This is a genomic window from Cryobacterium sp. TmT2-59 (assembly GCF_004403545.1).
GTDB lineage: Bacteria > Actinomycetota > Actinomycetes > Actinomycetales > Microbacteriaceae > Cryobacterium > Cryobacterium shii.
This window is the reverse complement of the sequence record NZ_SOGM01000100.1, coordinates 1-181,106: the sequence shown is the minus strand read 5'-3', so window position 1 is coordinate 181,106 and position 181,106 is coordinate 1. Positions and strand designations below refer to the sequence as shown.

Here is a 181,106-nt window from a genome sequence, read left to right as displayed (position 1 = left end):
GCGACCGCGACCGCGGCGCCCGCGCCGGAACCGGCCCGGAGCCCGCAGACGGCGACGCCCCCGCAGCGGGACGGCGACGAGGCGGTGGCGCTCGGCGCGCTGCCGGGCGGCTGGAGCGACCCCACCCGGTTCGCCACCGCGGTTCTGCCGCCCTGGTCGCCGTCCGGGCTGTCCTGGTCCCAGGCCGTGCTGCTGTCCCTGGGCTCCCTGATGCTGCTGTACGTTCCCGCCCGCCTGCTGGCCGGGACCCTCTCCCGGTCCCGGGGCGGCCGCCCGGTCTGGCCGGGCACGGCCATCGCGGGCCGGAACCGGGCCCGGCAGGAGTACGAGACCGCGCCCGACGTGGCCGTCAACCGGTGGCTCGTCGCCGGCGCGGCCCTCGCCGCGGCGGCGACCCTGATCATGCTGTCCGGCCCGGTCACCAGCCAGCCGGCCTACCTGCGGCTGCTGCTCGCCGTGATGGTGGCCCTGATCGTGGTGAACGGGGTCGGTGCGCTCGTTCCGCTGTGGTGGAGCTCCCGGATCTGCCGGGTGCCGGCATCCGTCACGTTCCTGCCGCGCTACCTGCTGCTGGTCGCGGTGACCGCCCTCGGTTCCCGCCTCTTCGAGGTGCACCCGGCGCTCGTCTTCGGGCTGCTGGGCTCCGTCGCGGCGACCCCCGGCGCGCTGAACCCCGAGCGCGGGCAGATCGCGGCCGTGCGGGCCGGCAGCCTGATCGGGCTGAGTACGGCCGGCTGGCTGGCGCTCGGCCTCCTGCCGACGGCCGACGGCTTCCTCAGCTCGCTCGGTGCGGAAATCGCCAACAGCGTGGTGCTGACGGCGATCGGCTCGGTCGCGCTCGTGCTGATCCCGATCGGGCGCACGAGCGGGCGCAGCATCCTGGCCTGGTCACCGTCGATCTGGGCGGGACTGACCACGCTCGCGTTCACGATCATGTTCGGGGTGCTGTCCCCGGCCGTCGCGATCTGGAACGGTGACGGCACGGTGACCCTGCTGGGGGTGGCCGCCGGGGTCTTCGCGGCCCTCAGCGTCGGCGCGTGGGCCTGGCAGCGGTTCGTCACCCCGTCCCGGGGCTGACCCCGCGCCGTCCCCGGCCGGTTTCGGGCGGCTACGGGCGGCTACGGGCGGCGAATCAGCCCGGCCTGCCGGGCGGCTACGGGCGGCTACGGGCGGCTACGGGCGGCGAATCAGCCCGGCCTGCCGGGCGGCGGCGACCGCCGCGGTGCGCGAGGACACATCGAGTTTCGGATAGATGTGCGCGAGATGGGATTTCACCGTGGTCTCGCTCAGGTGCAGGTGGCGGGCGACGTCGGTGTTGCTCCGGCCCTCCGCCACGAGGGTGAGCACCTCGAGTTCCCTGGCGCTCAGCGCCCGGGTGGACTGGCGCACGCGGGACAGCAGCCGGCTGGCGACCGCGGGAGCCAGCGCGGACTGGCCGCGGCCGCCGCGGCGGCGACCGCGGCCAGGAGGTCGTCGGGCGGGCTGTCCTTCAGCAGGTAGCCGGCCGCCCCGGCCTCGATCGCGGTGATGATGTCCCCGTCGGTGTCGTGATTGGTGAGGATCAGCACCGCCGGCGGCTCGGGCAGGGCACGGATGCGCCGGGTCGCATCCGCGCCGCGGAACTCGCCCTGGAACTGCAGGTCCATCAGCACCACGTCAGGGCGGAGCCGGGCCGCCTCGGCCACGGCCTCCCCGGGTGTGCCGACGGCCGCGACCACATCGATGGAAGGGTCCGTCTCGAACAGGGCCTGCAGTCCGGTGCGCATGATCGGGTGGTCGTCGGCGATCAGCACGCGCACGCTCATCCGCGCACCTCGAACCCGGCCACGACGCTCGTGCCCTGCCCCGGGGCGCTCTCCACCGTGAGCGAACCGCCCAGTTCCGCGACCCGCTCCCGCATCGCCTGCAGGCCGAACGACGTGCGCGTCGACGTGTCCCCGCGCCGCACCGAGGCCCCCGCGTCGAAACCGACGCCGTCGTCGACGACGTCGAGGATGACCTCGGAGTCCAGCGCGCTCAGGGTCAGGTCGATCCGGGAGGCGTGCGCGTGCTGCACGGCGTTGGCCAGGGCGCCCTGGGCGATCCGCCACAGGGCCGTTTCGACCCGGGTGGGCAGCGGCTCGACGGGGCCGGCGACGGTGACGCCGATCCGGATGCCGCTGGTCGCGCCGGTCTGGGTCGCCAGCCGGTGCAGGGCCTCGACCAGGGTCGAGCCGCGCAGTGCCGGCGGGGACAGCTCGTCGATGAACTGCCGGGTCTCCGCCAGCGTCTGCCCGGCGGCGTCCCGAGCCTGGCGCATCCGTTGCAGCGAGGTCTCGGCGTCGCCGGAGCGCTCGGCGGCGTGGAGGAGCATCACGATGCTCGACAGCGACTGGGACACTGTGTCGTGGATTTCCCGGGCCAGGCGACCCCGTTCGCCCTGCACCCCGGCGGTCCGTTCGGCGGCGGCCAGCTGCCCGCGCGTCTCCCGCAGCTCGCGGATCAGGTCCTCCCGCTCGGCGGCTTCCCGGGCCAGAGAGCGGTAGGCCAGGGCGATTGCGACCGCCAACGCGGCTCCGATCAGCGGCCCGACGGCGCCCGCGGGGCTGAAACCGCGGTGCGCGCCGACCGCGAAGACCGCCGCGACGGTCGCGACGGCGACCGCGACCGGTCCGCACCACCCGGGCAGGAAGTGCAGGAAGAGGAAGAACAGCGGGAAGACGAGGTAGATCGCCTCGGCATTCAGCCCGGCCAGGACGACCCATTCCAGGCTGAGCAGGCCGAGCCGGGCCCCGGCCCATCGGGATGCCGTTCGGCTGCGACCGACCCAGGCGCCCACCGCGTAGGTGCCGAGGAAGAGCGCCGCCAGGCCGGCGATGATCGCGGCCGACGGCGACCCGGCCGCGAGGGAGGAGACGACGCAGAGGGCGACCAGCCCCGCCACGAGGGCGTGCAGGCCGATCCGGAGCCCGACGAAGACGGGGTTGAGGGCGGAGCCAGTGGGCTCGATCACGCGAAGATCACCCTTTCAGGCTACGCGGCCGAGCGCCCCGCGGCATCCTCCGAAAGGTGGAACGGGACCTCCACCTTGAGCCGCCGAAGAACACCCGCATGCACGATGACCGGCCGCGGCCCGGCGGGGAGAGTGAAGAGTGTGCGGGGCAAGCCTGTCGGCCGGCCCCGCACACTCTACCGCTCGATCGATCAAGGAGTTTGACAGTGTTCGTTGCATGGCGCGATCTTAGATTTGCCCGCGGGAGATTCCTGCTGATCGGCACGGTGGTCACCCTGATCACCCTGCTGGTCGGATTCCTCTCCGGCCTGACCGGTGGCCTGGCCGACCAGAACATCTCGGCCATCGCGGGGCTCGACGCCGACCGGATCGTGTTCTCCGCTTCGGCGGACGACGCCCCGCTCAGCTATTCCGATTCCGCCGTGACCGGCGCCGAGGCCGAGGCGTGGGGCGCCCGGCCCGGCGTCGACACGGTGACCCCGCTCGGGATCAGCCGGCTGCGGCTCACCGCCGGGGCGAACCAGACCAGCGTCGCGCTCTTCGGCGCCGAAGCCGGGCTCGGGCCGGTTCCGTCGAGCGCCGGGCGCCTGACCTTGCCGGCCACCGCCGCCGAGGAACTGGACGTGCGGGCCGGCGACAGCATGGAGCTGGCCGGCTCGGCCTTCACCGACGATTCCGTCACGGCCGACACCTGGTACTCGCACACGCCCGTCGTCTGGCTTCCGCTGGCGGATTGGCAGCGGGCGGCCGCCGCCACCGGCACCCCGGATGCCTACGCGACCGTCCTGGCCGTGACCGCGCCCGGGCTGGACTTCGCCGCCGCGGACAGCGCGACCGGCACGTCCTCGGCCGGGGTGCTCCAGTCCCTGACGGCGTTGGAGGCGTTCCGCTCCGAGATCGGTTCGCTGCTGCTGATGGTGGGGATGCTGTTCGGCATTTCCGCGCTGGTCGTCGGCGCGTTCTTCACTGTCTGGAGCATCCAGCGCCAACCCGATGTGGCCGTGCTGAAGGCCCTCGGCGCATCGAACCGCATGCTGATCGGGGATGCGCTCGGCCAGGCATCCGTCGTGCTGATCGTGGGGGTGGGGACCGGCATCGGCCTGACCGCCCTGCTCGGGGCCCTCGCCGGGCCGGTGCTGCCGTTCATCCTCAGCCCGCTGACGACCCTGCTGCCGGGCGCCGCCATGATCGCCCTCGGCCTGGCCGGGGCCGCGTTCGCCCTCCGTTCCGTCACCACCGCCGACCCCCTCACCGCCCTCGGGAGCAACCGATGATCCAGCTCGACCACATCACCCTCACCTACCCGGACGGCGGCAACCGCATCACCGCGGTCGACAACGTCACCCTCACCGTGGCGCCGGGCACCGTCGTCGGGATCACCGGCCCGTCCGGCTCCGGCAAGTCCAGCCTTCTGGCGGTGGCCTCGACCCTGGTCACACCCGACACGGGCTCGGTGCTGATCGGGGGCGTCGACGCGACCGCGCTGACGCTCGCCGAGAAGGCGGATCTCCGGCGGGACCGGCTCGGCATCATCTTCCAGCAGCCGATCCTGCTGCCCGCGCTGACGGCCGCGGAGCAGCTCGTCGTGATGGGCGAGCTCGACGGCCGCCGGGGCGGTGCCCGCGGCCGGGGGCGGGCGCGCATCCGTGCTCTCGAGCTGTTGACTGCCGTCGGCCTGGCCGACCAGGCCGGCAAGCGTCCGGCGCAACTCTCGGGCGGGCAGCGCCAGCGGGTCGAGATCGCCCGGGCGCTGATGAACGAACCGTCCGTGCTGGTCGTCGACGAACCCACGAGCGCGCTCGACCAGGAGCGCGGCTCGGAGATCCTCGCCCTGATCCTGCGGCTCACCGCCGAACACGACACCGCCACGGTGCTGGTCACCCACGACCAGCGTCTGCTCCCGCTGATGAGTGCGGTGCACACCATGGTCGACGGCACCCTGACCCCGAGCTAGCCGATCCCCGCGCCGCCATCCCCCTCCGCGTCCCCCCTCCCGAGCCCCCATCCCGCGCCCGGCGCGAACCAATTCGACGGAGATACTGCTCTAAAAACACGGATGCGGCGTGTTTGTACCCGTTTCCGGCAGAATCTCCGTCGAATTCGTTCAGGGGCGGGGTCGGGTGGCGCGCACACCGGCGCGGCGCACGCTATCGTCAGAGCGTGCGCCTCGGAGTTCTTGACGTCGGTTCGAATACCGTCCACCTGCTGGTCGTCGACGCGCACGAAGGCGCCCCGCCGGTGCCGATGGCGTCCGACAAGGCCGTGCTGCGCCTGATGCGCTACCTCACCCCCGAGGGGGCCATCACTGACGAGGGCTGCACCGCGGTGCTCGACGCCGTGCGGAACGCCGCGGAGGTCGCCCGCCGCCACCACGTCGACGATCTGCTGCCATTCGCCACCTCCGCACTCCGCGAGGCCACGAACGGGCCCGAGCTGCTCGCCCGGGTCGAACGGGAAACCGGGGTCGCCCTCCAGGTGCTGTCCGGCGAAGATGAGGCCCGCCTGACCTTCCTGGCCGTGCGTCGCTGGTACGGCTGGTCGGCCCGGGACATCCTGCTCTTCGACATCGGCGGCGGCTCCCTCGAAATCGCGACCGGCGCGAACGAAATCCCCACGGTCGCGCTCTCGCTCCCGCTGGGGGCCGGCCGTTCCACGGTCGGTTTCCTGCACGACGACCCGCCGCGTCCCGAGCAGGTCTCCGCTCTCCGCGACCACGCGGACGCCGTGCTCGCGGAGGCGCTGGACGCGTTCGCGGGCCGCCGGATCCCGCACCATGTGGTGGGCTCGTCGAAGACCATCCGCTCCCTCGCCAAACTGGCCGGGTCCACGTCCGACGGGGTCGGGTCCGGCGAACGGATGCGGCTGAGCCGGTCGCAACTGGACGACTGGGTGCCGCGACTGGCGCGTATTCCGGCCGAAGCCCGCCCGGCACTGCCCGGGATCACGGCCGACCGCACCTTCCAGATCGTGGCCGGCGGCATCGTGCTCAGCGCGGCGATGGCCGCGTTCCGGGTGGCGGAACTCGAAGTGTCGCCCTGGGCGCTGCGCGAGGGGATCATCCTGCGCTACCTGGACCACCTGGCCTGACGTCGAAGAACGGCGGGACCACGTGGGGTTGCCACGTGGTCCCGCCGGGGGTGGTGCCGGGGTGGTGAGGTGAGCGGCGCTGCCGCTACTTCATCGCCTTGGCCTTGAGCGCCGCGTACTCTTCAGGCGTGATGGTGCCGCTGTCGAGGAGGGCTTTTGCTTTCGCGATCTCGTCGGCCGAAGTCGCCGTCGCCCCGGCGACCGAGCGCACGTAGTCGTCCGTGGCCTGCTGCGCGCGACGCGAATCGCGCATCTGCCGTTCGGCCATGCCCTTGCCGCGTGCGATCAGGTAGACCAACGCGGTCAGGAAGGGCACGAAGACGAGGAACAGGATCCAGGCCGCTTTCGCCCACCCGTTGAGTTCATGATCACGGAAGATGTCTGCGACGATCGAAAACAGCACCATCAGGTAGGCGATGAAGGCGAACGTCCAGAAGAAGAAGAACCAGATGAAGTCCCAGATGTTCGACAAAAAATCCATGATCTGTCTTTTTGGTCAGGGAATTGGATCGCGGTCGGGCTAATCCGACCGCCGAATGGCTGCCGGTGATGCTGCTTTGTCGGTTCGACCCTGAGTCAGGTGCCCGCGGCCCACATTCACTGCCAGATGGTAGCGCGACGGAACCGGCCCGGAAAGGGCCGAAGGGGGCCCGATGGTCAGGGATTTTTCTGGCGGAGCGGAGCCGAAGTCCACGAAGATGTGCCCCCGCTGGGGGTCGAACCCAGACTGTGACGATTTTAAGTCGTCTGCCTCTGCCATTGGGCTACGGGGGCGCGTTCGGGATTTCCCGAACGCTTCAAGCGTAGGTGCTGCCGGAGCCTCCGGTGTTACTTGGCGGCGACGGTCTCCGCGTCGGCGACGGCAGCATCCGTTGCGACGGCGGTCGTCGCCGCCGGCTTCGCCGCGGTCTTCCGCGGCGCGCGGGGAGTCCGCGCGGTCGGCGCGGTCGGCGCGGCCTTGGTCGCCGGCACCGTGGTGCTGGACTTCGCGGCAGCGGCAGCGGAGGCCGGGGCCTTTGCCGGAGCTGCGGCGTCGGAGGCCGGCTTCGGACGGGAGGCGAACTCCTCGAACGCGGCGCGCGGGTGCTCCAGCGCGGCCAGGGAGACGATGTCGCGGCCGAGGAAGAAGTTGTTCACCCAGCCCCAGACGACGCGCAGCTTGCGCTCCCAGCTCGGCATGGCCAGGCCGTGGTAGCCGCGGTGCGCGAACCAGGCCAGCAGACCCGTCATCGCGAACTTGCCGGACTGGAACACGCCGGTGCCGATCCCGAGGCCGGCGACGGCGCCGAGGTTCTTGTGCAGGTATTCCTTGGGGCCTTCGCCTCGCAGCACCGCGACGATGTTCTTCGCGAGGAGCTTGCCCTGGCGGACCGCGTGCTGGGCGTTGGGCACGCAGAAGCCGCCCACTCCCCCGCCGCTGAGGTCGGGCACGGCGGTGATGTCGCCGGCGCCCCAGGCGTCGGCGATGATCTCGTCCTCGGTGCCGACGCGCAGGTCGGGGCGCACCTGCAGGCGGCCGCGCTCCTCGATCGGGAGGTCGGTGTGGCGCACGACGGCCGGGTTGGCCATGACGCCCGCGGTCCAGACGATCAGGTCGGTTTCGAAGCTCTCTCCGGTGGAGAGTTCGATCTTGCCGTCGACCGCGCTGGTCAGCTGCGTGTTGAGGTGGATCTGCGCGCCGCGCTGATCGAGGTCCTTGATCACCCAGAGGCTCGTCTTCAGCGAAACCTCGGGCATGATGCGCCCCATGGCCTCGATCAGGTGGAAGTGGGTGTCGTCGAAACCGATCTGCGGGTACGACTTCAGCAGCGAGGTGGCGAAGGAGCGCAGCTCGGCGAACACCTCGATGCCGGCGAAGCCACCGCCGATGACGACGAAGGTGAGCAGGCGGTCGCGCTCGGGACCGGCGGGAAGCAGTGCTGCCTTGTCGAAGTTGGTGAGCACGCGGTCGCGGATGGCGACGGCTTCCTCGATGGTCTTCAGGCCGATGGCCTGGTCGGCGACGCCCGGGATCGGGAAGGTGCGGGAGACGGCGCCCGCCGTGACGACGACGATGTCATAGACGAATTCCCACGGCTCGCCGATCGGCGGCGTGATGGTCGCCGTCTTCGTGGCGTGGTCGATGTGCGTGACCTTGGCCGTGAGCACGTTCGTCTTTTTGAGGTGGCGGCGGTGCGCCACGACGGCGTGCCGCGCCTCGATGGAACCGGCGGCGACCTCGGGCAGGAACGGCTGGTACGTCATGTACGGGAGGGGGTCGACCATGGTGACCTCGGCCTCGCCGGCGCGCAGCCACTTCTCGAGCTTCCAAGCGGTGTAGAAACCCGCGTAGCCGCCACCGACAATCAAAATTCTGGGCACGATGGAAGTCCTCCTACATTGTTTGGATGCGCGAAAACTTACCGTTTTGATCGTATTCGCTTGATGTGCCGAGTGGCCCCGATGCCGAACAGCGTTACTAGAGTACCAAACCCGACCAGCACCATGAGCGGCACGCTGATATAGGTGACGGTGAGCGGGCTGGGCAGCCACGCGGCGACGACGCTGGCGCCGGGCAGAGCGGGGTCCTCCGCCGGCGCGACGGGCGCCTGCGCGGTGGGCTGCGGCGCGGGCGCCAGCTCGGTGTCCGCGCGGCGGTGCACCCGGATCCATTCCTCCAGCAGGGCCGCCGGTTCCGCCGTCGTCCCGGTCGGCACGGATGCAGTGACGGCCGCCGCGGCGTCGATCAGGCCGTTGCCGTAGATCGGGCTGGGCACCGAGTGCCCGTTCGGGTTCGCCGTGGCGATGACCCGGTTCATGACCCCGGCCGCGTCGAGCCGGGGATAGGCGGCGCGTACGAGCGCAACCAGGCCGGAGACGATGGGAGCGGCCGCGCTGGTGCCGTTCCACTGCACGTACCCTCCACCGGGAACCACCCCGACGAGCTGCTCGCTCGGCGCGGCGACGGAGATGGTGATGCCCTGCGAGGACGCGTCGAAGCTCGCGCCCTTGCTGCGGTCGACGCCCGCGACCGTCAGCACCCCGGGGATCGTCGCGGGGGCGCCGACCTCGGTGGTGCCGCTGCCCCGGTTCCCGGCTGCGGCCACGACGACGACGTCGTGTTCGAAGGCGTAGAGGAACGCGTCATCCCAGCTCGGCGGCCAGTCCAGCGTGTTGCGGGTGAGCGACATATTGATGACGTCGGCCCCGTTGTCGACGGCCCAGCGGATGCCGGCGGCGATCTGGTCGTCGTTGCTGAGGGTCGCTCCGGTGGTGCCGAACGCCACCGAGACGGCGAGGATCGAGGCCTCGGGCGCGACTCCCATGACCCCGGAATTGGCGCCCGTGCCACGGCCGGCCAGCAGGGACGCCACCAGGGTGCCGTGCTCGCTGCCGTCTCCGATCGGAGTCTGACCGTTGGCGGAGCCGAGGCCGGAGACATCCGTGCCGCCGACGACGGCGCCGGCCAGTTCGGCGACGCCGGCGTCGACGCCGGTGTCGATCACGGCCACCTTCACGCCGGCGCCGCGGGTCGTCTTCCAGGCCTCGGTGAACCCGTAGTCGTTCAGCCAGTACTCCAGGTCGCGCACCTGCGTGTTCTCAGCGAAGGCGGGCACCGCCGGGGCCAGGGCCGCCCCGCCCACCGACACGGTGAGGCAGAGGCCGACGGCCAGGCCGATGCGCCGCCAGGCCGCCCTCACTCGTCGGCCGACGAATAGTCCAGGCACTCGCAGACGTCCGGCATCCAGGCCGCCCGGGCCAGGGCCAGGTCACCGATCGGGTTGGTGCCGGGTCCGGCCGCCAGCGCATGGGCGGCCAGCGCGTGCAGGCACTTGACCCGGTCGGGCATGCCGCCGGAGGAGATCCCGGCGATCTCGGGCACCGTGCCGACGGTCTCCCGGTCGGCCAGGAAGCTGTCGTGGGCGCGGCGGTACCGGGCGCGCACTTCGGCGTCGTCGGCCAGCAGCTGGTTGTACTCGTTCATCACCTGGGTGGCCTCGAGGAACGAGAGGGCCGCGGTGGCGGCGGGATGGGTCAGGTAGTACAGGGTCGGGAACGGCGTACCGTCGGCCAGCCGGGGCGCGGTGGCGACGACGGTCGGGGCGCCGCAGACACAGCGCGCGGGGATGCCGATGACGTCGCGGGCGGGCCGGCCCAACTGGGCCGACACAATCATGATGTCGGCGGCGGTGACCGGCGCGAAGGGAGGCCGGGTCACTGTGCGGCCTCGGGTGCCAGGCCGGCCGTCATTGCGGAGGCGAACATGGAGGACAGCCAATCGACGTTGGTGGTTTGGATGGTGGGGCTGGCGACCGGGACGGCCGCCTCGCCGGCGACGGGCAGGGCCAGGTCGTTGATGACGAGGAAGCTGACGTCGCCGGGCAGCACATAGGACAGCCGGTCGCGGGCCTGGGTGGTGACGTAGGTGCGGTCGTTCCACCGCTCGCGTTCGGACTTGAGCTGTTCCACGTCACCCTGCTGCTGGGTGACGGCGGCCGTCAGCCGGTCGATCTGCTGCCTCTGGTCGGCGTAGGTGCGGATGCCCGGCGCGAGCACGATGACGGCCATGATCAGCAGACCCATCATCACGAGCGAGAACCCGGACAGCCGGAGGCCGTGCAGCCAGTTGCCGGCGATGGTGTCTGCGAAGTTGTCCGTGGAGGCGAGCGCGACGGGCCGCCGTTCGGCGCGTTTCCTGGCCATGGCAACTCCTTTCGCTGACTCCGGGTGCGGGGCGGCCCCGCACTGGAACCCTAATTGCAGTGGGACAAAAAAATGGAGCTCTCGAAGCGCGGGGATCAACCCGCGCTTCGAGAGCTCCGGGCAGACTACGCCTTGAACCGCGGGAAAGCGGAACGGCCCGCGTACACTGCGGCCTCGCCCAGCTCTTCTTCAATCCTCAGAAGCTGATTGTACTTTGCGACGCGCTCGCTGCGAGCAGGCGCTCCGGTCTTGATCTGGCCGGCATCCGTCGCGACCGCGAGGTCGGCGATGAAGGTGTCTTCGGTCTCACCGGAGCGGTGGGAGATGACGGTGGTGTAACCGGCACGCTGGGCGAGGGAAACCGCGTCGAGCGTCTCGGTGAGGGTGCCGATCTGGTTGACCTTGACCAGGATCGAGTTCGCCGTGCCGAGGGCCAGGCCCTTGGCCAGACGCACCGGGTTGGTCACGAACAGGTCGTCTCCGACGATCTGGACCTTGTCGCCGAGTTCGGCGGTGAGGTGCACGTAGCCGTCCCAGTCGTCCTCCTCGAGCGGGTCTTCGATCGAGACGAGCGGGTAGGCCGCGACGAGCTCGACGTAGTACGCGGACAGCTCCTGGGCGGTGAGTTCCTTGCCCTCGAAGTGGTAGACGCCGTCCTTGTAGAACTCGGAGGCGGCGCAGTCGAGCGCAAGCCCGATGTCCTTGCCGGGGGTGTAGCCGGCGTTCTGGATGGCTTCGACGATCAGGTCGAGGGCCGCGCGGTTGCTCGGCAGGTTGGGGGCGAAGCCACCCTCGTCGCCGAGGCCGGTGGAGAGGCCCTTGGACTTGAGCAGCGCCTTGAGGGCGTGGTAGGTCTCGGTGCCCCAGCGGAGGCCCTCGGCGAAGGACTCGGCGCCGAGCGGTACGACCATGAATTCCTGGATGTCCACGTCGTTGTCGGCGTGGGAGCCGCCGTTGATGATGTTCATCATCGGGACCGGAAGGGTGTGCGCGTTCGGGCCACCGAGGTAGCGGAACAGGGGCAGGCCGGCCGAGGTGGCGGCGGCCTTGGCGACTGCCAGGCTGACGCCGAGGATGGCGTTGGCGCCGACGCGGTGCTTGTTGTCGGTGCCGTCGGTCTCGTTCAGGACGGCGTCGACGATGCGCTGGTCGCTGGCGTCGAGGTCCTCGACTGCCGGGCCGAGCTCGTCGATGACGGCGTCAACGGCCTTCAGCACGCCCTTGCCCAAATAACGTGACTTGTCGCCGTCGTGCAGCTCGTAAGCCTCGAACGCACCAGTCGATGCGCCGGACGGAACGGCGGCGCGGCTGACCGAACCGTCATCAAGCAATACCTCGACCTCGACGGTCGGGTTGCCTCGGGAGTCAAGAATCTCGCGTGCTACTACTGCCTCAATGAGAGCCACAGCTATCTCCTGTTTCCTATGTTTTTTAATTGTTGGGGTGTTGGTCTGGAGGGATCAGGGAAAACAGCGCCGTATTCCAATCCAATAACAGTCTAGCGACTGGGCTCAGCCGGCGAGTGGACGAAAGTCCAGCGCCGCCACGTCCTCGGTTGCCGCGGCGACGAAGGCGTAACGCCCGTAACCGCCGGCAGCCGCGCGTTCCAGCAGGGCCTTCACGTTCTTCGTGCGCTGTTCCAGGCGCACCCGGAGGCCCTCGGCGACCAGGGTTTGCTTGAGCGCCACCAGCCGGGCCGGGTCTGTTCCCTTGTCGTACACCAGGACGACCGACGTCTCCACGGATGCCGCGTCCGCACCGAGCAGGTCGACGATGCGCTCGAAGCCGATCGAGAAGCCGCAGGCGGGCACATCGGTGCCGAGGAAGCGGCCGATCATGCCGTCGTACCGGCCGCCGCCGCCGAGCGAGTACCCGAGCGTGGGGTGCGAGATCTCGAAGATGGTGCCGGTGTAGTACCCCATCCCGCGCACGAGGGTGGGGTCGAAGTCGAGTCGCACCCCCGGCATCGCGGCACGGAGGGCGAGCAGGTCGCCGTAGGCATCCTGATCGAGCCAGGCCGGGGCGACCGGCTCGGCCGCGTCCCAGCCGGCGTCCCCGAGAGCGGTCAGCGTCTCGGCGATTCCGGCGGTGACAAGGCCCAGGCTGCCCAGTTCGGCGACGACGCCGTCGACGCCGATCTTGTCCAGCTTGTCGATGGTGATCAGGGCGCGCTCGCTCAGGTCCGCCGGAACGTTCCAGTGCGCGAGCAGGGCAGCGAGAATGCGGCGGTCGTTGATGCGGATCGAGCAGCCGGTCAGGCCGAGCGCGTCGAGCGCGGCGCTGGTGGCGGTGATCAGCTCGATCTCGGCGAGCATGCCGGCCTCGCCGATGATGTCGATGTCGCACTGCACGAACTGGCGGTAGCGACCCTTCTGCGGCCGTTCGGCCCGCCAGACCGGCGCGATCTGGATCGAGCGGAACACGGTCGGCAGTTCCGAGCGGTGGGTGGCGTAGAACCGGGCCAGGGGCACGGTGAGGTCGAATCGGAGGCCCAGGTCGGCCAGCGCGAGCAGGTCGCCGGATTCGGCGGCGGCCGCGACATCCGTGGGCTTGAGGCCGCGCTTCATCACCGCGAAGGCGAGTTTCTCGTTGTCGCCGCCGAGGCCGGAGTGCAGCCGGGCGGAGTCCTCCATCACCGGGGTCTCGATCTCGTCGAAGCCGTGCGCGGTGAAGCTGTGCCGGATCACGGCCAGGGCGTGCTCCCGGGAGGCTTTGTCGGCCGGGAGGAAGTCGCGCATGCCGCGGGGTGGGGTCACTGGTGTTGCCATAGCCCCAATTGTGTCAGTTCCGGCCTCGCCGCCCGGGCCCGGCAACGCCTCCTGTGCGCCCACCGTCGCTGTTTCGGCCGAGAATCGCCACCGCACCGGGCCATCTCGGCGCAAGCGAGGACGGTGGACGAAGGCTAGAGCGCGCCGCCCGCCGCGGCGGGGGCGTCGGTGTCGGCCGGAGCGCCGGTCACGGTCTCCCGGGCGATGTGGTCCTCGATGTCGAAGGGGTTGTCGCCGGCCCTCTGGGCGATGGTCAGCAGGGTGGACATCGATGCCACCTCTTCCACCTGTTCCTTGAGGAACCAGAGCATCGCCTGCTCGCCGAGCGCGTCGCCGTCGGCCCGGGCCGCTCGGAACAGGGCCTCGATCTGCGCGGTGACCTGCTTCTCCTGAGCGAGCGCGAGTGCGATCGGCTCGATCACGAGAGTGAAGTCGTTCCGCACGGCGGGAATGCCGGGGATGACGACGCCCAGGCCCCGGTCGAGGCGGTACTGCACGAGCATCATGGCGTGGTTGCGCTCTTCGATCGACCGGGCGTAGAAGTGGGCGGCCAGCCGGGGCAGAGCCTGGTTGTCGAACCACACCGCGATCGCGAGATACTGCTGCGAGGCGGCGAATTCGTTGCCGATCTGGGCGGAGAGAAGCTCGTTGAAAGTGGACTGGATCATGCTCTGACGGTACCCGCGGATCGAGGGATCCGGCAGGTCTGCTCAGTCAGGCGCAGCGGGCAGGCCGATGATTCCGGCGTCGGAGAAATCGGATCCGGACACGTCGGAGCCGGAGCCCGCACCGGCGCTCTCGGCTTCGGCGGCGCGGATCTCGTCCTGCAGCCCCCGGAGGGCGCTGCGCAGGGCACGCTCGGAGTCGAGCCCGTTGGCCTTCGCCGCCGCGACGATCGCGAGCAGGAGCGGCCCGAGTTCGTCCTCGCTTTCCATCGGCAGCGGGAAGGCCGCCTCGCTGCCGAGCAGCCCGATCTTCTGCGCGCGCCCCAGCACCTTGTCCGCGAGCGCGAGCGCGGGCATCCCCTGCGGGATCCCGTCGAGCACGCTGGTGCGGTGCGGTTTCTCTGCGGCCTTGAAGTCGTCCCAGGCGAGGGAGACGTCGGCGGCCGTCTCGAGGGTGGCGTCCCCGAAGACGTGCGGATGGCGCCCCACCATCTTTGCGGTCATGTGCGCCGCGACATCCTGGATGTCGAAGTCTTCGCCGCGCGTGTGCGCCGCGAGGTCGGCGTGGAAGATCACCTGGTACAGCACGTCGCCGAGTTCCTCGAGCAGCTCCTCCCGGGTGCCGGATTCGATCGCCTCGATCAGTTCGTGGCTCTCCTCGATCAGGTACTGCACGAGGGACTCGTGGGTCTGCTCCCCGTCCCAGGGGCAGCCGCCGGGCGCGCGCAGATGGGCGACCACGCGCACGAGCTCGTCCAGGCTCGATGCGCCTTCTGGTCCTGTGGGCATTCCTGAAGGGGTCACGCGACAACTCTAATCGCCTCGACTTGCCGGAACAGAGGCCTGAACCCGCCCGTGTCCCGGCCGGACGCCCCGAACGCCGGACCACGGGCCGCGCTGAACCAATTCGACGGAGAATCTCCGTTAAAACCGCTCTGGGAGAACGTTGAGGGCCGATCCGAGCAATATCTCCGTCGAATTCGTTCGGGCCGGCTCGGCCGGGGTGGGCCACCGGGGCGGGCAGGTGACCTCGGGTTAGGCGACCGTGTCCACGGGGCGGGGGAAGAGCGCGTCCAGCAGCGACCCGGCCCACGCGATCAGCGCGGCGTCGCCCAGCGGTTCGCCGTTGATGCGCGGCATGGGCACCGTCATCGACCCGTTCTGGGTGAAGTAGCGCGAGCCCGGGTACATCCGTTGCAGGCGCACCTGCATCGAGTCGGCGAGGTTCGCCGGCGACACCCGCAGGTTCGACCCCATCGCCACGACCTCGCCCAGGCCGGCCTGCTGGGCCAGCCAGCGCAACCGGGACACCAGGACCAGGTTCTGCACCGGCTGCGGCGGCTCGCCGTAACGGTCGGTGAGCTCGTCCAGCACCAGATCGATCTGGTCCTTCGCGGCCGTGGGGGCGCTGGCCGCCGAGAGCTTCTGGTAGGCCTCCAGGCGCAGCCGCTCGCTGTCGACGTAGTCCTCGGGGATGTGCGCGTCGACGGGCAGCTCCAGCCGCAGCTCGGTCTGCCCCGCGGCGACGTCGCCGCGGAACGTGCTGACGGCTTCCCCGATCATCCGCAGGTAGAGGTCGAAGCCAACGCCGGCGATGTGGCCGGCCTGTTCGCCGCCGAGCAGGTTGCCGGCGCCGCGGATCTCAAGGTCTTTCAGCGCGACCTGCATGCCGGCGCCCAGCTCGTTGTTCGCCGCGATCGTGGCCAGCCGGTCGTGCGCGATCTCGGTCAGGGGCTTGTTCTCGTCGTAGAGGAAGTAGGCGTAGGCGCGCTCGCGGCCGCGGCCGACCCGCCCGCGCAGCTGGTGCAGCTGGCTGAGCCCGAACTTGTCGGCCCGGTCGATGATGATCGTGTTCGCATTGGCGATGTCGAGGCCGGTCTCGATGATCGTGGTCGAGACGAGCAGGTCGAACTTGCGCTCCCAGAAATCCACGACGACCTGCTCGAGCTGGGCCTCCGGCAGCTGGCCGTGGGCGACCGCGATCCGGGCCTCCGGCACCAGCTCGGCCAACTGGGCGGCGACCCTGTTGATGCTCGATACCCGGTTGTGCACGACGAAGATCTGTCCCTCCCGCAGCAGCTCGCGCCGGATGGCCGCGGCCACCTGGCGGTCGGAGTACGGGCCGACGAATGTGAGGATCGGGTGCCGGTCCTCCGGCGGGGTGGCCAGGGTCGACATCTCCCGGATGCCGGTGACCGCCATCTCGAGGGTGCGCGGGATGGGCGTGGCGCTCATCGCGAGGATGTCCACGTTGGTCTTGAGCTTCTTCAGCGCGTCCTTGTGCTCCACTCCGAAGCGCTGCTCCTCGTCGATGATGACGAGGCCGAGGTCCTTGAACACGATGGAGTCGGACAGGAGCCGGTGCGTCCCGATGACCAGGTCGACAGTTCCGTCGAGCATCCCGGCGATGGTCTCCCGGGATTCCTTCTCGGTCTGGAACCGGCTCAGGGCGCGCAGGTGCACCGGGAACCCGGCGAAACGCTCCTGGAACGTCTCCATGTGCTGGCGAACGAGCAGGGTCGTCGGCACGAGCATCACGACCTGCTTGCCGTCCTGGATGGCTTTGAACGCGGCGCGCACGGCCACCTCGGTCTTGCCGAAGCCGACGTCGCCGGAGAGCAGCCGGTCCATCGGGATGGGCCGTTCCATGTCGGCCTTGACCTCGTCGATGGTGGTGAGCTGGTCGGGCGTCTCCGCGAACGGGAACGCCTCCTCCAGCTCGCGCTGCCAGGGGGTGTCCGGTCCGAAAGCGTGACCCTTGCTGGCCATCCGTGCCGAGTAGAGCTTGACCAGCTCCACGGCGATGTCCCGCACGGCACGGCGCGCCTTGGTCTTCGCGGCGGACCAGTCGCTGCCGCCCATCTTGCTCAGCGCGGGCGCCTCGCCGCCGACGTAACGGCTGACCAGGTCGAGCTGGTCGGTGGGCACGAACAGTTTGTCGCCCGGGTGACCGCGCTTGGAGGGGGCGTACTCGAGCACGAGGTATTCGCGCTTGGTCTTCACCGGGTTGCGCCCGCCGCTGGACACCTCGCGCTGGGTGAGTTCGATGAACCGGCCGATACCGTGCGTCTGGTGCACGACGTGGTCCCCGGCCTTCAGCTGCAGCGGGTCGACGACGTTTTTGCGCCGGCTGGCGAGCTTCTTCACCTGACGGGCGTCGTAGCCGACGGTGCGGCCGTAGAACTCGGATTCGCTGACCAGCGCGAATTTGGTCTCCGGCAGTTCGAAACCGTGATCGACGGATGCCTTCAGCAGGTACGCGATGCCGGGTTCGGGGTCGGCGGGCCACTCCGCGACCGACCGGGCCGGGAGTTCGTGTTCGGCCAGGACGTCCGCGGCGCGTTCGACTAGCCCGGCACCCTGGGCGACGATGCCCACGGTCCAGCCCGCCTTCAGCCGTTCGGCGAGGTGGCCGACGGCACCCTCCACGCTGCCTTGGAAGCTCGGAACGGCGTCACCCTCGACCCGCACGGTGAGCAGGTCGTCGATTTCGCGGTGTTCGGGCAGCACCGGGGCATCCGTCGGCGCCGCCTGGAAGGAACTGAGGGTCCACCACACGTGCGCGGAGGCCGGGGCGCCCGGCGCGCTGAACTTCACCGATTCGCGGAGCCGGCCGAGGGTGAGGAAGTCACCCGATTCAAGGTCGATCGGCGCCTCGGCGCCGGCGGTCGCGGCGCTCCAGGCTGCCCCGAGGAACTCCCGGTTGGTCTCGGCCAGGCTGATCGCCCGCGACGCGACCCGCTCGGGCGAGATGACGGCCACGGCCGCCTCCCTGGGGAGGTAGTGGGTGATCGGCACGAGCCGGTCAACCAGGGCCGGGGCGAGGCTCTCCATGCCCTCGACCGGGATGCCCTCCGCGATCTTGGCGAGCAGGCCGGACAGGCTCGGGAACTCGTGCTGCATCTCCCGGGCGCGCTGGCGCACGGCGGGGCTGAGCAGCAGTTCGCGGCTCGGCGGCAGGCTGACCGACGCGACCGGGTCGGGCAGGGAACGCTGGTCGGCCACCGAGAACGCCCGGATCTGTTCGACCTCGTCGCCGAAGAACTCGACCCGGTAGGGGTGCGGGGCCACCGGCGGGAAGACGTCGAGGATGCCGCCGCGCACGGCGAATTCGCCGCGCCGGGTGACCATGTCCACCCGCGCGTAGGCGACGTTGACGAGCTGCAGCGCGATCGCGCTCAGGTCGTGGCCGCGCTGGCCGACGCTCAGGTCGATCGGCTCGTAGTCGGTGAGGTTGTCCGCTACCGGCTGCAGCGCGGCGCGCACCGAAGCGATCACGACCAGGGGGTGCCGGGTGGCCGCGTCGCTCTCCTCCCACTCCCGCATCCGTCGCAGGGCGTGCAGGCGCTTTCCGACGATTTCGGCGCTGGGACTGAGCCGTTCGTGCGGGAGGGTCTCCCAGGCCGGGAAGTCGATGATCTCCGCGTCGGCGGCGAAGCAGGCCAGGTTCTCGTGCAGCGACTCGGACTCACGGCCGGTGGCGGTGATCACGAGCAGGGCAGGCGCCTTGTCCAGCCGCACGCGCTGCTCGAGCAGCGCCGCGACCAGGGGCGCGCGAAGGCCCTCGGTGAGGGAAAAATCAACGTCCCGGTTCGCGAAGGCGAGGGCGTTGTCGAATGTGGAGGCGCGCGAAAGTGTGGCAATTAAGCCCTGAAGAGTCACCAGACGAGTCTACGCAACCCGGCTGAGCGCCGCCCGGGGTATCCGGGCCACCCGGGAGCCGCGGCTGTTCCCGTTCCGGTCGAGAGTGCCCGTTCTGCCGGTCACTCTCGACCGGAACGGGAACTATCCGGGGCCGGTCAGGGCGCGTGCACCTTCTGCTGGGCGGCGACGACGCCCTCCGCGGCGATCAGCTCGATCGCGTCGGCGGCATCCGTGAGCAGGATGGGCAGGTTGGCGCGTTCGGTCGAGGCGAAGTCGTGCAGCACGAAATCGGCCGCGGGCTGCCGGCCGGGAGGACGACCGATGCCGGCCCGGATGCGCACGAAGTCGTTCGTTCCCGTGGCGGCGATGATGTCCCGCAACCCGTTGTGGCCGCCGTGGCCGCCGCCGACCTTGATCTTCAGGGTGTCGAAGGGAAGGTCGAGGTCGTCGTGCACGACGATCAGGTGGGACGGCTGCAGGGAATAGAAGCGCAGCAGCGCCGCGACGGGCCCGCCGGACACGTTCATGAACGTATTCGGTTTGGCGAGCACAAGCTTCGGGCCGCCGGGGAAACTGCGTCCCTCGGCGACGGCCGAATTGGTCTTGTGGCCCCGAAATCTGCTCTGGAGCCGATCGGCAAGCACGTCGACCACCATGTGGCCGACGTTATGCCGGTTTCCGGCGTAGTCGGGCCCGGGGTTACCGAGCCCGACTACGAGCCAGAGATTCTCGTCCAGGGGAATCCTCCGCTTACGACGAAACCAGAAGGGGATGACTACTCGGCGGGAGCGGCCTCGGCTTCGCCCTCGGCGCCCTCGGTACCCTCTTCTTCTTCCTCTTCCTCTTCTTCCTCGAGGACCGGCAGGTGCACGGACACGACGACGGCGTCTTCGTCGGAGATGAGCGTGGCACCCTCGGGGATCTCGACGTCCTTCGCGTGAATCTGCGCGCCGTCCTCGAGGCCCTCGATGGAGAGCGGGAGGTTCTGCGGGATGTTGATGGCCTCGACCTCGAGCAGCAGGGTCTTGGTGTCCAGATCGGCGACCATTCCGGGAGCCGGCTCGCCGGTCACGTGCACGGAAACCTCGACCTGGACCTTCTCACCCTTGCGGATGACGATGAGGTCGAGGTGCTCGATGATCTGCAGGAAGGGATCCTTCTGAACGTCCTTGACCAGGGTCAGGTGGCTCTTGCCGTCGATCTCCAGCTCGAGGACGGCGTTCGCGCGGCGCAGCAGCAGTCCGATCTGGTGCGCGGGGAGCGCGACGTGGACCGGGGTGGTGCCGTGGCCGTACATGACGGCGGGGATCTTGCCCAGCACGCGCAGCTTGCGGGCCGCGCCCTTGCCGAACTTCACGCGCAGGTCGGCGACAATCTTGTTGGTGGCGTCAGCCATGGTGTTTCTCCTTGCGGACCGCTACGGCCCAGATCTGGTTCACGGGCCGGGGCCGGTGAAGAGTGGGGGTGTGATTCAACTCGAACGCGTGTCAGCGTGAGGAAAGGCCGTAAAGCATTCCGCCGCGTCGATAACGGATGCCGCGCAGCCGGTTTCCCGGTCGTGCGGCAGCCCTCGCCGAAGTTCAATTCGTAAGTCTAGCGGAGGCGCGGGAGTCCCGCGAACCCGGCCCGCGGCATCCGTACCGGGGCGCCCCGGTCACTCCCCGCACCGGTTCGCGGCGACCGGCTAACCTTGAAAAAGATTTGAGAACAAGTAGCTGAAGGAGGAAACGTGGCCGAAACCGGCGCAGCACAGGCAAACATTGGCGTAGTAGGACTGGCGGTGATGGGCTCGAACCTCGCCCGCAACCTGGCCAGCCGTGCGGGCAACACGGTCGCGGTGTACAACCGCTCCCCCGAGCGCACCCGCCTCCTCACCACCGAGCACCCCGAGGCCGGTTTCGTGGCCTCGGAGACGATCGAGGATTTCGTCGCCTCGCTGCAGAAGCCGCGCACCGCGATCATCATGGTGCAGGCCGGCACGGGCACGGATGCCGTGATCAGCCAGCTGACCGCCCTGTTCGAACCCGGCGACATCATCGTCGACGGCGGCAACGCCGACTTCCAGGACACGATTCGCCGCGAGAAGGATGTGCGCGCCACCGGCGTGAACTTCGTCGGCGCCGGCATCTCGGGCGGCGAGGAGGGCGCCCTCAAGGGGCCCAGCATCATGCCCGGCGGATCGGTGGAGGCGTACAAGACCCTCGGCCCCATCCTCGAGTCGATCGCGGCCGTCGTCGACGGCGTGCCCTGCGTCACCCACATCGGCACGGATGGCGCCGGTCACTTCGTCAAGATGATCCACAACGGCATCGAATACGCCGATATGCAGCTCATCGCCGAGGCGTACGACCTGCTGCGGAAGGTGACCGGGCACTCCCCCGCCGCCATCGCCGATGTGTTCACCGAGTGGAACCAGGGCGACCTCGAGAGCTACCTGATCGAGATCACCGCCGAGGTGCTGCGCCAGGTGGACGCGAAGACCGGCCTGCCGTTCATCGACATCGTGCTCGACGAGGCCGGTTCCAAGGGCACCGGCGTCTGGACCGTGCAGAACGCGCTCGATTTGGGCGTGCCCGTCGGCGGCATCGCCGAGGCCGTCTTCGCCCGCGCCGTGTCCAGCCACCCGGAGCAGCGCGTCCCCGTGCGCGCCGCCATCACCGCCCGCCCGGAGATCGCCGTCGTCGGCCACACTTTCCAGGACGACGTGCGCCAGGCGCTGTACGCGTCGAAGGTCGTCGCGTACGCGCAGGGCTTCGACGCGATCATCGCCGGTGCGGTCAAGTACGGCTGGACCGTCGACAAGGGCGCCATCGCCACGATCTGGCGCGGCGGCTGCATCATCCGGGCCCAGTTCCTGAACCGCATCGTTGACGCGTACGCCAACGACCCGTCGATCACGTCCCTGCTCGTCGACCCGTACTTCGCCCAGGCCGTCGCCGACGGCGAGTCGGCGTGGCGCCGAGTGGTGTCCACGGCCGCGCTGTCCGGTATCCCGGTTCCCGGGTTCGCCTCGGCGCTCAGCTACTTCGACTCGCTCGCCAGCGAACGGCTTCCCGCCGCCCTCGTGCAGGGCCAGCGTGACTTCTTCGGCGCGCACACCTATAAGCGGGTGGACATGCCGGGCACGTTCCACACGCTGTGGTCGGGCGACCGCACCGAGATCGCGACCGAGGGTTCCTCGCACTAGTCACGACGTCGACTAACGAATTCGACGGAGATTTTGCCGAAAATGGCCACTTTCGCTCCGCAACGCGGGTTTTAGAGCAGAAGCTCCGTCGAATTGGTTCTTCGCGCGATCAGGAGCCGGGTTTGCGATACTGGGAGCCTGATGACGAGCGACGACCACCCCGAACTCTCCGGCTACGAGCCGCAGGATGCCGCGCGGCCCCTGCGCAGCCGGCGCACCATGGCCCTGATGCGCATCGTCGTCGTGCTCGGGCTGGTGGCCCTGATCGTGCCGGGCATCCTGACGACCGTGCAGATCGCGTCGAGAACCGCCGCCAACGCGTGCAGTGTCGCCACGGCCCGCTACTACCCCGTCGCCGTCGGCTCGGACGCGCGCTTCGACCTGACCGGGCCGGGAGGCTTCGGCTGGCAGTGCTACGCGATCGACATCAACGAGCGCGAGACCTACGTCATCCCGCTCGGCATCATCCCGGCGGCACCGCGGGCGCCGGAGACGGTCGTACCGGCCTAGACCCGGTCACGATCGTGCTCCAGCTCGTTCTCTGAGCTCCTGCCCCTGACCGGGCCCGGACAGACCTCTGGCCGGCCGTCGACATCCGTCAACGACCGGCCAGAGTCCACTCAGCGAAAACGGGGCCTACGCGGCGCCCTCAAACATCGACGTGACGGAACCCTCGTCGAACACCTCGTGGATGGCGCGTGCCAGCAGCGGGGCGATCGGCAGGACGGTGAGCGTGGGGAAGCGCTTCTCCTCGGGGATCGGCAGGGTATCGGTGACGACGACCTCGGAGATCGCCGGGTTCTGCAGCAGCTCCAGCGCCGGGTGGCTGAACACGGCATGGGTCGCCGCGACGACGACGCCGATCGCTCCGGCGGCGCGCAGGGCCTCGGCCGCGAGCACGATGGTGCGTCCGGTGTCGATCATGTCGTCGACGATCAGGCAGACGCGGCCCTCGACCTGGCCCACGATCTCGTGCACGGACACCCGGTTGGCGACCTTCGGGTCGCGGCGCTTGTGGATGATGGCCAGCGGCGCGCCGAGCTTGTCGCTCCAGATGTCGGCGACGCGCACGCGCCCCATGTCCGGCGAGACGACCGTGAGGGTGGCCGGGTCGAGCTTCTCCTTGAAGTGCTCGAGCAGCACGGGCATGGCGAAGAGGTGGTCGACGGGGCCGTCGAAGAAGCCCTGGATCTGGGCGGCGTGCAGGTCGACGGCCATGATCCGGTCGGCGCCGGCGACCTTGAACAGGTCCGCGATCAGCCGGGCCGAGATCGGCTCGCGGCCGCGGCCCTTCTTGTCCTGGCGGGCGTAGGGGTAGAACGGTGCAACCACCGTGATGCGCTTGGCGGATGCCCGCTTGAGTGCGTCGACCATGATCAGCTGTTCCATCAGCCACTCGTTGATCGGGTTGGTGTGCGACTGGATCACGAAGGTGTCGGAGCCGCGCACGCTCTCATCGAAGCGGGCGTAGATCTCGCCGTTCGCGAAGGTTCGGGCGTCGGTGTGAACGAGTTCGGTACCAAGTTCCGTGGCGATGTCCAGTGCCAGTTGGGGGTGTGCTCGCCCCGAAACCAATACAAGTCGCTTCTCGCCGCTGGTCTTGATTCCAGACACCTAGTCTCCGCTCTTTGCCGCAGCCGCCGCCGCGTCGGTTCCTGGGCGGTTGGTCTGTACCCAGCCGTCCATATTGCGTTGTGGGGCCACGGTGAGGGCCAAAGCCCCGGCCGGCACGTCCTTGCGGACGATGGTGCCGGCTCCCGTGTATGCTCCGTCCCCAATCCTAATCGGCGCGACGAACACGTTGTGCGACCCGGTGCGCACGTGGGACCCGATCTCACTGTGGTTCTTGTTCACGCCGTCGTAGTTGGCGAAGATCGTGCCGGCCCCGACGTTCGACTGCACGCCGATCGTGGCATCGCCGACATAGCTCAGGTGCGGCACCTTGCTGCCCATGCCTATGGTCGCGTTCTTGGTCTCGACGAACGTGCCGATCTTGCCGTCGGCGCCCAGAATCGTTCCCGGGCGCAGGTACGCGAACGGGCCGACGGATGCGCCCGCGCCGATCACGGCGAGCGTCGCATCCGTGCGCTTGACGACCGCGTTCTCGCCGATTTCACAGTCGACGAGGGTGGTGTCCGGGCCGACCACGGCGCCGGTCTCGATCACGGTGGAGCCGAGAATCTGCGTGCCCGGCCGGATGGTGACATCCGGTGCCAGCTTCGCCTTGAGGTCGATCCAGGTCGTGGCCGGGTCCTGAACGGTCACGCCGGCCAGCTGCCAGCCGTAGACGATGAGGCCGTTGAGCTGGCGCGCCGTCTCGGCGAGCTGGGCGCGGTCGTTGATGCCGGCCACCAGCCAGGCGTCCGCCACGGGCACGGCGCGCACCTCTGAGCCGGACTGGCGCAGCAGGCCGATCACGTCGGTGAGGTACTTCTCACCCTGCGCGTTCTCGGTGGTGACATTGGCGAGCTGGTCGCGCAGTTCCTTCAACCGGAAAACGTAGACCCCGGCGTTGGTCTCGGTGATGGCGCGTTCCTCGCTGGTCGCGTCCTTCTGCTCGACGATGCGGTCGAAAGCGCCTTCCTCCGAGCGCACGATGCGGCCGTAGCCGGCGGCGTCATCCGGGAAGGAGGAGAGCACGGTGGCCGAGACGTCGCGTTCACGGTGCGCGCTGACGAAGCTGGCCAGCGTGGCGGCATTGAGCAGCGGGACGTCGCCGCTGACGACGAGGACGTCGCCGTCGAAGTCCCCCGGGAGGGCGTCCACGGCCTGCTCAACGGCCCGGCCGGTGCCGGGCAGGTCGTCCTGGTCGACGATCAGGCTCTCCGGCAGGTCGGACTGCACGAGAGCGGCCACCTGGTCGCGTTCGTGGCGCACGACCGTGACCACGTGCGCGGCATCCAGCGCCTGGGATGTCGCCAGGACGTGGCTCAGAATGGGGAGCCCGGCGAGCTGGTGCAGCAACTTCGGGGTGCTGGACTTCATTCGGGTGCCCTGGCCGGCGGCCAGCACGACGATGGCGAGTCTGGGGTCAGTCACGTTTTTTCCTCAAGCTTCGGTCTGGCCGGCCGGGGAAGACCGGGGAATGGCGCCGCTTTGTCTGCAGCAATGCTCCGCCGCCAGGACTCGAACCTAGACCTAACAGCTCCAAAGGCTGTCGTGCTGCCATTACACCACGGCGGAATTCGCCGACCGAGGGCCGACCAACGGTGACAAGTCTGCCAGATATCAAGCCGAACACCGCGCCGGGTGCCCGAAGACCCACCGAACATCCCGGTTTGCACGGCCGACCGGGATAATAGACGGATGCCCGTACATGACGAAGTCGACCGAATCGTTGACGCCTGGTTGCGCGAACGGCCCGACCTCGATTTCGCCCCCTTGCAGGTGCTCTCCCGGGTGGGCCGTCTCGCCAAGCATCTGGACCGCGCCCGCCGCACCGCCTTCTCCCGCTCGGAACTGGACTCGTGGGAGTTCGACGTGCTCTCGGCGCTGCGCCGCGCGGGCGAGCCCTACGAACTGAGCCCCAAGGCGCTGCTGCAGCAGACGCTGGTCTCCAGCGGCACGATGACGAACCGGATCGACCGCCTGGTCGAACGCGGACTGGTCACCCGCCGCACGGACCCCAATGACAGGCGGGGCATCTTCGTCGGGATGAACCCGGCCGGCCTCACCCGGGTGGATGCCGCCATCACCCGGCTAGTCGACGCCGAGGCCGAACTGCTCTCCACCCTGACCCCGGCCGATCAGGCGAACCTCGCCTCCCTCCTGCGCAAGCTCAGCCTCGACTTCGACTGAGAATCGAGGCTCAGAAGCCGGTCTCTGAAGGCGCGGGCCGTGACAGAGTCTCCGCCTCGGGCGGCGGCGGTTCCGGCACCACTGCACGGATGCAGGTGGCCGGCTCGGTCACGAATGCGCGCCCGCTCGGCGAGGTCCACCTCAGGGTGCCGGCCTCCAGGTGTTTCACCGTCCACCGGGTCTCGCTTTTCAGCGCGTGGCACGGCGGACACAGGTGAGCGAGGTTGTCCTCGGTGGTCAAACCGTTGAACTGCCAGTCCAGCGAATGGTCAAGGTCGGCATGCGCCGCCGACCGGTTGCAGCCGGGGAGCCGGCAGATCTCGTCCCTCACCCGCAGGTACTTCTTGAGGTCTTTGGGCACCTTGTACCGGTCCCGGCCGACCGAGAGCACCACCCCGGTCTCCGGATGCACCAGAAGCCGGGTGAAGCTCGGCGCCCCAGCCGCGATCCGCCGCGCGGTGTCCGCGTCGATCGGGCCGTAACCCTCCAGATGGGCCGGTTCGTCGTTGAGACCCATCAGACTGAACACCGGGACCGTGATGTTCACCGAACCGCGGATCCCCTTGCCGAGTCCCGACGGCGTCACCCCGTCGAGGATGAGATCCTCGAACACGTCCGCCTTCAACTGGGTCAGGGTTCGTTCCTCCTCCTTGCACTGCAGGCTCAGGGCCATCAGCGTCACCCGTTCGTACGCGGCCTGCGCCTTCTCCGCGCTGGCGTAGAAGGTGAGCGACGCCATCCCGTCCGGCTCGGGCTCGAAGAACACCGCCCGATCCTTCACCGACTTCTGATGCCGGGCCTTGATCGTCTCCGGGTGCCACCGCTCCCGCAGAATCCGGGCGTTGTACTTCAGCTTCGACGCGGTCAGCGTGCCCGCCGATTTCAACACGGCCGCTTCGAATTTCACCCGCCCTTCCGCGGGCACCGACCAGGCCTGATTGACCACCACCTGCGCGTGCCGATAGCTGATCTCGCCCGCCGCCAGCGCCGCCCGGGTCGCCGGGAGTTCCTGGGCCAGGGCCCGGCTCTCGGCGACCAGGTTCTCCGCGGTGCGCTGCGGCACCCGGATCGTGCAGGCCAGCTCGCTCGAGAACTCCCGTTCGGCGACCTCACGTGCGTCTCGCCGCGCACCCGGCACCCGGGCATTGTGGTGGGCGATGGCCTGCCCGAATCGGCGGGCATCCTCGACCCGTTCGGCCCGCCGGGCGAAGGCCGCGGCGATGTCCCGCTCGGCCTCCGCGATCGCGTCGAAATGCCGGCCCATGGCCTCTCGCTCTTCGAACACTGACGGCTTCATGAGGACCACGCTAGAGGCGGCCACCGACACTCCCCCGGCATCCGTGCACACTGTGGATAACCTGATCAAACAGGCATTGTGGAGGAGTGAATCCGCGCCGGGACCGGCTACTTTTTCAGGGAGGCGGAGGGGAAGTCCGCCCAGGAACGGAAGAACCGCGCCTCGGTCGCTGCGGCACCGGTCTGTTCCACGGCGTGCAGCCGCCCATAGGTGAACGCGTTCTCGCTGTGCAGGAATGCGGCCATGCCGAGGTTGAGTAGCACGCCGCGGGCGACGACGCTGTCCTGGTGGTCGCCGAGCGTGTCCTGCACCTGACGTGCGGCGGCCACCAGCCGCGTGGCGCGGCGGCGACGCAGCGGGGCGGCCGTCTCGGCCGCGTACCGCAGCCGCTTGGCCCGCTTCCGCGCCTCGTGCAACGCCGCGTCCCGGGCGGTACCGGCGGGGGTCAGTCGAGCGGTGCGCACGGATGCCCGCAGCCTCTTCCAATCGGCCCGGATCAGCGTGGGGATGACCCGGTCCGCGCGCTTAGCGGCGTCCGGGAGCAGCGGCGGTGACGCCAGCAGCGCGTCCAGGCTGTCGAGCAGCCGGAAGTACCGGTCGGAGTTCAGCGCCGCCAGGGCATCGCCCCGGGCGGCACGAATGACCGTGCCGAAGTGGCCGTCGACGCGCTGTACCACCGGTCCGGCCACGAGGTTCTCCGGCTCCTCGGCCAGCCGGTGCGCAAGGCGCTGCTGGATCACCTGCGCGTCCCTGGCCCCGCCGAGGACCCCGGCGATCCAGCGCAGTTCGACGCGCAGCGGCGCCGTGACATCGGTGTCCAAGAAGTCGCGGTAGGTGGCCAGGGCTGAGCGCAGGCGCCGGGTGGCCACCCGCATCCGGTGCACCGCCTCGACGTCGTTCTCACGCACCCGAGCATCCTGCGCGCTGATGGCTTCGACCTGTTCGTGCAGGTAGGCGAGCAGCACGGTTCGGGTCGAACTCTTGCGGGTCGGCCGGAACGAGACGGGCGCCCCGAGCACGGGGGCCCGGTCGCCCAGGGCCCGGGCGAGCTTGGACGGGCTCGTCGCCGGCTCGACGCCGACCGAAGACAACCGCTCCTGGGCTGCGTCCAACAGCGCCCTCGAGCCGTTGACGAGCTCGACTTCCCACTCGCGCCAGCTCTGCTGGAACGCATCTGCACCACCGGCCCCGGTGCCGAACCGCTCGGCCTCCACTTCGTCGTCACAGACCTCGGCGAGCACCCGCTCGTTCTTGCCGACCAGGAGGTGCACGACGCGGCGGGTGTGCAGGCGCACCACCGGCACCAGCACCCGTCCACGCAAGAAGACCCTGACCAGGTTGAGAATAGGCTCCGGGATTTGCGCCGGGTCGCTGCCCAGCGGCTCACGCATTTCGCGGCGCTCGTCGACGGACACGGGCAACTTGAGGTGCCAGCCGGCGTCGTCTCCCCCGGTGCGACGGCGCAGCGTCATCCGCCGGTTCGCGAGGGCAAGGTCGTCGGTGTCGTAGTACAGGGCGTCGAGGTCATGCTCGACCGGCGGCTCGACGTGGGTGACGCCCGGGAGGTCGTGCAGGGCGGGCAGCACGGTGGCCGCATTGACGTCGAATTTGCGCTCGATCTCGGCAAAGCCATCGGAAGTCATGATCAATTCTAGTGCGCCCACCGGGCCTTGATACCGGACTACCCGAACCGGCCGTTGACGTAATCGGCCGTGCGGCTGTCGATCGGGTTGCCAAACATCGCGTCGGTGGGCCCGTGCTCGACGATCCCGCCGGGAGCCCCCTGGGCAGCGAGGAAAAACGCGCAGTTCTGGGAGACCCGCTGTGCCTGCTGCATGTTGTGGGTCACGATGACGATGGTGACCTCGCGGGCCAGCTCGAGCATCGTCTCCTCAATGACGCGGGTTGAGGTGGGATCGAGGGCCGAGCATGGCTCGTCCATCAGGAGGATCCGCGGGGTGACGGCGAGGGAGCGGGCAATGCAGAGGCGCTGCTGCTGCCCGCCCGAAAGGCCACTGCCCGGGGCGCGCAGCCGGTCGCGCACCTCCTTCCACAGGCCGGCTTTGGTAAGGCAGCTCTCGACGAGGAAGTCCTTCTCGTCAACGGAGGCACGCCGCCCGGTGAGGGTCAGTCCGGCCACGACGTTGTCGTAGATCGACATTGCCGGGAACGGGTTGGGCTTCTGGAACACCATCCCGATGTGCTTGCGGGCGTCAACCAGCTTGCGTTCGGGGTCGTAGATGTCCTCGCCGTCGAGGAGCACCTCGCCGGCCAGGCTCGCCGAGGGCACCAGCTCGTGCATACGGTTCAGGATGCGCAGGAACGTCGATTTGCCGCAGCCGGAGGGGCCGATCAGCGAGGTGATGATTCCGGCGGGCATGGTGAGGCTGACCCGGTCGAGCACCTGGCGTTCGCCGAACCAGGCCGACACATTTCGGCCCTCCAGAGTGGCCAACGGGCCAGGATCCCGCACGGCCGAAGGGCCGGAAGCGTTCAGGGACAGGTCCTTGCCCGCCGGGCGTTTACGCCACGGCACGGACAGGCGACTCGTCCCGGTCGGCGCGGCGTCGGTGGCGGAGCGGGCCGGCGGGCGCAGCCGGCCGTCCCGCTGCCGTGGCGATGTCGGTAGCGGCAGCACCTGCGTGCGGTCATCATTGGTCAGTTCCTCGTTCATGGACTCCATCTTTTCTACAGCAGGTTCGGAAGCAGGCGCACCACCTGGTCGGCCACGAACAGGCCGCCCACGGTGACGACGGGAAGGAAAACCGTCCAGGTCTTGCGGAGGCCGACACGTCGGTAGGCCCACACTGCGGCGAGCTCGACCAGCAGCAGGAACTGCAGGGCGAACACCAGCGCCCAGACCGTTTCGGTGTCGGTGGCGAGCTCCCGGTCGACGGCAGGCAGGGTCACAAACGTGGTCGCTCGCGTGCCGGCGGGTTTCGTCTCCGACACGAGCTCAGCATCCACCCGGGCGATCCCGCTCGGCACAAACGCCGGGCCGCGAGCCGTCTCAAGGACGAGGCGGCTCTTTCCCGCGCCGAGCGGAGCCGGCATCGGGTCGCCCGCATACCGAACGCCGAGCACGGAGAATTTCTGACGGCCCTGGCCGGTGATCACCGTGAACTGCTGCCCCGGTCGCAACTCCTGCAACCGGGCGAAAGGTCCGCCATAGGCGGCTGCGCGGCCCATGATGACGCTGTAGCCCGCCTGGCCCGGCAGTACGGTATCGCGGCGGTGGCCCGGTCCCGCCCGCAGGGTGCCGGAGTCGGTTCCTTCGACGACCACCTCGTGCACCCCGATCGCGGGGATGTCGATCAGCGCCACCGGGGCTCCCGCCGCCAGCAGAACCCGGTCCACGGTACCCTCACTGACCGGCGCCGTGCCCTGCGCGAGTTCGGCCCGCAGGGAGTTCGTCAGCTGCTGCTGGGACACGAAGTGCTGCACCTGCCCGAAAATCGTGAGGTGGGCGAGAAAGCCGAAGATGAGCACGGCAACGATCGTGAGCGCGGTGCGAACGGCCTGGTCTCGGACGCTCAACACCACGGGTGCGCGTGGAGGCAGGGGCATCCGCCGCGGCGGCGTTGGCAGCTTCAGCCGCCGGGGGGCTGTGGTGATCGTCACGATGTGACGGTCCCGTATCCGGGTACGAGTCCGGGCAGCGGTCGTTCCAGCCGGCGCAGCCGAAGCAACTGGCGCACCGCCAGAACGAGGGCGGCCAGGAGCACGAGCACCGCCAGGAGGAACCACGGCAGCAGGAGCGTGAACGAGTCGCGGGTCGAGGGCCACAGGGCCGTGCCGTCAATGTCCGCGGGCGGAGTCATCGTCACATGGCCGCGATAGAAGGTCCACTGGCCGACGCTTTTAAAGTTCGCCGTCACGGTGCGCGTCTCCCCCGGTGCGAGGTTCGCGACCTCGACCTTGTCGAGAGTCTTGATGGGCTGGTTGATCGCGTTGTCGAGCCGGAACTGCACGCTCGAGGTGATCGGGGAAGTGCTGACGTTCTTCATCGTGAACTCCAGGGCCAGGTCCCCGCCGCCCGGCCCGATCGTCGGTTCGGTGAGCACGGTGAGCCCGCTGACGTAGAGGAAGTCGTGGCTGTTGCTCGCGTGCGAATCCGTGGCCGCTTGGGCGCTTGCCGGAAATACGGCCAGCCAAGCCAGCCCGAGGAACAAGGACATTGCAGTCAGGGTCACGGCCGGTAGGCGGCGGGCGGCAGCGGATGTGAGCACAGTCAAGTTAGTCCATTCGAGGTTTCGGAGTGCTGAACGCGAGGCGAACGAAGGGGAAACGCTCCCGTCCCCGCTCGTCTCCCGTGCCGGAAGGCCACGGGACGACATTCGTTCCCGTGGCCTTCCGTGGTACGGAGTGCGGTTTACTTCTTTACGCGGCGGAAACGACGCGCGATGATCACGCCGGCTCCGGCCGCCAGGGCGAGCATGGCCGAGACCAGGAACGGCAGGGTGTTGGCCGTTCCGGTCGACGCGAGCCCCTTGTCAGCATGGTTCGTCGTTGATCCAAGGCGATCCGACGAGCCAGACGTCAGGGTCCCCGACGAGCCAGGCGTGAAGCTGTCCGAGGAGCCTGACGTCACTCCCGGCGTCGGCGTCGCAGTCGGCTTCGGCGTCGCAGTCGGCGTCGGCGTCGCAGTCGGCGTCGCAGTCGGCGTCGCAGTCGGCGTCGCAGTCGGCGTCGCAGTCGGCGTCGCAGTCGGCGTCGCAGTCGGCGTCGCAGTGGGCGTCGGCGTCGGAGCCGCCACAGCGGCCTGCGGCAGGAACGTGAAGGCGCCGGTGACCGGAACGACGCTGATCGAACGGAAGAAAGCGGCTGTCACTGCGACACCGTCAAACTTCGTGCAGGCGAGGCCGAGGCTGTAGTTACCACCGGCGGCCCTGGCCGCGCCCTGGGAGTTGTTGATGAGTGAGAGCGGTGTGAGGAAGGGGTTCAGCACGTTCTTCGTGGCCCCATTGAACCCGAGGCCCGCATAGGCCTTCCAAGTGAGGACAGTCGTCTCGGTGCCGGGGGCGGCGAGGAAGGCGAACACGTTCGTGCTGTCGGCCGGGCAAGTGAACTCGCCATTGATGTCGCCCTGAGTGGACGAACCGATGAGCTCGTCATCCCATGCCCAGACGTGACCATCCGGCACCTGCGCCGCGTTCGTGTCATACATGTAAACGGGAGCGGCAGAACCATTGATCTGCGGCGCGGCGTTCGCCGCGGACGAGGCCCCGGCAACCAGGGCGAGGGAAACGACGCCGGCGGCGGCGTAACGCGTCTTCTTATTGAGCTTCATGTAGTTACAGGTCCTGTTCTTGGAACGTAGGTCACTTGGAGATGCGAACGGCGGTGGTGGTGGAGGGAGCCAGGATGCCGAACTTCTTCTTCAGCGAACCGGCCTTGGCGGCGAAAGTCGTCTGGGAGTTGGTCAGGCTCTGGCCCTTCGTCGGATCGAGCACTGCGGCCAGGGTCGAGTCGTACGCGGCGTTCGACGGGTCGACTCGTGCGTACTGCACGACGAGGTACGTGTCGCGTCCCCACAGGGAGTCGGCGTAGTACGGCGCATTGGGAACCATGGAGGTACCCGTTCCCGTGACGGGGGTGGCCCCGGCGACAAGCGAGCCCAAAACCGTGGTGTCCTTTTTCTTGGGGAAGCTCGCCCCGGTGTTCATGGCGACCCAGCGAGACACCGACATGGGCATGACGGCGTTCAGGCCGAGGTTGGAGGCGTCATGCTCCTGACCCACGGTGACGCAGGAGCCCAGCGTCGAGTCCGTGACGCCGATCTTGGCCATGAAGTCCTTGCGGGTTCCGGAGCCGGCCTGCGGGATGACGGGCGTGACCGTGACACCGCCCAGAGTGGTGACGCTGCAGGTGTACAGGCTCTTCATGGTCGCAGTGTCGATGGTGTTGATGCCGGCCGCCGTCGAACCGCTGTCGTACGCGTAGGCGATCGCGTCTCGACCGAAGGGCACCTGAATCAGGCTGCCTGCCGGATCGACAGTGCCTGATCCGGACGAACGCGCGATGTCGACCTGGCCCGTGATGACGACGCCTGCGGGCCCGCCGACGGTTCCGGAGGTGTACGGGGCGCCGTCAATGGAACGGAGCAGGGCCGTGCGGCCGTCCCCCGAGCCATTCGGCCGGCCGAAACGCACGCCGGAGGTTTTCGCCGTGATGTAGGGGGTTCCGGTCGCGTCGAAGGAGCCGATGGTGTTCCCATTGGCCGTCGTCCGAACGGACGCTCCCGAGAGGGAGGAACCGTTGACCAGGGCGCTGACAACGTCCTCGAGGGTGTCGGAACCGACAATGGAGTAGCTGTTGGAGACGGGCTCGGCGTTGGCCGGGGTCGCGATGACAAGACCGGAGATGGCCACGCCGACAGTCGCGCAGAGCGCAATCATCTTCTTGGTGTTCACTGGGGTGCCTTTCGGGTGTGGTGCAGGAGACGAACCCGGGCGGGTCCCTCTTTCTCGGCGCTTCGCTTCGAGGCGGAAGCCCCGTGTGAACCGTCAAGTCGGGCGCGCATCAGGATCGTCTCCGAACGCGCGAAATCAGGGGGACGCCGCCGGCGGCGAGCAGGCCGGAGAGCAGCCCGGCCGGGACCGCCGCGCGCACCAGCCCGACGACCGGGTCCGCGGGCGTCGGCCTTGCCACCAGGGGGCCGGTGACGGTGCCCGCGGCGTCCGTGGCGCCCGCGCCAGCCGGGTCGACCGCGGCGTCGGCCATCACCAGTGCGCCCTCGGCCTGGGACGCGGCCGTTCCGTCGCTTGACGGGGTCGGGATGTAGGCGTCCGGGGCGGTCTCCGGCACGGTCGTTGGGACGATCGTGCTGCTGCCCTGCTCGATCACGGTCGCGGCGGCGAGCGCCTGGGCCACCCAGCTCTTGGGGAGCGGGGTGTAGCCGTGCGGCAGCTGCCCGATCTCCGTGCCGGGTATCTGGCCGGCCCCGACCGCGTACCGGATCAGGTTGGCGTAGATCGCCCGCTGAGCGGCATCCGTCTGCAGCGGATTCAGAGCGGCATAGACCGGCATCGTCATCGGGTACGCCGTAGCCGCGGCCTTGGCGCTCGGGTTCGCCGGGTCATATTCGAGCACCTTGGGGTTGGCGCTGGTGGGGACCATCGCCGCGGAGGCCGCGAGCATGGAGTCCGCCGTCGGCGCCACGAAGCTGCCCGCGGAGTTCTGCAGTGACGCCGTCACCGTCTGGTACCGTGCGGCCGCGGCCGCGGTGGTGACGCTCAGCACGCGCTGGTTGCCCACCAGGCTTCGCACGCTCTTGCCGAACTTCGGCGGAACGCTTGTGGGGTTCCAGTCCCCGAGCTCCAGCCCGTCGCCGCGCAGGGTGAGATACGCGCCGTTCTCGAAGTCACTGGTGTAGGGGCGCCAGGTGACGAGGTTCACCGCCGTTGTGCCGGCGCCGACAGCGGCGGCGGGCCGCTCCATCGGATCAGCCTTTGGAAAATTCGTGCGCGGAAGGGCCAGGACCGTCCCCGACGGGTTGATGGTGGCGTCGGTGGATGACCAGGGGTTGACTTTCATCCCCCACTCGTCCGGCGTTCCGTTGAGGAATTCGACGGCAGACGGGTCGGAGAGAACGTACCGCCACAGTTGCTCGGCCTCGTCGGATCGTCCGGAAGGGAGGAGCATGTCTCCCAGGGACGGCCCGGTCAGGTCCTGGTACCTCCATTCCTCGTCGTTGACCGCCAGGAAATCGGGGTCGACCGTGAGGTTGCGCGCGTTCGAGCCCGGGTGTGCGGAGTCGGTGTAGCCGAAGAATTTGAGGGAGTCCGATGTGGTCGGCGCTCCGGAAGGCAGGGAGTCCAGATACGAGTTCGTGAGGAGCTTCGCGATCAGGCGCGGGGTCAGGTTCAGTGACGTGAATGCCTCGGTGTTCCGGTCCTTGTATTCCTGAGGAACTTCGCCCACCGGTTTCACGCGGCGGTCGATGGAGAACGAAACCGCGACGCCGCTGAGGGCTATCGGCGCATAGGCGACCGGATCCGTCCCAGCGGTTTGCAGCGGACGCGAAGTGAGGGCCAGCGGGCTCGGCGCCGTCAGGCTTGCCGCGGCCAACGCCTCTTCCTCGTTGCCGGTGCTGAGCACGAACGAGGAGCCGGAGGCACCGGCGCACAGGTTGGGCTGCCACGACCCGATCGCCGCGGCGACGAGTTCGCTCCCGGAGAGCTGCTTCTCGGCCGAGCCGATGGAGCAGCGTTGGCCGATGGGCTTGAAATCAAGCTTGACGGCCACGCTGTGCTTCCAGGAATCCCACAGCAGCCCGGACTTGGTGATGTAGGACTCCCCCGCGTCGTTTTTTCCGCGCGGGATGACCACGAGCCAGCACGATTTGCCGGCGACGGCGCCGTTCGCGGCCGTCACGGGCATACCGCAGCCGAGGCCCGGAGATTGCATGGCGGTCTGCACCTCGAATTTCACGGAGCCGTCGCCACTGTCGCTCGAGCCCGCCCAAGGCACCTCATTCGTCGTGTACTGGGTGTAGAACTCATTGGTGGCCAGGTCCACGCCTGACACGCCGGCGGGCAGGGGCACCCCGGTCGCGGACGGCGATCCATTGGCGTTCTGCACCAGGCCGGTCAGGGGGTCCACGATGTAATGCGTGAGGACGTTGGCCGAGTCCGCGAACACCGAGGCGATGGACCCGCCCGTTGATGCGCGGTAGGGAATGGCGGTGAAGGCGGGAACCGTGAATCCGTTGGCCGGGGACGTGTACTGCGCGTCCTGCGTGGCCACGTTCTCCTGGCTCACGGCGTTGTCGCGGGTGGACGCGACCTTGCCGGGGAATCCTCCGTATTGACACGTCGTGCGATCCGGACGGCTGGAATCCGTCGGGTCGTCTCCCCAGCACTGCGCAATCTGGAGAAAGTCCTCCCCTCCGGAGCTCCCATCTGGTCGCACGGATTTCTTTCCTCCGCTCCAGTTCACGACGATGCCCTGGGAAACGAGATCCTTGGTCTGGGAGACGGTGACCTTGAGATCAGGGAAGGGCGCGGTTGCCAGATCGGGGTCGAAGCCCCTCGACGCGACCGTGACAGCGGTCGATGCGTCAGCGGATGCCGCGGAGGGGGCGAGGGAGCCTAGCGCGGCGACACCGACGCCCACCATCAGGCCGACCACGACTCCGCTGGCGCCGGCCCGTGCCCAGAGTGCGTTTTTCGGGCCGAACGTGAGCCGCTTCACTTGGTGCCGGCTTTCGCGCCGCGGGGCGTGAACCGGCGGGCGAGCACGGGCGGCAGCACAGCGGCGGCCAGCAGCAGGAGGCCGGCGAGCAGCATGACCGACTGCTGAGTGCCCCAGCCGGTCTCGGCCAGGGTGAACGGTGCGGCAACTGCGGTGCCGGCAACGCCGGTTGCAGCGGTGCCGACCGCTGACACGAGGGCGCCGTTCTCGTCGAACACGGGCGCGGCCGCATCGGCGGGGGCGACGGCTGCTATCGCCGTTCCTCCGGTCGCCGCCGCTGCAGTCTTCGCGGAGGCTGAGCCGGCCGCGCCACCACCCGTGCCGCTGCCCGACACGGCAGTGTCGGCCAACGCCCCGGCCGTGCCGGTGGTGCACTGGTTGGCCCCGACCTTGTCGCAGGCGGCTGGTTGGAGGGCGGTGGTGGCCAGCAGGTTGCTCGACGGAGAGTCGCCGGCATTGAACGTCGGGTTGTGGCACTTGTTGATGTCAACGCCGCTGACATCGGCGCCCGGGACTCGCTTGATCTGGTCGAAGCCGGCCAGCACGAGGTTCATCGGCAACGGGGAGTAGCCCAGGGCTGCGGCCTGCTGCTGTCCCTCGCAGAGCATGTAGTTGGCGAAGGCGCCCAGGGTCAAACCCTTCTTCGCGGTGAAGACGCCGCCGACCTCGGTGGGCACGATCATGTAGGAGTAACTCGAGAGCGGGTAGGTGCGAGGGTCGGCGTTGTTGTAAACGCCGTCCAGAATCTGGGTGAGGTAGGTCGGTCCGGGTGTGGTGTTGATGGCGGCTTTCAGGAGCGCCACAGCCACCGAGTTCGCCGTGGGTTCGACGTAGTAGCCGGCCGCGTTGAGCACCTTGGCGACCGGGAAACCGGAGTTCTTGGCATACGAGTACTCGACGTAGGTGATCGCGCCGTCTCCGTAGTCCTGACTCACGTAGCCGGCGACGCCGGAGGATCCGCTCTGTGCCTTGGCGCTGCCGAAGGTGGGGAACTGTGAAGTCAGGCCGCAGTCAGCGGAGCGCCCGACCTTGGTGCAGAACGTTTTCCAGAGGGCCGGGTGCTGTTTGGACATCCAGAGAGTGAATTGCGCCGTGGAGCCGGAACCGTCCGAGCGCACGACCGGGACGATTCCCTTGTCCGGCATGGCCAGCCCAGGGTTGTCGGTCGCGATGGCCGGGTCGTTCCACTTCGTGATGACCCCGGTGAAGATCTTGGTGATGACCTCGCCGCTGAGCCGTAGGTTGGTGACTCGTTTGCCGCCGATTTTCAGGTTGTACATGAAGGCGGTACCACCGGCCACGATGGGCATATAGGCGTACCCGCGAGCGGGCACCTCTGGGGCCGAACCGTCCTCCGGGGCGGTCTGGAACGGGATCTCGCTGACCGCGAAGTCCACGCTGCCCGCGACGAAGTCCCGGCGCCCCGCTGACGAACCGACACCGGAGTAGTTCACGGTCATCGCGTAGTTCGTGGCTACGTTCTTGCGCCACTGATCGAGAGCGTTCTGAGACCACGTCGAACCGGTGCCGGTGATCGGGTCATAGCTCAGGGCCTGCGCCGGCACCGTTGTGGAGACGCTTAGACCAACAACGAGCAGGGCGAATAGGGTTCGGATGGAACGAATCCGTCGGGTGTGCGGCGTCACGAGGACGTCTCCTTCGTGGTCAGGTCGGTGGGTGAACTGGTCGGGAGGGATTCTGGACGGGGACTCGGATCCCCGGCGGCGAGGTCATTCCGCACGTTCATCCGCTGCAGGTCGCGCCCGGAGGCCAACAGGACGCGCTGTTCGTGGCGTGGGGAAAGCTGGCCGGGACCCTTGCCTCCGACAACCCGGGCAAGGGCGAAGAGCGTGAGTACCAGCAGGATCAAGACGGCGGCCGTGCCGAACCCGCGGGCGATCATGGTGGGCTCGGGCGATTTGACGAAGTCGAAGACCTGCAGCGGGAGGGAGATCATCGGGCCGGCGAACGGGTTCAGGTTGGTCACCGCTGTGACGCCGGAGGTGAGCAGCACTGGACTGGTCTCGCCGATGCCGCGTGCGGTGCCCAGGATCACGGCCGTCGCCAGGCCTGGGCGCGCCGTGGGCAACACGACATGCCAGATCGTGGCCCAGCGGGTGGACCCCAGGGCGTAGGCGGCCTCCCGCAGGTTGCCGGCAACCAGGCGCAACACGATGTCCGAGGCGCGGATGACGATCGGGAGCATCATGACTGTGATGGCCATGGCCGCGGCGAAGCCTGACCTCTGGTGCGTGATCAGCACGATGATCGCCGAGTAGACGAACAGGCCGGCCACGATGGACGGCAGCGCGGTCATCGCATCCGAGATGGTGCGCACGAACCGCGCGAACCGGCCGCCGACCTCGTTCAGGAACAGTGCGGTCGTGATGCCGAGAGGAATGGTGATCGCCAGCGCCATCGAGATCTGCATCAGCGTGCCCAGGATCGCGTGCACGATGCCGCCCATGTCGAGGCCGTCGAGGGGTCCGGCCAGTTCCATGCTCTGGGTGAAGAAGTTGGGATGAGGCAGGGCTTCCTGCCCGCGCACCAAAGTGAACGCCACCACGAAGACCAGGGCGCCGAAGAGCAGCACGCCGGCGCTGGAGAGGAGCACGGACATCAGCCGGTCCTTGACCTCCTGTGCGTCGCTCGTGAAGCTCACGAGCAGGGCGTAGAAGCCCAGGAACGCCAGGTATGCCACGAGCACCCAGCCCACACCGCCGGAAAGCGGACTGACCCAGCCGAAGAGGAGCACCGCGACGGCGACCCCGGCGGCGGCGGCGCCGATAACGTTGAACCGATCGTCGAGCCGGGCGCCCCGCACCCGGCGACGCGGCCCGATCGGGGCGCCCTCCGGAGCCGGGATCGTCGTAGCGGGACGGCCGGACATCGCGTACGACCTGGTCGCGGCGGGCGTGATGGTCGTTGCCTGCGTGATTGTCATCAGTCGCTCTCTGCCCCGGAACGGGACCGCGCGACGATGGACGACGCGGTGAAGTTGATGATCAGGGTGATCAGGAAGAGCACGAGGCCTGCGGCCATGAGTGCCGAGAGGCCGAACGAACTCGACTCGCCGTACCGCAGCGCGATCAGGGCGGAGACGGAGTTGGTGCCGGTTTTGAGCACCTGCCAGTTGATCGTGAAAATGGGCGAGATGATCATGTACACGGCGATGGTTTCGCCGAGTGCGCGGCCGAGGCCGAGCATGGTGCCGCCGATGATGCCGCCGCGACCGAAGGGCAGCACGACGCTACGGATCATCCCCCAGCGGGTCGAGCCGAGCGCGAAGGCGGCCTCGCGCTCGCCGATCGGCGCCTGAGAGAAGGCCTCGCGCATGACCGACGTCTGGGTCGGAACCACCATCAAGCCGACCACGATGCCGGCGATGAAGGCCGAGGAGGTGAACGCGCTAGCCTCCGTGAGCGCGTGCCCACTGGCATCCGCGACCCGGAACAGCGGGATCCAACCGAAATACAGGGAGATCCAGGTTGCGACCGGGATCACGTTGGCCTGCAGGAAGAAGACACCCCAGAGGCCGAAGACGACGCTGGGCACGGCGGCCATCAGGTCGACCAGGGTGACCAGGGTGCTCTTCATAAGCCCTTGGGCGATCTCGGAGATTAGGAGCGCCGTTCCGAGCGCCAGCGGGACGGCAACGCACATGGCGATCACGGCGATCGTGATTGTGCCGAAGAGAACGGAAGCAATACCGAACTTCTTGGACTCAGGAGACCAGTCCTGTTCGAAGAGGAAGTTCACTCCGGCCACGCCGAGAGCGTCGGAGGCCCGGATCGACAGGAAGACGCCCACGGCCAGCATGATCGCCACGGTGATGCCGCCGGCGCTGAACGCCACCGAACGGAAGAGCGAGTCGGAACGGGAGGGACGTGAGACCAGGAGCCGGCGCGGTGAGGAGTCCGGGCTGGCCGGGTCCAGAACGGGCGCACCGGTATCGGGCGGCTCGTTCAGCGCGGCGACGAGGCTCGCAAGAGTCATTTTTGTCCTAGGGGAACTGGCTCGGGAAGGGCGGAAGTGCGCGGGAGTCACGCTTCCGAATCACATGCTTGGGACCCCAGGTGAACACTGGGCCAACGTTTGCGAATCGAGATGTGGACGCGACGTGTCGGTTTGGCCGTGGCGGCTGTTCGGGGGTCAGGTGGCAGCAGGTGCCGGGCTCGGTGCAGGCGTCGGCGGCGGTGTCGGCGCCACAACCGAGCCCCGCGTCACGTCCACGGCGGAGAAGACCGAAGCCGAGCCGCCCGTGCCGAGGAGCTCATTCAGCCGGAAGCGGCCCGAGATCAGCCCCGCCGCCCCATCGTCCCCCACGCTCAGTCCACCTGGGCCGCATACGCGTTTGCCCGGCCGGCCACGGCGTCGACATATGACTCCAGGTGGTTGTACGAAAAGATTGCGGACTGCCAGGTCCCGGCGGCCGACAGATCGCCGGAGTAGCAAAGGTAGAGCCCCGTGGCCAGGGCCGCATCGTCGACCTGCTGGGGGTCGTTGATGCCATCGCCGTTGCCGTCGGCGCCCCACCGCTGCCAGGTGCTGGGAATGAACTGCAGCGGGCCGACGGCCCTGTCCCACTGGGCGTTCCCGTCCCACCGGCCGCCATCGGTATCGGCGAACGCGTCCAGGGCGGTGCCGTCCAGAAGCGGACCGTAGATGCCTGGCCGCACCACTCCGTCCGCGTCGACGGATGACCCGGCGTGGGTGCCGTGGCCGGACTCGACGGCACCGAGGGCAGCGAGGGTGGTCCAGCCCAGGTGGCAGGAGGGCTGCCGACTCGCCATCGCGAGCGAGGCGCCCGCGTAACCCAGCAACGCGCGGTAGCCGATGCCGGTGGCCTCTGACGTGGCCTGCGCCCACGGCACCGAGACGAGTGACGCATCATCCGTTGACACGGACGCGACGACGGATGCTGCAGTGGCGCTCCCGGCCAGGGGTGGCTGGGTGGGGGCGGCGGGAGCCACGGTGTCCCCGGCGGCAGCCTCGAGGCGCAGAGAGGGAGCTGCACGGGCCGGCACCGGCGCGTGGCCGTGCGCCAGCCACCCGAACACCAGCCAACCGGCCAGCGCCAGGAAGGCGACGAAGAGCCACCAGCCTCCCAGCCCCCGCATCACCACGACGCGCTCGTCCCGGCGTCCGCCGCGCGGCCTCTCCCCCGGGTCAACCGCACGCCCGGGTCGGCGCTGGGCCGAGGGTCTTCGGTGACTATCGCCGCCGGGAACGCCCCCAGTGCCCCGTTGCACGCCTCGCGGCTCGACGAGGCGGCACCGTACCAGCGTCCGCTGGTCATCACGGGAACATCGCCGACGGTCACGAACCAGCCGTGAGTGCCTGAGGACGGCCCCGTCACACACGTCACGACCATGTCCTCGACGACGGCCTGCAGGGCAAGCACATGGGTGCGTGCCGCCGTGAACGATCCGTAGACGGAAGAACTGCGACCGAGTTCGCGGTTGTTCGGAGCGAGCAGGCGCCAGATGCCGGATTCCCCCGCCAGCGCAGCGCTGGCGGCAGCCCCAGCCGCGCGTGGCAGGCGGGGCTGCATGGTCGCCTCGCGCGCGTCGGCGAGTTCGGCACCGGCCCGGAGGTGCTCCCGCAGGGCGACCCAGCCCTGTAAGCGCGGGTCGCTGAATGAGCGGAACGCCGAAAAGACGAAGATCGGGCTCGCTGACACGCTTACCCCCACCCCCCGAACCATCCATGACCGGGACGCACCGTCGGTGTGACGATCTTCCTCAGCGAGAACGTTCGTGGCCACGGGTGGCCGAGACCTTGCGCCCGGGTGAAGGAGACGTGTACGCGGGGTGACCGGGCGGGTCGGGCTAGCGGCGGAATGCCTTCCGGGCCAACCAGTTTCCGAAGAACTGCACCAGCTGCACGAACACGATGATCAGCAGCACGGCCGCCCACGTGACGACCGGGTTGAACTGGCGGTAACCGTAGAGCAGCGCGAAGTTTCCAAGCCCGCCCCCGCCGACGTAACCGGCCACGGCCGACATGTCCACCAGCGCGACGAAGATGAAGGTATAGCCGAGGATGAGCGGGCCGAGCGCCTCGGGCAGCAGCACGGTGAAGATGATCCGGGCCGGACCGGCGCCCACGCTGCGCGCCGCCTCGATCACGCCGGGCGTCACGGTGAGCAGGTTCTGTTCGACGATGCGCCCCATAGCGAAGGATGCCGCGAGCGAGATGGTGAAGATGATCGCGGCGTTGCCGATGCCGGTGCCCACGACGACCCGGGCGAGCGGCTGGGCGGCGGCGAGGAAGATGATGAACGGGATCGGCCGCACGATGTTCACCAGCAGGTTGAGCACCACGAACACCGGACGGTTGGCGAGGATGCTGCCGGCCCGGGTGAGGTACAAGCCCAGCCCGACGAGGAGGCCACCGATCCCGCCGAAGAAGAGGGTCAGGCCGACGATGTAGAGGGTCTCCCCCGCGGCGATCCAGAGTTCGGGCAGCAGGGTCATCAGGCTGTCCATCTCAGCGCACCTCCGTCACGGTCGTGTGCGTTCGGACTCGGTCGAGGGCGGCGTCGATGGCCGCGTCGCCCGTGGCATCCTGCGCCCCCGGCGCGGCCAGGGCGAGCGTCAGGTGGCCGAACGAGCGGCCCTGGATCTCGTTGATGCCGCCGTAGACGACTTCGAAGGTGACGCCGGCGGCGGCGAACTCGCCGAAGACGCGGGCCTGGTCGACGCTGCTGTCCCGGAACGCGAGCGTGACGAGGCGCCCGGTGTGCCGGCCGCGCAGCACGGCGAGCTCGGCCGGAGACGGCAGTCCCTTGACGACGGTCGACACGAACCGGGCGGATGCCGGCTGCTGCGGGTTCGAGAACACGTCGAACACGTCGCCGCGTTCGATCACCCGGCCCTGGTCCATCACGGCGACCTTGGTCGCGATGGTCTGGATGACGTCCATCTCGTGGGTGATCACGATGATGGTGACCCCGAATTCCTTGTTGACCCGAGCGAGCAGGTCGAGCACCTCATGGGTGGTCTCCGGGTCGAGCGCGCTGGTGGCCTCGTCGGCGAGCAGGATGCCCGGCTGGCTGGCCAGGGCCCGGGCGATGCCCACGCGCTGTTTCTGGCCGCCGGAGAGCTGGTCGGGGTAGGCGCGGGCCTTGTCGCTGAGCCCGACGAAGTCGAGCATCTCGGCGACCCTGGCCCGGCGCGCCGGCTTGGTCTGCCCGGCCACCTCCAACGGGTAGCCGACGTTGCCCGCGACGGTGCGCGAGCCGAGCAGGTTGAACTGTTGGAAGATCATGCCGATCCCCAGCCGCACCGGGCGCAGCTCCCGTTCGGGCAGGCGGGCGATGTCCTGCCCGTTGATGAGGATCTCGCCCGAGGTGGACCGTTCGAGGGCGTTCACGAGCCGGACCAGGGTGCTCTTGCCTGCCCCGGAGTAACCGATGATGCCGTAGACGTCGCCGGCGTCGATCGTGAGGCTGACCTTGTCGATGGCGACGACATCCGTGCCGCCCTTGGCCGTGGCCGGGTACACCTTGCTCACGTCACGCAATTCGACAACGGGGCTGGGGGCAGGCATGGAACGTCCTTACTGACTGACTGACTGGCATGGTGCGGGGTGCCGGGCCGCGACTGCGACTGTGTCCGTTCCGGTCGAGCGCGACCGTTGGAACGGGCACACTCGACCGGAACGGGCACACACGAACGGACCCGGGGCGGGACGGGTGGGGCTACTTCTTTGCCCTGGTGTCCTTCTCGACCTTGGCGAGCGCGGTTTCGAGATCGGCGACGGGGGTGGTGACGAGTTCGGCCGAGCCGCCGGAGACCTCGAGCACGCCGTCCTGCACGGCCTTCGTGGTCTGGTAGATGTCGACCAGCTTCTTGAAGGTGGCGTTGTCCTTGTCCTCGGCCCGGGCGGCGAAGATGTTCACGTACGGCAGCGCGTTGGGGTCGCTGGGGTCGTCCTGGGCGAGGGCGTCTTCGACCTTGAGGCCGGCCTTTTCGACGAAGTCGTTGTTGATGATCGCCCCGGCGACGTCGGGCAGCGAGGTGGCGGTGAGCGACGCCTCGAGTGCGGTCACGGTGACCTTGGACTTGTCCTTGTCGATGTCGGCGAGGGTGGAGTAGATGGTCCCGCCGTCTTTCAGCGTGATCAGCTTCGCCGACTGCAGCACGAGCAGGGCGCGGGCCAGGTTGCTGACGTCGTTCGGCACCGCGATGGTGTCGCCCTTCTTGATCTCGCTGACCTTGCCGTACCGGGTCGAGTAGAGGGCGAGGGGGTAGATCGCGGTGGCGCCGACCGGCACCAGGTCTGCCTTGCTCGCGACGTTGTACTCGGCGAGGTAGACGATGTGCTGGAACTGGTTGAGGTCCAGTTCGCCCGCGGAGAGGGCCGGATTCGGCTGCCCGAACTCGGCGAAGTCGACGATGTCAACCGTGATGCCGGCATCCGCTGCGGCCTTTTCGTAGACGGCCCAGTACGGGTCGCTGGCGCCGACGACGCCGATCTTGACGGTCTTGTCTGACTCGGTGGATCCCGCGGCGCAACCGGCCAGCAGTGCGATCAGTGGTACGACCGCGAGCGCGGCGAGAAGTCTCTTCTTCACGATGTGTTTCCCCTTTGGCTGTGGGTGCCGGCGCAATGCTCGGGCACAGAGGAACCACGCCAGACGAGAAGGGTGGGAGTCTGTGCCGCTGCAGCGCCAGGCACACCCCTAGGTTATCGGCGGATGCTGCGCCTCGTGCGCCCGTACGTCACACGAGGTCACAGCATCTGCGACCCTAGCCCTCGATCAGCTCGGACAGTTCGATCCAGCGGGTTTCGAAACCGGCGATGGCGGACTCGAGCCCCTGCAGTTCGGTGCTCAGCGCGCCCAGACCGTCGTAGTCGGACTGGTCGTGCACGGCCAGGCTCTCGTGCAGGGCGATGATCCGGGCGTTCTGCTTGGCGACCTTGCGGTCGATCGACGCGAGCTCCTTCTGGGCGTTGCGCAGATCGGCGCCGCCGATGGCGAGCTTGCGTGATGCCTTGCCGCCCGACGTGTTCGACTCGTTCGCCGCGGCCGGCTTGTCGTTCCCGTTGATCTGGTTCTTGCGCATCTCGAGGTACTGGTCCACGCCGCCGGGAAGGTGACGGAAGGCGCCTTCGGTGACCGCGTACTGGTTGTCGGTCACGCGCTCGATCAGGTACCGGTCGTGCGAGACGACCAGCAGTGTGCCGGGGAAGGAGTCGAGCAGGTCCTCCATGGCCGCGAGCATGTCGGTGTCCAGGTCGTTGGTGGGCTCGTCGAGGATCAGCACGTTCGGCTCGTCGAGCACGATCAGCAAAAGCTGCAGGCGCCGCTTCTGCCCGCCGGAGAGGTCCTTGACCTGGGTGGTCAGCTGCGCGCTCATGAAGCCCATCCGCTCGAGCATCTGGCCGGGGGTGATTTCCTTGCCGCCGGCGATGTACGACGTCTTCTGGCGGCCGATGACCTCGCTGACGCGGTCGTTCTGGATGCCGTCCAGTTCGAACAGCTGCTGGGTGAGCACGGCGACCTTGATGGTCTTGCCGCGCTTGACGTGCCCGCTGGTGGGCTGAAGCGATCCGGCGACCAGGTTCAGCAGGGTGCTCTTGCCGGCTCCGTTGACGCCCATGATGCCGGTACGCTCTCCGGGCGCGATCCGCCAGGTGATGTCGTTCAGCACGGTCTTGTCGCCGAACTTCACCGAGATGTCGATCAGGTCGACGACATCCTTGCCGAGGCGCTGCATGGCCATCGACTGCATCGAGACGGTGTCGCGGGGCGGCGGCTCGTTCTCGATCAGCACGTTGGCGGCGTCGATGCGGAACTTGGGCTTGGCGGTGCGGGCCGGTGCTCCGCGGCGCAGCCAGGCCAGTTCCTTCTTCATCAGGTTCTGGCGCTTGGCTTCAACCACGGAGCTCATCCGGTCCCGCTCGACGCGCTGCAGGATGTACGCGGCGTAGCCGCCCTCGAAGGGCTCGATCAGGCGGTCGTGCACCTCCCAGGTCATGTTGCAGACCTCGTCCAGGAACCACCGGTCGTGAGTGACGACCACGAGGCCGCCGGAGTTGGGGGCCCAGCGGGTCTTGAGGTGGCCGGCCAGCCAGGAGATGCCCTCCACGTCGAGGTGGTTGGTGGGCTCGTCGAGGAAGATGACGTCGTGGTCGCCGATCAGCACGGCGGCGAGGGCCACCCGGCGGCGCTGGCCACCGGAGAGGTCGTCGACGAGGGCGTCCCAGGGGATGTCCCGCACGAGACCCCCGATGACGTCGCGCACCTTGGCGTCGCCGGCCCAGATGTGCTCGTCGATGCCGCCGACGATGGTGTGGCCGACGGTCTGGCCCGAGGCCAGGTCGTCGGACTGGTCGAGCATGCCGATCGTGACTCCGCGGCGGCGGGTGACGCGGCCCTCGTCGGGCTCCATCCGCCCGGCCAGCAGGCGCATGAGGGTGGACTTGCCGTCGCCGTTGCGGCCGACGACGCCGATGCGGTCGCCTTCGTTCAAGCCGGCGGTGACGCTGTCGAAGATGACGCGGGTGGGAAATTCAAGGTGCAGGGACTCGGCCCCGAGCAAATGTGCCATAGGGTCCTAGTTTACCCGCCCCGCCTGAGAGCCCCGCGCGCCTTCTGTTCGGGGCTAGTCGTGGATGACCCGGGCACCGTGCACCGGGCCGGTGGCCCGCACCACGCGCAGCCGGGAGGCGCTGAGCGCGACCTGCAGTTCGAGGGCGTTGTCGGCATCGGCGACCAGGAACGCGACGGTCGGACCGGAGCCGGAGAGGATGCCGGCGAGCGCCCCGTTCTCTTCGCCGAGTTCGAGCACCTTGCCGAGGCCGGGGGCCAGGTGCAGCGCGGGCGCCTGGAGGTCGTTGTGCAGGGCCTCCGCCAGCATCCGCGGGTCGCCGGCGCGCAGCGCCTGCAGCACGTTCGCATCCACGGTGGGCTGGATCTGGGCCGGGAAGATGTCCTGGGCGTGACGCTCGCGGTGGCGGTCCAGTTCGTTGTAGACAGCCGGCGTGGACAGGCCGAAGTCCGCCAGGGCGAACACCCAATGGAACTGTCCCTTTGCGAGGGCCGGGCTGAGCTGGTCGCCGCGGCCGGTGCCGATCGCGGTGCCGCCGGTGAACGCGAACGGGACGTCGGCGCCCAGGGTCGCGGCGATGGCGAGCAGGTCGTCGCGGGTGGCTTCGGTTCCCCAGAGGGTGTCGCAGGCCAGGAGAGTCGCCGCGGCATCCGCGGACCCGCCGCCCATTCCGCCGGCGATGGGCACGTTCTTCTCGATCTCCAGGCGCACGCCGCCGCGGAAGCCGGACTTGCGGGCCAGCGCCTGAGCGGCCCGGATGGCCAGGTTGCTGCCGTCGACGGCCAGTCCGGAGGTGTCGATGGAGCCGCCGAACGTGACCGAGAAATCGTCGGCCGGGTAGGCGCGCACATCCTCGCTCAGCGACACCGCCTGATAGGCCGTCGCGACCTCGTGGTATCCGTCTTCAAGCACGGCGCCGACTTTGAGGAAGACGTTGATCTTGCCCGGTGCCCTCGCGTGCACCACTGGGGAAGCGGCCGCGTTGGTCATGTGACTAACCTAGCCCAGCCCCACCGGCTCTACTGCCCCGCGGGTCAGTGGTCCCAGGCGCGGGCGATGGCGAGGAAGTCGTCCACGGTGAGCTGCTCGCCGCGTTCGGTCGGGTCGATCCCGGCCTTCGTCAGGATCTCGCTGGCGGTGGCGGAGTCGCCGAGAACGGAGGACAGCGACTGGCGCAGCATCTTGCGACGCTGCTGGAAGGCGCCGTCGACGAGGGCGAACGTGTTCAACCGCAACTCCTCCGACGCGAGCGGTTCGGCCCGGCGCTCGAACGCGATCAGGATCGAGTCCACGTTCGGCACCGGCCAGAACACCTGCCGGCTCACCTTGCCGGCGGTGCGGAACTGGCCGTACCAGGCGGCCTTGACGCTCGGGCTGCCGTAGACCTTGGAGCCGGGCGGCGCGGCGAGGCGCTCGCCGACCTCGGCCTGCACCATCACCACGCCGGCGCGGATCGACTCGAAGTGTTCGAGCAGGTGCAGCAGCACGGGCACCGACACGTTGTACGGCAGGTTGGCCACGAGGCGGGACGGTTCGCCCGGGATCTCGGTGATCTTCAGCGCATCGGCACGGATGACGGTGAGCGGCGCGCCCGGGTGCATGAGTTCGACCGTGATCGGAAGCTGTTCGGCGAGCCGGTCGTCGATCTCGACGGCCACGACGCGAGCACCGGTCTCGAGCAGGCCGAGGGTGAGGGAGCCGAGGCCCGGCCCGACCTCGACCACGGTGTCGGCGGGGGTGATCGTGGCGACCTTGACGATGCGGCGCACCGTGTTGCCGTCGATGACGAAGTTCTGGCCGAGCTTTTTGGTGGGGTTGACGCCCAGCATCTCGGCCAGATCGCGGATCTCGGCGGGACCGAGCAGCGAGCGGCCGGCGGGTGCGGCGGGCGTCGCGGTCGACAGCTCGGTCGATGGCTCGTTCGACAGCTCGGTCGATGGATCCTCGGCGCTCGGTGCGTCGTCGCCGGCGGTCTCGTCGACCGGAGCCACGTGCCGGCCGCGGGCAGGTTCGCCCTCGGAGATCGAGCCGGCCTCCGCGACCGGTCCGGGCATGGGCTCCGCTGCGTCTCCCGGGTCGTAGCCGTGGCGCGGCGGGGTCATGCAAGCCCGCCAGTCGGGCGCGTCCTGGTGTTCGGCAGGCTGTCGGGGGCGGTCACCGGTTCGGCATCCCACCGCCCGTAGACCAGTTCGGTGTTCGAGGAGATCTGGGCGGCGAGCATGGTGACGTCCGTTTCAAGGTGATCGGCCATGGCACGCAACGTGTTCGGCAGCAGGTAGGGCGCGTTCGGGCGACCGCGGAAGGGCGCCGGGGTGAGGAAGGGGGCATCCGTTTCGACCAGAAGCAGGGCGCGCGGCACGGCCGCGAGGGCTTCGCGCAGGTTCCCGGCGTTCTTGAAGGTCACGGTGCCGGCGAAGGAGAGGTACCAGCCGTGGTCGGCGCAGACACGGGCCATATCGACGTCACCGGAGAAACAGTGGAACACCGTGCGTTCGGGGGCTCCCACCCTCAGCAGGGTCTCGATCACGGCCTCGTGGGCGTCGCGGTCGTGGATCTGCAGGGCCAGGCCGTTCCGCTTGGCGATCTCGATGTGCGCTTCGAACGAGCGCAACTGGCTGGCATGGCCCTCGGGCCCGGTGCGGAAGAAGTCCAGCCCTGTCTCCCCCACAGCGACCACGCGGGGCCGGGTCGCCAGCTCGGCGATCTCCGCGATCGCGTCGTCGAGGATTCCGGCCGCCTCGTACACCGGGGCCTCGTTGGGGTGGATGGCGACGGCAGCGAGCATGCGCGGCTCCCGCGCCGCCATCTCGGCCGACCAGCGCGAGGTTTCCAGGTCGCCGCCGACCTGGATGACGCCGCGCACGCCGACGCTCGACGCCCGGTCGAGCTGCTCGGCCACACTCAGGGCCTGCTCGCCGTCGGCGATCTCCAGATGGGTGTGGTTGTCGTACACCGGCACCACCAGGGGTACCGGCAGCGGCGGGTAGCTCAGGTCGCGGCCGGCCCCCGGGTCCCGCTGACGAACGTGACCGGGCTCGTCAGCCAACGGTGGCCTCGATCCGTGGGAAGAGCGCTTCCAGCGGGGACACCTTCGGGCCGCCGGTCCACAGCCAGGCCTGGTCGATGCGCTGGTCGGTGACCAGGCCGGTGCCGCCAAGCGCGGTCCAGAGCTTCGCGGTGGCCTGGGGCACGACCGGCGAGAGCAGCACGGCCAGGGTGCCCAGTCCGCGCACGGCGGTGTGGAGCACTGCCTCCAGCCGTTCCCGGTTGGCCGGGTCCTTGGCGAGAGCCCACGGTTCCTGGCTGGTGATGTACCCGTTCAGTTCGTCGACGAGCTCCCAGACGGCGGCGAGGGCCTCGTGAATGGCGAGGTGGCTGATGGCCAGCGTGGCGGCATCCGTCACCCTCTTCTCGGTGCCGCGGATGAGTTCGTCAGCCTCCTCGAACGTGCCGGCGGCGGGGATCACACCGTCGCAGTAGCGCACGACCATGGCGATCACGCGGGAGGCGAGGTTGCCGAAGCCGTTGGCGAGTTCGGACTGGTACCGGGCCGAGAGGTCCTCCCAGGAGAAGGAACCGTCCTGGCCGAAGCTGATGGCGCGCATGAAGTAGTAGCGGAACGCATCCGAGCCGAACGTGTCGGTGATCTGGCTCGGCGCGATGCCGGTCAGCTTCGACTTGCTCATCTTCTCGCCGCCCACCAGCAGCCAGCCGTGGCCGAAGACCCGGCGGGGCACCTCGATGCCGGCGGCCATCAGCATGGCGGGCCAGATCACGGCGTGGAAGCGCAGGATGTCCTTGCCGACCACGTGGGTCGCGGGCCAGAGCCGGCTGAACTTCTCGTCGTCGTGGCCATAGCCGGCGGCGGTGATGTAGTTCAGGAGCGCGTCGAACCAGACGTAGACGACGTGACTGTCGTCCCACGGAACCTTGATGCCCCAGTCGAAGCTGGAGCGGGAGATCGACAGATCGGACAGGCCCTGCTTGACGAAGGAGATGACCTCGTTGCGCGCCGATTCGGGCTGCACGAAGTTCGGGTTCTCCTCGTAGAGCGCGAGGAGCTTGTCGGCGAAGGTGCTCATCCGGAAGAAATAGTTCTTCTCGTGCAGCAGTTCGCACGGGATGGAGTGGATGGCGCAGACCTGCTGGCCAGCGTACTCCCCGACGCCGTCGATGAGGTCGCTCGGCTGCTTGTACTCCTCACAGCCGACGCAGTAGAAGCCCTCATACTCGCCGGTGTAGATGTGGCCGGCGTCGTAGAGGTGCTGCAGGAACTTCTGCGCGTTCACCTCGTGGCGCTCGTCGGTGGTGCGGATGAAGTCGTCGTTTCGAATGTCGACCGTCTTCAGCAGGGGCTTCCAGGCGGTCTCGACCAGTCGGTCGGCCCACTCCTTCGGCGTGACGCCGTTGGCGGTCGCGGTGCGCAGGATCTTCTGCCCGTGCTCGTCCGTTCCGGTGAGCAGCCAGGCGTCCTCCCCCGACTGGCGGTGCCAGCGCGCGAGCACGTCGGCGGCCACTTCGGTATAGGCGTGCCCGATGTGGGGGACATCATTCACGTAGAAAATGGGCGTGGTGATGTAAAAAGATGAGCCGTCGGACATGGTCACATTCTATTGGGAGCAGCGGATGAAGCTGGCCCCGTTACTCGGCGGGGCTGTTTCTGCGGCCCACGGCCCGGTGGCCCGGCCCGTGCCGCGCGCGACGGCCGGCATCCGTCCTGAGCACGATCATTCCCTCGGCCTCGCCCCGCTCGCGTTCACGGCAGGCATCCTGCGCCTCGTCCAGCGGGTAGATCGAGACGACGGGAACCACGATCCGGTAGCTGGCAACCAGATCGGCCACGGTCGCCACGGTGATCCAGTTGATCCAGGGTTCGCTCGACATCGCCGCGTCGACGACCGGGTCGAGTTCGGCGTCGATCCCATGGGGGGCGACCTGTGCGACACGACCCCCGCGAAGTCGGTGCCCTGCCCGGCGGGGAACCGAGGCGTGGGGTTCAGTCCGGTCGCTTCGACCCTGACCAGGACCTGCCCGGCTTCCGGTACCGGCAGGGGCTCCTCGATGATTTCGAGGAGCGCGAGTCTCCCGTAGTTGGGGAATTTCACGGCCCGGTTCATTGCACACCTTCCGGGGGCTGCCTCTGACGTCGCCTGGTGCCGACACTGGCGCCCCGAACGTCGAGTATCCCTCACTTATCTCCGGATGCTCTGTCAGCTTCGGCGAACTATGTGCCGGGGCGACTCGTCGGTGCAGCGGTTCAGGAGAGCGGAAGTGACTGGAAGTCGTCCTGGGCCGGCGTGCTCTTGCCCGTTTTCTGCTGCAGGGCGGCCTCGTACAGGTCGCGCTTTCCGAGCCCGGACGCGGCGGACACGTCCGCGGCGGCATCCTTGAGGCGAGTGCCGGCCGCGACCAGCGCCAGCACCTCGGCCACACCGGTCTCGAGGTTGAGCACGCGCGCCTCGGCTCCGGCCACGACGATGCAGATCTCGCCCTTGACCCCGGCGGCGGCCCACTCGGCCAGCTCGGCCGCGGTCCCCCGCTTCACTTCCTCGTAGAACTTCGTCAGCTCGCGGCAGACCACGACCCGGCGTTCGGCCCCGAGGACCGCGGCGAGGTCGGTCAGGGATGCCGCCAGGCGGTTGGGGGATTCGAAGAACACCATCGTTCGCCGTTCCGCGGCCACCTCGCGCAGGGCGGAGACGCGGTCGCCGTGCTTGCGGGGCAGGAAGCCTTCGAAGGTGAACCGGTCGGTCGGCAGCCCTGACACGGCGAGCGCCGCCAGCACGGCGGACGGCCCGGGCAGCACCGACACGACGACGCCGGCGGCGACGGCGGCATCCACCAGGTGGAACCCGGGGTCGGAGACGGTGGGCATCCCCGCGTCGCTGAGGACGAGGATGTCGGTGTCGCGCGCCAGTTCCACGAGTTCGGCCGCCTTGCCGCGTTCGTTGTGGTCGTGCAGGCTGATCAGCCGGGGGCGGTTCTCGACGCCGAGCGCCTTGAGCAGGTGCACCGTGACCCGGGTGTCCTCGGCGGCGATGATCGACATCGTCGTCAGGGCCTCAACCAAACGCGCCGACGCGTCGCCCAGGTTTCCGATCGGGGTGGCAGCGAGGATGATCATGCTCCCAGTCTCGCAGCCCCGGCTCACTACGATGGTCAGGTGTTCCTCACTAACCGCGCGTTCCGCTGGGCCGGCCCCCTCGCGGTGACCGTCCTGGCCGCGGTTCTGCGCCTGTGGAACCTCGGCAGCCCGCACTCGCTGGTCTTCGATGAGACCTTCTACGTCAAGGATGCCTGGACACTTTTCAACCACGGCTACGAATCGACCTGGCCCGACCAGGCGGATACCCTCTTCGCGGCCGGCCAGACCCACATCTTCCTCACCGCCCCGTCGTTCGTGGTGCATCCCCCGCTCGGAAAGTGGCTGATCGCGCTGGGGATGGCGGCCTTCGGGCCCGACAGCAGCTGGGGCTGGCGCATCATGACCGCCCTGATCGGCGTGCTGGCGGTCGTGCTGCTGATGCTGATCGCGAAGAGGCTCCTCGGGTCGACCCTGCTGGCCGTGATCGCCGGGTTCCTGTTCGCCATCGACGGCAACGCCATCGTCATGTCCCGGGTGGCCCTGCTCGACAACTACGTGATGTTCTTCGCCCTGCTCGGTTTCGGTGCCGTGCTGCTCGACCGGGACTGGCACGCCGGGCGGCTGGCCGCCCGGGTGGCGCGAGAGCGGGACGCCGGGCGCGACCCCGGCTGGGGCCCGGCCCTCTGGTGGCGGCCCTGGCTGCTCGCCGCGGGGCTGGCGTTCGGCCTCACCAGCAGCGTCAAGTGGTCGGGCTTCTACTTCCTGGCCGCATTCGGCGTCTACCTCGTGGTGGTGGACGCCCTCGCCCGGCGGCGGGCCGGAATCCCGTTCTGGTGGAGCGCCGCGCTGCTGAAGCAGGCACCCGCCACTTTTCTGCTGACCGTCCCGATCGCCGTGGCCACCTACCTCGTCGCCTGGACCGGCTGGTTCGTGACCGCCGGCGGGTACTACCGCGACTGGGCGTCCTCCCCCGGGGCCGCGTGGACGGGCGCCCTCGCCTGGGTGCCGGGCACGGTGCAGAGCTTCTGGCACTACCAGGTGGCCGCGTACACCTACCATGTGGGCCTCAGCACGCCGCATCCGTACCAGGCCAACCCGCTGACCTGGCTGTTCATGATCCGGCCGACCAGCATGTACTACCGCGGCTCCTCGCTGGGCGAGAACGGCTGCGGCACCGGAACCTGCTCCGAAGCGATAACGGGGATCGCCAACCCGCTGATCTGGTGGGCGGCAACGGCCGCGATCTTCTACCTCGTCTACCGTCTGGCCCGGTACCGGGAATGGCGCGTCGGCCTGATCCTGATGGGCCTGGTCGCCGGCTACCTGCCCTGGCTGATGTATCTGAACCGCACGGTGTTCCAGTTCTACACGATCACGTTCGAGCCGTACCTGCTGCTCGGCCTCACCTTCGTGATCGGCGTCATCCTCCGCCTGGCCCCGACGGACGCCGCCCCTGCTGCCGCCTCCGGGGACGTGACGGATGCCGCGGTGACGGATGCCTCGTTGACGGATGCCGCCCCGCCAGGTGCAGCGGCGCCGGATGCCGCGCCAGCCCAGGCCCGCTGGCTCGTGCTGGCATTCCTGATCGCCGCCACCGTCGTCAGCGCCTTCTTCTACCCGCTCTGGACCGGCACCCAGACGTCTCTGCAGTACTGGCAGCTGCACATCTGGCTTCCCGGCTGGCGCTGATTCCCGACCAGATTCGGTGAAACCGCAGCTCCTTCATATGCCGCCGATGGCATATAGCGACTGGGAAACAGGTGTGAAAACACCCCCCGCAAGGGGATTGCGCCCATAGGATACAAATATCTGTTTCGCGAGTATTTGCTCCATCACCGGCTGAGAAGTCCAGACACCAACCAAAGGCCTCATGTCGGAAGCTGCAGCTGCACCCACGGTGCGCATTGTCAAGACTCGCCCGGGTGGCGATTCGAAAAACCCCACTACCGAGTATTCATCGCTGCTGCACACCGTGCGCAATCTTGGCCTGCTGAAGCGGGCCACCGGTTTCTACTGGTTTGTTTTTTCGATGTTGATCCTGGCCACCGCCGGGGCCGCAACCGGTTTCGTCCTGCTCGGCGACAGCTGGTACCAGCTCATCATCGCCGGCGTTCTCGGCATCATCCTGACCCAGTTCGCGTTCCTCGCCCACGAGGCCTCGCACCGGCAGGTGTTCCAGTCCGGCAAGGCCAACGATGCCGCCGGCCGCATCCTCGCGAACCTGTTCGTCGGCATCAGCTACGCCTGGTGGATGAACAAGCACAGCCGTCACCACGCCAACCCGAACGTCATCGGCAAGGACCCGGACGTCGAACCGGACTTCATCGTCTTCCGTGAAGAAGACGCCGCCAAGGTGAGCTGGGTCGGCTCCTTCGTCACCCGCAAGCAGGGCTACCTGTTCTTCCCGCTGCTGATGGCCGAGGGCTTCAACCTGCACGTGCAGGGCTTCAAGACGGTCTTCGGCCGCAAGAAGGTCGACAAGCGCTGGCTCGAGATCACCATGCTCACCACGCGCATCCTGCTGTACGTCGCCGTGATCTTCTACTTCCTGCCGCTGGGCATGGCGTTCGCCTTCATCGGAGTGCAGCTGGCCGTCTTCGGCGTGTACATGGGAGCGTCCTTCGCCCCCAACCACAAGGGCATGCCGCAGCTCCCACACGAGAGCAAGGTCGACTTCCTGCGTCGCCAGGTGCTGACCTCCCGCAACATCCGCGGCGGAACCTTCATGGACACGTTCATGGGCGGCCTCAACTACCAGGTGGAGCACCACCTGTTCCCGAACATGGCCCGGCCGCACCTGCGCAAGGCCCAGGAAATCACCAAGGAATACTGCCAGTCGCACAATATCCTCTACACGGAGACCTCGCTCTTCGAGTCGTACGGCATCGTGATCGCCTACCTGAACAAGGTCGGCCTCGGCGCCCGTGACCCGTTCGACTGCCCGATGGTCGCGCGGTTCCACCACCGCTAGACCTGCCGCGGAGCCCGAGCACAGAGACCGCCGCGAAGCCCCGCCGAACCGTGAGCAAAGCCCCTTTTCCCGCCCGGGAGAGGGGCTTTTCTCACGGTTCGGCGCCGAGCGCACGGGCCGCCGCCCGTAAACTTGGCGCAATGTGGCTGCCGGGAGTGCTCGTCGCGGCCTCCACCGCCGTACTCGCCGGCACCGTCCACGCGCTGGTCCCGTCGCTGCCGCTCCTCACGGTCGCGGTCGTCCTCGGCATCGTCGCCGGCAACGTCCCAGTCGCCCGCCCGGCCCTGACCGGGGTCCTCGCCCCGGGCCTGTCCCTGGCCGCGAGCCGCTTCATGCGCCTGGGCATCGTGCTGCTCGGCCTCAAGCTCAGCCTCGTGGACATTGCGAGCCTCGGCTGGGTGACCATCCTCAGCACCGTGGCCATCGTGCTGCTCACATTCCTGGGCACCCTCTGGCTCGGCCGCCGGATCGGCCTGACCGGGCATCAGCCGCTCCTGATCGCGACCGGCTTCTCCGTCTGCGGCGCCTCCGCCATCGGTGCGGTGGGCGGGGTCGTCAGGGCGAAGGATGAGGAGACCGCCATCCCGATCGCGCTGGTGACCCTCTGCGGCACGCTCGCCATTGCCGTGCTGCCGCTGCTGTGGCATCCGCTGGGCCTGACCGACCTGCAATTCGGGCACTGGGTCGGCGCCGGCGTGCACGACGTCGGGCAGGTGGTCGCCACCGCCCAGGTCGCCGGGACGGCCGCGCTGGGCGTGGCCGTGGTCGTGAAACTCACCCGGGTGCTCATGCTCGCCCCGCTCGTCGCGGTGGTCGGCCTGCGGGAGCGCCGCCTCGACGCACTCCGGCAGCAGGGCGCCCCGGCGACGGATGCCCCGACCCGCCGCACCCCGATCATGCCCCTGTTCGTGGCCGGGTTCCTGGTTGCGGTGCTCGTGCGCACGGTCGCGCCGCTGCCCGATGCCGTGCTCGTCGCCGCGGACACCGTTCAGACGTATCTGCTCGCCGCCGCGCTCTTCGGGCTTGGAGCAGCCGTGAACCTGCGCTCGCTCGCCCGCACGGGCGGCCGCGCCCTGACCGTCGGCCTACTCTCCTGGACCCTGATCGCGGCGCTCGCGCTGGCGGCGGTGCAGCTCTCCTGACGGGGACGCAGCCGCCCTTCCCGTGGCGCACCTGTCCTGACCGGGGCGCATCCGTCCTGCCCGAGACTCACCTGCCCGCACCTTCGCCCCAACGAATTCGACGGAGATTCTGCCCAAATCGCCCCAAAACAGGCCGGAAACGTGTTTTTAGAGCCGAATCTCCGTCGAATTGGGTCGACGCCGGACACCGCGGGTCCGTTCAGGCGCGGCTCCGCTCAGGCGCGGGCGAGCCAGCCGCCGGGGCCCGCGTTCGGCGTGCGGTTGAGGGCGAAGCGCGACGGGGCGGGGGCGGCGCCCGTGACCAGGTCGGCGAGGATCCGGCCGACCGACGGCGTGAACTTGAAGCCGTGTCCGCTGAAGCCAGCGCCGACGATCACTGGGCCCACCCGGTCGAGCACGAAGTCCTCGTCGACCGTGGTCGTGTACGTGCAGGTCACCGGCTCCAGCACGTCGGCGTCGGCGCCGGGCAGCCACTCGCGCACGTACCGCTGCAGGGCGGCGAGCTGCACCGGCTCCGGGCGGAAGCTGCGCGCATCCGGGTCGGTCCCCGGGCCCACGCCGTGCCAGCCGGCCTTGACCCCCTGCCCCGGGGTGTACATGCCGTAGACCGGTGAGTACCACCACGCGTAGCGCGGGTCCGACCGGGCGGGCGCATGGTTGAAGCCGGGCCACTCGGTCCCTGCCCGGTGCAGCGCGGCCGGCGTGGTGTCGCGCAGGGCGAAGTGCGCCGGCTGCTCCTGCGTCACCGTGAGGCGGGGCGTCGCAAGCACGCCCGCGAGCAGGCCGCTGGTCCAGGCCCCGACCGTGACGACCACGCGCCGGGCCGTGATGCTGCCGTTCTCGTGGGTCACGCGAACCCGGTCGTCGCCCTGAACGTCCAGACGCAGCACCCGGACGCCGTGCCTGACCGAAGCCCCGGCGGCGACGGCCGCGGCCTGCAGTGCGGTCACCGCGGCATCCGCGTTCAATCGACCGGCGTCCGGATTGTGCAGCACCCGCCCATCGAAGCGGATGCCCGGCCAGCGTTCGGCCGCGGCCTCCGGCACCAGGAACTCGGCCCCCAGCCCCGCGCCGGTCAGCGCCTCCGCCACCCGGTCGAACGCCGGGTTCGCGCCGTGGTTGACGACTCCGACCTGGGCCAGCAGCGCACTGCCCGTCTCCTCTTCCAGCTCCCGCCAGAGCGGCAACGCCTCGGCGAGCATGCCGACATAGGTCGGGTCAGCATAGGCGGTGTTGAAGTTGCGGGAGGCGCCGTGCGAGGCCCCGTTGAGGTGCCCCGGCTCGAAGCGTTCCAGCAGGGTGACCGGGCGCCCCCGCCGGACCAGCTGCCACGCCGTCGCCGACCCCATCGCCCCGCCGCCGATGACGACGGTCTCCACGTTCTCGTCCATGCCCCCATCCTGCCCGACGCGGACGGGATGGTGGGCGGCGACCGAGCCGCGTCGGTGCAGATCACGGCGCGCACGACCATCCGCCGACCTGACGCCGTCCGGGAGCGGGGCGCGGTTACGATGGTCGGATGACAGCGTACGTGTCGGCCCTCGACCTCTTCTCCATCGGGATCGGCCCTTCCAGTTCCCACACGGTCGGCCCCATGCGGGCCGCCCGCACCTTCGCCGACCACCTCCTCGACTCGGGCACGCTGCCCCTCGTCACCCGGATCAGCTGTGCGCTGTTCGGCTCGCTGGGTTCGACCGGGCTCGGCCACGGCACGCCCGACGCCGTCCTGGCCGGTCTGGCCGGGCTCCGGCCCGAGACCTGCGACCCGGCCGCGGTGCGCACCGCCTGGTCCGGCCTGCCCGCCGACGCCATCCTGGTGCTGCACGGTCACGAGATCCCGGTGGCGCGGGACGACATCACCTTCGAACCGCGCACCCGCCTGCCCGGCCACCCGAACGCGCTGACCCTGACGGCGTGGGGCATGGATGCCCGGCCCCTGTTCGAAGAGACGTGGTACTCGATCGGCGGCGGGTTCATCCGCCGCGACGGCGACACCGCGGGACCCCGCACGACCCGGACCCAGCCGCTGCAGTTCTCCTCCAGCGCGGAGCTGCTGGCCCTGTGCGACGAGCACGGATTCGGCATCTGCGACGTCGCCCGCGCCAACGAGGAGTCCATCCACGGCGCCGACGGACTCGAGGCCGGCCTCGACGCGATCTGGGACGCGATGCACGTCTGCGTGGAGGCCGGCCTCGTGGCCACCGGCACGCTCCCCGGCGGGCTCAAGGTCAAGCGACGGGCCGCCGCGGTCCGTATGCAGCTGGAAGAATATGACCGGCTGCCGAAGCGGGAGCGCGACACCTCGACCGAGTGGCTGCACGCTTTCGCCCTCGCCGTCAACGAGGAGAACGCCTCCGGCGGGCGGGTGGTGACGGCCCCGACCAACGGCGCCGCGGGCATCATCCCGGCGGTCGGCCACTACTACCTGAGGTTCGTACCGGGGGCGGATGCCGCCGGCATCCGTCGCTACCTGTTGACCGCCGTTGCGATCGGCTCGCTGGTCAAGGCCAATGCCTCGATCTCCGGGGCGGAGGGCGGCTGCCAGGCCGAGGTCGGATCGGCCTGCGCGATGGCATCCGCTGCCCTCTGCGCCGTGCTCGGCGGCACACCGCGACAGGTGGAGAACGCCGCCGAGATCGCGATGGAGCACCACCTGGGCCTGACCTGCGACCCCGTCGGCGGCCTCGTGCAGGTGCCCTGCATCGAACGGAACGCGATCGCGGCCTCCACCGCGGTGTCGGCAGCCCGGCTGGCCTTGCACGGGGACGGCACCCATCTCGTCTCCCTGGACACCGTGATCGAAACCATGCGCCAGACCGGCCTGGACATGATGACCAAGTACAAGGAGACCAGCGAGGGCGGCCTGGCGGTCAACGTCATCGAATGCTGAACCGCGGCCTAGACTGACACTGCCGTGCGGGGGACGCGCGGCGCTCACCTTGGGGGGAAAATGCGCTCCACACAGCGTCGCCTGGCAGCCGGTGGGCTCGGCATCACGGTAGTGGCGGCTGCGCTGCTGGGCCTGGCCGGATGCGCCGCCGCGCCGGCACCCGTCGTCACGGCGACCGTGACGGTCACGCCCACGCCGACGCCCACACCCACCCCCACTCCTGCTGCGGTGCCGGTCCCGCCTGCTCTGCCGGCACCGGCGCCCACCATCACGCCCAATGCGGAGGCCGCCCCGGCCGAACCGCTGCCCGAGGGCCCGGCAAACGACCTGGGCTCCACGGCGGGCGCCCTGGGCGCGGCGACCCGGGACGGGTCGGGCAACCTGCTCAGCTACACCGTGGTCGAGGGAGACGATTTCTTCGAGATCGCGCAGCGTTTCGACGTGCCGGTACAGCAGCTGCTGCGGATGAACCCGTCGGTGTCGGGGCTCGGCGAGGACATCTACATCCGCGATGTCATCAACCTGGACTGGACCACCACCCGCTAGCAGCGCCGCCCACCGGCCGCCGCACCCGCCGCCCGCCGCACCCACCGCCGGCCGCCCCTCGTCCGGCCCACCAGCCGCCGGCCGCTGAACGAATTCGACGGAGATTCTGCCGAAAATGCCCTAAATCAGGGCATTCGGGGTCGTTTCGGGCAAAATCTCCGTCGAATTGGTTAGGGGACGTGCGGACCCCGGCCGGGGAACCGGCGGCGGGAGCCGCGGTGCGAGCCCGACCGGCAGCGGGAACCAGCACCGCGAGCCGCGGAACCGTCTAGTGCGTCAGCAGGTTCACGCGCTCGATCACGTTGATCACGCGCAGCGCGTCCTCCGGGTCGACCGGGACCGGCCCCCCGCGCAGCAGGGCGTCGGCCAGTCCGCTGTAGAACGCCCCGTAGGCGCCGCGCTCGGTGGGCACTCGGGTCAGCGCGCCGTCACGGCCGAGCATGCCCCAGGCGGATTCCGGGTCCACCCCGAAGTCCGGGTCGGTCGGGCTGGCGCCTGCCGCGAGGGCGGTCTCCTGGCCGTCGAGGCCCCACTTGGTGTACCCGGATTCGGAGCCGAGCACGCGGAAGCGTGGGCCGACCTGCGCGGCGATGCCGTTCATCCACAGGTGTGAGCGCACCCCAGACCCGTGATGGAGGGCGACGAAGGTGTCGTCATCGGCGGCGCCGCCCGGGCGCCGGGTCAGGGTCTCCGCGTAGACGTCATCGACCGGGCCGAAGAGCTGCAGGGCCTGGTCGATCAGGTGTGCGCCGAGGTCGAAGAGTACCCCGCCACCCTGCTGGATGGTCGCGCCGACCTTCCACGACTTGGTCTGTTCCGGCTTCCACCACTCGAACCGGGACTCAAACCGGCGCACCTCACCCAGCGCCCCCTCGGCGAGCAGCGCACGCAGCGTGAGGAAGTCGCCGTCCCAGCGCCGGTTCTGGAACACGGTGAGGAGCAAACCGAGTCGCCGGGCCTTCTCGATCAGGTCACGGCCCTCCCATGGTTTCACTGCGAACGGCTTGTCGACGACCACGGCAAGGCCGGCGTCGAGGGCGGCGTTCGCGAGCTCGACGTGGGTGGCCGACGGGGAGCCGATCACGACCAGGTCCAGGTCGTCGGCGGCCGCGAACAGGTCTTCCACGGTCGGCACCAGGCGCGCCTGAGGGTATCGGGTCGCCGCGGCGTTGAGCCGGGCCGGGTCCCGCGTCACGATCAGGTCGAGCGAGAAGTCGGGGTTCGCGGCGAGGAGCGGGCTATGGAAGACGCGCCCGGAGGTGCCGAAACCGATCAGGCCGGTGCGGATGGGGGCCGTTGCAGGCTGAAACTGGGGCATGTTCCCCACGGTACTCCGCGGACGGCTCCCCGGCACGGGCTCCCCGGCACCGACTCGCCTAGAGCCGGTCCACCCCGGTCACGCGCAGCACGGCGGCGCCGAGTTCGTCCGATGCGGCCAGGTCGACCGTGGCGCTGATGCCCCAGTCGTGGTCCCCCGCCGGGTCGTCGAAGATCTGCCGGGCGGTCCAGACGGATGCACCCTCCTCCAGGATCAACAGGCCGGCACTGCGCGCATTCGCCCCGGTGAGCAGCTCGTCATGCTCGGCGTAGTAGCCGTCCATGGCGTCGCCCCAGGCATCCGCGTGGAAGCCGTGTTCCCGGTCGAGTTCGCCCAGCGCATCGTAGTTCTCGAGCGCGGCCAGCTGCACCCGCCGGAACAGTTCGTTGCGCACCAGGATGCGGAACGCGCGGGTGTTGGTGGTCAGGCGGCGCGGCGCCGGCGGCAGCACCGACTGCGCGGCATCCGAGTGCACGGCCAGGTCCGGGTGGATGAGCTCCTCCCACTCGTCGAGCAGGCTCGAGTCCACCTGGCGCACCAGTTCGCCCAGCCACTCGATCAGGTCGAGCAAGTCCTCGGTCTTGGCGTCGTCCGGGATGGTCTGCCGGGCCGCCCGGTAGGCGTCCGAGAGGTAGCGGAGCACGACGCCCTCGCTGCGGGCGAGCTTGTAGTAGGCCACGAACTCGCCGAACGACATCGCCCGCTCGTACATGTCCCGCACGACGGTCTTCGGGCTGAGCTCGAAGTCGGCGATCCAGGGCTGGGATTCCTTGTAGGTGGCGAAGGTGTAGTCCAGCAGCTCCTCGAGCGGCTTGGGCCAGGTGACCTCCTCGAGCAGCGCCATCCGTTCGTCGTATTCGACGCCCTCGCGCTTCATCGCGTTCACGGCCTCGCCGCGGGCCGCGAACTGCTGTCCCATCAGCACCGGGCGCGGGTCGTCGAGGGTGGCCTCGAGGATGGAGATCATGTCGAGGGCGTAGTGGCCGCTGCCCGGGCCGGCCACGTCGGGGTCGGCGTCGAGCAGGTCGAAGGCGGCGAGCGCGAACGGCGACAGGGGCTGGTTGAGGGCGAAGTTGGGCTGCAGGTCGACGGTCAGACGGATGTCCCCGCCCGCGCTCTGTTCCACGATCCCCGCCGCCCGCAGGGTCTTGTAGATCCCCAGGGCGCGCCGGGCGTGCGCGAGCTGACGCTTCCACGGTTCGTGGTTGTCGAAGATGAGGTCGTAGACATGGGCGAACGCGTCCCCGCCGCGGCCGATCACGTTGATCAGCATGGCCGCGGTCATCTGCATGCTCGAGTTCATGGTTTCCGGTTCGGCCGCAACGAGCCGCTGGAAGGACGGCTCACCCCAGGAGACGAATCCCACGGGCGCCTTCTTGCGGATGATCTTGCGCTTCTTCTTCGGGTCGTCGCCGGCCTTTTCGACCGCCTTGAGGTTGTCGGTCTCATGGTCGGGCGCCTGGATGACCACGGTTCCGGCCGTGTCGTAGCCGGCCCGGCCCGCGCGTCCGGCGATCTGGTGGAATTCGCGGGCGTTGAGCTGGCGCATCTTGACGCCGTCGTACTTGGTCAGCGCGGTGAACAGCACCGTGCGGATGGGCACGTTGATGCCCACGCCCAGGGTGTCCGTGCCGCAGATCACCCGGAGCAGGCCGCGCTGGGCGAGCTGCTCGACCAGGCGCCGGTACTTGGGCAGCATGCCGGCGTGGTGCACGCCGATCCCCATCCGGATCAGCCGGGACAGCGTTTTGCCGAAGCTCGTGGTGAAGCGGAACTCGCCGATCAGGTCGGCGATCGCCTCCTTCTGTTCCTTGGTGGCGACCTTGACGCTGCTGAGCGCCTGCGCCCGTTCGAGGGCGGCGGCCTGCGCGAAGTGCACGATGTAGACCGGCGCTTGCCCGGTCTTGAGCAGCTCCTCGACCGTCTCGTGCACGGGCGTGGTCTCGTAGTAGTAGTGCAGCGGCACCGGCCGTTCGACCCCGGTGACGACCGCGGTGGGCCGGCCGGTGCGCCGGGAGAGGTCGTCGGCGATGAAGGTGACGTCGCCGAGGGTCGCCGACATCAGGATGAACTGCACCCGCGGCAGCAGCAGCAGCGGCACCTGCCAGGCCCAGCCGCGGTCCGGGTCGCCGTAGAAGTGGAATTCGTCCATCACGACCTGGTCGACGGGGGTGTCCTCGCCGTTTCGCAGCGCCAAGTTGGCGAGGATCTCCGCCGTGCAGCAGATGATCGGGGCATCCGAGTTGACCGAGGAGTCGCCGGTCATCATGCCCACGTTCTCGGCGCCGAAGATCTCGACCAGCGCGAAGAACTTCTCGCTGACGAGGGCCTTGATCGGCGCGGTGTAGAAGCTGCGCTTGCCGGCCGAGAGCGCGGCGAAGTGTGCGCCGACGGCGACGAGCGATTTGCCGGTCCCGGTCGGGGTGCTCAGGATCAGGTTCGCCCCCGACACGATCTCGATCAGGGCTTCCTCCTGGGCCGGGTACAGTGACAGCTCCTGCTCCCCCGCCCACGTTTCGAAGGCCTCGAAGAGCACGTCGGGATCGGTGACGTGCGGGAGGGCGGTGAGGGTAGCCATGATCCTTCGATCCTGCCCTATTCCTCTGGGCGTCCGCTGCGCCCGGGCGCCCGCCGGTCGCGGTCAGGCCGCACTGCGCTCCGCGTCGGCCCGCCGGGCCCGGTGGATTCCGTACTCCCGCCAGGTGAGGTAGACGACGATGAGGTCGAACGCGGTGAGGGCCACGATGCCCCAGGAGAAGGCCACCGCCAGCTGGTAGCACTGGTACACGATGAAGACCAGGAGGAACCCGATCATCCACGGATACGCCCACAGTTTGTCCCTGAGCACCGCCCAGACGAGCACGACTTTCACCAGCCCGTGGAGGAGCAGATAGACCGCCGCGAAGATCGAGGCGGACACGCTGATTCCGTCGGCGAGGTGCCGCAGGCCGTTAGCGACCAGGTCGTGCGGGTCTTCGGAGAGCTCGTGCTGGGTCAGGAACCGGGTGATCGCCCCGATCTGCGCGGGCGACACCAGCAGCAGCAGGACGCCGCCGACGATCTCCAGGACCCCGTCGAGGCCTTTCAGGATCACGCTGACGCGGAAGGTGGTGTCCAGCAGGCGCCCGGGCTGACGCGCGCTCATCGCTCTCCGTGTTCCGCGGGAACCGTCGGCTCGGCGGCCGTGGACCCTGCCTGCAGAAAGGACGGGGGCTGCTGGCCGGATGGGGACTGCGGAATGGTCACTGTAGCCGTGAAACCGCCGCCCGGCCGGTTGGCGAGCCGGACTCCGCCCCTCGAGCTCGAGACGATTGCCCGGACGATGGCCAACCCGAGGCCGCTGCCGCCGAGGGCGCCCCCTCTTTGCCCGTCCGGGCGGGTGAAGCGGTCGAACGCGATGCCGATGAAATCGTCCGGCATCCCTGGCCCGGTGTCTTCGACCGACAGCCGAAGTTCGGTGCCGTGCTGCACCAGCCGCGCGTGGACCTCCCCCGACTCCGGCGCTGCCCGCAGCGCGTTGCTGATCAGATTGTCGACGACCTGGGCGAAGTGCGCCACGGCGATCGGGTATTCGAGGTCGTCCGAGGCGTCCTCCACGTCGAACTCCACGGCGATGGACTTGTCCAGGGCCAGCAGCCGAGCCCGGTCCGATGCGGCGGCGAACTCGGCGCTGAGTTCCCGCCAGGGTGAGGACTGCGCAATCTGCCCGGCGTCGAGCGATGACAGGGTGAGCAGGTTCGTCGCCAGCACGGACAGCCGATCCACGGAGTTTTCGGCCAGGCGCAGGTCGTCCGTGAGGGCAGTCGCGTTGCCCTCGCTCAGGTGGGCGAGCTCGAGCTGGATCTTGAGCAGGGCGATCGGGGTGCGCAGTTCATGGCTGGCATCAGAGACCATCTGCTTTTCCCTGGCGGCGGTGGAGCGGACACTGGCGATGAAGTCGTTCAGGGTGATGGCGAGATCGGCTAGTTCATCCTGGGCCGGACCTACCGGCAGGGGTTCGGAAGACCCGCTGGCGCGAAGTTCTTCGGCACGACGCCGCATCTGCGAGACGGGTCGCAACGCCGCCGTGGTCAGGAGCCACGACGCCAGTCCGAACCCCGCGAGCAGCATCACGGCGCCGATGATCAGCACCTTCGTCACGTTCGCCAGCACGATCGCCGTCAATCGCAGGTCGCGCGTCGCCACCACGTGCCACGCACCATCCGCTGTGGGGACCGTGCGCACGACCACCAGGTAGTCGGCGCGCGGTTCGTGGACGATGTGGGAGCCGTCCGCCAGCTCGGTGAGGCGGCCCAGCCCGTCGGACAGCGCGTCCGGAAGATTACTGACGACGACCGCCCCGTCCGGACTCACAACGGCCACATGCTGTTCCCCGGCCGGCGGGTCGATCTGGTCCGGATGCGACTGGATGTCCGTCAGGTACGGGGTGCTGGCGTCGTAGAGCAACTTCTTGTCGGAGTTGATCTGCACCTGCTCCATCTGCAACCGGAAGATGAACGAGGCCGCCGTCAGCAGCACGGCTGCGACGAGGACACTGCCGATGGTGATCTTCCAGCGGATCGACAGCCGTCGGATCCAGGTCACTCGTCGACCTTCGCGAGGTAACCCACACCACGCACGGTGACGATGGACACGTTGCTGCCTCGGGCCGACAGCTTCTTGCGCAACGTGCTGACGTACTGTTCCACGATGTTGGCGTCGATGTGCGTCGCCGTCCCCCAGACGGACTCGAGAATCTCCTGCCGGGTGAACGGCACCTCCAGCTGGGTGATCAATCCTCGCAACAACATGAACTCATTGGGGCTGAGCGAAAGCGGATGCCCGCCGGCCTGCCCTTTTCGGGACTGGGAATCCAGCGTCACGTCGCCCGCGGTGACCTTGATCCACTGCTCCGCCGGGTCTCGCCGGATCAGCGCCCGGATCCTCGCGGCCAGCTCGGCGAAGCTGAACGGCTTGGTCAGGTAGTCGTCCGCGCCGGCATCGAGCCCGGTCACCCGGTCATCGACGGCATCACGCGCGGTGAGCAGAAGCAGGGGCATGGCGTTGCCCGTTTCGCGCACGTGCCGGCAGATCTCGAAGCCGGACATCCGGGGCAGCATCACGTCGACGACGGCCGCGGCGAATTTTCTGTTCGCCAGGTTGATCAGCGCGTCGACACCGTTGTCCACGAGCACGGTCTCATACCCCTCCGCCTGGATCCCGCGCTCGAGAGCGAGGCCCATCTGCGCATCGTCTTCGACGATGAGGATCGATCTCACTGGTGGATTCTCCCGTCCCGCATGTCCACAAAACTACTTCATCGCCCGGGGAACGCGCCCGGAGGTCATACCCGGCGCTTCCTGTACACAGTTACAACTTAAAACCCCTGATTTACCGGTACATCGTCATTTTCGCCGCCGAGCATTGCACTATGACCTCAACGCTCGCTCGGACCTCCGCTGGGATCGAGCCGGCCGCGCGCCCGAGCTCAGACCGGTGGCGCCTGGCAGCGGGCCTCGGAGCAGTCGGCTTCGTCGTGTCGTTTGCCGGCTCGTGGATCCCCTCTTTCTGGGGCGACGAAGCCGCGAGTGTGATGTCGGCTGAGCGCTCGCTGCCCACCCTGATCGACATGCTGAAGAACATCGACGCGGTGCACGGCGTCTACTACCTCTTCCTGCACTTCTGGATTCAGGTGTTCGGCGCCTCGGAGCTCTCGGTGCGACTGCCCAGCGCGATCGCCGTCGGCTTCGTCGTCGCCGGAACGTTCGTCCTCGGGCGGATGCTGCTGAGCCGGAACGCGGGTATCGTCGCCGCCGTCATCTGCACGGTGCTGCCCCGCACCAGCTACCTCGGGGCTGACGCTCGCTCGTACGCTTCCTCCACCGCCATCGCGGTCTGGGTCACGATCCTGTTCCTGATCCTCCTCCGGCACCGGTTCGGCTCCGTGGTGTCCCGCCGTCTCGCCTGGGCCGGTTACGCGGTCGGCCTGGCCGTCGGAATCTACGTGTTCCTCTACCTCGGGCTGCTTCTGGTGGTGCACGGGGCTTTCCTCCTCAGCTCCCGGGCCGGCCGGGACCACCTGAAGGAGTGGGCACCGGCGGCCGGCGTCGCCGTCGTAATGGCCCTTCCGATCGTTCTGCTGGGGTATGCCCAACGAGAACAAATCGCTTTCCTGGCCCATCGCGGGTACGCCACGGCACAGTCGGTCGTGGTCGCCCAGTGGTTCGGGAACCCGTTACTCGCCGCTGCCGGCTGGCTGTTGCTCGGTGTTGCCGCCGTCGCCGCGATCGGGGCGTGGCGGCGAAGCCCCGGCAACCCGCCTCCTGTTCTGCTCGCGCTGCTCTGGGTGGTCCTTCCGACGCTGGCCCTGCTGGGGCTCAACGCGGCGACCCCCGCCTACAACCTCCGCTACGTCTCCTTCTGTGTGCCCGCGGTCGCCCTGTCCCTGGCCGCCGGCATCGACGCTGTCAGGCCCCGGTCGGCTCGGATCGCCCTGTTGCTGCTCCTGCTGGTCCTGGCTGCCCCCACCGACGTGCTCCAGCGCGGCCCCTACGCCAAAGACGCCGGCAGCGACCTGGCCCAGGCCTCCGCGATCCTCGGTCGGCAAGCGCGGCCCGGTGATGCCGTCGTGTTCGACGAAACGACCGCCCCCCGCCAGCGCCCCCGGCTGGCGCTGCACCTCTACCCCGACGATTTCCGGGGCCTGCGGGACGTCACCCTCAAGACGCCGTACCAGGCCAGAGGACGACTGTGGGACACCACCTACCCGGTCGCCGACGTCACGGCCCGCCTCGCGCCCGCCGATCGGGTGTGGCTGGTCGAAATCACGGGCAGCCCCGACAACGTCCGGGGCAGCGACCTCGGTGCGCTGGAGAGTGAAGGGTTCGAGGTCGTCTCCACCCGGATGGCCCACCGCACGATCGTCTACGAACTGGACCGGCGATCATGACTCCCGACCACCCCGATGGGAAGAGGAATACCGTGGATGTCTCCGTCATCGTCCCGACCTTCAACGAGGCGCCGAACGTGCCGGAACTCGTCCGGCGGATCGAAACCGCCTTGGAGGGACGCACGGCCGAAATCGTCTTCGTCGATGATTCGACCGACGACACTCCGGCCGCGATCCTGCGCGCGGCCGCCCGGGCGCAGATCCCGGTGCGACTCATCCACCGGGACCACCCGGCCGGAGGACTCTCCGGGGCTGTTCTGGGCGGCCTGGCCGCGACCGTCGGCGAGTGGTGCGTCGTGATGGACGGCGACCTGCAGCATCCGCCGGAACTCATCCCGGTTCTGCTGGCGTCGGGCGTCGACCAGGTCGCCGACGTCGTGGTCGCCTCGCGCCATATCAGCGGCGGATCGTCCGCGGGCCTGAGCGGGTTTGTCCGCCGGCTGGTGTCTTCGGCGGCGACCGTTCTCACCCGGGCCATGTTCCCGACCCGGCTCCGCAACTGCACCGACCCGATGACCGGGTTCTTCGCCGTCAGGCGGTCGTCGGTGGATCTCGGTTCGCTCCGGCCGCGCGGGTTCAAGATCCTGCTCGAGATCCTGGCGCGCAATGCGGTCACGGTCGTCGAGGTGCCGTTCGTGTTCGGGGAACGTCACGCGGGTGAGTCGAAGGCCGACTTCCGCCAGGGCTTGCGGTTCGTGACTCAGTTGGCGACGCTCCGATTCGGCCGGCTGTCCGGATTCGCGCTGATCGGCGCGCTCGGAGCGGTGGGCAACCTCGCGATCATGGCCCTGCTGCAGGCGTTCGGCGTCTGGTACCTGCTGGCGGCGATCATCGCCGCCGTGGTCACGATGGTGACGAACTTCCTGCTGCAGGAACGGTTCGTCTTCCACGACCTCCGGGAAGAGGGGCGACACGTCTGGACTCGACTGGCGCAGTCATTCGGTTTCAACGGGGCGGAGACGACGCTCCGCACGTACCTGCTCTGGGTGGTCGTCAGCGTGACGTCCATCCCCAGTGTCGCGGCCCAGGCGGCGCTGCTCACCGCCGGTTTCGTGCTTCGGTTCGTGTACCACTCCCGCGTGGTCTACCGGCCGAAGCGCACGTCGTCCGCGGGCTACGGCGTCGAGGCCGCGCCGGGCTTCCTCGCGGACCGGTCCGCGGGGAACGACGCCAGGGCGCGGTAGAGACCCCGTCTGTCCTCGAGCTATCCGGGCAGGGCCCCTGGGTCTACATTCGGGGCAAGCATCGGCCCGTCGGAGGGGACTCATATGCGCTGGCACCGAAAGAGAATTCCCGTACCGGGCGGCTCGAACCGACCCGCTCCAGTCTGGTCGACGCGCTCCGTGCCTACGCGTCGAATGTGCGCCGCTACATGGTCACGACCACGGCCCTCGGGCTCGTGCAGGGCACCCTCAACGCACTCGCGCTGGTGGTCCTCGCCGTTCCGGGCGCCTTCCTCTGGGGGTTGCTGTCGTTTGTGTGCAGCTACATCCCGAATGTCGGCTACCTGATCGCGATCGTCCCGCCCGTGGTCTTCGGATTCCTCGAAGGCGGCTGGTCCACGGCGATCTCCGTGATCGTCGTCTACACCCTCGTGAACGCGGTCGTGCAGGGCGCCATCCAGACCCGACTGGTCAGCAACGCCGTCGCCCTCAGCCAGACCATAACCTTCGTTTCCGTGATGTTCTGGTCGGTGATCATGGGGCCGATCGGTGCGCTGCTGGCCATCCCCCTCACGTTTCTCGTGCGAACGATCCTCGTCGATTCCGATCCCCGGTCACGGTGGTGGCGCCCTCTGCTCGGCGACCTGGCGGCGACGCGGGCCCTGATGACGCGGGAGGCGGCCGAGCGGAAAGCCGGGCGCCGGGCCAGGAAGCGCCCTCCGATACCGGTTCCGCCAACCGCACCGCCAACGATCCAGACCGGCTAGGCAGCCCCGCCCCCGTTGGCCCGACCAGGCTCCCCTGACCAGGCTGTCCGCCACAGTGCCCGTTCCGGTCGAGAGTGCCCGCTGTAGCGGGCACTCTCGACCGGAACGGGCACATTCGGGGGCGGAACGGGGGGCGGGTCACATCCCGAGGAGCTTGGCCTTTGCCGCCGCGAACTCTTCGTCGCTGATGACGCCGGCCGTCTTGAGTGTGGCCAATTTCTCGATCTGCGCGCTGAGGTCGTCGCCTCCCGCCGCGGCTGCCGGTTCCGGAGCCTGCTGGGCTTGCTCGGCTTGCCGCGCCTGCTGCGCTTCGTACTGCTGAGCCTCGTACTGCTGCTGCTCGGCGGCGGCCTGCTCGTCGGCCGAGGCCTGGGCCCGTGACTGCTGCCTGCGGTTCACGCCGCCGGCGACGGCCGTCGCGGTTCCGGCCACCACCGCTGTGCGGGCCATCGTGCCGATCAGGCCGGGACGGCCGATTCGTCTGGGCATGCTGATTCCTTTCGCTGTGGCCCGCGGAGCCGGTTGAGCTGCAGGGCCGATGGAGGTGTGGCGATCAGTCCGTGTCGGCGTCGGCTTCGGCGAGCGCCTCGAGCACTTCGTCGACGACGGCTCCCGGAATCCGGACCGTGTCCACGAGCACCCCGCCGGACGAGACGATGGCGTCGCGCAGCGGCTTGAACCAGGTGTGCTCGAAGACGAGGATCGCGGCCGAACTGTCATTTTCCAGGTCTGCCGCAAGTTCTTCGACGTCCTCGTCGGAGACGAGGCCGTTGATCATCTCGATCACGTCGGTCAGCGCCATCGCGTCCTCGTTCACGCCGAGTTCCTCGAACTCCGAGTACGAGATTGTGCCGTCCTCGTCTTTTCGCACGAACACGCCGTCGATGATGCTGATCGTGTCCGTGTCGACGAGGTCGGCCAGTGCCGGGAGGATCTCACCGGTGAACCTGTTTCCGGGGAACGCGATGACCAGTATTTCGATGGGACCAAGCATGGGTGACTCCTCCGATTGAGCATCAGGACACTGGGACGATAAACCCGTTCGGGGGGTGCATCAAGTGCGGGACCGACTCCCAGCCCGCGTATCTAAGCTGGGCTGATGGTCAGCCGCGACGCCTCCCCGTCCCCCGTGCCGCCCCCGTCGACGTTGTCGTCCCCGACGCCCGAAACGCCGCCCGGGGCATCCTCGCGAACGTCGCGACTGTGGCGGCCCGCCCTCGCGGGCGTGGCCGCCGCGCTGGCCGGCCTCGGGGCGGCCGAGCTGGCCGCCGGACTCTTCGCCCCGGCCGGCAACCCGATCCTGGCCGTCGGAGCGGTGGTCGTCGACCTTGCGCCCGGGTGGCTGAAGGAACTCGTCATCTCCCTGTTCGGCACGGGCGACAAGGTCGTGCTGATCGTCAGCGTGGCGCTCGGCGCCGTCCTCCTCGCCGCCGCGGCCGGGGTTCTCGAATTCCTCCGGCCGCCTGCGGGACGGGTCATCGTCGCGGCGTCGGGTACCCTCGCCGTCGCCGCGGTGCTCACCCGGGCGAACGCGGCGCCCTTCGACGCGATGCCCGCCGTCGTGGCCATGGTCGTCGCCGCGGTGGTGCTCACCCTGCTCATCGTCACGCTCCGCCGCATGCCGGCCGGTGCGCCGGCATCCGCTCCCGACCGTCGGCGCTTCCTCGCCTATGCGGGCGCCGGTGCGGGCCTCGGACTGCTCGCCGCGATCGGGGGCCAGATGATCTCGGCCGGGGTCAGGGCCACGGATGCCGCCCGCGCCCGTTTCACCCTCCCCACGCCGGCCGTGGCCGCGGCACCCGTGCCGGCCGGGGCAGCCCTGGACATTCCCGGCCTCGCCCCGCTGATCACCCCGAACGCGGATTTCTACCGCATCGACACGGCCCTCCAGGTTCCCCGGATCGATCCCGGCGCCTGGACCCTGAAGATCACGGGCATGGTCGAGAACGAGGTCGAGCTGAGCTTCGCCGAGCTGCTCGCCCTCCCCCTCGAGGAGAGCACGACGACCCTCACCTGCGTGTCGAACGACGTCGGCGGAGACCTGATCGGCAACGCGACCTGGCTGGGCTACCCGATCCGCGAGCTTCTCGCGCGGGCCAAGCCGCGCGCGGACGCCGACATGGTCCTCTCCCGCAGCGAAGACGGCTGGACGGCCAGCACTCCGCTGGGGGTGCTCATCGACGACCGCAACGCGATCCTTGCGGTCGGGATGAACGGCGAGCCGCTCCCCCTCGAGCACGGCTACCCGGTGCGGATGGTCGTGCCCGGGCTGTACGGCTACGTCTCGGCCACGAAATGGGTCGTCGAGCTGCACGTCACCCGGTTCGACCAGGAGACCGCCTACTGGACCAGCCGCGGCTGGACCGAACGCGGCCCGGTCAAGCTGTCCTCCCGGATCGACGTGCCCCGGCAGAACGTGCAGATGCCCGCGGGGCCCGTCACGGTAGCCGGCGTGGCCTGGTCCCAGCATGTGGGCATCCGTGCCGTCGATGTGCGGGTCGACGACGGCGGGTGGAACGCGGCGACCCTCGCCGACGCGATCTCCGCCGACACCTGGCGGCAGTGGACCTGGGTGTGGCCGGCCGCCTCCGGACGGCACACGCTCACCGTGCGGGCGACGGATGCCGCAGGGCAGGTGCAGACCTCTACGGTGCGCGATGTGCTGCCCGACGGGGCGACCGGGCTGCACTCGATCCCGGTGACGGTCGGGTAGTCACCCGGGCCCCGGGGCACCGCGACAGAAGCGCTGCCCGGGCGTATCCTCAACACCGAAAACCATGGTGCCGGCGTTGGGCCGTGCCCGGCCTGAGAGGACGTCCATCATGCGCACCCAGACGAAGCTGTCTGCAGCCGACCTGCGACATTTCGAGAAGCTCCTCCGTGCTCAGCGCCACGACCTCGACATCGCCCTCGGTCGCATCGTCACCACGCTCGACGGGGTGATCGAGGCCCGGGGCACGGCCGACGACGAACACGACCCCGAGGGCCCCACCCTGACGATGGAATGGTCCCGCATCTCCGGCGTGCACAGCGACCTGGAGGTCAAATCAGCCGAAATCGACCGGGCGCTCGTGCGGATTGCGAACGGCAGCTACGGGTTCTGCACCCGCCGGGGCGAACCTATCGGGCGCGCCCGGCTGGACGCCAGACCCGCCGCGGAACTCTGCATCGACTGCGCCCGCGAGCTGGAGGCCCAGCTCAAGGCCTGAGTCGTTTCGGGGCTGGGTTGGATCAAGACTGAAGCGGTGTCACGGGCCGGCTGCGAGATAGAGCACGGCGAGGAGTCCCAGCATGACCGTCGAGCCGGCCAGGGCGGGCAACGGCCACGCACCGCTGGGCGGCAGGGACGCGGACCGCGTGAGCGCGGCGTGGGCGCGGCGATAGCGCACACTCACGCCGAGGTAGGCCGCGATCGCCAGGGCCAGCCCGACCAGGCCGGTGGCCACGGCGACGGCTCCCCGGTCCGGTGCGGTCAGGCGCACTCCGACGGCGACGAAGGCGGTGAGCGAAAGCACCGTGCGCTGCCAGGCGAGCAGGGTTCGCTCGGGCTGCAGCCCCGGGTCGAAGGGCCGCTCCGAGGTCACAGGAACATTCCGGCCGCGATCAGCAGGCCGGCCACCACCACTCCGGCCGCAAGGATGCCGGACAGTGCCGGCGCTGGCAGCGGCCGGTTCTGGCGCATCGACCGTTCGATGCGCATCCAGCTGATCCACGCGTGCGCCGGGGCGATGAGCCCGAGGGCGACGAAGAGGCCCGACGCCGAGAGACGGAAGTCGGCGCGGATGGGCAGCGGCAGCGCCTCCAGCGCCACCCCGGCGGCGATCAGGGCGAGCGCGGTGCGGATCCAGGCGAGGAAGGTGCGCTCGTTCGCCAGGCTGAACCGGGGGTCAGGCTCCTGACCGTGCCGGTAGACCGAGCTGGGAAACCGTGTCACGACGTGTCCTCTCGAAAATGCACCGCGGTGCGGACTGACCCCGTCTCGGCGCGCACCGGTGCCCGTTCCGTTCCGTTCCGTTCCGGACCGCGACACCACAGTACCCGCCGGACGGTCCGGCTGGTCCGCCGCCGCCGCCGGCCACCCGTCGCCGGCCGCCCGTCTGTGGCCCAGGCGGTGTCCGCGGTAGCCCCGCGCCCCTGTCGAATTCGACGGAGATTTTGCCCGAAACGGCCTCAAACCCGCCGGAACGGCCGATTTGCAGCAAAATCTCCGTCGAATTGGTTCGGGGCCGACCGGAGACGGGGGCTAGGCCTCGTCGGTCACCGCCGCGGCGAACTGCGCGTTGTAGAGGGCGTGGTAGGCGCCGCCGGCGGCGAGGAGCTCATCGTGCGTGCCCAGTTCGACGATCCGGCCGGCCTCCATCACCAGGATCAGGTCGGCGTCCCGAATCGTGGAGAGGCGGTGCGCGATCACGAAGCTGGTGCGGTCGGCGCGCAGGGCGCTCATCGCCTTCTGCACGAGCACCTCGGTGCGGGTGTCGACGGAGCTGGTCGCCTCGTCGAGGATCAGCACGCTCGGCTTCGCGAGGAAGGCGCGGGCGATGGTGAGCAGCTGCTTCTCGCCGGCGCTGACGTTGCCGCCCTCGTCGTCGAGGACCGTGTCGTAACCGTCCGGCAGCGTGTGCACGAACCGGTCCACGTAGGTGGCGCGCGCCGCCGCGAGGATCTCCTCCTCCGAGGCATCCGGTCGGCCGTAGGCGATGTTGTCGCGGATGGTGCCGCCGAAAAGCCAGGTGTCCTGCAGCACCATGCCCATCCGGCCTCGCAGGTCGTCCCGGGTCATCCCGCTGACGTCCACACCGTCGAGCGTGATCCGGCCGGCGTCGAGCTCGTAGAAGCGCATCATCAGGTTGACCAGAGTGGTCTTTCCGGCCCCGGTCGGACCCACGATGGCGACGGTCTGGCCGGGCTCGGCCACCAGGCTGAGGTTCTCGATCAGCGGTTTGTCGGGGGTGTAGCGGAAGGAGACGTCCTCGAAGGTCAACCGTCCGTGCACGACCTCGGGGCTCGTCGCCGGCTCCGGGTCCGGGCTCTGCTCCTCCGCGTCGAGGAGGGCGAACACCCGCTCGGCGGAGGCGACCCCGGACTGCAGGAGGTTCGCCATCGATCCGAGCTGGGCGAGCGGCTGGGTGAACTGCCGGGAGTACTGGATGAACGCCTGCACGTCGCCGAGCTGCATCGCGCCGGACGCCACCTGGAGGCCGCCGGCGACGGCGATGGCCACGTAGACCAGGTTGCCGATGAACGTCATCGCGGGCATGATCAGGCCGCTGACGAACTGGGCGCCGAAGCTGGCCTGGTACAGTTCGTCGTTCTTGGCCCGGAAACGTTCTTCGACCTCCTTCTGACGACCGAACACCTTGACCAGGGCGTGCCCGGTGAAGGTCTCCTCGATCTGACCGTTCAGTTCGCCGGTGTGCGTCCACTGGTCGACGAAGAGTTTCTGCGAGCGCTTCGCGATCAGCACGGTGGTGACCAGCGTCAACGGCACGGTGACCAGGGCGATCACGGCCAGCAGGGGCGAGAGCAGGAACATCATCACGATCACGCCGACGACCGTGAGCAGTGAGGTGACCGCCTGGCTCAGCGACTGCTGCAGGCTCTGCGAGACGTTGTCCACGTCATTGGTGACCCGGCTGAGCAGTTCGCCGCGCTGCACGGTGTCGTAGTACCGCAGCGGCAGCCGGTTGATCTTCGCCTCGATCTCGCTGCGCAGGCGGAACACCGTGCGCTGCACGACCCCGTTCAGCACGTACGCCTGTACGTAGCTGAAGACGGAGGACAGCACGTACAGCACCATCGCCCAGAGCAGCACGGTGGACAGCATCGCGAAGTCGATCCCCAGGCCCGGAGTCAGGGTCATCCCGCTGAGCAGGTCGGCTTTGCCCGTTTCACCGGATGCGCGCAGCTGGTTGATCACGTCAGCCTGGCTCACACCGGCGGGCAGGCCCTTGGAGACGACGCCGGCGAAGATGAGGTTCGTGCCCTCGCCGAGCAGCCTCGGGCCGATCACCGAGAAGGTGACACTTGCGATCGCGAGGAACAGCACCAGCATGAGCCACAGCCGTTCGGGGCGCAACTTGCCCAGCAGCCGCCTGGCCGACGGGCCGAAGTTCATCGCCTTCTCGGCTGGAACGTTCATCCCGCCGAACGGGCCGCCGCCGTGTCCCGGGCCGCGCATGGGCGGACGGGGCGGGGTCTTCGCCGCGGTTGATTCGCTCATGCTGCTTCCTCCGCGGTGAGCTGCGATGACACGATTTCCTGGTAGGTCTGGTTCGATTCGAGCAGTTGCTCGTGGGTTCCGCGGCCGACGATGCGGCCGCCCTCCAGCACGAGGATCTGGTCCGCGTCGATGATCGTCGACACCCGCTGGGCGACGATCACCATCGTGGCGCCGTCGGTGCCCGTGCGCAGCGCCGCACGCAGGCGCGCATCCGTCGCCAGGTCGAGCGAGGAGAACGAGTCGTCGAAGATGTACAGTTCCGGCCGTTTGACCAGGGCCCGCGCGATTGCGAGGCGCTGCCGCTGGCCGCCGGACACGTTCGTTCCGCCCTGTGAGATCGGGGCGTCGAGGCCGTCCTCCATCTCCTGCACGAAGTCTTTCGCCTGCGCGATCGTCAGCGCCCGCCAGAGTTCCTCCTCCGTCGCATCCGGTTTGCCGTAGAGCAGGTTGCTGCGCACGGTGCCGGAGAACAGGTACGGTTTCTGCGGCACGAGGCCGATGTGCCCCCACAGCAGGTCCGGTTTGAGTTCGCGCACGTCCACGCCGTCCACGAGTACCTTGCCGCTGGTGGCGTCGAAGAGCCGGGGCAGCAGGTTCACCAGGGTGGTCTTGCCCGAGCCCGTGCTGCCGATGATGGCCGTCGTCTCCCCGGAGTGCACGAGGAAACTCACGTTGCGCAGCACCGGCTGCTCGGCGCCCGGGTAGGCGAAACCGACGTCCACCAGCTCGAGTTCGCCCTGCCCGACGGTCTCATTGATCGGGTGCGCTGGCGGTCGCACGCTCGACGGGGTGTCGAGCACCTCGCCGATCCGGTCCGCGGAGACGGTCGCTCGGGGGATCATCACGGCCATGAACGTGGCCATCATCACGGCCATCAGGATCTGCATCAGGTAGCTGAGGAATGCGATCAGGGTGCCCACCTGCATGGATCCGTCCTGGATCCGGAACGCGCCGAACCAGATCACTGCGACACTCGAGACGTTGAGCACGAGCATGACGACGGGGAACATCAGGGCCATCAGTCGGCCGGCGCGGAGGGCAGTGTCCGTGACGTCTTCGTTGGCCCGGCCGAAGCGTGCCGACTCGACGTCCTCGCGAACGAAGGCCCGGATCACCCGGATGCCCGTGAGCTGCTCCCGCAGCACCCGGTTGACGGTGTCGATCCTGGTCTGCATCAGCCGGAACAGCGGAACCATCCGCACGATGATCAGCCCGACCCCGATCAGGAGCACGGGCACGCTGACGGCGATCAGCCAGGACAGCTGGACGTCCTGCCGGATGGCCATGATCACGCCGCCGATCGAGAGGATCGGCGCGGACACCATCAGGGTGGAGGTCATCAGGACGAGCATCTGAACCTGTTGCACGTCATTGGTCGACCGGGTTATCAGCGAGGGCGCTCCGAACCGGGTGACCTCCTGCTCGGAGAATTCACCGACCCGGGTGAAGACGGCACCGCGCAGGTCACGCCCCAGCGCCATGGCCGCCTTGGCCCCGAAGTAGACCGCCGTGATTGCCGCGAGGATCTGCAGGAGCGTGATCGCCAGCATCAGGCCGCCGGTCTGCAGGATGTACCCGGTGTCGCCCTTGGCCACGCCCTCGTCGATGATGTCGGCATTGAGCGTGGGCAGATAGAGCGACGCGATCGACTGAACGAGCTGGAAGAACACGACGGCCGCCAGCAGCCGCCAGTAGGGCCGCAGGTACTTCACAAGCAATTTCCACAACATCGGTTCTCCTAGGGGGTGGCGATCGGCCGGGCGGGTGCACCGGCAATGCCGTAGAGGATGAGGGCGGTCAGCTCGTCGTCGTCGAAGGCGGCACCGGACCGGATCTGGGGCACGGATGCCGCGAGCGCGACCATCCGGATGATCTGCGCCGCCCGGATCGGCGGCACGCTCAGGCGCGCGAAGTCCGGGGCGAGCAGGTGGGCGAGCATCTCGGTGAACTCGTGCGCGGCCTCATGGGTGTGGGGCCTGCCCATCGATCCGGCCATGTTCAGGATCGTGAAGACCCGGGCGAAGCGCGCACGGAGGAGCCCCACGATGGCGCCCACCCGTTCCTCGAGCGGGAGGGCGAGGTCCACCGCGGCCAGCTGCACCCGGAGCGGCTCCGGATCGAGTTGCCGGGCCACGACGGCCCGGATCAGTTCGTCCTTGCTGTCGAAAGCCCGGAAGATGGTGCCCTCGGCGATGCCGGCGCACTCGGCGATCTGCCGGGTCGTGACGCCCTGGCCGTGTTCGATCAGCAGCGGGGTGACGGCGTCGATGATCATCGACTGCCGGTCCTCGACCGACAGCGACCTGGCTCGGGCCGGCTTCCGCGTCATCCGTTCAGACTAACTGAGTGAGCGCTCACTCACAAGGAGGGATGTGGCGCCCGCCGGGCTTCCGGTGTCCTTCTCGTGGAACACGGCTGCCCGCCAGCGATGCGCCACGGTCATCACCGGGCGCTCGATCAGGCGGTAGCTCAGGTAGCCCACCGTGAGCACGGCCGCGAGGGTGACGACCCACCAGCCGGCGACCATGATCGGGTTGGCGGCGAACGAGCCGGCGATGGTCAGCCAGACGCGACCCGTCACAGCGAGGACGAGCACGTGGCAGAGGTAGACGGAGTAAAACATGTCGCCGAGAACCGTGAGCCGGGACAGGGCGCCGATTCCGCGACGGTGCTCGAGGGCCGTTGCCGCCAGGAGCAGCAGGGCGAACCCGACGCCGAGGGTGAGTGGGCGGTCGAGGCCGGGACCCGCGTAGAGGTCCGCGGGAGTGGTGGCGCCGAAGGAGAGCAGCACGACGATGCCGGTGACGGCCAGCACGGCGGCGACGACCCGGTTGACGTGCCGGAACAGCAGCGCGGCGACCCCGCCGAGGATGAACTCGATGGCCATGGCGTTGGTCGGGAGTTCGAGGTACGGGTTCGCCGAGATGGGGCCGGCCCAGTTCACGATCACCAGCAGGGCGAACCAGACCGCGAGGGCGGACACCAGCATCCGCTCCGGCAGGAACAGGACCACCGCGAACACGACGTAGAACCACACCTCGATCGTCAGCGTCCAAGCCACGAGGAGCAGCGGCAGGATCTCGGTCGGCAGCAGCAGGAAGGACGAGAGAATGTCGATCTGACCGCCCTGGGACGAGTTGATGAACGCGGGGGCCAGGAACAGCACGGGCAGCAGCGCCAGGCTGTAGACCCAGTAGGTGGGGTAGATGCGGAAGAACCGGTTCCACACGAATTTGCCCACCTGGCGGGGCGTTCCGTGCTTGCCGCGGGTGGTCAGGACCATGACGAAACCGCTGATCACGAAGAAGAGGTCGACGCCGGACAGCCCTCGGCCGAGGAATTCCGGCAGGATGTTCGTGCCCGAGAAGTACTTCACCTCGGTCGACTGCGGATGGTAGGCCACCACGGCGAGCGCCGCGAACCCTCGGGCCAGTTGCACGGTGTTGAGCTGGGCGGCGGGGCGCTTCACGCGCGGCCGCCGGGTGGTCTGCATCGTCACGGGTGGAGCCTCACTGTCGGCACGAGGGTGAGCGTGCGCTCGAACACTCAAGCGACGATAGCCACCTGCCGGAGGATGATTCGCCCCGGGCGACCGGCTACTCCCGCCGACCATCCCGTAAGCCTAACCCGTGCGGAAGCCGGCCCCTCTGGGCCCATCCGCGGCGGCCGGCCCCGCGTGAACTCACGCGAACAGGTCGGAGATCCAGGCGACGTCCTCGGGCGTCGGCTGCCACTCGTTCGCTTCGAGGGTGTTCTGCACGACCTGCTCCGGCCGCGTGGCGCCGGCGATGACGCTGGTGAGCCCCGGCTGGGCCAGGAGCCAGGCGAACGTGGCCGCGAGCATGGTCACGCCGTGTTCGTCGCAGAACGCCTCGTACTTCTCGATCACGTCCCAGGGGGCCGTCTCGGCCAGATGGGGTCTGAACATCATGATCCGACTGTCGGCCGGGCCCCCGGCACGCGAGAACTTGCCCGTGAACAGGCCGTTGTAGAGCGGGAAGAACGGCAGGAACCCCAGGCCGTAGGCGTTGACGGCCGGCAGCACCTCCTCCTCCGCGTCGCGCACGAGCAGGCTGTACTCGTTCTGCGCGGAGATGAACCGCGGATGCCCGTGCAGCCGAGCCGTGAACTCGGCCTCCGCGATCTGCCAGCCGGCCAGGTTGGAGTGGCCGATGTAGCGCACCTTGCCCTCCCGGATCAGGTCGTCCAGCGTCTGCAGCGTCTCCTCGATCGGCGTGTTCGGGTCGGGCGTGTGCAGCTGGTACAGGTCGATCCAGTCGGTCTGCAGCCGCCGGAGCGAGGCCTCGACGGCCAGGCGTATGTACCGGCGCGAGCCGCGCGCATCCCAGTCCGGCCCGTTCCGGCCGTTCATGTCCATGCCGAACTTGGACGCCAGCACGATCCGGTCCCGCTTGCCCTGCAGAGCGTGGCCCATCAGGGTTTCGCTGAGGCCCCGTTCCGCGCCGTAGATGTCCGCCGTGTCGAACAGGGTGATCCCGGCGTCGACCGCCGTATCGATGACGGCGGAGGTGCCCGCCTGGCTTTGGGTGGCCGTGCCCGCACGACCGAAATTGTTGCAGCCGAGGCCGATCGTGGAGACCATCAGTCCCGAATCGCCCAGCCTGCGGTAGTCGATCTGCGCCATGCCCCCACATTAGGCTCACAGCGCTGTGCTAAACAGGTCGTGACCCGAAAGGCATCAGATGAACCGGCTCTCCATTGGCGTCATGTCCCGTTCCGGCAAGGTGGACGAACGTCGCCTTCCGCTGCATCCGCTCCACCTCGACCAGATTGATGCCGACGTGCGCGGCCGCATCTATCTGGAGCAGGGCTACGGGGAACAGTTCGGCATGCCCGACGAACGGCTCGCGCCGCTGGTGGGCGGCCTGCTCCCCCGCGAGCAGCTGATCGCGGAGTGTGACGTCATCCTGCTGGCCAAGCCGCTGCTCGCGGATATCGGCCAGCTGCGGGAGGGGCAGATCCTCTGGGGCTGGCCGCACTGCGTGCAGGACCCGGCCCTCACCCAGCTCGCCATCGACAAGAAACTCACCCTGATCGCCTTCGAGGCGATGAACGAGTGGACCGCGGACGGCGACTTCAAACGGCACATCCTGCAGAAGAACAACGAGCTCGCCGGTTACGCCTCGGTGGTGCACGCCCTGTCGCTCGTTGGCTCGACCGGCGTGTACGGCCGCCCGCTGCGCGCGGCCGTGATCGGATCCGGGTCCACCGCCCGCGGAGCCGTGACGGCCCTGGGGGCCCACGGAGTCACCGACGTCAGCCTGGTCACCCCGCGCGCCATCGCGCCGGGGTCGGTGTTCGACGCCGCCCGGATCGTGCCGCTCGTGCGCGAGGATGGCGCCGGCGACTCCGGTGGTGTCGCCGCCGGTTCGGTCGACTCCGTTCTGGTCGAGGGCAAACGGATGCCGCTGCCCGACTTCCTGGCCGGCCACGACGTGATCGTGAACTGCGTGCTGCAGGACCCCAACCAGCCGCTCACCTTCCTGCGGGATGCGGACCTCGCGCTGCTCGCCCCGGGAACCCTCGTCGTCGACGTGTCGTGCGATGCCGGCATGGGGTTCGCCTGGGCCCGGCCGACCACGTTCGCCAACCCGGTCTTCACCGTCGGCGACAACGTCACGTACTACGCGGTCGACCACAGTCCCTCCTATCTGTGGGACTCCGCCACCTGGGAGATCAGTGCGGCACTCCTCCCCTACCTCGAGGACGTGCTGAGGGGCGAGAACGCCTGGGGTGCCGACGAGACCCTGCGCCGGGCGATCGAGATCAGGAACGGGGTCATCCAGAATCCCAGCATCCTGGCCTTCCAGAACCGCTCCGCCGACTACCCGCACCTACCGCTGGCCTGAGCCGGGGGCCTGGTCCGGTCGGGTGGCCATGGCCGAAGCCTCCTCCCCAGTGGGCGACGGTGCCAGTTCCCCTCAGGTCCGAAAGCCGCCAGAGTCCCGCTGCGGCGCCGACTACAGTCGAGTCATGATCAGCATCGAAACGTCTTTGATCCGGCTGCCCAGCCCCATTGGGCGGCTGGAACTGACCAGCGACGGTGAGAGCATCCTGTCGCTCTCGATCGAGCGCGACGGGCATCTGCCCCTGGAGGCGTCGGCAGAGGCCCCCTCCCCCCTGCTCGCCCAGGCCGCCCGGGAGCTGACGGAGTACTTCGCCGGAACCCGCACCAGCTTCGACGTGCCCGTCCGGCCGCGGCAGGGCACTGCGTTCCAGAAGGATGTCTGGGCGCGCCTGGCCGCACTGGGCTTCGGCGACGTCACCTCGTACGGAGAAGTGGCGAGGTCGCTGGAAAAGCCGGGCTCAGGCCGGGCCGTCGGCGGCGCCATCGGTGCGAATCCCGTGCCCATCCTGGTCGGTTGTCACCGGGTGTTGGCCGCTGACGGGCGCATCACCGGGTACAGCGGAGGCAGCGGCATCCCCACCAAGGTCTGGCTGCTCGATCACGAAGGCATCGAGCACCGGTCGTGACCGACGCGACCGGTTCGCTCCGGGTGGGCGCGGACGGGCTCGCCCGCTGCGGCTGGGTGGGCGACGACGCCGAATACCGGCGATACCACGATGAAGAGTGGGGACGTCCGCTTCGGGACGACCGGGCGCTGTTCGAGAAGCTGTGCCTCGAGGGCTTCCAGGCGGGCTTGTCGTGGATCACGATCCTGCGGCGACGCCCCGCCTTCCGGGCCGCGTTTCACGGCTTCGAGGTGGACCGGGTCGCCGTCATGGACGAATCAGACGTCGCCCGTCTCGTGGCCGATCCCAGCATCATCCGCCACCGCGGGAAGATCGAGGCGACCATCGGCAACGCCCGGGTCACCCGGGACCTCGGTCACAGCCTGGCCGCGCTGATCTGGAGCTTCGCACCGCCAGGCCGCAGCTCCCGGCTGGTAACGCTCAGCGAGATCCCGGCCATCACCCCGGAATCGACGGCGCTCAGCCGCGAGCTGCGCGCCCGCGGTTACCGGTTCGTCGGCCCCACCACGATGTACGCGCTGATGCAGTCCGCGGGCCTCGTCGACGATCACGTGCAGGGCTGCCACCGCGCCTCCGCCGACTAGAGGACCGGCTGGAGGCGCCGACCAGAGGATCGGCTGGAGGTCCGACCGGAGGTCAGGGCAGCAGGCCGAGAGACAGAACCGCGGCGCGCTCTTCAAGCAGCTCGGCGACCGAGTTGTCGATCCGGGCGCGCGAGAAGGCGTCGATCGAGAGGTTCGGCACGATCTCGTATCGCCCGTCCACGCCGCGCACCGGGAATGAACAGACCAGACCCTCCGGCACGCCGTAGGAGCCGTCCGACACGACGCCCGCGGAGGTCCATCGGTCGCCGGTCCCGTTGACCCAGTCGTAGACATGGTCGATGGCCGCACTGGCCGCGGACGCCGCGGACGACGCGCCGCGTGCCTGGATGATCTCGTAACCGCGGTTGGCGACCCGGGGAATGAACTCCCCGGTCAGCCACGCCTCGTCCACGAGGCCGGACACCGGGCGCCCGCCCGCGGTCGCGTGGGAGACATCCGGGTACTGGCTGGCGGAGTGGTTCCCCCACACGGTGAGTCTGTCGATCTCGGGAACGGGCACGCCCAGCCGGGCGGCCAACTGGCCGAGCCCGCGGTTGTGGTCCAGCCGGGTCATGGCCGTGAAGCGTTCCGCCGGAATGTCCGGAGCGAAAGCGCTGGCAACGAGGGCATTGGTGTTCACGGGGTTGCCCACGACCAGGACGCGCACATCGGATGCCGCGCCCTCGTTGAGCGCGAGCCCCTGCGGCCCGAAGATGCGACCGTTGCTCTCGAGCAGAGCCACCCGCTCCATGCCGACGGCCCGGGGCCGGGAACCGACCAGCAGCGCGATGCTGACCCCGTCGAAGGCGCGGACCGGGTCTTCCGTGACGGTGACCGACCGCAGCAGCGGGAACGCGCAGTCCTGCAGCTCGAGGGCTGTGCCCTCCGCGGCGGCGCGTCCCCCGGGGATCTCGAGCAGGGTGAGGTTGATCGGTGTGGTCGGGCCGAGCAGGGCGCCTGACGCAATCCGAAAGACCAGGGCGTAGCCGATTTGGCCGCCGGCGCCGGTGACGGTGACGTTCATAGGTGGTGTGGGCACGGTCACAGCCTAGGGCCGGAATGCCCGTCGGTGGGGCCGCTTTCAGACCGTGGCGGCGGCAATCGACTGGTCGACGACCAGGTCGAGTTCCCCGACCGATCCGGGGCGCAGAACAAAGCCCGCCCCGGCCGCCCACCCGAGCAACGCGTCGAGCGTCGTGAAGGACTCGCCGTGCTGCACGAGGGCCCGGGTGAAGCGGCCCTTCGCCTGCTTGTTGAAGTGGTTCAGGGCGCGCGTGCGGCCGTCCGCAGTCTCGGCGAGGACGCGGAGATAGACGGAGCCGGGACGCACCGGCGCGGGCCCGAGCGCGACATAGCCCGCGGAGCGGAAGTCGAGCAGGAGCCCCTCAGACTCGGCCAGCACACGCGCGATTGACTCCGCCCAGTGCTTCTTCAGGGCGATCTCGGGCAGCTTCGAGCTGCACGAGAGGCGGTAGGCCGGAATGAGGTCCAGCGCGCCGACCGGCCCGAACAGTGCGGAGTGCACCAGCACGTGGTGCCGGGCCCAGTCGCGGTCGGCCGGCGACAGGGTGCCGGCGTCGAGGGCGTCGTAAAGCACCCCGGTGTAGCGGTCCAGCACCGGCATGGTCGGTGACGATGACAGCGCCAGATTCCGTCCGACCTCGGCGGACTGGGTGCGGCCCAGCTTCAAGGCCGCCATCATCTCATCCGGATGCCGGGCGAGCGAGCGGAGCGAACGCACAAGTACCCGCCGCTTGGATGCAAGCGACGGGTACTGGAGGGACTGCAGGTCAAGCGGTACTTCGATGCCACCGAGACGTTTTGTCTCGGACGGCGGCAGCAGGATCAGCAAGCGAACTAAACGAGCTCTGCCTTGCGTGCGACGATCGTGACCACGTTGTTGGCGACCGACAGGAAGCCGTCCGCCGCCTCGGCGACGACTTTCTCACCGCCGCTCAGGGTCACCCGAACCTCGCCACTGGCAAGGATCGCCAGCATGGGCTCGTGCCCGGGAAGGATACCGATCTGGCCCTCCACGGTGCGGGCGACCACCATGCTGGCCTCGCCGGACCAGACCTCGTGGTCGGCCGCGACGACACTGACCGTGAGCGGGGTCCCGGCCATGACTAGTCGTTCTCTTTCTGGATCTTCGCCCACTTCTCTTCGACGTCGGCGATGCCACCGACGTTGAAGAAGGCCTGTTCGGCCACGTGGTCGAAGTCGCCGTTGGCGATGGCGGTGAAGGACTCGATGGTGTCCTTGAGCGGCACCGTGGAGCCCTCGACACCCGTGAACTTCTTGGCCATGTAGGTGTTCTGCGACAGGAACTGCTGGATGCGGCGCGCGCGGGAGACGGTGACCTTGTCTTCCTCGGAGAGTTCGTCAACACCCAGGATCGCGATGATCTCCTGGAGTTCCTTGTTCTTCTGCAGGATCGCCTTGACGCGCACGGCCGTGGTGTAGTGGTCGGCGCCCAGGTAGCGGGGGTCGAGGATGCGGCTGGTCGAGGTGAGCGGGTCGACGGCCGGGTAGAGCCCCTTCGACGCGATTTCGCGCGACAGCTCGGTGGTGGCGTCGAGGTGGGCGAAGGTCGTCGCCGGCGCCGGGTCGGTGTAGTCGTCGGCAGGAACGTAGATGGCCTGCAGCGACGTGATCGAGTGGCCACGGGTCGACGTGATGCGCTCCTGGAGGATGCCCATCTCGTCTGCCAGGGTCGGCTGGTAACCTACGGCGCTCGGCATGCGGCCCAGAAGGGTCGACACCTCGGAACCGGCCTGGGTGAAGCGGAAGATGTTGTCAATGAAGAGCAACACGTCCTGCTTGGCCACGTCACGGAAGTACTCCGCCATGGTCAGGGCCGACAGGGCGACGCGCAGACGCGTTCCCGGCGGCTCGTCCATCTGGCCGAATACGAGGGCGGTCTTGTCGAAGACGCCAGCCTCTTCCATCTCGTGGATCAGGTCGTTGCCCTCACGGGTGCGCTCCCCGACACCGGCGAACACGGACACTCCACCGTGGTCCTGCGCGACGCGCTGGATCATTTCCTGGATCAGGACGGTCTTGCCGACGCCGGCTCCACCGAAGAGTCCGATCTTGCCACCGAGAACGTACGGCGTGAGAAGGTCGATGACCTTGATGCCGGTCTCGAACAGCTGGGTCTTGGACTCCAGCTGGTCGAAGGGCGGCGGCTTGCGGTGGATGGGCCAGCGCTCGGTGATTTCGATCTTTTCGCCGGGCTCCGCATTGAGCACCTCGCCAATGGCGTTGAAGACGCGGCCCTTGGTGACGTCGCCGACCGGGACAGTGATGGGGGAACCGGTGTCCCGGACCTCCTGGCCACGGACCAGACCATCGGTCGGGTTGAGCGCGATCGCGCGGATGAGGTCGTCGCCGAGGTGCTGGGCGACCTCGAGCGTGATGACGGTGGTCACATCATCGATGACGATGGTCGTCTTCAGTGCGTTGTACATGCCCGGGATCGAGTCGTGCGGGAACTCGATGTCGACGACCGGGCCCGTGACGCGGGCGATCCGGCCAACGGCGACGGAATCCACCGGTGCGTGGACTGGCGCGGATATGGTGTCAGTCATTGCTCTCTCTTCTCTGGTTTTAGTTCTTGGCGGATGAGAGCGCGTCGGCTCCACCCACGATCTCGGAAATCTGCGAGGTGATCTCGGTCTGCCGGGCGTTGTTGGACAGCCGGGTGAAGTCCTTGATCAACTTGTCCGCGTTGTCGGAGGCCGACTGCATGGCCTTCTGACGCGCGGCGTGCTCGGCTGCAGCGGACTGCAGCATGGAGTTGAAGATGCGGCTCTCGATGTAGACGGGCAGGAGCGAGTCCAGCACCGTTTCAACGTCCGGCTCGAACTCGTAGAGCGGGAGAACCTGGTTTTCACCGGGTTCCTCGACGCCCTCGACGACCTCGAGCGGAAGGAGCCGAACAACCTGGGGAACCTGGGTGACCATGCTCACGAAACGGTTGAACACCACGTGGATCTCGTCCACGCCGCCGTCGTCCGCTTCCCGGAGGAAGGCCTCGAGCAGCGCGTCGCTGATCTCGCGCGCCGTCTCGTAGTCGGGCTGGTCGGTCGAACCTGTCCAGACCTGTTCCGACGGGCGACGACGGAAGCTGAAGTACGCGACCGCCTTGCGTCCGACGAGGAAGTAGACGATGTCCTTGCCCTGGCCACGGAGCAGTTCGCTCAGCGACTCGGCTTCACGCAGCACCTGGGAGCTGAACGCCCCGGCGAGGCCACGGTCGGACGCGAAGATGACGACCGCTGCGCGTTCGATCTTCTCCGGCTCGGTCGTGAGCACGTGAGCGACATTCGAGTACGTCGCGACGGCGGAGACCGCCTGCGTGATCGCGCGGGCGAACGGTGTCGACGCCGCGACGCGGGCCTTGGCCTTCTGAATGCGCGAGGCAGAGATCAACTCCATGGCCCGAGTGATCTTCTTAGTCGTCTGGGCAGACTTGATCTTCTGCCGGTAGACCCGAAGTTGCGCTCCCATGTGTCTCCTGTGCTTCCTTGTCAGTGGGTGGGGTGGTGCGGTGGCCGTGCGAGCCTGGCCGCGCTCCCCCTGGTCCGAACGAGTTTTGTTCGTTCAGACCCGGTGGGGAACGCGACCGGGGCGCTTAGCGTCGGTGCTTGACGATCTTTTCCTGATTCACGTCTTCGACGGCGATGGCCGTGAATTCTTCCTTGCCGACCGAGGCGAGTGGCTTGCCCTCGCCGGTCTGGAAGCCCTGCTTGAACTTGTCGACCTCGAGTTCGAGCGTCGCGACGGTGGCGTCATCGAGGATGTTCGTCTCGCGCAGCGTCTTGAGGACCTCGGTGGTGCGACCCAGGTGGTCGAGCAGCCCGCGCTCGAAACGCAGAACGTCCTCGACCGGAACCTCGTCGAACTTGCCGTTCGTGCCGGCCCAGATCGAGACGACCTGATCTTCGACCGGGTACGGCGAGTACTGGGGCTGCTTGAGCAGTTCGGTCAGACGGGCGCCACGGGCCAGCTGGCGACGGCTGGTCGCGTCGAGGTCGGACGCGAACATCGCGAAGGCCTCGAGCGAGCGGTACTGGGCCAGTTCGAGCTTGAGAGTTCCGGAGACCTTCTTGATCGACTTGACCTGAGCGTCACCGCCGACTCGCGAGACCGAGATGCCCACGTCGACTGCGGGACGCTGGTTGGCGTTGAACAGGTCGGACTGCAGGAAGATCTGGCCGTCGGTGATCGAGATCACGTTGGTCGGGATGTACGCGGAGACGTCGTTGGCCTTGGTCTCGATGATCGGAAGACCGGTCATCGATCCGGCGCCGAGTTCGTCGGAGAGCTTCGCGCAACGCTCGAGCAGACGGGAGTGCAGGTAGAACACGTCGCCCGGGTATGCCTCGCGCCCCGGCGGGCGACGCAGCAGCAGCGAGACCGCACGGTAGGCCTCGGCCTGCTTGGACAGGTCGTCGAAGATGATGAGGACGTGCTTGCCGGCGTACATCCAGTGCTGGCCGATGGCCGAACCGGTGTACGGGGCGAGGTACTTGAAGCCGGCGGGGTCGGAGGCCGGGGACGCGACGATGGTCGTGTACTCCATCACGCCGGCGTCCTCGAGCGCGCCCTTGACGGCGGCGATCGTGGAACCCTTCTGGCCGATGGCGACGTAGATGCAACGAACTTGCTTGTTGACGTCGCCCGAAGCCCAGTTGGCCTTCTGGTTGATGATCGTGTCGATCGCGATGGCCGTTTTGCCGGTCTGGCGGTCACCGATGATCAGCTGACGCTGTCCGCGCCCGATCGGGATCATGGCGTCGATCGCCTTGATGCCGGTCTGCATCGGCTCGTGAACCGACTTGCGGTGCATGACGCCGGGAGCCTGGAGTTCGAGGGCACGACGGCCCTCGGTCTTGATCTCGCCGAGGCCGTCGATGGGAGCACCGAGCGGATCGACGACACGGCCGAGGTAGCCGTCGCCGACGGGTACGGAGAGAACCTCACCAGTGCGGTGCACCTCCATTCCCTCGACGATGCCGGTGAACTCGCCGAGCACGACGACGCCAATCTCGTCTTCGTCGAGGTTCTGGGCGAGGCCCAGGGTGCCGTCAGCGAATTTGATGAGCTCGTTCGCCATCACGCTGGGAAGGCCTTCGACGTGTGCGATCCCGTCGCCGGCCGTGGTGACGTAGCCAACCTCGGTCGTTGCGGTCTTGTTCGGCTCGTAGGACTTGACGAAGTCCTGGAGAGCGTCGCGGATCTCATCGGGGCTGATCGTTAGTTCTGCCATCATCTTCCCTTTTCTGTACCGGATGTACAGGTTCTGTCGTGCACGGGACGCTGCCGTCCCGAGGTGTGTGTGTTACTGGCTGAACGCTCAGCCAGCGAGCTTGCTTCGGAGGTCTTTCAGGCGGGTGGCGATGCTGCCATCGATGACGTCGTCACCGATTTGAACATGGACTCCCCCGACCAGAGCCGGGTTGACGACCTGGTTGAGCGTGAGCCGACGACCGTAACGAGCGGTGAGGCTCGTGCGGAGGCGCTCCACCTGTTCGGGCGCGAGCGTTGCGGCGGACGTGATCGTGGCGATCGAGGCCCCTGACTGGTCGGCGACGACGGATGCCGCGTAGCGCAGCAACTCGCCGATGCGGCGGCCGCGAGGCTGCTGCACGAGGTGCCGCACGATCGACAGCGTCTGTTCGGTGACCTTGCCGCCCAGCAGGGAGTTGACGAGGCCGACTTTGGCGCTCGCCTTTCCCAACTTGCTGGCCAGAGCGAGTTCGAGCTCCGCGTTGGACGAGACGGCGCTGCCGAAGGCGAACAGCTCGGCCTCGACGATCCCGTCGTCGGTCGAGGATGCGATCGAACGCAACCCGAGGTCCTCGACCCCGGCCAGCAGGTCGCTGTGACTCGACCAGCGAGTCGCAGCGACGCACTGGAGGAGCTCCAGTGCCGTGGGGGTCAGGGCCGAGGCGAACACGGCGCGAACGAGCGCCGCCTTCGCCGCGGCATCCGCTGCCGGGTCGACCAGAGCGGACAGGAGCTGCGAGGAGTCACCGATCACGCGACCGGCGTTCAACAGGCTCTCGCCCGTCGCCAGATCGGCCGTGCTGCCCTGGGCAGCCAATGCCGCCCGCGACGAGGCCAAAGCTTCTCTGGTGGCGCTTCCCATTACTTAGCTGCTTTCTCCGAGGCCTCAAGGTCGGCCAGGAAACGGTCGACGATGGCGGTGGCCTTCGCGTCGTCGGTCAGGCTTTCGCCGATGACACCGGATGCGAGGTCGATGGCCAGGGTGCCCACTTCGGAACGAAGGGACACGACTGCCGCCTGACGTTCTGCTTCAATCTGAGCCTTGGCGCTGGTGGTCACGCGAGCGGCTTCGGCCAGGGCCTGTTCCTTGTGCTCGTTGATGATCTTCTGGCCGTCGATGCGAGCGTGCTCGCGAATCTGGCCGGCCTCGGCGCGAGCGTCAGCAAGCTGGGCCGTGTACTGCTCGAGAGCAGCTTCGGCCTTGCGCTGGGCATCGTCCGCTTTCGCGATGTTGCCCTCGATGGCCTCTGCGCGGTCGTCGAGAAGCTTCTGCATCCTCGGAAGCACGAGCTTCCAGAAGAAGAACAGAATGACCACGAAAATGAGCGAGGACCAGACTATGTCGTAGACCGCGGGGAGAAGCGGATTTTCCGTCTTCTCAGCAGCAGCTGCAATCACTGCGTTAAACATCGTGCCTCCTGACTAGAGAGAAAAGAGGACTAAACGAAGATGAAGTAGGTGGCGATACCGATGAAGGCGAGCGCCTCGGTGAAGGCGATGCCGATGTACATCAGGACCTGGAGCTGGCCGGCCAGTTCGGGCTGACGAGCAACACCCTCGATGGTCTTGCCGACGACAATGCCCACGCCGATTGCCGGGCCGATTGCGGCGAGGCCGTAACCGACAGTCGCGATGTTTCCGTTGATTGCCGCGAGAACGGTTGTTGCGTCCAACGTATGGTTCCTTCCGTAGTGACGAATACAGCGAATGCCGGATTCGAGGTTTAGTGCTCCTCAGCCAGCGCGAGCTGGATGTAGACAGCGGTGAGCAGGGCAAAAATGTAGGCCTGGAGCAGCGCGATCAGCACTTCGAAGAGTGTGAACGCGAAGCCGAACACCAGGGTGCCCGCACCGAACAACTTGAACCCGCCGGTGGCGGTGAAGAAGAAGAACTGCGTCGCACTGAAGAACAGCACCAGGAGCAGGTGGCCGACGATCATGTTCATCAGCAGCCGAAGGGTCAGAGTGACCGGGCGGATGAGGAACGTCGAGATGAACTCGATCGGCGTCACGATGATGTAGAGGAACGGCGGAACTCCGGGTGGGAACAGGGCGTTCCGGAAGAAGTTCGCCGGGTTCTTCTTGACGCCGGCGTAGATGAAGGCGCTGTAAGCCACCAGCGCCAGCACCAGCGGAACTCCGATGACGGAGCTTCCGGCGATGTTGAGGAACGGGATCGGGCCGGTGATGTTGAGGAACAGGACCATGAAGAAAATGGTCGTGATCAACGGCAGGAAACGCTTGCCGTCCTTCTTGCCGAGGATGTCTTCGGCGATGTTGACCCGGGCGAAGTCCAGGCCCATCTCGACGACGCTCTGCATGCGGGTCGGAATGACCTTCATGCGGCGCGTGCCGATCCAGAAAATTAGCAGCAGCGCGGCGACTGCCAGGAAGCGGATGAGCATGATGCGATTTATTTCGAATGGCGTCCCGGCGAAGAAGATCGCTTCGGGGAAGAATTCACCAATCGTCGGACCGTGGAAGCCACCCTCATCGGTGGCAAACGGAATCATCAGGTTTACGGCGGTTTCTAGCAGCGCTTTCTCCTGTTTCGGGGCAAGAAGCTCTGCTCTCGCGATGACGAATGTGTGGCCGGATTGTTCTGCAAGAAGGCAGAAACAACACGGGACGAATCGGTCATTACCCTAGCAAGAAAAGGCCGGGAGACCGAATCGAGAGCCCGCGCTCAGTCGTCGTGTGCCGCCGTCGGCAAGGCGATGTCGCTGGCGTACGTCATTCGGCTCTTCATCAGCACGAAAACATCGACCAGGAGCGAACCGACGACTCCGGCGATGATGCTGAGGAACAGCACGACCGGCTGGATCCAGGGCTGGTCTTTGAGCAGCACCATCAGCACCAGGAAGACGACGAACTTGACCAGCCAGCCTCCCATCACGATTCCGAAGAACGCGCCGATGGCCGCGGCGGTGCCGGCGAAACGATTGGCGACCAGGATGCTGCCGGCCGTGATCCCCATGAAGACCACCGACAGCAGGGTTCCGATCAGGGCGCTCACGACGCCCTCGGCCCCCGCGGCCAGACCGCCGACCACGGCCCCGACGACGGCGATGCCGGCGGCGAGGACGCTGCCGTAGACGAGGATGCGGCGGAACACTGGAATCGAAGTGGGCTGGGCCGGACGGGGTGCCATGGTGCTCATACGTTCTCCTCGGCCGTCGTCGACGCCTCATCGAGAGGGTCGAATCGGGCGATCTCGACTGGTTGGGTGGCCGGGCTCGCAAGCTGACTGGCGGCCTCCACGGCCTTGCGCCGGCTGAGCGGAGCCAGCGTGACAAGGGTGCAGACCAGCAGTGCGAAGATCAGGAAGATCGTGGCGTACCAGGTGGGCAGGCCGAAGTACACGGGCAGTACGAAGTAGAGCAGGCAGCCGACGGATGCGGCCGCCGTCCAGCCGTAGAAGATGAGCACGGCATGCAGGTGGGAATGCCCCATGTCGAGGAGCCGGTGGTGGAGGTGTTTGCGGTCGGCACTGAAGGGCGATTTCCCGGCCCGAACCCGCCGGAACACGGCCAGGCCGAAGTCGAGCAGCGGGATGATCAGGATCGCGACCGGCAGGATGATCGGGATGAAGGCGGGGAACAGCTGGGACCGGTTGACTGCGGTGGGGTCGACCTGACCGGTGATCGCGATCGCGGAGGTGGCCATCAGCAGGCCCACCAGCAGCGCGCCGGCGTCGCCCATGAATAGTTTCGCCGGACGCCAGTTGAGCGGCAGGAACCCGACGCAGGCCCCCACCAGGATAGCGGCGATCAGGGAGGCCAGGTTGAAGTAGTTGCTCGGAGACGTGTCCCGCACGAGCAGGTAGCTGTAGACGAAGAACACGCCGTTCGCGATCAGGGCGACCCCCGCGACCAGGCCGTCGAGCCCGTCGATGAAGTTGATCATGTTCATCACGATCACAATCACGATCACGGTGATCAGGATGGACATCCAGGACGACCCGACGGTCAGCCCGCCGATCGGCAGCGACAGGACCTGCACGCCCTGCCAGGCGACGAGCCCGGCCGCGATGAACTGGCCGGCCAGCTTGGTCATCCAGTCGAGGTCCCAGAGGTCATCGGCCACGCCGAGCAGGACGATCAGCAGGGCGGCTCCGAGGATGGCGAGGATCTGCTGCGGGTCGCTGAAAATGAGCCGGAGCGGGGCGAATGCGGCGGCGATCAGGTAGGACACCCCGAAGGCGCCGACGATGCCGAGGAAGATGGCGATGCCGCCGAGGCGGGGCGTGGGCCGGGTGTGCACATCGCGTTCGCGGATCTTCGGGTACAGCTTGTAGCGGTGGCTCAGTTTGAGCACGAGGATCGAGAACCCGAAGGTGATCAAGGCCGAGACGAGGGCCAGCAGAACGAAGACGGTCATCGATTAGCCCGCGTCTGCGGCCGGGTCGGGTGCGGTGTCGCCGGCGGGCGCCGTGGACGCTTCGGCGGCGGGCTCGGCGGCGGGCTCCGAAGCAGCGGCGGGGGGCGCGAACCCGACCGGGGCAAGGGCGTCCCCGATCACGGCTTCGATCGCCGCCCGCGAGATCACGCCGTTGCGCACGATGACCACCTTGCCTCCGTTGGAGCCGTAGCCGGTGGCATCCACGATTGTCGACGAGGTGTCTCCGGCGCGGTCGCCGATCGGCTCGTAGTCGAGGCCCGCGACTCCCCCGTCGAGATAGACGGCGACATTGATGCCGAGCATGTCTTCGGCGCCGATCGCGTCGATGGCGGCGGGAAGGCCGCTCATGTTGGCGGATGACACGGCCAGGGGTCCCGTCTCGGCCAGGAGGTCGAGGGCGACCCGGTTGCTCGGCATCCGCAGTGCAACCGTGCCGCGAGTCTCGCCCAGGTCCCAGACCAGAGACGGCTGGGCGGTGAGCACGACGGTCAGGCCGCCGGGCCAGAACGCGGCGACGAGCTCACGTACGGGCGGAGGGACGTCCTGCGCGAGGGCGTCGAGGGTGGGGATGCCGGGGATGAGCACGGGCGGCGGCGAGGTGCGGTCCCGCCCTTTGGCGTCGAGGAGCCGTTGCACGGCCTCCGGGCTGAAGGCGTCGGCGGCGAGCCCGTAGACGGTGTCGGTGGGGATGACGACGAGCGCACCACGGCCGATGGCCGATCGTGCGAGTCTCATGCCGGCTGCGTATTCCGAGTCAACCGAGCAGTCATAGATGCGTGTCATTTCGACCGATTCTAGTGCAGCCACCTCCCGGGAGGCTGGCAGCCCGCCTCGTCGACCTCAGGGTCGCAGGGCGGTGGTCGCGCGGTCGCGGGTGGTGTAGTCGCGGTGGGTGGCGGGGGCACGCCAGCCGTCGGCGGCCAGGAGGGCCCGGATTTCGGCGCCCTGCAACTCGCCGTGCTCGATCACCAGCACCCCGCCCGGGCGCAGCAGGCGCAGGGCCGTGCGGGACACGTGTCGCACGACGTCGAGGCCGTCCCGGCCGCCGAACAGGGCGCGGGCCGGGTCGAAGAGGCGCACCTCCGGGTCGCGCGGGATGGCGTCCGCGGGGATGTACGGCGGGTTCGAGATGACCACGGCGACGGTTCCGTCGAGTTCGGCAAGCGCGTCGGTCAGGTCGCCGAACACGAGGGTGGCGTTGTCGGCACCGACCTCGGTGAAGTTGCGGGTGGTCCACGGGAACGCATCCGGAGAGTTCTCCACCGCCCAGACGCGGGCGTGGGGCACCTCGACCGCCATGGCCAGCGCGATCGCGCCGCTGCCGGTGCCCAGGTCCACGCCGATCGGTTCCGGGTCGGGCAGGGAACGGAGGGCGTCGATGGCGAATTGCGCCACCTGTTCGGTCTCGGGCCGAGGCACGAACACTCCGGGTCCCACGTTCAGTTCGAGGGAGCGGAACGGGGCACGGCCGGTGATGTGCTGCAACGGCTCGCGCAGAGAGCGGCGGTGAACGAGTTCCAGGATGGCCGCGGCATCCGTCTCGCTGAGGCTGGTGCGCAGGATGCCGGCGGCCTGCACCTGCCCCCGGCTCTGGGAGAGGACGTGGCCGATCAGTAGATCGGCGTCCACCTCGGCGTCGGAAATCCCGGCCGCGGAGAGTGAACGGATGGCCAGGTCGCGCATTTCGTCGACGGCGGCGGGAATGGAATGGTCGCTTGGCGGAGTTGTCACTCTTTGGAATGTAATGCACTCGCTCGCCCAATGCCGTGGCCCTAGGCTGGGCGAGGTCCTGAAAACCGATCGAAAGGCGCTCACCGATGCCCGCAAAGATTCACTCCGATATCACCGCTGCCGTCGGCGGGACCCCTCTGGTCAGACTGAACCGGCTCACCGCCGGCCTGGACGCGACCGTGCTGGTGAAGCTGGAGTTCTACAACCCCTCGGGCAGTGTGAAGGACCGGATCGGCATCGCGATCGTCGACGCCGCCGAGGCGTCGGGCGAACTGGCCCCGGGCGGCACCATCGTCGAGGGTACCAGCGGCAACACCGGCATCGCCCTGGCCATGGTGGGGGCGGCCCGCGGTTACCGGGTGATCCTGGCGATGCCGGAGACCATGAGCAAGGAGCGCCGCGTGCTGCTTCGTGCCTACGGCGCGGAAATCGTGCTCACGCCCGGTGGAGAAGGCATGCGCGGCGCCGTCACGAAGGCGGAAGAGATCGCCGCCGGCACGCCGGGGGCGATCCTCGCCCGTCAGTTCGACAACCCCGCCAACCCGGCCATCCACCGCGCGACCACGGGCGTGGAGATTTGGGACGACACCGAAGGCGCCGTGGACATCCTGGTGGCGGGCATCGGCACCGGCGGCACCATCACGGGCACCGGTCAGCTGCTCAAGGAGCGCAAACCCTCCGTTCGGGTCGTCGGGGTCGAACCGATCGACTCCCCCATCCTCACCGGCGGCAAGCCGGGGCCGCACAAGATCCAGGGCATCGGTGCCAACTTCGTGCCGAAGGTCCTCGACACCACCGTGTACGACGAGGTGACCGACGTCACCCTGGCCGACTCGCTGGCCACGGCGCGTGCCCTCGCGACCGACGAAGGCATCCTCTCCGGCATCTCCGGCGGGTCCGCGGTCTGGGCGGCCCTCGAGCAGGCCAAGCGGCCCGAGAACTCTGGCAAGACCATCGTGGCAATCCTGCCGAGCTTCGGCGAGCGGTATATCTCGACCGTTCTCTACGAAGACCTGCTGGACTAGGCGAGAAGAGGGCGGCGGAAGCAGCCGATGGGAGTCTTGTCGAGCATCCGGGAAGACGTGCTGATGGCGCGCGCCCACGACCCCGCGGCCCGCAGCAACATCGAGGTGTTCCTCGCGTACAGCGGCCTGCACGCGGTCTGGTCCTATCGGGTCGCGCACCGGCTCTGGACGGCCGGGCTGTGGCTGCCGGCCCGGCTGCTGTCCCAGTTCACCCGGTTCCTGACCGGGATCGAAATCCACCCGGGCGCCCGGATCGGGCGACGGCTGTTCATCGACCACGGCATGGGAGTGGTGATCGGTGAAACGTCGGAGATCGGCGACGACGTCATGCTTTACCACGGCGTCACGCTCGGTGGAAAATCCCGTCACGGGGTGGCCCGTGGCGAGAAGCGGCATCCGACCCTGCACGACGGCGTGACGGTCGGCGCCGGGGCCAAGATCCTCGGCCCGATCACGCTCGGCGCCTGGAGCACCGTCGGCGCCAACGCTGTGGTGACGCGGGATGCCCCGGCGAAGTCCGTGCTCCTCGGAATTCCGGCGACCGTGCAGCCGGCCAGGCCCGACACGATCGAGAGCGCGAGGGGACTGCCGCTCACCGACGACTGACGCTGCCGCTAGGGCTGCAGCCGCTCCAGGGTCCAGCCGCCCGCGGCGGCGGCCGTGAAGCGCAGGCGGTCGTGCAGCCGCGACGTTCGCCCCTGCCAGAACTCGATCGCGTGCGGCGTCACCCGGTAGCCGCCCCAGTCGTCCGGCCGGGGAATGTCCGTGTCGCCCGGGTAGCGCGCTTCCACCCGGCGCACCTGTTCCTCGAGCAGGGCACGGCTCGCGATCGGCTGCGACTGGTCGCTAGCCACAGCGGCAATGCGGGCGGCCCGCGGTCGGCGCGCGAAGTAGGCGTCGCTGGTGGCGGCATCCGTGGGGTGGGCCGTGCCGTAGACGATCACCTGGCGCTGCATCGCGAACCAGGGGAACAACAGCGATACGCCCGGATTGGCGGCCAGCGCCCGGCCCTTGTGGGAACCGTAGTTGCTGACGAATTCGAATCCGCTCCCGTCGAGGCCCTTGAGCAGCACCGTGCGACTGCTCGGCCGGCCGTCCGGGTCGACGGTGCCGACCACCATGGCGTTCGGCTCGTAGAGCCCCGCCTGCTCGGCTGCCGCCAGCCACGCGGCGAACTCGATCATCGGGTCGGGGTCGACCCCGGACTCGTTCAGGCCCACCGCGCCGTAGTCGGTGTGACTCGTCAGGGATTCCATCGGCATCCTCGCCCTCGGTTTGGGCCGGCAGAATGCGAAAGCTCCCCGGCCTGCCCCTCCAGCCTAGGAGGGACGGGGCCACAGAAAGCCTCTGATCTCGTGCGAATCATTCTGAGATCTAGTCGTGGTCGCCGATCTCGGCCAGGCGAGTGGCCTCGTCGGCGGTGATGCAGGAATCGATCACGGCCTCCAGGGCGCCGTTCATCACGGTGTCCAGGTTGTAGGCCTTGTAGCCGGTGCGGTGGTCCGCGATGCGGTTCTCGGGGAAGTTGTACGTGCGGATGCGCTCGGACCGGTCCATGGTGCGGATCTGCCCCTTGCGCACGAGGCTGGCTGCCGCGTCGATCTCTTCCTGCTGCCGGGCGAGAACGCGGGCACGCAGAACGCGCATGCCGGCTTCCTTGTTCTGCAGCTGGCTCTTCTCGTTCTGCATGGCCACGACGATGCCGGTCGGAAGGTGCGTGATGCGCACGGCGGAGTCGGTCGTGTTGACCGACTGGCCGCCGGGGCCGCTCGACCGGTACACGTCGATCTTGAGGTCGTTCGCGTTGATCTCGACCTCTTCGGGCTCGTCGACCTCGGGGAAGACGAGCACGCCGGCGGCGGAGGTGTGGATGCGTCCCTGGGACTCCGTGGCGGGCACCCGCTGAACTCGGTGCACGCCGCCCTCGTACTTCAGGTGCGCCCAGACGCCCTCTGCGGGGTCGCTCGAGTTGCCCTTGATGGCGAGCTGGATGTCCTTGATCCCGCCGAGATCGCTCGTGGTCTGCTCGATGATCTCGGTTTTCCAGCGCTTCGATTCCGCATAGTGCAGGTACATCCGGAGCAGGTCGGCGGCGAACAGTGCGGATTCCGCGCCGCCCTCCCCCATCTTGATCTCCATGATCACGTCACGGGCATCGAGCGGGTCGCGCGGGATCAGCAGACGCCGCAGCTTTTCGGCTGCGGCTTCCAGCTGTTCCGTCAACCCGGGGATCTCCGCGGCGAAGTCGGCGTCCTCGGCGGCGAGCTCGCGGGCTGCCTCGAGGTTGTCGCCGATCTCTTTCCACTCGTTCCACGCCGCGATGATGCGGCTGAGCTCGGCGTAGCGGCGGTTGACCTTCTTCGAGCGGGCCGGGTTCGCGTGCAGCTCCGGATCGGCCAGCTGAGACTGCAGCTCGTCGTGCTCAGCCAGCAGAGTCAGAACAGACTCGAACATCAGTGATCCTTGTCTGACCCGCCGAGGGTCGGCATCGACTTCTGAACCTGCATCAGGAACTCGACGTTGGACGTGGTCTCCTTGAGGCGACCGAGGATGACCTCGAGCGCCTGCTGCTGCTCGAGCCCGGCGAGGGCGCGGCGCAGCTTCCAGGTGATCTTGACTTCATCCGTGCTCATCAGCATTTCTTCACGACGGGTGCCGGATGCGTTGACATCCACCGCTGGGAAGATGCGCTTGTCAGCCAGCTGGCGCGACAGGCGGAGCTCCATGTTGCCGGTGCCCTTGAACTCCTCGAAGATGACCTCGTCCATCTTGGACCCGGTCTCGACCAGAGCGGAGGCGAGGATGGTGAGCGAGCCACCGTTCTCGATGTTGCGCGCGGCGCCGAAGAAGCGCTTGGGCGGGTACAGCGCGGAGGCGTCGACACCGCCGGAGAGGATGCGGCCCGAGGGCGGCGCGGTGAGGTTGTACGCACGGCCGAGGCGGGTGATCGAGTCGAGCAGCACGACGACGTCGTGGCCCAGTTCGACCAGGCGCTTGGCGCGCTCGATGGCGAGCTCGGCGACCGTGGTGTGGTCCTCCGCGGGGCGGTCGAAGGTGGAGGCGATGACCTCACCCTTCACCGTGCGCTGCATGTCGGTGACCTCTTCGGGACGCTCGTCGACGAGAACGACCATGAGGTGGACCTCGGGGTTGTTCGTGGCGATGGCGTTGGCGATCTGCTGCATGACGATGGTCTTGCCGGCCTTGGGCGGTGCGACGATCAGGCCGCGCTGGCCCTTTCCGATCGGGGCGACGAGATCGATGATGCGCTGCGTGAGCTTCCCCGGCTCGGTCTCGAGCCGCAGGCGCTCCTGCGGGTAGAGCGGGGTGAGCTTCTGGAACTCAACCCGGTTGGCGGCTTCCTCGACGGTCAGGCCGTTGATGGAGTCGACCTTGACGATCGCGTTGTACTTCTGGCGGCCGCTCTGGTCACCCTCGTGCGGCTGGCGGATGGCACCGACAACGGCGTCACCCTTGCGCAGGTTGTACTTCTTGACCTGGCCGAGCGACACGTAGACGTCGCTGGCCCCCGGCAGGTAGCCGGAGGTGCGCACGAAGGCGTAGTTATCGAGCACGTCGAGGATGCCCGCGACCGGGATCAGCACATCGTCGTCGTTCAGCTCCGGCTCGAAGTCGTCGCCCGTGGTCACGCCGCGACGCTTGCGGTCACGGAAACGGTTGCGGTTGCTGCGGCTGTTCAGGTCGTCGTCCGGGCCGTTGCGGTCCTGGCCGACGTTGCGGTCCTGACCCTGACGGTCCTGGCCCTGGCGGTCCTGGCGGTCCTGACCCTGACGGTCCTGGCCCTGGCGGTCCTGGCCCTGACGGTCCTGACGGTCCTGACCCTGACGGTCCTGTCCCTGACCCTGACCCTGTCGGTCCTGACGGTCCTGTCCCTGACGGTCCTGGCCCTGACGGTCCTGGCCCTGCGCCTGACGTTCCTGGCCGCGGTCGGCCTGATTGTCCTGGTTCTGCTGGCGGTTGCCGGCCTGACGCTGGTTCTGCTGGCGTCCGGTGTCCTCGCCGCGCTCGGCGCCACCCTGGCTGCGGTCGGCGCCCTGGTTGCGGTCGCCGCCGCGGCTGCGGTTGCGGTTGCGTCCCTGACGGGGCTGTTCGGCCTGCTCGGTCTCTTCGACCTGCTCGGTCGCCTCGGCCTTTTCGACCTCGGCCGGCTCGGCAGGCGTGGTTTGCTCGATGACGTTCGGAGCCTCGGCGGCGAGCTCATCGGCGGTGTTGCGGGCGTCGATGCTGCTGCGGGCGTCGATGGCGTTGCGGGCGGTCCCGTTACGGGCTCCGCCGCGCGAGCTGCTGCGACGCGAACGGCCGGAGCCGGTCGCCGTTTCGGCTTCGGCGGGTGCTTCAGCCGCAGTCTCCGGGGCTGCCTCGACGGCGGCCTCAGGCTGGAAGGCCGCGGTCTCCACCGTGCCGGTCGCCACTGCTGCGGTCTCAGGTGCGGCGGATTCGGCGGCGCCGGTCTCCGTGGCGGCCTCGGCGGCAGCGGCGGCCTTGACCGTGACGGAGGTGGCACGCTTGCGGGCCTGGCGAACGGGCTTTTCGGCGGCCGGGGTGGTCGGCTCGGTCGTCACCGAGTCGGCGGAGGGGCCGGCATACGTGGTGGGGGCCGTGGTGCGGCGCTTGGTGGTGGAGTCCGCGACGATGATGCCGATGCCCAGGTCACCGTCAGCGTTGACGTGCGCCACGGCTGGTGCCGCGGTCGCGGTGGTGGCGCGGCGGGAGACCCGCTTGCGCGGTGCCGTGGCAACGGCAGCGTCGGCGGCCGGCGCGGCGAAATCGCCCGCGGCACCGGCGGAGTCGGAGGAAACCGGGGGACCGGAGATCACTGGGGCGTCCGGGGCGAACTCAGCCGCGGGGGTGTTCCGAGCCTGTTCCGCAGTGATAGCGTCCACGAGCTCTCCCTTACGGAGTTTGGAAGCGCCCGGGATGCCCAGTTCGAGCGCCAGAGCCTGAAGCTCGGCAACGCGAAGGGTGGAGAGGCGCGAGGAATCCGTACCGAGGGTACGAAGGTTGACGTCAGTCACGAAAATTGTCCTTTCCCCTGGCGACATACGTGCGTACCAGGGAAGCTGTTGCAGCGTCTCACGCGCTGCGGGTGGTCCAATCCCAAAATGATGTGGATTGAAGTGAACACACACAGCTACGCATAGATGATGCGATAGCAGTGAGTTACAGGGAATGCACCGGAGAAGGGACTCGCGCGTTAAGCGTGTCCATCGGGTACCCCTTGACTCTAGCAGAACCGACAGATCGCGCGGACACGCGGAGCTCCGGCGTGTCCCGGCGTCTCCTACCCCGTCCCGCACCCCCTGCTCCCGCGAGCCTCCCCGCCCGGAACGAATTCGACGGAGTTTTTGCCCAAATCAGAGTCAAAACCCCGAAAATCGCCTATCTAGAGCAACATCTCCGTCGAATTGGTTCAAGGCGCTCGGACGAAGGTTGGACGTGGGGTGCGGGACGGAGGCGCGGGGCTTTAGGCGTCGGTGCGGGTGACCGTCGCGCCCAGGGAGTCGACGGCGAGCATGAGAGCCTGCCACGGCGTCTCCGACTCGGCGGCGACCAGATCCGCGGCCACGAGACGCTGGCCCGGGTCGCTGGCCAGAACGAGGATCGACGGACCGGCGCCGGAGACGACGGCGGCGAAGCCGTGGTCGCGCAGCAGCGTGATCAGACGGCTGGTCTCGGGCATCGCGGCGGCGCGGTAGCTCTGGTGGAGCTTGTCCTCGGTGGCTGCCAGCAGCAGTTCCGGGCTCTGGATCAGCGCGGCGATCAGCAGGGCCGACCGGGACACGTTGAAGACGGCGTCCTCGTGCGGCACCGTTTCCGGCTGCAGGCTGCGCGCCAGCGCGGTGGACATGGCGTGCTCGGGCACGAAAACGAGCGGCTTGACGCCGCGGTGCACCATCAGCTTTTTGTGCCGCGGTCCCTCCGGGGCCATCCAGGCGATGGTGAGACCGCCGAAGAGCGCCGGCGCGACGTTGTCCGGGTGGCCTTCCATCTCAGTGGCGAGGGCGAGCAGCGCCTCCGCGTCGATATCGACGATGCCCTCGAGCAGGCCCTTGGCGGCCATGATGCCCGACACGATGGCGGCGCCCGAGGAGCCCATGCCCCGCCCGTGCGGGATGACGTTGTGCGCGACCAGGTTCAGGCCCGGAAGCTCCTGGCCGTAGGCGGCGAAGGTGTGGATGATGGCGCGCACGACGAGGTTGGTCTCGTCGGTCGGCACCTCTCCCGCGCCCACGCCCTGCACCTCGACGAAGACGCCGGGTTCGTCCCGAACGCTGACATCGAGGTGGTCGTAGTGCGCCAGGGCCAGGCCGAGGGTGTCGAAACCCGGGCCGAGGTTAGCCGTGGTGGCCGGGACCTGCACCGTGACGGAGCGACCGGCCAGCGCCGACCGGCCGGAGACGGCCTCGGCGATGGTCATTTCTGAACCAGCCCGAGGACGCTCGCGATTTCGGCGGTGTCGACCGGCACGATGGTCGGCTTCACGTCGGAGCCATCCGCCGTGCGCAGGGCCCACTGCGGGTCCTTGAGGCCGTGGCCGGTGACGGTGAGCACCACGGTCGAGCCGGCGGGGATGAGTCCGGCCTCGGCCCGCTCGAGCAGGCCGGCGACGCTGATCGCGGAGGCGGGCTCGACGAAGATGCCGACCTCGGCGGAGAGGATGCGGTAGGCCTCGAGGATCTTCTCGTCGCTGATCGCGCCGAAGTACCCGTCGGTCAGGGTGCGGGCGGCCAGGGCCAGGTCCCAGGATGCGGGGTTGCCGATGCGGATGGCGCTGGCGATGGTCTCCGGGTGGTCGACGCGGTGGCCGAGCACGATCGGGGCGCTGCCGGAAGCCTGGAATCCGAACATCCGGGGCAGCTTCGTGGTGGCGCCGCGCTCGAGTTCCTCGGTGTAGCCGCGCGTGTACGCGGTGTAGTTGCCGGCGTTGCCGACGGGGACGATGTGGATGTCCGGGGCGTCTTCCAGCACCTCGACGACCTCGAAGGCCGCCGTCTTCTGGCCCTCGATGCGGTCGGGGTTGACCGAGTTGACCAGGTGCACGGGGTAGTTCGCGGACAGGTCGCGGGCGATGTCGAGACAGTCGTCGAAGTTGCCCTGCACCTGCAGCAGCTGCGCGTTGTGCGCGATGGCCTGGCTGAGCTTGCCCATGGCGATCTTGCCCTCGGGGACGAGCACGACGGCCTGGATGCCGGCGTAGGCCGCGTAGGCGGCGGCCGAGGCGGAGGTGTTGCCGGTGGAGGCGCAGATGACGGCCTTGGCGCCATCCTCCACGGCCTTGGAAATGGCCATGGTCATGCCGCGGTCCTTGAAGGAACCGGTCGGGTTCATGCCCTCGTACTTGACCCAGACCTTCGCACCCGTGCGGGCGGAGAGCGCGGGAGCGGGAATGAGCGGGGTGCCACCCTCGCCGAGCGTGATGATCGGCGTTGCATCCGTGATGTTCAGGCGGTCGGCGTATTCGCGCAGCACGCCGCGCCACTGCCGTGAAGCCGTCTTCACGGCGGTGTTCGGCAGGGACTCTCGTTCGCTGGACATCAGACTCCTTCAACTCTCAAAACGGATGCGACATTGGTGACGAATTTGTGGGCCGCGAGATCGCGCACGGTGGCGGCCAGTGCCAACTCCCTGGCCTCGTGCGTTCCGATCACTAGGGTAGCCGTGGACGGGACGGCCGCGTGATTCGCGGTGCGCGGTGTGGCCTGCGTCATGGACTGCTCGACCAGGGCCAGCGACACACCGTGGTTGCTGAACACGCTGGCCAGGGCGGCGAGGACGCCGGGCTCGTCCGTGACCTCCAGGGTGACCGCGTAGCGGGTGGCGATGCTGCCGATGTCGAGCACGGGCAGGTCGGCGTGGGTGGAGGTAGCCACTCCCGGGCCGCCGGCGATGTGCCGCCGGGCCAGGGACACCAGGTCGCCGAGCACGGCGGAGGCTGTCTCCACTCCCCCGGCGCCGGCGCCGTAGAACATGAGGCTGCCGGCGGCCTCCGCCTCGACAAAGACCGCGTTGTTGCCGCCGTGCACGGCGGCGAGCGGGTGATTGCGGTGCACCATGGCCGGGTAGACCCGGGCGGAGACGCCGGGCAGTCCGGTCTCCGGGTCGACCAGGCGTTCGCAGATGGCGAGCAGCTTCACGACGTAGCCGGCCTTCCGAGCCGATTCGATCTGCGCCGGGGTGATCGCCGTGATGCCCTCGCGGTGCACCGATTCCAGCGGAACGGTCGTGTGGAAGGCGAGGCTGGCGAGGATGGCCGCCTTCTGCGCCGCGTCGAACCCCTCGATGTCGGCGGTCGGGTCGGCCTCCGCGTAGCCGAGTTCGGTGGCGAGGCGGAGGGCGTCCTCGAGGGTGTCGCCCTCGACGTCCATCCGGTCGAGGATGAAGTTGGTGGTGCCGTTGACGATGCCGAGGATGCGGTTGACCTGGTCGCCGCCGAGGCTGTCGCGCAGCGGGCGAACGATCGGGATGGCGCCGGCCACGGCCGCTTCGTAGTTGAGCTGCGCGCCGACCTGGGCGGCGGCAGCGAAGAGTTCGGGGCCGTGCGTGGCCAGCAGCGCCTTGTTGGCGGTGACGACATCCGCGCCCGAGTTGATCGCCATCAGGATGTAGCTGCGGGCCGGCTCGATGCCGCCCATCAACTCGATCACGACGTCGGCGCCGAGGATCAGGGTCTCGGCGTCGGTGGTGAAGAGCTCGCGCGGCAGGTCGACGGTGCGTTCGGCGTCGAGGTCGCGCACGAGGATGCCGACCAACTCCAGGCTCGCACCCACCCGGTTGGCGAGTTCCTCGCCGTGCTCGAGCAGCAGCCGGGCCACCTGGGCGCCGACGGAACCGCCACCGAGGAGGGCGACGCGCAGATTGCGGTATTCGATCATCGGGCGGGTTCCTTCGGTGACTTCGGTGACTTCGGTGACTTCGGTCGGGTGTCGGCGGGGTCGGCCGCCGGTGAGAACCCCGTGTCGCGGGCGAGCAGGTCGGCGACGGTCTCGCCGCGCACGAGCATCCGTGGGATGCCGCCGGCCACCGCGACCACGGCGGGCCGGCCGACGAAGTTGTAGTTGTTCGACAGCGACCAGCAGTAGGCGCCGGTCGCGGCCACCATCACCAGGTCGCCGGGGGCCACGTCACCCGGGAGGTAGTCGGCGTCGACGACGATGTCACCGCTCTCGCAGTGCTTGCCGGCCACGCGCACCAGCACGGGGTCGGTCTGCGAGGAACGATTGGCCAGGCGCACCGTGTAGTCGGCGCCGTACAGGGCCGGGCGGGCGTTGTCGCTCATGCCGCCGTCCACGCTGACGTACAGGCGCGTGTTGCCGCCCAGGTTGACGGCCTTGGTGGTGCCGACCTCGTAGAGGGTGACTCCGGCCGGGCCGATGATGGCGCGGCCCGGTTCGAACGCGACCACGGGCACCGGGATGCCGCGGGCCGCGCACTCCGCGGCGACAATGTCGGCCAGGCGGGCCGCGAGCTCGCGGATCGGGGTGGGCGTGTCGGCGGAGGTGTAGGCGATGCCGAAGCCGCCGCCCAGGTTCATTTCGGGCACGGGCCCGCCGGCCAGCAGGTCGGCGTGCACGGCCAGGAGCCGGGACGCGGACTCCGCGAAGCCGTCCGCGCCGAAGATCTGCGAGCCGATGTGGCAGTGCAGACCCAGGAAGCGCAGGCTCGGTTCGGCGCGGATACGGGCCACCAGTGCGGGCGCGTCTTCGAGCGCGACCCCGAACTTCTGGTCTTCGTGCGCGGTGGCGAGGAAGTCGTGCGTGTGCGCGTGCACACCGCTGTTCACCCGCAGGCGCACGGTCTGGCGGGCGCCGTGCCGGGCGGCGGCCTCGGCGACCCGGGAGATCTCCACCGGGCTGTCGATCACGATGGTGCCGACTCCGAGGCGGCAGGCGTCGTCGATCTCGGTCAGGGACTTGTTGTTGCCGTGGAAGCCGAGGCGGTGCGGCGGCGTTCCCGCGGCGAGGGCGACCGCGAGTTCCCCGCCGCTGCAGATGTCGATGTTGAGGCCCTCGGCCAGCATCCAGCGGGCGACCTCGGTGGAGAGGAACGCCTTGCCGGCGTAATAGATGTGCACGGTCGTGCCGATGCGGGCGAACTCGGCCTCGAATGCCTCGCGCAGGGTGGCCGCGCGAGCGCGGGCATCCGTCTCGTCGACCACATACAGGGGTGTGCCGAATTCGGCGGCCAGGGCCGAGGCGGGAACGCCGCCGATGACGAGTTCGCCCTCGGGGGCACGCAGGAGGGTGGCCGGCCAGAGGCCCCGGGCGAGCGCGTTGGCGTCGTCGGGAAGGCCGAGCCAGTCGGGGGCGAGCGGGTTGGTGGCCACGGGTGAAAACCTCACGGGAAAGAGTCGAGTGGGTGTCTCACTGAGTGGCGAGCGAACCCGGGTTGGTCCCTGAAGCCAGTGAAAGGATGCCTGCGTCTGTACGCGAGGGACCTGCCAAGATTCTAGCGAACGCCCCGGGTCCGCGCCGAATCGCGTGTCTTCGTGTGGCGATCAGCCGAGTTCGACGCTTTCGACGATGTCGACGATCCACGCCTCGGGGTCGCTCATCACGCTGGACCCACTGGTGCTCCAGAGGCGGCGCATCTTCAGAAGCAGCTTCTCGGCTTCGAGCGGCGTGGCGAATTCGAGGTCGATCATGAGGAACTTCGGATCCGTCCGGGACCGCAGGATCGTGTAGCGGATGACGCCGGATGCCTTGCGGTCGGCGGGATCCAGGTCGAAGGCGCGCTTCCAACGGTCGTAGTCGGGCACGGGGTGTTGAATGCGAAGCAGGGTCATGATGCCTCCTCGACCAAGGAACGCGATCAGCGGGTATACCAAGGGTACGGCGGTCGGCCCGAACTGTCAGGCCTCAATATGGGGGACTTCAGCCCGCGCAGCTGCCGAGGGTCGTGAGCGATGCGCGGTTCAGGGTCAGGCTGCTCGACTGGAGGGTGAGTCGGGCCCGCTCCGGCGTGACCGTGACACCGGACAGGGTGACTCCGTCGGGCAGGTACGAGGCCACGCAGATCCGGACCGGCTTCTCGCCCATCACCTGGGAGAGCAGGTCGCCGACGTCGAAGCCGCCGGCGCCGGAGGTGATGCGGGCGCCGGTGGGCCTGAGCAGGACGGAGCCGGCGTCCACGGTCGGGCTGGCCGTGGCCCGGTAGTCGATCGGGAAGCCGAGCAGGTCGATGCTGCCGGTGTAGCTGACCTCGTCCTGCCCGAGTTCGAGGCCGGCGTCGGCCGCCCCGCTGAGCAGCGAGTCACTCAGCAGGGTGTTCAGGGCGGCCGGGCCGAGGTCGACGATGCCGCGCACGTCGCCCACGGGGCGGGAGCGGTCGAGCGGGACATCCGTCGCCACCACATGCACGGATGCCGGCACGCCGTCCACGCTCAGCGCCGAGGACTTCAGGTCGACCCGGTCGAAGCTGCCGGCCAGGTACTGCCAGATCACCGACAGCCCGCCGATGGACACGGACACGTCGCCGGTCACCGTCTTCGGCAGGTTCGAGGCGATCTCCTGCTTCACCTGGCGTTCGGCGTAGCCGCGCATCCCGGCGTCGACGAAGAAGAAGGCCGCGACCAGCCCGAGCAGGCTCAGACCGACCACGATCTGGGCGCCGAGGCCGCGGCGCCGTGTTCTCCTGGCACTCGCGTCCACGGTTACATGCGCTCCGGGGCGGCGACGCCGAGGAGGCCGAGGCCGTTGCGGATGACCTGGCCGGTGGCGTCGTTCAGCCACAGCCGGGTGCGGTGCAGGTCGGTGATCGGCTCGTCACCGAGCGGGATGACCCGGCAGTTGTCGTACCAGCGGTGGTAGTAGCCGGCGACCTCTTCGATGTACCGGGCGATGCGGTGTGGTTCCCGCAGTTCCGCGGCCTGGGCCACGACCCGCGGGTACTCCTGCAGCACGCCGAGAAGGGCCGACTCGCTCTCATGGGTGAGCAGCTCGGGCGCGAACGCCGTGCGTTCCACACCGGCGGCGGCCGCGTTGCGGGCCACCGAGCAGGTGCGGGCGTGGGCGTACTGCACGTAGAACACCGGGTTCTCGTTGGTGCGCTTTCCGAGCAGGTCGAGGTCGATGTCGAGCTGGGTGTCGCTGCTGGAGCGCACGAGGGAGTAACGCCCGGCGTCCACGCCGACGGCGTCGACGAGGTCGTCGAGGGTCACGATGGTGCCGGCCCGCTTGCTCATCCGCACCGGTTCGCCGTTGCGCAGCAGGTTGACCATCTGGCCGATCATGATCTGCAGGTTGACGCCGGGCACGTCACCGAACGCCTCGACCATCGCCATCATGCGGCCGACGTAACCGTGGTGGTCGGCGCCGAGCATGATCAGGTTTTGGTCGAAGCCGCGTTCGCGCTTGTCGAGGTAGTAGCCGAGGTCACCGGAGATGTAGGCCGGCTCCCCGTTCGAACGGATGATGACCCGGTCGCGGTCGTCTCCGAAGGTGGTCGTGCGCAGCCAGATGGCCCCGTCTTCTTCGAAGATATGGCCCTGTTCACGCAGCCGCTCGATCGCACGGTTGACCGCGCCGGACTCGTGCAGGGAGTCTTCGTGGAAGTACACGTCGAAGTCGACGCCGAAGCCGTGCAGCTTTTCCTTGATCTCGGTGAACATCAGGTCGACGCCGACGCTGCGAAAGACTTCCTGCTGCTCGTCGCGGGCCAGCACTGCGATGTCGCCCTCGTATTTCGCGACCACCTGGTCGGCGATGTCACCGATGTACGCTCCGCCGTAGCCGTCTTCCGGGGTGGCCTCGCCGTGGTAGCCGGCGAGGACGCTGCGGGCGAAGCGGTCGATCTGCGAGCCGTGGTCGTTGAAGTAGTACTCGCGCGTGACATCCGCGCCCTCGGCCTGCAGCACGCGGGCCAGGCTGTCGCCCACGGCCGCCCAGCGCACGCCGCCCATGTGGATGGGGCCGGTGGGGTTCGCCGAGACGAATTCGAGGTTGATCCTGATGCCGTCGTACAGGTGTCCGGTGCCGTAGGCGGGGCCGGCCTCGACGATGGTCCTGGCCAAGGCGCCGGCCGCGGCCGCCTCGAGACGGATGTTGATGAAGCCGGGTCCGGCCACGTCAACGGATGCGATGTCGGGAAGCTGCTCGAGGCCGGCGGCGAGTTCCGCGGCGATTTCACGCGGGCTGGCGCCGAGGGGTTTGGCGATCTTCATCGCGATGCTGGAGGCCCAGTCGCCGTGGTCGCGGTTCCTCGGCCGTTCCAGGGTGACGTCCGCCACGGTCAGGCCGAGGTCGGCCACCTCGGTTCCGGCCGCGCGTCGACGCTCGCTCAACTGGAGGATGAGGTCGAACAGGGATTGGGAAAGCTCAGCGGGAGTCACAAAGACCGATCTTACCCGGCGCGGTCCTGACCGGCCGGGTTGCGGGCATCCGTCTTGGTAAAGTCAACCCGTGAATGACTTTCTTGCGCCCACGTTCCGTCAGGAGCGGCGCCTGCGTGCCGGCCTGCTCCTCGCCGCCGGCACGGTCGCGCTGGTGGCGCTGACCGGTTGCTCCTCAGATTCCGCGCCGGCGAAGACCCCCGGAGCCACAGCCACGGCGTCGGCGACCGCGGCGGCGACCTCGACTCCTTCGGCTGCCCCGACGCCGACGCCGACCCCCTCTGGCACCCCGGTCACGCTCGCCTGCGACCAGGTGCTCACGCTCGACGATGTGTATGAGTTCAACCCGAACTACGGAACGGCGCCCGACTTCAAACCGGGCGGTGCTCTCGCTAAGAAGGCCGTCGAGTATGACGGACTCGCCTGCGGCCTGCTCAACCAGACCAGCGGCGAAATGATCGAGATCTCGGTGGCTCAGCCGAACGACGTGCTCCTGAACCAGCTCAAGAACACGGCCGCCTCCGCCGGGCAGATCGTGCCGACCTACGGCACCCCGCCCGCCGTGGAGGGCTACTTCGGCACCTCCGGCGGCAAGGGCGAGGTGCAGGTCTTCACAGAGACCTACTGGGTAACCTTGAGTTCGCCGGTATTCGGTGAGCCCGGTGACGCCGAGAAGGTCGTATCCGCGGCACTGGCCAACCTGCAGTAACCGGCTTGACCGGCTCGACCGCCGCCGAGTTCGACACTTTCGGTCGAGTTCGGGCGGCATGCCGGGCGGGCTCGGACGCATCCGTGGAACTCGATGCGGCACATCGGGCTCCGAGATGCTGATAACCTAGTGTTTTCCCTGGCCCCCATAGCTCAGGGGATAGAGCACTGCCCTCCGGAGGCAGGGGCGGCAGTTCGAATCTGCCTGGGGGCACATTGTGTCGTGTGACACGCTAGTTCGGACTTTTGCCACCTAGTTCGGACAACCGCGATCAAATCGGAACAACTTCGGCTTTGCAGGCCGCGCGTAGCCGCGCCATCGGCCCGCGACTTCCGCTGGAAGCCAAACCGATCACTCGATCGTTAGGTGCGTCAGATTCGCGCAGGGATCCAGTAGAGGCGCCGATGGCGAAGGTGGCGAGTAGCGCTTGATGGTAGCGGCAGTCCGGCGAGTTGGTGTGATATTTCGTGACATCGTGGACACTAAATCTCATCACTTCGCGGACGCTGAGTCTCATAGCTTCGTGCACAGCTACCGCCCTGGCTCACCGAGCACTGCGGGGAGATCGGCCGCCCTCCCACTCACCCGCCGGGCCTTTCCCGAGTGGTTAGGCTGGATTGCTGTTCTTTGTGCGATCACATCCCTACTCTGCGGCTTCGCGGTAGTGCCTGCGGAGGGACCGCTCTCTCCGACGGGGTGGCTGACAAGCGTCGCCCGGCTGGTGCCTGTCCTGTTCTACGTGCCGGCCGCGGAGTTACTGATGTCCAAACGAGGCCGCACCGACTGATGGTTCTAGCCACAATGGCCGTTTCGAGGGCTCCACAGAAACCCTTGGGAGCGTAACCATCAACGCCAATTGGTCGGGAAAGGTAACCGTGCGGGCAAGTTAAGATCCTGCACGATCTGGGGAATGCGTCGCTGGCCCACCAGATGGGTCCAGCGGCGTGCCGGGTAGGACAGTCGGACTATGAAGTAGTTGACGCGTTCCTGGTTCCCTCGCAACACCCAACCTGGCGGGCCGGCATCGGTGAGTTCTCAACCCGAAGCCGTGGCGTTTCTGGTCTGCCGATGACTAAGCGCTCAAGTTGCCGATGCGTTCCATCCACGTCTCGGGGATACCCAAAGCGGTGAACCCGGACTTGAAATACAAGCCGTGCGCATCATCGGTCGAGAGAGCGATGCGCCGCAGACCGAGCGGCTCGCACACTTCCAGGACTCCCGCGATGAGGACCCCGGCAATGCCGAGGCCGCGAACCTCGGGGTCGACGAACACATCGCAGAGCCATGCAAAAGTCACTCCATCCGTAATGACCCGGGCGTAGGCGACTTGCCTCTTCGATTCAGTGTCGTAGACGCCGAAGTTTCGTGAGCCGTCTATGGCTGCATCCTGCCTGGCACGTGACCTCCCGGGAGCCCAGTAAGACTGGCCGCTGATCCAGCGGTGCACCTGGTCACGGTCTATATCTGCAACGTCGGCTGAGAACCGATACTTCGAATCCATCCCCCCATCTAATCGGTATCAGGCGGACTGGGCCCGACCAATCGCCGGGCGGTGCCGAGTTTCACCGCAGAACCTTCAGTTCACCACCGATGCGGCTCAATTCCGGCAGCGGGAGGTAGTACGCGGACGTGTAGCGCGCGTGGTCGCCCATGAGAGCCCACACGGAGCCTCGCCGACGGCCAGGGTGCGGTTCCACCCTCGTGTGGTCCTGCCTGGCCAGCTCGGTGAGGATCCCCGAAACGACCTCCTCATGCGTGCAGAGAACGGTGCCGGTGCCGCGGGCGTCCTCAATGAGTTCCATTGCCCTGTCGATCGGCCCGTCGGACAGATGGGGAGAGACGTCCACTCGGAGAATTTCGCTGCGCGCAAGCGGTTCAACCGTTTCGATGCACCGCGCGGCGGGCGCGGAGAGAATCCGGTCAATTTCAAAAAACGCGCTAAGCGCCCGGAGCGAGAGCGCCATGGCCCTGCCCTCCGGCGCGAGGGGCCGGTCCTCCTCGGCCAGGCTCCACGTTTCTCGCGGCATCGCCGCGGCACCCCGCACAAGCAGCAGCATCCGCTCCTTGGCTGGAACGGGCGAGATGCCCAGATGCCCGGCCAGCATAAAGCCGAGGGCCAGGGCAACGGATCGTTCCCTCGCCTGTGTCAGCGTGCGCACGGCCACCGGCAGGGTGAGCCAGCGGGCGGCATCCACCTCGTCGTTGACCGTGAAGACACCGGCCTGGACTGTGGCGGCCCAGAAACGGACAGTCTTGACTCGCCGCCGTCGATCAAGGTAGACGATATTGGGCAGTTCCGCACCCGGCCGGCAGTCGAATCCGGTTTCCTCACGCACTTCGCGGAGAGCACAGTCCTGATCGGACTCGCCGGGTTCCGCTTTGCCTTTGGCGATCGACCAGTCGTCGCGGCTGCGCCGGTGCACAAGGAGGACCTCCAGATTGCCGTCCGGGCCGATGCGCCAGGGAAGGGCGCCCGAGGTCCTCGTCCACGTTCGATCCATCGTGCCTGAGCCGCTCATGGTCCTGTTCCAAATTCAGTTGACAACGGTGTCATACCAACCGCGGTCGGCAACGGCTTCACCAGCCGAGGGATGTCAGGCGCGTGCTGAATCCCGTCGAGCCGACTGTAGAGGCCGTTGGCGGCGACCAGCTCACGATGACTGCCTGTTTCGACGATCCGACCGTGGTCAAGAACGTGGATGACGTCCGCGCGACGGAGAGTGGAGAGCCGATGGGCGATCACAATCACGCTTCGGCCAATCATCAGCCGGTCGAGGCCCCGCATGACGTATTGTTCGGAGATCGCGTCCAAGCCCGACGTCGGCTCATCAAGGATCACGATAGGTGTGTCGCGAACCAGCGCACGGGCGATCGCGATGCGCTGGCGCTGGCCGCCGGACAGGCTCACCCCCCGCTCGGCCACGGGGGTGTCGTAGCCCAGCGGCAGCGTTCGGACGAATTCGTCGACGTTGGCAACCTCCGCGGCAGCGAGCACCTGCTCGCGAGTGGGGTGGTCCGCGCCGTAGGCGATGTTGTCGTAGATGGTGCCTCGAAACAGGATCGAGTCCTGCAGAACCATGGAGATCTGCTTCCGAACCGTCGCGAGCTGCAGGTCCCGGACGTCGATGCCATCCAGCAGAACGGACCCGTGGGTGACGTCGTACAGGCGCGGAATCAGACTGACAACCGTTGACTTTCCCGCGCCGGTCGGCCCGGCGATCGCGACCATCTGGCCGGGCTCAACCCGAAGGTTGATCGCGTGCAGAATCTCGGAACCGGCGTAGCCGAAGCTCACCTCCCTGAGCTCGACCGCGCCTTTCAGCCGCGGGGCCGGCCTGGCGCCGGGGCGGTCCACAATTGCCGGGGCCGTGCTGAGGATCTCGAGCAGCCGTTCTGCGCTCACCTGACCCCGGCTGATGACCGTGGTCAGCTTGGCCAGTTCCTTCATCGGATCGTAGAGCGCCTTTAAATAGGCGAGGAAGACCAGCAGCAAACCCAGCGTCATCGTGCCGTCCAGCACCCGGCCCACACCCACCCAGAGAACGAGGACTGTTCCGAGGACAACGATGACATCCACCAGTGGTGAGAGCGCCGATTGGAGTCTGACCAGCCGCAGGCCCGCGTTCATCCGTGCGATATTCCGATCCCGGAAGTCGGCCTCATGGCGCCCTTCGCTGGTTGATGACTGCATTGCCCGCACCGAGGAGAAGGTCTCCGTCATTGCTGACGCGATATCGCTGTCCTTGCTTCGTGCCGCCCGTGAGGCTGACTTCACTCGCGGCCGATAGACCAGCACCGTGGCGAACAGGAGTGGCGCGACGGCAAGCGCAATCAGTGCGAAGGCAGGGTCCACGACCAGACAGATGGTCGCGATGAAACCCAGAATCAGGACGTTGGGCACGAGCACCGCCATCATCGAGATGATCATGGTGCGCAGGTAGTCAACGTCCGTCGTCGTTCGAGTGACCAGGTCGCCCAGGCGTTGTTTGTCGTGGAAAGACAGCGACAATCGCTGAAGGTGGGCGAACACGTCAACCCGGATGCTGGCCGTGATCCTCTCCCCGACGCCATTCAACAGCCGTGACCCGAGGTAGCTGGCGCCGGCGTAGATCAGGGTGAACACCAGCAGCCCCGCGAGTGCGACGGTCAGCAGTTGCAGGCGGTCCATCCCTTCGGCGCCGAAGACCCGCAGCAGGGCGTTCTCCGGGGGCTTGCCCGAGGATTGGAGGACGTTGTCCACGACTACTTTCAAGGGCCAGGGCAACGCCACCTGCATGACCGCAGCCAGAATAACGAGGCCGACGCCCCCGGTCAACGCCCAGGCTCTCGGCGCCATGGAATGCCGGAACCGCCACAAGGGGATAAACACGAGGAGCCTCCTTCTTAGCAACCTGCCCACCCAGAACGAATAAAATGAGACTTCCTCCGCTCTGAAGTTATCCGGATCGTCCGGATCGTCCAACCCCGGCCCACATCGCCCGTGTAATGGCAATTCCCCGAGTGCTCCACAAGCACCCCGCCGACAGTGGGTCCCCGCTGAAGGTTCGAAATATGCGGCCCAAATTACACGCACGGATATCTCTGTCGTCGATACCCTGAACGCATGGACATCCAGGTCAGACGCTGGTACGCGGGCTCAGTCATGGCCTGGGCAGGGATCCTCATTCCGTGGTCGGCCCTCGTCGTTTCCTGTACTGTGCTGTTGGGTCGCGGTGCACACATGACGCTCCACTTCGAACCCACCGGGGAGGAACTCGCGGAAGCTCGGACGGGCAACCTGCTGATTCTTGGCGGCTCGATCGGCCTATTCGTCGGTGCGGGCTGGGCGCGCTTGATGCGCGTCCCGCTATGGGCCTGCATTCTGGTCGCCATCCCGGCGGCTCTGGTTGGGGGCCTCACCTTCTTCGCGGGAAACACACTTTTCCCGCAACTGAGCTACTTCCTGGCGGTACCAATTGCCGCTACTGCCCTCATTAGCGTTCTGATCCTCGCACGGCCCGTCCACCGTGCTCCTCTACCGCCTGAACCGAGATCATCGAACGCAACCCTCTCGTGAACCCGTGCAGATCCAGTCTCCGGATACCTCGAATCGTGTTCGGCAGCTGCCGTTAGTCGCTCACGGTGCGCTCGGGGCTGAGATCGCGGAGCATGACGAGCTCCCGCTGGCCACCCGGGAGCAGATCGCCGAGTTCGTCGGAGACGGTAAAACCGTTTCTTTCGTAGGCTCGTCGGGCTTCGACATTGTTCGGCCTCACGGACAGGGCCAGCGTCGCCGCGCCAGTGCTCGCTGCCCAGCGTGCGATCGCAGTAATGAGCGCAGTGGCGACACCACGACTGCGAACGGCGGGGTCGACCCACATTGAGATGAGCTCGGCGCGGCTGCCGCGGTCCGTGGCCGGGGTACCAGTGGCCATGCCGACAGGAGCGCTCCCGTCGACGTCGACGGCCAGGAGATTGATCGATCCCGGGATCGACAGGCGTTCACGCCAGCGGCCATCCGGCGCGTCTGCCCAGTCTTGCAGGCGTGAGCCAAAGGCGCCGGGCGCGTCGGTCAGCGCCGCGATCCGCACCGACCGCCAGGCCCGCCAGTCGTCGGCGGATACGGCGAGCAGCTCGATAGTCATGCCCCGACCATACCGACTGGTGCGACGGCGTGAGGAACGACAATCACGATGAGGCGCTTCGCGAGTGGGGCCGGCTCGATCTGGGGCGTGCCAGAGTCCGCGTCGAGCGGCTTAGCGTCGGGGTGCGATCTCAGGTGGCGGCCACTTCCAGGCGGTCAGGGCAATGGCGACGAGGAGTATCACTTCGATGAAGCTACCGAGGAAGTAGTAAAACCACGTTTCGCCGATGGTCGAACCGATGATGGTGATTATGTAGAGGACGCTAACGACGATGTTGACGGTCCGGTTGACTCGTGGTTTGAGCACGAGTGACAGGACCACCATCAGGGCCGGAAGCAGGATGTAGATCAGGGTGAAGATGAGGAATACCTGGTTGATCGCGAATCCCGTGGTCGCCACCTTGCCATCCAGCGCAGCGTTGAGAACATCAGCGCGGAGAAACCCGAAGATATCCACGTAGGCGAACACGAACAGTATCGCGATCCACAGAGCGCAGAGCACGAGTTTCACATCGACTTTGGTATCTCGGTACTGCCTGGTTGATGTCGTGGTCACGGGGATCTGATCCTCTCGTTGGGCACCACGGGCGGCGACGCCCGAAGAGTCGCCCCGAGGGTTGCCTCAAGGGCGGCCATCTGCATGGTCTCACAAGGACGAGTGCTCGGCGAGGGGACAAGGGTCCCGCCGTGGAGGTTTCAAACGGCCGGGGCGTAAGCCACTTATCCCGCATGGTGGCTGAACCTCCAGGCGCATCCGAAGGCTCGGGTCCAGCTCGCCGACGGGAAACGGCAGGTCGTCGCCCACGCCGCGACGGGAGCGGAGCGGGACCGGCTATGGGCCCGGTGGCGGTCGCTGGACAAGGACCTCGACGGGTACGCCCGTCGTAGGCCGACGGAGACGGCCGTGGAGGTCTTCGAACCGGTGACGTGAGCGACTCCCTTGGCGGACTAGGGCGTCCACCACGGCCGCAGCGGCAGGTCGACGTGTTGTACGTCTCCGTGGGTGACGATGAGGCCGGGGTTGTGCGTCGCGGTGGGTGACGATGGGGTTGTCGACGTCGGCGGCGTCATCGTGACGAGCAGCGATGGTCTCGGAGGAAGGCTCGGGCCGGGGTCGTCGCGTTGAGCCTGGCCGGGCTGGTCGGCGCGGTGACGGCGGCCGCCACATCGTCAACACGAGGTGGCCCCTTCCCCGGCCGGGTGTGGTAGTCAAGAGTTGCTGGCATGACCTTGTGGCAGCAGAATGGAGCCGGACGCGATGATCGTGGTCGCCTCGCCGGAGCAGGCCGAGGCCCTGCTCGACGCGGGGCAGCTGGGCTGTCCCGGTTGTCCCGGGGCGTTACGCCCGCACGGGTATGGCCGCATCCGCAGGGTGCGCAGCCTCGGCGAGGCACCGGTCACGGTGCGACCCCGCCGTGCCCGCTGCTTCTCCTGCGCGGCCACGCACGTGCTGCTGCCCGCCGGACTGGTTCTGCGCCGGGCAGACACGGCCCAGGTGATCGGCACGGCCCTGGCTGCGAAGGCCCGCGGCGACGGGCACCGCACGATCGCGGCCCAGCTGGGCCGCCCGGTCTCCACGGTGCGCCGCTGGCTGCGGCGGGCGCGGGAACCACACGCCGACTGGTTGCAGGAACAGGGCGTGCAGCACGCGTACCGTGCCGATCCTGACATCCTGAACCGCGACCTGGTCTGGCCGACTCCGCTCGGGGACGCACTGAATCTCCTCGCCGGCGCGGCGCTGGCCTGCCAGCAGCGTTGGGATTCCCCGCTGCCAGTGTGGACGCTGATCGGCATGTTCACCCGAGGCCGGCTCCTGCCCCCACCCTTGCGCACCTGAGATCCAGCGCTGGGGCGCTCTCGCGTGCCCGAACACCGCCGTCATCGTGACGACCACGACGATCCCCGCCGTCACCGCTGACGACCACCACGTCACCGTGCCGACCACACCCCCAAAACTCATCGTCAAACTGGATGAAGCCTCATCGTCATTCAACGTGACGGACAACAGGTCGACGCCGCCACCGGCATCCGGCTTGACCGCCAGCACCTGGTGAAGCTGGATCCCACCGGTCTCGAAGGCGAGCCTCGACCCAGCCATGTACAGGCCCCACACCTTCGCCGTGTGCAGCCCCACCTCGGCGACCGCCTCATCCCAGTGCTCGACCAGATTGGTGCACCAGTCGCGTAGTGTCATCGCGTAATGGGTGCGCAGGTTCTCCTCGTGCATCACCTCCAGCCCGACATCCTGCGCGGCGCTGATGATCTGGCCCGAGCCGGTGAGCTCGCCATCCGGGAACACGTAGCGGTCGATGAACCCGCGAGGGGACGCTTCGGATCGGTTGTCCGGCCGGGTGATGCAGTGGTTGAGCAACAGGCCGCCGGGACGCATCCGTGACTGCAAAAAATCGAAGTACGACGGATAGTTGCGCACACCGATGTGCTCGAGCAGCCCGATCGACGACACGGCGTCGAAACCGGTCTCTTGAATGTCTCGGTAGTCGCCGAACCGGACCTCGGCCAGACCTGTCAGGCCCTCTGCGGCGATGGCCCGCTGCACCCAGGCGGTCTGCTGTTCCGACAGCGTCACGCCGGTGGCCTCGACGCCTCGGCGAGCGGCATAGCGCACCATGCCGCCCCAGCCGCACCCGACGTCGAGCAGCCGATCACCGGGCGTCAGCCGCAGCTTCTCGACAACCAGCCGGCACTTGTTCTCCTGCGCCTCCTCCAGCGATGCGTCCGGGCGCGGGTAGCACGCGCAGGTGTAGGTCATCGACGGCCCGAGCACCCACTCATAGAAGGTATTCGACACGTCGTAATGGTGGTGGATGGCCTCGGCATCCCGGGTCTTGCTGTGCCGCAGTCCCCCCGGCGACGCGGCGCCAGCGCGGCGGCCCTTCCTGGGCGGGCGGCGCGATCGGGCGCAGGTTCTCCAGACCGATGGAACGGATGATGGTGGCCATCACTCGCGGCGGCGGCAGCTTGAAGACGAGGTCGCCGGCGAGGGCCCTGAGGAGTTCGTAGGGGTCGCCGGGGTGCACCCCGTGGACCTCGAGGTCCCCGGCGATGTACGCGCGGGCCAGGCCCAGGTCTCCACGGCCGGTTGCCAGATAGTAAGTACCCCGCGGCGTTCTCAGCTCCAGTCCGAGCGGGGCGTCGGGCGGGCCCGCCGAACTCCCGTCGTAGGCGGTGAATCGGAGTGGAAGCTGCCCGCCGGTGAGGATCTCCAGGATCTCGGAGAGGGTGAGTTTCCTCGTCTGGTTTCTCGGCACCGTGGACCAGAAGCCGACGTTGACGTAGGTCTCCTGTGGCCGGATCGGGTAGAGCGGCCAGCCGCTGTGGCCGCGTAACCGCAGAGGGCACAACCAGATCGGCTGGATCGGCACGGTGTCGAGAAACCAGCCGAGGAAGTCTGCACATCGCTCGATCGGCACCTCGACGTCCTGCACGACGCGTTCACGGGGCGGGCGGTCGTGGAGGCGCTCGATGCGATCACCGATGTGGAATCGTTGTTCGTAGCGCATCAGTTTCGAGTAGAAACCGCTGCTCCGAAGCGTGCGCGGCCAGAGCGCTCGGATGCGTGGCCGCTGGGCGCCGAACGCCTCCGAACACCAGAACCAGTCCGTGTCCCACCGCCACAGATAGTCGTGGATCGTGAGCCGGTCGTGCCTGATGCCGAAATCGTGTTGGATGGAGAGGTAGTAGATCTGTTGGCCGGTGTAGTCGCTCACCGGCCCGGGCGCCGCGGTCTGCGTGCCCACACAGAGGCAGCTCTCTTCGGCGCTGAACACCACTCCGTCGAGGTAGTCCACGCGAGCTCCGTCCAGCACACCGGTTGCGATGATGGCATCCGTCGCCGCGACCAGGTCAGCGAGCGCGTGGAACCGCAGATGCCGGAGCTCGACGAACGGCGCCACCGGCTCCAGCTCGATTCGAAAGCGCACCGCGTAGCCGAGGGTGCCATAAGAGTTCGGGAAGGCGCGGAAAAGGTCTGCGTGCTCGTCGGGCGAGGCGGTGACCTCTTCACCCGCACCGGTGAGGATGTCCATTTCCAGCACGGACTCGTGCGGCAAGCCGTTGCGGAACGAGGTCGACTCGATACCGAGGCCGGTGACCGCGCCGCCGAGGGTGATCGTCTTCAGCTGCGGCACGACCAGCGGCGCCAGCCCGTGAATCAGAGTCGCAGTGACGAGACTCTCGTAGGTGCACATGCCGCTCACGTCGGCCGTGCGCGCATCCGGGTCCACCGCGATCACTTCCGTCAAACCCGAGGTATCGAGGCCCCTGGCGTTCGGCTTCGTGCGTGACCGGAACAGGTTCGAGGTGGGCTTGGCGAGTCGAACGGACGCCGTCGGCGGCACCGCTCGATAGCTCTCCAGAAGGCGCTCCACGCCGGCAGCGTGAGCGGTGCGTCGATCGCGGAAGGGGACACGCGTTCAAGCTAGTCCTCCGTCAGTGCGGCCGCGCCGGCCGATTGAACTTTGGAACCGAATCAGGTATCCGTCGGGATCGGTGACGAGGAACTGACGCACACCGGCTTCCTGGTCGGCCATGCGGTACCACTTGGTCTCGGGCTGCATGAACAGCGAGACGTCGGCTTCGCGCAATGCCGCCAGGATCGGCTCGACGTCGGGCACGGCCACCTGAAAGTTGACGCCCCGTCCGTAAGGGACCTGGAGCGGCCCCGTGATCCAGCTTCTCCCGACGTCGGCCTGTTCGAGCATCAGGTGGGCCATTCCCAGGGTGATGTACGCGAAGCTTTCGTCCGGGCGGTCGTACCTAATCTCGAAGCCACAGAGCGCACACCAGAATCCGATGCTGGCTTTAATGTTCCGCACAAAAAGTTCCGGCACCAGCCCTGGGTCTATCCCGGTAGTCATCCAGTTATGGTGTCATGCCGTCCTGATCGCACGCGTTTTCTGCGACCCGGAGCTCGTCCGTGTCTCTGGCCGAGACCCGCGCCCACGACTTCCAATCGACAAGGCCTTGACAAGGGAAATTCTCAGGTAGGCGAAAAAACCGTTATCATTGCTAATGATACGTGTTACTCGACACGATCTGCTCTGCTCGCCAGAACCGTCGTGCAGAGCTGCACCATGCGGGAATCACATCTCTCGCGTCAACACCCTAAGGAGCCCCAGGTGGCATCGAAACCCGCTGCAGACATAATTAATAGTATTGGAGGGGCCGACAACATCGTCGGCTTCACCCACTGTGCCACCCGACTGCGTTTCACGCTGAAGGACGCATCGGGGATCGATCAAGCGGCCGTTGAGGCGATACCCCTGGTCTTGGGTGCGGTTCCGCAGACGGGCAACCGCTACCAGGTTGTCATCGGCGGAGCAGTCGAGACCGTTTACAACGACATTATGGCGCTTCCCGAGATGAAGAATCACGGCACGGGCGACAGCATTGCCGATGTGAAGGCCGCGGAGCGCGCGAAGGGCCCCCGCGGAAAATTCGCCGCGCTCGACACCTTCTTCGAGATCCTGTCCGACTCCTTCCGCCCGATCCTGGGCGCGCTGCTGGGCGCATCCCTGTTCATCACGTTCATGGCCTTGATGGCAACCCTCGGCGTCATTCCGGCCTGGAACGCCCCGGGCGTGACCCTCGACCCGTCCTGGCAGTTCATCAACCTGATGTGGCAGGGCGTTTTCGTCTTCCTGCCGCTCATGGTTGCCTACAACGCTTCCAAGCGGCTCGGCGCCGACCCCTGGGTCGGATTCGGAATCATGGCCGTCGTCATGTTGCCGGGCTTCGCCGCTCTGGGACAGACGGCAGGTGCAGAATCCGTCTTCGGCGGCCACGCATCCGTCGTTCAGATCTTCGGACTGCCGCTGACCGTCACAGACTACAGCTCGCAGGTTTTCCCGCCGCTGATGATGGCCGCTGTGCTCGGTCTACTGACGAAGGGTCTCAAGAAGATCATTCCGTCCAGCGTGCAGCTGATCTTCGTGCCGTTCCTCAGCATGCTGATCATGATCCCGCTGACCGCCTTCCTGATCGGCCCGATGGGCGTCTACGGCGGTGCCGGTCTCGGTAACTTCCTCAAGTCGATCAACGATTTCTCGCCGTTCATCTTCGCGGTTGTCATTCCGCTGGCCTACCCGTTCATGGTTCCGCTCGGCCTGCACTGGCCCCTGAACGCGATCATGCTTCTCAACATCCAGTCCCTCGGCTATGACTTCATCCAGGGCCCCATGGGTGCATGGAACTTCGCGTGCTTCGGCGCAACTGCCGGCGTGCTGTTCCTCGCCATCCGTGAAAAGGACCGCCTGATGAAGCAGACGGCAACGGGCGCGCTCGCGGCCGGCCTCCTCGGTGGCATCTCTGAACCGTCGCTCTACGGAATCCACCTGCGGTTCAAGCGCATCTACCCGCGCATGCTCGTCGGTTGCCTCGTCGGTGGCGTCATCATCGGCCTCGGCGGTGGCGTGAAGACAAGCGCATTCGTCTTCACCTCGCTGTTGACCATCCCCGCGTTCGACAACATCCCGCTCTATGCGGGTGCCGTCGCTGCATCCTTCATCACCGCGATGGTCCTCGTGATCATCTCCGGCTACAAGACTCCCGAGCAGAAGGCGGAAGCTTCCGCTGCGATCGCCCTGGCCGCTGAGTCGAATGAAGACGCGGCATTTGCCTCGAACGCTGCAGCACCGGTTGTTGCCGGTGGCACCGGCACGGCGACCGCAGTCGCCACCCTGCTGGCAACGATCGGTTCACCGGTCGCCGGTATCGTGGTTCCGCTCGCCGACGTTCCCGACCCCGTGTTCAGCAAGGGCATCGTCGGAATCGGAGTCGGAGTGGATCCGACCGAGGACACCGTCTATGCACCCGCTGCGGGCAAGGTCGTCGTCGCTCAGCCGACCGGTCACGCTTTCGGCCTGCTGCTCGACAGCGGTGTGGAACTGCTCATTCACGTGGGCATCGACACCGTGAACTTGGCCGGCAAGGGATTCGACGTGAAGGTAGCCGCGGGGGACCGGGTTGAGGCGGGCACTCCGCTGGTGACCTTCGACCGCAAGGTGATCGAGGATGCCGGCTACTCGCTGGTGACCCCGGTCCTGGTGACGAACCCCCGCAAGTTCGGCTCGATCGACGAGGTATCCTCTGGTCAGGTGACGGCCGGAGCCCCGCTCATCACGGTCGCTGCCAAGTAAGACAACTCAGTAGGACACCCCCAGTCAAAAGGTGGGCAGAGAATTCTCTGCCCACCTTTTGCTGTCTAGACCGGCGGTGGTTCCGCGACAGGCGCTTCAGACTCAAGCCCACGGATGAATGTGGCCGGCTCGGTCAGGAACGGCCGCCCGCGCCTGTGGATTTTCTCTCCGACTATCCTTTGTAGGGAGCGGCCGCCAGAATCTCGATCTGAATGCCGGCTCTGGCCGGGGTGTCGTAGGTGACGATGTCGCCGACCCGGCTTCCGATGATGGCCTGGCCGACCGGGGACGACGGGGAGTAGACATCGACTCCCACGTTAGGGTCGAGTGCAACGAGTTCCCGTTGGCCGAGAAGAAAGACCGTGGCGCGGGTGTCCCCGGAGATCATCGCCGTGATCCTCATCCCGGGTTCCACCAGGCCGTCATCCGGTTTGATCGAGGCTTCTGCCTGACTGAGGGTCTTGCGCAGTTCGCGCACCCGCTCGAGGGTGGCGCGGTCGGGATTGGGGTGGGTGGCCAGGCGCGCGAGTTCCTCCGTCAAGTGAGCGAGCGCGTTGGGTGGTATCCAGACTGATTCGGCGGTCATGGGTTGCTCCGTAACTTCGAACTTCGCGAACGGCCATTGCTCCGCGCAATGATGAATGCAACAGGCTACTCGCGTGAGGCGTGATCCAGGCGGAATCGGCCTGAGTGGGCGTGTTCGTTCACGCACGCCGTTGGGCCGCAGCACCCCTGTCGGGTCCGCCGAGCCGTGAGCAGATCTCCTTAAAGCTTAAGAGAAGGGGGCGAAAGTCACGGCTCGGCGGAGATTTGGCTCAGGTCGACCAGAGGCCGGGCACGACGACCACCAGGCGGCATCGCGGACAGCGATGACAGGACTCGAGCCCCTCGGCGGTGTCCACGCCGTCCTCCGTCATCTCGACGCCGCAGGCGGGACAGGCCAGCCCATCACCGTCGAACCCGATTTCTGTCATCCATCCAGTGTGCGCCACTCCGCTGTGCCGGACGCGCGGGCTTTTGCTCGCGGCGGTGTCACGGCGCACCTTATGGGCGCCGGCGCACGTTCTATGCTGCGCCGGCGTCCACAGGGTGCGCCGCGAACCTGGCTCCGCCGGGACGCTCGCCACCCGGTAGACCTCCCAGCCGGTCGCGTCGAGCTCGGACAGCTTCTCCGCGGTGATGGGCTCACCGAAGGGCATCCCGGCCTCCGCGAACGACGGGCCAGGCCAGGGGCAGACGGCGCGCCATCCGTCATGGTAGATCGCCCGGTGGCCGAGCATCTCGAAGTACTGGGTGTGGTGCCGGGTGGGCGCCGACTGGTCGTTGAGCGTGTCGACGAAACTCACCCCCTGCAGGGGCGACTGGGTGACGCCCCTGCTGGTGGCCGGGGGCTTGACCTCGAGCAGGTCGAGCAGGGTGGGGACCATGTCCTCCGGGGTCTTCGGCGGGTCGACCTGGTGGTTGTCGTAGACCAGGTCTGGGTACCACTGACTGGTATCGCCGCCCAGGAAGCCGTAGAAACGTTCGAACCCCCGGGCAAGCGGCCACCGGGTGTACGGACCGGCGGCGGTCTCCTGGTTGCTCGGCGTCAGGTGCCATTTGCCCACCATGAAGGTGTTGTAGCCCTGCTCGAGCAGCATTTCGGAGAGGAATCCGTTCTCGAACGGGATGACCCCGTCGTAGCCGGGGTACCCCGAGGCGAGCTCGGTGATCGCGGCCATGCCGTTGCTGTGGTGGTTGCGCCCGGTGACGATGCACGAACGGCTCGGCGAGCACAGCGCCGTCGTGTGCATGTTGTTGTACCGCACCCCGGATGCCGCGAGGGCGTCGAAGTTCGGTGTGGCGATCGGGCCGCCGTAGCAGCCGAGCTGGCCATAGCCGGTGTCGTCCAGCACGATGGTCAGCACGTTCGGGGCATCTTTCTTCGCCCGGATGGGCGCCGGCCAGGCCGGACTCGACTCGTCGGTCGTTCGGCCGATCACGCCGGGGAACGGCGTTCCGGGCTCGTATTCCACAATTCCCATGACATCCTCCAGGTCGCTCGAGACCAGGCGCGGCGCCAAGACTGAGACATCTAGCAGGGTTGCACGCGGGGAAAAGGTGTCAAGTGGTTACGGCGCTTCTGGACCGGCGGCGGCCTCGTCCCCTTAGGCCGCTCGGATGAGCATCCTTGCCGGCGTCTTCGTCGCCCTCGCCGCCATCCTGCACGGCTACATCTTCCTGATGGAGAGCGTCTGGTGGACCAGACCGGCCACCTGGAAACGCTTCAACTTGACCAGCCAGGCGGATGCCGACACCACCCGTTCCCTGGCCTACAACCAGGGCTTCTACAATCTGTTCCTCGGCGTGGGTGCGGCCATCGGCCTGGTCCTGTACTTCAGCGGCGAGACTGCCGCCGGCGCAGCCCTGATCCTCTTCACGACCGGCGCGATGGTGCTCGCGGCCACCGTGCTCACCACGACCGGACCCGGCTACCTACGGGCGGCGCTCATCCAGGGCACGCTGCCGCTGATCGGATTCGTGCTGTTCGCGTTGGCGCGCTGAAACCGGCCCCGCGCTCCCCGGCGCGCGCCGAGTTCGCCCGTTCCGGTCGAGTTCGCCTCGCACGCCGGTCGAACTCGACCGCAAGTGTCGAACTCGGCGGGGCTCGCAAGCGAGCCGGGGTACTGAGCGAGCCTGTCAGCCGGCGAGCACCCCGTAGAGCAGCGGCGAGAAGCAGGCCACGAAGACCACCGCGTTGACGATCACGCTCCCCCAGAATGCGGAGCGGAAACTGGCCTTCTGGGTCTTGTGGCGCAGCGTCTGCTGAGCGACGATCGCGCCGGGCCAGCCGCCGGCCAGCCCCAGCAGGAGCAGAGTGCTCTCCGAGACCCGCCAGCGGCCGTTCTGTGCGGCGGACTTGTCCACCGCGTAGAAGACGAAGCAGGCGACGCTCACGACGAGGTAGAGCCCGGCGACCCAGAGCGGCACCGGCCGGTACAGGCCGACGACCAGGTAGATCGCCAGGAACGCGGGGATGGCGAGGTAGGAGACGGCTCCGGAGTTGGCGCGGGAGCGCATCCGTCGCCGCCTGGTCTGCATGGTTCGATTCACGGGTCAGTCGAGGAAGTCGCGCACGACGGTGTCGAGGGCTGCGACGGTGAGAGCGATGGAACCGATGTCGATGCGCTCGTCGTTGCCGTGGAACAGCTGGCGGAACGTGCCGTAGTCCCAGTGGCGACTCAGCAGCGCGAACCCGTAGGCGGGGATGCCGCGCCGGCGGTAGAAGCGGGCGTCGGAGCCGCCGACGCTGAGCACCGGGAGCAGGTCGGCGTCGGGATAGGCGCGGCGCACGGCCTTGCCGAGCGAGTGGAACAGCGGCGTGTCGACCGGGGACCGGGTGGCGGCGGCGAAGTCGTCCCCCTCGATTGTGACGTCGTCGGCCAGGTCGCCGAGGGCGTCCCGCAGGTAGGCGTCGACGTCGGCGGCCGCGATGTCGGGCAGCACCCGGATGTCGAGGGTGATCGTGGCGAGCGCCGGGATCACGTTGTCCTTGACGCCGGCCCGCACGATGTTGGGCGAGATGGTGGTGTGCGTCGACGCGTGGGCGAAGCCCGCCAGCACGCCGAGTTCGTTCAGGGCGTCATCGATCCGGGCGGGGTCGAGCAGCCGTTCGGCGAGCGGTGCGTCCAGGTGCAGGGCCGCGACGTAGTGCCGCCAGTCGGTGGTGATCTGCACCGGGGCGCGGTAACGGGCCAGCCGTTGCACGGCATCCGCTGCGATCACGGCGGCGTTTCGGGCGCCCCACGGGGCCGACCCGTGACCCGGTGTGCCGCGCACGACCAGGCGTCGCCCGGCGATGCCCTTCTCGCCGACCGCGGCGGAGATCAACGGCCGGGGGCCGACCATGGCGCCGCCGGACTCGGTCAGCACGTAGTCGGCGTCGATCAGGTCGAGCCGGTTCTCGGTGAGCCATTCCACCCCGAGCCGGCTGCCGTCCTCCTCGTCGGCGACGGCCGCGAAGATGAGGTCGCCGCGGGGGCGGAACGAACCCGTCGCGATGGCGCGGGTGACGACCGCGTAGCTGGCGGTCAGGTAGAGCATGTCGAGGGCGCCGCGCCCCCAGATTTCACCGTCGACGATCTCGGCCGCGAACGGGTCGCGGGTCCAGCCGCCGTCGCTGACCGGGACCACGTCGAGGTGGCCTACCAGGGCGAGCGAGGGCGCCGTGGGGTCGGTGCCGGGGATGCGGGCGATCAGGGACGCGCGTCCCGGGTGCGGTTCGACGACCTCGAGGTCGAGCCCGGACCCGGCGAAGAACCCTTCCAGCGTGCGCACGCTGCGGATCTCGCCGCCCGAATCGGGGCTGCCGTCGTTGACGCAGGCGTTGCGGATGAGGTCGCGCAGCAGGTTGATGGTCTGCCGGGTGAGGGCTTCCTGGTCGCTCATGCGCGGGTGCGGCCGCTGGGCACGGCATTCGGTTCGATGATGGGACCGGTCCTTTCGGAAGTGCCTGAACTCTACCCGGTGCCGTCGCCGGCGGATGACGCGTCGCATGCCGAGGCGCGGCATCCGGTGCGCCCGTTCCGGCACCGGTCCGCCCGCCGGGTGGGCGCCGAACCAATTCGACGGAGATTTTGCCGAAAAAGGGCGTTTTCAGGGGTGTTCGGGCCCGATTGGGGCAAAATCTCCGTCGAATTCGTTAGGGGCGGGGCTTGGGGTGCGGGGTGGCGTGCGCGGCGAGGGGGCTCAGGCGGCGAGCTGCTCGGCGACGCGGGCCGGGGCCAGCTGGGTCTGCAGGGCGGCCAGTAGCAGCGGCAGCTGCTCGGCGGGGGAATCCGGGGCCTCGGGGTGCCACTGCACGCCCGTGATCGGGGCGGAGGCGTGCTCGATGGCCTCGACCAGACCGTCCGGGGCCACGCCGGCCGGCGACAGGCCCTCGCCGAGCCGGCCCACGCACTGGTGGTGCGCGCTCTGCACCGAGATCCGGGTGGCGCGGAGGCTGCCCTGTAGTGTGCTGCCGGCGATCAGCCGAACCGGGTGCTCGCTCAGGATCCGGTCGATGGGCACTCCCACGTTGCGGTGGATGCCGTCCTCGATGTGCTGCACGATCGTGCCGCCGAGGGCCACGTTGATGATCTGCAGGCCCCGGCAAATGCCGAGTAGCGGGGTGCCGCGGTCCAGGGCCCGCCGCACGAGGGCGATCTGGCCGGCATCCGCCGTCTCGTAGTGGCGGGTTTCGCCCCCGTACCCGGTGTAGCCGCCGTAGAACCGGGGCGCGATGTCTTCACCGCCCATGATCAGGATGGCGTCGCAGGCATCCGTCGCCGTGAGCAGCTCGGGGGTGGTCAGGTCGGCCGCGGCCACCCGGGTGACCTGCCAGCCGCCGCGCTCCCCGGCGGTCACGGCGTTCCCGATCAGCACCTGCACCTTGGCGTGGTACTCGGGCAGGTCGGGCCGGTGACGGGTGACTTCGACGACGGCCAGCCGCGGCGCGGAGGCGGGAGCGGAGGCGGGGTAGGGCGGCGAGCTGAATGCTGAGGTCATGGTCGCCTTCCGCTGCCGGTTCCGGGGGTGGGGTGTCGCACCAGTCTGCAGGGAACCCGCCCGCGGGCCCCGCGGAGCCGTAACAGGGCGCAACAGACCGGGCGCAACGCAGCCCGCGCAACCGCGCACCGGCCGCGCACCCGCAGCGCGCCGCGCACGGTGGACTCGCCCCGCACACCGCTCTATGCTCGAAAAAGGAACCCCTGAGCATCGATACTGTGTGAGGAAGTGGGCCCATGCGGTCACGGTGGCTGATCCCGGTAGTCGTGGCAGCGGCCTGCGTCTGCGCCCCTCCCACGGTCGCGTGGGCCGAGGACCCGGTCACGTTCGGGGCCAGCCACATCGCCGACCCGGCGGGTGCCGTCACCGAACGCAGCGACGAGGTCACCGCGGCCCTGGACAAGCTGTATGCCGACACCGGAACCGACCTCTTCGTGGTCTACGTCGACAGTTTCACCGGCGTCTCAGACCGCACGCAGTGGGCCGACAAGACCGCCGACAACAACGGGCTGGGCACGAACGACGTGCTGCTGGCCGTCGCCACCGGCGACCGGGAGTACCAGCTGTCGGTCGCACCCGACTTCGCCCTGACGGATGCCCAGCTGACCGAGGTCGAGACCGTCGCCATCGAACCGGCCCTGCGCGAGAACGACTGGGCGGGAGCCGCCATCGGGGCCGCCGACGGCCTCGCCGCCAGCCTGCAGGGCCAACCGGTCACCGCGCCCGCGATCACGCCGGGTAGCGCCCCCGGCGGCAGCGGGGCCGGCGGGGGCGGCGGCTTCCTCGTCCTGGCGTTCGTGGTCATCGCCGTGATCGTGCTCCTGATCGTGGGCCTGGTGCTGTACTTCGTCCTCCGCGGCCGCCGCAAGGGCGCCCTGTCCGCCGGGGGCGCTCCGGCGACCGGGCTCCCGGCGCTGCCGACCCCCGAACTCAAACGGCGCGCCGCGAGCACCCTGGTGCAGACCGACGACGCGATCCGTTCCAGTGAGCAGGAACTCGGCTTCGCGATCGCCCAGTACGGCGCCGCCGCCACGGATGCCTTCCAGGCCACCCTGGTCACGGCGAAGGCCCAGCTCACCCAGGCCTTCGAACTGCAGCAGCAGCTCGACGACGCCATCCCCGACTCCGAGGAGCAGAAGCGGGCCTGGTACGGCGCGATCATCGACCTCTGCGGCCAGGCCAACGCCGCCCTGGACGCGCAGGCCGACAGCTTCGACGAGCTGCGCCAGCTGGAGAAGAACGCGCCGGAGATGGCGGCATCCGTCGCCCGGAAGGCCGCCGCCGTCTCCGACCGAGTGGCGTCCGCCGAGGCCGCCCTCGCTGCGCTCGGGGCCCGCTACTCCGAGGAAGTGCTGGGCACGGTCGCCGACAACGCCCGCGAGGCCCGGGAGCGGCTGGCGTTCACCTCGACCGCGCTGACCGAGGGCGGAACGCGGCTGGCCGGCGGCGACACGGCCGCCGCCGCCGTCGGCATCCGTGCCGCCGAGGAATCCGTCGACCAGGCGACGTTGCTGCTCGACGCGGTGGACCGGCTGGGTGCCGACCTGCAGGCGGCCGACCAGAGCGTCGCCGGCACGGTCGCCGAGCTGCAGTCCGACATCATCACGGCGCGCGGCCTGCCGACCGACACCCCCGCGTCGGCCGCGCTGCCCGGAGCGATCGAGCAGGCCGAGCAGACGCTGGCCGAGGTCACAACCCGGCTCGGCGCCGGCCACGTCAATCCGCTGGAACTGATGCGCCTGCTCGACGCCGCCAACACCCAGATGGATGCCGCGCTGCAGGGCGTGCGGGACGCCGTCGCCCAGGCCCAGCGCGCCCAGGCCGCCCTGAACCAGAACCTGCTGGCGGCGCGCGGCCGGGTGTCGGCCGCGGAGGACTTCATCACCGCCCGCCGCGGGGCCGTCGGCGCGGAGGCCCGGACCCGGCTGGCCGAGGCGGGACGGCTCCTGGTCGAAGCCGAATCCACGGCGGCCACCGACCCTCCCGCAGCCCTCGCGGCCTCCCAGCGCGCCAACGCCCTCGCCGCGGACGCCATCGCCCGCGCCCGAAACGATGTGGACGGGTTCGCCGGCCAGGGCGCCCGCGGTGCCGGCTACGGAGGCGGAGGCGGCGACAACGGCACGATGGGCGCCATCCTCGGCGGCATCCTGATCAGCTCGATCCTGTCCGGCGGCGGAGGCGGCCGGAGCGGCGGCATGTTCGGCGGCGGGAGCGGGGGCGGTCGCCGAGGCGGGGGCGGCGGCTTCGGCATCCCCGGCGGTTTCGGCGGCGCGGGCGCCCGGTCACGCCGCGGCGGCGGGGGCAGGTTCTAGGCGCCGGGCACATCCGTTTCACACCACTTCCCGACACAATGGAAACATCCGTTCATCCGGACATTCGAAAGGACACCGCAATGACGAAACAGTCAATCTTCGGCCGCATCTCCCAGCTGGCCAAGGCGAACATCAACGCGCTTCTGGACTCCGCGGAGGACCCGAAGCGCATGCTCGACCAGATGGTGCGCGACTACACCAACAGCATCGCCGACGCGGAGAGCGCCATCGCAGAGACGATCGGCAATCTGCGCCTGCTCGAGGACGATTACCGCGAAGACGTCGAGGCGGCGAGCGAGTGGGGCAGCAAGGCCCTGGCAGCCAGCCGCAAAGCGGATGAACTGCGTTCGGCCGGCAACGCGGCCGACGCGGACCGCTTCGACAACCTCGCCAAGGTGGCCCTCGGACGCCAGATGCAGTCCGAGAAGGAAGCGAAGCAGGCCGAGCCGCAGATCGCCTCGCAGACCGCCGTCGTCGCCCAGCTCAAGGACGGCCTGAACAAGATGAAGGAGAAGCTGAACCAGCTCTCCTCCAAGCGCAACGAACTGATCGCCCGCTCGAAGACCGCCGAGGCGCAGACCAAGGTGATGGATGCCGTCAAGAGCATCGACATCATGGATCCCACCAGCGAGGTCAGCCGTTTCGAAGACAAGATCCGCCGCGAGGAAGCCCGCGTGCGCGGTGCCAACGAGCTGGCCGCATCGAGCCTGGACGCCCAGTTCGAAAGCCTCGAAGACCTCGGCGAGCTCTCCGAGGTCGACGCCCGGCTCGCCGCCATGAAGGCCGGCGGAACCAGCTCCATCACGCAGTAGCAACGCTCCGGGCCTCCGCTCGGGGCGCAACCGGGTGCCGACGGGAACATCCCGCCGGCGCCCGTCTCTGTGCCCGCAGAAATCTCCCGCGGAATCAGGGTCTTGGAGCATACTGAGGAGATGGCTCCCACCTTCGTTGTTGTGCCGCAGTGGCAGGGTTCGGTTTCTCCGCGCGCGATGCGCCTGAGTGACGGGGCGGAGGCGATCCGGGGCGACCTTCCCTCGTCGGCGACCCGGGAGGTTCCCGTGCCGGTCGAGGCCGGAGATTCGCAGGGCACCGGCATCGACCGCTTCTCCACCCTGGTCACGGTGCGGGAGCGCCTCGCGGCCACGCTCCGCGGCAGCACCGACGCGGTGCTGACGATCGGCGGCGACAACGGGATCTCCCTCGCCGCCGTCGAACACGCCGCGCGGGAGCATCCGGGTCACCTGGCCCTGGTCTGGCTCGACGCGCACCCGGCCCTGCACACCCCGGAGTCCTCGCCCTCCGGCGGGTTCGCCGGCATGGTGCTGCGGGCCATCACCGGCGAGGGGGCCGAGGGTCTGACCCTCGGCGCCGACGACCGCATCCCGCTGGAGCGGGTCGTGATCGGCGGCGCCCGGGACATCGACCCGGCCGAAGCCGACCTGATTCAGGAACTCCGGATCGTGAGCCTCCCGATCGGGGACCTGGACACCCCCGATGCATTGGTCGCCGCCGTGCTCGCCACCGGGGCAACGGCGTTCTACCTGCACCTGGACCTGAACGTGCTGGACCCGTCCGTGCTGGGCGGCCTGGCCGACCTGTACCCGTTCGGGTTGAGCGTCGAGGCGCTGAACGCGGCGATCACCGCCCTGCGGGCGAACTTCGAGCTGGCCGGAGCCACCATCGCCGGCTTCTCGCCGTCGTCACCGGAAGCGGCCAGCGACGACCTCCCCAGCATCCTGCGCATCATCGGCGCCCTGACCCGCTGACGAAGTCGGCCCGGTCTCGACCGAGGCCCCATTAACCCGCTCTGACCCGGCCTTGCGCTCACCGACCCGGCGGCACACCCGTAGCATAGGACCGACGCGCCGAGCGTCACGACGCCAAAGGAGGCATCCGTGAACGAGCAGATTTCCGGTTCCGAGCAGTCCGGTCCCGAACCAAGGATCATCACGGAGCGGCGCGGACACGTGTTCCTGATCGGGTTCAACCGACCGGAGAAGCGCAACGCCGCCGACTTCGCCCTGCTGCAGCAGCTGGCCCTCGCCTACGGTGAGCTCGAACGCGACCCCGAGCTGCGGGTCGGCCTCGTTTACGCCGTCGGCGACCATTTCACGGCCGGTCTCGACCTGGCGGACGTCGGGCCGAGGATCGGGCCGGACGGCCTCGACATGGTGCCCGAAGGCGGCATCCACCCGTGGCAGGTCGACGGGCGGAGCGTGTCCAAACCGGTGGTGATGGCGGTGCAGGGCACCTGCCTCACCCTCGGCATCGAGCTCATGCTCACCAGCGACATCTCCGTCGCGGCCGAGTCGACCCGGTTCGGCCAGATCGAGGTGGCCCGCGGCATCCTGCCGTTCGGCGGCGCCACCATTCGCTTCCCGCGCGCCGCCGGCTGGGGCAATGCGATGCGCTGGCTCCTCACCGGCGACATGTTCGACGCCGCGGAGGCTCACCGGATCGGTCTCGTGCAGGAGGTCGTGCCGGACGGCACCCAGTTCGACCGTGCGCTGGAACTGGCCGAGCGGGTCGCCGCCCAGGCGCCGCTCGCCGTGCAGGCGACCCTCGCGAACGCCCGCACCGCCGTGCGCGACGGCGCCGCGGCCGCCGAGGCGGAGCTGCAGCCAGCCCTGGCCCGCCTGGCCGCGACCGAAGATTCCCTCATCGGCATGGAAGCCTTCGTGACCCGGAAGCCCGCGACCTTCGTCGGCCGCTGAGCCGCTCCCGAAGCACCGACCGACGCACTGACCGACGCACTGACCGAAGTACTGACCGCACCACTGACCGAGGAGAGACGGATGCCCGCCGCCAGCAGCAGCACCTATGACGTGATCGTGATCGGCGCCGGCGCCGTGGGTGAGAACGTCGCCGACCGCACCAGCTCGTCCGGGTTGCGCACCGTCATCGTCGAGGCCGAACTGGTCGGCGGCGAGTGCTCCTACTGGGCCTGCATGCCATCGAAGGCCCTGCTGCGCAGCGGCGCCGCCCTGGCCGCAGCCCGGCGTGTGGGCGGGGCCGTCGAGGCTGTGACCGGCGACGTGGATGTCGCGGCGGTGCTGCGCCGCCGCGACGCCATCACGCACGACTGGTCGGACGAGAGCCAGGTTCGCTGGCTGGAGAAGGCCGGGATCGCCCTGGTGCGCGGCCACGCCCGCCTCAGCGGCGTGCGCGAGGTGACCGTGACCTCCGCCGACGGCCGGGCGACCGTGCTGACCGCCACGCACGCGGTGGTCATCAGCACGGGATCCGCGGCCCTGCTGCCGGACATCCCCGGCCTGGCCTCCGTCTCGCCGTGGACCAGCCGCGAGGCGACCAGCGCCCGGGGCATCCCGGACAGCCTGGCCATCATCGGCGGCGGCGTGGTCGCCGCCGAGATGGCCACCGCGTACGCCTCCCTCGGCGCGGAGGTCACCATGATCGTGCGCGGAGGCCTGCTGAGCACACAGGAGCCCTTCGCCGGCGAACTCGTCACGGCGGCGCTGCGGGCCGGCGACGTCACCGTGCTCACCGGCGTCTCGACCACCGGGGCCGCCCGCAACGGTGACGGCGACGTGACCCTTACCCTCTCCAACGGCACCCGGGTCACCGCGACCGAGGTGCTCGTGGCCACCGGCCGGTTGCCCCGCACCCGGGACGTCGGGCTGGAGACGGTCGGCCTCGTCCCGGGCGACTGGCTCGAGGTCGACGACACCCTGCTCGTGCAGGGCTCCTCCCCCGAGCTGGCCGGGGCCTGGCTCTACGCCACCGGCGACGTCAACCACCGGGCCCTGCTCACCCACCAGGGCAAGTACCAGGCGCGGGCGGCCGGCGATGTGATCGCGGCCCGGGCCGCCGGCACGCCCGTCGACGACCAACCGTGGGGCACCCACGCCGCCACCGCCGACCATGCGGCCGTGCCGCAGGTCACCTTCACCGACCCCGAAGTCGCGTCTGTCGGGCTGACCCGGGACGCTGCCGAGAGGGCAGGGTTCCACATCCGGGTGCTGGACTACAACCTCGGCTGGCTGGCCGGGGCATCCGTGCACGCCGACGACTACACCGGGTCGGCGCGTGCCATCGTGGACCTGGACCGCGAGGTTCTGCTCGGCGTCACCTTCGTCGGGCCGGATGTCGCGGAGTTGCTGCACGCGGCGACCATCGCCGTGGTCGGCGAAGTGCCGATCCGCCGGCTGTGGCACGCCGTTCCGAGCTACCCGACCCTGAGCGAGGTCTGGCTGCGCCTGCTCGAGGAGTACGGGCGCCCCTGATCGGCGGGCCGGGCCGCCGGCCGCCGTCCCCCGTCCCCTCGGCCCCCTCGCCCTCGTGCCCCGAAGGCTCCCGCCCGTCGCGGCGCACGTTGTGGACGCGGGCGCGGGCTAGAACCACCGCCGCCACGCTCAACCTGCGCCGCGGAGTCACAGTCGAGCGTCACCGTCGAGGATCATCGGATACTCAGCCTTCTGCCGCGGGGGCCGCCTACGCTGGTGGGGTGCGCCGCATCCTGTTCGACTCCCCCATCAGCCGGGCCGGCTACCTCTACGCCACCACGGTGGGCCTGGTCTGGGGTTCGATCTGGAGCACCGGCACGGTCGAGCGCCGAGGCGGCCTCGTCGTCTTCCGTGGGATGCCCGCCTGGACCTTCGGCCGCGGCGGATCCTGCGTCGGCGCCTGCTACCTGACCAACCAGAACGTGTCGACGGCGATCCTCGAGCACGAGGCCGTGCACAAACGCCAGTGGCAGCGCTTCGGCATGGTCTTTCCGCTGCTCTACCTGGTGGCCGGCCGCAATCCGCTGCGCAACCGCTTCGAGATCGAAGCCGGCCTCGAGAAGGGCGGCTATGCCAGGTAACACCGAATCACTCGACCCAGGGGGACCAGAATGACCGCACGAACAATCCTGATCACCGGCGCCAGCGACGGGATCGGCACCGCCGCCGCCCGCGCCCTCGGCCGGGACGGCGACCGCGTCGTGATCGTGGGCCGCTCCCCCGCCAAGACCGCCGCCGTGGCCGCGGAGCTCGGCGCGGACTTCTTCGTCGCCGACTTCGCCCGCCTGGACGAGGTGCGCACCCTCGCGGCGCAGCTGCTGGAACGCTACCCCCGGATCGACGTGCTCGCCAACAACGCCGGCGGCATCATGGGCAATCGCGAAACGACCGTCGATGGCTACGAGTTGACCTTCCAGGTCAACCACCTGGCCCCCTTCCTGCTGACCACGCTGCTAATGGAGCGGCTCGTCGCCAGCCAGGCCCGGGTGATCAACACGTCCAGCGCCGCCAACCTGCTCTTCGGAAAGATCGACCTCGACGATCTGCAGGCCGAGACGAAGTACTCCGCCAACAAGGCGTACGGCGACGGCAAGCTCGCGAACATCCTCTTCACCAGAGAGCTCCACCACCGCTTCCACGACCAGGGAATCAGCACGGCCGCCTTCCACCCCGGCGTGGTCGCGACGAGCTTCTCCACCGGGTCGACCACCCTGATGCGGCTGATCTACCGCACCCCGCTCAAGCGACTGCTGCTCGGGGCGGAACAGGGCGCCGACACCCTGGTCTGGCTGGCGACCGCGAAGCCCGGGACCGACTGGGTGTCAGGCGAGTACTACGAGAAGCGCGTCATCCAGAAGGCCAACAAGCAGGCCTACGACCCTGCCCTGGCCGCGGCGCTCTGGGAGCAGAGCGCCGCCCTGGTCACCGGGCACGCCGCGCCCCTGCCCGGCTAGATCCACGCGCGATTCACACCGGATTCGTGTTGGTCACCCGGCGCGGTGGCGCGCGGGTGGTCTGGCGCGCATGATGGTTCCAGAACAGGCCGCCCGACCCTGAACGCGGGCCCGGCCGACAGGAGGACACGATGACCTACGCACACACGATCACGGTGGACGCACCGTTCGACGAGGCGGTCCAGCTGACCCGGGTGGCCCTCGCCGCCCAGGGCTTCGGGGTGCTGTCTGAAATCGACGTGCACGCCACCTTCGCGGAGAAACTCGGCGCGGACGCGGCCCAGACGGTCGGCGATTATCTGATTCTCGGCGCCTGCAACCCGGGGCTGGCACGGCGGGCGATCATGGCCGACCCCGAGATCGGCGCCCTGCTCCCCTGCAATGTGGTCGTGCGACGCGGTCCCGACGCCGAAGCCACCACCGTGCAAGCCATCAATCCAGCCATCATGGTGCAGCTCAGCCACGCCCCGGAGATCGCGTCCGTCGCGGCCGATGCGGACAGCCGGTTGCGGGCCGCCCTCCTAGCGGTGCAGGGCGGCCCGGCCCGCGCCTGAAGCCGGCGACTCCACGCGTGCCTGCCCCTCCGCGTGCCCATCCGGGCGGCGCCCCGGGCACGCGCAACGCCCGGCCTCGAGAGAGACCGGGCGTTGCGTGCGAACGGATGCCGCGGTGCCGCGGGTCCCGCTACTCGACGGGGTAACCGGATGCGGCCTCGGCCAGCAGGTCGGCTTCGGCCCAGGTCGCGAGGTTCGCGCGCAGCTTCACGCCGAGGTCGGCGTCGACGCTGGTCCAGTACGCGATGGCCCGCTCGGTCACCTCGGGGCGCTGGACCCCGCTGATGGCGCCGGTGATCGTGTCCAGGAAACGTGCCTTGGCCGCGTCGTCGTAGACGTCGCGGTACAGCGTGCCGGCCTGGCCGAAGTCGCTGTCATCGCTGCGCAGCTTCGCCGCGGCGCGCAGGAGCTCGCCGTCGTTCTCCCAGCCGCCTTCCGCCGCGAGCAGCGGGTCGGCCACCGGGCCGCCGAGCGAGTTTGGCGCGTAGTTCGGCGCGGTCGGCGGGTTGTAGTGGTGGCGCGCCGCGCCATCCTGCGAGTAGTTATTCACCGGCGACTTCGGCGCGTTGACGGGCAGCTCGGCGAAGTTCGTGCCGACGCGGTATCGCTGGGCGTCCGGGTAGGAGAAGATGCGCGCCATCAGCATCTTGTCGGGGCTGGCCGCGATGCCGGGAACGAAGTTCGCCGGGGAGAAGGCCGCCTGCTCGATCTCGGCGAAGAAGTTCTCCGGGTTGCGGTTGAGGGTGTGCGTGCCGATCTTTATCAGCGGGAAGTCGGCGTGCGGCCAGACCTTCGTGATGTCGAACGGGTTGTAGCGGTAGGTCTTGCCCTCTTCGTAGGGCATGACCTGCACCGACACGTCCCAGGAGGGGAAGTCGCCGGCATCGATGGCGTCGGAGAGGTCGCGACGGTAGTAGTCGGCGTCGGCGCCGGCGATGAGCTCGGCCTCCGAGCCCTCCATCTCGATGTTGCCCTGGTTGGAGGTGAAGTGGTACTTGACCCAGAAGCGCTCACCGGCGGCGTTGATCCACTGGTAGGTGTGCGAGCCGAAGCCGGGCATCTCGCGCCACGAGCGCGGCAGACCGCGGTCGCCCATCAGGTACGTGACCTGGTGCGCGGACTCCGGGGACAGAGTCCAGAAATCCCACTGCATGGTCGCGTCGCGCAGGCCGGAGCCCGGCAGGCGCTTCTGCGAGTGGATGAAGTCGGGGAACTTGATGCCGTCGCGGATGAAGAACACCGGGGTGTTGTTGCCGACGATGTCGTAGTTGCCCTCGGAGGTGTAGAACTTCACCGAGAAGCCGCGCACGTCGCGCCAGGTGTCGGGGCTGCCCTGCTCGCCGGCGACGCTGGAGAAGCGCTGCAGGGTCTCGGTGGTGGTGCCGGGCTGGAAGACCGCGGCGCGGGTGTACGCGGACACGTCCCCGGTGACCTCGAAGACGCCGTGTGCTCCGCCGCCCTTGGCGTGCACGATGCGCTCCGGGATGCGCTCCCGGTTGAACTGGGCTAGCTTCTCGACCAGGTACCGGTCGTGCAGGGCCGTGACACCGTCGGTTCCGACGGTCAGGGAGTGCTCGTCGCTGGCGACGGGGGTTCCCGTCTGCGTGGTGGTGGGCTTGATAGTCATCGTGCTCCTTTGTTCGACAGCTGGGCAGGTGCGGTAAGTGTGGGGTCGACCGGCGTGGCGCCGATCGGGGTGGGGTCGGTGCCGGCCGCTTCGCTCTGGCAGTCGGGGCAGAGGCCCCAGTAGGTGACCTCGGCCGTGTGCACGGCGAAGCCGGACGCGTTGGCGGGAGTGAGGCAGGGGGCGTCGCCCACGGCGCAGTCCACATCGTGCACGGCGTTGCAGCGGGTGCAGACGATGTGGTGGTGGTTGTCGCCGACCCGGCGCTCGAACAGGGCCGAGGACCCGGCGGGCTCGATCTTGCGCGCGATTCCGGCAGCGGTGAAGGCCGCCAGAACACCGTAGACCGCCTGCAGGGACGTGCCGGGAAGCTGCAGCCGCACGGCAGTGAAGAGCCGTTCTGCCGTGGAGTGCGGGGCATCCGTCAAGGCCCGGAGCACGGCCAGGCGGGGCGCGGTGACCTTGAGGTTCGACGCACGGATGCTCGCGTCGAGGGGCTCCGGCGCCCCGGCCTGCGTCACCTCTGTCCCCGTCATGCCTCCACGCTAACAGTTGTTTTGATTCCCTCAAAACAAGGCCACCCTCACCACGCCCCGCCCGCGGCGGGCGGGCCGGTCTCGGCTAGGCCGCGGGGCGACTGCCGGGCAGCGCCGGCCCGCCGTCTAGCAGGGAGTCGCGATAGACACCCACGACCCGCGCGAGGAACTCCGCAACGACGTTCCGCTCGGCCGCCGACAGGTCTTCCGCCAGCGCGGCCACGCCGCCGATCACGGGCCGCAGCTCCTCGAAGGCGCGGACCACCGACGAGGGGGCCGGCACCACGACCACCTTGCGGCGGTCCGAGGCGTGCGGATGCCGCTGCGCATGCCCGAGTGCGACCAGGCGGTCGACCACGAGGGTGGTCGCCGCGGTCGAGATGTCCAGGCGGCGCGACAGCTCGCTCGGGGTCAGCGGCCCCTCCTGCATCAGGTGCTCCATCGCGGAGAGGTCGGTCGAGTTCACCTCGAGGGCCTGCCCGACCTGGCGTTCAAAGGCGCGCGAGAGCTGCACGATCTCGTGCAGACAGACTCCGATCGCGGCGGCGGGCGGCAGTGAGGCAGCGGCCGGGCCCGGGCGGGCGGCAGTGGCCGGGGTGACGCCTGCGGGCGCACCGGAAGCGCCCGTCTCAGACCCGGGAACGAACTTGCGGCGTTCATCCATATGGCCATACTATTACGAGACATAGCTAGGGCGCCTAGCAATCAGGCTAATTGAAGGAAATCGTGATTGCGATTCTGCGGTTCATCACCGGTCGAGGCACGGCCTGGATCGTCCTGGCCGCGACGGCCGTCGCCGTCGGCCTGCTGTTCACGCTCCTCCCGGCCAATGATTCGGAGGAGTTTCCCAGCTCGGGCCTCCCCTCCTCGAGCCAGGCCGCCCAGGTCGACAAGCTCCTCACCGAGTTCCCCTCCGCGAAGCAAACCTCCGCCATCGTGGTCTGGAGCCGGGACGGCGCCGAGCTGACCGACGCGGACATCGCCGCGATCACCGAGCGCGGCGCCGCCCTCGGCGAGCAGTCCACCGCGCCGCGGGCCACGACGCCGCAGTTCAGCTCGGACCAGCAGGCCGCCCTCAGCGTCGTGCCCCTGGATGCGGACACGGCCAACGCCGACATCGGGCAGACGGCCGCCGACATCCGTGCCGCCGCGTCGAAGGATCTCCCGGCGGGTCTGACCGCCTATGCCACCGGGGCCGTCGGGTTCCAGTCCGACATCACCAACGCCTTCGCCGGGGCCGACCTGCGACTGCTGCTCGTCACCGTGATCGTGGTGGCCGTGCTCCTGATCGTGACCTACCGCAGCCCGGTGCTCTGGATCGTCCCCCTCGTCGTCGTCGGCCTGGCCGACGGCCTCGCCGCGGTCGTCGTCGGCGCCCTCGCGCAACCGTTCGGCATCACCCTCGACCCGTCGGTGGCCGGCATCCAGTCGGTGCTGGTCTTCGGCGCCGGCACCAACTACGCCCTGCTGCTCGTGGCCAGGTATCGCGAGGAACTGCTCCGCACCGAGAGCCGCAACGACGCCATGCTGACCGCGGTCCGCGGCGCCGGCCCGGCCATCGCGGCCAGCGGCGGCACGGTGGCGCTGAGCCTGCTCACCCTGCTGTTCGCGGAACTGTCGGGCAACCGCGCGCTCGGCTTCGCCTGCGCGATCGGCGTGGTCATCGCCATCCTCTTCGCCCTGATCGTGCTGCCGGCCGCGCTCGTGGTCTGCGGGCGCGGGCTGTTCTGGCCGTTCGTGCCGCGGTTCGTGCCGGGGGCCGGCACCGAGCTGCGCCCGGGGTTCTGGACCCGGCTCGGCCGCGGCGTGCAGCGACGACCGGTGCTGATCACTGCCGTCTCCATCGTTGGGCTCGGCGCCCTCAGCCTCGGGCTGATCGGCGCATCCGTCGGCCTCTCCCAGGCCGACCAACTGCTCGGCAAGCCCGAGTCCGTTCAGGCGCAGGCCATCGTCGAAGAATCCTTCTCGGCCGGTCTGACCAGCCAGACCATCGTTCTGGTACCGGATGCCGCGGCCGCCGAGGCCGGCACGCTCGCCGAACAGACCCCCGGCATCGACTCAGTGCAGCCGGGCGAGAGCGCGAACGGCCTGACCCGCCTCAATCTCTCCCTCGCGAGCGAACCGGGCAGCGACGCGACCTTCGCCACCATCGGAAACCTCCGCGGGGTCTACGCCGACGCGCCCGGCGAGGCGTCGAAGGCGCTGGTCGGCGGCAGCGACGCCACCGCGTTGGACAACAAGACGAGCGCCAGGTCCGACCAGGACCTGATCATCCCGATGATCCTGGCCATCGTGTTCGCCATCCTGGCCCTGCTCCTGCGGTCGCTGGTGGCCCCCGTGCTGCTGATCGGGAGCGTTCTGGCCACCTTCTTCGCCAGCCTCGGCGCCTCCAACTGGATCTTTCAGAACCTGATGGGCTTCCCGGCCTTCAACACGAACGTGGTGCTGTTCGCGTTCCTGTTCCTTGTGGCCCTGGGCGTGGACTACAACATCTTCCTCACCACCCGGGCCCGGGAAGAGAGCATGGCGCACGGCACGAAGGAGGGCATGGTTCGCGCCCTCTCGTCGACCGGCGCGGTGATCACGAGCGCCGGCATCCTGATCGCCGCCGTCTTCGCGGTGCTGGGCGTGCTGCCCGTGGTGGCGCTGACCCAGATCGGTGTCATCGTCTGCATCGGCGTGCTGCTGGACACCCTGGTGGTGCGCACCCTGGTGGTGCCCGCGCTGGTGTTCCTCACCGGCGACCGGTTCTGGTGGCCGTCCCGCCCGGCCGCGAACGCGGCACCGGCCGAGCGTCCGTCCAGCGCCGCGGCCCCCCGCACGACGCAGCGCGTCTAGCCGGCGAGCCCGCGCGCCCGGCCCCGCTCCTAACGAATTCGACGGAGATTTTGCCCGAATCGGTCCCAAACAGTCCGTAATCGTGTTTTTAAAGCAGTTTCTCCGTCGAATTGGTTCAGGGACGCCGGGGCTCGGGCGGCGTGCGGTGCTGCCAGCGCAGGCGGCGCTCGAGCTGCGCGCCGAGGGCGAGCAGGGTGGCCTCGCCGCCCGGCCGCCCGATCAGCTGCACCCCCATCGGCAGGCCCTCCCCGGTCTGGGCGACCGGCAGCACGATCGCGGGCAGCCCGGTCACATTGACCATCGAGGTGAACGGCGTGTACTGCACCTGCTGCGCGAAGTTGCGTTCCCCGTCCGCCTGGTCATACGAGCCCAGCGGGCGGGGCGTCAGCGCGAGGGCCGGCGTGAGCACCGCGTCGAAGCGTGACAGCTGACGGATGAACGAGCGCTCGTAGGCGGCCAGGGCGGCGAGCGCCTCGGCCAGGTCACGGGCCGACAGGGCACGCCCGCGGCGCATCAGCCAGAGCGTGAGCGGTTCGAGCAGCGATTCCTCCGCCGGCGTCTCGGCGGGGATGCCCGCGGCTCCGGCCTGCCAGATCGTGCGGAAGGCCGGCGAGTAGCTGTCGTCGGGTTCGAGCGCGGTGTCCTCCAGGCCGTGGCCCAGGGCCGCGAACTCGTCGGTGGCCGTCGCCAGCGCGGCCAGGGCCTCCGGCGCGATCTCGATCGGGTAGGCGTCGTCCCACGCGGATGCGGTCATCACCCCGAGCTGGAATCGTCCCTCGCCGCGCACCGCGGCGGCCAGGAGCGGGGCGTCGTCGCCGGGCGGGCGCAGCGCGAACTGGTGCTTCGGATGCCCGCCCCGCGGCGTGACCATCGCGTCGAGGAGGAGCGCGGCATCCGTCACGGTCCGCGCCAGCGGTCCGGCAACGCTGAGGCCGCCGAGGGCGTCGATGCCGGAGGACGTCGGCACGCGGCCGCGCGAGGGCTTCAGGCCGACGAGTCCGCAGGCCGCCGCGGGGATCCGGACGGAGCCGCCGCCGTCGGACCCGGGAGCGAACGGCAGCAGGCGGGCCGCGACGGCGACCGCGGCCCCGCCGCTGGAGCCCCCGGCCCCGCGGGATCGGTCCCACGGGTTGCGGGCGGGCGGCGAGGCGAGGCTCTCGGTATAGGAGGGCAGCCCGAACTCGGGGGTGTTCGTCTTGCCCAGGCTCACGCCGCCGGCCATGTCGAGCGCCTGCACCAGACCGTCGGATTCGTCCGGCACGAAGTCCCGCATCAGCCGGGACCCGAACCGGGCCGGCACGCCGGCGCGGCGCTGGAGATCCTTGTCGCCGAACGGCAGCCCCCAGAGCGGCGCCGTGCGCGGCACGTGGTCCTGCACGAACCGGGCGCGCTCCCGGGCGGCGTCCGCCGTGACGGTCACGAACGCGCCGAGGCAGGGATCGAGGTCCTCGATCCGGCCGAGGTAGTGATCGGTCAGTTCGACGGGGCTGAGCTCGCCGCGCTGCAGCGCCTGCCATTGTTCGAGAGCGGTCAGTTCGTGCGGAGCGGCCATCCCCCGAGCCTAGTCACCGCGCCCTCCCCCCGGCTCAACACCGGCTCAGGAGCGGGAGAGGCCGGTCAGCAACGCCTGGAAGGCGCGCGGCGCGGCACGCAGCACGGATGCCGCCGCCCACGTCGCGGCCCACGGCAGGGGCTGCGCCACGTTGACGATCTCGTACTGCACGAGCGAACCGGTCTCGTCCTCGGGCCGCACCTGGTACTCGCCGCGATACCACCAGCCGCGCCGCAGCACGATCAGGCGGCGCTCGGCATCCGTGTACAGGGTCCCGCCGGCTTCCCCTCTGGGAGCCAGGGCCGCCGCGAGCCGCCGGAACACCACGTCGGGGCCGGCCTCCAGATGGCCGGCGAAGGACCGCAGCACCGTGTGGCGTTCGGGCAGGTCAGGAGGAGCATCGGTCATGCTCCGACCCTACGCGGCCCGACGGACTAGCCTTGCCGCATGAAGCGGACAATCTTCAACCCGATCGGCACCACCGCACTCGTCACGGGCGCCTCGAGCGGCCTCGGCCGCGGGTTCGCGCGCGAGCTGGCGGAGCGTGGGGCGGACCTCGTGCTCACCGCTCGCCGCCAGGACCGCCTCGAAGAGCTCGCGGTGGAACTGGCCGAGAAGTACGGCACCGTGTCGACGGTGATCCCCCTGGATCTGGCCCGCCCCGGCGCCGTCACCGAGTTGGTCGCCGACCTGCACAGCCGGGACATCACGGTTGGCACCCTCGTCAACAACGCGGGATTCGGCAGCTGGGGCGACGTCCGGGATTCCGACGCCGACCGGGCGCACGAGCAGGTGGCTCTGAACGTGCAGGCCCTCACGGACCTCACCCATGCGCTCCTGCCGGATCTGCTCCGAACCCTCCGGGAACGGCCCGGCTCCGCCGCCCTCGTCAACATGGCCAGCACGGCCGCGTTCCAGCCGGTCCCGCACATGGCGGTCTATGGCGCCACCAAGGCGTTCGTCCTGCGTTTCACCGAGGCGCTCTGGGCCGAGACCCGGGCCGGCGGGCTCAAGGTCACCGCCCTCTGCCCCGGCCCCGTCGCCACCGAGTTCGCCGGCATCGCGGGCAACGTGCACCGGTTCCGGCGGGTCCTGACGGTGGATGACGTGATGCGCACCGCCTTCGACGCGCTGGACCTGGCCGACCCGCCGCCGTACGTGGTCAGCGGCCGCCGCAACGCCGTTCTCGCCCGGATCGTGGGCGTCCTCCCGCACCGCTTCTCGCTCGGCCTCGTCGGCCGGCTGTCCGCGCTGGGCCACCGCCGCCCGGGGCGCTGAGTCCGCGCTACGTGAGAGTCAGGCTACTTGAGGCTCTTCTGCATCAGCACGGTGCCGAGCCAGCGGTCGAATTTGAAGCCGACCTTGCCCATCCGGCCGATCTCGTCGAAACCGAAGTCGCGGTGCAGCTTGATCGACGCGTCGGCGCCCTGGTCCGCGATCACCGCGATGATCTCCTTGAGGCCGGCCGACTTCGACCGGTCGATCAGCTCGCCCAGCAGCACCCGGCCGAGCCCCTTGCCGGTGGAGGCCGCGCCGAGGTAGATCGAGTTCTCGACCGTGAACCGGTAGGCCCGCTTCTCCTTCCACGGGCTGACCAGCGCGTAGCCCAGGAGCTGCCCCGCCGGCGACACCGCGACGATGAAGGGCATGCCGAGCTTGCCGAGGTAGTAGAACTTGCTGCGCCAGGCGGCGAGGGTCATCGGGTCGACGTCGAAGGTGACCGTGCTGTTGGCCACGTAGTAGTTGTAGATCTCCCGGATGTACGGCAGGTCGGTGATCTGCGCGTCGCGCATCGTGTATTCGAACGGCGCCTCCTCGGGGGGCGCGGGTCGCAGATGCCGGGGCAATTGCCGACGCGGCTGGTATTCCTCTTCAAGCACAGCTGACTCCTCCGGGAGATTCCAGATTACCCGAGCGACCAGTCGACCGGGGCCGCCCCGGCGAGACGGAGCTGCTCGTTGGCCCGGCTGAAGGGCCGGGAACCGAAGAATCCGCGCCGCGCCGACAGCGGGCTGGGGTGCGCGGACTCGATCATGGGAGTGTCCCCGAGGAGCGGCTTGAGGGTGGCGGCGTCCCTCCCCCAGAGGATGGCGACCAGGGGCCGGTCGCGGGCGACGAGCGCGCGGATGGCCTGCTCCGAGACGGCTTCCCAGCCGTTCCGGCGGTGCGCCCCGGCCACGCCCTGCTGCACGGTGAGCACCCGGTTCAGCAGCAGCACGCCCTGGCGCGACCAGGGCGTGAGGTCGCCGTCGGCGGCCGTGACGCCGACATCCTCGTGCAGTTCCCGGCAGATGTTCTGCAGGCTGCGCGGCAGCGGTCGCACGTGCGGGTCGACCGCGAAGGCCAGGCCGATCGGATGCCCCGGGGTCGGATACGGGTCCTGGCCGACGATCAGCACGCGCACGGCGTCGAACGGCTCGGCGAAGGCTCGGAACACGTTCTCGGGCGCCGGCAGCCAGGGCCGGCCGGCCCGGGTCTCGCCCTGCAGGAACGCGGCCATGGCGTCGATCTCGGGCCCGACGGGTTCGAGTGCCGCGGCCCAGCCCGGATCCATGGCGCGGCTGCGCGCCAGTGCCTGCAAGGTGAAGGGCATCCCGGCGTCAGGCGCCGAAGGTGCTGACGAGCACGCCGCCGTCGGACTGGCTGACCCGCCAGATGCTGCCGGCTCCGACGACGCTGAGCGCGCCCTCGCCGACGACCAGCGCGGTGTTCTCGTCGACGGCCAGGCCGCCGTCGATCAGGCCGGCCTCGGTGGCGGCGACCAGCCGGGACAAGGTGCCCCACTGGGCGGCGTGCACCTCGACGGTGACGTCGAGCAGGCCGATGCCGGGTTCGATCGTGATCTCGTCCAGGCCCTCCGCGGCGTGTTCGGCGCTGACCTCGACCCCGCCCATCCGCCAGCCGCCGATCAGGGCGCGCTCAGCGGCGATCATGGCTCCGGCCGAGAAACCCAGGTAGGGGATGCCGGCGGCCACCTGGCGGCGGATCTCGCCCGCGATCGGTGCGACGGCCGCAAGGTACGCCGGAGTGAGCCCGCCGCCGACAACGATGCCGTCGACCTCGGACACGGCCGTCAGGGCTGCGGTGTCGCCGTGGGCCACGGCGGTCACCTTCGGCTCGAAAGCACCGGCGGCGGCGACCGCTTCGACCAGGTTCGCGGCGTGCTCGGCCGCGTCACCGTCCCGCACGGCGATGATGGCGATGCGTGGCTCGGCCCGGCCCGCGGCCTCCGCCCGGCGGCCGGCCTCGGCCAGGAACGGGCCGAAGACGTCGGCGAAGGCTCCGGGGTTCCAGCCCCCGCCGACCAGGTGAACGCTCACGCGACGACCTTCTCGGCAGCGGCAGCAGCGGTGACGGCGACGGCAGGCGCGGTGGTGTCCACCGGGACGGTCACGGCGGGCAGCGAAGACCAGGGGAACACGATCCAGCGGTCCGTCTCGCACCAGGTGAAGTCGGGCACGAGCACCGTGCGCGGCTTCGTGAACAGGGTCGCCGTGCGCACCTCGCAGGCGGCTTCGCGGAGCAGGGCGACGACCATGGCGAGCGTGTTCCCGGAGTCGGAGACGTCGTCGACCAGAAGCACCCGGAGGCCGGTCAGGGACGGCGCGTCGAGCATGGGGCCGGAGAGAACGGGCACCGGGAGGCGCTCGTCGACCCCGGTGTAGAACTGCACGTTGATGCTGCCGCAGTTCTTGGTGCCGAGCGCGTACGACATCGCCCCGGCGAGCAGCAGCCCGCCGCGGGCGATGGCGATCACGACATCCGGTTGAAAACCACTGGCAAGCACGTCCGTCGCCAGCTGGCGGGACGCGTCAGCGAACACGCCCCAGTCCAGGACCTCCCGTTGGGTGTCGGCCAGGTCTGCTGCTGCGTCGTCCGCGTCGAATGCCATTGTCCAATGCTAGGTCACGACAGGTGCCGCTCCTCATGGCCGTTGTAGAGCGACAGTGGCCGGATCAGTGCGTTGGCCGCGGTCTGCTCGATGATGTGCGCCGTCCAGCCGGCCAGGCGCGCCGCGACGAAGATCGGCGTGAAGGTGAGCGTGTCGAACCCCATCAGGTGGTACGCCGGCCCGGACGGGTAGTCCAGGTTGGGCTGGATGCCGGTGCGCGCCGTCATCCCCGCGGCCAGGGAATCGTAGAGCTCGAGCAGGTCGGGCCGCTGGTAGTGCTCGACCAGCGTGAGCAGCGCGGTCTGCATGGTCGGCACCCGGGAGTCACCGTGCTTGTAGACGCGGTGGCCGAAGCCCATCACCTTGCGCTTGGCGGCGAGGGTCTCATTCAGCCAGGTCTCCGCGCGTTCCCCGGCTCCCGGGCCGAAACCGATCTCGTCGAAGATGTGCATCACGGCCTCGTTGGCGCCGCCGTGCAGCGGCCCCTTGAGCGCGCCGATCGCACCGGTGATCGCCGAGTGCAGGTCGGACATGGTCGAGGTGATCACCCGGGCGGTGAAGGTCGACGCGTTGAAGGAGTGCTCGGCGTACATGATCATCGACACGTCGAACGCGTTCACGACCACGAGTTCCGCCACCTCGCCGAAGGTCATGAACAGGAAGTTGGCCGAGTAGCCCAGGTCGTCCCGGGGTTCGACCAGGTCCAGGCCGTGGCGGCGGCGCTGGTCGTAGGCCACGATCGCGGGCATCTGCGCCCAGAGGCGCAGCCCCTTCGCCCGGTTGGCCTCCGGTGACGGGTCGGCCGCATCCGGGTCGTTGGCGCCGATCAGGCTGACGGCGGTGCGCACCACGTCCATGGGGTGGGCGGTCATCGGCAGTTCGTCGATGACGCGCTTCACCGCGGGGGCCAGGTGGCGCAAGCCCCGTTCCAGCTCCTCGAACTCGGCCAGCTGCGCCTCGGTCGGCAGCTCACCGTGCCAGAGCAGGTACGTCACTTCCTCGAAGCTCTTCTGCGCCGCCAGTTCCTGCACCGGGTAGCCGCGGTACAGCAGGGAATTCGATTCGGGGTTGACCTTGGACACTGCGGTCCGGTCCACCACGACGCCGGCCAGGCCCTTGAAGACCGTCGGTTCGTTCTGACTCATGTCGCTCCTTTGCGTAGAGAAAAATGCAATGTCGCTACGAGGCGACGTTCGGGTTGAGGGTGAAGTTGAAGACGCCGGAATCGAAGTGGCTGTAGGACTCGTAGTCGAGCAGCTCGTACAGCTTGGCGCGGTGCTGCATCTCCGGCAGGAGGGTGGTCAGCGAGCCCTCCGCCTCGATGGTGTCGAGTCCGCGCTCGGCGGCGCCCATGGCGAGTCTGAGCAGCGAGACCGGGAAGATCACGATGTTCATGCCCACGTCCGCCAGCTGCGCGGTCGTGTACAGCTCGCCCTTGCCGAACTCGGTCATGTTCGCCAGCACCGGCACGTCCACGGCGGCACGGATGGCCGCGAACTCGGTCAGCGACGCCATCGCCTCGGGGAAGATCGCGTCCGCACCGGCGTCGACGAGTTTCTTCGCCCGGTCGACCGCCGCGGCCAATCCATCGACGGCACGGATGTCGGTGCGCGCCATGATCAGGAAGTTCGGGTCGCGCCGTGCGTCGACGGCCGCTCGGATGCGCTTGGCCGCCGTGTCATCGTCCACGACCTGCTTGCCGTCGAGGTGCCCGCACCGTTTCGGGTTGACCTGGTCCTCGATGTGCATGCCGGCCAGGCCGGCATCCTCGAGGGTCTGGATCGTGCGGGCTACGTTCATCGGCTCGCCGAAGCCCGTGTCGGCGTCGACGATCGTCGGCAGGTCGGTCATCCGGGCGATCTGCTGGCTGCGTCCGGCCACCTCGGTCAGGGTGGTCAGGCCGATGTCCGGCAGGCCGAGGTCGGCCGAGAGCACGGCGCCGGAGATGTAGACGCCCTCGAATCCCTTGGCCGCGATCAGCCGGGCGGACAGCGGGTTGAAGGCTCCCGGGAAGCGCAGCAGCCGGCCGGTGGCCAGTGCCGCGCGGAACCCGGCGCGTTTGTCGGCCGGGGTGAGCGTCGAGTACAACATCAGAAGATTCCGTTCGGGGTGGGGAGGGAGGCGAGCAGGCCGTTGCGGGCCACGATGGTGAGCTGGCCGAGTTCGCCGGCGCCGAGTTTCGGCAGGCGCTCGGCGGCGCTGAGGAAGCGCACGATCTCGCCCTCCTCCAGCACCTCCGCCGCGAGGGTACGGAACTTGTTGATGTACTCGGCGCGGCCGAACGGCTTGGCGCCGAGCGGGTGGGCATCGGCGACGGCGATCTCGTCGATCACGTGGGTGCCGTCGGTGAGCTCGATCTCCACGCGGCCGCCGAATGCCTTCTCGGCCGGGTCGAGGGAGTGGTACCGGCGGGTCCACTCCGGGTCTTCCGTCGTGGTCACCTTGTTCCACAAGGCCACCGTGTCGGCACGATTGGCGCGTTCGGGCCGGTAGGAGTCCACGTGGTGCCAGCTGCCGTCCTGGAGTGCGACGGTGAAGATGTACGGGATGGAGTGGTCGAGGGTTTCGCGGCTGGCGGTCGGGTCGTACTTCTGCGGGTCGTTCGCGCCCGAGCCGATCACGTAGTGGGTGTGGTGACTGGTGTGGATGACCACGGAGGCGATGTTCGCCGGGTCGACCAGTTCGGGGTGCTCGCGGTGCAGCTTCCGGGCCAGGTCGATCCAGGCCTGCGCCTGGTACTCGGCCGAGTGCTCCTTGGTGTAGCTGTCCAGGATGGCGCGCTTGGCTTCGTTCGCCTCCGGCAGCGACACCTCGTAGGCGGCGTCCGGACCGTCGAGCAGCCAGGCGATCACGCCGTCCTCGCCCTCGTAGATCGGGGTGGGGCTGGTTTCGCCGCGCATCGCGCGGTCGACGGATTCGACCGCCATCTTTCCGGCGAAGGCCGGGGCGTGCGCCTTCCAGCTCGAGATCTCGCCCTTCCGCGACTGCCGGGTGGCCGTCGTGGTGTGCAGCGCCTGGCCGACGGCCTGGAAGATGGTCTCGACGTCGAGGCCGAGGAGGGTGCCGATTCCGGCCGCGGCCGACGGGCCGAGGTGGGCGACGTGGTCGATCTTGTGCGCGTGCAGGCTGATCCCCTTGACCAGGTCGATCTGGATCTCGTACCCGGTGGCGATGCCGCGCACCAGGTCGCTCCCGCTCAGGCCGCGGGCGTTGGCCAGGTGCTGGGCCACGGCCACGACGGGCGGGATGTTGTCGCCGGGGTGGGAGTACTCGGCGGCGAGGAAGGTGTCGTGGTAGTCGAGCTCGCGCACGGCCACGCCGTTGGCCCAGGCGGCCCACTCCGGCGACACCCGGCGGGAGCGCTGCTCCCCGAACACGGTCGCGCCGACGCCGTTGAAGGACCGCGGATGCGCCAGCGCCTGCGAGCGGGCGGCGACCACCGGGCGACGGGTGAGCGACGCCGCGGCGACCGCGGCGTTGTCTATGACGCGGTTGATGATCATCTCGGTCACCTCGTCCGTGACCGCGACCGGGTCGGCGGCGACTTCGGCGATCTTCCAGGCGAGCTGGTCCGTCCGGGCGAGATTCTCGTCACTGCGGTGAACACGAACGTGGTGAAGCTGCACGATGGATCCTTTCGATTAGCCGGCCGGATCGGCCGCGTGCCCCTGGATCGCCGCGAGGACGTTCGTGAGGCTTTGGTGGAGGTGAACGTGGGTGGCATGGGCGGCCAGCGACGAGTCGCCGGCCAGGATGGCCTCGATGATGAGCAGGTGCTCGGCCGCTGCGGCCCGCAGCCGGCCGGGATTGTCCCGGCCCAGCCGACGGATGCGGGCGAGGTGGGTGCGCACCCCGGCGAGCGCCCCGACCAGGAACGGGTTCATCACGGCCGCATCGAGCGCGTCGTCGAACTCGGTGATCAGCTCGTAGTAGCGGCTCAGGCCCGCCGGCCCCCGCTCGAGCAGGCCGGGGGCCTGCACGAACTGCGCCCGCAGCGCCTCGAAGACGGCCGGGTCCCGGCGCTCGGCGGCGATGCGCGCGGCATGTTCCTCCAGCGCCCGCCGCACCTCGTAGAGCTCGCGGATGCTGTCCACCGACATCTCGGTCACCATGAAGCCGCGGCCGGGGCGCCCGGCCACCAGACCGTCGGAGATCAGGCGGGCGATCGCCGCGCGCAGGGGGGTTCGTGACACCCCGATCCGGGCCGACTGCTCGACCTCGAGGAGTCCGGCACCGGGCGCCAGCAGTCCGTCGAGGATCTCCCCGCGCAGCTGACGGTAGGCGCGTTCACTCGCGCGGACCGGCGGCGCAACCCCCGCCGTTGGGGTTTCTGTATACACAACTGACATGTTATTCCCTTTGCGCCCACACTGTGCAAGACTTCACCGATTCTATGTATACATAGGAACTTCAACGGGGAGGTTCAGGATGTCAGGGGAACCAGCGGTCGGCTATCACGACCTGTGGCAGCGCAGCATCGACGCGGACACGCGCTCGGACTTCTGGCTGGAGGCCGCGCAGGCCATCGACTGGACGGCCCCGCCGCGCGTCGCCCTCGAGGAGCGCTCCCCCGGAACCTGGCGCTGGTTTCCCGACGGAGAGCTGAACACCAGCTACAACGCCCTCGACCGCCACGTCCTCGCCGGCCGCGGCGACCAGACCGCCGTCATCTACGACTCGGCGATGTCCGGCACCCGGGTGCGCCTCAGCTACCGGGAGCTGCTCGGCCGGGTCGAGCGTTTCGCCGGCGTGCTGCGCGCCAACGGCGTGGACCAGGGCGACCGGGTCATCATCTACCTGCCCATGATCCCGGAGGCGATCGTGGCCATGCTGGCCTGCGCCCGCATCGGCGCCATCCACTCCGTCGTCTTCGGCGGCTTCGCCGCCAGCGAGCTCGCCGTGCGGATCGACGACGCGCGCCCCACCGTGATCGTGACCGCCTCGGGCGGCCTGGAACCGGGTCGCGCGGTCGAATACCTGCCGCTGGTCGAGCGGGCGCTCGCCCGCAGCAAGGGCTCCGTGCGAACCGTGATCGTGCGCGACCGGGAGATGATCCCCGGCTGCGCGGCCGACTACTCCGGCAGGAGCGACGTGGCCTGGCTGGACTGGGCGCACGAGGAAACCGAGGCCACCCCCGTGGCGGCGGTCAGCCTGCGCTCCGAGGACCCGCTCTACGTCCTGTACACCTCCGGCACCACGGGCAACCCCAAGGGGATCATCCGCGACAACGGCGGCCACGCCGTGGCGCTGGCCTGGTCGATGGCGAACATCTACAACGTGAAGCCGGGCGACGTGTTCTGGGCCGCCTCCGACGTCGGCTGGGTGGTCGGCCACTCCTACATCGTCTATGCCCCGCTCCTGGTCGGCGCCACCACGGTCATCTTCGAGGGCAAACCGGTGGGCACGCCGGATGCCGGCGCGTTCTGGCGGGTCGTGGAGAACTACGCGGTCTCGGTGCTGTTCACGGCGCCCACGGCCATCCGCGCAATCCGCCGGGTGGACCCTGACCTGCTGGAGCTGGCGAAGCACGACGTGTCCAGCCTGCACGGGCTGTTCCTGGCCGGCGAGCGCCTCGACCCCGAAACCTACCACTGGGCCAACGACGGGCTGCACTGCCCGGTCGTCGACCACTGGTGGCAGACCGAGACCGGCTGGGCCATCTGCGCCAACCCGCGCGGCATCGCCGATATCCCCACCAAACCGGGCTCGGCCACCTTCCCGGTGCCCGGCTACGACGTCGTCATCCTCGACTCCAGGGGCAAGCCCGTCACGCGTCCCGGCAAGGAAGGCAACATCGCCATCCGTCTGCCGTTGCCGCCCGGCACACTGCTCGGGGTCTGGGGAAGCGAGGACCGCTTCGCCAGCTCCTACCTGTCGGCCTTCCCGGGTTTCTACGCGACCGGGGACTCCGGCCACTTCGATCAGGACGGCTACCTCTACGTGATGGGCCGCACCGACGACGTGATCAACGTGGCCGGGCACCGCCTGTCCACCGGCTCGCTGGAGGAGGTGCTGACCCTGCACCCCGCCGTCGCGGAGTGCGCGGTCCTGGGTGTGCACGACCCGCTCAAGGGGCAGCGCGCGGCCGGTTTCGTCACCCTCAAGGCCGGCGCGTCCATCGACCATGACACCCTCGTCCGGGAACTGATCGGGCTGGTCAGGGATCATGTCGGGCCGGTGGCCGCGTTCCGCGACGTGACCATCGTGGAACGGCTGCCCAAGACCAGGTCCGGCAAGATCCTGCGCAAGACCATCCGTCAGATCGTGGACGGGGAGCCGTACACGGTTCCGCCCACGATCGAAGATCCGACGGTTCTGGACGCGCTGAAACTGGCCGTCCACGGCACCGACCACGACGGTTGAGCCCCCACAAATCACCCACAGTTCACCACCGCACCACTCACAGCAATCACATCCCCTCACCCGGAGCAAAGGAGCCCGCATGACGGAATCACTGAAAGATGCACGTCCGGACGGAGCAGCATCCACCATCGACTACGTGGCCTATGAGAAGACGCCGCGTTTTCTGGAGCTGAAGAGGCAGCGCCGCAGGTTCGTCCTGCCGCTCGCCGCGTTCTTCTTCATCTGGTACTTCGTCTTCGTCCTCGTCGCGGCCTACCTGCCCGGCGTGATGGCGATCCCCGTCTTCGGGCGGTTCAACCTCGGGCTGGTGCTCGGCCTCGGCCAGTTCGTCACCACCTTCGGAATCACCATGTGGTACGTGTCGTACTCGAACCGTCGTCTCGACCCCCTCGGGGCCGAGCTGCGTGCCGAGCTTGAGGGGATGGACAAGAAATGATCGCACCCGGCATTCTGCAGTCCCTGCCGGGCCAGCTGGCCCAGGCAGTCAAACCGGTTGAGAACAACCCGGTGCTGAACATCTCGATCTTCCTCGCGTTCGTGGCGGTGACCCTGATCGTGGTGATCCGGGCCGGCCGCAATAACAAGACCGCGGCCGACTACTACACCGGTGGCCGCTCGTTCACCGGGCCGCAGAACGGTTTCGCCATCGCCGGCGACTACCTCTCCGCGGCCTCGTTCCTCGGCATCGTCGGGGCGATCGCCGTCAGCGGCTATGACGGCTTCCTGTACTCGATCGGCTTCCTCGTCGCCTGGCTCGTCGCCCTGCTGCTCGTCGCCGAGCTGATGCGCAACACCGGCAAGTACACCATGGCCGATGTGCTCTCCTTCCGGCTGAAGCAGGGCCCCGTGCGCGTGGCCGCGGCCACCACCACCCTCGCGGTCTGCTTCTTCTACCTCCTCGCCCAGATGGCCGGCGCCGGCGGCCTCGTGTCGCTGCTCCTCGGCATCAACGACAAGGTCGGCCAGTCGATCGTGGTCACTGTCGTCGGTGGCCTGATGATCATGTACGTGCTCATCGGCGGCATGAAGGGCACCACCTGGGTGCAGATCATCAAGGCGTTCCTGCTGATCATCGGGGCCTTCGCGATGACCGTCTGGGTGCTCGCCCTGAACGGCTTCAACTTCTCCGCGCTGCTCGAGACGGCCGTCGCCGCGTCCGGGAGCACCCCCGCCGACGCCATCCTGGTGCCCGGACTGAAGTACGGCACCAACCCGCTGGACTTCGTCTCGCTCGCCGTCGCCCTCGTGCTCGGCACCGCCGGCCTGCCGCACGTGCTGATGCGCTTCTACACGGTTCCCTCGGCCAAGGAAGCCCGTCGCTCGGTCGTCTGGGCCATCTGGCTGATCGGCGCGTTCTACCTGTTCACGCTGGTGCTCGGCTTCGGTGCCGTCGCGCTCGTCGGAGCCGACACCATCCTGGCCGCTCCCGGCGGCGTGAACTCGGCCGCACCGCTGCTCTCGCTCGCACTCGGCGGACCGCTGCTGCTCGGCTTCATCTCGGCGATCGCCTTCGCGACGATCCTCGCGGTCGTCGCCGGCATCACGATCACCGCGGCGACCTCCTTCGCGCACGACATCTACATGAGCGTGATCAAGAAGGGCAAGGGCGACCCCGACAGCGAGGTCAAGGTGGCCCGCCGCACCGTCGTGGTGATCGGCATCCTCTCCATCGCCGGCGGAATCGGCGTGCAGGGGCAGAACATCGCCTTCCTGGTGGCCCTGGCGTTCGCCGTCGCGGCGAGCGCTAACCTGCCGACCATCCTGTACTCGCTGTTCTGGCGCGGTTTCACCACCCGTGGTGCGGTCTGGAGCATGTACGGCGGCCTCGCCGCCACCATGGTGCTGATCGTGTTCTCGCCGGTCTTCTCGGGCACCGAAACGTCCATGTTCGGCGCCGACGTCAACTTCGCCTGGTTCCCGCTGAGCAACCCGGGCATCGTCTCCATCCCGCTCGGGTTCTTCCTCGGCTGGCTCGGGTCGGTCACCTCGACGACCAGGGAAGACCCGCTGCTGGCCGCCGAGATGTCGGTCCGGTCCCTGACCGGGTTCGGCGCCGAGGAAGCCGTCGAGCACTAGGGAACAACCAACACCATCGCACCACCACTACTCCCCNCGGGGGGGGGGGGGGGGGGGGGAGTAGTGTCGTCCGCGGGCTAGAGGGCCAGGCCATTCGCCTGTGTCGAGCCCACGACAAAAATGGAGATCATTCCCATGAAAGCTGCGCGCTTCTACGGCCAGAAAGACATCCGGATCGAGAACATCGAGGAACCGGAAACCCGCAGTGGAACGGTGAAGATCGCTGTCGCCTGGTGCGGCATCTGCGGCACCGACCTGCACGAGTACCTCGAGGGCCCGATCTTCATCTCCGCGCCGGGCCACCCGCATCCGCTCTCACACGAATCCCTGCCCGTCACGCTCGGCCATGAGTTCTCCGGAACCATCGAAGAGGTCGGCGACGGCGTCGAGGGCCTGAACGTCGGGGACAACGTGGTCGTGGAACCCTACTTCGTCTGCGACGAGTGCCCGCCCTGCAAGGCCGGCAACTACCACCTGTGCGAGAAGATGGGCTTCATCGGCCTCGCCGGGGGCGGCGGCGGCCTGAGCGAGAAGGTCGTCGTCGACCAGCGCTGGGTGCACCCGATCGGGGATATCCCCCTCGACGAGGCCGCCCTGATCGAGCCGCTCTCCGTCGCGCACCACGCCGTCGTCCGCAGCGGCGCGAAGTCCGGAGACGTCGCCATCGTCGGCGGCGCCGGACCCATCGGGCTGCTCACGGCCTCGATCCTCAAGGGCATCGGCGTGACCACGATCATCTCCGAGCTCAGTGCGGCCCGCAAGGAGAAGGCGATCTCCAGCGGCGTCGCCGACTATGTGATCGACCCGACCGTCGATGACCTCAAGGCCCGCGTCCTCGAGATCACCGGTGGCGTCGGCACGGATGTCGCGTTCGAGTGCGCGGGCGTCAACGCCGTGCTCGACGCCATGCTCGATGCCCTGCGTCCCGCCGGCGTGCTCGTCAACGTCTCCATCTGGGGGCACCCGGCCACCGTGGACATGCAGAAGATTGTGCTCAAGGAGATCGACCTGCGCGGCACGATCGCCTACGTACGCGACCACGAGGAGACCGTCAAGCTGGTGCAGTCCGGCACGATCGACCTGAGGCCGTTCATCACGGGCCGGATCGCCTTGGAGAACCTGGTCACCGAGGGCTTCGACACCCTGGTCAACCACAACGACACCGCGGTGAAGATCCTGGTTCACCCGTAGGTCGAAGCCATGCCCGCGTCAGTCTTTCGGCGTCAGCGGCCCTCTCGCGATTCGCGTGGGGGCCGCCTGGGCGACCGGCTTGATCACGATCAGGTCCAGATTGACGTGGGCGGGGCGCTCGACGCTCGACACGATCGTCTCCGCGATGTCCTCCGCGGTGAGCGGATTGGGCACGTTCGCGTAAGCCGCTGCGGCCTTCTCGGCGTCGCCGCGGAAACGCACCAGGCCGAATTCCTCGGTCTGCACCATGCCGGGGGCAACCTCGATCACCCGGATGGGCTCCCCGTTCAGTTCCAGGCGCAGCACCTCCATCAGGGCGTGCGCGGCGAACTTCGCCGCGTTGTAGCCCCCACCACCGAGGTAGGCAACATGACCGGCAATCGACGTGACCGTGACGATGTCGGCGCAACCGCCATCCATCCGGATCCCGTCCCGCAGCAGGGGCAGCAGCGCGCTTGTCACCCGTTTGACCGCGAGCACGTTGATCTCGAACATCCAGGCCCAGTCCTCGGTCCGCGAGTCCTCGACGCTGTCCAGGCCCATCGCGCCGCCCGCGTTGTTGACGAGCGCGTGCACCGGCCCCGACTCGGCCAGGTAGTCCCGCAGGGCGTCGACGTCGGCCTGGCGGGTGAGATCGGCCGTGAAGACGTCGGCACCGGTCTCGGCTTTCAGCTCGGCGAGGCGGTCGGCGCGCCGTGCGACCCCGACCACGGCCCAGCCCTGCTCGCGGAACCGGCGAACGGTCGCCGCCCCGATTCCGGAACTCGCACCGGTCACAACAACTCTCTTGGTAGCCATGGCTCTATTCTGGCGGGGGAAGAAGGACGATGAGTTCACAGGTAGCAGGAATGACCCAGGTCCGGAAGCGACGGGTGCCGCTCTGGGACAACGGGCGCTGGATCGCCATCACGCTGATGGTGATCGGCCACGCCATCCTGAAGCTCATCGGCGAGTCGAACGTCGCCTACGAGGTCTACCTCTTCATCTACGCGTTCCACGTTCCGCTCTTCGTCGCCGTCAGCGGGTACTTCGCCAGATCCAGCCCCCCGGGCACCCGCCAGCTGCACCGGCTGCTCACGGACATCGTGTTTCCGTACATCATCTTCGAGAGCATCTGGACGGTCATCCGCTGGCTGCTCGGCGGCGCCTTCGTGCCCGATTTCTCGACCGCGTCCTGGACCCTGTGGTTCCTGATCGCGCTGCTGATCTGGCGCCTGATGCTGCCGTTCCTGGTTCTGCTGCGCTACCCGCTCCTGATCAGCATCCTGATCTCGATCGGCTCCGGCTACCTGGAATCCATCGACGCCGGCTTCTCGATCTCCCGCACCCTGGGCCTGCTGCCCTTCTTCGTGTTCGGCTGGAAACTGCGCCAGTGGCAGCTCACCCCGATCTGGCTGGGCCTGGCCGCCGGGGCGGTGTGGCGGTGGCGGATCGGGGCCCTCACCCTGTTCACGGCGCTGTTCGGGGTGATCGTGATGAACATCGAGCTGCTGCGCACCCTGAAGGTGCGCCGGTTCCTGCTCTACAACGAGGCGTATCCGGTCTTCGGCTTCGACGAAATCTGGGCCGGCGGCATCCGTCTGGGCCTGATGCTGCTCGCGTTCGCCCTGATCGTCGCTTTCCTGCTGCTCGTGCCGCGGCGCACCACCTGGTTCAGCACGTTCGGGGCGGCCACCATGTACATCTACCTGCTGCACAGTTTCCTGCTGTTCCCGCTGCGCGAGTCCGGCGTGCTCGAGGGGCCGCAGCCGGCCTGGGTCCTGCCGGGGGTGATCCTGCTGAGCGTGCTGATCTCCATCGTGCTGTCGCACCCGGTCGTGAAGAAGGTGTTCCGGCCGCTGGTGGAGCCGCGTGCGCGCTGGATGTTCCGCAAGCACGCGTCGACCGACACCGGAACGATCGTGCTGCCGCACCTGGGGCCGTCGGGCACGATGCTCGAGTCGCCGGCGGCGCCGGATTCCGCGCCGGGCGATGCCCCGCCGGCGGCGGCCCGCTGAACGGCGTGTGACGCCGTGTTGCAGACCTCGTTGCCACGTCGCCGGCCGCCTGCCTAAACTCGCTGCCAGAGCGATGGACGGTCCACGCTCGTCGAGGATTATCAGGGAGACCACCTCATGAGCGACAACACTGCAGCCTGGAAGTTCGAAACGAAGCAGGTGCACTCCGGTGCTCAGCCCGACCCGACCACGAACGCGCGGGCCACCCCGATCTACCAGACCACCTCCTACGTCTTCAACAACGCCCAGCACGCGCAGAACCTGTTCGCGCTGGCCGAGTTCGGCAACATCTACACCCGCATCATGAACCCGACCCAGGCCGTGGTCGAAGAGCGCGTCGCCGCCCTCGAGGGTGGCACCGCCGCCCTCCTCCTCTCGTCCGGCCAGGCTGCTTCGACGTTCGCCGTGCTGAACATCGCCCAGGCCGGCGACCACATCGTGTCGTCGAGCTCGATCTACGGCGGAACCTACAACCTGTTCAAGTACACGCTGAAGAAGCTGGGCATCGAGACCACCTTCGTCGAGAACCAGGACGACGCCGAGGAATGGCGCCGCGCTGTGCGCCCGAACACCAAGCTGTTCTTCGCCGAGACCATCGGCAACCCGAAGATCAACGTGCTCGACATCCGGCTGGTGGCCGACGTGGCCCACGCCAACGGCGTGCCCCTCATCGTCGACAGCACGATCGCCACCCCGTACCTGATCCGCCCGTTCGAGCACGGCGCCGACATCGTCATCCACTCCGCGACCAAGTTCCTCGGCGGCCACGGCACGGTCATCGGCGGCATCATCGTCGACGGCGGCACGTTCGAATGGTCAAAGAACGTCGAGAAGTTCCCCGGCCTGACCGAGCCCGACCCGTCGTACCACGGCGTCAGCTACACCGGTGCCGTCGGCGACGGCATCGCGTACATCATCAAGGCGCGCGTGCAGTTGCTGCGCGACCTGGGCTCCGCGATCGCCCCGGCGAGCGCCTGGCAGCTGATCCAGGGCATCGAGACGCTCAGCCTGCGGATCGAACGCCACGTGCAGAACGCCCAGGACATCGCCGAGTGGCTCGAGAACCACCCGGACATCGCCTCGGTGAACTACGCCGGGCTCCCGTCGAGCCCCTGGTATGCCGCCGCGAACACCTACGCCCCGAAGGGCGTCGGCGCGGTGCTGTCCTTCGAGCTCAAGGGCGGCGTCGACGCGGGCCGCGCGTTGGTCGACAACCTCTCGCTGTTCAGCCACCTGGCCAACATCGGCGACGTGCGCTCGCTCGTCATCCACCCGGCGTCCACCACCCACGCCCAGCTCACCCCCGAGCAGCAGCTCACGGCCGGCGTGACGCCGGGCCTGGTGCGCCTGTCGGTCGGCATCGAGAACATCGCCGACCTGAAGGCCGACCTCGAGCTCGGCCTCGCGGCCGCCCGCGCGGTGGTGCAGGCGTCCCGCGCCAACGCCTGACCCTCTTCACCAATTCGACGGAGATTCTGCCCCCACGCGGGTGTTTCAGGCCATATTCGGTCTGATTGCGCAGAATCTCCGTCGAATTCGTTCGGGCGGGACCGGGACCGGTGCCGGCCGGGCGCGCGGGCGCGCCGGGCAGGAGTGGTGACGCCGGCATCCGCCGAGCAGGCGCGACAGGCCTGCGCGGTAACAATCACCCGGAGGTGCCGTTCAACCGGCAGAATAGGGGGCCTATGGATTGGCAATTCGCTGCAGACACGGTCCCCTCGAGCTTCGTCACGGAAGCCCAGGCTCGGTCGCTCCTCGGCAAACCCCCGGCAACGGGCGCCTGGCGCGACGGCGACCCCGTCGGCAACCGCCGGTTCCTCGACGTCGGGCCGCTCCACTTCGAGTCCGGCGGCAGCCTCGATGCCGTGCGCATCGCGTACGAATCCTGGGGGGAGCTGTCCCCCGCCGGCGACAATGCGGTGCTCGTGCTGCACGCCCTCACCGGCGACAGCCACCTGTCCGGGCCCTCCGGCGACGGCCACGCGACGAGCGGATGGTGGGGCGGCATCGTCGGGCCCGGCCTGGCGATCGACACGGACCGCTGGTTCGTGGTGGCCCCGAACATGCTCGGCGGCTGCCAGGGCAGCACCGGCCCGGCGTCCCTCTCGCCCGACGGCTCGGAGTGGGGCGCCCGCTTCCCGCATTTGACCATCCGTGACCAGGTCGCCGCCCAGGTCGCCTTCTCCGACCGGCTGGGGATCGACCGCTGGGCCGCGGTCATCGGCGGCTCCATGGGAGGGATGCACGCGCTCGAGTGGGCGATCGGGGCACCCTCGCGAGTGGCCCGGCTGGCGATCCTCGCCGCGCCCCCCGTGACGACCGCCGACCAGATCGGCCTGAACTCCGTACAGATGGAAGCGGTTCGCTGCGACCCCTGCTTCCGGTTCGGGGACTACTACGACGCCGCCGACGGCGACGGCCCGACCCGCGGCCTCGCACTGGCCCGACGGATGGCCCTGCTGAACTACCGCAGCCCGGAGGAGCTCAATCTGCGCTTCGAGCGGGGCTGGCAGAGCGAAATCAGCCCGATCGGCGCCGGCGGCCGCTTCGCCGTCGAGTCCTACCTGGACTTCCACGGCAACAAGTTCACCCGTCGCTTCGACGCGAACAGCTACCTCGTCCTGGTCGAGGCCATGAACTCGCACGACGTCGGCCGCGGCCGCGGCGGCGTCGCATCCGCTCTGTCGCTGATCACCGCACGAACAGTCGTCGTCGGCATCGACAGCGACCGGCTGTTCCCGGTCGAGGGCCAGCGCCTCATCGCGGCGCACCTGCCGGGGAACATCGACGGCACGGATGCCGTGGTCATCCGGTCCGATTACGGCCACGACGGGTTCCTGATCGAGAACGAGGCGGTCGGCGCCCAACTGTCCCGAGTCCTGACGGAGCCGGTTCCCCCGCACCGGGGTTGACAGAAGGCGGCTTCGGGGCGAGCGTGAATTCCACTCGACCGAGAGGACGCGCCATGAAACCCGGATTCGTCGTCATGCTGGTGTTCGGCACCATCCTCTCCCTGCTCGGGTTCTCCCTCGCCGTCGCCGGCACGGTGGGGGCTGCGGCCGGCAGCACCCGAGACGACAGCGGCTACTTCACCACCCCCGCCGCGCCGCTCTCCACCGAGGCGTACGCGCTGACGTCGCCCCGGATGGCGGTCGAGGGCGAGGGCGTCCCGTCGGATCTCGTCACCCTGCGGCTGCGGGCCTCCACCTCGAACGGGAACGACGTCTTCGTCGGCATCGCCCCGCAGGCGGACGTCGACCGGTACCTGGCCGGCGTGAACCACACCGAGGTCAGGACCGTGACCGGCAGTCCCTTCCGCGTCGGCTACCGGGACATCCCCGGCAACGCGGTGCCGGGCGCCCCGGGAGACCAGAGCTTCTGGACGGAATCCGCCGAGGGATCCGGGCCGCAGCAGATCACCTGGCGGCTCGACCCCGGAAACTGGGCGATCGTGGTGATGAACGCCGACGCGAGCCCCGGCGTCGACGTGGCCGTGCAGGCCGGCGCCCACCTCGGTTTCATTCGCTACCTCGGCCCGCTGGCCGTCGGCCTGCTGCTCCTCGGAGTGTCCCTCCTGGTGCTCGGACTGGTCCTGACCGTGTTCGGGGCCATCGGTCTGGGCCGGAACGGCCCGCCCCCGGCCGGAGGCGTCCCGGCGGCCGGCGCCGGACCTCCCGGAGCGGGGATCGCCGCAGGCCCCGCCACGAGTGACACGAGTGACACGAGACCGTACCCGGCCAGGCTGACCGGCACCCTCGATGAGGGCCTGTCCCGCTGGCTGTGGCTGGTCAAGTGGATCCTGGTCATCCCCCACGTCGTCGTGCTGTGGTTCTTCTGGTTCGGGTTCTTCGTGACCACCGTGGTCGCGGGGGTGGCCATCCTGTTCACGGGACGGTACCCGGTCAGCCTGTTCCGCTACAACGTGGGGGTGCTCCGCTGGAGCTGGCGGGTGGCTTTCTACTCCTACTCCGCGCTCGGCACGGACCGTTACCCGCCGTTCAGCCTGGAACCGGCGGCCGACTACCCGGCCGACCTTGAGATCGATTACCCGGAACACCTCTCGCACGGGCTCGTGCTGGTCAAGTCGTGGCTCCTGGCCATCCCGCACCTGCTGGTCGTCGCGGCGTTCACCGGCAGCGCCACGAGCTGGCAGTCCGGCGACTGGGGCCGAGGGGTCACGACCGGCACTCCGTCCCTGATCGGGGTGCTCGTGCTGATCGCCGCGGTGATCCTGCTTTTCACCGACCGGTACCGGCGTGGCCTGTTCGACCTGATCCTCGGCATCGACCGGTGGATCTTCCGGGTGTTCGCCTACACGGCGCTCTTCCGGGACGACTACCCGCCGTTCCGCCTGGACCAGGGTCCCGCCGAGCCTCCGTCCCGGAACGCCATGCCCCTGGCGAGCCCGCCGGCGACGCAGACGATGCCGCCACCGGCCTCGACCGCCCCCTGACCAACGATCGCTGAGAGAGCCGTGTCAGACCCGGAGCCCCGGTCCGGCCGGGAGAGCCCGCATTTCCTCCACTCCTGGCTGGTGTGGGTGAGCCTGGGTGAGAGCGTGGGCTTCCTCGCCCCAGCCCTGGCCCAGCTCGCCACGGCGTCGCTGCCCGCCGCCGCCCTGCCGAGCATGGTCGCCGCCGGGGCGGTGGAGGGCGCGGTCCTCGGCTGGTCGCAGACGCGGGTGCTCCGAAGCCGCATCCCCGCCGTGTCGAGGAGCAACTGGATCGGCGGCACGGCTGCAGCCGCGGCCTTCTCGTGGTTTCTCGGGCTGCAGGCCTCCGCCTCCGCCGACGTCTGGACGGCGTGGCCGGTGCCGCTGATCATCGTGGCGGCGGCCGCAACGGGCAGCCTCCTGCTGTGCTCGATCGGGCTCGCCCAGTGGCTGGAGTTGCGCCGCCATCTGCCGCACAGCGCACGCTGGATCGCGGCCAGCGCGGCGGCCTGGTGCGTGGGCCTGGCGGTGTTCTTCCTCGTCGCGCCTCCGCTGTGGCAGCGGGACAGCCACCGGTTCTCACGCTGCTGATCGGGGTCTTCGCAGGCATCCTGATGGCCGGGAGCATGGCCCTGGTCACCGGTCTGGCCCTGGGCCGTCTCCTCGGCGCCCGGCGGCCGGCGACCGTGGGGCCCCGCGCGCCGGATCGGCCCGCTAGTGTGCTGTATAGAGTGCAACGAGGGGTAAGCCAGCCGCCATGCAACGAATCTTCAAGGAGCGCGACCGCCTGCTGCGCAGAGCCGCACGCCTGACCGGCCTCGCCGGGGCAACCGCGGCTCTCCTGGTGATGCTGGTGCCCGGCGGGCTGAGCCTGACGGCCCTGTTCTGGTGCCTGCCGCTCCTGCTGGTGAAGGTCTACTGCCTGTACCTGCTGGGCCGGAGCGGCCGGATGCGCTGGGTGGTGCTGATCGTGCTGGCGGGCGTCGGAATCATCCTGGCGGTCGGCCTGACCGGGACGCACCCGAGCGGGCTGAACCTGGTCGAGGAGACCGTGATCGGCTGTGTGGCGGCGTGCGCGATGAGCTCCGTCGCCCTGGTCCTCGTCGTCAGCTCGGCACGCCTGGTGGGGCTCCTGGCCGCGTTCGGCGTCACCCTCGCCGGCGTCCTCGCGGCCACCGGCGGCACGAAAGGGTCGCTCGTGCCGCTCGCCCTGACCACCAGCGGCTGGTTCTCGGTCGCCCTGGTCGGCTGGTGGGTCGCCCAGAGCGTTCCCCGCGTGATGGAGCGCATCGCCGCCATCGGCCGCGCCCACCTGGCGGAACGGCACGCCAGCGAGCTCGAAGCGCAGCGCCGACAGGATGCCCGGCTGCTGCATGACACCGTGCTCGCCACCCTCACCCTCCTCGCCCATTCCGGCGTCGGCGTCAGCCCGGCCGCCCTCCGCCTGCAGGCCGCAGACGACGCCCGACTCCTCCGCCAGTTGCGCCTCGGCGGCCTGCCCACTCCCCGCCGGTCCGGGGTCTACACGCTCGAACCGGCCACCGAGTCCACCCTCGGCAGCACCCTCGAATCCGTCAAGCAACGGTTCGGCCGGATGGGGCTCGACGTCGACTGGCACGGCAGCGGTCAGGTCCTCCTGCCCAGCGACGTCCTCGATTCCTTCCTCCTCGCCCTGGGCGAGTGCCTCGAGAACGTGCGCCGGCACGCGGGCGTCGCCCGGGCCGACGTGACGATCACGGATGACGACTCCACCGTTCGCGCCATGGTCACCGATGCCGGGGTCGGCTTCGACATCCGCGGGGTCAGCTCCGAGCGGCTCGGGTTCGCCGAATCCGTCGTGGCCCGGTTGCGAGATGTGGGCGGCAACGCCCGGCTGTTCTCCTCTCCGGGTTCGGGCACCACGGTCGTGCTGGAGGTTCCCAAGTGAGCAGACCGGGCATGGTGGATGCGCTGCGCCGGGACATCCGTGCGGCCGCGCGGTTGAAGGGCGCCGACAAGCTCGCGGACCAGGAACGCCAGGACCGGGGCCGCAGTTTCCGACGCCCCGAGCGCACGGTCAAAACCACCCGCGCGAACCAGAGCGGCCTCGGCGGCCGCCACCTGGGCATCGGGTTGTCGCTCAGCGGCGGCTTCATCGCCCTGTTCCTGTTCTGGCGGTTCGCCTTCCAGTGGTTCGCCTACGAGACCCCGACTCCCAGCCTGGTCGCCTGGTCCCTGCTGATGGCGACGACGGGGCTGGTCCTCGTCACGGTGCAGCGATTGTCGGCGCGGATGCCGGACTGGCTCTTCGCCACCGCGCTCGGCAGCGGCGCCGTCGTGGTGACCCTCGACCTGGTCGGGGCGGCGACCGGACCGAACGTGTACCCCACGGCGGCCGCCGCCGTCGGCACCCTGCTCATCTCCCTGGTCACGGTCCGGCGTGGCCGGGACGTCGTCACGGCCGCGATCGTGCTCGGCCTGCTGCTCCTGACCGGGGCGTTCGCCGAGACCCAGATCGACCCGTTCACCGTCGCCCCGGAGTTCCTGACGATCGCCCTGGCGGTCCTGCCGCCGCTGCTGGGCGTCGCGGTGGTGCGCTCGTTCCGCCGCATGGCCCAGCGCGAACTCGACCTGGTACTGGTGCAGAGCACCGTGTCCCAGCCGCAGTTCGCCCTGGGCATGCTCGCCTCCGAGGCCCTGGCCCGGATCGACCTCGACGCGGAAACACTGCTGGACGATGTCGCGAAGGGGCGCACGGCGCTGCCGCTCAGCCCGGCGAAATCGACCACCGCGGCTTCCCTGGCCACACAGCTCCGGCTCCACCTGATCCGCGGCCGCCGGGAGACCTGGCTGCACCACGCGATCACCGAATCCGAGTTCCTCGGCCCGTCGGTGAGCCTGAACGACCCGGCCGGCCTGGCCGGGATGCTCGACCCGGCACAGCGCGACGCCCTGCTCCGCACGATCTGGCTGCTGATCAGCGATACGCACCGGTCTGAGGCATCCGTGTCGCTTTCCCTCGGACCGATCCGGCCCGCTCACGGCCTCACCGCGGGTCAGAAGTTACGATTTCCGATCGAATTGACCACCGAGGGTGTGCCACGGCGTCGGGTAGACCCGGAGACGTGGCAAGCTATCCGTGTGGTAGGCCCTCACGTCGATTCCAGCCGAGACGGAAGTCTGTGCGTGGAGATCGAGTGCAGTGTCGACAATCCCGCGGATGCTTAGTGTCTGTGAATCGGGGGTAGCAGCATGAGGAGGCAGAAGTGACGAACACGAGCACCATGACCAGTGCGGTACCGAGCAAGGAAAACCCGATCCGGCTGGCCCTCGTCGACGACCACCGGATGCTGCTGGGCGCACTCACGGAATGGATCCGGGGCGCAGCGGACGACATCAGCATGGTCGCCGCGGTCACCACCTGGCCCGAACTGCTGACCCACCCGGAGTTCCCGGTCGACGTCGTGCTCCTCGATCTGGACCTCAAAGACAACATCCCGGTGTCGCTGAAGATCTCGACGCTCAAGACGGCCGGCGTCAAGACCGTTCTGATGAGCACCTACTCCGAGGCCGGACTCGTGCGCGAAGCCCTCGCCGCCGGCGCCCTCGGCTACCTTGTGAAGAGCGAGGAGGCGACCATGATCGTCGAGGCGATCCGGGCCGCGTACGACGGCGAATCCTTCATCTCGGCCGAACTGGACGAAGCGCTGAGCAACGGAGCCAACGGCTCACCCCGGCTCAGCGCTCAGGAGCGCCGGGTGATGGCGCTCTACGGCGCGGGCGAGCCGGTCAAGGCCGTCGCGCACCAGCTCGGCATCTCCGAGGAGACCGCCAAGTCCTACCTCAAGCGCATCCGCGAGAAGTACCGCCTCGCGGGCTTCGACGTGGGTACCAAGGTGGCGCTGCGCAAGCAGGCAATCCACGACGGCATCCTGCTCCAGGGCGACTAACACCCGCCCTGCCGCCGATGCCCGGCCCGGCAGGCGTGGGCCGAGCATCCGTCGGCCGTTGAACCAATTCGACGGAGATTCTGCTCTAAGAACGCTCTTTCGGCCTGTTTGGCACCGTTTGGGGCAAAATCTCCGTCGAATTCGCTCGGGGCGGGGGCGATAAGCGGGCTCCGTCGAGGGGCTGCGGGCTGCACCTGCGGGCTGCGGGTTTGCGGGTTTGCGGGTTTGCGGGGCTGCGGGTGTCTGCGGGCCGGGGGTCAGGGGGCCGGGGGTCAGGGGGCCGGGGGTCAGGGGGCCGGGGGTCAGGGGGCCGGGACCACGGCGATCGCCTCGGTCCCGTACGGCAGCAGCACGCCGTTGCGGCGCCGCGTGCGGTCCAGCAGGAACGAGGCCACGGTGAGCAGCAGCCCGATCACGCTCAGGCCCAACCCGATCCAGACCGGGGCGACGTAGCCGAACCCGGCTGCGACGGCGAGGCCGCCGAGGAACGCGCCCAGGGCGTTGCCGACGTTCAGCGCCGAGTGGTTGAGCGCCGCGGCGATCGACTGGCTGTCGTGGGAGACGTCCATCAGCCGGGTCTGGATCGCCGGCGAGAGCCCGGACGCCGCGGCTCCCACGAAGAACACTCCGAGCAGCAGACCGGGCAGGTACTGGGCCGACAGCGCGAGTCCGGCCAGGGCCAGCAGCATCAGCACGAAGAACGCGTACATCGTGCGGCGCACGCTCCGGTCGGCCAAGACACCGCCGACGAGGTTGCCGATCGTCATGCCCACGCCGATCACGACGAGCACGAGCGGCACCGCCCCGGCGCCGAGCCCGGTGACCTCCATCACCAGCGGGGCCACATAGGTGTACACGGCGAAGAGCCCGCCGAAACCGATCGCTCCGATCGACAGGGCGAACCAGACCTGCAGCCGGCCGAATGCCCGCAGCTCGCTCCGCATGGTCGCGTGGGGATTGCCGGCCTGCAGGGGCACGAGCAGGGCCACCGCCACGAAGGTGGCGGCGAAGATAGCCGCCACGACCAGGTAGGCCGCCCGCCAGCCGGCGGTCTGGCCGAGCCAGGTGATGCTGGGAACGCCGATGATGTTCGCGATGGTCAGCCCGCTGAGCACGAGGGCGACCCCGCGGGCGCGCTTGCCGGGGCCCATCAGGTCCGCGGCGACGAGCGAAGCGATCCCGAAGTAAGCGCCGTGCGGGAGCGCGGCGACGAACCGCGCCGCCAGCACCAGTCCGAAGGTCGGCAACAGCGCCGACGCGACCGTGCTCAGGGTGAAGGCGGCCAGCAGTCCCAGGAGCAGCTGCTTGCGCGGCCACCGCGCGGCCGCGGCGGCGATCGTCGGGGCCCCGACGACCACGCCGAGGGCGTAGGCGGAGATGAGCCAGCCTGCCTGCGCGTTCGCGGCATCCGGTGACGCGCCGTAGAGCGCCGGAAGCAGGTCCCTGGCCAGGTTCGGCAGCAGGCCCATGGCCACGAATTCCGTCGATCCGATGCCGAACCCGCCGAGGGCGAGGGCGAGCAGGGCGAAACGGATGCGGGTCGGGGACAAGGTCACCGGCCCGTTGGTGGGTGCGCGCATCCCTCCAGCCTAAGGGGCGTGCCACCCCCGACGGGCTCCCTCGACGGCTCGGCGCTACGGGGCGGAGGTCGCGGCCGGCGGCGGGGTGGCGGCCGCCAGGGCCCTCTCGAGGCGCTCGACCTTGCCGGTCAGCTCCCCGGTGCGCCCGCCACGGATGTCCGCCTTGAGCACCAGGGACACCCGCGACCCCCACGCGGCGACGGCCTCGGTGGCCGCCTTGATCACCGCGAACACCTCGTCCCAGTCGCCCTCGATCGTGGTGAACATGGAGTCGGTGTGGTTCGGCAGGCCGGAGTCGCGCACGATGCGCACGGCCGCGGCGACCGCGTCGTGCACGGACCCCTCCCCGTCGCCGTCGCTGGAGCCGGAGTCGCTGGAGCCGGACGGGGCGACGGAAAATGCAACCAGCATGGTTACTCCTTCAGATTCGGGGTGGGAGGGACGAGATCGTGCTCCGGATGCTCGGACCGAGCCCCGGACGCGTGGACCTCCCGCACGGCCCAGCCGAGCAGGATCACCTCGAGCAGGTTGCGCAGGCTGAGCACCAGGACCAGGAGCGGATCGGCCACGATCAGCCAGTCATACAGGTGAGGGTAGACGAGTTGGGTCAGGGCCGCGACCGCGAGGGCCAGCACTGCCGGCAGCCGCCAGGCGCGCCCGCGCAGCACGAGCCCCAGGATCACGGGTGCGGCGAGCCAGGCCGTGAACTGCGGCGAGCCGACCTTGTTGACCAGGATCAGCGTCAGCACCAGCGCCAGCACGAGCGGCGGGAAGAGCCGGGGCCAGGACGCCCCGGCCTCGTTGGCCTGCCAGCCCAGCAGCAGCACCGCCGCGATGCAGGCCAGCAGCAGCGGGGTCATCACGGCGATCGCGACCTGGGTGCCGGTGCCGATCACCTGGTAGGTCAGGATCTGCTGGTCGTAGTAGATGTAGTTGCCCGGGGTCTTGAGCGCGGCCTGCCACATCCAGAGCCCGGCGACGGGCGACTCGATCTGGATTCCCCGGTTCGTCTGCTCGCTGACGAAACTGAACACGTTCAGGCCGCTGCCGAGGAACAGGGCGATCACGACGATGCCCAGACTGGTCCCCGCCGCGGCGGCCGCCACCGGCCACCGCTTCCTGGAGACCAGGAACAGCGCCGCGATCACGGCGGCCGGCCAGATCTTGATCCAGGCGGCGAGCGTCAGCAGCATCGTGCCCCAGACCGGGCGGGACCGCAGCACGAGCACGGCGAGGATGGCCAGCGGCACCGTGATCGCGTCGATCCGCCCCACGGCAATGGGGCCGAGGAGCAGCAGGAAGCCCAGCCACCAAGCGGCCGCGAGCCGGGCCCGGGGGTCGCGGCCGGGGCCGAGCAGCACGGCGAAGGCCACCGCGTCGAGCAGTGTGACGAGGCCGAGCCAGGTGAGGGAGTACAGCCCGGGGCCAAAGGCGAGGGCGGCGAGCATCGGCAGGATCGCGAGGATCGGGTAGACGAACGGGGCGCTGATCCCGACGACGCCGCCGCCGGTGACCGCGTCGGTCGCCCAGCCGAGGTAGGACCGCTCCACATCGCCGAGCGGCCAGCCGGTCGACGCGAAGCAGAGCCAGGCCAGCGCGGCGTGCACGGCCGCGAAACCGGCCCACAGCAGCGCCGGCCGCACCCAGCCGCGGGGGTGCGCCGTGGCATCCGTCGCGGCGGCAGCGGTCGGTCCTGGGGTGGATTCGGGCACCCTCCACTGTCCCACACCGCCGAGGCCGGAGCGCGGTGTCCGGCGCCGAACCAATTCGACGGAGATCTTCCCGTAAAACGGCGATTGCGGGCTGTTTGTGGCCGATTCGGGCAAAATCTCCGTCGAATTCGTCAGGGAACCGCGGGCGGGGGGTGGACTCGGGGGGAAACTAGGCGGGCGGACTAGTACTACAGTCGCGTTTATTTTTGGCTGTATCGGCGTTTTAATCGGACTTTTGCCCCGAATCCTGTTAATCATGACGAGTGAGCGATGATATTTGGGTGGCAGAGATCCAGGAATGGGCGCAGGGCCTCGAGGAGATCCGCGGGTTGATTGGGGACGAGTTTGCACGCTCGGAACCGCGGAACAACGCGGTCAGTTACATTCGCGGCCTGCTCTCGGACGAGGAGCGGAAGAACTCCTGGACCTTGTCCGAGCGGGCCGGCCATGGCACCCCTGATGGGATGCAGCGGCTGCTCTCGACCACGGATTGGGACCCGGATACCGTGCGCGATGCCTTGTTCGGCTACGTGAAAAAGCATCTGGGCGACCCCAAGGGGATTTTGGCGATTGACGAGACCGGATTCCTGAAAAAGGGGACGGCGTCGGCCGGGGTGGCCCGCCAGTATTCGGGCACCGCCGGGCGGGTGGAAAACTGCCAGATCGGGGTGTTCCTCACCTACGCGTCCCCGGCCGGGCGGACCTTCCTGGACCGGGAGCTGTACCTGCCCAAAGCCTGGATCGACGACTCCGAGCGGTGCAAGCGGGCGGGAATCCCCGAGGACCGGGTGATGGCCACCAAGCCCGTGCTGGCCGCCGAGATGATTGAGCGCGCCCTAGACGCCGGCATCGAGGCCGAATGGACCACCGGGGATGCCGTCTACGGCCAACACGCCGAGCTGCGCCGCCGGCTGGGGGCCCGCGGCATGCATTACGTGATGGCCGTGCCCATGAACCAGCGCGCCATCACCCCGACCCCGGGTTCATTGGGCGCCGAAGGGCGGGCCGATCAACTCTTCGCCGCCCTGGACGGGAGGGCCTGGCGCACCCGCACCGCCGGCACCGGGACCAAGGGCGAACGGCTCTACTCTTGGGCCAGGATCCGCATCAACGGCCCCGCCGAGACAGGGGAACACTGGCTGCTGGCCCGTCGCTCTCTGAACGACCCCACCGACCTGGCCTACTTCATCTGCCACACACCCGAGAACGTCACCCTGATCGAGCTGGCCCGGGTCGCCGGGGCCCGCTGGGCCATCGAGGAAACCTTCCAAACCTCCAAAGGCGAAACCGGGCTCGACCACTACCAGGTGCGGCAATATGGCGGCTGGTACCGGCACATCACCCTCTCCATGTTCGCCCACGCCTTCCTCAGCGTCATCCGCTCAAAAAAAGGGGCCCACATCCAGGCTCCGACCAGTTGGTAAGGCTCTCACTGCCCGAAATCAGGCACCTCATCACACGGATCGTCTGGCACCGGGAATCAGACCCCTGCCACGTGATCCGCTGCTCCCTCTGGCGACGAAAACATCAACACCGCGCCCAGCAATGCCACTACAAAGCCCGCGGTCACATCCCACAAATGCGACTGTAGTACTAAGGCGTGTCTCCTAATTCGTGTAACCAGACGATGATGGCGCTCAGGACAGCGCCGCCCCGGTAGGTGAGGGCGAGTTTGTCGTAACGGGTGGCGAGTCCGCACCACTGTTTGAGGGTGTTGAATGAGCGTTCGATGACGTTGCGGCGTTTGTAGGCTTCTTTGTCGAGGTCGACTGGGCGGCCACCGTTTCGTCCGCGGCGTTTCCGGTTCGCGACCTGGTCGGAGCGTTCTGGAATGACGACCTGGATGCCCCGTTTTCGCAGCATGGCCCGGTGCGCTTTGGCCGAGTAGGCCTTGTCCGCCAGCACCCGGTCGGGTCGGGTGCGGGCTCGTCCGGGTCCGATCCGGTCGACGCTGAGCGAAGCCATGATCTCCGGGAGCATGGGCGAATCGCCGCCTTGCCCGGTGCCCAGAAAGACCACGAGCGGGCGCATCTTTCCGTCGCAAAGCTGGTGGATCTTGGTGGTCAAACCACCGCGGGACCGGCCAATGGCATGATCAGGAGGCTCTTCCAGCAGATTCGTGTAAGTCGACAGAGCCCCCCGTGATGCGCGGAAGATTCGTCGCGTGTTGATGCGCCCGATTCACCGTCGAGTCCACCGACACCTCCCAATCGATCTTGCCCGCCGCATCGGCCTCGGCCAGCAACCGGGCCAGAACACTGTTCCAGGTGCCATCGCCGCTGAATCGCCGATGACGCTTCCACACCGTCTGCCACGGACCAAAAGTCTCGCGTAGATCTCGCCACGGAATCCCCGCCCGATACCGGTAAATGATGCCCTCCATCACCCGCCGGTGGTCCTGAAACGGGCGACCAGGACGACCAGACGATGACGGCATCAACGGCTCGATCCGAGCCCACTCACTCTCAGACAACACAGCAGTACGAGACATGCGCCAATTCTGCCAAAAACACTCACCAGGCTTTAGAAGACACGCCCTAGTGGGGCGGCGTGTGACCCAGCAGGGCCGCGACCGTGGCCGGCACGGCCTCGGCCACGTCGAGTGCGGTGATCGGGCCGCCGGCGGACGCCCGGATCGCGGCGAGCGAGTGGATGCGGGCAGCGGTGGCGGCGAGGTCGGTGAGCGCCTCGGCATCCGTGCGGATCGCCGCCGCGTGGGTGGCCAGCAGCGCGCCGATGATGCCGCCGAGCACGTCCCCGGAGCCGGCCGTCGCCAGCCAGACCGGCGAGCGCGACACCGTCAGCCGGGGGCCGGACGGGGACACGACTCGGGTGACGGACCCCTTGAGCAACACGGTGACGCCGAGCTCGGCGGCGGCACGCGTCGCCCAGTCCCCCGGGTCGGCGGCCACCTGGGCGCCGGTCACCTGCATCCCGTCCTGGGACAGGAGCCGGGCCAGTTCCCGGTAGTGCGGGGTGATCACCAGCGGCCCGGCCTGCCACCCCCGGGCCAGGTCCAGGGCGCCGGCGTCGCACACCGTCGGCAGTCCCTCGGCGAGCGCCGCCCGCAGCGCGGCCGTGGTCTGCTCATCCCGCTGGTCGGCGTTCATCCCCGACCCCAGCAGCCAGGCCTGCACCCGGCCGGGAACCGTGACGACCTCCGGCCGGCGCGCCAGCACGAAGTCGGCGGCGCGGGGCGGGCCCAGGTAGCGCACCATGCCGACGCCGGTGCGCATGGCCGCTTCGACCCCGAGCACCGCCGCGCCCGGATAGTCGTGACCGCCGGTCAGCACGCCGAGCACCCCGCGGGTGTACTTGTCATCCGTCGCCCGCGGCACCGCGATCCAGTCGCCCGCCTGCTCGGCGTCCCATTCCAGCCATCCCCGCGGTTCGCTCATGCACTCACGATAGGTTGTTTTGAGCACTGCGGGTCGGTCCTGCTGCCGACCCCAACCGACTCTGGGGGATTTCGTGGCCGCTGCCGCCCTGTTCGAACCGCTCACCCTGCGGGGCGTCACCATCCGCAACCGGATCTGGGCCGCGCCCATGTGCCAGTACTCGATCGAGGAGAAGGACGGCGTGCCCCGGGACTGGCACCTGGTGCACCTCGGGGCCATCGCCGCGGGCGGCGCCGGCCTGGTCATCGCCGAGGCGAGTGCCATCAGCCCCGAGGGCCGCATCACCGACCGCGACACCGGCCTGTGGAACGACGAGCAGGCGGCCGCCTGGTCCCGGATCGTCCGGTTCCTGCACGCCCAGGGGGCGAAGGCCGGCATCCAGCTGGCGCACGCGGGCCGCAAGGCGTCCGTCTGGCCGGCGTGGGGCAGCGACCGGCAGGGCACGGTGCCCACGGATGCCGGCGGCTGGCAGACCGTGTCGGCCTCCGACCTGCCGTTCCCGGGTTACGCCGCGCCCGCCGCCCTGGACGCCGCGGGCATCCGTGCCGTCATCGGCGACTTCGCCGCAGCCGCGCGCCGGGCGGTGGGCGCCGGGTTCGACGTGGTCGAGATCCACGCCGCGCACGGCTACCTGCTGCACCAGTTCCTGTCGCCGCTGAGCAACCGTCGCACCGACGAGTTCGGCGGGCCGCTGGCGAATCGGGCTCGGCTGCTGCTGGCCGTGGTGGCCGCCGTGCGCGCGGCGATCGGCGAGGACGTGCCCCTGTTCGTGCGGTTCTCCGCCACCGACTATCCGCCGGGCGGGTGGAACGAAGACGAGACCGCCGCGGTCGCCCGCTGGGCCGCCGACGCCGGAGCCGACTTCTTCGACATCTCCTCCGGCGGCAACGTGACCGGGGTGCGGATCCCGCTCGGCCCCGGCTACCAGGTGCCCCTCGCCCGCAAGGTGAAGGCCGAGGCGGATGTCCCGGTCAGCGCGGTGGGCCTGATCACGGAACCGGCACAGGCGGAGCAGATCCTCGCGTCCGGCCAGGCCGATGCGGTCATGCTGGGCCGGGAGCTGCTGCGCGACCCGCACTTCCCGCTGCGGGCCGCGCACGAGCTCGGGGTCAGCCTCGACTACTGGCCGCCGCAGTACCTGCGGGCCCGGTGGCCCGCCGCTTGAGCGGCGGCCGTCGACGCCGGTCAGAGCCGGCGGGTCGCATCCTGAACCTCGCCGACGAGCTCCTCGATGATGTCCTCCAGGAACAGCACGCCCTTCGTGGCGCCGACGGCGGTGAACGAGCGGGCCAGGTGCGCGCCTGAACGCCGCATGGTGGCGAGGGCGTCCTCCAGGTCGGTGTCCTCGAAGATCGACACCAGCTGACGGATGCGCTTGCCCGGGATGGGCTCCTGGTAACTGCCCTGCCCGGCCTGGGTCGCGGCGTCCCCGTCCAGGTCGATGACGTCCTTGAGGTGCACGTACCCGGTCGGTTCGCCGCCGTCGGTGACGATCACGTAACGGGAGAAGCCGTGCTTGGTGACGGCCCGCTCCACGTCGGCGGGGGTGGCCGTCTCCGGCAGACTGATCAGGCCGGCCAGGGGCACGGCGACATCCTTCACCTTGCGGGTGGTGAATTCGAAGGTCGCGCTGAGCGCCCCGGTGCCGTCCCTCAACACGCCCTCCCGGGTCGACTGGCTGACGATCGTGGCCACCTCGTCCAGCGTGTAGGTGCTCGTCGCCTCCTCCTTGGGCTGAACCCCGAAGACCCGAAGCACCACGTTGGCCGTGGCGTTGAGCACCACGATCACGGGCTTGACCAGGCGGCCGAAGAACACCAGCGGCGGCGCGAGGATGAGGACGGCCTTGTCGGGGATGGAGAACGACAGGTTCTTGGGCACCATCTCCCCGAACACGACGTGCAGGTAGGAGACCAGCAGCAGGGTGATGGCGAACGCGATGGCGGTGATCGCCTCCTCCGGCAGCCCGGTCGCGCCGAGGGGGATCTCGAGCATGTGGTGGATGGCCGGCTCGGAGACGTTCAGGATCAGCAGCGAGCACACCGTGATGCCGAGCTGCGTGGTGGCCAGCATCAGTGTGGCGTGTTCCATCGCCCAGAGGGCCGTGATGGCCCTGATCTTACCGGCCTCGGCCAGCGGTTCGATCTGGGACCGGCGCGCGGAGATGACCGCGAATTCGGCCGCGACGAAGAAGGCGTTGCCGGCGAGGAGCACGACCAGCCAGACGAGTCCCATCCAGTCACTCATGATTACTCACCCCGCCCTGTTTCCGTGCCGCTGATTCGTCTGTGCCCGCCTCGTCCGTAGCCGGCGTGTCGGGGGTGAACCGGAGCCGGTCGATGCGCCGGCCGTCCAGCCGTTCCACCGACAGCTCTCCGGCGTCGAGGCGCACGGTGTCGCCGACCACGGGCAGGCGTCCCAGCTCGCTCATCACGAACCCGGCCACCGTTTCGTACGGCCCGTCCTCCGGCACGGCGACGCCGGTGCGTTCCAACAGCTCGTCCGGCCGGAGCATGCCGGGGAAGGTCAGCGAGGTCGGGGACAGCACCACGCCGGCCCTGGCGCGGTCGTGTTCGTCGGCGACCTCCCCGACGAGTTCCTCGACCAGGTCCTCCAGGGTGGCCACGCCGGCCGTGCCGCCGTACTCGTCGACGACGATCGCCATCTGGTAGCCGCGGGCACGCAGCTCGACCAGCAGCCCGTCGAGTTTCATGGTCTCCGGCACGCGAATGGCCTCCGATTGGAGGGCCGACACCGGGACATCCGCCCGGCGGTGCCGGGGCACGGCCACCGCCTGCTTCACGTGCACGATCCCGACGATGTCGTCGACGCCCTCGTCGACGACGGGGAAACGGGAGTACCCGGTGCGGCGGGTGAGGTCGATCACCGCCTGGGCTGAGTCGGTGCGCTGCACGCTGGCCACGCGCGGACGGGGCGTCATCACGTCCGACGCCGTGTGCCCGGAGAACAGCAGGGTGCGGTGCAGCAGCGTCGCGGTGTCTTTCTCGAGCATCCCGGCGCTGGCCGAGCGGCGCAGCAGGGAGGAGAGCTCCTCGGCGGTGCGGGCGCCGGAGAGTTCCTCCTTCGGCTCGATTCCGATGGAGCGCAGCACGCCGTTGGCGCTGCCGTTGAGCACGACGACCGCGGGCTTGAACACGGTCGTGAACAGCGTCTGGAACGGGATGACCAGTTTCGCGGTCTGGACCGGCAGCGCGAGGGCGAAGTTCTTCGGAACCAGTTCGCCGATGATCATCGACGCCAGCGTCGCCAGGACGACCGCGGTGGTGACCGCGACCACCGGGACGACCGCCGCCGACAGGCCCAGGGCCGTCAGGGGCGGGGAGAGCAGGGCGCTCAGGGCCGGCTCCATCGTGTAACCGGTGAGCAGGGTGGTGAGCGTGATGCCGAGCTGGGCGCTGGACAGGTGCGTGGAGGTGATCTTCAGGGCCGAGATCGTCAGGCCGAGACGGGTCTCCCCGCGGTCGCGGCGGGCTTCGAGCTCCGACCGGTCCAGGTTGACCAGGGCGAACTCGCTCGCGACGAACAGGCCGGTGCCGACCGTGAGGAGGAGCCCCGCGCCGAGCATGAGCCACTCAAACATGGCCACCGCCGAACGGGATCAGGATCGTGATCAGGGGCGAGTGACCGTTCGAGTGACGAGAACAGTGGCTGGGCGAATTCGCAGGAGGGGGGTCGTCCATTATTCCGCTAAGTCTACTGCGCGCGGCCGACGCTCGCGGCCGGGCTCACCAGCAGGGCTCACCAGCCGGGCCCACCAGGGCTCACCAGGAGACGGGCAGCGCCTTGCCCTCCTCGTAGCCCGCGGCCGACTGGATGCCGACCCGCGAACGGGCGTGGAACTCCTCCACGTTGGTCGCACCGGCGTAGGTGAACGAGCTGCGCAGCCCGGAGGTGATCATGTCGAGCAGATCCTCGACCGAGGGCCGCAGCGGGTCCAGGTAGATCTTCGAGCTGGAGATGCCCTCGGCGAACAGGGTCTTGCGGGCCAGGTCGTACGCGTCCAGGCGGTCGAAGCGCTCGCGTACGGCCTTGGTGGATGCCATCCCCCAGCTTTCCTTGTAGAGGCCGCCGGCCGCATCCCGGTCCAGGGCGCCGGGCGCCTCGATCGTTCCGGCGAACCACGAGCCGATCATCACGGATGCCGCGCCCGCGGCGAGCGCGAGCGCCACGTCACGCGGGTAGCGCACCCCGCCGTCGGCCCAGACGCGCGCGCCGAGCTCGCGCGCGGCGACCGCGCTCTCCAGCACGGCGGAGAACTGGGGCCGGCCCACGGCCGTCATCATCCGGGTGGTGCACATGGCGCCTGGGCCCACACCGACCTTCACGATGGTGGCGCCGGCTCCGACCAGGTCGCCGACGGCATCCGCCGTCACGACGTTGCCGGCCACGATCGGGATCCCCAGTCCGAGATCCGCGACGATCTTGATCGCCCGCAGCATGCCGTCCTGGTGGCCGTGCGCGGTGTCGATCACGAGCACGTCGACCCCGGCGGCGACGAGGGCGATCGCCTTGGCCGCTATGTCGCCGTTGATGCCGACCGCGGCGGCGACCCGGAGGCGTCCGTGGGCGTCCAGCGCGGGCTGGTAGAGCGTGGAACGCAGCGCGCTCTTGCGGCTGAGCGTGCCGATGATGGCGCCGTGGTGCAGCACGGTGGCGAAGTCGAGATCGGCGTCGGTCATCACGTCGAAGGCGCGGCGCGGGCCCTCGATATCGTCGGCGTCGAGGGAGGTGAGGTTGCCGTGCAGCAGGTCGCCGAGCAGCGCGTCGGGCAGGGCCGTGGCCAGGCGGGACGCGTCGATGCAGCCCAGGTAGGTGTCGTCCCGGTCGTTGATGACCAGCCCCTGGCCGGCGACCGGCGGCACCTGGCGCAGCGCCAGCGCCACGGTGTCGTCCGGACCGAACACGAAGGGGGTGTCGAACCGGGTCGACTGGGCCTTCACCCAGCGGATGGCAGCGTCGAGGTCCTGCAGGTGCATGTCCTGCGGCAGCACTCCCAGGCCGCCGCGGCGTGCCAGGGAAGCCGCGAGGCGGTGCCCGGTGACCGAGTTCATGTTCGCGGAGACGATCGGGATCGTGGCGCCGGTGCCGTCGCCCGGAGCGAGGGAGACATCGAGGCGGCTGGTGACCGCCGACTGGCTCGGCACCAGGAAAACGTCCGAATACGTGAGGTCGTGGCTGGGAACCGCTCCATAGAACTGCATGGAAATAACGCTAGCGCCCCGCGCGGATGCCCGCAGCCATGCCCGATGGGATTAGGCTGAATGGGCAGACCGATCCGGGCCTTCGTGTGCGCCCGGTACATTCAAAATCAACGTAGAGAGTGGGAACCGGCTGTGTCAAGCCAGTTGACCGGTAGTGGATCCGACGAGACCAGGTCGGGTGAATTCGGAGCGAACGAGTGGCTCGTCGATGAGTTGTACGAGCGGTACCTCGTCGACAAGAACCTGGTGGACGAGTCCTGGTGGCCCGTCCTCGAGAGCTACCACCAGACCGCGAACGGAGCGGCTGCCGCAACCGGCGCCCCCGCAGCCGGCGCCGAGACCGCACTGACCGCCGCGGCTGCCGAGGCGCCGAGCGCCGCAGCGCCGGCCGCCGCGACAC

At 68.7% G+C, this 181,106-nt stretch carries 163 protein-coding genes, 3 tRNA genes and 2 pseudogenes; 53 read left to right on the top strand and 115 right to left on the bottom strand.

Annotation, left to right across the window (positions count from 1 at the left end; translation table 11 throughout):
• Positions 1-1,077 (top strand): annotated as a pseudogene (locus E3T24_RS17490) (hypothetical protein); the annotation flags it as partial.
• Between the two features lie 96 nt (positions 1,078-1,173).
• Here the strand turns inward: E3T24_RS17490 and E3T24_RS16355 are convergent.
• Together E3T24_RS16355 and E3T24_RS16350 are read right to left on the bottom strand one after the other, a co-directional pair.
• Positions 1,174-1,805 (bottom strand): annotated as a pseudogene (locus E3T24_RS16355) (response regulator transcription factor).
• Complete coding sequence (locus tag E3T24_RS16350) at positions 1,802-2,992, bottom strand: sensor histidine kinase (RefSeq protein WP_241975837.1); 1,191 nt, start codon at positions 2,990-2,992, stop codon at positions 1,802-1,804. Before E3T24_RS16350 ends, E3T24_RS16355 begins: the two are co-directional and overlap by 4 nt.
• 206 nt (positions 2,993-3,198) lie before the next feature.
• Here E3T24_RS16350 and E3T24_RS16345 point away from each other — a divergent pair, with 206 nt between their 5' ends.
• The 3 genes from E3T24_RS16345 to E3T24_RS16335 all read left to right on the top strand — a co-directional run bounded on the left by E3T24_RS16345 (position 3,199) and on the right by E3T24_RS16335 (position 6,079).
• Positions 3,199-4,266, top strand: a complete 1,068-nt coding sequence (locus tag E3T24_RS16345; RefSeq protein WP_134365789.1) for an ABC transporter permease — start codon at positions 3,199-3,201, stop codon at positions 4,264-4,266.
• Positions 4,263-4,946: an ABC transporter ATP-binding protein gene (locus E3T24_RS16340; RefSeq protein WP_134365788.1), complete on the top strand. Its 684-nt coding sequence runs from the start codon at positions 4,263-4,265 to the stop codon at positions 4,944-4,946. Before E3T24_RS16345 ends, E3T24_RS16340 begins: the two co-directional genes overlap by 4 nt.
• A 206-nt stretch (positions 4,947-5,152) precedes the next feature.
• Positions 5,153-6,079, top strand: coding sequence for a Ppx/GppA phosphatase family protein (locus E3T24_RS16335; RefSeq protein WP_134365787.1), 927 nt, complete (start codon positions 5,153-5,155; stop codon positions 6,077-6,079).
• A gap of 85 nt (positions 6,080-6,164) precedes the next feature.
• Here the strand turns inward: E3T24_RS16335 and E3T24_RS16330 are convergent, their stop codons facing one another.
• From E3T24_RS16330 to E3T24_RS16270, 13 genes are all read right to left on the bottom strand, one after another.
• Entirely contained in the window at positions 6,165-6,560 is a 396-nt protein-coding gene (locus E3T24_RS16330) for an SHOCT domain-containing protein (protein ID WP_134365786.1), read from the bottom strand.
• 220 nt (positions 6,561-6,780) lie between these two features.
• Positions 6,781-6,853, bottom strand: a tRNA-Leu gene (locus E3T24_RS16325).
• A gap of 54 nt (positions 6,854-6,907) precedes the next feature.
• Positions 6,908-8,440, bottom strand: a complete 1,533-nt coding sequence (locus tag E3T24_RS16320; protein ID WP_134365785.1) for an NAD(P)/FAD-dependent oxidoreductase — start codon at positions 8,438-8,440, stop codon at positions 6,908-6,910.
• Between the two features lie 38 nt (positions 8,441-8,478).
• Positions 8,479-9,786, bottom strand: coding sequence for a S8 family serine peptidase (locus E3T24_RS16315; protein ID WP_338144994.1), 1,308 nt, complete (start codon positions 9,784-9,786; stop codon positions 8,479-8,481).
• Positions 9,756-10,277 (bottom strand): DUF501 domain-containing protein, encoded by a 522-nt coding sequence (locus tag E3T24_RS16310; protein WP_134365784.1) that lies wholly within the window; start codon positions 10,275-10,277, stop codon positions 9,756-9,758. The genes E3T24_RS16315 and E3T24_RS16310 overlap by 31 nt, the downstream gene beginning before the upstream one ends.
• Entirely contained in the window at positions 10,274-10,762 is a 489-nt protein-coding gene (locus E3T24_RS16305; RefSeq protein WP_134365783.1) for a septum formation initiator family protein, read from the bottom strand. The genes E3T24_RS16310 and E3T24_RS16305 overlap by 4 nt, the downstream gene beginning before the upstream one ends.
• Before the next feature lie 125 nt (positions 10,763-10,887).
• Positions 10,888-12,168 carry a phosphopyruvate hydratase gene (gene eno / locus E3T24_RS16300; protein WP_134365782.1) on the bottom strand — a complete coding sequence of 427 codons (1,281 nt, stop codon included), beginning with the start codon at positions 12,166-12,168 and terminating at the stop codon, positions 10,888-10,890.
• Positions 12,169-12,273: 105 nt separating this feature from the next.
• A complete protein-coding gene (hisS, locus tag E3T24_RS16295) occupies positions 12,274-13,530 on the bottom strand; it encodes a histidine--tRNA ligase (RefSeq protein ID WP_134402573.1) in 1,257 nt (418 codons plus the stop codon).
• A 134-nt stretch (positions 13,531-13,664) separates the two neighbouring features.
• Positions 13,665-14,198 (bottom strand): ferritin, encoded by a 534-nt coding sequence (locus tag E3T24_RS16290; protein ID WP_134365780.1) that lies wholly within the window; start codon positions 14,196-14,198, stop codon positions 13,665-13,667.
• A gap of 42 nt (positions 14,199-14,240) precedes the next feature.
• On the bottom strand, positions 14,241-14,999 hold the full coding sequence (locus E3T24_RS16285; protein WP_241975836.1) for a MazG family protein: 759 nt from the start codon (positions 14,997-14,999) through the stop codon (positions 14,241-14,243).
• Positions 15,000-15,230: 231 nt separating this feature from the next.
• Entirely contained in the window at positions 15,231-18,857 is a 3,627-nt protein-coding gene (gene mfd, locus E3T24_RS16280; protein ID WP_134365779.1) for a transcription-repair coupling factor, read from the bottom strand.
• Positions 18,858-18,994: 137 nt separating this feature from the next.
• The gene (pth, locus tag E3T24_RS16275; protein ID WP_134365778.1) at positions 18,995-19,576 is read right to left on the bottom strand and encodes an aminoacyl-tRNA hydrolase; all 582 of its coding nucleotides are present in this window, start codon (positions 19,574-19,576) and stop codon (positions 18,995-18,997) included.
• Positions 19,577-19,614: 38 nt separating this feature from the next.
• On the bottom strand, positions 19,615-20,235 hold the full coding sequence (locus tag E3T24_RS16270) for a 50S ribosomal protein L25/general stress protein Ctc (protein ID WP_134365777.1): 621 nt from the start codon (positions 20,233-20,235) through the stop codon (positions 19,615-19,617).
• Positions 20,236-20,568: 333 nt separating this feature from the next.
• On the opposite strand from E3T24_RS16270, the gene gndA reads away from it, so the two are divergent.
• Positions 20,569-22,026 carry an NADP-dependent phosphogluconate dehydrogenase gene (gene gndA / locus E3T24_RS16265; protein WP_134402571.1) on the top strand — a complete coding sequence of 486 codons (1,458 nt, stop codon included), beginning with the start codon at positions 20,569-20,571 and terminating at the stop codon, positions 22,024-22,026.
• Between the two features lie 141 nt (positions 22,027-22,167).
• Positions 22,168-22,536, top strand: coding sequence for a hypothetical protein (locus tag E3T24_RS16260; protein WP_134365775.1), 369 nt, complete (start codon positions 22,168-22,170; stop codon positions 22,534-22,536).
• Positions 22,537-22,662: 126 nt separating this feature from the next.
• On the opposite strand, the gene E3T24_RS16255 is transcribed toward E3T24_RS16260, so the two are convergent.
• The 3 genes from E3T24_RS16255 to E3T24_RS16245 form a co-directional block, all read right to left on the bottom strand.
• Positions 22,663-23,640: a ribose-phosphate diphosphokinase gene (locus tag E3T24_RS16255; protein WP_134365774.1), complete on the bottom strand. Its 978-nt coding sequence runs from the start codon at positions 23,638-23,640 to the stop codon at positions 22,663-22,665.
• On the bottom strand, positions 23,641-25,065 hold the full coding sequence (gene glmU / locus E3T24_RS16250; RefSeq protein WP_134365773.1) for a bifunctional UDP-N-acetylglucosamine diphosphorylase/glucosamine-1-phosphate N-acetyltransferase GlmU: 1,425 nt from the start codon (positions 25,063-25,065) through the stop codon (positions 23,641-23,643). It lies immediately after the preceding gene.
• 72 nt (positions 25,066-25,137) lie between these two features.
• Positions 25,138-25,209: transfer RNA gene (locus E3T24_RS16245), tRNA-Gln, on the bottom strand.
• A 123-nt stretch (positions 25,210-25,332) separates the two neighbouring features.
• Between E3T24_RS16245 and E3T24_RS16240 the strand changes: the two genes are divergently transcribed.
• On the top strand, positions 25,333-25,824 hold the full coding sequence (locus tag E3T24_RS16240; RefSeq protein WP_134365772.1) for a MarR family transcriptional regulator: 492 nt from the start codon (positions 25,333-25,335) through the stop codon (positions 25,822-25,824).
• A 10-nt stretch (positions 25,825-25,834) separates the two neighbouring features.
• On the opposite strand, the gene E3T24_RS16235 is transcribed toward E3T24_RS16240, so the two are convergent.
• The 23 genes from E3T24_RS16235 to rsmI all read right to left on the bottom strand — a co-directional run bounded on the left by E3T24_RS16235 (position 25,835) and on the right by rsmI (position 53,002).
• A complete protein-coding gene (locus tag E3T24_RS16235; RefSeq protein WP_134434868.1) occupies positions 25,835-27,121 on the bottom strand; it encodes an HNH endonuclease signature motif containing protein in 1,287 nt (428 codons plus the stop codon).
• Between the two features lie 107 nt (positions 27,122-27,228).
• Positions 27,229-28,764, bottom strand: coding sequence for a CYTH and CHAD domain-containing protein (locus tag E3T24_RS16230; RefSeq protein ID WP_134366605.1), 1,536 nt, complete (start codon positions 28,762-28,764; stop codon positions 27,229-27,231).
• Positions 28,765-28,802: 38 nt separating this feature from the next.
• Positions 28,803-29,576 carry a phosphate ABC transporter ATP-binding protein gene (locus E3T24_RS16225; protein ID WP_198416034.1) on the bottom strand — a complete coding sequence of 258 codons (774 nt, stop codon included), beginning with the start codon at positions 29,574-29,576 and terminating at the stop codon, positions 28,803-28,805.
• A 233-nt stretch (positions 29,577-29,809) separates the two neighbouring features.
• Positions 29,810-30,742 (bottom strand): sortase, encoded by a 933-nt coding sequence (locus E3T24_RS16220; protein WP_241975847.1) that lies wholly within the window; start codon positions 30,740-30,742, stop codon positions 29,810-29,812.
• Entirely contained in the window at positions 30,739-31,299 is a 561-nt protein-coding gene (locus tag E3T24_RS16215) for a hypothetical protein (RefSeq protein ID WP_134366604.1), read from the bottom strand. The genes E3T24_RS16220 and E3T24_RS16215 overlap by 4 nt, the downstream gene beginning before the upstream one ends.
• Before the next feature lie 194 nt (positions 31,300-31,493).
• Positions 31,494-32,411, bottom strand: coding sequence for a hypothetical protein (locus tag E3T24_RS16210; RefSeq protein ID WP_134434867.1), 918 nt, complete (start codon positions 32,409-32,411; stop codon positions 31,494-31,496).
• A gap of 31 nt (positions 32,412-32,442) precedes the next feature.
• A complete protein-coding gene (locus E3T24_RS16205) occupies positions 32,443-33,534 on the bottom strand; it encodes a hypothetical protein (protein ID WP_134366602.1) in 1,092 nt (363 codons plus the stop codon).
• 109 nt (positions 33,535-33,643) lie between these two features.
• On the bottom strand, positions 33,644-36,316 hold the full coding sequence (locus E3T24_RS16200; RefSeq protein WP_134402589.1) for a hypothetical protein: 2,673 nt from the start codon (positions 36,314-36,316) through the stop codon (positions 33,644-33,646).
• Positions 36,313-37,962, bottom strand: coding sequence for a phosphate ABC transporter substrate-binding protein PstS (pstS, locus tag E3T24_RS16195; protein ID WP_241978723.1), 1,650 nt, complete (start codon positions 37,960-37,962; stop codon positions 36,313-36,315). Before pstS ends, E3T24_RS16200 begins: the two co-directional genes overlap by 4 nt.
• Positions 37,959-39,260, bottom strand: a complete 1,302-nt coding sequence (gene pstA / locus E3T24_RS16190; protein WP_241975849.1) for a phosphate ABC transporter permease PstA — start codon at positions 39,258-39,260, stop codon at positions 37,959-37,961. The genes pstS and pstA overlap by 4 nt, the downstream gene beginning before the upstream one ends.
• Positions 39,260-40,312, bottom strand: coding sequence for a phosphate ABC transporter permease subunit PstC (pstC, locus tag E3T24_RS16185; RefSeq protein WP_134367755.1), 1,053 nt, complete (start codon positions 40,310-40,312; stop codon positions 39,260-39,262). Before pstC ends, pstA begins: the two co-directional genes overlap by 1 nt.
• Positions 40,313-40,644: 332 nt before the next feature.
• Positions 40,645-41,436 carry a lytic murein transglycosylase gene (locus tag E3T24_RS16180; RefSeq protein ID WP_134402590.1) on the bottom strand — a complete coding sequence of 264 codons (792 nt, stop codon included), beginning with the start codon at positions 41,434-41,436 and terminating at the stop codon, positions 40,645-40,647.
• Positions 41,436-41,999, bottom strand: coding sequence for a hypothetical protein (locus tag E3T24_RS16175; protein WP_134402591.1), 564 nt, complete (start codon positions 41,997-41,999; stop codon positions 41,436-41,438). The genes E3T24_RS16180 and E3T24_RS16175 overlap by 1 nt, the downstream gene beginning before the upstream one ends.
• Positions 42,000-42,147: 148 nt before the next feature.
• Complete coding sequence (locus E3T24_RS16170) at positions 42,148-42,807, bottom strand: ABC transporter permease subunit (RefSeq protein WP_134367749.1); 660 nt, start codon at positions 42,805-42,807, stop codon at positions 42,148-42,150.
• Position 42,808: 1 nt separating this feature from the next.
• Positions 42,809-43,870, bottom strand: a complete 1,062-nt coding sequence (locus E3T24_RS16165; protein WP_134367747.1) for a methionine ABC transporter ATP-binding protein — start codon at positions 43,868-43,870, stop codon at positions 42,809-42,811.
• 151 nt (positions 43,871-44,021) lie between these two features.
• On the bottom strand, positions 44,022-44,897 hold the full coding sequence (locus tag E3T24_RS16160; RefSeq protein WP_134402592.1) for a MetQ/NlpA family ABC transporter substrate-binding protein: 876 nt from the start codon (positions 44,895-44,897) through the stop codon (positions 44,022-44,024).
• A gap of 175 nt (positions 44,898-45,072) precedes the next feature.
• Positions 45,073-46,878 carry an ABC-F family ATP-binding cassette domain-containing protein gene (locus E3T24_RS16155; protein ID WP_134367743.1) on the bottom strand — a complete coding sequence of 602 codons (1,806 nt, stop codon included), beginning with the start codon at positions 46,876-46,878 and terminating at the stop codon, positions 45,073-45,075.
• Positions 46,879-46,932: 54 nt separating this feature from the next.
• Positions 46,933-47,868: a 4-(cytidine 5'-diphospho)-2-C-methyl-D-erythritol kinase gene (locus E3T24_RS16150; RefSeq protein ID WP_134367741.1), complete on the bottom strand. Its 936-nt coding sequence runs from the start codon at positions 47,866-47,868 to the stop codon at positions 46,933-46,935.
• 44 nt (positions 47,869-47,912) lie between these two features.
• Positions 47,913-48,707, bottom strand: coding sequence for a 16S rRNA (adenine(1518)-N(6)/adenine(1519)-N(6))-dimethyltransferase RsmA (gene rsmA / locus E3T24_RS16145; protein ID WP_241975858.1), 795 nt, complete (start codon positions 48,705-48,707; stop codon positions 47,913-47,915).
• Between the two features lie 269 nt (positions 48,708-48,976).
• Positions 48,977-49,924 carry a TatD family hydrolase gene (locus E3T24_RS16140; protein ID WP_134367739.1) on the bottom strand — a complete coding sequence of 316 codons (948 nt, stop codon included), beginning with the start codon at positions 49,922-49,924 and terminating at the stop codon, positions 48,977-48,979.
• A complete protein-coding gene (metG, locus tag E3T24_RS16135) occupies positions 49,917-51,479 on the bottom strand; it encodes a methionine--tRNA ligase (RefSeq protein WP_134367737.1) in 1,563 nt (520 codons plus the stop codon). Before metG ends, E3T24_RS16140 begins: the two co-directional genes overlap by 8 nt.
• Before the next feature lie 40 nt (positions 51,480-51,519).
• The gene (locus E3T24_RS16130; RefSeq protein ID WP_134434866.1) at positions 51,520-51,762 is read right to left on the bottom strand and encodes a zinc-binding dehydrogenase; all 243 of its coding nucleotides are present in this window, start codon (positions 51,760-51,762) and stop codon (positions 51,520-51,522) included.
• Positions 51,763-52,135: 373 nt separating this feature from the next.
• Complete coding sequence (gene rsmI / locus E3T24_RS16125; protein ID WP_134367734.1) at positions 52,136-53,002, bottom strand: 16S rRNA (cytidine(1402)-2'-O)-methyltransferase; 867 nt, start codon at positions 53,000-53,002, stop codon at positions 52,136-52,138.
• Positions 53,003-53,041: 39 nt separating this feature from the next.
• Between rsmI and E3T24_RS16120 the strand changes: the two genes are divergently transcribed.
• The 3 genes from E3T24_RS16120 (at position 53,042) to E3T24_RS16110 (ending at position 57,076) form a co-directional block, all read left to right on the top strand.
• On the top strand, positions 53,042-54,652 hold the full coding sequence (locus E3T24_RS16120; RefSeq protein ID WP_134434865.1) for a phospholipid carrier-dependent glycosyltransferase: 1,611 nt from the start codon (positions 53,042-53,044) through the stop codon (positions 54,650-54,652).
• 181 nt (positions 54,653-54,833) lie between these two features.
• Positions 54,834-55,934 carry an acyl-CoA desaturase gene (locus E3T24_RS16115; protein ID WP_134434864.1) on the top strand — a complete coding sequence of 367 codons (1,101 nt, stop codon included), beginning with the start codon at positions 54,834-54,836 and terminating at the stop codon, positions 55,932-55,934.
• Positions 55,935-56,074: 140 nt separating this feature from the next.
• Complete coding sequence (locus tag E3T24_RS16110; protein WP_134404193.1) at positions 56,075-57,076, top strand: putative sulfate exporter family transporter; 1,002 nt, start codon at positions 56,075-56,077, stop codon at positions 57,074-57,076.
• Positions 57,077-57,291: 215 nt separating this feature from the next.
• On the opposite strand, the gene E3T24_RS16105 is transcribed toward E3T24_RS16110, so the two are convergent.
• Positions 57,292-58,467, bottom strand: coding sequence for an FAD-dependent oxidoreductase (locus E3T24_RS16105; RefSeq protein ID WP_134404195.1), 1,176 nt, complete (start codon positions 58,465-58,467; stop codon positions 57,292-57,294).
• A 128-nt stretch (positions 58,468-58,595) separates the two neighbouring features.
• On the opposite strand from E3T24_RS16105, the gene E3T24_RS16100 reads away from it, so the two are divergent.
• Positions 58,596-59,966 (top strand): L-serine ammonia-lyase, encoded by a 1,371-nt coding sequence (locus E3T24_RS16100; RefSeq protein ID WP_134367724.1) that lies wholly within the window; start codon positions 58,596-58,598, stop codon positions 59,964-59,966.
• A 60-nt stretch (positions 59,967-60,026) separates the two neighbouring features.
• Positions 60,027-60,512: a LysM domain-containing protein gene (locus E3T24_RS16095; RefSeq protein WP_134404197.1), complete on the top strand. Its 486-nt coding sequence runs from the start codon at positions 60,027-60,029 to the stop codon at positions 60,510-60,512.
• Between the two features lie 268 nt (positions 60,513-60,780).
• On the opposite strand, the gene E3T24_RS16090 is transcribed toward E3T24_RS16095, so the two are convergent.
• The 5 genes from E3T24_RS16090 to E3T24_RS16070 all read right to left on the bottom strand — a co-directional run bounded on the left by E3T24_RS16090 (position 60,781) and on the right by E3T24_RS16070 (position 67,088).
• The gene (locus E3T24_RS16090) at positions 60,781-61,830 is read right to left on the bottom strand and encodes a Gfo/Idh/MocA family oxidoreductase (protein ID WP_134367720.1); all 1,050 of its coding nucleotides are present in this window, start codon (positions 61,828-61,830) and stop codon (positions 60,781-60,783) included.
• Positions 61,831-61,888: 58 nt separating this feature from the next.
• On the bottom strand, positions 61,889-64,408 hold the full coding sequence (locus E3T24_RS16085) for a DEAD/DEAH box helicase (RefSeq protein WP_134367718.1): 2,520 nt from the start codon (positions 64,406-64,408) through the stop codon (positions 61,889-61,891).
• A 63-nt stretch (positions 64,409-64,471) separates the two neighbouring features.
• The gene (locus E3T24_RS16080) at positions 64,472-64,975 is read right to left on the bottom strand and encodes a DUF2127 domain-containing protein (protein ID WP_134367716.1); all 504 of its coding nucleotides are present in this window, start codon (positions 64,973-64,975) and stop codon (positions 64,472-64,474) included.
• Positions 64,972-66,414: a HAMP domain-containing sensor histidine kinase gene (locus tag E3T24_RS16075; protein WP_134404199.1), complete on the bottom strand. Its 1,443-nt coding sequence runs from the start codon at positions 66,412-66,414 to the stop codon at positions 64,972-64,974. The genes E3T24_RS16080 and E3T24_RS16075 overlap by 4 nt, the downstream gene beginning before the upstream one ends.
• Positions 66,411-67,088: a response regulator transcription factor gene (locus tag E3T24_RS16070; protein WP_134367712.1), complete on the bottom strand. Its 678-nt coding sequence runs from the start codon at positions 67,086-67,088 to the stop codon at positions 66,411-66,413. Before E3T24_RS16070 ends, E3T24_RS16075 begins: the two co-directional genes overlap by 4 nt.
• Positions 67,089-67,240: 152 nt before the next feature.
• Between E3T24_RS16070 and E3T24_RS16065 the strand changes: the two genes are divergently transcribed.
• The 3 genes from E3T24_RS16065 to E3T24_RS16055 are packed head-to-tail and all read left to right on the top strand — an operon-like array spanning position 67,241 to position 70,688.
• Positions 67,241-68,758, top strand: a complete 1,518-nt coding sequence (locus tag E3T24_RS16065; RefSeq protein ID WP_134434863.1) for a glycosyltransferase family 39 protein — start codon at positions 67,241-67,243, stop codon at positions 68,756-68,758.
• Positions 68,759-68,790: 32 nt separating this feature from the next.
• Positions 68,791-69,942 (top strand): glycosyltransferase, encoded by a 1,152-nt coding sequence (locus tag E3T24_RS16060; protein WP_134367709.1) that lies wholly within the window; start codon positions 68,791-68,793, stop codon positions 69,940-69,942.
• A 47-nt stretch (positions 69,943-69,989) separates the two neighbouring features.
• The gene (locus E3T24_RS16055) at positions 69,990-70,688 is read left to right on the top strand and encodes an AI-2E family transporter (protein ID WP_134367708.1); all 699 of its coding nucleotides are present in this window, start codon (positions 69,990-69,992) and stop codon (positions 70,686-70,688) included.
• 138 nt (positions 70,689-70,826) lie between these two features.
• On the opposite strand, the gene E3T24_RS16050 is transcribed toward E3T24_RS16055, so the two are convergent.
• Positions 70,827-71,177 carry an SHOCT domain-containing protein gene (locus E3T24_RS16050; RefSeq protein ID WP_134367706.1) on the bottom strand — a complete coding sequence of 117 codons (351 nt, stop codon included), beginning with the start codon at positions 71,175-71,177 and terminating at the stop codon, positions 70,827-70,829.
• A gap of 64 nt (positions 71,178-71,241) precedes the next feature.
• The gene (locus E3T24_RS16045; protein WP_134367704.1) at positions 71,242-71,682 is read right to left on the bottom strand and encodes a DUF6325 family protein; all 441 of its coding nucleotides are present in this window, start codon (positions 71,680-71,682) and stop codon (positions 71,242-71,244) included.
• A gap of 105 nt (positions 71,683-71,787) precedes the next feature.
• Between E3T24_RS16045 and E3T24_RS16040 the strand changes: the two genes are divergently transcribed.
• Both E3T24_RS16040 and E3T24_RS16035 read left to right on the top strand, forming a co-directional pair.
• On the top strand, positions 71,788-73,401 hold the full coding sequence (locus E3T24_RS16040; protein ID WP_134367702.1) for a molybdopterin-dependent oxidoreductase: 1,614 nt from the start codon (positions 71,788-71,790) through the stop codon (positions 73,399-73,401).
• A 109-nt stretch (positions 73,402-73,510) separates the two neighbouring features.
• Positions 73,511-73,897, top strand: coding sequence for a TraR/DksA C4-type zinc finger protein (locus E3T24_RS16035; protein ID WP_134367700.1), 387 nt, complete (start codon positions 73,511-73,513; stop codon positions 73,895-73,897).
• Positions 73,898-73,936: 39 nt separating this feature from the next.
• On the opposite strand, the gene E3T24_RS16030 is transcribed toward E3T24_RS16035, so the two are convergent.
• The 7 genes from E3T24_RS16030 to E3T24_RS16000 form a co-directional block, all read right to left on the bottom strand.
• Positions 73,937-74,272, bottom strand: coding sequence for a DUF202 domain-containing protein (locus tag E3T24_RS16030; protein WP_160141121.1), 336 nt, complete (start codon positions 74,270-74,272; stop codon positions 73,937-73,939).
• Positions 74,269-74,622 carry a DUF202 domain-containing protein gene (locus E3T24_RS16025; RefSeq protein WP_134367696.1) on the bottom strand — a complete coding sequence of 118 codons (354 nt, stop codon included), beginning with the start codon at positions 74,620-74,622 and terminating at the stop codon, positions 74,269-74,271. The genes E3T24_RS16030 and E3T24_RS16025 overlap by 4 nt, the downstream gene beginning before the upstream one ends.
• Before the next feature lie 309 nt (positions 74,623-74,931).
• Positions 74,932-76,908, bottom strand: coding sequence for an ABC transporter ATP-binding protein (locus E3T24_RS16020; protein ID WP_134367694.1), 1,977 nt, complete (start codon positions 76,906-76,908; stop codon positions 74,932-74,934).
• Entirely contained in the window at positions 76,905-78,638 is a 1,734-nt protein-coding gene (locus E3T24_RS16015; protein WP_134402601.1) for an ABC transporter ATP-binding protein, read from the bottom strand. Before E3T24_RS16015 ends, E3T24_RS16020 begins: the two co-directional genes overlap by 4 nt.
• An 8-nt stretch (positions 78,639-78,646) precedes the next feature.
• A complete protein-coding gene (locus E3T24_RS16010; RefSeq protein ID WP_134367690.1) occupies positions 78,647-79,237 on the bottom strand; it encodes a TetR/AcrR family transcriptional regulator in 591 nt (196 codons plus the stop codon).
• 9 nt (positions 79,238-79,246) lie between these two features.
• Positions 79,247-80,401, bottom strand: coding sequence for an acyltransferase (locus tag E3T24_RS16005; protein ID WP_241978725.1), 1,155 nt, complete (start codon positions 80,399-80,401; stop codon positions 79,247-79,249).
• A gap of 189 nt (positions 80,402-80,590) precedes the next feature.
• Positions 80,591-81,553, bottom strand: coding sequence for an aldo/keto reductase (locus E3T24_RS16000; RefSeq protein ID WP_134367687.1), 963 nt, complete (start codon positions 81,551-81,553; stop codon positions 80,591-80,593).
• A 58-nt stretch (positions 81,554-81,611) separates the two neighbouring features.
• Here E3T24_RS16000 and E3T24_RS15995 point away from each other — a divergent pair, with 58 nt between their 5' ends.
• The 3 genes from E3T24_RS15995 to E3T24_RS15985 all read left to right on the top strand — a co-directional run bounded on the left by E3T24_RS15995 (position 81,612) and on the right by E3T24_RS15985 (position 83,987).
• Positions 81,612-82,778, top strand: coding sequence for a N(5)-(carboxyethyl)ornithine synthase (locus tag E3T24_RS15995; protein WP_134367685.1), 1,167 nt, complete (start codon positions 81,612-81,614; stop codon positions 82,776-82,778).
• A gap of 124 nt (positions 82,779-82,902) precedes the next feature.
• On the top strand, positions 82,903-83,403 hold the full coding sequence (locus tag E3T24_RS15990) for a methylated-DNA--[protein]-cysteine S-methyltransferase (RefSeq protein ID WP_134367683.1): 501 nt from the start codon (positions 82,903-82,905) through the stop codon (positions 83,401-83,403).
• A complete protein-coding gene (locus E3T24_RS15985; RefSeq protein ID WP_134367681.1) occupies positions 83,400-83,987 on the top strand; it encodes a DNA-3-methyladenine glycosylase I in 588 nt (195 codons plus the stop codon). The genes E3T24_RS15990 and E3T24_RS15985 overlap by 4 nt, the downstream gene beginning before the upstream one ends.
• A 52-nt stretch (positions 83,988-84,039) precedes the next feature.
• Here the strand turns inward: E3T24_RS15985 and E3T24_RS15980 are convergent, their stop codons facing one another.
• The 14 genes from E3T24_RS15980 to prmC all read right to left on the bottom strand — a co-directional run bounded on the left by E3T24_RS15980 (position 84,040) and on the right by prmC (position 96,364).
• The gene (locus E3T24_RS15980; RefSeq protein WP_134434861.1) at positions 84,040-85,026 is read right to left on the bottom strand and encodes a malate dehydrogenase; all 987 of its coding nucleotides are present in this window, start codon (positions 85,024-85,026) and stop codon (positions 84,040-84,042) included.
• A gap of 42 nt (positions 85,027-85,068) precedes the next feature.
• Positions 85,069-85,839: a peroxide stress protein YaaA gene (locus tag E3T24_RS15975; protein WP_134367677.1), complete on the bottom strand. Its 771-nt coding sequence runs from the start codon at positions 85,837-85,839 to the stop codon at positions 85,069-85,071.
• A 5-nt stretch (positions 85,840-85,844) separates the two neighbouring features.
• Positions 85,845-86,111 (bottom strand): F0F1 ATP synthase subunit epsilon, encoded by a 267-nt coding sequence (locus E3T24_RS15970; RefSeq protein WP_134367675.1) that lies wholly within the window; start codon positions 86,109-86,111, stop codon positions 85,845-85,847.
• A 2-nt stretch (positions 86,112-86,113) separates the two neighbouring features.
• On the bottom strand, positions 86,114-87,577 hold the full coding sequence (gene atpD, locus E3T24_RS15965) for a F0F1 ATP synthase subunit beta (RefSeq protein ID WP_134367673.1): 1,464 nt from the start codon (positions 87,575-87,577) through the stop codon (positions 86,114-86,116).
• 19 nt (positions 87,578-87,596) lie between these two features.
• Positions 87,597-88,499, bottom strand: coding sequence for a F0F1 ATP synthase subunit gamma (locus E3T24_RS15960; RefSeq protein WP_134367671.1), 903 nt, complete (start codon positions 88,497-88,499; stop codon positions 87,597-87,599).
• Between the two features lie 124 nt (positions 88,500-88,623).
• A complete protein-coding gene (gene atpA / locus E3T24_RS15955) occupies positions 88,624-90,261 on the bottom strand; it encodes a F0F1 ATP synthase subunit alpha (protein WP_134367763.1) in 1,638 nt (545 codons plus the stop codon).
• Between the two features lie 87 nt (positions 90,262-90,348).
• Positions 90,349-91,143 (bottom strand): F0F1 ATP synthase subunit delta, encoded by a 795-nt coding sequence (locus E3T24_RS15950; protein WP_134434860.1) that lies wholly within the window; start codon positions 91,141-91,143, stop codon positions 90,349-90,351.
• Positions 91,143-91,691 carry a F0F1 ATP synthase subunit B gene (locus E3T24_RS15945; RefSeq protein ID WP_134434859.1) on the bottom strand — a complete coding sequence of 183 codons (549 nt, stop codon included), beginning with the start codon at positions 91,689-91,691 and terminating at the stop codon, positions 91,143-91,145. Before E3T24_RS15945 ends, E3T24_RS15950 begins: the two co-directional genes overlap by 1 nt.
• Before the next feature lie 29 nt (positions 91,692-91,720).
• Positions 91,721-91,954: an ATP synthase F0 subunit C gene (gene atpE, locus E3T24_RS15940; protein WP_134367665.1), complete on the bottom strand. Its 234-nt coding sequence runs from the start codon at positions 91,952-91,954 to the stop codon at positions 91,721-91,723.
• A gap of 50 nt (positions 91,955-92,004) precedes the next feature.
• Positions 92,005-92,793: a F0F1 ATP synthase subunit A gene (gene atpB, locus E3T24_RS15935; protein WP_134367663.1), complete on the bottom strand. Its 789-nt coding sequence runs from the start codon at positions 92,791-92,793 to the stop codon at positions 92,005-92,007.
• Positions 92,794-92,966: 173 nt separating this feature from the next.
• A complete protein-coding gene (locus tag E3T24_RS15930) occupies positions 92,967-93,440 on the bottom strand; it encodes a hypothetical protein (protein WP_134434858.1) in 474 nt (157 codons plus the stop codon).
• Positions 93,437-94,660 carry an MraY family glycosyltransferase gene (locus tag E3T24_RS15925; RefSeq protein ID WP_134434857.1) on the bottom strand — a complete coding sequence of 408 codons (1,224 nt, stop codon included), beginning with the start codon at positions 94,658-94,660 and terminating at the stop codon, positions 93,437-93,439. Before E3T24_RS15925 ends, E3T24_RS15930 begins: the two co-directional genes overlap by 4 nt.
• Positions 94,661-94,663: 3 nt before the next feature.
• Complete coding sequence (locus E3T24_RS15920) at positions 94,664-95,464, bottom strand: L-threonylcarbamoyladenylate synthase (RefSeq protein ID WP_134367657.1); 801 nt, start codon at positions 95,462-95,464, stop codon at positions 94,664-94,666.
• A 57-nt stretch (positions 95,465-95,521) separates the two neighbouring features.
• On the bottom strand, positions 95,522-96,364 hold the full coding sequence (gene prmC / locus E3T24_RS15915) for a peptide chain release factor N(5)-glutamine methyltransferase (RefSeq protein WP_134367761.1): 843 nt from the start codon (positions 96,362-96,364) through the stop codon (positions 95,522-95,524).
• 134 nt (positions 96,365-96,498) lie between these two features.
• Between prmC and cysK the strand changes: the two genes are divergently transcribed.
• Entirely contained in the window at positions 96,499-97,437 is a 939-nt protein-coding gene (cysK, locus tag E3T24_RS15910) for a cysteine synthase A (protein ID WP_134367655.1), read from the top strand.
• 27 nt (positions 97,438-97,464) lie between these two features.
• Positions 97,465-98,043, top strand: coding sequence for a serine O-acetyltransferase EpsC (epsC, locus tag E3T24_RS15905; RefSeq protein WP_134367653.1), 579 nt, complete (start codon positions 97,465-97,467; stop codon positions 98,041-98,043).
• 8 nt (positions 98,044-98,051) lie between these two features.
• On the opposite strand, the gene pdxH is transcribed toward epsC, so the two are convergent.
• The 10 genes from pdxH to argS all read right to left on the bottom strand — a co-directional run bounded on the left by pdxH (position 98,052) and on the right by argS (position 110,785).
• On the bottom strand, positions 98,052-98,693 hold the full coding sequence (gene pdxH, locus E3T24_RS15900) for a pyridoxamine 5'-phosphate oxidase (RefSeq protein WP_134410654.1): 642 nt from the start codon (positions 98,691-98,693) through the stop codon (positions 98,052-98,054).
• A 118-nt stretch (positions 98,694-98,811) separates the two neighbouring features.
• The gene (gene prfA, locus E3T24_RS15895; RefSeq protein ID WP_134367649.1) at positions 98,812-99,891 is read right to left on the bottom strand and encodes a peptide chain release factor 1; all 1,080 of its coding nucleotides are present in this window, start codon (positions 99,889-99,891) and stop codon (positions 98,812-98,814) included.
• Positions 99,891-102,473 carry a transcription termination factor Rho gene (gene rho / locus E3T24_RS15890; protein ID WP_241978721.1) on the bottom strand — a complete coding sequence of 861 codons (2,583 nt, stop codon included), beginning with the start codon at positions 102,471-102,473 and terminating at the stop codon, positions 99,891-99,893. The genes prfA and rho overlap by 1 nt, the downstream gene beginning before the upstream one ends.
• A gap of 449 nt (positions 102,474-102,922) precedes the next feature.
• Entirely contained in the window at positions 102,923-103,876 is a 954-nt protein-coding gene (gene thrB, locus E3T24_RS15885; protein ID WP_134367645.1) for a homoserine kinase, read from the bottom strand.
• Positions 103,873-104,994, bottom strand: coding sequence for a threonine synthase (thrC, locus tag E3T24_RS15880; protein ID WP_134367643.1), 1,122 nt, complete (start codon positions 104,992-104,994; stop codon positions 103,873-103,875). The genes thrB and thrC overlap by 4 nt, the downstream gene beginning before the upstream one ends.
• Positions 104,994-106,331, bottom strand: a complete 1,338-nt coding sequence (locus E3T24_RS15875; protein ID WP_134367641.1) for a homoserine dehydrogenase — start codon at positions 106,329-106,331, stop codon at positions 104,994-104,996. The genes thrC and E3T24_RS15875 overlap by 1 nt, the downstream gene beginning before the upstream one ends.
• Positions 106,328-107,782 carry a diaminopimelate decarboxylase gene (lysA, locus tag E3T24_RS15870; protein WP_134367759.1) on the bottom strand — a complete coding sequence of 485 codons (1,455 nt, stop codon included), beginning with the start codon at positions 107,780-107,782 and terminating at the stop codon, positions 106,328-106,330. Before lysA ends, E3T24_RS15875 begins: the two co-directional genes overlap by 4 nt.
• A 171-nt stretch (positions 107,783-107,953) precedes the next feature.
• On the bottom strand, positions 107,954-108,241 hold the full coding sequence (locus E3T24_RS15865) for a hypothetical protein (protein ID WP_134367639.1): 288 nt from the start codon (positions 108,239-108,241) through the stop codon (positions 107,954-107,956).
• Between the two features lie 88 nt (positions 108,242-108,329).
• Positions 108,330-109,106, bottom strand: coding sequence for a DUF2993 domain-containing protein (locus E3T24_RS15860; protein WP_134367637.1), 777 nt, complete (start codon positions 109,104-109,106; stop codon positions 108,330-108,332).
• Positions 109,107-109,108: 2 nt separating this feature from the next.
• Positions 109,109-110,785: an arginine--tRNA ligase gene (gene argS / locus E3T24_RS15855; RefSeq protein WP_134367635.1), complete on the bottom strand. Its 1,677-nt coding sequence runs from the start codon at positions 110,783-110,785 to the stop codon at positions 109,109-109,111.
• Between the two features lie 70 nt (positions 110,786-110,855).
• On the opposite strand from argS, the gene E3T24_RS17485 reads away from it, so the two are divergent.
• Both E3T24_RS17485 and E3T24_RS15850 read left to right on the top strand, forming a co-directional pair.
• Positions 110,856-111,494, top strand: coding sequence for an iron ABC transporter ATP-binding protein (locus E3T24_RS17485; protein ID WP_166787088.1), 639 nt, complete (start codon positions 110,856-110,858; stop codon positions 111,492-111,494).
• A gap of 141 nt (positions 111,495-111,635) precedes the next feature.
• Positions 111,636-111,707: transfer RNA gene (locus E3T24_RS15850), tRNA-Arg, on the top strand.
• Positions 111,708-112,566: 859 nt separating this feature from the next.
• On the opposite strand, the gene E3T24_RS15845 is transcribed toward E3T24_RS15850, so the two are convergent.
• The 3 genes from E3T24_RS15845 to E3T24_RS15835 form a co-directional block, all read right to left on the bottom strand.
• Positions 112,567-112,995 carry a GNAT family N-acetyltransferase gene (locus E3T24_RS15845; protein ID WP_134368140.1) on the bottom strand — a complete coding sequence of 143 codons (429 nt, stop codon included), beginning with the start codon at positions 112,993-112,995 and terminating at the stop codon, positions 112,567-112,569.
• A 61-nt stretch (positions 112,996-113,056) separates the two neighbouring features.
• On the bottom strand, positions 113,057-114,013 hold the full coding sequence (locus tag E3T24_RS15840; RefSeq protein WP_134368141.1) for an NUDIX domain-containing protein: 957 nt from the start codon (positions 114,011-114,013) through the stop codon (positions 113,057-113,059).
• The gene (locus tag E3T24_RS15835) at positions 114,010-115,863 is read right to left on the bottom strand and encodes an ABC transporter ATP-binding protein (protein ID WP_134368142.1); all 1,854 of its coding nucleotides are present in this window, start codon (positions 115,861-115,863) and stop codon (positions 114,010-114,012) included. The genes E3T24_RS15840 and E3T24_RS15835 overlap by 4 nt, the downstream gene beginning before the upstream one ends.
• Before the next feature lie 234 nt (positions 115,864-116,097).
• Between E3T24_RS15835 and E3T24_RS15830 the strand changes: the two genes are divergently transcribed.
• On the top strand, positions 116,098-116,550 hold the full coding sequence (locus tag E3T24_RS15830; RefSeq protein WP_134402606.1) for a hypothetical protein: 453 nt from the start codon (positions 116,098-116,100) through the stop codon (positions 116,548-116,550).
• A gap of 52 nt (positions 116,551-116,602) precedes the next feature.
• Here E3T24_RS15830 and E3T24_RS15825 read toward each other — a convergent pair whose 3' ends face one another.
• Together E3T24_RS15825 and E3T24_RS15820 are read right to left on the bottom strand one after the other, a co-directional pair.
• Positions 116,603-117,118 (bottom strand): GNAT family N-acetyltransferase, encoded by a 516-nt coding sequence (locus E3T24_RS15825; RefSeq protein ID WP_134368144.1) that lies wholly within the window; start codon positions 117,116-117,118, stop codon positions 116,603-116,605.
• A 111-nt stretch (positions 117,119-117,229) separates the two neighbouring features.
• Positions 117,230-117,673, bottom strand: a complete 444-nt coding sequence (locus tag E3T24_RS15820) for a DUF6326 family protein (protein ID WP_241975851.1) — start codon at positions 117,671-117,673, stop codon at positions 117,230-117,232.
• Positions 117,674-117,853: 180 nt separating this feature from the next.
• Here E3T24_RS15820 and E3T24_RS15815 point away from each other — a divergent pair, with 180 nt between their 5' ends.
• Positions 117,854-118,048: a nitroreductase/quinone reductase family protein gene (locus E3T24_RS15815; protein ID WP_134368187.1), complete on the top strand. Its 195-nt coding sequence runs from the start codon at positions 117,854-117,856 to the stop codon at positions 118,046-118,048.
• Positions 118,049-118,456: 408 nt separating this feature from the next.
• Here the strand turns inward: E3T24_RS15815 and E3T24_RS18130 are convergent, their stop codons facing one another.
• The 3 genes from E3T24_RS18130 to E3T24_RS15800 are packed head-to-tail and all read right to left on the bottom strand — an operon-like array spanning position 118,457 to position 121,994.
• Positions 118,457-119,926, bottom strand: a complete 1,470-nt coding sequence (locus E3T24_RS18130) for a class I SAM-dependent methyltransferase (RefSeq protein ID WP_241978720.1) — start codon at positions 119,924-119,926, stop codon at positions 118,457-118,459.
• A complete protein-coding gene (locus tag E3T24_RS17565; protein WP_241978719.1) occupies positions 119,907-121,505 on the bottom strand; it encodes an FAD-binding oxidoreductase in 1,599 nt (532 codons plus the stop codon). Before E3T24_RS17565 ends, E3T24_RS18130 begins: the two co-directional genes overlap by 20 nt.
• A 45-nt stretch (positions 121,506-121,550) precedes the next feature.
• Positions 121,551-121,994 carry a VOC family protein gene (locus E3T24_RS15800; protein WP_134402608.1) on the bottom strand — a complete coding sequence of 148 codons (444 nt, stop codon included), beginning with the start codon at positions 121,992-121,994 and terminating at the stop codon, positions 121,551-121,553.
• A gap of 261 nt (positions 121,995-122,255) precedes the next feature.
• On the opposite strand from E3T24_RS15800, the gene E3T24_RS15795 reads away from it, so the two are divergent.
• On the top strand, positions 122,256-124,274 hold the full coding sequence (locus E3T24_RS15795; protein WP_198416058.1) for a glucose PTS transporter subunit IIA: 2,019 nt from the start codon (positions 122,256-122,258) through the stop codon (positions 124,272-124,274).
• Between the two features lie 172 nt (positions 124,275-124,446).
• On the opposite strand, the gene E3T24_RS15790 is transcribed toward E3T24_RS15795, so the two are convergent.
• Positions 124,447-124,860, bottom strand: a complete 414-nt coding sequence (locus tag E3T24_RS15790) for a GreA/GreB family elongation factor (RefSeq protein ID WP_134368148.1) — start codon at positions 124,858-124,860, stop codon at positions 124,447-124,449.
• A gap of 229 nt (positions 124,861-125,089) precedes the next feature.
• The gene (locus tag E3T24_RS15785) at positions 125,090-126,298 is read right to left on the bottom strand and encodes a sulfatase-like hydrolase/transferase (RefSeq protein WP_134368149.1); all 1,209 of its coding nucleotides are present in this window, start codon (positions 126,296-126,298) and stop codon (positions 125,090-125,092) included.
• A gap of 136 nt (positions 126,299-126,434) precedes the next feature.
• Here E3T24_RS15785 and E3T24_RS15780 point away from each other — a divergent pair, with 136 nt between their 5' ends.
• On the top strand, positions 126,435-126,818 hold the full coding sequence (locus E3T24_RS15780) for a DUF1304 domain-containing protein (protein WP_134368150.1): 384 nt from the start codon (positions 126,435-126,437) through the stop codon (positions 126,816-126,818).
• A 135-nt stretch (positions 126,819-126,953) separates the two neighbouring features.
• Here E3T24_RS15780 and E3T24_RS15775 read toward each other — a convergent pair whose 3' ends face one another.
• From E3T24_RS15775 to E3T24_RS15765, 3 genes are all read right to left on the bottom strand, one after another.
• On the bottom strand, positions 126,954-127,355 hold the full coding sequence (locus E3T24_RS15775) for a DUF1294 domain-containing protein (protein ID WP_134402609.1): 402 nt from the start codon (positions 127,353-127,355) through the stop codon (positions 126,954-126,956).
• 15 nt (positions 127,356-127,370) lie between these two features.
• Entirely contained in the window at positions 127,371-128,702 is a 1,332-nt protein-coding gene (locus tag E3T24_RS15770) for a M20/M25/M40 family metallo-hydrolase (RefSeq protein ID WP_134368152.1), read from the bottom strand.
• Positions 128,703-129,002: 300 nt separating this feature from the next.
• On the bottom strand, positions 129,003-129,800 hold the full coding sequence (locus E3T24_RS15765) for a gamma-glutamyl-gamma-aminobutyrate hydrolase family protein (protein ID WP_134404211.1): 798 nt from the start codon (positions 129,798-129,800) through the stop codon (positions 129,003-129,005).
• Positions 129,801-130,036: 236 nt separating this feature from the next.
• On the opposite strand from E3T24_RS15765, the gene E3T24_RS18200 reads away from it, so the two are divergent.
• From E3T24_RS18200 to E3T24_RS15725, 8 genes are all read left to right on the top strand, one after another.
• Positions 130,037-132,112, top strand: coding sequence for a TPM domain-containing protein (locus E3T24_RS18200; RefSeq protein ID WP_134434855.1), 2,076 nt, complete (start codon positions 130,037-130,039; stop codon positions 132,110-132,112).
• Positions 132,113-132,192: 80 nt separating this feature from the next.
• Complete coding sequence (locus E3T24_RS15755) at positions 132,193-132,924, top strand: PspA/IM30 family protein (RefSeq protein WP_134368155.1); 732 nt, start codon at positions 132,193-132,195, stop codon at positions 132,922-132,924.
• A gap of 120 nt (positions 132,925-133,044) precedes the next feature.
• On the top strand, positions 133,045-133,878 hold the full coding sequence (locus E3T24_RS15750; protein ID WP_134434854.1) for an arginase family protein: 834 nt from the start codon (positions 133,045-133,047) through the stop codon (positions 133,876-133,878).
• A 129-nt stretch (positions 133,879-134,007) separates the two neighbouring features.
• The gene (locus tag E3T24_RS15745; RefSeq protein WP_241978718.1) at positions 134,008-134,826 is read left to right on the top strand and encodes a crotonase/enoyl-CoA hydratase family protein; all 819 of its coding nucleotides are present in this window, start codon (positions 134,008-134,010) and stop codon (positions 134,824-134,826) included.
• A gap of 81 nt (positions 134,827-134,907) precedes the next feature.
• Complete coding sequence (locus tag E3T24_RS15740) at positions 134,908-136,356, top strand: NAD(P)/FAD-dependent oxidoreductase (protein WP_134434853.1); 1,449 nt, start codon at positions 134,908-134,910, stop codon at positions 136,354-136,356.
• A 221-nt stretch (positions 136,357-136,577) separates the two neighbouring features.
• Positions 136,578-136,937, top strand: a complete 360-nt coding sequence (locus E3T24_RS15735; RefSeq protein ID WP_134402614.1) for a Fe-S oxidoreductase — start codon at positions 136,578-136,580, stop codon at positions 136,935-136,937.
• 30 nt (positions 136,938-136,967) lie between these two features.
• Complete coding sequence (locus tag E3T24_RS15730) at positions 136,968-137,810, top strand: SDR family NAD(P)-dependent oxidoreductase (protein ID WP_134368159.1); 843 nt, start codon at positions 136,968-136,970, stop codon at positions 137,808-137,810.
• A gap of 131 nt (positions 137,811-137,941) precedes the next feature.
• Positions 137,942-138,364, top strand: a complete 423-nt coding sequence (locus tag E3T24_RS15725) for a DUF302 domain-containing protein (protein WP_134368160.1) — start codon at positions 137,942-137,944, stop codon at positions 138,362-138,364.
• Positions 138,365-138,494: 130 nt separating this feature from the next.
• On the opposite strand, the gene E3T24_RS15720 is transcribed toward E3T24_RS15725, so the two are convergent.
• The 3 genes from E3T24_RS15720 to E3T24_RS15710 all read right to left on the bottom strand — a co-directional run bounded on the left by E3T24_RS15720 (position 138,495) and on the right by E3T24_RS15710 (position 141,188).
• Positions 138,495-139,991 carry a catalase gene (locus tag E3T24_RS15720; RefSeq protein ID WP_134402615.1) on the bottom strand — a complete coding sequence of 499 codons (1,497 nt, stop codon included), beginning with the start codon at positions 139,989-139,991 and terminating at the stop codon, positions 138,495-138,497.
• Positions 139,988-140,524 (bottom strand): Fur family transcriptional regulator, encoded by a 537-nt coding sequence (locus E3T24_RS15715; RefSeq protein WP_134368162.1) that lies wholly within the window; start codon positions 140,522-140,524, stop codon positions 139,988-139,990. Before E3T24_RS15715 ends, E3T24_RS15720 begins: the two co-directional genes overlap by 4 nt.
• A gap of 85 nt (positions 140,525-140,609) precedes the next feature.
• A complete protein-coding gene (locus tag E3T24_RS15710; protein ID WP_241978717.1) occupies positions 140,610-141,188 on the bottom strand; it encodes a MarR family transcriptional regulator in 579 nt (192 codons plus the stop codon).
• 62 nt (positions 141,189-141,250) lie between these two features.
• Between E3T24_RS15710 and E3T24_RS15705 the strand changes: the two genes are divergently transcribed.
• Complete coding sequence (locus E3T24_RS15705; RefSeq protein WP_134368163.1) at positions 141,251-143,362, top strand: MMPL family transporter; 2,112 nt, start codon at positions 141,251-141,253, stop codon at positions 143,360-143,362.
• A gap of 115 nt (positions 143,363-143,477) precedes the next feature.
• Here E3T24_RS15705 and E3T24_RS15700 read toward each other — a convergent pair whose 3' ends face one another.
• A complete protein-coding gene (locus E3T24_RS15700; protein WP_134368164.1) occupies positions 143,478-144,914 on the bottom strand; it encodes an amidase in 1,437 nt (478 codons plus the stop codon).
• A 45-nt stretch (positions 144,915-144,959) separates the two neighbouring features.
• Positions 144,960-145,322, bottom strand: coding sequence for a hypothetical protein (locus E3T24_RS15695; RefSeq protein WP_134368165.1), 363 nt, complete (start codon positions 145,320-145,322; stop codon positions 144,960-144,962).
• Between the two features lie 39 nt (positions 145,323-145,361).
• Here E3T24_RS15695 and E3T24_RS15690 point away from each other — a divergent pair, with 39 nt between their 5' ends.
• A complete protein-coding gene (locus E3T24_RS15690) occupies positions 145,362-146,192 on the top strand; it encodes an SDR family oxidoreductase (protein WP_134368166.1) in 831 nt (276 codons plus the stop codon).
• 23 nt (positions 146,193-146,215) lie between these two features.
• On the opposite strand, the gene E3T24_RS15685 is transcribed toward E3T24_RS15690, so the two are convergent.
• The 8 genes from E3T24_RS15685 to E3T24_RS15650 are packed head-to-tail and all read right to left on the bottom strand — an operon-like array spanning position 146,216 to position 153,146.
• The gene (locus E3T24_RS15685; protein ID WP_174235713.1) at positions 146,216-146,794 is read right to left on the bottom strand and encodes a GNAT family N-acetyltransferase; all 579 of its coding nucleotides are present in this window, start codon (positions 146,792-146,794) and stop codon (positions 146,216-146,218) included.
• Between the two features lie 26 nt (positions 146,795-146,820).
• On the bottom strand, positions 146,821-147,507 hold the full coding sequence (locus E3T24_RS15680) for a uracil-DNA glycosylase (RefSeq protein WP_134368167.1): 687 nt from the start codon (positions 147,505-147,507) through the stop codon (positions 146,821-146,823).
• Positions 147,508-147,514: 7 nt separating this feature from the next.
• Positions 147,515-148,234, bottom strand: coding sequence for a Type 1 glutamine amidotransferase-like domain-containing protein (locus E3T24_RS15675; RefSeq protein ID WP_134434852.1), 720 nt, complete (start codon positions 148,232-148,234; stop codon positions 147,515-147,517).
• Positions 148,231-148,806 carry a phosphoribosyltransferase gene (locus tag E3T24_RS15670; protein WP_134368169.1) on the bottom strand — a complete coding sequence of 192 codons (576 nt, stop codon included), beginning with the start codon at positions 148,804-148,806 and terminating at the stop codon, positions 148,231-148,233. The genes E3T24_RS15675 and E3T24_RS15670 overlap by 4 nt, the downstream gene beginning before the upstream one ends.
• A 14-nt stretch (positions 148,807-148,820) precedes the next feature.
• Positions 148,821-149,951: a bifunctional 2-methylcitrate synthase/citrate synthase gene (locus E3T24_RS15665; RefSeq protein WP_134368170.1), complete on the bottom strand. Its 1,131-nt coding sequence runs from the start codon at positions 149,949-149,951 to the stop codon at positions 148,821-148,823.
• Between the two features lie 34 nt (positions 149,952-149,985).
• Positions 149,986-150,897, bottom strand: a complete 912-nt coding sequence (gene prpB, locus E3T24_RS15660) for a methylisocitrate lyase (RefSeq protein WP_134368171.1) — start codon at positions 150,895-150,897, stop codon at positions 149,986-149,988.
• A complete protein-coding gene (locus tag E3T24_RS15655; RefSeq protein WP_134368172.1) occupies positions 150,897-152,435 on the bottom strand; it encodes an MmgE/PrpD family protein in 1,539 nt (512 codons plus the stop codon). Before E3T24_RS15655 ends, prpB begins: the two co-directional genes overlap by 1 nt.
• 12 nt (positions 152,436-152,447) lie before the next feature.
• The gene (locus E3T24_RS15650; RefSeq protein ID WP_241975856.1) at positions 152,448-153,146 is read right to left on the bottom strand and encodes a GntR family transcriptional regulator; all 699 of its coding nucleotides are present in this window, start codon (positions 153,144-153,146) and stop codon (positions 152,448-152,450) included.
• Between the two features lie 88 nt (positions 153,147-153,234).
• Here E3T24_RS15650 and E3T24_RS15645 point away from each other — a divergent pair, with 88 nt between their 5' ends.
• The 4 genes from E3T24_RS15645 (at position 153,235) to E3T24_RS15630 (ending at position 158,436) form a co-directional block, all read left to right on the top strand.
• Positions 153,235-155,169 carry an AMP-binding protein gene (locus E3T24_RS15645; RefSeq protein WP_134368174.1) on the top strand — a complete coding sequence of 645 codons (1,935 nt, stop codon included), beginning with the start codon at positions 153,235-153,237 and terminating at the stop codon, positions 155,167-155,169.
• A gap of 79 nt (positions 155,170-155,248) precedes the next feature.
• On the top strand, positions 155,249-155,605 hold the full coding sequence (locus E3T24_RS15640; RefSeq protein ID WP_134368175.1) for a DUF485 domain-containing protein: 357 nt from the start codon (positions 155,249-155,251) through the stop codon (positions 155,603-155,605).
• Entirely contained in the window at positions 155,602-157,245 is a 1,644-nt protein-coding gene (locus E3T24_RS15635) for a cation acetate symporter (RefSeq protein WP_134402619.1), read from the top strand. The genes E3T24_RS15640 and E3T24_RS15635 overlap by 4 nt, the downstream gene beginning before the upstream one ends.
• 135 nt (positions 157,246-157,380) lie before the next feature.
• Positions 157,381-158,436 (top strand): 2,3-butanediol dehydrogenase, encoded by a 1,056-nt coding sequence (locus E3T24_RS15630; protein WP_134368192.1) that lies wholly within the window; start codon positions 157,381-157,383, stop codon positions 158,434-158,436.
• 18 nt (positions 158,437-158,454) lie between these two features.
• Here E3T24_RS15630 and E3T24_RS15625 read toward each other — a convergent pair whose 3' ends face one another.
• Positions 158,455-159,234 carry an SDR family oxidoreductase gene (locus E3T24_RS15625; protein WP_134368177.1) on the bottom strand — a complete coding sequence of 260 codons (780 nt, stop codon included), beginning with the start codon at positions 159,232-159,234 and terminating at the stop codon, positions 158,455-158,457.
• A 50-nt stretch (positions 159,235-159,284) separates the two neighbouring features.
• Between E3T24_RS15625 and E3T24_RS15620 the strand changes: the two genes are divergently transcribed.
• The 8 genes from E3T24_RS15620 to E3T24_RS15585 all read left to right on the top strand — a co-directional run bounded on the left by E3T24_RS15620 (position 159,285) and on the right by E3T24_RS15585 (position 168,794).
• Positions 159,285-160,433 carry an acyltransferase family protein gene (locus E3T24_RS15620; protein WP_241975857.1) on the top strand — a complete coding sequence of 383 codons (1,149 nt, stop codon included), beginning with the start codon at positions 159,285-159,287 and terminating at the stop codon, positions 160,431-160,433.
• A gap of 117 nt (positions 160,434-160,550) precedes the next feature.
• Complete coding sequence (locus tag E3T24_RS15615; protein WP_134368179.1) at positions 160,551-161,882, top strand: bifunctional o-acetylhomoserine/o-acetylserine sulfhydrylase; 1,332 nt, start codon at positions 160,551-160,553, stop codon at positions 161,880-161,882.
• Positions 161,883-162,118: 236 nt separating this feature from the next.
• Positions 162,119-163,345 (top strand): homoserine O-acetyltransferase, encoded by a 1,227-nt coding sequence (locus E3T24_RS15610; RefSeq protein WP_134368180.1) that lies wholly within the window; start codon positions 162,119-162,121, stop codon positions 163,343-163,345.
• Positions 163,346-163,398: 53 nt separating this feature from the next.
• Positions 163,399-164,886: a DUF4389 domain-containing protein gene (locus tag E3T24_RS15605; protein WP_134434851.1), complete on the top strand. Its 1,488-nt coding sequence runs from the start codon at positions 163,399-163,401 to the stop codon at positions 164,884-164,886.
• Positions 164,887-164,907: 21 nt separating this feature from the next.
• Entirely contained in the window at positions 164,908-165,456 is a 549-nt protein-coding gene (locus tag E3T24_RS15600; RefSeq protein WP_174776563.1) for a hypothetical protein, read from the top strand.
• A gap of 166 nt (positions 165,457-165,622) precedes the next feature.
• Positions 165,623-166,792: an ATP-binding protein gene (locus E3T24_RS15595; protein WP_134434850.1), complete on the top strand. Its 1,170-nt coding sequence runs from the start codon at positions 165,623-165,625 to the stop codon at positions 166,790-166,792.
• Entirely contained in the window at positions 166,789-168,072 is a 1,284-nt protein-coding gene (locus tag E3T24_RS15590; protein ID WP_134368183.1) for a hypothetical protein, read from the top strand. Before E3T24_RS15595 ends, E3T24_RS15590 begins: the two co-directional genes overlap by 4 nt.
• A gap of 56 nt (positions 168,073-168,128) precedes the next feature.
• Positions 168,129-168,794, top strand: coding sequence for a response regulator transcription factor (locus E3T24_RS15585; RefSeq protein WP_134368193.1), 666 nt, complete (start codon positions 168,129-168,131; stop codon positions 168,792-168,794).
• A gap of 302 nt (positions 168,795-169,096) precedes the next feature.
• Here E3T24_RS15585 and E3T24_RS15575 read toward each other — a convergent pair whose 3' ends face one another.
• From E3T24_RS15575 to E3T24_RS15565, 3 genes are read right to left on the bottom strand one after another with little or no spacing between them, the layout of a single operon-like run.
• The gene (locus tag E3T24_RS15575) at positions 169,097-170,374 is read right to left on the bottom strand and encodes an MFS transporter (RefSeq protein WP_134402621.1); all 1,278 of its coding nucleotides are present in this window, start codon (positions 170,372-170,374) and stop codon (positions 169,097-169,099) included.
• Positions 170,375-170,428: 54 nt separating this feature from the next.
• Positions 170,429-170,785 (bottom strand): thiamine-binding protein, encoded by a 357-nt coding sequence (locus tag E3T24_RS15570; RefSeq protein WP_134402622.1) that lies wholly within the window; start codon positions 170,783-170,785, stop codon positions 170,429-170,431.
• 2 nt (positions 170,786-170,787) lie between these two features.
• Positions 170,788-172,086 carry a glycosyltransferase family 87 protein gene (locus E3T24_RS15565; protein WP_166787089.1) on the bottom strand — a complete coding sequence of 433 codons (1,299 nt, stop codon included), beginning with the start codon at positions 172,084-172,086 and terminating at the stop codon, positions 170,788-170,790.
• Between the two features lie 290 nt (positions 172,087-172,376).
• Between E3T24_RS15565 and E3T24_RS15560 the strand changes: the two genes are divergently transcribed.
• Positions 172,377-173,510, top strand: coding sequence for an IS701 family transposase (locus E3T24_RS15560; RefSeq protein WP_134402631.1), 1,134 nt, complete (start codon positions 172,377-172,379; stop codon positions 173,508-173,510).
• A gap of 169 nt (positions 173,511-173,679) precedes the next feature.
• Here the strand turns inward: E3T24_RS15560 and E3T24_RS15555 are convergent.
• Positions 173,680-174,577 (bottom strand): IS5 family transposase gene (locus E3T24_RS15555; RefSeq protein WP_134366158.1). Its coding sequence is split into 2 segments (ribosomal slippage): positions 173,680-174,225 and positions 174,227-174,577, totalling 897 coding nucleotides; the frame shifts between segments, so codons are not numbered across the junction.
• A gap of 46 nt (positions 174,578-174,623) precedes the next feature.
• Positions 174,624-175,484 (bottom strand): ADP/ATP-dependent (S)-NAD(P)H-hydrate dehydratase, encoded by an 861-nt coding sequence (locus tag E3T24_RS15550; RefSeq protein WP_134366159.1) that lies wholly within the window; start codon positions 175,482-175,484, stop codon positions 174,624-174,626.
• A 73-nt stretch (positions 175,485-175,557) separates the two neighbouring features.
• Between E3T24_RS15550 and E3T24_RS15545 the strand changes: the two genes are divergently transcribed.
• Positions 175,558-176,649: an NADH:flavin oxidoreductase/NADH oxidase gene (locus E3T24_RS15545; protein ID WP_134434849.1), complete on the top strand. Its 1,092-nt coding sequence runs from the start codon at positions 175,558-175,560 to the stop codon at positions 176,647-176,649.
• A gap of 20 nt (positions 176,650-176,669) precedes the next feature.
• Here E3T24_RS15545 and E3T24_RS15540 read toward each other — a convergent pair whose 3' ends face one another.
• The 3 genes from E3T24_RS15540 to E3T24_RS15530 form a co-directional block, all read right to left on the bottom strand.
• Entirely contained in the window at positions 176,670-177,731 is a 1,062-nt protein-coding gene (locus tag E3T24_RS15540) for a hemolysin family protein (protein ID WP_134366161.1), read from the bottom strand.
• Positions 177,724-179,085 (bottom strand): hemolysin family protein, encoded by a 1,362-nt coding sequence (locus tag E3T24_RS15535; protein WP_134366162.1) that lies wholly within the window; start codon positions 179,083-179,085, stop codon positions 177,724-177,726. The genes E3T24_RS15540 and E3T24_RS15535 overlap by 8 nt, the downstream gene beginning before the upstream one ends.
• A gap of 181 nt (positions 179,086-179,266) precedes the next feature.
• The gene (locus tag E3T24_RS15530) at positions 179,267-180,706 is read right to left on the bottom strand and encodes a GuaB1 family IMP dehydrogenase-related protein (protein WP_134366163.1); all 1,440 of its coding nucleotides are present in this window, start codon (positions 180,704-180,706) and stop codon (positions 179,267-179,269) included.
• Between the two features lie 132 nt (positions 180,707-180,838).
• Here E3T24_RS15530 and E3T24_RS15525 point away from each other — a divergent pair.
• Positions 180,839-181,106 (top strand): hypothetical protein (locus E3T24_RS15525; protein ID WP_134434848.1); only part of this gene is annotated, 268 nt, incomplete at its 3' end.

Coding starts and splice junctions, on each gene's coding strand:
- E3T24_RS16340 (WP_134365788.1), top strand. CDS start 4,263: ATGATCCAGCTCGACCACATCACCCTCACCTACCCGGACGGCGGCAAC.
- E3T24_RS16330 (WP_134365786.1), bottom strand. CDS start 6,560: ATGGATTTTTTGTCGAACATCTGGGACTTCATCTGGTTCTTCTTCTTC.
- E3T24_RS16305 (WP_134365783.1), bottom strand. CDS start 10,762: ATGGCCAGGAAACGCGCCGAACGGCGGCCCGTCGCGCTCGCCTCCACG.
- hisS (WP_134402573.1), bottom strand. CDS start 13,530: ATGGCAACACCAGTGACCCCACCCCGCGGCATGCGCGACTTCCTCCCG.
- E3T24_RS16290 (WP_134365780.1), bottom strand. CDS start 14,198: ATGATCCAGTCCACTTTCAACGAGCTTCTCTCCGCCCAGATCGGCAAC.
- E3T24_RS16270 (WP_134365777.1), bottom strand. CDS start 20,235: ATGGCTGACGCCACCAACAAGATTGTCGCCGACCTGCGCGTGAAGTTC.
- E3T24_RS16260 (WP_134365775.1), top strand. CDS start 22,168: ATGACGAGCGACGACCACCCCGAACTCTCCGGCTACGAGCCGCAGGAT.
- E3T24_RS16240 (WP_134365772.1), top strand. CDS start 25,333: ATGCCCGTACATGACGAAGTCGACCGAATCGTTGACGCCTGGTTGCGC.
- E3T24_RS16235 (WP_134434868.1), bottom strand. CDS start 27,121: ATGAAGCCGTCAGTGTTCGAAGAGCGAGAGGCCATGGGCCGGCATTTC.
- E3T24_RS16230 (WP_134366605.1), bottom strand. CDS start 28,764: ATGACTTCCGATGGCTTTGCCGAGATCGAGCGCAAATTCGACGTCAAT.
- E3T24_RS16215 (WP_134366604.1), bottom strand. CDS start 31,299: ATGTCCTTGTTCCTCGGGCTGGCTTGGCTGGCCGTATTTCCGGCAAGC.
- E3T24_RS16210 (WP_134434867.1), bottom strand. CDS start 32,411: ATGAAGCTCAATAAGAAGACGCGTTACGCCGCCGCCGGCGTCGTTTCC.
- pstA (WP_241975849.1), bottom strand. CDS start 39,260: ATGACAATCACGCAGGCAACGACCATCACGCCCGCCGCGACCAGGTCG.
- pstC (WP_134367755.1), bottom strand. CDS start 40,312: ATGACTCTTGCGAGCCTCGTCGCCGCGCTGAACGAGCCGCCCGATACC.
- E3T24_RS16180 (WP_134402590.1), bottom strand. CDS start 41,436: ATGCGGGGGCTGGGAGGCTGGTGGCTCTTCGTCGCCTTCCTGGCGCTG.
- E3T24_RS16170 (WP_134367749.1), bottom strand. CDS start 42,807: ATGGACAGCCTGATGACCCTGCTGCCCGAACTCTGGATCGCCGCGGGG.
- E3T24_RS16165 (WP_134367747.1), bottom strand. CDS start 43,870: ATGCCTGCCCCCAGCCCCGTTGTCGAATTGCGTGACGTGAGCAAGGTG.
- E3T24_RS16155 (WP_134367743.1), bottom strand. CDS start 46,878: ATGGCACATTTGCTCGGGGCCGAGTCCCTGCACCTTGAATTTCCCACC.
- E3T24_RS16150 (WP_134367741.1), bottom strand. CDS start 47,868: ATGACCAACGCGGCCGCTTCCCCAGTGGTGCACGCGAGGGCACCGGGC.
- rsmA (WP_241975858.1), bottom strand. CDS start 48,707: ATGCTGGGCGTCAACCCCACCAAAAAGCTCGGCCAGAACTTCGTCATC.
- metG (WP_134367737.1), bottom strand. CDS start 51,479: ATGTCCGACGGCTCATCTTTTTACATCACCACGCCCATTTTCTACGTG.
- E3T24_RS16130 (WP_134434866.1), bottom strand. CDS start 51,762: ATGTCGAGCGAACCCTGGATCAACTGGATCACCGTGGCGACCGTGGCC.
- rsmI (WP_134367734.1), bottom strand. CDS start 53,002: ATGATCATCCTCGCTGCCACCCCGATCGGAAACCTGGGCGACGCGTCG.
- E3T24_RS16115 (WP_134434864.1), top strand. CDS start 54,834: ATGTCGGAAGCTGCAGCTGCACCCACGGTGCGCATTGTCAAGACTCGC.
- E3T24_RS16110 (WP_134404193.1), top strand. CDS start 56,075: ATGTGGCTGCCGGGAGTGCTCGTCGCGGCCTCCACCGCCGTACTCGCC.
- E3T24_RS16105 (WP_134404195.1), bottom strand. CDS start 58,467: ATGGACGAGAACGTGGAGACCGTCGTCATCGGCGGCGGGGCGATGGGG.
- E3T24_RS16100 (WP_134367724.1), top strand. CDS start 58,596: ATGACAGCGTACGTGTCGGCCCTCGACCTCTTCTCCATCGGGATCGGC.
- E3T24_RS16095 (WP_134404197.1), top strand. CDS start 60,027: ATGCGCTCCACACAGCGTCGCCTGGCAGCCGGTGGGCTCGGCATCACG.
- E3T24_RS16090 (WP_134367720.1), bottom strand. CDS start 61,830: ATGCCCCAGTTTCAGCCTGCAACGGCCCCCATCCGCACCGGCCTGATC.
- E3T24_RS16085 (WP_134367718.1), bottom strand. CDS start 64,408: ATGGCTACCCTCACCGCCCTCCCGCACGTCACCGATCCCGACGTGCTC.
- E3T24_RS16080 (WP_134367716.1), bottom strand. CDS start 64,975: ATGAGCGCGCGTCAGCCCGGGCGCCTGCTGGACACCACCTTCCGCGTC.
- E3T24_RS16065 (WP_134434863.1), top strand. CDS start 67,241: ATGACCTCAACGCTCGCTCGGACCTCCGCTGGGATCGAGCCGGCCGCG.
- E3T24_RS16050 (WP_134367706.1), bottom strand. CDS start 71,177: ATGCCCAGACGAATCGGCCGTCCCGGCCTGATCGGCACGATGGCCCGC.
- E3T24_RS16045 (WP_134367704.1), bottom strand. CDS start 71,682: ATGCTTGGTCCCATCGAAATACTGGTCATCGCGTTCCCCGGAAACAGG.
- E3T24_RS16040 (WP_134367702.1), top strand. CDS start 71,788: ATGGTCAGCCGCGACGCCTCCCCGTCCCCCGTGCCGCCCCCGTCGACG.
- E3T24_RS16035 (WP_134367700.1), top strand. CDS start 73,511: ATGCGCACCCAGACGAAGCTGTCTGCAGCCGACCTGCGACATTTCGAG.
- E3T24_RS16020 (WP_134367694.1), bottom strand. CDS start 76,908: ATGAGCGAATCAACCGCGGCGAAGACCCCGCCCCGTCCGCCCATGCGC.
- E3T24_RS16015 (WP_134402601.1), bottom strand. CDS start 78,638: ATGTTGTGGAAATTGCTTGTGAAGTACCTGCGGCCCTACTGGCGGCTG.
- E3T24_RS16010 (WP_134367690.1), bottom strand. CDS start 79,237: ATGACGCGGAAGCCGGCCCGAGCCAGGTCGCTGTCGGTCGAGGACCGG.
- E3T24_RS16005 (WP_241978725.1), bottom strand. CDS start 80,401: ATGCAGACCACCCGGCGGCCGCGCGTGAAGCGCCCCGCCGCCCAGCTC.
- E3T24_RS16000 (WP_134367687.1), bottom strand. CDS start 81,553: ATGGCGCAGATCGACTACCGCAGGCTGGGCGATTCGGGACTGATGGTC.
- E3T24_RS15995 (WP_134367685.1), top strand. CDS start 81,612: ATGAACCGGCTCTCCATTGGCGTCATGTCCCGTTCCGGCAAGGTGGAC.
- E3T24_RS15990 (WP_134367683.1), top strand. CDS start 82,903: ATGATCAGCATCGAAACGTCTTTGATCCGGCTGCCCAGCCCCATTGGG.
- E3T24_RS15970 (WP_134367675.1), bottom strand. CDS start 86,111: ATGGCCGGGACCCCGCTCACGGTCAGTGTCGTCGCGGCCGACCACGAG.
- atpD (WP_134367673.1), bottom strand. CDS start 87,577: ATGACTGACACCATATCCGCGCCAGTCCACGCACCGGTGGATTCCGTC.
- E3T24_RS15960 (WP_134367671.1), bottom strand. CDS start 88,499: ATGGGAGCGCAACTTCGGGTCTACCGGCAGAAGATCAAGTCTGCCCAG.
- atpA (WP_134367763.1), bottom strand. CDS start 90,261: ATGGCAGAACTAACGATCAGCCCCGATGAGATCCGCGACGCTCTCCAG.
- E3T24_RS15950 (WP_134434860.1), bottom strand. CDS start 91,143: ATGGGAAGCGCCACCAGAGAAGCTTTGGCCTCGTCGCGGGCGGCATTG.
- E3T24_RS15945 (WP_134434859.1), bottom strand. CDS start 91,691: ATGTTTAACGCAGTGATTGCAGCTGCTGCTGAGAAGACGGAAAATCCG.
- atpB (WP_134367663.1), bottom strand. CDS start 92,793: ATGATTCCGTTTGCCACCGATGAGGGTGGCTTCCACGGTCCGACGATT.
- E3T24_RS15930 (WP_134434858.1), bottom strand. CDS start 93,440: ATGAGCACCATGGCACCCCGTCCGGCCCAGCCCACTTCGATTCCAGTG.
- E3T24_RS15925 (WP_134434857.1), bottom strand. CDS start 94,660: ATGACCGTCTTCGTTCTGCTGGCCCTCGTCTCGGCCTTGATCACCTTC.
- E3T24_RS15920 (WP_134367657.1), bottom strand. CDS start 95,464: ATGACACGCATCTATGACTGCTCGGTTGACTCGGAATACGCAGCCGGC.
- prmC (WP_134367761.1), bottom strand. CDS start 96,364: ATGCGCGACCTGGCCATCCGTTCACTCTCCGCGGCCGGGATTTCCGAC.
- cysK (WP_134367655.1), top strand. CDS start 96,499: ATGCCCGCAAAGATTCACTCCGATATCACCGCTGCCGTCGGCGGGACC.
- epsC (WP_134367653.1), top strand. CDS start 97,465: ATGGGAGTCTTGTCGAGCATCCGGGAAGACGTGCTGATGGCGCGCGCC.
- pdxH (WP_134410654.1), bottom strand. CDS start 98,693: ATGGAATCCCTGACGAGTCACACCGACTACGGCGCGGTGGGCCTGAAC.
- prfA (WP_134367649.1), bottom strand. CDS start 99,891: ATGTTCGAGTCTGTTCTGACTCTGCTGGCTGAGCACGACGAGCTGCAG.
- thrB (WP_134367645.1), bottom strand. CDS start 103,876: ATGACCATCGCCGAGGCCGTCTCCGGCCGGTCGGCGCTGGCCGGTCGC.
- thrC (WP_134367643.1), bottom strand. CDS start 104,994: ATGTCCAGCGAACGAGAGTCCCTGCCGAACACCGCCGTGAAGACGGCT.
- E3T24_RS15875 (WP_134367641.1), bottom strand. CDS start 106,331: ATGATCGAATACCGCAATCTGCGCGTCGCCCTCCTCGGTGGCGGTTCC.
- E3T24_RS15865 (WP_134367639.1), bottom strand. CDS start 108,241: ATGACCCTGCTTCGCATTCAACACCCCGTGCCCGACTACGACCGTTGG.
- E3T24_RS15845 (WP_134368140.1), bottom strand. CDS start 112,995: ATGGATTCGAAGTATCGGTTCTCAGCCGACGTTGCAGATATAGACCGT.
- E3T24_RS15840 (WP_134368141.1), bottom strand. CDS start 114,013: ATGAGCGGCTCAGGCACGATGGATCGAACGTGGACGAGGACCTCGGGC.
- E3T24_RS15830 (WP_134402606.1), top strand. CDS start 116,098: ATGGACATCCAGGTCAGACGCTGGTACGCGGGCTCAGTCATGGCCTGG.
- E3T24_RS15825 (WP_134368144.1), bottom strand. CDS start 117,118: ATGACTATCGAGCTGCTCGCCGTATCCGCCGACGACTGGCGGGCCTGG.
- E3T24_RS15800 (WP_134402608.1), bottom strand. CDS start 121,994: ATGACTACCGGGATAGACCCAGGGCTGGTGCCGGAACTTTTTGTGCGG.
- E3T24_RS15790 (WP_134368148.1), bottom strand. CDS start 124,860: ATGACCGCCGAATCAGTCTGGATACCACCCAACGCGCTCGCTCACTTG.
- E3T24_RS15785 (WP_134368149.1), bottom strand. CDS start 126,298: ATGGGAATTGTGGAATACGAGCCCGGAACGCCGTTCCCCGGCGTGATC.
- E3T24_RS15780 (WP_134368150.1), top strand. CDS start 126,435: ATGAGCATCCTTGCCGGCGTCTTCGTCGCCCTCGCCGCCATCCTGCAC.
- E3T24_RS15775 (WP_134402609.1), bottom strand. CDS start 127,355: ATGCAGACCAGGCGGCGACGGATGCGCTCCCGCGCCAACTCCGGAGCC.
- E3T24_RS15770 (WP_134368152.1), bottom strand. CDS start 128,702: ATGAGCGACCAGGAAGCCCTCACCCGGCAGACCATCAACCTGCTGCGC.
- E3T24_RS15765 (WP_134404211.1), bottom strand. CDS start 129,800: ATGACCTCAGCATTCAGCTCGCCGCCCTACCCCGCCTCCGCTCCCGCC.
- E3T24_RS18200 (WP_134434855.1), top strand. CDS start 130,037: ATGCGGTCACGGTGGCTGATCCCGGTAGTCGTGGCAGCGGCCTGCGTC.
- E3T24_RS15755 (WP_134368155.1), top strand. CDS start 132,193: ATGACGAAACAGTCAATCTTCGGCCGCATCTCCCAGCTGGCCAAGGCG.
- E3T24_RS15750 (WP_134434854.1), top strand. CDS start 133,045: ATGGCTCCCACCTTCGTTGTTGTGCCGCAGTGGCAGGGTTCGGTTTCT.
- E3T24_RS15740 (WP_134434853.1), top strand. CDS start 134,908: ATGCCCGCCGCCAGCAGCAGCACCTATGACGTGATCGTGATCGGCGCC.
- E3T24_RS15730 (WP_134368159.1), top strand. CDS start 136,968: ATGACCGCACGAACAATCCTGATCACCGGCGCCAGCGACGGGATCGGC.
- E3T24_RS15725 (WP_134368160.1), top strand. CDS start 137,942: ATGACCTACGCACACACGATCACGGTGGACGCACCGTTCGACGAGGCG.
- E3T24_RS15720 (WP_134402615.1), bottom strand. CDS start 139,991: ATGACTATCAAGCCCACCACCACGCAGACGGGAACCCCCGTCGCCAGC.
- E3T24_RS15715 (WP_134368162.1), bottom strand. CDS start 140,524: ATGACGGGGACAGAGGTGACGCAGGCCGGGGCGCCGGAGCCCCTCGAC.
- E3T24_RS15710 (WP_241978717.1), bottom strand. CDS start 141,188: ATGGATGAACGCCGCAAGTTCGTTCCCGGGTCTGAGACGGGCGCTTCC.
- E3T24_RS15700 (WP_134368164.1), bottom strand. CDS start 144,914: ATGGCCGCTCCGCACGAACTGACCGCTCTCGAACAATGGCAGGCGCTG.
- E3T24_RS15695 (WP_134368165.1), bottom strand. CDS start 145,322: ATGACCGATGCTCCTCCTGACCTGCCCGAACGCCACACGGTGCTGCGG.
- E3T24_RS15690 (WP_134368166.1), top strand. CDS start 145,362: ATGAAGCGGACAATCTTCAACCCGATCGGCACCACCGCACTCGTCACG.
- E3T24_RS15680 (WP_134368167.1), bottom strand. CDS start 147,507: ATGCCCTTCACCTTGCAGGCACTGGCGCGCAGCCGCGCCATGGATCCG.
- E3T24_RS15670 (WP_134368169.1), bottom strand. CDS start 148,806: ATGGCATTCGACGCGGACGACGCAGCAGCAGACCTGGCCGACACCCAA.
- E3T24_RS15665 (WP_134368170.1), bottom strand. CDS start 149,951: ATGAGTCAGAACGAACCGACGGTCTTCAAGGGCCTGGCCGGCGTCGTG.
- prpB (WP_134368171.1), bottom strand. CDS start 150,897: ATGTTGTACTCGACGCTCACCCCGGCCGACAAACGCGCCGGGTTCCGC.
- E3T24_RS15645 (WP_134368174.1), top strand. CDS start 153,235: ATGTCAGGGGAACCAGCGGTCGGCTATCACGACCTGTGGCAGCGCAGC.
- E3T24_RS15640 (WP_134368175.1), top strand. CDS start 155,249: ATGACGGAATCACTGAAAGATGCACGTCCGGACGGAGCAGCATCCACC.
- E3T24_RS15635 (WP_134402619.1), top strand. CDS start 155,602: ATGATCGCACCCGGCATTCTGCAGTCCCTGCCGGGCCAGCTGGCCCAG.
- E3T24_RS15630 (WP_134368192.1), top strand. CDS start 157,381: ATGAAAGCTGCGCGCTTCTACGGCCAGAAAGACATCCGGATCGAGAAC.
- E3T24_RS15625 (WP_134368177.1), bottom strand. CDS start 159,234: ATGGCTACCAAGAGAGTTGTTGTGACCGGTGCGAGTTCCGGAATCGGG.
- E3T24_RS15620 (WP_241975857.1), top strand. CDS start 159,285: ATGACCCAGGTCCGGAAGCGACGGGTGCCGCTCTGGGACAACGGGCGC.
- E3T24_RS15615 (WP_134368179.1), top strand. CDS start 160,551: ATGAGCGACAACACTGCAGCCTGGAAGTTCGAAACGAAGCAGGTGCAC.
- E3T24_RS15610 (WP_134368180.1), top strand. CDS start 162,119: ATGGATTGGCAATTCGCTGCAGACACGGTCCCCTCGAGCTTCGTCACG.
- E3T24_RS15605 (WP_134434851.1), top strand. CDS start 163,399: ATGAAACCCGGATTCGTCGTCATGCTGGTGTTCGGCACCATCCTCTCC.
- E3T24_RS15595 (WP_134434850.1), top strand. CDS start 165,623: ATGCAACGAATCTTCAAGGAGCGCGACCGCCTGCTGCGCAGAGCCGCA.
- E3T24_RS15585 (WP_134368193.1), top strand. CDS start 168,129: ATGACCAGTGCGGTACCGAGCAAGGAAAACCCGATCCGGCTGGCCCTC.
- E3T24_RS15575 (WP_134402621.1), bottom strand. CDS start 170,374: ATGCGCGCACCCACCAACGGGCCGGTGACCTTGTCCCCGACCCGCATC.
- E3T24_RS15570 (WP_134402622.1), bottom strand. CDS start 170,785: ATGCTGGTTGCATTTTCCGTCGCCCCGTCCGGCTCCAGCGACTCCGGC.
- E3T24_RS15550 (WP_134366159.1), bottom strand. CDS start 175,484: ATGAGCGAACCGCGGGGATGGCTGGAATGGGACGCCGAGCAGGCGGGC.
- E3T24_RS15540 (WP_134366161.1), bottom strand. CDS start 177,731: ATGAGTGACTGGATGGGACTCGTCTGGCTGGTCGTGCTCCTCGCCGGC.
- E3T24_RS15535 (WP_134366162.1), bottom strand. CDS start 179,085: ATGTTTGAGTGGCTCATGCTCGGCGCGGGGCTCCTCCTCACGGTCGGC.
- E3T24_RS15530 (WP_134366163.1), bottom strand. CDS start 180,706: ATGCAGTTCTATGGAGCGGTTCCCAGCCACGACCTCACGTATTCGGAC.